Origin of the sequence: Streptomyces sp. NPDC045470, from assembly GCF_040646595.1 — a bacterium.
Classification (GTDB): domain Bacteria; phylum Actinomycetota; class Actinomycetes; order Streptomycetales; family Streptomycetaceae; genus Streptomyces.
Window position 1 is genome coordinate 361,486 of the sequence record NZ_JBEZAN010000001.1, and the last position, 228,075, is coordinate 589,560.

The 228,075-nt window shown below is 72.5% G+C and carries 200 protein-coding genes, 1 pseudogene and 2 riboswitches (2 of these 203 cut by a window edge); of the genes and pseudogenes, 87 read left to right on the forward strand and 114 right to left on the reverse strand.

Features of this window, described 5'->3' with window-relative positions:
• The 14 genes from sepF to rsmH all read right to left on the reverse strand — a co-directional run.
• Positions 1-472, reverse strand: the 5' portion of a protein-coding gene (gene sepF, locus AB0A97_RS01520) for a cell division protein SepF (protein WP_030024677.1). The gene continues 149 nt to the left of window position 1, outside the view; 472 of the gene's 621 nt are visible here — the first part of the coding sequence; it begins with the start codon at positions 470-472; its stop codon lies beyond the left edge, outside the window.
• Between the two features lie 124 nt (positions 473-596).
• The gene (locus AB0A97_RS01525; protein WP_361142907.1) at positions 597-1,328 is read right to left on the reverse strand and encodes a YggS family pyridoxal phosphate-dependent enzyme; all 732 of its coding nucleotides are present in this window, start codon (positions 1,326-1,328) and stop codon (positions 597-599) included.
• Positions 1,329-1,331: 3 nt separating this feature from the next.
• A complete protein-coding gene (gene pgeF, locus AB0A97_RS01530) occupies positions 1,332-2,060 on the reverse strand; it encodes a peptidoglycan editing factor PgeF (protein WP_361142910.1) in 729 nt (242 codons plus the stop codon).
• A 34-nt stretch (positions 2,061-2,094) separates the two neighbouring features.
• Complete coding sequence (gene ftsZ / locus AB0A97_RS01535; protein WP_361142913.1) at positions 2,095-3,324, reverse strand: cell division protein FtsZ; 1,230 nt, start codon at positions 3,322-3,324, stop codon at positions 2,095-2,097.
• 274 nt (positions 3,325-3,598) lie between these two features.
• On the reverse strand, positions 3,599-4,489 hold the full coding sequence (locus AB0A97_RS01540) for an FtsQ-type POTRA domain-containing protein (RefSeq protein ID WP_361142916.1): 891 nt from the start codon (positions 4,487-4,489) through the stop codon (positions 3,599-3,601).
• A 64-nt stretch (positions 4,490-4,553) separates the two neighbouring features.
• On the reverse strand, positions 4,554-5,639 hold the full coding sequence (murG, locus tag AB0A97_RS01545) for an undecaprenyldiphospho-muramoylpentapeptide beta-N-acetylglucosaminyltransferase (protein WP_030024673.1): 1,086 nt from the start codon (positions 5,637-5,639) through the stop codon (positions 4,554-4,556).
• A 6-nt stretch (positions 5,640-5,645) separates the two neighbouring features.
• A complete protein-coding gene (gene ftsW, locus AB0A97_RS01550) occupies positions 5,646-6,980 on the reverse strand; it encodes a putative lipid II flippase FtsW (protein WP_361142919.1) in 1,335 nt (444 codons plus the stop codon).
• 61 nt (positions 6,981-7,041) lie between these two features.
• Positions 7,042-8,463 (reverse strand): UDP-N-acetylmuramoyl-L-alanine--D-glutamate ligase, encoded by a 1,422-nt coding sequence (gene murD, locus AB0A97_RS01555; RefSeq protein WP_361142921.1) that lies wholly within the window; start codon positions 8,461-8,463, stop codon positions 7,042-7,044.
• The gene (gene mraY / locus AB0A97_RS01560; protein WP_030024670.1) at positions 8,460-9,524 is read right to left on the reverse strand and encodes a phospho-N-acetylmuramoyl-pentapeptide-transferase; all 1,065 of its coding nucleotides are present in this window, start codon (positions 9,522-9,524) and stop codon (positions 8,460-8,462) included. Before mraY ends, murD begins: the two co-directional genes overlap by 4 nt.
• On the reverse strand, positions 9,521-10,954 hold the full coding sequence (gene murF, locus AB0A97_RS01565) for a UDP-N-acetylmuramoyl-tripeptide--D-alanyl-D-alanine ligase (protein ID WP_361142925.1): 1,434 nt from the start codon (positions 10,952-10,954) through the stop codon (positions 9,521-9,523). The genes mraY and murF overlap by 4 nt, the downstream gene beginning before the upstream one ends.
• A gap of 62 nt (positions 10,955-11,016) precedes the next feature.
• The gene (locus AB0A97_RS01570; RefSeq protein WP_361142928.1) at positions 11,017-12,780 is read right to left on the reverse strand and encodes a UDP-N-acetylmuramoyl-L-alanyl-D-glutamate--2,6-diaminopimelate ligase; all 1,764 of its coding nucleotides are present in this window, start codon (positions 12,778-12,780) and stop codon (positions 11,017-11,019) included.
• 18 nt (positions 12,781-12,798) lie between these two features.
• On the reverse strand, positions 12,799-15,171 hold the full coding sequence (locus AB0A97_RS01575; RefSeq protein ID WP_361142930.1) for a penicillin-binding transpeptidase domain-containing protein: 2,373 nt from the start codon (positions 15,169-15,171) through the stop codon (positions 12,799-12,801).
• Positions 15,172-15,317: 146 nt separating this feature from the next.
• Complete coding sequence (locus tag AB0A97_RS01580; protein WP_361145136.1) at positions 15,318-15,950, reverse strand: septum formation initiator family protein; 633 nt, start codon at positions 15,948-15,950, stop codon at positions 15,318-15,320.
• A 44-nt stretch (positions 15,951-15,994) separates the two neighbouring features.
• Positions 15,995-16,954 carry a 16S rRNA (cytosine(1402)-N(4))-methyltransferase RsmH gene (gene rsmH, locus AB0A97_RS01585; RefSeq protein WP_361142933.1) on the reverse strand — a complete coding sequence of 320 codons (960 nt, stop codon included), beginning with the start codon at positions 16,952-16,954 and terminating at the stop codon, positions 15,995-15,997.
• Between the two features lie 493 nt (positions 16,955-17,447).
• Here rsmH and AB0A97_RS01590 point away from each other — a divergent pair, with 493 nt between their 5' ends.
• The 4 genes from AB0A97_RS01590 (at position 17,448) to AB0A97_RS01605 (ending at position 23,308) form a co-directional block, all read left to right on the forward strand.
• Positions 17,448-18,005 carry a carbonic anhydrase gene (locus tag AB0A97_RS01590; protein ID WP_361142936.1) on the forward strand — a complete coding sequence of 186 codons (558 nt, stop codon included), beginning with the start codon at positions 17,448-17,450 and terminating at the stop codon, positions 18,003-18,005.
• Positions 18,006-18,276: 271 nt separating this feature from the next.
• Positions 18,277-19,335: a MoxR family ATPase gene (locus tag AB0A97_RS01595; RefSeq protein ID WP_361142939.1), complete on the forward strand. Its 1,059-nt coding sequence runs from the start codon at positions 18,277-18,279 to the stop codon at positions 19,333-19,335.
• Positions 19,335-20,771 carry a DUF58 domain-containing protein gene (locus tag AB0A97_RS01600; protein ID WP_361142942.1) on the forward strand — a complete coding sequence of 479 codons (1,437 nt, stop codon included), beginning with the start codon at positions 19,335-19,337 and terminating at the stop codon, positions 20,769-20,771. The genes AB0A97_RS01595 and AB0A97_RS01600 overlap by 1 nt, the downstream gene beginning before the upstream one ends.
• Complete coding sequence (locus tag AB0A97_RS01605) at positions 20,768-23,308, forward strand: transglutaminaseTgpA domain-containing protein (RefSeq protein ID WP_361142946.1); 2,541 nt, start codon at positions 20,768-20,770, stop codon at positions 23,306-23,308. The genes AB0A97_RS01600 and AB0A97_RS01605 overlap by 4 nt, the downstream gene beginning before the upstream one ends.
• Positions 23,309-24,279: 971 nt before the next feature.
• On the opposite strand, the gene AB0A97_RS01610 is transcribed toward AB0A97_RS01605, so the two are convergent.
• The 3 genes from AB0A97_RS01610 to AB0A97_RS01620 all read right to left on the reverse strand — a co-directional run bounded on the left by AB0A97_RS01610 (position 24,280) and on the right by AB0A97_RS01620 (position 26,299).
• A complete protein-coding gene (locus AB0A97_RS01610; RefSeq protein ID WP_361142949.1) occupies positions 24,280-24,702 on the reverse strand; it encodes a DUF3040 domain-containing protein in 423 nt (140 codons plus the stop codon).
• Positions 24,703-24,958: 256 nt separating this feature from the next.
• Positions 24,959-25,714, reverse strand: coding sequence for a methyltransferase (locus AB0A97_RS01615; protein ID WP_361142952.1), 756 nt, complete (start codon positions 25,712-25,714; stop codon positions 24,959-24,961).
• 99 nt (positions 25,715-25,813) lie between these two features.
• Positions 25,814-26,299 (reverse strand): SAV_6107 family HEPN domain-containing protein, encoded by a 486-nt coding sequence (locus tag AB0A97_RS01620; protein WP_361142955.1) that lies wholly within the window; start codon positions 26,297-26,299, stop codon positions 25,814-25,816.
• A 227-nt stretch (positions 26,300-26,526) separates the two neighbouring features.
• Between AB0A97_RS01620 and AB0A97_RS01625 the strand changes: the two genes are divergently transcribed.
• The 5 genes from AB0A97_RS01625 to AB0A97_RS01645 all read left to right on the forward strand — a co-directional run bounded on the left by AB0A97_RS01625 (position 26,527) and on the right by AB0A97_RS01645 (position 32,951).
• Positions 26,527-27,351, forward strand: coding sequence for an ATP-binding cassette domain-containing protein (locus tag AB0A97_RS01625; RefSeq protein ID WP_361142958.1), 825 nt, complete (start codon positions 26,527-26,529; stop codon positions 27,349-27,351).
• The gene (locus AB0A97_RS01630) at positions 27,323-29,530 is read left to right on the forward strand and encodes a YhgE/Pip domain-containing protein (RefSeq protein ID WP_361142960.1); all 2,208 of its coding nucleotides are present in this window, start codon (positions 27,323-27,325) and stop codon (positions 29,528-29,530) included. Before AB0A97_RS01625 ends, AB0A97_RS01630 begins: the two co-directional genes overlap by 29 nt.
• A gap of 35 nt (positions 29,531-29,565) precedes the next feature.
• A complete protein-coding gene (locus AB0A97_RS01635; RefSeq protein ID WP_361142962.1) occupies positions 29,566-30,177 on the forward strand; it encodes a TetR/AcrR family transcriptional regulator in 612 nt (203 codons plus the stop codon).
• A gap of 430 nt (positions 30,178-30,607) precedes the next feature.
• Positions 30,608-31,228, forward strand: coding sequence for a DUF4126 domain-containing protein (locus AB0A97_RS01640; protein ID WP_361142965.1), 621 nt, complete (start codon positions 30,608-30,610; stop codon positions 31,226-31,228).
• 172 nt (positions 31,229-31,400) lie between these two features.
• Positions 31,401-32,951 carry an NAD(P)/FAD-dependent oxidoreductase gene (locus tag AB0A97_RS01645; protein WP_361142968.1) on the forward strand — a complete coding sequence of 517 codons (1,551 nt, stop codon included), beginning with the start codon at positions 31,401-31,403 and terminating at the stop codon, positions 32,949-32,951.
• 43 nt (positions 32,952-32,994) lie between these two features.
• Here AB0A97_RS01645 and AB0A97_RS01650 read toward each other — a convergent pair whose 3' ends face one another.
• From AB0A97_RS01650 to AB0A97_RS01670, 5 genes are all read right to left on the reverse strand, one after another.
• Complete coding sequence (locus tag AB0A97_RS01650; protein WP_361142971.1) at positions 32,995-34,095, reverse strand: hypothetical protein; 1,101 nt, start codon at positions 34,093-34,095, stop codon at positions 32,995-32,997.
• A 52-nt stretch (positions 34,096-34,147) separates the two neighbouring features.
• On the reverse strand, positions 34,148-35,065 hold the full coding sequence (metF, locus tag AB0A97_RS01655) for a methylenetetrahydrofolate reductase [NAD(P)H] (protein ID WP_361142973.1): 918 nt from the start codon (positions 35,063-35,065) through the stop codon (positions 34,148-34,150).
• 126 nt (positions 35,066-35,191) lie between these two features.
• Positions 35,192-35,842: a thiamine phosphate synthase gene (gene thiE / locus AB0A97_RS01660; protein WP_361142976.1), complete on the reverse strand. Its 651-nt coding sequence runs from the start codon at positions 35,840-35,842 to the stop codon at positions 35,192-35,194.
• A 155-nt stretch (positions 35,843-35,997) separates the two neighbouring features.
• Positions 35,998-36,363 carry an Rv2175c family DNA-binding protein gene (locus tag AB0A97_RS01665; protein ID WP_030020891.1) on the reverse strand — a complete coding sequence of 122 codons (366 nt, stop codon included), beginning with the start codon at positions 36,361-36,363 and terminating at the stop codon, positions 35,998-36,000.
• A gap of 249 nt (positions 36,364-36,612) precedes the next feature.
• A complete protein-coding gene (locus AB0A97_RS01670; protein ID WP_361145139.1) occupies positions 36,613-37,800 on the reverse strand; it encodes an FAD-dependent oxidoreductase in 1,188 nt (395 codons plus the stop codon).
• A gap of 248 nt (positions 37,801-38,048) precedes the next feature.
• Positions 38,049-38,164, forward strand: a riboswitch (TPP riboswitch).
• Between the two features lie 84 nt (positions 38,165-38,248).
• Between AB0A97_RS01670 and thiO the strand changes: the two genes are divergently transcribed.
• From thiO to AB0A97_RS01695, 5 genes are all read left to right on the forward strand, one after another.
• Positions 38,249-39,550, forward strand: coding sequence for a glycine oxidase ThiO (gene thiO / locus AB0A97_RS01675; protein WP_361145142.1), 1,302 nt, complete (start codon positions 38,249-38,251; stop codon positions 39,548-39,550).
• Entirely contained in the window at positions 39,547-39,765 is a 219-nt protein-coding gene (thiS, locus tag AB0A97_RS01680; protein ID WP_030020888.1) for a sulfur carrier protein ThiS, read from the forward strand. Before thiO ends, thiS begins: the two co-directional genes overlap by 4 nt.
• A 10-nt stretch (positions 39,766-39,775) precedes the next feature.
• Complete coding sequence (locus AB0A97_RS01685) at positions 39,776-40,570, forward strand: thiazole synthase (protein ID WP_361142980.1); 795 nt, start codon at positions 39,776-39,778, stop codon at positions 40,568-40,570.
• A gap of 223 nt (positions 40,571-40,793) precedes the next feature.
• On the forward strand, positions 40,794-42,803 hold the full coding sequence (gene pknB, locus AB0A97_RS01690; RefSeq protein WP_361142983.1) for a Stk1 family PASTA domain-containing Ser/Thr kinase: 2,010 nt from the start codon (positions 40,794-40,796) through the stop codon (positions 42,801-42,803).
• Between the two features lie 139 nt (positions 42,804-42,942).
• On the forward strand, positions 42,943-43,830 hold the full coding sequence (locus AB0A97_RS01695) for a deoxyribonuclease IV (protein ID WP_361145146.1): 888 nt from the start codon (positions 42,943-42,945) through the stop codon (positions 43,828-43,830).
• Positions 43,831-43,860: 30 nt separating this feature from the next.
• Here the strand turns inward: AB0A97_RS01695 and AB0A97_RS01700 are convergent, their stop codons facing one another.
• A complete protein-coding gene (locus AB0A97_RS01700; protein ID WP_361142985.1) occupies positions 43,861-44,493 on the reverse strand; it encodes a sulfite oxidase-like oxidoreductase in 633 nt (210 codons plus the stop codon).
• Positions 44,494-44,639: 146 nt separating this feature from the next.
• Here AB0A97_RS01700 and bfr point away from each other — a divergent pair, with 146 nt between their 5' ends.
• Positions 44,640-45,119, forward strand: a complete 480-nt coding sequence (gene bfr, locus AB0A97_RS01705) for a bacterioferritin (protein WP_030020883.1) — start codon at positions 44,640-44,642, stop codon at positions 45,117-45,119.
• 120 nt (positions 45,120-45,239) lie between these two features.
• Here bfr and AB0A97_RS01710 read toward each other — a convergent pair whose 3' ends face one another.
• The 3 genes from AB0A97_RS01710 to AB0A97_RS01720 form a co-directional block, all read right to left on the reverse strand.
• Positions 45,240-45,563: a (2Fe-2S)-binding protein gene (locus tag AB0A97_RS01710; protein ID WP_361145149.1), complete on the reverse strand. Its 324-nt coding sequence runs from the start codon at positions 45,561-45,563 to the stop codon at positions 45,240-45,242.
• Positions 45,564-45,707: 144 nt separating this feature from the next.
• Complete coding sequence (locus AB0A97_RS01715; protein WP_361145152.1) at positions 45,708-47,051, reverse strand: class II 3-deoxy-7-phosphoheptulonate synthase; 1,344 nt, start codon at positions 47,049-47,051, stop codon at positions 45,708-45,710.
• A gap of 2 nt (positions 47,052-47,053) precedes the next feature.
• Positions 47,054-48,559, reverse strand: a complete 1,506-nt coding sequence (locus AB0A97_RS01720; protein ID WP_361142988.1) for a PLP-dependent aminotransferase family protein — start codon at positions 48,557-48,559, stop codon at positions 47,054-47,056.
• Positions 48,560-48,694: 135 nt separating this feature from the next.
• On the opposite strand from AB0A97_RS01720, the gene AB0A97_RS01725 reads away from it, so the two are divergent.
• The 3 genes from AB0A97_RS01725 (at position 48,695) to AB0A97_RS01735 (ending at position 51,632) form a co-directional block, all read left to right on the forward strand.
• Positions 48,695-49,516 carry an alpha/beta fold hydrolase gene (locus AB0A97_RS01725; RefSeq protein WP_361142990.1) on the forward strand — a complete coding sequence of 274 codons (822 nt, stop codon included), beginning with the start codon at positions 48,695-48,697 and terminating at the stop codon, positions 49,514-49,516.
• Between the two features lie 10 nt (positions 49,517-49,526).
• Positions 49,527-49,589: a trp operon leader peptide gene (locus AB0A97_RS01730; RefSeq protein ID WP_361145153.1), complete on the forward strand. Its 63-nt coding sequence runs from the start codon at positions 49,527-49,529 to the stop codon at positions 49,587-49,589.
• 93 nt (positions 49,590-49,682) lie between these two features.
• On the forward strand, positions 49,683-51,632 hold the full coding sequence (locus AB0A97_RS01735; RefSeq protein WP_361142993.1) for an anthranilate synthase family protein: 1,950 nt from the start codon (positions 49,683-49,685) through the stop codon (positions 51,630-51,632).
• Here the strand turns inward: AB0A97_RS01735 and AB0A97_RS01740 are convergent.
• The 5 genes from AB0A97_RS01740 to AB0A97_RS01760 form a co-directional block, all read right to left on the reverse strand.
• Positions 51,598-52,614, reverse strand: coding sequence for a 2-hydroxyacid dehydrogenase (locus AB0A97_RS01740; RefSeq protein ID WP_361142996.1), 1,017 nt, complete (start codon positions 52,612-52,614; stop codon positions 51,598-51,600). The two genes, AB0A97_RS01735 and AB0A97_RS01740, sit on opposite strands and share 35 nt — an antisense overlap.
• 245 nt (positions 52,615-52,859) lie before the next feature.
• Entirely contained in the window at positions 52,860-53,888 is a 1,029-nt protein-coding gene (locus tag AB0A97_RS01745) for a 6-phosphofructokinase (RefSeq protein ID WP_361142999.1), read from the reverse strand.
• A 231-nt stretch (positions 53,889-54,119) separates the two neighbouring features.
• Complete coding sequence (locus tag AB0A97_RS01750) at positions 54,120-54,791, reverse strand: response regulator transcription factor (RefSeq protein WP_361143002.1); 672 nt, start codon at positions 54,789-54,791, stop codon at positions 54,120-54,122.
• Positions 54,788-56,101: a DUF5931 domain-containing protein gene (locus AB0A97_RS01755; protein ID WP_361143005.1), complete on the reverse strand. Its 1,314-nt coding sequence runs from the start codon at positions 56,099-56,101 to the stop codon at positions 54,788-54,790. The genes AB0A97_RS01750 and AB0A97_RS01755 overlap by 4 nt, the downstream gene beginning before the upstream one ends.
• A gap of 30 nt (positions 56,102-56,131) precedes the next feature.
• Entirely contained in the window at positions 56,132-56,935 is an 804-nt protein-coding gene (locus AB0A97_RS01760) for a lysophospholipid acyltransferase family protein (protein WP_361143007.1), read from the reverse strand.
• Positions 56,936-57,226: 291 nt separating this feature from the next.
• Here AB0A97_RS01760 and AB0A97_RS01765 point away from each other — a divergent pair, with 291 nt between their 5' ends.
• The 3 genes from AB0A97_RS01765 to AB0A97_RS01775 all read left to right on the forward strand — a co-directional run bounded on the left by AB0A97_RS01765 (position 57,227) and on the right by AB0A97_RS01775 (position 60,214).
• The gene (locus tag AB0A97_RS01765; RefSeq protein WP_361143010.1) at positions 57,227-58,024 is read left to right on the forward strand and encodes an alpha/beta fold hydrolase; all 798 of its coding nucleotides are present in this window, start codon (positions 57,227-57,229) and stop codon (positions 58,022-58,024) included.
• The gene (locus AB0A97_RS01770; RefSeq protein WP_361143012.1) at positions 58,011-58,790 is read left to right on the forward strand and encodes a hypothetical protein; all 780 of its coding nucleotides are present in this window, start codon (positions 58,011-58,013) and stop codon (positions 58,788-58,790) included. The genes AB0A97_RS01765 and AB0A97_RS01770 overlap by 14 nt, the downstream gene beginning before the upstream one ends.
• Positions 58,791-58,987: 197 nt before the next feature.
• Positions 58,988-60,214 (forward strand): hypothetical protein, encoded by a 1,227-nt coding sequence (locus tag AB0A97_RS01775; protein WP_361143015.1) that lies wholly within the window; start codon positions 58,988-58,990, stop codon positions 60,212-60,214.
• 24 nt (positions 60,215-60,238) lie between these two features.
• Here AB0A97_RS01775 and AB0A97_RS01780 read toward each other — a convergent pair whose 3' ends face one another.
• The 6 genes from AB0A97_RS01780 to AB0A97_RS01805 all read right to left on the reverse strand — a co-directional run bounded on the left by AB0A97_RS01780 (position 60,239) and on the right by AB0A97_RS01805 (position 65,357).
• Positions 60,239-60,946 (reverse strand): endonuclease/exonuclease/phosphatase family protein, encoded by a 708-nt coding sequence (locus AB0A97_RS01780; RefSeq protein WP_361143018.1) that lies wholly within the window; start codon positions 60,944-60,946, stop codon positions 60,239-60,241.
• A gap of 102 nt (positions 60,947-61,048) precedes the next feature.
• Positions 61,049-61,990, reverse strand: coding sequence for an ROK family glucokinase (locus AB0A97_RS01785; protein WP_030020869.1), 942 nt, complete (start codon positions 61,988-61,990; stop codon positions 61,049-61,051).
• Positions 61,991-62,079: 89 nt separating this feature from the next.
• On the reverse strand, positions 62,080-62,619 hold the full coding sequence (locus tag AB0A97_RS01790) for a DUF5304 domain-containing protein (protein WP_361143021.1): 540 nt from the start codon (positions 62,617-62,619) through the stop codon (positions 62,080-62,082).
• Between the two features lie 101 nt (positions 62,620-62,720).
• On the reverse strand, positions 62,721-63,929 hold the full coding sequence (locus AB0A97_RS01795) for an ArsA-related P-loop ATPase (protein ID WP_361143024.1): 1,209 nt from the start codon (positions 63,927-63,929) through the stop codon (positions 62,721-62,723).
• A gap of 2 nt (positions 63,930-63,931) precedes the next feature.
• On the reverse strand, positions 63,932-64,405 hold the full coding sequence (locus AB0A97_RS01800; RefSeq protein WP_361143027.1) for an SRPBCC family protein: 474 nt from the start codon (positions 64,403-64,405) through the stop codon (positions 63,932-63,934).
• A gap of 175 nt (positions 64,406-64,580) precedes the next feature.
• Positions 64,581-65,357 carry a metallophosphoesterase gene (locus AB0A97_RS01805; RefSeq protein WP_361143030.1) on the reverse strand — a complete coding sequence of 259 codons (777 nt, stop codon included), beginning with the start codon at positions 65,355-65,357 and terminating at the stop codon, positions 64,581-64,583.
• A 311-nt stretch (positions 65,358-65,668) separates the two neighbouring features.
• On the opposite strand from AB0A97_RS01805, the gene AB0A97_RS01810 reads away from it, so the two are divergent.
• Complete coding sequence (locus tag AB0A97_RS01810) at positions 65,669-67,465, forward strand: AMP-dependent synthetase/ligase (RefSeq protein WP_361143033.1); 1,797 nt, start codon at positions 65,669-65,671, stop codon at positions 67,463-67,465.
• Positions 67,466-67,539: 74 nt separating this feature from the next.
• Here the strand turns inward: AB0A97_RS01810 and AB0A97_RS01815 are convergent, their stop codons facing one another.
• Positions 67,540-68,682, reverse strand: a complete 1,143-nt coding sequence (locus tag AB0A97_RS01815; protein ID WP_361143035.1) for a glycosyltransferase family 4 protein — start codon at positions 68,680-68,682, stop codon at positions 67,540-67,542.
• A 146-nt stretch (positions 68,683-68,828) separates the two neighbouring features.
• On the opposite strand from AB0A97_RS01815, the gene AB0A97_RS01820 reads away from it, so the two are divergent.
• Complete coding sequence (locus tag AB0A97_RS01820; protein ID WP_361143038.1) at positions 68,829-70,088, forward strand: glycosyltransferase family 87 protein; 1,260 nt, start codon at positions 68,829-68,831, stop codon at positions 70,086-70,088.
• Here AB0A97_RS01820 and AB0A97_RS01825 read toward each other — a convergent pair.
• The 5 genes from AB0A97_RS01825 to AB0A97_RS01845 form a co-directional block, all read right to left on the reverse strand.
• Positions 70,045-71,322: a hypothetical protein gene (locus AB0A97_RS01825; RefSeq protein WP_361143040.1), complete on the reverse strand. Its 1,278-nt coding sequence runs from the start codon at positions 71,320-71,322 to the stop codon at positions 70,045-70,047. The genes AB0A97_RS01820 and AB0A97_RS01825 overlap by 44 nt on opposite strands.
• Before the next feature lie 40 nt (positions 71,323-71,362).
• Positions 71,363-72,391 (reverse strand): NlpC/P60 family protein, encoded by a 1,029-nt coding sequence (locus AB0A97_RS01830; RefSeq protein WP_361143043.1) that lies wholly within the window; start codon positions 72,389-72,391, stop codon positions 71,363-71,365.
• Between the two features lie 264 nt (positions 72,392-72,655).
• Entirely contained in the window at positions 72,656-73,699 is a 1,044-nt protein-coding gene (locus tag AB0A97_RS01835; protein WP_361143046.1) for an NlpC/P60 family protein, read from the reverse strand.
• A 420-nt stretch (positions 73,700-74,119) separates the two neighbouring features.
• On the reverse strand, positions 74,120-75,424 hold the full coding sequence (locus tag AB0A97_RS01840) for an NYN domain-containing protein (protein WP_361145156.1): 1,305 nt from the start codon (positions 75,422-75,424) through the stop codon (positions 74,120-74,122).
• A 103-nt stretch (positions 75,425-75,527) separates the two neighbouring features.
• A complete protein-coding gene (locus AB0A97_RS01845) occupies positions 75,528-75,767 on the reverse strand; it encodes a hypothetical protein (protein WP_030020858.1) in 240 nt (79 codons plus the stop codon).
• Between the two features lie 337 nt (positions 75,768-76,104).
• On the opposite strand from AB0A97_RS01845, the gene AB0A97_RS01850 reads away from it, so the two are divergent.
• Positions 76,105-76,824, forward strand: a complete 720-nt coding sequence (locus AB0A97_RS01850; RefSeq protein ID WP_361145158.1) for a rhomboid family intramembrane serine protease — start codon at positions 76,105-76,107, stop codon at positions 76,822-76,824.
• Positions 76,821-77,102, forward strand: a complete 282-nt coding sequence (locus AB0A97_RS01855; protein WP_030020856.1) for an Lrp/AsnC ligand binding domain-containing protein — start codon at positions 76,821-76,823, stop codon at positions 77,100-77,102. The genes AB0A97_RS01850 and AB0A97_RS01855 overlap by 4 nt, the downstream gene beginning before the upstream one ends.
• A 77-nt stretch (positions 77,103-77,179) precedes the next feature.
• Here AB0A97_RS01855 and AB0A97_RS01860 read toward each other — a convergent pair whose 3' ends face one another.
• The 6 genes from AB0A97_RS01860 to AB0A97_RS01885 all read right to left on the reverse strand — a co-directional run bounded on the left by AB0A97_RS01860 (position 77,180) and on the right by AB0A97_RS01885 (position 84,402).
• On the reverse strand, positions 77,180-78,580 hold the full coding sequence (locus AB0A97_RS01860) for an aminotransferase class V-fold PLP-dependent enzyme (RefSeq protein ID WP_361143050.1): 1,401 nt from the start codon (positions 78,578-78,580) through the stop codon (positions 77,180-77,182).
• A 173-nt stretch (positions 78,581-78,753) separates the two neighbouring features.
• Positions 78,754-78,871: riboswitch (SAM riboswitch) on the reverse strand.
• A gap of 84 nt (positions 78,872-78,955) precedes the next feature.
• The gene (trpD, locus tag AB0A97_RS01865) at positions 78,956-80,020 is read right to left on the reverse strand and encodes an anthranilate phosphoribosyltransferase (RefSeq protein WP_361143053.1); all 1,065 of its coding nucleotides are present in this window, start codon (positions 80,018-80,020) and stop codon (positions 78,956-78,958) included.
• 177 nt (positions 80,021-80,197) lie between these two features.
• Positions 80,198-81,835: a ubiquinol-cytochrome c reductase cytochrome b subunit gene (locus AB0A97_RS01870; RefSeq protein WP_361143056.1), complete on the reverse strand. Its 1,638-nt coding sequence runs from the start codon at positions 81,833-81,835 to the stop codon at positions 80,198-80,200.
• Positions 81,832-82,896: a Rieske (2Fe-2S) protein gene (locus tag AB0A97_RS01875; RefSeq protein ID WP_238783199.1), complete on the reverse strand. Its 1,065-nt coding sequence runs from the start codon at positions 82,894-82,896 to the stop codon at positions 81,832-81,834. The genes AB0A97_RS01870 and AB0A97_RS01875 overlap by 4 nt, the downstream gene beginning before the upstream one ends.
• Positions 82,893-83,702, reverse strand: coding sequence for a c-type cytochrome (locus AB0A97_RS01880; protein WP_030020851.1), 810 nt, complete (start codon positions 83,700-83,702; stop codon positions 82,893-82,895). The genes AB0A97_RS01875 and AB0A97_RS01880 overlap by 4 nt, the downstream gene beginning before the upstream one ends.
• Positions 83,703-83,781: 79 nt before the next feature.
• Positions 83,782-84,402 carry a heme-copper oxidase subunit III gene (locus tag AB0A97_RS01885; protein ID WP_030020850.1) on the reverse strand — a complete coding sequence of 207 codons (621 nt, stop codon included), beginning with the start codon at positions 84,400-84,402 and terminating at the stop codon, positions 83,782-83,784.
• A gap of 298 nt (positions 84,403-84,700) precedes the next feature.
• On the opposite strand from AB0A97_RS01885, the gene AB0A97_RS01890 reads away from it, so the two are divergent.
• The gene (locus AB0A97_RS01890; protein ID WP_031004098.1) at positions 84,701-85,102 is read left to right on the forward strand and encodes a hypothetical protein; all 402 of its coding nucleotides are present in this window, start codon (positions 84,701-84,703) and stop codon (positions 85,100-85,102) included.
• Positions 85,103-85,133: 31 nt separating this feature from the next.
• Here AB0A97_RS01890 and AB0A97_RS01895 read toward each other — a convergent pair whose 3' ends face one another.
• The 4 genes from AB0A97_RS01895 to coxB all read right to left on the reverse strand — a co-directional run bounded on the left by AB0A97_RS01895 (position 85,134) and on the right by coxB (position 89,603).
• Positions 85,134-86,408 carry an Ig-like domain-containing protein gene (locus AB0A97_RS01895; protein ID WP_361143061.1) on the reverse strand — a complete coding sequence of 425 codons (1,275 nt, stop codon included), beginning with the start codon at positions 86,406-86,408 and terminating at the stop codon, positions 85,134-85,136.
• Positions 86,409-86,518: 110 nt separating this feature from the next.
• Positions 86,519-86,917, reverse strand: a complete 399-nt coding sequence (locus AB0A97_RS01900) for a cytochrome c oxidase subunit 4 (RefSeq protein WP_361143063.1) — start codon at positions 86,915-86,917, stop codon at positions 86,519-86,521.
• Entirely contained in the window at positions 86,914-88,644 is a 1,731-nt protein-coding gene (gene ctaD, locus AB0A97_RS01905; RefSeq protein ID WP_125047521.1) for a cytochrome c oxidase subunit I, read from the reverse strand. Before ctaD ends, AB0A97_RS01900 begins: the two co-directional genes overlap by 4 nt.
• On the reverse strand, positions 88,641-89,603 hold the full coding sequence (gene coxB / locus AB0A97_RS01910; protein ID WP_361143067.1) for a cytochrome c oxidase subunit II: 963 nt from the start codon (positions 89,601-89,603) through the stop codon (positions 88,641-88,643). The genes ctaD and coxB overlap by 4 nt, the downstream gene beginning before the upstream one ends.
• A 279-nt stretch (positions 89,604-89,882) precedes the next feature.
• Between coxB and AB0A97_RS01915 the strand changes: the two genes are divergently transcribed.
• A complete protein-coding gene (locus tag AB0A97_RS01915; RefSeq protein ID WP_361143070.1) occupies positions 89,883-91,286 on the forward strand; it encodes an aminotransferase class V-fold PLP-dependent enzyme in 1,404 nt (467 codons plus the stop codon).
• A gap of 104 nt (positions 91,287-91,390) precedes the next feature.
• On the opposite strand, the gene AB0A97_RS01920 is transcribed toward AB0A97_RS01915, so the two are convergent.
• Positions 91,391-92,365: a carbohydrate kinase family protein gene (locus tag AB0A97_RS01920; protein ID WP_361143073.1), complete on the reverse strand. Its 975-nt coding sequence runs from the start codon at positions 92,363-92,365 to the stop codon at positions 91,391-91,393.
• 141 nt (positions 92,366-92,506) lie between these two features.
• On the opposite strand from AB0A97_RS01920, the gene AB0A97_RS01925 reads away from it, so the two are divergent.
• A complete protein-coding gene (locus tag AB0A97_RS01925) occupies positions 92,507-92,728 on the forward strand; it encodes a hypothetical protein (RefSeq protein ID WP_361143076.1) in 222 nt (73 codons plus the stop codon).
• 122 nt (positions 92,729-92,850) lie between these two features.
• Positions 92,851-94,395, forward strand: a complete 1,545-nt coding sequence (locus AB0A97_RS01930; RefSeq protein ID WP_361143079.1) for a hypothetical protein — start codon at positions 92,851-92,853, stop codon at positions 94,393-94,395.
• A gap of 114 nt (positions 94,396-94,509) precedes the next feature.
• Here the strand turns inward: AB0A97_RS01930 and AB0A97_RS01935 are convergent, their stop codons facing one another.
• A complete protein-coding gene (locus AB0A97_RS01935) occupies positions 94,510-94,863 on the reverse strand; it encodes an iron-sulfur cluster assembly accessory protein (RefSeq protein ID WP_031004115.1) in 354 nt (117 codons plus the stop codon).
• 293 nt (positions 94,864-95,156) lie between these two features.
• Between AB0A97_RS01935 and nadA the strand changes: the two genes are divergently transcribed.
• Positions 95,157-96,344, forward strand: a complete 1,188-nt coding sequence (nadA, locus tag AB0A97_RS01940; RefSeq protein ID WP_361143081.1) for a quinolinate synthase NadA — start codon at positions 95,157-95,159, stop codon at positions 96,342-96,344.
• Between the two features lie 60 nt (positions 96,345-96,404).
• Here the strand turns inward: nadA and AB0A97_RS01945 are convergent.
• The 6 genes and pseudogenes from AB0A97_RS01945 to AB0A97_RS01970 form a co-directional block, all read right to left on the reverse strand.
• A pseudogene (locus AB0A97_RS01945) lies at positions 96,405-96,656 on the reverse strand (Uma2 family endonuclease); the annotation flags it as partial.
• A gap of 153 nt (positions 96,657-96,809) precedes the next feature.
• The gene (locus tag AB0A97_RS01950) at positions 96,810-99,983 is read right to left on the reverse strand and encodes an efflux RND transporter permease subunit (RefSeq protein WP_361145166.1); all 3,174 of its coding nucleotides are present in this window, start codon (positions 99,981-99,983) and stop codon (positions 96,810-96,812) included.
• A gap of 178 nt (positions 99,984-100,161) precedes the next feature.
• A complete protein-coding gene (locus tag AB0A97_RS01955; RefSeq protein ID WP_361143084.1) occupies positions 100,162-100,848 on the reverse strand; it encodes a response regulator transcription factor in 687 nt (228 codons plus the stop codon).
• Positions 100,845-102,149, reverse strand: a complete 1,305-nt coding sequence (locus AB0A97_RS01960) for a sensor histidine kinase (RefSeq protein ID WP_361143087.1) — start codon at positions 102,147-102,149, stop codon at positions 100,845-100,847. Before AB0A97_RS01960 ends, AB0A97_RS01955 begins: the two co-directional genes overlap by 4 nt.
• Positions 102,150-102,240: 91 nt before the next feature.
• Positions 102,241-102,519, reverse strand: a complete 279-nt coding sequence (locus AB0A97_RS01965; protein WP_361143090.1) for a hypothetical protein — start codon at positions 102,517-102,519, stop codon at positions 102,241-102,243.
• Between the two features lie 93 nt (positions 102,520-102,612).
• A complete protein-coding gene (locus AB0A97_RS01970; RefSeq protein WP_361143093.1) occupies positions 102,613-103,413 on the reverse strand; it encodes a PspA/IM30 family protein in 801 nt (266 codons plus the stop codon).
• Positions 103,414-103,717: 304 nt separating this feature from the next.
• Between AB0A97_RS01970 and AB0A97_RS01975 the strand changes: the two genes are divergently transcribed.
• Both AB0A97_RS01975 and AB0A97_RS01980 read left to right on the forward strand, forming a co-directional pair.
• Positions 103,718-104,314 (forward strand): DUF3043 domain-containing protein, encoded by a 597-nt coding sequence (locus AB0A97_RS01975; RefSeq protein WP_361143096.1) that lies wholly within the window; start codon positions 103,718-103,720, stop codon positions 104,312-104,314.
• 86 nt (positions 104,315-104,400) lie between these two features.
• Positions 104,401-105,138 (forward strand): methyltransferase domain-containing protein, encoded by a 738-nt coding sequence (locus AB0A97_RS01980; protein WP_361145169.1) that lies wholly within the window; start codon positions 104,401-104,403, stop codon positions 105,136-105,138.
• A 15-nt stretch (positions 105,139-105,153) separates the two neighbouring features.
• On the opposite strand, the gene AB0A97_RS01985 is transcribed toward AB0A97_RS01980, so the two are convergent.
• Positions 105,154-106,038 (reverse strand): hypothetical protein, encoded by an 885-nt coding sequence (locus AB0A97_RS01985; protein WP_361143099.1) that lies wholly within the window; start codon positions 106,036-106,038, stop codon positions 105,154-105,156.
• Positions 106,039-106,056: 18 nt separating this feature from the next.
• Between AB0A97_RS01985 and AB0A97_RS01990 the strand changes: the two genes are divergently transcribed.
• The 4 genes from AB0A97_RS01990 to AB0A97_RS02005 all read left to right on the forward strand — a co-directional run bounded on the left by AB0A97_RS01990 (position 106,057) and on the right by AB0A97_RS02005 (position 110,233).
• The gene (locus AB0A97_RS01990; protein WP_361143102.1) at positions 106,057-106,215 is read left to right on the forward strand and encodes a hypothetical protein; all 159 of its coding nucleotides are present in this window, start codon (positions 106,057-106,059) and stop codon (positions 106,213-106,215) included.
• A gap of 337 nt (positions 106,216-106,552) precedes the next feature.
• Positions 106,553-108,316: an ABC transporter ATP-binding protein gene (locus AB0A97_RS01995; protein ID WP_361145172.1), complete on the forward strand. Its 1,764-nt coding sequence runs from the start codon at positions 106,553-106,555 to the stop codon at positions 108,314-108,316.
• Positions 108,317-108,331: 15 nt separating this feature from the next.
• Complete coding sequence (locus tag AB0A97_RS02000) at positions 108,332-109,438, forward strand: trypsin-like peptidase domain-containing protein (RefSeq protein WP_361143105.1); 1,107 nt, start codon at positions 108,332-108,334, stop codon at positions 109,436-109,438.
• A 129-nt stretch (positions 109,439-109,567) separates the two neighbouring features.
• Positions 109,568-110,233: a rhodanese-like domain-containing protein gene (locus tag AB0A97_RS02005; RefSeq protein WP_361143108.1), complete on the forward strand. Its 666-nt coding sequence runs from the start codon at positions 109,568-109,570 to the stop codon at positions 110,231-110,233.
• Positions 110,234-110,360: 127 nt separating this feature from the next.
• Here AB0A97_RS02005 and AB0A97_RS02010 read toward each other — a convergent pair whose 3' ends face one another.
• Entirely contained in the window at positions 110,361-110,567 is a 207-nt protein-coding gene (locus AB0A97_RS02010; protein WP_361143111.1) for a hypothetical protein, read from the reverse strand.
• A 229-nt stretch (positions 110,568-110,796) separates the two neighbouring features.
• Between AB0A97_RS02010 and AB0A97_RS02015 the strand changes: the two genes are divergently transcribed.
• From AB0A97_RS02015 to AB0A97_RS02035, 5 genes are all read left to right on the forward strand, one after another.
• Positions 110,797-112,062 (forward strand): bifunctional adenosylcobinamide kinase/adenosylcobinamide-phosphate guanylyltransferase, encoded by a 1,266-nt coding sequence (locus tag AB0A97_RS02015; RefSeq protein WP_361143114.1) that lies wholly within the window; start codon positions 110,797-110,799, stop codon positions 112,060-112,062.
• Between the two features lie 83 nt (positions 112,063-112,145).
• Entirely contained in the window at positions 112,146-112,892 is a 747-nt protein-coding gene (locus AB0A97_RS02020; RefSeq protein ID WP_361143117.1) for a class I SAM-dependent methyltransferase, read from the forward strand.
• Positions 112,893-112,902: 10 nt separating this feature from the next.
• The gene (cobT, locus tag AB0A97_RS02025; protein WP_361143120.1) at positions 112,903-113,949 is read left to right on the forward strand and encodes a nicotinate-nucleotide--dimethylbenzimidazole phosphoribosyltransferase; all 1,047 of its coding nucleotides are present in this window, start codon (positions 112,903-112,905) and stop codon (positions 113,947-113,949) included.
• 90 nt (positions 113,950-114,039) lie between these two features.
• Positions 114,040-115,809 (forward strand): phosphatidylglycerol lysyltransferase domain-containing protein, encoded by a 1,770-nt coding sequence (locus AB0A97_RS02030; RefSeq protein ID WP_361143123.1) that lies wholly within the window; start codon positions 114,040-114,042, stop codon positions 115,807-115,809.
• Positions 115,806-116,504 (forward strand): hypothetical protein, encoded by a 699-nt coding sequence (locus tag AB0A97_RS02035; protein WP_361143127.1) that lies wholly within the window; start codon positions 115,806-115,808, stop codon positions 116,502-116,504. The genes AB0A97_RS02030 and AB0A97_RS02035 overlap by 4 nt, the downstream gene beginning before the upstream one ends.
• Positions 116,505-116,524: 20 nt before the next feature.
• On the opposite strand, the gene AB0A97_RS02040 is transcribed toward AB0A97_RS02035, so the two are convergent.
• Positions 116,525-117,262 carry a hypothetical protein gene (locus AB0A97_RS02040; RefSeq protein WP_361143130.1) on the reverse strand — a complete coding sequence of 246 codons (738 nt, stop codon included), beginning with the start codon at positions 117,260-117,262 and terminating at the stop codon, positions 116,525-116,527.
• Positions 117,263-117,340: 78 nt separating this feature from the next.
• On the opposite strand from AB0A97_RS02040, the gene AB0A97_RS02045 reads away from it, so the two are divergent.
• Complete coding sequence (locus AB0A97_RS02045) at positions 117,341-118,153, forward strand: adenosylcobinamide-GDP ribazoletransferase (protein WP_361143133.1); 813 nt, start codon at positions 117,341-117,343, stop codon at positions 118,151-118,153.
• A gap of 74 nt (positions 118,154-118,227) precedes the next feature.
• On the opposite strand, the gene AB0A97_RS02050 is transcribed toward AB0A97_RS02045, so the two are convergent.
• From AB0A97_RS02050 to AB0A97_RS02070, 5 genes are all read right to left on the reverse strand, one after another.
• Positions 118,228-119,160 carry an endo alpha-1,4 polygalactosaminidase gene (locus AB0A97_RS02050; protein WP_361143136.1) on the reverse strand — a complete coding sequence of 311 codons (933 nt, stop codon included), beginning with the start codon at positions 119,158-119,160 and terminating at the stop codon, positions 118,228-118,230.
• Complete coding sequence (locus AB0A97_RS02055) at positions 119,157-119,852, reverse strand: spherulation-specific family 4 protein (protein WP_361143138.1); 696 nt, start codon at positions 119,850-119,852, stop codon at positions 119,157-119,159. Before AB0A97_RS02055 ends, AB0A97_RS02050 begins: the two co-directional genes overlap by 4 nt.
• A gap of 180 nt (positions 119,853-120,032) precedes the next feature.
• On the reverse strand, positions 120,033-121,499 hold the full coding sequence (locus AB0A97_RS02060) for a hypothetical protein (protein ID WP_361143141.1): 1,467 nt from the start codon (positions 121,497-121,499) through the stop codon (positions 120,033-120,035).
• Positions 121,496-122,995, reverse strand: coding sequence for a GT4 family glycosyltransferase PelF (pelF, locus tag AB0A97_RS02065; protein WP_361145174.1), 1,500 nt, complete (start codon positions 122,993-122,995; stop codon positions 121,496-121,498). The genes AB0A97_RS02060 and pelF overlap by 4 nt, the downstream gene beginning before the upstream one ends.
• Positions 122,996-123,795: 800 nt before the next feature.
• The gene (locus AB0A97_RS02070) at positions 123,796-125,889 is read right to left on the reverse strand and encodes a hypothetical protein (RefSeq protein ID WP_361143144.1); all 2,094 of its coding nucleotides are present in this window, start codon (positions 125,887-125,889) and stop codon (positions 123,796-123,798) included.
• A 365-nt stretch (positions 125,890-126,254) separates the two neighbouring features.
• Between AB0A97_RS02070 and AB0A97_RS02075 the strand changes: the two genes are divergently transcribed.
• The 6 genes from AB0A97_RS02075 (at position 126,255) to AB0A97_RS02100 (ending at position 136,255) form a co-directional block, all read left to right on the forward strand.
• Complete coding sequence (locus tag AB0A97_RS02075; protein WP_361143147.1) at positions 126,255-127,802, forward strand: leucyl aminopeptidase; 1,548 nt, start codon at positions 126,255-126,257, stop codon at positions 127,800-127,802.
• A 331-nt stretch (positions 127,803-128,133) separates the two neighbouring features.
• Entirely contained in the window at positions 128,134-129,522 is a 1,389-nt protein-coding gene (gene lpdA / locus AB0A97_RS02080; RefSeq protein ID WP_031004163.1) for a dihydrolipoyl dehydrogenase, read from the forward strand.
• A 54-nt stretch (positions 129,523-129,576) separates the two neighbouring features.
• Positions 129,577-131,355: a 2-oxoglutarate dehydrogenase, E2 component, dihydrolipoamide succinyltransferase gene (sucB, locus tag AB0A97_RS02085; RefSeq protein ID WP_361143150.1), complete on the forward strand. Its 1,779-nt coding sequence runs from the start codon at positions 129,577-129,579 to the stop codon at positions 131,353-131,355.
• A gap of 176 nt (positions 131,356-131,531) precedes the next feature.
• Complete coding sequence (locus AB0A97_RS02090) at positions 131,532-132,155, forward strand: GntR family transcriptional regulator (RefSeq protein ID WP_361143153.1); 624 nt, start codon at positions 131,532-131,534, stop codon at positions 132,153-132,155.
• Between the two features lie 217 nt (positions 132,156-132,372).
• A complete protein-coding gene (gene aceE, locus AB0A97_RS02095) occupies positions 132,373-135,033 on the forward strand; it encodes a pyruvate dehydrogenase (acetyl-transferring), homodimeric type (protein ID WP_361143156.1) in 2,661 nt (886 codons plus the stop codon).
• 232 nt (positions 135,034-135,265) lie between these two features.
• Complete coding sequence (locus tag AB0A97_RS02100; RefSeq protein WP_361143159.1) at positions 135,266-136,255, forward strand: YafY family protein; 990 nt, start codon at positions 135,266-135,268, stop codon at positions 136,253-136,255.
• A gap of 40 nt (positions 136,256-136,295) precedes the next feature.
• Here AB0A97_RS02100 and AB0A97_RS02105 read toward each other — a convergent pair whose 3' ends face one another.
• Positions 136,296-137,375: an SDR family oxidoreductase gene (locus AB0A97_RS02105; protein ID WP_361143162.1), complete on the reverse strand. Its 1,080-nt coding sequence runs from the start codon at positions 137,373-137,375 to the stop codon at positions 136,296-136,298.
• Positions 137,376-137,507: 132 nt separating this feature from the next.
• Between AB0A97_RS02105 and AB0A97_RS02110 the strand changes: the two genes are divergently transcribed.
• From AB0A97_RS02110 to AB0A97_RS02120, 3 genes are all read left to right on the forward strand, one after another.
• A complete protein-coding gene (locus AB0A97_RS02110; RefSeq protein ID WP_361145177.1) occupies positions 137,508-138,026 on the forward strand; it encodes a DUF4240 domain-containing protein in 519 nt (172 codons plus the stop codon).
• A gap of 355 nt (positions 138,027-138,381) precedes the next feature.
• Positions 138,382-138,984 (forward strand): WHG domain-containing protein, encoded by a 603-nt coding sequence (locus tag AB0A97_RS02115; RefSeq protein WP_361143165.1) that lies wholly within the window; start codon positions 138,382-138,384, stop codon positions 138,982-138,984.
• Entirely contained in the window at positions 138,981-139,817 is an 837-nt protein-coding gene (locus AB0A97_RS02120; protein WP_361143168.1) for an alpha/beta hydrolase, read from the forward strand. The genes AB0A97_RS02115 and AB0A97_RS02120 overlap by 4 nt, the downstream gene beginning before the upstream one ends.
• Positions 139,818-139,833: 16 nt before the next feature.
• On the opposite strand, the gene AB0A97_RS02125 is transcribed toward AB0A97_RS02120, so the two are convergent.
• A complete protein-coding gene (locus tag AB0A97_RS02125; protein ID WP_361143171.1) occupies positions 139,834-140,325 on the reverse strand; it encodes a GNAT family N-acetyltransferase in 492 nt (163 codons plus the stop codon).
• Between the two features lie 41 nt (positions 140,326-140,366).
• Here AB0A97_RS02125 and AB0A97_RS02130 point away from each other — a divergent pair, with 41 nt between their 5' ends.
• Positions 140,367-141,299: a TIGR01777 family oxidoreductase gene (locus AB0A97_RS02130; RefSeq protein ID WP_361143174.1), complete on the forward strand. Its 933-nt coding sequence runs from the start codon at positions 140,367-140,369 to the stop codon at positions 141,297-141,299.
• 479 nt (positions 141,300-141,778) lie between these two features.
• Positions 141,779-143,005, forward strand: coding sequence for an FAD-dependent oxidoreductase (locus AB0A97_RS02135; RefSeq protein WP_361143177.1), 1,227 nt, complete (start codon positions 141,779-141,781; stop codon positions 143,003-143,005).
• A gap of 217 nt (positions 143,006-143,222) precedes the next feature.
• On the opposite strand, the gene AB0A97_RS02140 is transcribed toward AB0A97_RS02135, so the two are convergent.
• A complete protein-coding gene (locus AB0A97_RS02140) occupies positions 143,223-144,788 on the reverse strand; it encodes a regulator (protein WP_361143180.1) in 1,566 nt (521 codons plus the stop codon).
• Positions 144,789-145,147: 359 nt separating this feature from the next.
• Between AB0A97_RS02140 and lipB the strand changes: the two genes are divergently transcribed.
• The 4 genes from lipB to AB0A97_RS02160 all read left to right on the forward strand — a co-directional run bounded on the left by lipB (position 145,148) and on the right by AB0A97_RS02160 (position 148,245).
• Positions 145,148-145,963 (forward strand): lipoyl(octanoyl) transferase LipB, encoded by an 816-nt coding sequence (gene lipB, locus AB0A97_RS02145; protein ID WP_361143183.1) that lies wholly within the window; start codon positions 145,148-145,150, stop codon positions 145,961-145,963.
• A gap of 160 nt (positions 145,964-146,123) precedes the next feature.
• The gene (gene lipA / locus AB0A97_RS02150; RefSeq protein WP_361143185.1) at positions 146,124-147,074 is read left to right on the forward strand and encodes a lipoyl synthase; all 951 of its coding nucleotides are present in this window, start codon (positions 146,124-146,126) and stop codon (positions 147,072-147,074) included.
• A 228-nt stretch (positions 147,075-147,302) separates the two neighbouring features.
• Entirely contained in the window at positions 147,303-147,521 is a 219-nt protein-coding gene (locus AB0A97_RS02155; RefSeq protein WP_031004195.1) for a hypothetical protein, read from the forward strand.
• Positions 147,522-147,531: 10 nt separating this feature from the next.
• Positions 147,532-148,245: a DUF4191 domain-containing protein gene (locus AB0A97_RS02160; protein WP_361143188.1), complete on the forward strand. Its 714-nt coding sequence runs from the start codon at positions 147,532-147,534 to the stop codon at positions 148,243-148,245.
• Positions 148,246-148,451: 206 nt separating this feature from the next.
• On the opposite strand, the gene AB0A97_RS02165 is transcribed toward AB0A97_RS02160, so the two are convergent.
• Complete coding sequence (locus tag AB0A97_RS02165; protein WP_125047487.1) at positions 148,452-148,919, reverse strand: RDD family protein; 468 nt, start codon at positions 148,917-148,919, stop codon at positions 148,452-148,454.
• A gap of 407 nt (positions 148,920-149,326) precedes the next feature.
• Here AB0A97_RS02165 and glnA (AB0A97_RS02170) point away from each other — a divergent pair, with 407 nt between their 5' ends.
• The 3 genes from glnA (AB0A97_RS02170) (at position 149,327) to AB0A97_RS02180 (ending at position 154,928) form a co-directional block, all read left to right on the forward strand.
• A complete protein-coding gene (gene glnA, locus AB0A97_RS02170; protein WP_030022007.1) occupies positions 149,327-150,736 on the forward strand; it encodes a type I glutamate--ammonia ligase in 1,410 nt (469 codons plus the stop codon).
• 352 nt (positions 150,737-151,088) lie between these two features.
• Positions 151,089-151,988 (forward strand): hypothetical protein, encoded by a 900-nt coding sequence (locus AB0A97_RS02175; protein WP_361143192.1) that lies wholly within the window; start codon positions 151,089-151,091, stop codon positions 151,986-151,988.
• 663 nt (positions 151,989-152,651) lie between these two features.
• Positions 152,652-154,928, forward strand: coding sequence for a terpene synthase family protein (locus AB0A97_RS02180; RefSeq protein ID WP_361143195.1), 2,277 nt, complete (start codon positions 152,652-152,654; stop codon positions 154,926-154,928).
• Positions 154,929-155,107: 179 nt separating this feature from the next.
• On the opposite strand, the gene AB0A97_RS02185 is transcribed toward AB0A97_RS02180, so the two are convergent.
• From AB0A97_RS02185 to AB0A97_RS02205, 5 genes are all read right to left on the reverse strand, one after another.
• Positions 155,108-155,467: a hypothetical protein gene (locus AB0A97_RS02185; protein WP_361143198.1), complete on the reverse strand. Its 360-nt coding sequence runs from the start codon at positions 155,465-155,467 to the stop codon at positions 155,108-155,110.
• Positions 155,468-155,683: 216 nt separating this feature from the next.
• Positions 155,684-156,298: a hypothetical protein gene (locus tag AB0A97_RS02190; RefSeq protein WP_361143201.1), complete on the reverse strand. Its 615-nt coding sequence runs from the start codon at positions 156,296-156,298 to the stop codon at positions 155,684-155,686.
• On the reverse strand, positions 156,295-158,133 hold the full coding sequence (locus AB0A97_RS02195; RefSeq protein WP_361143204.1) for a HAMP domain-containing sensor histidine kinase: 1,839 nt from the start codon (positions 158,131-158,133) through the stop codon (positions 156,295-156,297). Before AB0A97_RS02195 ends, AB0A97_RS02190 begins: the two co-directional genes overlap by 4 nt.
• Positions 158,130-158,861: a response regulator transcription factor gene (locus tag AB0A97_RS02200; RefSeq protein WP_361143207.1), complete on the reverse strand. Its 732-nt coding sequence runs from the start codon at positions 158,859-158,861 to the stop codon at positions 158,130-158,132. The genes AB0A97_RS02195 and AB0A97_RS02200 overlap by 4 nt, the downstream gene beginning before the upstream one ends.
• 243 nt (positions 158,862-159,104) lie before the next feature.
• Positions 159,105-160,649 carry an AMP-binding protein gene (locus AB0A97_RS02205; protein ID WP_361143208.1) on the reverse strand — a complete coding sequence of 515 codons (1,545 nt, stop codon included), beginning with the start codon at positions 160,647-160,649 and terminating at the stop codon, positions 159,105-159,107.
• 379 nt (positions 160,650-161,028) lie between these two features.
• Here AB0A97_RS02205 and AB0A97_RS02210 point away from each other — a divergent pair, with 379 nt between their 5' ends.
• The gene (locus AB0A97_RS02210) at positions 161,029-161,502 is read left to right on the forward strand and encodes a hypothetical protein (RefSeq protein ID WP_331787454.1); all 474 of its coding nucleotides are present in this window, start codon (positions 161,029-161,031) and stop codon (positions 161,500-161,502) included.
• Here the strand turns inward: AB0A97_RS02210 and AB0A97_RS02215 are convergent.
• A complete protein-coding gene (locus tag AB0A97_RS02215; RefSeq protein ID WP_361143212.1) occupies positions 161,495-162,463 on the reverse strand; it encodes a Gfo/Idh/MocA family oxidoreductase in 969 nt (322 codons plus the stop codon). The two genes, AB0A97_RS02210 and AB0A97_RS02215, sit on opposite strands and share 8 nt — an antisense overlap.
• Positions 162,464-162,955: 492 nt before the next feature.
• On the opposite strand from AB0A97_RS02215, the gene AB0A97_RS02220 reads away from it, so the two are divergent.
• From AB0A97_RS02220 to AB0A97_RS02235, 4 genes are all read left to right on the forward strand, one after another.
• Positions 162,956-163,885, forward strand: a complete 930-nt coding sequence (locus AB0A97_RS02220; RefSeq protein ID WP_361143215.1) for an endopeptidase — start codon at positions 162,956-162,958, stop codon at positions 163,883-163,885.
• Between the two features lie 32 nt (positions 163,886-163,917).
• On the forward strand, positions 163,918-164,181 hold the full coding sequence (locus tag AB0A97_RS02225) for a carboxypeptidase-like regulatory domain-containing protein (protein ID WP_030019856.1): 264 nt from the start codon (positions 163,918-163,920) through the stop codon (positions 164,179-164,181).
• Between the two features lie 69 nt (positions 164,182-164,250).
• The gene (locus AB0A97_RS02230; RefSeq protein WP_361143218.1) at positions 164,251-165,000 is read left to right on the forward strand and encodes a rhomboid-like protein; all 750 of its coding nucleotides are present in this window, start codon (positions 164,251-164,253) and stop codon (positions 164,998-165,000) included.
• Between the two features lie 244 nt (positions 165,001-165,244).
• Positions 165,245-165,862, forward strand: coding sequence for a winged helix-turn-helix domain-containing protein (locus AB0A97_RS02235; RefSeq protein WP_361143220.1), 618 nt, complete (start codon positions 165,245-165,247; stop codon positions 165,860-165,862).
• Here AB0A97_RS02235 and AB0A97_RS02240 read toward each other — a convergent pair.
• Both AB0A97_RS02240 and AB0A97_RS02245 read right to left on the reverse strand, forming a co-directional pair.
• A complete protein-coding gene (locus AB0A97_RS02240) occupies positions 165,838-166,749 on the reverse strand; it encodes a lysophospholipid acyltransferase family protein (protein ID WP_361143223.1) in 912 nt (303 codons plus the stop codon). The two genes, AB0A97_RS02235 and AB0A97_RS02240, sit on opposite strands and share 25 nt — an antisense overlap.
• Entirely contained in the window at positions 166,746-167,564 is an 819-nt protein-coding gene (locus tag AB0A97_RS02245) for a GNAT family N-acyltransferase (protein WP_361143226.1), read from the reverse strand. Before AB0A97_RS02245 ends, AB0A97_RS02240 begins: the two co-directional genes overlap by 4 nt.
• Before the next feature lie 265 nt (positions 167,565-167,829).
• Here AB0A97_RS02245 and AB0A97_RS02250 point away from each other — a divergent pair, with 265 nt between their 5' ends.
• From AB0A97_RS02250 to AB0A97_RS02285, 8 genes are all read left to right on the forward strand, one after another.
• Positions 167,830-169,179 carry a sensor domain-containing protein gene (locus tag AB0A97_RS02250; RefSeq protein ID WP_361143229.1) on the forward strand — a complete coding sequence of 450 codons (1,350 nt, stop codon included), beginning with the start codon at positions 167,830-167,832 and terminating at the stop codon, positions 169,177-169,179.
• Complete coding sequence (locus AB0A97_RS02255) at positions 169,143-169,790, forward strand: response regulator transcription factor (RefSeq protein WP_361143232.1); 648 nt, start codon at positions 169,143-169,145, stop codon at positions 169,788-169,790. Before AB0A97_RS02250 ends, AB0A97_RS02255 begins: the two co-directional genes overlap by 37 nt.
• Positions 169,791-169,914: 124 nt before the next feature.
• Entirely contained in the window at positions 169,915-170,160 is a 246-nt protein-coding gene (locus tag AB0A97_RS02260) for a DUF397 domain-containing protein (protein ID WP_361143235.1), read from the forward strand.
• A gap of 117 nt (positions 170,161-170,277) precedes the next feature.
• On the forward strand, positions 170,278-172,242 hold the full coding sequence (locus AB0A97_RS02265; RefSeq protein ID WP_361143238.1) for a hypothetical protein: 1,965 nt from the start codon (positions 170,278-170,280) through the stop codon (positions 172,240-172,242).
• Positions 172,243-172,322: 80 nt separating this feature from the next.
• Entirely contained in the window at positions 172,323-173,273 is a 951-nt protein-coding gene (locus AB0A97_RS02270) for a metal-dependent hydrolase (protein ID WP_361143241.1), read from the forward strand.
• A 1-nt stretch (position 173,274) separates the two neighbouring features.
• Entirely contained in the window at positions 173,275-174,369 is a 1,095-nt protein-coding gene (locus tag AB0A97_RS02275; protein ID WP_361143243.1) for a PDR/VanB family oxidoreductase, read from the forward strand.
• Between the two features lie 84 nt (positions 174,370-174,453).
• Positions 174,454-175,170 carry a TetR/AcrR family transcriptional regulator gene (locus AB0A97_RS02280; protein ID WP_361143245.1) on the forward strand — a complete coding sequence of 239 codons (717 nt, stop codon included), beginning with the start codon at positions 174,454-174,456 and terminating at the stop codon, positions 175,168-175,170.
• A gap of 43 nt (positions 175,171-175,213) precedes the next feature.
• Positions 175,214-175,729 carry a GNAT family N-acetyltransferase gene (locus AB0A97_RS02285; RefSeq protein ID WP_361143248.1) on the forward strand — a complete coding sequence of 172 codons (516 nt, stop codon included), beginning with the start codon at positions 175,214-175,216 and terminating at the stop codon, positions 175,727-175,729.
• Between the two features lie 355 nt (positions 175,730-176,084).
• Here the strand turns inward: AB0A97_RS02285 and pulA are convergent, their stop codons facing one another.
• Both pulA and AB0A97_RS02295 read right to left on the reverse strand, forming a co-directional pair.
• A complete protein-coding gene (pulA, locus tag AB0A97_RS02290; RefSeq protein ID WP_361145180.1) occupies positions 176,085-178,685 on the reverse strand; it encodes a pullulanase-type alpha-1,6-glucosidase in 2,601 nt (866 codons plus the stop codon).
• 161 nt (positions 178,686-178,846) lie between these two features.
• A complete protein-coding gene (locus tag AB0A97_RS02295; protein ID WP_361143251.1) occupies positions 178,847-180,259 on the reverse strand; it encodes an alpha-amylase family protein in 1,413 nt (470 codons plus the stop codon).
• A gap of 237 nt (positions 180,260-180,496) precedes the next feature.
• On the opposite strand from AB0A97_RS02295, the gene AB0A97_RS02300 reads away from it, so the two are divergent.
• Positions 180,497-180,967, forward strand: coding sequence for a hypothetical protein (locus AB0A97_RS02300; protein ID WP_361143254.1), 471 nt, complete (start codon positions 180,497-180,499; stop codon positions 180,965-180,967).
• 87 nt (positions 180,968-181,054) lie between these two features.
• Here the strand turns inward: AB0A97_RS02300 and AB0A97_RS02305 are convergent, their stop codons facing one another.
• Both AB0A97_RS02305 and AB0A97_RS02310 read right to left on the reverse strand, forming a co-directional pair.
• A complete protein-coding gene (locus AB0A97_RS02305) occupies positions 181,055-181,306 on the reverse strand; it encodes a hypothetical protein (protein WP_361143256.1) in 252 nt (83 codons plus the stop codon).
• A gap of 65 nt (positions 181,307-181,371) precedes the next feature.
• Positions 181,372-182,061, reverse strand: a complete 690-nt coding sequence (locus AB0A97_RS02310) for a hypothetical protein (RefSeq protein WP_361143259.1) — start codon at positions 182,059-182,061, stop codon at positions 181,372-181,374.
• A 251-nt stretch (positions 182,062-182,312) separates the two neighbouring features.
• On the opposite strand from AB0A97_RS02310, the gene AB0A97_RS02315 reads away from it, so the two are divergent.
• On the forward strand, positions 182,313-182,864 hold the full coding sequence (locus AB0A97_RS02315) for an EF-hand domain-containing protein (protein WP_361143262.1): 552 nt from the start codon (positions 182,313-182,315) through the stop codon (positions 182,862-182,864).
• 68 nt (positions 182,865-182,932) lie between these two features.
• Here AB0A97_RS02315 and AB0A97_RS02320 read toward each other — a convergent pair whose 3' ends face one another.
• The 6 genes from AB0A97_RS02320 to AB0A97_RS02345 form a co-directional block, all read right to left on the reverse strand.
• A complete protein-coding gene (locus tag AB0A97_RS02320; protein WP_361143264.1) occupies positions 182,933-183,586 on the reverse strand; it encodes a 1,4-alpha-glucan branching protein in 654 nt (217 codons plus the stop codon).
• Positions 183,587-183,662: 76 nt separating this feature from the next.
• Entirely contained in the window at positions 183,663-184,742 is a 1,080-nt protein-coding gene (locus tag AB0A97_RS02325; RefSeq protein ID WP_361143267.1) for a LacI family DNA-binding transcriptional regulator, read from the reverse strand.
• On the reverse strand, positions 184,739-186,376 hold the full coding sequence (locus AB0A97_RS02330) for a glycoside hydrolase family 13 protein (protein ID WP_361143270.1): 1,638 nt from the start codon (positions 186,374-186,376) through the stop codon (positions 184,739-184,741). The genes AB0A97_RS02325 and AB0A97_RS02330 overlap by 4 nt, the downstream gene beginning before the upstream one ends.
• A 1-nt stretch (position 186,377) precedes the next feature.
• Positions 186,378-187,217 (reverse strand): carbohydrate ABC transporter permease, encoded by an 840-nt coding sequence (locus AB0A97_RS02335; RefSeq protein WP_361143273.1) that lies wholly within the window; start codon positions 187,215-187,217, stop codon positions 186,378-186,380.
• Positions 187,217-188,182: a sugar ABC transporter permease gene (locus AB0A97_RS02340; protein WP_361145182.1), complete on the reverse strand. Its 966-nt coding sequence runs from the start codon at positions 188,180-188,182 to the stop codon at positions 187,217-187,219. The genes AB0A97_RS02335 and AB0A97_RS02340 overlap by 1 nt, the downstream gene beginning before the upstream one ends.
• A 14-nt stretch (positions 188,183-188,196) precedes the next feature.
• Positions 188,197-189,462 (reverse strand): extracellular solute-binding protein, encoded by a 1,266-nt coding sequence (locus AB0A97_RS02345; RefSeq protein ID WP_361143276.1) that lies wholly within the window; start codon positions 189,460-189,462, stop codon positions 188,197-188,199.
• 353 nt (positions 189,463-189,815) lie between these two features.
• On the opposite strand from AB0A97_RS02345, the gene AB0A97_RS02350 reads away from it, so the two are divergent.
• The 3 genes from AB0A97_RS02350 to AB0A97_RS02360 all read left to right on the forward strand — a co-directional run bounded on the left by AB0A97_RS02350 (position 189,816) and on the right by AB0A97_RS02360 (position 193,706).
• The gene (locus AB0A97_RS02350; protein ID WP_361143279.1) at positions 189,816-191,423 is read left to right on the forward strand and encodes a glycoside hydrolase family 13 protein; all 1,608 of its coding nucleotides are present in this window, start codon (positions 189,816-189,818) and stop codon (positions 191,421-191,423) included.
• 104 nt (positions 191,424-191,527) lie between these two features.
• Positions 191,528-192,703: a LacI family DNA-binding transcriptional regulator gene (locus AB0A97_RS02355; RefSeq protein ID WP_361143282.1), complete on the forward strand. Its 1,176-nt coding sequence runs from the start codon at positions 191,528-191,530 to the stop codon at positions 192,701-192,703.
• A gap of 166 nt (positions 192,704-192,869) precedes the next feature.
• Complete coding sequence (locus AB0A97_RS02360; protein ID WP_361143285.1) at positions 192,870-193,706, forward strand: phosphatase PAP2 family protein; 837 nt, start codon at positions 192,870-192,872, stop codon at positions 193,704-193,706.
• A 61-nt stretch (positions 193,707-193,767) separates the two neighbouring features.
• Here AB0A97_RS02360 and AB0A97_RS02365 read toward each other — a convergent pair whose 3' ends face one another.
• Both AB0A97_RS02365 and glnA (AB0A97_RS02370) read right to left on the reverse strand, forming a co-directional pair.
• A complete protein-coding gene (locus AB0A97_RS02365; RefSeq protein ID WP_361143288.1) occupies positions 193,768-196,806 on the reverse strand; it encodes a bifunctional [glutamine synthetase] adenylyltransferase/[glutamine synthetase]-adenylyl-L-tyrosine phosphorylase in 3,039 nt (1,012 codons plus the stop codon).
• A complete protein-coding gene (glnA, locus tag AB0A97_RS02370) occupies positions 196,803-198,164 on the reverse strand; it encodes a type I glutamate--ammonia ligase (protein ID WP_361143291.1) in 1,362 nt (453 codons plus the stop codon). The genes AB0A97_RS02365 and glnA (AB0A97_RS02370) overlap by 4 nt, the downstream gene beginning before the upstream one ends.
• Positions 198,165-198,509: 345 nt before the next feature.
• On the opposite strand from glnA (AB0A97_RS02370), the gene AB0A97_RS02375 reads away from it, so the two are divergent.
• Positions 198,510-199,127, forward strand: coding sequence for a hypothetical protein (locus AB0A97_RS02375; protein ID WP_361143294.1), 618 nt, complete (start codon positions 198,510-198,512; stop codon positions 199,125-199,127).
• Positions 199,128-199,172: 45 nt separating this feature from the next.
• Here AB0A97_RS02375 and AB0A97_RS02380 read toward each other — a convergent pair whose 3' ends face one another.
• Together AB0A97_RS02380 and AB0A97_RS02385 are read right to left on the reverse strand one after the other, a co-directional pair.
• Complete coding sequence (locus AB0A97_RS02380; protein ID WP_361145185.1) at positions 199,173-200,027, reverse strand: alpha/beta hydrolase; 855 nt, start codon at positions 200,025-200,027, stop codon at positions 199,173-199,175.
• 107 nt (positions 200,028-200,134) lie between these two features.
• The gene (locus tag AB0A97_RS02385; protein ID WP_361143296.1) at positions 200,135-200,839 is read right to left on the reverse strand and encodes a DUF998 domain-containing protein; all 705 of its coding nucleotides are present in this window, start codon (positions 200,837-200,839) and stop codon (positions 200,135-200,137) included.
• A gap of 137 nt (positions 200,840-200,976) precedes the next feature.
• On the opposite strand from AB0A97_RS02385, the gene AB0A97_RS02390 reads away from it, so the two are divergent.
• Both AB0A97_RS02390 and AB0A97_RS02395 read left to right on the forward strand, forming a co-directional pair.
• A complete protein-coding gene (locus tag AB0A97_RS02390; RefSeq protein WP_361143299.1) occupies positions 200,977-201,486 on the forward strand; it encodes a hypothetical protein in 510 nt (169 codons plus the stop codon).
• A gap of 97 nt (positions 201,487-201,583) precedes the next feature.
• Positions 201,584-203,206 carry a multicopper oxidase family protein gene (locus AB0A97_RS02395; RefSeq protein ID WP_361143301.1) on the forward strand — a complete coding sequence of 541 codons (1,623 nt, stop codon included), beginning with the start codon at positions 201,584-201,586 and terminating at the stop codon, positions 203,204-203,206.
• 268 nt (positions 203,207-203,474) lie between these two features.
• Here AB0A97_RS02395 and AB0A97_RS02400 read toward each other — a convergent pair whose 3' ends face one another.
• The 4 genes from AB0A97_RS02400 to AB0A97_RS02415 form a co-directional block, all read right to left on the reverse strand.
• Positions 203,475-204,695, reverse strand: a complete 1,221-nt coding sequence (locus AB0A97_RS02400) for an MFS transporter (RefSeq protein WP_361143304.1) — start codon at positions 204,693-204,695, stop codon at positions 203,475-203,477.
• Positions 204,696-204,976: 281 nt separating this feature from the next.
• Entirely contained in the window at positions 204,977-205,999 is a 1,023-nt protein-coding gene (locus AB0A97_RS02405; RefSeq protein ID WP_361143306.1) for an endonuclease/exonuclease/phosphatase family protein, read from the reverse strand.
• Positions 206,000-206,296: 297 nt separating this feature from the next.
• Entirely contained in the window at positions 206,297-206,962 is a 666-nt protein-coding gene (locus AB0A97_RS02410) for a TetR/AcrR family transcriptional regulator (protein ID WP_361143308.1), read from the reverse strand.
• Positions 206,959-208,578: an MFS transporter gene (locus AB0A97_RS02415; protein ID WP_361143311.1), complete on the reverse strand. Its 1,620-nt coding sequence runs from the start codon at positions 208,576-208,578 to the stop codon at positions 206,959-206,961. The genes AB0A97_RS02410 and AB0A97_RS02415 overlap by 4 nt, the downstream gene beginning before the upstream one ends.
• Positions 208,579-208,763: 185 nt before the next feature.
• Between AB0A97_RS02415 and panB the strand changes: the two genes are divergently transcribed.
• The 3 genes from panB to AB0A97_RS02430 all read left to right on the forward strand — a co-directional run bounded on the left by panB (position 208,764) and on the right by AB0A97_RS02430 (position 211,718).
• On the forward strand, positions 208,764-209,681 hold the full coding sequence (gene panB / locus AB0A97_RS02420) for a 3-methyl-2-oxobutanoate hydroxymethyltransferase (RefSeq protein WP_361143314.1): 918 nt from the start codon (positions 208,764-208,766) through the stop codon (positions 209,679-209,681).
• Positions 209,682-209,823: 142 nt separating this feature from the next.
• On the forward strand, positions 209,824-210,879 hold the full coding sequence (locus tag AB0A97_RS02425; RefSeq protein ID WP_361143317.1) for an ATP-binding cassette domain-containing protein: 1,056 nt from the start codon (positions 209,824-209,826) through the stop codon (positions 210,877-210,879).
• A complete protein-coding gene (locus AB0A97_RS02430) occupies positions 210,876-211,718 on the forward strand; it encodes an ABC transporter permease (RefSeq protein ID WP_361143320.1) in 843 nt (280 codons plus the stop codon). Before AB0A97_RS02425 ends, AB0A97_RS02430 begins: the two co-directional genes overlap by 4 nt.
• Positions 211,719-211,742: 24 nt before the next feature.
• Here AB0A97_RS02430 and AB0A97_RS02435 read toward each other — a convergent pair whose 3' ends face one another.
• Both AB0A97_RS02435 and AB0A97_RS02440 read right to left on the reverse strand, forming a co-directional pair.
• Positions 211,743-215,261, reverse strand: a complete 3,519-nt coding sequence (locus tag AB0A97_RS02435) for a BTAD domain-containing putative transcriptional regulator (protein WP_361143323.1) — start codon at positions 215,259-215,261, stop codon at positions 211,743-211,745.
• A 29-nt stretch (positions 215,262-215,290) separates the two neighbouring features.
• Complete coding sequence (locus AB0A97_RS02440; protein WP_361143326.1) at positions 215,291-215,803, reverse strand: DUF6578 domain-containing protein; 513 nt, start codon at positions 215,801-215,803, stop codon at positions 215,291-215,293.
• 144 nt (positions 215,804-215,947) lie between these two features.
• On the opposite strand from AB0A97_RS02440, the gene AB0A97_RS02445 reads away from it, so the two are divergent.
• The gene (locus tag AB0A97_RS02445) at positions 215,948-216,736 is read left to right on the forward strand and encodes a site-2 protease family protein (RefSeq protein ID WP_361143329.1); all 789 of its coding nucleotides are present in this window, start codon (positions 215,948-215,950) and stop codon (positions 216,734-216,736) included.
• On the opposite strand, the gene AB0A97_RS02450 is transcribed toward AB0A97_RS02445, so the two are convergent.
• From AB0A97_RS02450 to AB0A97_RS02500, 11 genes are all read right to left on the reverse strand, one after another.
• Positions 216,682-216,870 (reverse strand): hypothetical protein, encoded by a 189-nt coding sequence (locus AB0A97_RS02450; RefSeq protein ID WP_361143332.1) that lies wholly within the window; start codon positions 216,868-216,870, stop codon positions 216,682-216,684. The genes AB0A97_RS02445 and AB0A97_RS02450 overlap by 55 nt on opposite strands.
• On the reverse strand, positions 216,867-217,181 hold the full coding sequence (locus AB0A97_RS02455) for a helix-turn-helix domain-containing protein (protein ID WP_361143335.1): 315 nt from the start codon (positions 217,179-217,181) through the stop codon (positions 216,867-216,869). Before AB0A97_RS02455 ends, AB0A97_RS02450 begins: the two co-directional genes overlap by 4 nt.
• Positions 217,182-217,253: 72 nt before the next feature.
• Positions 217,254-217,457: a hypothetical protein gene (locus AB0A97_RS02460; protein WP_361143338.1), complete on the reverse strand. Its 204-nt coding sequence runs from the start codon at positions 217,455-217,457 to the stop codon at positions 217,254-217,256.
• A gap of 131 nt (positions 217,458-217,588) precedes the next feature.
• The gene (locus tag AB0A97_RS02465; protein WP_361143341.1) at positions 217,589-217,894 is read right to left on the reverse strand and encodes a hypothetical protein; all 306 of its coding nucleotides are present in this window, start codon (positions 217,892-217,894) and stop codon (positions 217,589-217,591) included.
• Between the two features lie 202 nt (positions 217,895-218,096).
• On the reverse strand, positions 218,097-218,846 hold the full coding sequence (npdG, locus tag AB0A97_RS02470) for an NADPH-dependent F420 reductase (protein ID WP_361143344.1): 750 nt from the start codon (positions 218,844-218,846) through the stop codon (positions 218,097-218,099).
• Between the two features lie 13 nt (positions 218,847-218,859).
• On the reverse strand, positions 218,860-219,702 hold the full coding sequence (locus AB0A97_RS02475) for a carbohydrate ABC transporter permease (RefSeq protein WP_361145187.1): 843 nt from the start codon (positions 219,700-219,702) through the stop codon (positions 218,860-218,862).
• A 101-nt stretch (positions 219,703-219,803) separates the two neighbouring features.
• Positions 219,804-220,727 carry a sugar ABC transporter permease gene (locus AB0A97_RS02480; RefSeq protein WP_361145190.1) on the reverse strand — a complete coding sequence of 308 codons (924 nt, stop codon included), beginning with the start codon at positions 220,725-220,727 and terminating at the stop codon, positions 219,804-219,806.
• A 53-nt stretch (positions 220,728-220,780) separates the two neighbouring features.
• Complete coding sequence (locus AB0A97_RS02485) at positions 220,781-222,151, reverse strand: sugar ABC transporter substrate-binding protein (protein WP_361143347.1); 1,371 nt, start codon at positions 222,149-222,151, stop codon at positions 220,781-220,783.
• On the reverse strand, positions 222,148-223,305 hold the full coding sequence (locus AB0A97_RS02490; RefSeq protein ID WP_361143350.1) for a sialidase family protein: 1,158 nt from the start codon (positions 223,303-223,305) through the stop codon (positions 222,148-222,150). The genes AB0A97_RS02485 and AB0A97_RS02490 overlap by 4 nt, the downstream gene beginning before the upstream one ends.
• A 116-nt stretch (positions 223,306-223,421) precedes the next feature.
• Positions 223,422-223,676 carry a hypothetical protein gene (locus AB0A97_RS02495; protein WP_361145339.1) on the reverse strand — a complete coding sequence of 85 codons (255 nt, stop codon included), beginning with the start codon at positions 223,674-223,676 and terminating at the stop codon, positions 223,422-223,424.
• 77 nt (positions 223,677-223,753) lie between these two features.
• Complete coding sequence (locus tag AB0A97_RS02500; protein WP_361145192.1) at positions 223,754-224,002, reverse strand: hypothetical protein; 249 nt, start codon at positions 224,000-224,002, stop codon at positions 223,754-223,756.
• Positions 224,003-224,068: 66 nt separating this feature from the next.
• Between AB0A97_RS02500 and map the strand changes: the two genes are divergently transcribed.
• Positions 224,069-224,926 carry a type I methionyl aminopeptidase gene (map, locus tag AB0A97_RS02505; protein WP_031012085.1) on the forward strand — a complete coding sequence of 286 codons (858 nt, stop codon included), beginning with the start codon at positions 224,069-224,071 and terminating at the stop codon, positions 224,924-224,926.
• A gap of 200 nt (positions 224,927-225,126) precedes the next feature.
• Positions 225,127-225,816, forward strand: coding sequence for a biliverdin-producing heme oxygenase (locus AB0A97_RS02510; protein WP_361143353.1), 690 nt, complete (start codon positions 225,127-225,129; stop codon positions 225,814-225,816).
• Between the two features lie 43 nt (positions 225,817-225,859).
• Here AB0A97_RS02510 and AB0A97_RS02515 read toward each other — a convergent pair whose 3' ends face one another.
• Both AB0A97_RS02515 and AB0A97_RS02520 read right to left on the reverse strand, forming a co-directional pair.
• The gene (locus AB0A97_RS02515; RefSeq protein WP_361143356.1) at positions 225,860-226,576 is read right to left on the reverse strand and encodes a PhzF family phenazine biosynthesis protein; all 717 of its coding nucleotides are present in this window, start codon (positions 226,574-226,576) and stop codon (positions 225,860-225,862) included.
• A 202-nt stretch (positions 226,577-226,778) separates the two neighbouring features.
• Positions 226,779-228,075 carry the 3' portion of an HtaA domain-containing protein gene (locus tag AB0A97_RS02520; protein ID WP_361143359.1) on the reverse strand. It continues 323 nt past the right edge of the window, so 1,297 of the gene's 1,620 nt are visible here — the last part of the coding sequence; its start codon lies beyond the right edge, outside the window; its stop codon occupies positions 226,779-226,781.

Here is a 228,075-nt window from a genome sequence, read left to right on the forward strand (position 1 = left end):
CAAGTCGCTTCGCGTCCGTGTCGTCCATCTCCGTGAGGTTCATGATCACCGGAGTGCCCTCACGGAAGTGTTCCCCGATGGTACGGGCTTCGTTGTAGGTCCGGGGGTGCAGCGTCGTGATGCGGTACGGCTCCCGCTCGGACACAACCTTGGGCATGATCACCGGTGCGTTCTTCTCCAGATTCGGACGGTCGGGTGTGATGGACGCCACGGGGGCGATTCGGGCGGGTCGTCCGCTTTCGGCAGCCAGAGGGGCGGACTCACGCTGAGCGGGCGGCTGGGCGACTCGGACGGGTTCGTCCCGTTCCGGGTGCGGCTCGGTGGGTACTTGGGTCTGCTGTCGCCGCCCCCGTTCGGGCTCCGGGTCAAGCTCGGGCTCGAACTCGTCGTCGGGGTCGAACCCCCGGCCGTCGTACCCATCGTCCTCCACGAGGCCGAGGTAGACCGCCATCTTGCGCATCGCGCCGGCCATTCTCTGCGTCCTCCGCTCTGTGGTGGATCGGCTCCGTCACCAGGTGCCTTGAATCCACGCGGTCTGCCCTCCTTTTGGGGGCAATGACCATATTTTGTGCTGTGGTCCGACTTGCTTGGCGACGTTACCCGAGCCGTGGTCGGACTCCGAGTACCGCAGTGCCGACGCGCACATGTGTCGCCCCGGCAGCCACGGCTTCATCGAGGTCCGCGCTCATCCCTGCCGACACCATGTTCGCAGCAGGATGGTTCACGCGCAGGCCGGATGAGATTTCCATCAAACGCTCGAAAGCGGCACCGGGAAGGCCGGCATAACGGCCGGTCAGCGGAGCCACCGTCATCAGGCCGTCCAGGCGCAGCCCTTCGGCGGACGCGACGGCGTCGGCGAGCGCGGCGACACCGGCCGGGGCGACCCCGCCACGCGCTCCGGTCTCTCCCCGGGTGTCACCCGACTCGGCGTCAAGCGCCACCTGGAGCAGGCAGCCGAGCTCACGGCCGGCCCGTACCGCTTCCTTCGACAGCGCGGTGACCAGCTTGGCGCGGTCGACCGACTGCACAATATCGGCGTAATTGGCCACAGACCGCACTTTGTTGGTCTGCAACTGACCGACGAAATGCCAGGTAAGGGGCAGATCCGAGCAGGCCGCGGCCTTCGGTGCCGCGTCCTGGTCGCGGTTCTCCGCCACCTGGCGGACGCCGAGTTCCGCGAGCAGCCGCACGTCGCTCGCCGGGTAGGTCTTCGTGACCACGATGAGGGTCACGTCCTCCCGCTTGCGACCGGCCTTGTCGCACGCGGTGGAGATTCGTTCCTCCACGCGCGCCAGATTGTCCGCCAGTTCGGTCCTACGATCCGTCACAGCTCAGCATCCCAGCCATACATAGCTCGCGAGCCGCCCGGTGACGCGGTCCCGCCGGTACGAGAAGTGGTCCGCCGACTCCAGCGTGCAGATGTGGGAATGCTCACCCATCCGGACGCCGCGCGCGGCGAGTTGGGCACGGACCCCGGCGGCCATGTCCACCGCGGGCGTGCCCCACGAGGTGGTGGCCCAGGCTTCGGGCACCACCGCGGCGACCTCGGCACGCATCGCCTCGGGCACCTCGTAGCAGCGTCCGCAGACCGCGGGTCCGGTACGGGCGACGATCCGGGCCGGGTCGGCGCCGAGCGCGGTCATCGCCTCGACGGTCGCCGGAACCACCCCGGCCACCAGCCCCGGACGCCCCGCGTGCGCGGCACCGGTGACCCCGGCGACCGGGTCGGCGAGGAGCACCGGGGTGCAGTCGGCGGTCAGGACGGCGAGGGCCAGGCCCCGGCGGGCCGTCACCACCGCGTCCACGCAAGGGATCTCGGAGCCGTCGCGCCAGGGGCCGTCGACCACGGCCACGTCACGGCCGTGCACCTGGTTCATCCACACGACCGAGGCCGGGTCCAGGCCCAGCGCCTCGGCCGCCCGTTCGCGATTGGTCCGTACCGCGCCGGGGTCGTCACCGACCGCGCCCCCGAGGTTCAGCTCGGCATACGGAGCGGCGCTCACCCCGCCCCACCGGTCGGTGGAGGCGAAGTGCGCGCCGCTCGTGTCGTTCGTCAGCACCGGGTGCTGTTGCCCTATCACGTCGGGACTTCGGTCACTTCAGGAAGTCGGGGACGTCCAGTTCCTCGGCCGCGGTGTCCGAGTACGGACGGGCCGGCGGAACCTGCGGCGAGGCGGTCGGGGGCGGCGGCACCTCGCCGAGCGGGGACGGGTCGGCCGGGGCCGGTTCCTCGTCCCGTACCGGCACCGAGCCCAGGCCGCCGAAGGACGACGGCCGGGACTCGGCCTGCGGGGCCGGGCGGCTGGGGGCCGGGGCCGGTTCCTCGCGCTTGCCGTTGTTCTGGCTGCCGAGCACGGTCTGCTGACGGGCCGGCGGCTGGCCGCCGTCGAAGCCCGCGGCGATGACGGTCACCCGGACCTCGTCGCCGAGCGCGTCGTCGATGACCGCGCCGAAGATGATGTTCGCCTCGGGGTGGGCCGCCTCGCTGACCAGCTGCGCGGCCTCGTTGATCTCGAAGAGACCGAGGTCCGAGCCGCCGGAGATGGAGAGCAGCACACCGCGGGCGCCGTCGATGGACGCCTCCAGGAGCGGCGAGGAGATCGCCATCTCCGCGGCGGCCACCGCGCGGTCGTCGCCGCGCGCCGAGCCGATGCCCATGAGGGCCGAGCCGGCCTCGGACATCACGGACTTGACGTCGGCGAAGTCGAGGTTGATCAGACCCGGGGTGGTGATCAGGTCGGTGATGCCCTGGACACCCGACAGCAGTACCTGGTCCGCGGACTTGAACGCGTCGAGCACGCTCACCTGGCGGTCCGAGATGGACAGCAGTCGGTCGTTGGGGATCACGATGAGGGTGTCGACCTCGTCGCGCAGGCCGGCGATGCCGTCCTCGGCCTGGTTCGCGCGGCGACGGCCCTCGAAGGTGAACGGGCGGGTGACCACACCGATCGTCAGGGCGCCGAGCGAGCGGGCGATGTTGGCGACGACGGGGGCGCCGCCGGTGCCGGTGCCGCCGCCCTCTCCCGCGGTCACGAAGACCATGTCGGCCCCCTTGAGGACCTCCTCGATCTCCTCACGGTGGTCCTCGGCCGCCTTGCGGCCGACGTCTGGGTTGGCGCCTGCGCCCAGACCACGGGTGAGTTCCCGGCCGACGTCCAGCTTGACGTCGGCGTCGCTCATCAGCAGGGCCTGTGCATCGGTGTTGATCGCGATGAACTCGACGCCCTTGAGCCCGACCTCGATCATCCGGTTGATGGCGTTCACGCCACCGCCGCCGATGCCGACGACCTTGATGACTGCGAGGTAGTTCTGCGGTGCTGCCACGTCGAAGGCCTCTCGCCTCGAGTTACGTGTCGCCGCCGCACCGGGGTGCGGACGTCGACTGATGCCGATGGGACGGTTCGTAGTGCCGACCCGAACCCTAACGCTGAAGTTTAGGGTTACCAGTGCCTGTGTTCCTGGGACTCTTTGGAACGAGACACTAAGTCGACAAGTGGCGCACGTTCAACGAACACGCCGAACCTCCCGTTTTTCTTTTCACCCTATGTGATCACCCATAGTGGTAGCCATCCAGGGTGCTGGCCTGCGGGTACACACGTCAACTCCCCGACACTGCGGGTGCGGTGGGAACACTCACGTCGAAGTGGCGCGCGTCACGCGCCGCTTTCAGGGCCGCGGCGAGCACCTTGGCCTTCGCCGTACTGCGTTCGTCACTCCCCCAAACGACGGTACGGCCGCCCGTCAGCTTCAGGGTGATGGCGTCGAAGGAGCGCACCTCGACGGTGCGAACGTCCTGGTGGAGCGCCTTCGGCAGGGCGGTGACGACGGTGCCGGCTGCGCGCCGGAGCCGGTCGGCGCCGAACCGCCGCAGTCCCGGGCTGTCACGTACGGCCATTTCCAGAAGCGGAACACCCTTCGGGGCGGCGGCGACCGTGGCGAAACGCGTCCCTTCGGCGTCCACTTCGACGAACTTTCCGCCCGTTTGAATAACGAGTTCCGGCTGCCTTTCGGTCACTTTCAGGCTGACCGTGTGCGGCCAGGAGCGCCTGACCGCAACGGACTTGACGCGCGGGAGTTTCGCGCGCACCCGGTCGGCGACGGCCTTCTTGTCCACCGAGGCGAGCGGGGTGTCCATCGGCACCGCGGCGGCCCGTACGACCTCATCGACCGTCAGGACGCCCGTACCGCTCACCTTGACGGCCTCCGTGCGCAGCCAGGTGGAGCCGTACAGGGACCAGGCGCCGAAACCGGCCAGCAGCACCGCACCGGCCAGTGTGATGATCAGAGTGCGCCGGGGCGGCACCTTGAAGTGGGCCCGCAGGCCGGAGCGCCCGCCCGGAAAGCCGGATTCGCCCCGCTTCGCGGGCTTTTTGCCCCCGCCGCCGCTGCCGGACCCGGCGTTGCCGGTCTTCCCGGCCTTCCCGGACGAGGGCGGGCCGGAGCGCGCGGACTTCTTCTCACCGCGTCGGGCGGTCGTCGGTCCGGCCACGCTCCCTCTCCTTCCGGCCGCCACCCCGGGGTTCACCCCCGGGGCAGCACGGCCGTACCGTCCGTCAGCGGCCAGCGACCGCCTCGTACACCATGCCGACCAGCAGCTCGTCCGCGTCCCGGCGGCCGAACTCGGACGCCGCGCGGGACATCTCGTACAGCCGGTGCGGGTCGGCGAGCACCGGGAGCACCTGGCCCTGCACCCACTCCGGCGTGAGCTGCGCGTCGTCGATCAGCAGGCCGCCGCCGGCGTTGACCACCGGCTGGGCGTTCAGCCGCTGCTCGCCGTTGCCGATGGGCAGCGGTACGTAGGCGGCCGGGAGCCCGACGGCGGACAGTTCGGCGACGGTCATCGCGCCCGCGCGGCAGAGCATCATGTCGGCCGCGGCGTACGCGAGGTCCATCCGGTCCACGTACGGTACCGGTACATACGGGGGCATACCCGGCATGTTGTCCACATGCGGCATTTCGTTCTTCGGGCCGACCGCGTGCAGCACCTGGATGCCGGAGCGCTGGAGCGCCGGTACGGCGGCCTGGATGACCTCGTTGAGCCGCCGGGCGCCCTGCGAGCCGCCGGAGACCAGCAGCGTCGGCAGGTTGGGGTCCAGCCCGAAGGCGGCCCGCGCCTCGGGGCGGACCGCCGCCCGGTCGAGGGTCGCGATGGAGCGGCGCAGCGGAATACCGACATACCGGGCGTCCCGCAGCTTGCTGTCCGGGGTGCTGACCGCGACGTACTTGGCGTACCGCGAACCGATCTTGTTGGCCAGCCCGGGGCGGGCGTTGGCCTCGTGCACGATGATCGGCACCCCGCGCCGCTTGGCGGCCAGGTAGCCGGGCAGCGCGACATAGCCGCCGAAGCCGACCACGCAGTCCGCCTTCGTGCGCTCCAGGATCTGCTCGGCGGCCTTGATCGTGCCGCGCAGCCGCCCGGGGACGGTGATCAGTTCGGGCGTGGGCTTGCGCGGCAGTGGTACGGCCGGGATCAGCCCCAGCTCGTAGCCCCGCTCCGGCACCAGCCGGGTCTCCAGCCCCTTCTCCGTGCCGAGTGCCGTGATCCCCACGGTCGGGTCCTGCCTGCGCAGGGCGTCCGCGAGGGCGAGCGCGGGCTCGATGTGGCCGGCGGTCCCCCCACCGGCGAGTACGACATGCACCGAAATTCACCGCTCTCCGGACGGTCGCTTCTTGACGCGCCGTCTCATCGTCTTCCGTCTCACCCCAGCCAGTTTCCTGCCGAAAACAGGCTGCCGCATGGCCAGTGCCGCCCGTGCAGCGGGCTCGTCACGCGCGAAGGCGATCAGCAGACCGATGGCGAACATCGTCGGCAGCAGGGCGGAGCCCCCGAAGGAGAACAGCGGCAGCGGGACACCGGCGATCGGCAACAGACCGAGCACCGCACCGATGTTGATCACGGCCTGGGCCGTGATCCAGGTGGTCACGCCTCCCGCTGCGTACCTCACGAAGGGATCCTCCGTGCGTCCGGCCACGCGGATACCCGCATAGCCTAGAGCCGCGAAGAGGGCGAGCACCGACAGCGTCCCCGCAAGCCCCAGTTCCTCCCCGGTGATGGCGAAGATGAAGTCGGTGTGCGGTTCAGGGAGTTCACCCCATTTTTCCATACTGGCGCCCAGTCCCGAACCGAAGAATCCGCCGGAGGCCAGCGCATAGATGCCGTGCACGGCCTGCCAGCACTGGTCCTGCGGCCCGGGGTCGGTCGCGCCGATGCAGGCGAGCCGGGCCATCCGGTTGGCGCTGGTCTTGATCAGCAGCGCCCCTATGACGACGGCCGCGCCGAGCACACCCACGAAGAGCCGGGTGGGGGCGCCGGCCAGCCACAGCAGGCCGAACAGGATCGCGGTCAGGATGATCGCGGTGCCCATGTCGCCGCCCAGCATGATCAGACCGAGCAGCAGGAAGGCCATCGGGATCAGCGGCACCAGCAGGTGCTTCCACTGGGCGAGCAGTTTCTTGTCCTGTTTGCGCGCCAGCAGGTCGGCGCCCCACAGGACCAGCGCCAGCTTGCCGAACTCGCTGGGCTGCATCTGGAAGGGGCCGCCCAGGTTGATCCAGTTCTGGTTGCCGTTGACCGCGACCCCTATCCCGGGGATCTGCACCAGGGTCATCAGGAAGACCGAGACGGCCAGCAGCGGATACGCCAGCGTGCGGTGCAGCCGGACCGTCATCCGGGCCGCCACCAGCATCAGGATGCCGCCGAGCACCGCCGCGAACAGTTGCTTGCGGAAGAAGTACGTCGGTGCCAGACCGAGCTGGAGAGCCTTGATCTGGGAGGCCGAGTAGACCATCACCAGGCCGAGCACGGTGATCAGCAGGCTGCCGCCGACCACCAGGTAGTAGGCGGTCAGCGGCCGGTCCCAGGCCCGGCGGACCTGGGTGTACAGGCCGCGCGGGTTACGGGGGGCGCCGCCGCGCGGCAGGCGCGGGCCGGGGCGCCGTGCCGGGCGCGGCGGCGCGGCCTTCGCCGATCGGGCCGTCATCCTCGTCCCCTCCACGGGTGCGCTGCGCCGTGCGTCCTCGACGGCGGCGGGGACGTACGGACTACTGTTCCTGTGCGGCCAGCGAGCGGACCGCGTCGGCGAAGGCTTCGCCCCGCTTGTTGTAGTTCAGGTACATGTCCATCGAGGCGCAGGCCGGGGCCAGCAGGACCGTATCGCCCGGCCGGGCCAGGCGCGCTGCCTCCCGTACGGCTTCGGACATCGCCCCAGTGTCGGTCCGGTCGAGGTCGACCACCGGGACATCCGGTGCGTGTCGCGCCAAGGCCTCCCGAATGAGCGCCCGGTCGGCGCCGATGAGGACCGCGCCGCGCAGCCGCCCGGCGGACTTCCGGACCAGTTCGTCGAAGGTGGCGCCCTTGGCCAGGCCGCCGGCGATCCAGACGATGTGCTCGTACGCCGCCAACGACGCCTCGGTGGCGTGGGTGTTGGTGGCCTTGGAGTCGTCGACGTACGCGACCCCGGAGACGTCCGCGACGTGCTCGATGCGGTGCGCGTCCGGGTGGAAGGCGCGCAGGCCGTCGCGTACGGACCGGGGGCTGACGCCGAAGGCGCGGGCCAGGGCCGCCGCGGCGAGCGCGTTGGCGATGTTGTGCGGGGCCGCGGGCGTCACGTCCGAGACCTCGGCCAGCTCCTGTGCCTGCTTCTGCCGGTTCTCGACGAAGGCCCGGTCGACGAGGATGCCCTCGACGACGCCGAGCTGGGAGGGGCCCGGGGTGCCGAGGGTGAAGCCGATGGCGCGGCAGCCCTCCTCGACGTCGGCCTCCCGCACCAGGTCCTCGGTCACCTGGTCGGCGACGTTGTAGACGCAGGCCACGGTGTTGCCCTCGTAGATCCGGCCCTTGTCGGCGGCGTACGCCTCCATGGAGCCGTGCCAGTCGAGGTGGTCCGGGGCGAGGTTGAGGACCGCCGCGGAGTGGGCGCGTACGGAGGGCGCCCAGTGCAACTGGTAGCTGGAGAGCTCGACGGCGAGAACGTCATAAGTACCGGACGGCTCCAGCACCACGTCCACCAGCGGCACCCCGATGTTGCCGACGGCCGCGGTACGAAGCCCCTCGGCCTCCAGGATGGCGGCCAGCATCCGTACGGTCGTGGTCTTGCCGTTGGTGCCGGTGATCGCGAGCCAGGGCGGGGAGTCCGGGCCGCGCATCCGCCAGGCCAGCTCCACGTCGCCCCACACGGGGACGCCGGCCGCCTCGGCGGCCCGGAAGAGCGGGCTGGCGGGCTTCCAGCCGGGGGTGGTGACGACGAGGTCGGTGCCCTCGGGGAGCGTGTCGCCGTCGCCGAGGCGGACGGTGATGCCCAGCTCCTCCAGCGGCGCCGCCTGAGCCCGTTCCCGCTCGCCGTCACTGCCGTTGACGACGGTGACGACGGCGCCGAGGCCGGCCAGGGCGCGGGCGGCGGGAACGCCGCTCACGCCGAGACCGGCCACGGTCACGTGCTGTCCGGCGAGGTCGAGGCCGGTCACTTGGCGGCCTGCCAGCCGCCGTAGAAGAGGCCCAGGCCGACGATCACGCACATGCCCTGGATGATCCAGAACCGGACCACGACAAGGACTTCGGACCACCCCTTGAGTTCGAAGTGGTGCTGTAGTGGCGCCATCCGGAAGACCCGCTTGCCGGTGAGCCGGAAGGACCCGACCTGGATGACCACGGACATGGTGATCAGGACGAAGAGGCCGCCCAGGACGGCCATCAGCAGCTCCGTGCGGGAGCAGATGGCCAGACCGGCCAGCGCGCCGCCCAGGGCCAGCGAACCGGTGTCACCCATGAAGATCTTCGCGGGCGAGGTGTTCCACCACAGGAAGCCGAAGCAGGCGCCCATCAGGGCGGAGGCGACGACCGCGAGGTCGAGCGGATCGCGTACCTCGTAACAGGCGGGCCCGGCGCTGATCGCGTTGGCGCAGGACTCCTGGTACTGCCAGATGCCGATGAAGGTGTACGCGCCGAAGACCATCACCGAGGCGCCGGTGGCCAGGCCGTCGAGGCCGTCGGTGAGGTTCACGCCGTTGGACATCGCCAGGATCATGAACAGTGCCCAGATGACGAAGAGCACCGGGCCGATCTGCCAGCCGAAGTCCTGGGTGAAGGACAGCCGGTCGGAGGCCGGGGTCTGGCCGCGCAGGTCGGCGAACTGGAGCGAGAGCACCGCGAAGGCGATGCCGACGATCAGCTGGCCGGCCATCTTCGCCTTGGCCCGCAGGCCCAGCGAACGCTGCTTGACGATCTTGATGTAGTCGTCGAGGAAGCCCACCAGGCCCATGCCGGCCATCAGGAACAGCACCAGCACACCGGAGAAACTCGGGTTGCTGCTGGTGATGACCTTGGTCAGCGCGTAGGCGATGAGCGTGGCCAGGATGAAGGCGATGCCGCCCATGGTGGGCGTACCGCGCTTGCTGTGGTGGTCGCGCGGGCCGTCGTCACGGATGAACTGCCCGTAGCCCTTCCTGGCCAGCAGCTTGATCAGCAGCGGGGTGCCGATCAGCGTCAGGAAGAGTCCGATCATTCCGGAGAAGAGGATCTGCTTCATCGGGTGGCGGCTCCGCCCTCGACACCGGCGTCGCCCAGCAATGCCGCGGCGACCCGTTCCAGGCCGACCGACCTGGACGCCTTCACCAGCACGACGTCACCCGGCCGCAGCTCGCTGCGCAACAGGTCGATCGCCGCCTGCGCGTCGGACACGTGCACCGACTCCTCACCCCACGAACCCTCGTTCTTGGCGCCCATGTCGAGCCAGGCCGCTTCCCTGCCGCCGACCGCCACGAGCTTGCTGACGTTGAGCCGGACGACCAGGCGCCCGACCGCGTCGTGTTCGGCGAGTGACTCCCCGCCGAGCTCGGCCATCTCACCGAGCACCGCCCACGTACGGCCTCCCGTTTCCTTGGAGGCTTCGCCCATCGCCACGAGCGCGCGGAGCGCCGCCCGCGTGGATTCCGGGTTCGCGTTGTAGGCGTCGTTGACGACCGTCACACCGTCCGCGCGCTCGGTGACCTCCATCCGCCAGCGGGAGAGCGTGCCGGCTTCGGAGAGCGCGACGGCGATCTCGTCCACGGGCATGCCCAACTCATGGGCGACGGCGGCCGCGGCAAGCGCGTTCGACACGTGGTGCTCACCGTACAGCCGCATGGTCACGTCGCTGCACCCGGAGGGTGTGTGAAGCGTGAAGGCGGGCTGTCCGAGCGCCGTGAGCCGGACGTTCTCGGCCCGTACGTCGGCCTCGGCGGACTCGCCGAAGAAGATCGTACGGGCCTTCGTACGGGAGGCCATGGCGCGTACGTACGGGTCGTCGGCGTTGAGCACGGCGACGCCGCCCTCGTCCGCGGTGGGCAGCGCCTCGACCAGCTCGCCCTTGGCCTGCGCGATCTGCTCGCGGCCGCCGAACTCGCCGATGTGCGCGGAGCCCACGTTGAGGACCACGCCGATGCGCGGCGGGACCAGCTCCGCGAGGTAGCGGATGTGGCCGACGCCGCGGGCGCCCATCTCCAGGACGAGGAACTTCGTACCGTCGTCCGCGCGCAGCGCGGTCACCGGCAGCCCGATCTCGTTGTTGAGGTTGCCCACCGGGCACACGGTCGGCCCCCGGCGGGCCAGGAGCTGGCCGATGAGGTCCTTGGTGCTGGTCTTGCCGGCCGAGCCGGTGAGCCCGACGACGCAGGCGCCGAGCCGGCCGACGACGGCGCGGGCCAGCGCCCCGAGGGCGGCGACCACGTCGTCCACGACGATCGCGGGGACGCCGACGGGACGGGCGGCCAGGACCGCCGCCGCGCCCGCCTCGACGGCGCGTGCGGCGTAGTCGTGGCCGTCCACGCGTTCGCCGGCGAAGGCCGCGAAGAGGCTGCCGGGGCACACCTCACGGGAGTCGAACACGACCGGGCCGGTGACCTGGGCCTCCGGGTCCGGTATGTCGTGCTGCTGCCCGCCGACGATGGTCGCGATCTCGGCGAGGGACAGGGAGATCACTTCTCACCCCCGGCCGTGGGCAGGTCGTGCCGTTCGAAGGGTTTTGCGCGCATGGCGGTGTGTCATCCCTGGTGGTTCGGCTGCTGCGAGTTCAACGAAGCCTCGATGGCCTCGCGCAGCACCTGACGGTCGTCGAAGGAGCGGACCACTCCGGCGATGTCCTGGCCCTGCTCGTGGCCCTTGCCCGCGACGATCACGGTGTCGCCGGGCTCGGCGCGGGCGACGGCGGCCGCGATGGCGGTGGCCCGCTCCTCCTCGACCAGCACGGTGCCGCGCTCGTGGACGGGCACCTCGGCGGCGCCCGCCAGCATGGTGGCGAGGATCGCGAGGGGGTCCTCGCCACGGGGGTTGTCGGAGGTCAGTACGGCGGTGTCGGCGAGGCGGGCGACCGCCGCGCCCATCGGCTTGCGCTTGTGCGGGTCGCGGTCGCCGCCGCAGCCCAGCACGGCGTGGATACGGCCCCCGGTGACCTTGCGCAAGGCGCGCAGGACCGATTCGACCGCGTCGGTCTTGTGGGCGTAGTCCACGACCGCGAGATAGTCCTGGCCCACGTCGACGCGCTCCAGGCGGCCGGGGACGCCGGGCACCGCGGCGACGCCGTCGGCGGCGGTCTGCGGGTCCACACCGGCCACGACGAGCGCCGTGACGGCCGCGAGCGCGTTGGCGACGTTGAACGGGCCCGGGATGGGCGAGGCGGCCCGTACGGACACGCCGTCGGGGCCCAGCACGGTGAAGGTGGAGCCGAGCGTGCCGACCTCGACGTCGGCGGCGCGCCAGTCGGCGTCCGGGTGGCCCTCGGCGGAGAACGTGGTGACCGGCACCTCGGACTCGCCGGCGGCCAGCCGCTTGCCGTACTCGTCGTCCAGGTTGACCACGCCGGCCTTGCTGCGCGCCTTGGTGAACAGTTGCGCCTTGGCCTGGAAGTAGTCCTCCATCCCGGAGTGGAACTCCATGTGCTCCGGGCTGAGGTTGTTGAAGATCGCGACGTCGAAGACGCAGCCGTCGACGCGGCCGAGGACCAGCGCGTGGCTGGAGACCTCCATCGTCACCGCCCGCACGTCGCGCTCGCGCATGACGGCGAACAGTGCCTGGAGGTCGGTGGCCTCGGGCGTGGTGCGCTCCGACTTCAGGCGCTCGTCGCCGATCCGGGACTCGACCGTACCGATCAGGCCCGTCAGGCCCGCCCGGCGCCCGCCGCCGTCCCCCGGCAGAGCCGCTGCGCGCCGCTCCTCCCGGGCGGCCCTCTCGGCCGCGGCGCGCAGGCCGCCGTCGATGAGGTACGCGGTGGTGGTCTTGCCGGAGGTGCCGGTGATGCCGATCTGCAGGAGATCGCTGCCGGGGTCGCCGTAGATCGAGACGGCGAGCGCTCCCATACGGGCCCGCGGCTCGTCCACGACCAGGACGGGCAGGCCCGTCGCGGCGGCGCGCTCGCGGCCCGCCGGGTCGGTCAGGACCGCCGCGGCACCGAGGTCGCGGGCCTGGTTGGCGAAGTCGGCGCCGTGGAAGCGGGCGCCGGGCAGCGCGGCGTAGACGTCGCCGGGGCGCACGGCCCGGGAGTCGTGCGTGATGCCGGTGACGACAGCGTCGGCGGCGTCCGCCGCGGCCGGCACCGAGGTGCCCAACTGCTCGGCGAGGTCCGCGAGGGGGGTGGCGCGGACCCGCTCTGGGCGGGGCGCTCCCGGAAACTTTCCGGGGGCGTCCTTCTGGGCGTGGTGGGACTGATCAGCGTGTGACACGGCGGTGAGCGTACCGGGCGCGGCGGCCTCGGGGCGAAGTGAGGGCCGAGAGCTGGAGCGGTTCCCGGGGTCGGGGGTGATGGTCGTCACGGCGGTGCTGCCTCGTTTTCATTCGCCTGGCTTGAAGGTGACGGGCAGGCGCGGGGGCTGGGCGCCGCTCGGCGGGACCTGGAGCGTCTTGAGCGCGAACTCCATGACCTGCTGGTAGATCGGGCCGCACACCTGGCCGCCGAAGTAGCTCCCCCTGGTCGGGTTCTGGACGGCGCAGTAGACGGTGACACGGGGCTGGTCGGCGGGCGCGAACCCGGCGAAGGAGGCGGTGTAGCCGTGGTAGCGGCCGGTTTTCGGGTCCACCCGGTTGGACGTGCCGGTCTTGCCGCCGACGCGGTACCCGTCGATCTTCGCCTTGGCGCCGGTGCCCTCCTTGTCGTCGACCACCGATTCGAGCATGGTGGCCAGCGTCCTGGCGGTCTTCTCGCTCACCACCCGGCTCTTGTGCGGCTGCGGCGCGGGCCGGTACCGGCCGTCCGGGCCCGTGGTGCCCCTTATGAGCGTGGGGGCGATGCGCTCGCCGCCGTTGGCGATGGCGGAGTAGACCGAGGCGGCCTGGACCGCGTTGAGCGACAGGCCCTGCCCGAAGGGGATCGTGTACTGCTGCGAGGTGCTCCACTTCTGCGGCGGGGCCAGCAGGCCCGGGGTCTCGCCGGGGAAGCCGAGCCCGGTGGGCTGTCCGAGGCCGAACTTGCGCAGGTAGGAGTAGAGCACCCGGTTGGCTTCCTGACGGGTCCTACCGAGCTGTTCGGTGGCCAGGATCGTGCCGATGTTGCTGGATTTGGCCAGGACGCCGTTGAGGGTCAGGTGCCAGGTGGGGTGGTCGATGTCGTCCGAGAAGTTGCGGTCGCCGCGGTGCAGCCGGTTGGGGACGGTGACCCGGGTGGCGGGGGTCGCCGCGCCCTCTTCCAGGACGGCGGCCATCGACATAAGCTTGCTGGTGGAGCCGGGTTCGAAGGCGTCGGTGAGGGCGGCGTTGCCGAGCGCTTCCGGGTCGGCCTTCGAGATGTCGTTGGGGTCGAAGCCGGGGGCGTTGGCCAGGGCCAGGATCTCGCCGGTCTTCGTGTCCTGCACGACGACGTAGCCCCGGTCGGCCTGCGACGCGGCGACCTGCCGGGTGATGGCCTGCTGGGCCATCCACTGGATGTCGCGGTCCAGGGTCAGCTCGACGTCGGTGCCCGGCACGGCCGGGTGCTCCTGGGCGCCCGCGGTGGGCACCCGCCGCCCGCCGGACTGGGCGTAGACCAGCTTGCCGTCCTTGCCCGCCAGCTGCCGGTCGAGCCGGGCCTCCAGACCGCCGCCGCCCCGGCCCTCGCTGTTGACGAAGCCGAGCACCCCGGAGGCGAGGTCCTTGTTCGGGTAGACGCGCTTGCTGTGCTTGTCCGCGAAGATCCCGACCAGGACGTTGGGGCGGCGCTCGCTCTTGGGCTGCTCGGCCGCCTTGGCGTCCAGCTCCTTGCGCAGGTCCTTGATCTGCTTCCAGACCTGCGGGGTCTGCTGCCGGGACAGCCGTACGTAGCGGGAGCCGGGCGTGGCGAGCTTCTTGGCGAGGGCGGCCCGGTCCTCGTGGAGGATCGGCGCGAGCAGCGCGGCGGCCTGCCGCGGGGCGTCCTGGATCTTGATCTTGTCGGGCGCGAGCAGGCTGGGGTCGGCGGTGATGTCGTACGCGTCGACCGTGGTGGCCAGGTCCACGCCGTCCCGGTCGGTGATCGCGCCCCGCTCGGCGGCCAGCTTGACCGGAACGTACCGGTTGACGTTGGCCTTGGCCGCGTACGCGTCGGCGTCCACGGCCTGCACCTGGAACAGCCGGACGACGAAGACCAGCAGGATCAGCGCCAGGGCGAGGGAGACCAGGCGCAGCCGGGGGCGCGGGCTGCCCAGGCGCAGGGTGGGCGTGCGGGGGCGGGGGGCGCGCTTGGTGGTGGTGGGGCGCGCGGAGGCGGGACGGCTCTGGGCCGTCGCGCGCTGGGACCGGCCGCTCCCGCCGCTCTGGCCCGGGCCGCCACGGGCCTGGCCGGTGCGGCCGCCGGCCGGGGTGGGGCGGGGGACGCGGCGGCGAGGGTCCGGGGGGCTGGGCGCCTTGGAGCCCGCGCCGGAGCCGGTACGGGAGCGGGCGCTGGAGGCCGGGCGTGCGCCGGAGTCGCTGCCGGTCTTGCGGGAGGACCGGGGAGCGGCCTTCGGTCCGGCGGGCTCGGGGCCGGAGATCTTGGGGTTCGGGGTCTTGGAGCCGGGCGCCTGGGGGCCGGAGGGCTTCGCCGCGGAGGATTTGGCGGGGCCGGTGGGCTTGGCGGGGCCGGTGGACTTGGCTCCGGTGGTCTTGGCGCCGGGGGGTTTGGGGCCGGAGGCCCTGGGCCCGGAGGCACGGGGGCCGGAACCTCTCGCACCGGAGCCGGAGCCGCTGCCGGATCGCGGGCCTTTGGGGTCGGTCATGCGACACCCTCCTCCGGTGCGGTCCTACGGGCGAGGGGGGCGCACCCGTAGGCGGGCAGGGGCGCGGCCCCGGGCAGGGCTTCGGCTGCGACTGCGGGCAAGGCTGCGGCCCCGGGCAGGGCTTCGGCGTTCTCGTACGTCACGGGTCACCTGCCGGAAGTCGTCGGAGCGGAACCGGCTGCCGCGCCGGGGGCCGGGCGCACCGGTCCGGCCGCCCTCCGGCCGTCGGCCCCCGGGGCGCCGGGCAGAGGACGGCCGGGGGCGGTGAGAACGGGGAACGGGTGGTCGGGCAGCGGCTGGTCGGGCAGCCGCGCGCCCGGGGCGGCGGGAGCCGCGGACGGCTGCGGTCCGGCGGACGGCCGGGGCCCGGGGACCGGCGCGGCGGCGTGGCCCGGCGCCGTCCGGGGGCCCGGCACGGTGAACCGCGACGGGGTGCGCGCGCTCATCGGCCCCGTACCGCCCGGGGCCGCGCTCGGCTTGCCGCGTACCGTGCCGTCCGGCTCCAGGAACGCCGGGCTGCCGCCCGGGACCATGCCCAGCTCGCGGGCGCGCTCGTCCAGCGCGCCCGGCGCCGAGTAGGCGTCCACCTCCTGCTGGAGCGCCTGCTGCTCGTCCGTCAGCTCGTTGGTGCGCTTCTCCAGCTTGCTCAGCTCGAAGGAGCCCTGGTTGAGCGCGGAATTCAGCAGCAGCAGCGTGATCAGGCCGGAGCCGAGGAGCACGACCACGAGGAGCACGAACGGCGTACGCGCCGCCGTGCCCCCCGCTCCGGAGGCGAACAGGCCCGAGAGCCGTCCCGGCCCCGAGCGCGTGCGCCCCGGCCGGTTCACGCGATGTCCTCGCGGATGCGCTCGACGCCGCGCAGCCGGGCGGGGGCCGCACGCCGGTTCTCGGCGATCTCCTCCTCGGTCGGCAGCTCGGCGCCACGGGTGAGCAGCTTCAGGCGCGGCTGGTACTGCTCGGGGACGACGGGCAGGCCGGGCGGCGCGGTGTTGGCCGCGCCCGCCGCGAAGACCTGCTTGACGATCCGGTCCTCCAGGGACTGGTACGACAGCACGGCGATCCGGCCGCCCACCGCGAGGGCCCGTACGGCGGCCGGCACGGCGCTCTCGACGGCGGCCAGTTCGGCGTTGACCTCGATGCGCAGCGCCTGGAACGTGCGCTTGGCGGGGTTGCCGCCGGTGCGCTTGGCGGCCTGCGGCAGGGCGTCGCGGATCAGCTCCACCAGGCGTGCGCTGCGGGTGAAGGGCTCCTTGGCGCGCTCCTTCACGACGGCCTCGACGATCCGCTTGGCCTGCTTCTCCTCGCCGTACGCGCGCAGGATGCGGACCAGCTCGCCGGGCGGGTAGGTGTTGAGGACCTCGGCGGCGCTCATGCCGGTCGTCTGGTCCATGCGCATGTCGAGCGGCGCGTCCTGCGCGTACGCGAAGCCGCGGTCGGCCTCGTCGAGCTGCATCGAGGAGACCCCGAGGTCGAACAGGACGCCCTGGACGCGCGGGACGCCGAGGCGGGCCAGGACCCGCGGCAGCTCGTCGTAGACGGCGTGCACGAGGGTGGCGCGGTCCCCGTAGGGCGCCAGGCGCTCCCCCGCCAGCTTCAGGGCCGCCGGGTCGCGGTCGAGGGCGATCAGACGTGCTGCCGGGAACGTGGCGAGCAGCGCCTCGCTGTGCCCTCCGAGGCCGAGCGTGCAGTCGACGACGACCGCGCCGGGCTCGGCGAGCGCGGGGGCGAGCATGTCCAGACACCGCTGGAGCATGACGGGTACGTGGCGATCGTTGCTGCTCATGCGCCTTCCGATGGGGTGGGCGGCAGGTGGGTCCCCCCGGCCGCTGGCTGGGGGAATGCCGCACGTACCGCTTGGTCCCCGCCCGCTCTGAAGGGGAAGTGGCCCTCCGACGACGGGGAAGTGCCGTCGGCGGACCGGTTGGAGCGGGAGGAGGCCGAGCCGTACGTGCAGATCGCACGCGAAAGATTCGGGATCCAAGGAGAGCGTCACGCCTCCCACTTCGCGCCACTTTAGTCCACTGCCGCGCGGGGTCAATCAACCGGTTCCGCGCGTCCCGCACCGCCCGTCCGGAGGTTTTCGACGCGTTTTCGAGCGGCCCCGGAGAGCCGTGGGACCCCCCGTCCCGAGGCCCGCGGCACGGGCGAAAAGGCCGCTTTCACCCGATCGGCGGCACCCCGCGGGGGCGTGTGGAAAACCTCACACGACGCCTCAGTGCCCCCTATGCCCGTCCCCACGTGCAGCCTTACCGGCCGATGCCCTTTACCGTGTTGCTATGTCGATACCTGCCTCGCAGCCGCTGCCCCCTTCCGCCGACAGCGCCGTGGCCCCCGCGGGCGGCACGGTCACCGACCGCCTCGTCGAGGCCAACAGGAAGTACGCCGCCGCCTTCACCGATCCCGGCATGGACGCCCGGCCCGTCCTCAAGGTCGCCGTCGTGGCGTGCATGGACGCGCGCCTCGACCTCCACGACGCGCTGGGCCTGGAGCTCGGCGACTGCCACACCATCCGCAACGCGGGCGGCGTCGTCACCGACGACATCATCCGCTCCCTGACGATCAGCCAGCGGGCGCTGGGCACCCGCTCGGTCGTCCTCATCCACCACACGGGCTGCGGGCTGCTCAGCCTGACCGAGGACTTCCGCCACGACCTGGCGGCCGAGGTCGGACAGCGCCCCAACTGGGCGGTCGAGGCGTTCAAGGACCTCGACGAGGACGTCCGGCAGTCCATGCAGCGGGTCCGGACCTCGCCGTTCCTGCTGCACACGGACGATGTGCGGGGATTCGTCTTCGATGTGACGACGGGTCTGCTGCGGGAGATCGACCCGCGGTAGGGACCAGCAATACGGGAAGTCCACGGCCGCGGGGCCCTGCTCCGCGGCCGTGGTGCCGTGTCCGGGACCGTGGTGGCGCGGCCCGTCGGGTGAGTTATCCACAGGCCATGACGCGAAGCGGCGTGGGCGGCGAGAATGCGTGAGTGACGTCGTCGCGGCCGTGCGGCCGGGGCGGCGCAGGGCGGGGAGGGCCGGTCCGTACGGAGGACGGGTGCCCGCAATGGGGTATCCCGCGCTCCCCGGAGCGCGGGGCAAGGCCGAGGAGGGCCGGGTGACGACCTATGACGAGCAGGCGAGCCTTGGAGGTCACCCCGCGCGGCCGGAGCCGGGCGCGCGGGGGGATCTGACCACCACGGCGGAGCGGGTCCGCAGGTCGGTGGAGGCCGTGATCGAGGGCAAGCCCGAGGTCGTACGGCTCTCGCTGACCGTGCTGCTCGCCGAGGGCCATCTGCTCATCGAGGACGTGCCGGGCGTGGGCAAGACGATGCTCGCCAAGGCGCTGGCCCGGTCCATCGACTGCTCGGTGCGGCGCATCCAGTTCACCCCCGACCTGCTGCCGTCGGACATCACCGGCGTGAGCGTCTACGACCAGCAGCGGCGGGACTTCGAGTTCAAGCCCGGCGCGGTCTTCGCCCAGATCGTGATCGGTGACGAGATCAACCGCGCCTCGCCCAAGACCCAGTCCGCGCTGCTGGAGTCGATGGAGGAGCGCCAGGTCACGATGGACGGGCAGACCTACGAGCTGCCCGCGCCCTTCATGGTCGTCGCCACCCAGAACCCGGTCGAGATGGAGGGCACCTACCCCCTTCCGGAGGCCCAGCGGGACCGTTTCATGGCGCGGGTCTCGATCGGGTACCCGAGCCCGGAGGCCGAGCTGCAGATGCTCGACGTGCACGGTGCCGCCTCGCCCCTGGAGGAGCTCCAGCCGGTCGCGCACGCCGACGAGATACTGAAGCTGATCGACGCGGTGCGCGCGGTCCACGTCGCCGCGCCGGTCCGCAGATACGCGGTGGACCTGGTGGCCGCCACCCGCAACCACCCCGAGCTGCGGCTGGGGGCCTCGCCGCGGGCGACGCTGCACCTGCTGCGCGCGGCGAAGGCGTCGGCGGCGCTGGCCGGCCGGGAGTACGCCCTCCCCGACGACGTGCAGGCGCTCGCGGTGGCGGTGCTGGCACACCGGCTGCTGCCGACCGCTCAGGCCCAGTTGAACCGCCGTACGGCCGAGCAGGTCGTCGTCGAGATCCTGCGCCGTACGTCGGTCCCCGACCCCTCGGCACAGCAGTGGCCCCGACCGCACGCGCAGCAGCCGCCCGGCGCCCGGGGGTACTGATGGCGGGCGGGGGGACCGGGGAAGCTCCGGAGCCCGGCGGGCTGCGGGCCGCCTTCGCGGGGCTGACGACGCGCGGCCGGTCCTTCCTGGCGGCGGGTGTGGCCGCCGCCGTGTGCGCGTACGCCCTCGGGCAGACGGACCTGCTCCGGGTCGGGCTGCTGCTGGCCGCGCTGCCCCTGGTGTGCGCGTTCGTGCTGCACCGCACCCGCTACCGCGTCGCGGGAAGCCGGACCCTCTCCCCCGCCCGGGTGCCGGCCGCCGCCGAGTCGCGGGTGCTGCTGCGGGTGGAGAACGTCTCGCGGCTGCCCACCGGGGTGCTGATGCTCCAGGACCGGGTGCCGTACGTGCTCGGGCCGCGGCCCCGGTTCGTCCTGGACCGGGTGGAGGCGGGCGGCCGTCGCGAGGTGTCCTACCGGGTCCGCTCCGACCTGCGGGGACGGTATCCGCTGGGGCCGCTGCAGCTGCGGCTGTCCGACCCTTTCGGCATGTGCGAGCTGACCCGCTCCTTCAGCGACCAGGACACCCTGACGGTGGTGCCGAGGATCGAGCCGCTGCCGCCGGTGCGGCTCACCGGTGAGGCTTCCGGGTACGGCGACGGGCGGCAGCGGGCGCTCGCGCTGGCCGGCGAGGACGACGTCATCCCCCGCGGCTACCGCCACGGCGACGACCTGCGCCGTGTCCACTGGCGTTCCACCGCGCGCTACGGCGAGCTGATGGTCCGCCGGGAGGAACAGCCGCAGAAGGCGCGCTGCACGGTCCTCCTGGACACACGGCGCACGGCCCACCAGGGCTCCGGCCCGGACTCCGCGTTCGAATGGGCCGTGTCGGGCGCCGCGTCGACCGCGGTCCACCTGCTGGAGCGCGGCTTCTCGGTGCGCTTCCTGACCGACACGGGCACGTCCGTACCGGGCCCGGACGGGGCCGGCGGCTGGGCGGGCGGCACCGAGTCCGCCGACACCGCGGGGCTGCTGCTGGACACCCTCGCCGTGGTGGAGCACTCCGCCGAACCGGGCCTGGCCCGGGCGTACGACGTGCTGCGCGGCGGCAACGAAGGGCTGCTGGTCGCGTTCTTCGGCGACCTGGACGAGGAACAGGCCGCGGTGGCCGGGCGGATGCGGCAGCGCAGCGGGGCGGCGGTCGCGTTCGTCCTGGACGGCGACGCCTGGTCGCGGGGCGCGGACGGGCCGCGGGCCGGCACCGGCGAGGCCGGGCGGCCGCTCGCCGAGCGCCTGCGGATGCTCCGTGAAGCGGGCTGGAAGGCGTTGCCGGTGTCGCCGGGCGATGCGCTGACGGCACTGTGGCGGCAGGCGGACCAAGTGGCCGGCGTACGGCAAGGCCCCTCGGGTGGCGGCGGCCCGGCCACGGCGTACGGGCCTTCCGCCGGCCCCGGGTCCGCCGGGCCGGTCGCGGCACCGGGAAGCGGAGTGACGACATGAGCGGGCGGGCGCGGCTGACGGTGTGCGCGGCGGTGGCGACGCTGTCCGCGTCCAGTGCGCTGCTGCCGCTGGTGGAACCGGTCGGCTGGATGATGCAGGCGGCCGTCCTGCTGGTGATCGTGTCCGGCGCGGGCGCGCTGGCCCGCCGGGTACCGCTGGCACGGCCGCTGACCGTCGCGGCGCAGGCCGTGGTGGCACTGCTGCTGCTCACCGTGCTCTTCGCCAACGACCAGGCGATCGGCGGGGTGCTGCCGGGGCCCGACGCGTTCCGGGAACTCGGCGAACTGACGCAGGAGGGCGTCGCCGACGTCGGCCGCTACGCCATACCGGCGCCGGTGACGGCGGGCATCCGCCTGCTGCTGGTCGGCGGGGTGCTGCTGGTCGGCCTCGTGGTGGACACACTGGCCGTGACGTACCGCAGCGCGGCGCCCGCCGGGCTGCCGCTGCTCGCGCTGTATTCGGTGGCGGCGGGCCTCTCCCAAGGCGGCGCCGGCTGGCTGTGGTTCCTGATCGCGGGGGCCGGCTATCTGCTGCTGCTCCTGGCCGAGGGCCGGGACCGGCTCTCGCAGTGGGGCCGGGTGTTCGGCGGCCGGGCCCCCGGCGTCGGACGGCCACCGGTCGCCAAGGGGCAGAGCTATGCCTCCGCCGGGGGCGGCCCGGCGTACGCCCCGGTCCGTACGGGCCGCCGGATCGGCGCGCTGGTGCTGGGCGTCGCCCTGGTGGTGCCCGCGGTGCTGCCGTCCCTCGGCGGCGGGCTGCTGGGCCCGGCCGTGGCCGGCCGCGGGACGGGCGGCGGCGGCACGATCTCCGCGGTGAACCCGCTGGTCTCCCTGCAGAACAGCCTGAACCAGCCGGAGGACCGGCAGGTCCTCAACTACCGCACCACCGCTTCGGACACCCGTGACCTGTATCTGCGGATCGTCGCGCTCGACCAGTTCGACGGTACGGCGTGGAAGCCGTCCGAGCGCGCCGTCAAGGACGTGCCCGACCGGCTGCCCGACCCTACGGGGCTGAGCCCGACGGTGGATGTCACCACCGTCAACACCTCCGTCTCCGCCGCTCCTTGGTACGCGCAGAACTGGCTGCCGCTGCCCTACCCCGCCTCCCGCGTGGACATCGCCGGCCGCTGGCGTTTCGAACCGGAGGGCCGCACGCTGGTCGGCGACCGCGGGCAGAACACCCGTGGTGTGCAGTACCAGGTCGAGAGCCTGCTCGTGCGGCCCACCGCACGGCAACTGGACACCGCGCCCGCGCCGCCCGCCGAACTGACGCGGGAATACACGAAGGTGCCGGACTCGCTGCCCCCGGTGGTGCGCGAGACCGCGCGGCGGGTGACGCGGGACGCCGGGTCGGCGTACAACAAGGCGGTCCGCCTCCAGGACTGGTTCTCGCTCGACGGCGGCTTCACCTACAACACGGAGGTGCGGGCCGGCAGCGGCACGGAGGCCATCGCCCGGTTCCTGGAGCAGAAGGAGGGTTTCTGCGTGCACTTCGCCTTCTCGATGGCGGCGATGGCACGCACGCTGGGCATACCGGCCCGGGTCGCGGTCGGGTTCACCCCCGGCACCCGGCAGAGCGACGGATCGACCTCGGTGGGCCTCAAGGACGCGCACGCGTGGCCCGAGCTGTACTTCGAGGGGACGGGGTGGACGCGCTTCGAGCCGACGCCGAGCCGTGGCACGCCGCCCGACTACACCCTCGCCGACACCCCGTCCACCGGCGGGACGAGCGCCCCGGCGCCGCAGCCGTCGCGTTCGGCGGCGGCGCCCGTGGGGCCGTCGCCCTCGCAGAGCTGCGCTCCCGCCGAGCGGCGCGTGGGCCCCTGCTGGACACCGCCCGCGCAGTCGACGAGCGGCCCGGCGGACGACGGGCCCTCGCCCTGGGCGGTCACGGCCGTCGGCGTTGGCGCGGTGGTCCTGCTCCTGGTGCCGGTACTGCCGCTGCTGTGGCGGCTGCGGGTCCGCTCGCGGCGTCTGCGCGGCGGCCGCCCGGGTCAGGACGGCCCGGCCGGGGCGTTCACGGCCCGTGCGGAGGCGGTCGACGCCGCCTCCCGGGGTCACGGCGGGCCACCGGAGCCGCAGGGCCGCGCGCGCCCCGGGCCGTACGGCACCGCCCGTACGCTCGCGGCCTGGCGGGAACTGGTCGACTCCGGCTGGGACTACGGCATCCTGCCGGACGAGTCCCTGACCCCGCGCAAGGCGGCGGAGCGCATCGTACGCCTAGGTGAGCTGGACGGCACGGCGGCGGCAGCGGCCCGTCGCGTCGCGGCCTCGGTGGAACAGGTCCTCTACGCGCCGGACCCGCGTCCGGCAGCCGGCCTCGCCGACGAGGTGCAGCGCGTCCGCGCCGGCCTACGAGACGGCGCCTCCCGCCGCCTGCGCCTACGCGCCCTGCTGGCGCCCCGCTCGGCCGCCCGGGCCCTGTGGACCCTCTCGTCCCGCTGGTCCGCCTTCGTGACCCGCTGCACAACAAGCCCACCGGCCACGGCGGCGCGCCGCGCGGCAGGCGCGGTGGGGCTCTCAAGGGGCAGGCCGTAGTCCCGGCCCTCAGGTGAGGGAAATGAGGCCGTCTCCCCCCTCACGGTCGCAAAGAGCAACAACGGCCTGGGCCCGCCGTCGGACCGAATCTCCGTCCGGACTACGGACAGCTCGACGGTGACGCGGGCCCGGGCCCTCCAGACTCCGTCCTCCGGTCCCGAACCCTCCCGTACGCGTTCGGCCACCGCGGCGTGGATGGGAGGACGTCTGCCCCAACCGGCCGACGGTCGCCATACGGCGGGGAGGGGGCGGACCGTAGGACGAAGTCCGGAGGCCCGGCCCCGTGTCCGGGCCGCGGCGGCGCCACCCGACACGGCCTGCCAGTCGGCCACGGAGTCCGGCCCGCCGCCGGGCACCGAAACTCCGCCGCACCGCGGGCAGCTCGACCGTGGCGCGGGCCCGGGCCCTCCAGACTTCGTCCTACGGTCCCGACCCCTCCCGTACACGTTCGGCTATCACGGCGCGGGTGGGCGGACGCCTGCCCCCACCGGCCGACAGTCGCCGTACAACAGGAGGGGGCGGGCCGTAGGACGGAGTCTGGAGGACCGCTCCCGTGACCGGACCGAAGAGAGCGCCACCCGGCACAGACAGCCAGTCGGCCACGACGCCCGACCCGCCGTCGGGCGAAGAAACTCCGCCGGACTGCGGGCAGCTCGACCGTGGCGCGGGCCCGGGCCCTACAGACTTCGTCCTCCGGTCCCGCACCCTCCCGTACACGTTCGGCTACCGCGGCGAGGGTGGGGGGACGTCTGCCCCCACCGGCCGACGGTCGCTGTACGGCGGGAGGGGGCGGACCGTAGGACGAAGTCCGGAGGACCGGGCCCGTACTCGGCTGCGGGAGCGTGGCTACCGGCCGGGCGCGGGCCGCTCGGCTCGGTGTGGGTGCTGGGCGCACGAAAAGCGGCCGTCCGGGTTCGGACGGCCGCATCGTGAGGCGGGGACGCGGACGAGGAGGAAGTCCGCGGGGTGTTTCAGTGGCCCTGTTCGTCGCGGCGGCGCTGCCAGCGGCTCTCGATCCGGTCCATCATCGATCGGCGCTGCCTGGCCTGACGACGGGCCGAGGTGCCGCCGGAGCCGCCGGGTCCCGCGCGGCCGCCAGTCGTGGCCTGCTGCTCGCCCGGCTTGGGGGCCTTGCGCCATCCGGTGACCGCGAGCACCGCGCAGCCCAGCATGACGAGGAAGCCCACCACGCTGACCCAGATCTGCTGTGCGACCATTCCGGCCATGAGGAGCGCGATACCTACCAGGAAGCCCGCGACCGCTTGGTAGACCCGTCGCCGGGTGTACGTACGCAGCCCGCTTCCCTCAAGCGCTGTCGCGAACTTGGGATCTTCGGCGTACAGCGCTCGCTCCATTTGCTCGAGCATTCGCTGCTCGTGCTCCGAGAGCGGCACGGAGTCCTCCTACTCGTCGGTCGCGGGGGCGACCGGGTGCGACCCTTTCAGGATAGGCAGGGAATCGCCCCCGTGAAACCCGCCCCTCTACGCCAATTCACTGTCCGGGCCGCCACGGCGGTCGGTGGTGCTTGCAGGCTGCATTCCCCACCCTCCGATCCGTCATGCCGGACGCTGTACCCCGATCATACGGGGCGAAGCGGCTGATCGGGTGGCCTGTGGCCGACTGCACGTGCGGGAAAGCGGGCCGGCGGTGTCAGCCGCGCTCTGCGAGGACGTGCAGCTGGGTGGCGACCGAGTGGAAGGCGGGCTGCTCGGCGGCGGCTGCCTCCAGTTTGAGCAGGGCGTCCATGGCGCCGGGCTCGGTGTCCACGAGCACGCCGGGCACCAGGTCGGCGAAGACCCGTACGCCGTGCACGGCGCCGACCCGCAGGCCGGTGTCCGCGACCAGCTCGGTGAGCTGCTCGGCGGTGAAGCGCCGGGGCACCGGGTCGCCGTCGCCCCAGCGGCCCGCCGGGTCCGACAGGGCGTTCTTGGCCTCGGTGAAGTGGCCCGCCAGGGCGCGGGCGAGGACGGCGCCGCCGAGTCCGGCCGCGAGCAGGCTCAGGGTGCCGGCCGGGCGCAGCGCGCCGACGGCGTTGCGCACGCCCTCGGCCGGGTCGTCGACGTACTCCAGTACGCCGTGGCAGAGCACCGCGTCGTAGCCGCCGGGCTCGACCACGTCGAACAGTCCGTGGGCGTCACCCTGCACCGCGCGCACCCGGTCGGCGACGCCCGCCTCGGCGGCCCGCCGCTCCAGGGCGAACAGGGCGTTGGGGCTGGGGTCCACCACCGTGACGCGGTGTCCCAGACGCGCGACCGGCACGGCGAAGTTGCCCGTGCCGCCGCCGGTGTCCAGGACGTCGAGGGCGTCCCGCCCGGCGGCTTCGGCCCGGTGCTCCAGGGCGTCTTTGAGAACCTCCCAGACCACGGCGGTACGAAGGGATGCGCGCGGGCGCAGCGGGTCAGACACGGCGGGTGGCTCCTCGGCGGGGGCATGAACTGATGGGTACCACCCTAATGGGACCTGCGAGGACGGCCCGGCAGCCCCGCTGCCGCCCGCCCCTCCTCCTCACCCCGCCCGCTGCGAGGGCAGTACCGGCTGGAGGAGCAGCATCCGTTCCACCAGACGCAGGAACATCGCCACGTCGCGGATCAGGTCGTCGGCGTCGCGCGGGCCGGCCGCGCCGGCTATGCCCGCCTCGGCCCGGGCGCGGCGCTGGGCTCCGGAGGCGAACAGCGCGCTCCACTCGGCGAGTTCGGGAGCGACCTCGGGCAGGACCTCCCAGGCGCTGCGGATGCGCTGCCGGCGGCGGAGGCTGGTCTCCGGGCGGCCGCGCACGGCGAGGACGGCGGCGGCCGTACGCAGCGCGGCGAGGTGGGCGGTGGCGTAGCGCTCGTTGGGGGTTTCCAGGCTGCGGGCCTCGTCGACGCCGCGCTGCGCCTGGGCGAGCAGGTCGAGGGCGGCGGGCGGCGCGGCCGCCCGGCGCAGGACGGGGTGGACATCGCCCGGAGGGCCGTACGCCGCGGAGCTGCCCGCGGCCGAACTGGCTGCCATGACGAACCTCCTGTCGTCGCATGACGGTTCAGGACCGTTATGGGGCCATCGTGCGGCACACCACTGACAATCGGCTCTGACCTGCTCTTTCCCCGGAAGACAGGGGCAATGCGAAGAGATCCTTTCTTTCCGCGGAAAGCGGGCGGGCCCCGCGGACCCTCTTGCGGAGACATGACAAGGCTGCGCATACTTTTTTGTACTGACTGGTCAGTTCAAGGGAGGGGATCGTGCACAGCACCCCGCACGGGGCGGCCGTCACCGCCACGGGCTACGGCCTCCGGGGCCCGCGCGGCTGGGCCTTCCGGGACGTCGGCCTCGCGGCGCAGCCGGGTTCGCTGATCGCCGTGGAAGGCCCGTCCGGCTCCGGACGCACCTGCCTGCTGCTCGCGCTCACCGGCCGGATGGCGACCACCGCCGGTACGGCCGAGGTCGCGGGCCTGCCGCTGCCGAAGAAGAAGGCAGCGGTACGAGCGGTCACCGCCCTCGCTCACGTACCCGGTGTCACCGATCTCGAACCCGCGCTGACCGTGGCCGAGCAACTGCGCGAACGCGTCCTGCTACAGCGCCGGTTCGGCGACTCTCCCCCAGCTACCGCCGGGGGCACCCTCAGCGCGCTGCTGCGTCCGCGCCGGGAGCGTACAGCAGCAGCCCGCGCCCGGATCGACGCGGCCCTGGAAGCGGCCGGCCTGGACCTGGCCACCCTGCCCAAGGGCGACCGGACGTCCATACGCGACCTGGAACGGCCGGAGGCGCTGCGCCTGTCGATGGCCCTGGCGCTGATCGGCCGGCCCCGCCTGCTCGCCGTCGACGACACCGACATGAAGCTCTCCGACGCCGAACGCGCAGATCTCTGGGCGACGCTGCGCTCCCTCGCGGAGTCCGGCACGACCGTGCTCGCGGTGTGCAGCCAGGCGCCGGGCGGCGCGGTCGTGGCGCGCACCGCCCCGCGAGGCGGCGTAAGGGGCGCCGAAGCCTCCGGCGCCGACGGCACGGGCACCCCCGACGACGAGAAGGGGGCGGCGGATGCGCTCGCCGAGGCTGGCCGCGCTTGAGCTGAAGCGGTTCGGGAGGGGCAAGCTGCCGATGGCGGCGCTGATCGCCCTGCTCCTGCTGCCGCTCCTGTACGGCGCGCTGTACCTGTTCTCCTTCTGGGACCCGTACGGGCGCCTGGACAAGATCCCCGTCGCGCTCGTCAACGAGGACGCGGGTGCCGAGGCCAAGGGCAAGAAGGTCACGGCCGGCGACAGCATCGTGGACGGTCTGCGCGACAGTCACACCTTCGACTGGCACGAGGTGAGCGCCGAAGAGGCCGACCAGGGCGTCGAGGACGGCTCGTACTACCTGTCGCTGACCGTTCCCGAGGACTTCAGCAAGCGGATCGCGTCCAGTGCGGGCGACCATCCGGAGACCGGTGCCCTCCAGGTCCGCACGAACGACGCGAACAACTACATCGTCGGACAGATCTCCCGCACGGTCTTCTCCGAGGTGCGCTCGGCGGCCTCGGTGAAGTCCTCGCGCAGCTTCTACGACAACATCTTCGTCTCCTTCTCGACACTGCACGACGAGACGCAGGAGGCCGCGGACGGCGCCGGGAAGCTCAAGGACGGCATCGGGCAGGCCCAGGACGGCACCGGCGAACTCAAGGACGGGCTGGGTACCGCCAAGGACGGCAGCGGCACGCTGGCCGCCGGCCTGAAGGACCTCGACGCGGGCGCCGGTCGGCTCGCCACCGGCACCGCCGACCTCTCCAAGGGCGCGTCCGCCGCGTCCCGGGGAGCGGACCGGCTGGCTTCCGGTTCCGGCCAGGTCGCCCAGGGCACCCAGCAACTGGCCGACAAGGTCAACGGCGTGGTGGGCGAAGTGGGGCCCTTCATACGGGCGCACGGCAAGGAGATCGGGCGGATCGCCCAGGCGGTCGCCGACGGTTCGCAGGCCGTACGCGACAACCTGGACAAGCTGCCACGCGCGGCCGACGCGGGCGCCCGGCTCTCCCGGGGGATGTCCGACCACCTCGCGGAGTTCTACCGGCAGCGGTGCGGCGCCGGGGCGCGGCCCGACGCCTCCTGCGCCGAGCTGAAGCAGCTCAAGGAGCAGGCGGCGGCCGCCGCGGCCAAGGCCGAGGAGATCAGCGGCTACGTCCACGACCGGAAGAACCTCGACCAGTTGGGCCGCGACCTCGACTCGCTGCACCGGCTGGCAGGCGAACTGGCGCGGCGCGGCCCGACCCTCGGCGCCGACATGGACGCCGCGGTCGCGAAGATCAACCAGCTCAACGCGGGCGCCCACCAGGTCTCCGCGGGCGCCGGCAAGCTGGCCTCCGGGACCGGGAAGCTGGCGGACGGCGCGGGCCGGGCGGCCGACGGGGCCCGGAAACTGCACGACGGCGCGGGCCGCGCCGCGTCCGGCGCGGGCGAACTCGACCAGGGGGTCGGCAAGCTGAAGGACGGCGCGCAGACCCTGTACGGCGGCATGTTCAAGCTCTCCGACGGTTCCGAGAAGCTGGCGGGCGGGCTGCGCGACGGTGTGCGGCAGATCCCCGACTACGGCAAGCAGGACCGGGACGCCCGTACGCGCGTGATGTCCGACCCGGTGCAGCTCGCCTCCCAGGCGGCGCACCGCGCGCCCAACTACGGCACCGGCTTCGCCCCGTACTTCATCCCGCTCTCCCTCTGGGTCGGCGCGATGGTCGCGTACATGCTGATTCCGCCGCTCAACCGGCGCGCGCTCGTCATGGGCGCGGGCGCCTGGCGGATCGCGGTGTCCGGATGGCTGCCGGTGTTCGCCCTCGGGGTGCTCCAGACGGCCGCGCTGATGTCCGTCCTGCACTACGGGCTCGGCCTCCGGATGGAGCGGCCGGCCGGCACGATCGGCTTCCTGCTGCTGGCCACGGCCTGCTTCGCGGCGATCGTGCAGTGGCTGAACGCCCGCTTCGGACCGGCCGGACGCATTCTGGTGCTGGCGCTGCTGATGCTCCAGTTGACGTCGGCGGGCGGTACGTACCCGGTGCAGACCAGTCCCGGTTTCTTCAACGCCATCCATCCGTACCTGCCGATGAGTTACATCGTCGAGGGGCTGCGACGGCTCATCACGGGCGGTGACCTCGCGCCCGTGTGGCAGGGCAGTGCCGTCCTGCTCGCCTTCACCGCCGCCGCGCTCGCGCTGACCGCCTGGGCGGCGCGCGGGAAGCAGGTCCTCCGGATGAAGGACCTCCACCCGGAGCTGAGCCTGTGAGCGCGCGGGCCGCCGGGAGCGGCACAATCTCCCCCATGGACAGCTCCAGCACGCGCCGCCAGACCACCCGGCGCAAGCTCTTCGAGGCCGCCGTCACGCTCATTGCCGAACAGGGCTTCTCCTCGACGACGGTGGACGAGATCGCCGAGCGCGCGGGTGTCGCGAAGGGCACCGTGTACTACAACTTCGCGAGCAAGAACGAACTCTTCGAGGAGTTGCTGCGGCACGGCATCGAGCTGCTGGCCACCTCCCTCCAGGAGGCGGCCGACGCGTCGGCGGACCGCGGCGGCAGCCGGGTGGACGCGCTGGACGCGATGATCCGGGCGGGGCTGGACTTCATCGCCCGCTATCCGGCGCTGACCCAGCTCTACGTCGCCGAGCTGTGGCGCACCAACCGGGCCTGGCAGTCGACGCTGATGGTGGTGCGGGAGCGGGCCATCACGGTCGTGGAGGGCGTGCTCCGGGAGGCGGTGGCGGGCGGTGAGCTGAGCGAGGACATCGACATCCCGCTGACGGCGTCCGCGCTGTTCGGGATGGTGCTGGTGGCGGCGCTGGACTGGCAGTCCTACCAGCCGCACCGGTCGATCGACGACGTGCACGCCTCGCTGTCCCGGCTCCTTCAGGGACGGGTGAGCGGGCACCCGTAGGCGCCCGTGGGCGCTCCCGGGTGCCCGGCACGCCCTCGGAGCGCCTGTCCGTGCGCCCCGGGGCGCACACAGCGGCGGCGGCCGGCTTCGTGAGCCGGCCGCCGCCGCTGTCCCGTACCAGGCGCGCTGCCCCGGGCCGGATCGTTCCCCCGGCGATCCGTCCAGGACAGCGCTTCCCCCGTGGGGCCCCGTACCCCCGTACTTTCCCCCGTGGAGCCCCCTATCTTCCCCCGTACTCCCCCGTCACGTCCGGGCTGCCGTGCCGTTCCGCCGCCCCGTGCCGGCGGTGCCGGCCCGGCGTCCCTTCCGTGCTGCACACTCTTCCGTCCGCGCAGGTCGCAGCCCATCCGCGTACCTACTCATCTCGGTGACTGAGTACGGATACTCAAACCTGAGCACCGGCGCGCAGCGGCTGGTTACGATCTCCTGCGTGTCGGTACTCCCCCTTGTCTTCACCAGCGGATGGGCCAGCGGAATCAACGCCTATGCCGTGGTCCTGCTCCTCGGCGTGCTCGGTGCCACCGGAGTCGCCGACGAGGTGCCCGCCTCCTTGCAGCGCACCGATGTGCTGATCGTGGCGGGGGTGCTCTTCCTGATCGAGGCGGTCGCCGACAAGATCCCGTACGTGGACTCGGTCTGGGACGCCGTGCACACGGTCGTGCGGCCGGTGTCCGGCGGGGTCGTGGCGGCGCTGCTGGCGGGCCACGACGGGTCGCTGCCCGAGCTGGCGGCGGGCGCGGTGGGCGGCACCAGCGCGCTGGTCAGCCATCTGGTCAAGGCGGGCACGCGGATGGCGGTCAACACCTCGCCGGAACCGGCCAGCAACTTCGTGCTGAGCACCCTGGAGGACCTCGGGGTCGCGGGCATCGTGGTCTTCGCGGTGTTCCATCCGGTGGCCGCGGCGGTCGTCGCCGGTGTGCTGCTGGCCGGCGGAATCGTGCTGGTGGCGTTCCTGTGGTCGCGGGTACGGCGCTTCCTGCGGCGCAGGCGGCAGCGGCGGGAGGAGCGGCACCTGGCGGCGGCGCGGGAGGGCTCGACGCCGGTGGGCTGAGCCGGGGAGGCCGCGCGGGCCGGGCTGTCCGGCCCGCGCGGCACGGCTCCGGGCGGGCCGTACGGACAGCGCCGTACGGCCTGGGCGGGCCGTCCGGCCGACGCGGTACGGGCGCGGCCGCCGGTGCCGGGCGGGAGCGGCGTTGTCAGTGGCGCCGGATAAAGTCGCAGGCATGGCACGGATTGCGGTGATCGGCGCCGGGATGGGCGCGATGGCGGCCGCCGCCCGGCTGGCCGTCGCGGGCCACCGGGTGGCGGTGTACGAGCGTGAGGCGACGTACGGCGGCGCGGTGCGCCGGTTCGAGCGCGCGGGTTTCGGCTTCGACACCGGCCCCGGGCTGCTGCATCTGCCCGCCGTCTACCGCGACCTGTTCGTCAAGACCGGCCGCGAGCCGCTGGAGAGCGTCGTCGAGCTGTCCCAGGTCGACCCGGCCGCCCGGCACGTCTTCGCCGACGGCACGGCCGTCTCCCTGCCGAACGCGTCACGGGCCGGTGTCCTCGCGGCGCTGGACGGCGCGCTCGGTGAGGGCGCCGGTGAGCGCTGGAGCGCGTTCCTGGGCCGCGCCCGCGATGCCTGGGACCGTACCCGCCGCCCGCTGCTGGAGGAGCCGCTGTGGCCCGACTGGCAGGTGCTCGGGCGTGACCCGTACCCGGCGCTGCCCAAGCGCGGCCTGTTCGGGCGCCGCAAGCCGGTGCCGGACGCCTCCCTCGCCGGCATCGCCGCCCACGAGCTGAAGGACCCGCGGCTGACCGCCCTCCTGGAGAGCTACGCCCTGGCGTACGGCTTCGACCCGCGCACCGTCCCGGCGAGCGCCGCGGTTCTTCCGTACATGGAGCAGACTTTCGGAAGTTGGTATCCACGCGGCGGCATCCGGGCGCTGGCCGACGCGCTGTACGAGCGTTGCCTGGCCCGGAAGGTGGAGTTCACCTTCGGCGCCGAGGTGACGCGCGTCGTCGAGGCGGACGGCCGGGCGGCGGGCGTGGAGTTGCGCGACGGCGGGTGTGCCGAGGCGGACACGGTCGTCGCGGGCGTGGCTCCGCAGCGGCTGACGGCCCTTCTGAAGGGCGCGCAGCCGTGGGGCGCGGACGACGTACGGCCCGACGCCGACGCACACCGCCGGACGCCGGGACGGTTCACGGTCGCCCTCGCACTGCGCGGCCCCCGGCCGGCGGACGCGGTCCACCGCACGGTGGTCCACGCGGCCGACCGGGCGGCGGAGTGGGAAACGCTCTTCGGGCCGGACGGCCCGGGAGCGCTGTGCGAGCGTCCGACGGTGACGGTGCTGCGCCCGGACGATCCGACGTCCCGGCCGGACGACGGGCACGAGGCCGCGACGCTGAGCGCCGCCGTCGCCCCGTACGGAGAACTGGCCCTGCCGCCCACCGCTCCCGACGCGGGCTCCGCGTCCGCCGGGGAGACGGCCGCGCAGGCGGCGGCCGCCGACCGGCTGATGGCGGCCGCCGAGGCGGCGATACCGGGGCTGCGGGAGCGGGTGCTGTGGCGGGCCGTGCTGCCGCCCGCCGAGGGCGCGGCGATACCGGGTCCGGCGCTGGCCGGGGCCGGCGGCCGCTTCCTGCGTCCCGGCAATCGCACGCGCATACCGGGGCTGTACGCCGTCGGCGGCTGGACGCATCCGGGCGGCGGACTGGCGCACGCCGGAATGTCGGGCGCCCTCGTCGCGGGCCTGATCGTGAACGGGGACGACTGGCGCGGCTCCGAGTGAGCCGACCCCGCCCGCGGGTGGGCCGACGGCGCCCGCGGGCCCCTCAGTAGCGGTACTGCTGCTCGTCGTAACCCTGGTTCTGGTTCTGCGGGGGCTGGTAGGGCGGGTACGGCTGGTCGGCGCCGGGCTCGTTGCCGCGCTGCTGGGGGACCCATACCCCGCCGGGCGGAGTGTCCCCGTAGGAGGGCTGCGCCTGGGCCTGCGACGGGTCCTGCACACCGGTGTACTGCTGCGCCGGGTATGCCTGGGTGCCGCCGAAGGCGTCGGGCTGGTCGTACGGGTCGTACTGCCCGGCGTACTGCTGCGCGCCGGCGTACGGGTCGGCGTAGGGCACCTGGCCGCCCTGCTCCTGGCCGTGCAGCCCACCCTGGCCCTGCCCCTGACCGTGGCTCTGTCCCTGGCCGTGGCCCTGCCCCTGGCCGTGGCCCTGGTCCGTGCCGTAAGCGCTGTAGTGGTCGGGGTAGGCGTCCTGCCCGCTCTGGGCGGCGGTGCCGTAACCACCGTCGTAGCCGTAGGCGTCCTGCCCGTATCCCCCGTAGCCGTCGTATGCGGCATAGCCGGGCTGCTGCGAGCGCGCGTCGGGGCTGTATATGCCGTACTGGCCGGTCTCCTCGGGGACCGGCTGCGGGGCGTACACCTCGGTGGCGTCGCCGCCTCCGTAGCCGTTCGGAGTGCTCTCGACGCCCGCGAAGGGGTCCGTGCCGTCGAACGCCGCTGTGCTGTCGAACGCCGCCGTGCCGTCATAGACCGCCGTACCGGTGTCCGCTTCCTCCGCCGCGGGGACCGCCTCCAGGCCGCTGACCTGGAGGGTCGGCCCGGCGGCGGGGGCCCGGCCGCCGCCCTTGGCCCGGCGGCGCCGGTTGTCACCGCGCTTGCCGCTGTCCCGGCGCTTGCCGCGCAGCGCCCAGCCGGACTGGAAACCGCTCCGGAAGGAGAGCGTGACGTAGGTCTGTCCGACGGCGAAGGCGATGGCGCCGGCCGCTATCACGATCACCGACGGGATGACGACACCGACGACCACACCGAGAAAGCCGGTGAAGGCCAGCAGCCGCCACCGCAGTCTGGCCTTGTACTGGAGCAGCACTTCACTGAGGAGCCAGAGGGCGACACAGCCGAATGCGATGTAGAGGACCACCCAGCCCATGTACGCCCCTCTTCCGCCGCGCCACAGACCGCCGTGGTACGGCAAACCGCCGTCAGGACTGCTGGTGCAGACCCAGATTCTCGTAGATTTCCAGCGTCGCCGTGGAGTGGTTCAGGGTAATGAAGTGCAACCCGGGACTTCCCTCGGCCATCAAGCGCGCACACAGCTCCGTCGCATACTCGATGCCAATGGAGCGTACAGCCGCCGGATCGTCCTTGACGGCGAGGATGCGCTCGGCCAGCTCGGGCGGGAAGGCGGCGTTGCTGAGCTGCGCGAACCGTTCGATCTGGCGGACGTTGGTGACCGGCATGATCTCCGGGATGATGGGCGTCTCGCAACCCGCCGCGGCGACCCGGTCGCGCAGCCGGAGGTAGTCCTCGGCGTAGAAGAACATCTGGGTGATCGCGAAGTCCGCGCCGGCCCGGCACTTGTCGACGAAGTGCCGTACGTCGGTGTCCCAGTCCGTCGAACGCGGGTGCATCTCCGGGAAGGCCGCCACGCCGACGCAGAAGTCGCCCGACTCCTTGATGAGGCGGACCAGTTCGGCGGCGTACAGGACACCTTCGGGGTGCTGGATCCAGTCGCCCATCGGGTCGCCGGGCGGGTCGCCGCGCAGCGCGAGCATGTTGCGGATACCGGCGTCGGCGTACTGCCCGATGATGTTGCGCAGGTCGGCGAGGGAGTGGTTGACGGCGGTCAGGTGGGCGACCGGGGTGAGGGTGGTGTCGGTGGCGATCCGTTCGGTCGCCCGTACCGTGCCCTCGCGGGAGGTGCCGCCCGCCCCGTACGTCACGGACACGAAGGTCGGCGCGACCGCCTCGATCCGGCGAATGGCGTTCCACAACGTCCGCTCGCCCTTCTCCGTCTTCGGGGCGGCGAACTCGAACGAATACGACTGCTTGCCGGAAGCGAGCAGGTCGCGCACGGTCCGTGCGCGATCAGTCCTGGTGGAAGCTGTGCCTAGGGCCATACGTGCAGATTATCCACGGGCTTCCCGCTCACCAACCGGCTCCGGTGAAATGCCCGGATAGCCGCGTTCCGGTCCACACCGTGGACACCGCCCGGCCATCTCCCGTCCAGCGACCCGCGGCGACGGTCACTCCCCGCGAGCGCGCACCCGCTTCGCCAGATCGGCGGCCGCGGCCGCCGGGTCCTCGGCCTCGGTGATCGCCCGGACGACGACCACCCGGCGGGCGCCCGCGTCCAGCACCTGGTCCAGGTTGGACGCGTCGATCCCCCCGATGGCGAACCAGGGGCGTTCGGGCCGCCGCACGGCGGCGTAGCGGACCAGGTCCAGGCCGGGGGCGTGGCGGCCGGGCTTGGTCGGGGTGGGCCAGCAGGGTCCGGTGCAGAAGTAGTCCACGCCGGGCTCGGCCAGCGCGGCGTCCACCTCCGCCTCGGCGTGGGTGGACCGGCCGATCAGCACGTCGTCGCCGAGGACGGCACGGGCGGCGGGCACCGGCAGGTCGCCCTGGCCCAGGTGCAGGACGTCCGAGCCGATGGCGTGGGCGACGTCGGCGCGGTCGTTGACCGCGAGCAGCTTGCCGTGCCGGCGGCAGGCGTCCGCGAAGGTCTTCAGGTGGGCCAGCTCTTCGGCGGCCTCCATGCCCTTGTCGCGCAGTTGCACGATGTCCACGCCCGACGTGAGCACCGCGTCCAGGAAGGGCACCAGGTCGCCCTGGCGCTTGCGGGCGTCCGTGCACAGGTAGAGCCGGGCGTCGGACAGGGCATGGCGTGCGGTGCTCATCGAGCGGGTCCCCCCAGGTCTGCGGCGTACGGACCGGGCCTTCCGGTCCGTACGCCAGTGGTGCGAAGACGGTCGCGGCCACGGGTGCGGTCACGACGGTGGTACGGCTGCGGACGCACTCGGCGCACGGGTGCGCCCCGCAGCAGGGAGCGGGCCTAGACGGCGAGCGCCTGGGCCCGGCGCTTCACCTCCGTACCGCGATTCTCCCGCAGGGCCTGGGCGGGGGTGCCCGGCAGGGTCTCGTCGGCGGTGAAGAGCCATTCCAGCATCTCCTCGTCGGCGAAGCCGTCGTCCCGGAGGAGCGTCAGCGTCCCGACGAGGCCCTTGACGACCTTGCCGTCCTTGATGAAGTCGGCCGGCACATGCAGGGCACGGTTCTCGCCACGGCGCACCGCGATCAGCTGGCCCTCCTTCACCAGCTGCCGCACACGCGTCACCTCGACACCGATCATCTCGGCGATGTCGGGGAGGGTGAGCCAGGCGGGGACGAGTCCATCGATCTTTGCGTCAATCTCGGTCACGGGACAAGCCTGCCACCTCGCACTGACAGCCGGTAGCCGGGCATCGCCATCGGCGCAGCCCACAGCACCCGAACGCACCGCCGGACGCGCCACCGGGCAACGCCACCGGACGCACCACCCGCCGGAGCCACGGGCCCGGCTCCGGCACCGGGTTCCGCCCCACGCCGCCTCGGGTCGCCCCACGCCCCCCCAGGCCGCCTCAGGCCGTCCCAAGCCGCCCCAGATCACCCCGGGCCGCCCCGCGTCGCCTCAGACCGCCGCCGACTTCAGCGGTACGGACGCGTCCGCCGCCATCCGCCGGTCCAGCACCGCGCCCCGCTCGATGAGCCTGCGTCCCTGGGCCAGGTCACGGGGCCGGCCGACCGCCAGCAGCGCGACGAGCACGCCCTCGCGCAGCCAGACCACCGACCAGGCGGCGCTCTCCGGGTCGCCGCGCCACACCGTCTCGTCGGCGCCCGCGTGGTGCCCGGCGTACTGCACGAAACGGCCGAACTGCTCGGACCAGAAGTACGGGACCGGGTCGTACACCGGCCCCTCGGCGGCGCCGCGGACGATGGTGGCGGCCACCGTGCGCGGCCCGTGCAGGGCGTTGTCCCAGTGGTGGACCAGCAGGCGGCTGCCGTAGCGGGCGGACGGGAAGGAGACGCAGTCGCCGACCGCGTACACGTCGGGCTGCGTGGTGCGCAGCCGTTCGTCGGCCAGGACGGAGCGGTCCTCGGGCGACAGCTCGACGCCGGAACCGGCCAGCCAGGAGGTCGCGGGGCGGGCGCCGATGCCCACGACGACCGCGTCGGCGGTGAGCACCGCGCCGTCGGCGAGCGTCACCGCGCCCTCGGTGACCGCGGCGACCCGGGCGCCGGTCCGCAGCCGGGCGCCGCTGTCCTCGTACCAGGCCGCCATGGGAGCGGCGACCTCGGCGGGCAGCGCGCCGGCCAGCGGCCGGTCGGCGGCCTCGACGACCGTCACCCGGCAGCCCGCCTCGCGCGCCGCCGTGGTGAACTCCGCGCCGATCCAGCCCGCGCCGACGACCACGACCTCGCGCTGCCCGGTCAGTACGGGCCGCAGCCGCTCGGCGTCGTCGAGGGTGCGCAGGACGTGGACGTCCGGCAGCCCGTCGCAGCCGGGCAGCGTGACCGGTTCGGCGCCGGTGGCGATCACCAGGTGGTCGTACGGCAGCGGCCCGGCGTCCGTCTCCAGTACCCGCGAGCCGGCCGCGAGCCCTATGGCGCGGCGGCCCAGCAGCAGTTCGATGCCGAGCGCCTCGAAGTCCACGTCGAAGGCGGACCCGTCGGCCTTGCCGAGCAGCACGGCCTTGGACAGCGGCGGGCGGTCGTACGGCTGGTGCGGCTCTTCGCCGAGCACCGTGACCGCTCCGCGCCAGCCCTGTTCGCGCAGGGCGACGGCGGTCTGCACACCGGCCAGTCCGGCGCCGACGATGACGGCGCGCCGGTTGCGTTCGGCCGCGCGCTCGGCGGATTCGCGGTCCTGGCGCGCGCGGTCAGGGTCCTGGGGCTGGGTCTGCTCGCTCACCCGATCACTGTAAGACGGTGTGTCTCGCGACCTGGAGCACCGCGCAACGAGATCTATGACACAACGTCACGGTCCGTGACCCGCCGGCGCCGGCCCCGCTCCCCGCTCCCGGCGCTCCCTTACGGCGCGTCGGCGGCCCGTACTAGGGTTGCCGGTGAACGCACACGCGGGAGCCCGGACGCGACCGGGCTGAGAGGGAGGCTGACGCGGCCTCCGACCGTACGAACCTGATCCGGGTCATGCCGGCGAAGGGAGGGGCTGGACGCCCATGCATCCACCCGTACGGAACACGCATCCACCCGCACGGAAACCGACACCCCCCGGGGCGGCCTCCGCCCCCGGCGCGAGCCCCGACGTGCTCGTCATCGGCGGCGGCGTCATCGGCCTGGTCACCGCCTGGCGGGCGGCCCGGCTCGGGTTGCGGACCGCCGTCGCCGATCCGGACCCCGGCGGCGGCGCCGCCCAGGTCGCGGCGGGGATGCTGGCCGCCGTCACCGAGCTGCACTACGGCGAGCAGACGCTGCTCGGCCTCAACCTCGCCTCCGCGCGCCGCTACCCCGAGTTCGCCGCCGAGCTGACCGAGGCGAGCGGGCTGGACCTCGGCTACCGCCGGTGCGGCACCCTGGCCGTCGCGCTGGACGCCGACGACCGCGCCCACCTGCGCGACCTGCACGCCCTCCAGCTCCGCAGCGGCCTGGAGTCCGAGTGGCTGACGGGGCGCGAGTGCCGGCGCCTGGAGCCGTTGCTCGCGCCGGGCGTGCGCGGGGGCCTGCGCGTGGACGGGGACCACCAGGTCGACCCGCGGCGGCTGGCCGCCGCGCTGCTCGCCGCCTGCGAGCGGGCCGGGGTCGTCCTCCTCCGCGCCGCCGCCGAGCGGCTGACCGTCGTGCGGGGCCGCGCCACCGGCGCCGAACTGGCCGACGGCACTCGGATCACGGCCGGGCAGGTGGTCCTCGCGGCGGGCAGCCGGAGCGGGCTGCTGGCGGGCGTCCCGGAGGACGTGCTGCCGCCGGTCCGCCCGGTCAAGGGCCAGGTGCTGCGGTTGCGGATGCCGGACGGCCTGCCCGGCGGCGTACCGTTTCTGTCCCGCACCGTACGGGCCGTGGTGCGCGGCGGCCCGCTCTACCTCGTACCGCGCGAGAACGGCGAGCTGGTCGTCGGCGCCACCAGCGAGGAGCTGGGCTGGGACACCACAGTCACCGCGGGCGGGGTCTACGAGCTGCTGCGGGACGCCCATGAGCTGGTCCCCGGCATCACCGAACTGCCCCTGGTCGAGTCCCGCGCCGGCCTGCGCCCCGGCTCGCCCGACAACGCGCCGCTGCTCGGCCCGACCGCGCTGCCCGGCCTGCTGGTGGCGACCGGCCACCACCGCAACGGGGTGCTGCTGACGCCGGTCACGGGCGACGTGATGGCGGCGGCGCTGACCGGCGGCCCGCTGCCGGAGGAGGCCCGGGCGTTCACCCCGGACCGCTTCGCGCCGGACGCGCCCGGCCTCCCGACCTCGTCCGGCTCCGTGCCGCCGTCCGGCCCCGTCCCGCCGTCCGGTCCCGTGCCGTCGCCGGGCCCCGTCCCGTCGTCCGGTCCCCCTCAGGCTCCCGCGAACGGCACCGACCAGGGCCCCACGGCCGCCCCCGCCCCTCAGGAGCAGTCCGTATGACCGTCACCACGCCCATCACCGTCTCCGTGAACGGCGAGCCCCGGGAGTTCCCCGGCGGGCTCACCCTGGACCGGCTCGTCGCCGGTCTGACCACGGCACCGGGCGGCGTGGCCGCCGCCGTCAACGAGGCCGTGGTGCCGCGCGGCCAGTGGCCCGCCACCGCGCTCGGCGACGGCGACCGCGTCGAGGTCCTCACCGCAGTACAGGGAGGCTGATCCGTACGTCATGGCCGACGATCTCCTCACCATCGCCGACACCACCTTCCACTCCCGTCTCATCATGGGGACGGGCGGGGCGCCCAGTCTCGACGTCCTGGAGCGGGCGCTGCTCGCCTCCGGTACGGAGCTGACGACGGTCGCCATGCGCCGCCTGGACCCGACCGTGCAGGGTTCGGTGCTGTCCGTACTGGAACGGCACGGCATCCGTGTGCTGCCGAACACCGCGGGCTGCTTCACCGCGGGCGAGGCGGTGCTGACCGCCCGGCTGGCCCGGGAGGCGCTGGGCACCGACTGGGTCAAGCTGGAGGTGGTCGCGGACGAGCGCACGCTGCTGCCCGACCCGGTCGAGCTGCTGGACGCCGCGGAGACCCTGGTGGACGACGGCTTCACCGTCCTGCCGTACACCAACGACGACCCGGTGCTGGCCCGCAAGCTGGAGGACGTGGGCTGCGCCGCGATCATGCCGCTGGGCTCCCCCATCGGCTCCGGACTCGGCATCCGCAATCCGCACAACTTCCAACTGATCACCGAGCGGGCCGGGGTCCCGGTGATCCTGGACGCGGGCGCCGGCACCGCCTCCGACGCCGCCCTGGCCATGGAGCTGGGCTGCGCCGCGGTGATGCTGGCGTCGGCGGTGACCCGTGCGCAGGAGCCCGTCCTGATGGCGGAGGCGATGCGGCACGCGGTCGAGGGCGGCCGGCTGGCGTACCGGGCCGGGCGCATCCCGCGCCGCCACTACGCGGAGGCTTCCTCCCCGGCGGAGGGCGTCGCCGCGCTGGACCCGGAGCGCCCGGCCTTCTGAGCCACCGGGCCTCTCGGGGTACGGCGGACACCCGAGGCACGGCGGGCGGCGCCCCTGATCGGCCGCCGCCCGCCATCGCCCGCCACCACCCACCCCGCGAAACGGGCATCCGGCACATCCCGGCCCGGCCGACGGCCCGCTCCTGTCACTGTTCGGATGCAATGGCCCACGGTTCCGGGCAGGGCGTCCGGCACCGCCGCGGCGGCTCGTAGACTCGTCTGCCGTGGATACGACCCTTCAGGACCCGCTGGTCGGGCAGCTGCTCGACGGCCGGTACCAGGTGCAGGCGCGCGTCGCCGCCGGCGGCATGGCCACGGTCTACCGGGCCGTGGACACCCGGCTGGACCGGGTGCTCGCCCTGAAGGTGATGCACCCGTCGCTGGCGGCCGACGCCGCGTTCGTCGACCGCTTCATCCGCGAGGCCAAGTCCGCAGCCCGGCTCGACCACCCCAACGTGGTGGGCGTCTACGACCAGGGCACCGACGGCACGTACGTGTACCTGGCCATGGAGTACGTCGCCGGGTGCACGCTGCGCGACGTCCTGCGCGAGCGCGGCGCCCTCCAGCCGCGGGCGGCGCTGGACATCGCGGAACCGATCCTGGCCGCGCTGGGCGCCGCCCACCGGGCCGGGCTGGTGCACCGCGACATGAAGCCGGAGAACGTCCTGATCGGCGACGACGGCCGGGTCAAGGTCGCCGACTTCGGCCTCGTACGGACCGTGGGCACGAACAGCACCGCCTCGACCGGCTCGGTCCTGGGCACGGTCTCCTACATGGCACCCGAGCGCATCGAAGACAGTACGGACGGTGCGGCGGGGCCGCCCGCGGACGTCTACGCGTGCGGTGTCGTGCTGTTCGAGATGCTGACCGGTGGCAAGCCGCACTCCGGCGGCAGCGCCGCCCAGGTGCTCTACCAGCACCTGCACGAGGACGTGCCGGCCCCTTCCACGTACGCGCCCGAGCTGGCGCCGCAGCTCGACGACCTGGTCGCCGCGGCCACCGCGCGCCGCCCCGAGCTGCGCCCGCAGGACGCGGTGACGCTGCTCGCGCAGACCCGCACGGTACGGGCCGAGCTGACCGACGCGCAGCTGGACGCGGTGCCGCCGCAGGCCAACGAGGCACCGGCGGACGGCGCGGCGGCGGGCTCCGAGGACCGTACGAGCGTGCTGCCGCGGTCGGCCGTACAGCCGCCGCTGCCGCTGGAGGAGCCGCTGAACCACACCAGCAGGCTGGAGACCCCGCCACCGGACCCGGCGTCGGCGGCCGAGCCGACCACCCGACTGCGCCCGGCGGCGGCCGCCCCGCGGTCCGGGACATGGACCGGGGTGCGGGCCGGGCTGCTGCGGACCCGGCGCAGGACGGCCTCGGTGATCGCGGCCGTGCTGCTCGTGCTGGTGGTGGGCGCGGGCGTCTGGTACATCAACTCCGGACAGTTCACCACCGTCCCGGCCGTACTGGACATGACGCAGGCCAAGGCGGAGCAGACGCTGCGCGCCGAGGGCCTGGAGGTGCGGGTGAAACGCGCCTTCAGCCCGAACGTGGAGCGCGGCCACGTCATGGCCACGGAGCCGGAGAACGGCAAGCGCATCCGCGGTACGGGCACGGTCACCATCACCCTGTCCAAGGGCCCGGAGATCGTCCAGGTGCCCGACCTGGCGGGCACCCCGGTCGCCGACGCCAAGCGCAAGCTGCGCGACCTGGGGCTGACCGTCGGCACGGTGCACAAGAAGTTCTCCGACGAGGTCGCCAAGGGGTCGGTGATCGGCACCGATCCGGCGGCGGGCAGCAAGCGGCGCCCGGAGACCGCCGTCGCGCTCACGGTCAGCCGCGGCGCCGAGGTCGACGTGCCGGACGTGACCGGCCGGGACCGGGCGGACGCGGAGGCGACGCTGCGCGGCGCGGGCTTCGAGGTGAAGATCGCGGACGGTACGGTGCACTCCCCGCACGACAAGGGCAGGATCGCCCGGCAGGCGCCGGGGGCGGGCGGCAAGCTGGGCCGCGGCGACACCGTGACGCTCACGCTCTCCGCGGGCCCCGAGATGGTCACCGTGCCGGACGTGACGGGCAAGACCGCCGCCGACGCCGAGCAGGCACTGTCCGACGCGGGCTTCGAGGTCGAGGTCAAGAAGCCGTTCCTGTTCCCGAGGGACAAGGTCGAGAGCCAGTCGGTCGCGGGCGGCGGGCAGGCGGCGAAGGGCAGCAGGATCACCATCCGGCTGGAGAGCGTGCTGTGAGCCGAGGCGGCGCCTCCGGTGCCGCCTCCCGGGCCCGCTGTGAGCAAGGACGCCCGCCCGCACGCCGGGACGGGCGCCCGGCACCTGGCACCCTTGACGGGTGAGCACCTCCCCTTCCCCGCAGAATTCTCCGCAGAACATTTCGCAGGACTCCCGGCAGCGCGCCCGGGAGCGCAACCCGGTCGGCGGCCATGTGCCGGTGGCCGGCGGCCTGGCCAAGGTCGGCGTCCCGTACGCCCGTGACATCGGCGGCGAGGCCGTACAGGTCTTCGTCGCCAACCCGCGCGGCTGGGCGACGCCGCCCGGCAGCCCGCAGCAGGACGAGGCGTTCCGGGAGGCGTGCGAGCGGGAGTCGCTCCCGGCGTACGTGCACGCCCCCTACCTGATCAACTTCGGCTCGCACACCGCGGAGACCGTGGAGAAGTCCGTGCTCTCGCTGCGCCACTCGCTGCGGCGCGGCCGGGCGATCGGCGCGCGGGGCGTGGTGGTGCACACCGGCTCGGCGACCGGCGGGCGGCCCCGCTCCGAGGCCCTGACACAGGTACGGGAACGGATGCGTCCGCTGCTGGAGGAGCTGACGCACGACGACGACCCGTGGCTGCTGCTGGAGCCGACGGCGGGGCAGGGCGCGTCGCTGTGCGCGCTGGCGGAGGATCTCGGCCCGTACTTCGACGCGCTGGACCGGCACCCGAAACTGGGCATCTGCCTGGACACCTGCCACGCCTTCGCGGCCGGGCACGACATGGCGGCGCCCGGCGGCATGAAGGCGCTGCTGGACGAGCTGGTCGACGTCGCGGGCGAAGGTCGGCTGAAACTGATCCACGCCAACGACTCCAAGGACGTCGTCGGCGCGCACAAGGACCGCCACGAGAACATCGGCGCGGGGCACATCGGCGCCGGCCCGTTCGGTGAGCTGTTCCGGCACCCGGCCACCCTGGGCGTACCGCTGGTGATCGAGACGCCGGGCGGCAAGGAGGGGCACGCGGCGGACGTGGCCCGCCTGAAGGATCTGCGCCACCCGGCCTGAGGCGCGGGCGGGCCGGGCCGTCCGGCGCGGCTACAGCTCCGGCCCGTCCCCCGGCCCCTCCTGGTAGGAGTAGCGCTGTTCGCGCCACGGGTCGCCGAGGTTGTGGTAGCCGCGCTCCTCCCAGAAGCCGCGGCGGTCCGCCGTCATGTATTCGATTCCCCGCACCCACTTGGGCCCTTTCCAGGCGTACAGGTGCGGGACGATCAGACGGACCGGGAAGCCGTGCTCGGCGGTGAGCAGCTCACCGGAGCGGTGGGTGGCGAACAGGGACTTGGCGTCGGCGAAATCGGCCAGCTTGAGGTTCGAACTGAATCCGTATTCGGCCCACACCATCACATGGGTGACATCCGGGGCCGGCGGCGCGAGGTCGAGGATCGTCCGGGTGGAGACCCCGCCCCATTCGGCGCCGAGCATGCTGAATTTCGTGACGCAGTGCATGTCGGCCACAACGGTCGTATAAGGCAGCGCGGCGAATTCCTCGTGCGTCCAGCAGTGCTTGTCGCCGTCCGCGGTGGCGCCGAAAGCGCGGAACTCCCAGCGTTCGGGCCGGAATTTCGGCACCGGGCCGTAGTGCGTGACCGGCCATCCCCGTTGCAGTCGCTGCCCCGGAGGCAGCTGAGGATGCTCCGCTTCGCGGCTTTCGGGCTGACCCATGCCGTCCATGGTGTCAGACCCTCGGGTGTGCCGGTGACCAGGGCGGCAGCGATTCGGGCAACTCGTACTAAGCGTGCACTTACTGGACGCCCAGCTCACGACGGTGCAAGGATGCGCGGCACCTGCCAGTACTCGCGTGGAAGGAGCCCGCTGTCATGCAGGGCGACCCCGAGGTCATCGAATTCCTCAACGAGCAGCTGACCGCCGAGCTGACCGCCATCAACCAGTACTTCCTGCACGCGAAGATGCAGGAGAACTTCGGCTGGACCAAGCTGGCCAAGTACACCCGGCACGAGTCGTTCGACGAGATGAAGCATGCGGAGATCCTCACGGACCGCATCCTCTTCCTGGACGGCCTGCCCAACTACCAGCGACTCTTCCACGTCCGGGTGGGCCAGACCGTCACCGAGATGTTCCAGGCGGACCGGCAGATCGAGGTGGAGGCCATCGACCGCCTCAAGCGGGGCATCGACGTGATGCGGACCAAGGGGGACATCACCTCGGCCAACATCTTCGAGTCCATCCTGGCCGACGAGGAGCACCACATCGACTATCTGGACACCCAGCTGGACCTGATCGAGAAGCTCGGTGAGCCGCTGTACCTCGCCCAGGTGATCGAGCAGCCGGAGGGCTGAGGCGGTCTGCTGAAACGGTCCGCTCAAGCGAACCGTTCCTTCAGCCGGGCCGTACGGACGGGCCGCACGGAAAGGCAGTCCGGGCGGCGCCGCGTCGGCCTGCCGTGCCCCGGGGTGGCTTCAGGCTGCTTCCGGCAGGGCGCCGGGGGCCGCGTCGGGTGCCGCCTGCGGCGTGATGTCGTACGGACCGCGCGTCCCGGCTGCCGTACCCGCGGCCGCCTCGCCGGACGGCTCGGCGCCGAGCGGTTCGGGGGCGCCCCGGTCGATCAGCTCGCGCCGGGGGCACGTGCCCCGGCCGAGCAGCGCCTGGATGCGGCGGACGCAGCCGCCGCAGTCGGTGCCGGCCTTGCTGGCGGAGGCGATCTGGCGCGGGGTGCAGGCACCGGACTCCGCGTGCTCACGGACCTGCTGCTCCGTGATGCCGAAGCACGAGCAGACGTACACGCGGGTCACCTCCGTCGACCTGTTCCGCAGTGAGGTTACCCTTACCTTACCCGGGACGAAAGTCCGCTAACAACGCCGATGGGGCGCGGATCCTGTGATCCGCGCCCCATCGGTGCGTACGTACGGCCCGGCCGGGCCGGTGGCTCACTGGTCCCGGTACATCTCCGCCACCAGGAACGCCAGGTCCAGCGACTGGCTGCGGTTGAGCCGCGGGTCGCAGGCGGTCTCGTAGCGCTGGTGCAGGTCGTCGACGAAGATCTCGTCGCCGCCGCCCACGCACTCGGTGACGTCGTCGCCGGTCAGCTCGACGTGGATGCCGCCCGGGTGCGTACCGAGGCTCTTGTGCACCTCGAAGAAGCCCTTGACCTCGTCCAGCACGTCGTCGAAGCGTCGGGTCTTGTGCCCGGAGGCGGCCTCGAAGGTGTTGCCGTGCATCGGGTCGCAGATCCAGGCGACCTGCGCGCCGGAGGCGGTGACCTTCTCGACCAGCTCGGGCAGCTTGCCGCGGATCTTGTCCGCGCCCATGCGGGTGATGAAGGTCAGCCGGCCCGGCTCCCGCTCCGGGTCGAGGCGCTCGATGAGCGTGAGCGCGTCCTCGGCGGTCGTCGTCGGGCCCAGCTTGACGCCGATCGGGTTGCGGATACGGGAGGCGAACTCGATGTGCGCGCCGTCCAGTTGCCGGGTGCGCTCGCCGATCCAGACCATGTGGCCGGAGACGTCGTAGAGGTCGCCGGTACGCGAGTCGGTACGGGTCAGCGCGGACTCGTAGTCCAGCACCAGCGCCTCGTGGGAGGCGTAGAACTCGACCGTCTTGAACTCCTCCGGGTCCACCCCGCAGGCGTTCATGAAGTTCATCGCCCGGTCGATCTCGCGCGCCAGCGCCTCGTACCGCTGCCCGGACGGGGAGGACTTCACGAAGTCCTGGTTCCAGGCGTGCACCTGGCGCAGGTCGGCGTAGCCGCCGGTGGTGAAGGCCCGTACCAGGTTCAGCGTCGCGGCGGAGGCGTGGTACATCCGCTTCAGGCGCTGCGGGTCCGGGATGCGGGCCGCCTCGGTGAACTCGAAGCCGTTGACGGAGTCGCCGCGGTAGGTCGGCAGCGTCACCCCGTCGCGGGTCTCGGTGGGCTTGGAGCGCGGCTTGCTGTACTGGCCCGCGATCCGGCCGACCTTGACGACCGGGACCGACCCGGCGTACGTGAGGACCGCGCCCATCTGGAGCAGGGTCTTGAGCTTGTTGCGGATGTGCTCGGCGGAGACGGCGTCGAACGCTTCCGCGCAGTCGCCGCCCTGCAGCAGGAACGCCTCGCCGCGGGCGACCGCTCCCAGGCGCTCGCGCAGCTGGTCGCACTCGCCGGCGAAGACGAGCGGCGGATAGGACTCCAGCTCGGCGATCACATCGCGCAGAGCCTCTTGGTCCGGCCATTCGGGCTGCTGCGCCGCGGGCAGGTCTCGCCAGGTGTTGCCACCGGCGTGGATTTCAGCGTTCACGGTCACGCGTCAACTTTACGGGGTCCGGACGGGGGTCCATCTCGCCGACCGGGATGTGAGACGAAGGTCCCACTCCCGTGGACCGCCGGGGGCTCGCGCCCGGCCCGGTGGTGCGCCCGCGCGACTCGGTCCGGTACCGAGTCCTCCGGGGCGCCGCGGGCGAGGGCGGCCAGTGTGCGCAGCGCGTACGCCAGGTCGCCGGGGGCCGGGGCGGCGAGGGCGACCCGGACGGCGTTGGGGGCGGGCGCGGCGCCGTGCGTGCCCTCCGCGCCGACGGCGAACGCGGCGGCCGGGGTGACGGCGATGCCGTGCCGGGCGGCGGCCGCGAGGAACGTCTCGGCCCGCCACCCCTCGGGCAGCTCCCACCAGGCGAAGTAGGAGGCCGGGTCGGCCCGTACCCGGTAGCCGTCGAGATGCTCGCGCAGCAGTGCCTGCCGGGCCGCGGCGTCCCGGCGCTTGGCCTCGACGACCGTGGTCACCACGCCGTCCAGCAGCCAGCGGACGGTGGCCTCCAGGGCGAAGCCCCCGGCCGTCCAGCCCCCGGAGCGCAGGGCGGCCGCGACCCGGTCGGCGGACGCGGGCGGCGCGAGGACCAGTCCGACGGTCAGGCCGGGCGCCAGGCGCTTGGAAAGGCTGTCGACCAGGAGGGTGCGCTCGGGGGCCAGGGCGGCCAGCGGCGGAAGTCCGGCCTGCCGGCCGTCGTCCAGGAGGAAGGACCACACGGCGTCCTCGACGGCCCACAGGTCCAGGGCGCGCAGCGTTTCGGCCAGCTCGGCGCGGCGCCCGGCGGGCATGGTCACGCCGAGCGGGTTGTGCAGCGTCGGCTGGAGGTAGAGGGCATGCAGCGGGGCGCCGCGGTGGGCCGCGCGTACGGCGTCCGGGTGCAGTCCGTACGCGTCCCCGGCGAGCGGTACGAGGGTGACGCCGAGGCGGGCGGCGACGGACTTGACCAGCGGATAGGTGAGCGCTTCGACGCCGAGGCGGCCGCCGGGCGGCACCAGCGCGGCGAGCGCGCCCGCGATGGCCTGGCGGCCGTTGCCCGCGAACAGCAGGCCGGCGGGGTCGGGGCGGAAGTCCCCGCGGGTGAGGAGGGCGGCGAAGCCTTCGCGGGCGGGCGCGGAGCCGGTCGCGGGGGCGACGGCCAGGGCCGCGCTCAGCACGTCGGGACGCAGCAGGGGCTCCAGTCCGCGGGCCAGGAGGGCGGCCTGCCCGGGGACCTCGGGGTAGTTGAGTTCGAGGTTGACGCGGGTGCGGCGGGCGGGGTCGGCGGGTTCGGCGAGCGCGGGTCCGGGGGCGTGCTGGGCGGCGCGTACGTACGTGCCGCGCCCGACCTCGCCGACGGTCAGCCCGCGGCGGGCCAGTTCGCGGTAGACGCGGGCGGCGGTGGAGGCGGCGATGCCGTGGGCGCGGGCGAAGGCGCGCTGGGTGGCGAGCCGGTCGCCGGGGCGCAGGCGCCCGGCGGCGAGGTCGGCCGCGACGGCGTCGGCGATGCGCCGGTAGTCCTCCACGGGCCCTCCCGGCCGTCACTCCTGGCGTCGACCATTGCACCGAGTGCAATGTTTTTATTGCACCGAGATGATGCCCGCCCTAGCATCGAGCCGTCAACAGGCCGGCCGCCAAGAACCTACGGACAGGGGCGAGTTGTGCTGTGTACAGCCATCGTCAACGGCATCACCACCACGTACGAGGACACCGGCGAAGCAGCCGGAGAAACGATCCTTCTGATCCATGGGCACCCCTTCGACCACACGATGTGGACCCCGCAGACCACCGCGCTGGCCGCCGCCGGCCACCGCGTCCTCGTACCGGACCTGCGCGGCTACGGCGCCACTCGGGTCGTACCGGGCACGACCCGCCTGGAGACCTTCGCCACCGACCTCGCCGCGCTCCTGGACCACCTCGGGGTGACGGACCGGATCGTCCTCGGCGGCCTGTCCATGGGCGGCCAGATCGCCATGGAGTGCGCCCGCCGCTTCCCGGAACGGCTGCGCGCCCTCGTCCTCGCCGACACCTTCGCCCGCGCCGAGACCCCCGAGGGCCGCCGGGCCCGCAACGCCATGGCCGACCGGCTGCTGCGCGAAGGGATGCGCGGTTACACGGAAGAGGTCCTGGACAAGATGGTCTCGCCGCGCACCCTCGCCATCCGGCCCGCCGTCGCGGAGCACGTACGGCGCATGATGCTCGGCGCGCCGCCCGAGGGCGCCGCCGCCGCACTGCGCGGGCGCGCGGAACGCCCCGACTACGCCGCCTCCTTGGCCCGCCTCGCCGTACCGGCCCTCGTCCTGACCGGCCGCGACGACACCTACACCCCGGTCCCCGATGCCGAGTTCCTGCGCGACCGCATCCCGGACGCGCGCCTGGCCGTCATCGAGGACGCCGCCCACCTGCCCAACCTCGAACAGCCCGACGCCTTCACCTCCGCGCTCACCGCCTTCCTCGCGGCGCTGCCGGAGCGCGTCGGGTAGGGTGACGCCCATGCACGCGCAACCGGCCAGGACCATGAACTGGTGGTGGACCGCTCATCCGGCGGCCCACTGATCGCGCGTAACCACTGACATCGCGAAGGCCGCCCCGAGGGGCGGCCTTCCGTGGTGTACGGGCCGTTCCTCCCTCCCGGAAGGAACCGCCGACATGCCTCGCTCCACCACCGACGCCGGCACCGCCGACGTCCTGCGCCGCCTGCTGTCCCCCGGCTGCCCGCCGTTCGCCCTGCTGCACCGCCGTACACCCGGCCGTCCCGCCGCCGGCACCGTCGGCACCGTCGAAGTACTGGTCGGCGAGGTGACCGAGGTGTCACGGCTGGACGGCATCCCGCTCGGCGACGGCGTGCCGGACAGCGGCACCGCGGTCACCGACGCCCTCGCACTCGTCCCGTTCCGGCAGATCCGCGAGCGCGGGTTCGATGTCCGCGACGACGGCACCCCCCTGGCGGTGCTGCGCCCGGACGAGGCGTACGAGCTGCCGCTGGACGAGGTGCTGGCGGAACTCCCCGCCCACGCGGTGCGGGTGACGGACGGCGCCTTCGACGTCTCCGACGACGCGTACGCCGGGACCGTCGAGCGGGTCCTGCGGGACGAGATCGGGACCGGCGAGGGCGCCAACTTCGTCATCCGGCGCACCTTCCAGGGCGGCATCCCGGACTTCGGCACGGCCGACGCGCTGGCCCTGTTCCGGCGGCTGCTGGCCGGTGAGCGCGGCGCGTACTGGACGTACGTCGTGCACCGGCCGGGCGTGCGCACGCTGGTCGGCGCCAGCCCCGAGGTGCACGTACGGATGTCCGGCGGGACGGTCGTGATGAACCCGATCAGCGGCACCTACCGCTACCCGGACGGGGGCCCGAGCGCGGAGCACCTGCTGGAGTTCCTGGGCGACCGCAAGGAGGTGGAGGAGCTGTCCATGGTCGTGGACGAGGAGCTGAAGATGATGTGCACCGTCGGCGACAAGGGCGGTGTGGTGGTCGGGCCGCGCCTCAAGGAGATGGCGCACCTCGCGCACACGGAGTACGAGCTGCGCGGGCGCTCCTCGCTCGACGTGCGTCAGGTGCTGAAGGAGACGATGTTCGCCGCGACCGTCGTCGGTTCGCCGGTGCAGAACGCCTGCCGGGTGATCGAACGCCACGAGGCCGACGGGCGCGGCTACTACGCGGGGGCGCTGGCACTGATCGGGCGGGACGCGGGCGGCGCGCAGACGCTGGACTCGCCGATCCTGATCCGTACGGCGGACATCGACGCGGACGGCGGACTGCGGGTGGCGGTCGGCGCCACCCTCGTACGGGCCTCCGATCCGCACGCCGAGGTCGCCGAGACGCACGCCAAGGCCGCCGGGGTGCTGACCGCCCTCGGCGTGCGCCCCGCGCCGGACCGTACGGAGGAGTCCGCCGGGCGGCCCCGGCTGGCCGACGACCCGCGGGTGCGGGCCGCGCTCGACGCCCGCCGCGCGGACCTCGCACCCTTCTGGCTGCGGATGCAGAGCACCGCGCCGACCGCCGCGCTGTCCGGCCACGCGCTGGTGATCGACGCGGAGGACACCTTCACCGCGATGCTGGCGCACCTGCTGCGCACCTCGGGGCTGACGGTGACCGTGCGCCGGTACGACGAGCCGGGGCTGCGGGAGGCCGCGGCGGCCCACGAGGGGCCGGTCGTGCTCGGCCCCGGCCCCGGCGACCCGTCGGACGCCGCCGACCCGAAGATGCGGCTGCTGCGCGCCCTGACCGCGCAGCTCGTCCGCGACCACCGGCACGGGCTGCTCGGCGTCTGCCTCGGGCACGAGCTGATCGCCGCGGAGCTGGGTCTGGAGATCGTGCGCAAGGAGGTGCCGTTCCAGGGCGCGCAGGAGCGCATCGACTTCTTCGGCCGTCCGGAGACCGTCGGTTTCTACAACACCTTCACGGCCCGCTGCGACGAGGCGGCGGTGGCCGAACTGGCCATGCACCGGGTCGAGCTGAGCCGGGACACGGACTCCGGCGAGGTGCACGCGCTGCGCGGTCCCGGGTTCGCGGGCGTGCAGTTCCACCCGGAGTCCGTGCTGACGCTGGACGGGGCGGCGATCACCGCCCAGTTGCTGGCCGCTGTCCTGGTGTGACCAGGAGGTTCTCGTTGGTGCGGCCGGCCAGGTAGTCCTCGACGTTGCGTACGGTGGCGTCGAGGATCTGGCCGACCGCGTCCCCGGTGAAGTACGCCTGGTGCGAGGTGACGAGCACGTTCCCGAAGGTCATCAGGCGGGCGAGGGTGTCGTCGTGGACGACTTCGAGGGACTTGTCGAAGAAGAAGAGCCCGGCCTCCTCCTCGTAGACGTCCAGACCGACACCGCCGAGCCGGCCGGCCTTGAGGGTCTCCACCAGCGCCGCGGTGTCGACGAGGCCGCCGCGGCTGGAGTTGACCAGGATCGCGTCGTCCTTCATGGCGGCCAGCGCGGCGGCGTCGACGAGGTGGCGGGTCGACTCCATGAGCGGTACGTGCAGGCTGATCAGGTCCGACTCGGCGAACAGCCGGTCCTGGCCGACGTACGTCATGCCCAGTTCGGCGCAGCGGGGGTTCTCGACGAGGTCCCAGCCCAGCAGCTTCATGCCGAAGCCGTGGGCGATCCGGGTGAACGCCTCGCCGATCTTGCCGGTGCCGAGCACGCCGGCGGTACGGCCGTGCAGGTCGCGGCCCATCAGCCCGTCGAGGCGGAAGTCGAAGTTCCGGGTGCGGTTGGCGGCCCGTACGATCCGGCGGTCGACGGCCAGGGCCAGGCCCCAGGCGAACTCCGCGACCGAGTACGGCGAGTAGGCGGAGACCCGGCCGACGGTCAGTCCGAGGTCGGCCGCGGCCTCCAGGTCGATGTTGTTGTAGCCGGTGGCGCGCTGGGCGATCATCTTCGTGCCGCCGACCGCCAGCGACTGGAGCACCTCGGCGTTCAGGTCGGCGTTGACGCTGACGCTGACGACCTCGTGGCCCGCGGCGATGGGGGCGGTGTCACGGTTGAGGAAGACGTCGAGGCAGCGGACCTGGTGACGGCCGTCGAAGGCCCGTACCAGCAGCGGCCGCTCGTCCGCCTGCACGCCGAACGCGATGATCTCCACGGTGTCTCCCGACGTTGCCGGTCATGCGGTCCGGTCACCGCCGCCCGTTTCGGGGCATTTACGGTGACAGGGCCGAATATACGGCGCGGGGCGCGCCCCGGCCGCCCGTCCGACGCGTACGGCGACGTACGGGCGCGGACGGGCGCGCACGAGGACGTACGGGCGCGTACGGCGCCGTACGGCGGGACCTGCCGCTCCCCCGGCCCCGCCACCGGCCCCGGCCGCGCGCCACCCACCGGCCGGGCTCAGCCGAAGAAGACCCCGGCCTCCGCGTACAGCTTCGGATCGACGGTCTTGAGCTTCGCGGTCGCCTCCGCCAGCGGCACCCGGACGATGTCCGTGCCGCGCAGGGCGACCATCGTGCCGAAGTCGCCGTCCCGCACCGCGTCGATCGCGTGCAGGCCGAAGCGGGTGGCCAGCCAGCGGTCGAAGGCGCTGGGCGTGCCGCCGCGCTGGGTGTGGCCGAGCACCGTCGTACGGGCCTCCTTGCCCGTACGGTCCTCGATCTCCTTGGCCAGCCACTCGCCCACGCCCGACAGCCGCACATGCCCGAACGAGTCCGTCGACCCGTCCTTGAGGACCATCTGGCCGTCCTTGGGCATGGCCCCCTCGGCGATCACCACGATCGGCGCGTACCGCACCTTGAAGCGGGACTCGATCCAGGCGCAGACCTGGTCGATGTCGAAGCGCTGCTCGGGAATGAGGATGACGTTGGCGCCGCCGGCCAGGCCGGAGTGGAGCGCGATCCAGCCCGCGTGCCGGCCCATGACCTCGACGACCAGCACCCGCATGTGCGACTCGGCGGTGGTGTGCAGCCGGTCGATGGCCTCGGTGGCGACGCCGACGGCGGTGTCGAAGCCGAAGGTGTAGTCGGTGGCGGACAGGTCGTTGTCGATCGTCTTGGGCACGCCGACGCAGGGCACGCCGTACTCGCCGGAGAGCCGGGCCGCGACGCCGAGGGTGTCCTCGCCGCCGATCGTGATCAGTGCCTCGACCTCCTCCTTGGCGAGGGTGTCCTTGATCCGGCGGATGCCGTCCTGCTGCTTGAGGGGGTTGGTCCGCGAGGAGCCGAGGACCGTGCCGCCGCGGGGCAGGATGCCGCGTACGGCGGGGATGTCGAGCGGTACCGTGTCGCCTTCCAGGGGCCCGCGCCAGCCGTCCCGGAAGCCGACGAAGTCGTAGCCGTACTCCTGGACACCCTTGCGCACCACGCCTCGGATGACCGCGTTGAGACCGGGGCAGTCACCGCCGCCGGTCAGTACTCCGACCCGCATCGCTTCTTCACCTTCATCCCGTGAGGGGCCGCGCACCCGCCGGTGGCCGCGCGCGGCCGTGCTGTGCCGACGCCGGTCACGCTAATGGTGATGCACGTCACCCCGGGATGGGGAGGAAAGCGAATTCCCCGGAAATGCCGGGGACTTGACGCAATGCGTTCACTCGTACGAGCGCATTGCGCCTACGGGGCCGGTGCCCTCGCGACCCCCCGGACGGCGAGGGCCGGGCTTCTAGACCTCGTCCAGGCCCCGTTCTATCGCATACCGGACCAGTTCGACGCGGTTGTGGAGCTGGAGCTTGCCCAGGGTGTTCTGCACGTGGTTCTGGACCGTGCGGTGCGAGATGACCAGCCGGTCGGCGATCTGCTTGTACGACAGGCCCTTGGCGACCAGGCGCAGCACCTCGGTCTCCCGCTCGGTCAGCCGCGGCGCGCCCGGCTCGTCCTCGGCGGCCGGGACGGGCTCGGTCGCCAGCCGGCGGTACTCCCCCAGCACCAGCCCGGCCAGGCCCGGCGTGAACACCGGGTCGCCGGCCGCCGTACGGCGCACCGCGTCCAACAGCTCCTCGGTACTGGCCGACTTGAGCAGGTAGCCCGTCGCGCCGGACTTGACGGCCTCCAGCACGTCGGCGTGCTCGCCGCTGGCGGAGAGCACCAGCACCCGCAGGGCGGGGTGGGTGCCGACCACCTCCCGGCAGACCTCCACGCCGGGCAGGCCCGGCAGGTTCAGGTCCAGGACGAGGACGTCGGGTGCCGCGGCCTGCGCGCGGCGCACCGCCTGCGGCCCGTCCCCGGCCGTCGCCACCACGTCGTACCCGGCCTCGGCCAGATCGCGGGCGACCGCGTCCCGCCACATCGGGTGGTCGTCGACCACCATCACCTTCACGTCCTGCGGCTCGCTCACGCCGTGCTCCTCCCCCGTTTCCGGCCCTCGGGCACGCCGCCCTTGGGGACTTTCAGCTCCACTTCCGTGCCCTGGCCGGGGACCGAGATCCAGTCGGCGCTGCCGCCCAGGTCCCGCAGCCGGCCGCGGATCGACAGGGCCACCCCCAGCCGGCCCTCGCGCTCGGCGTCCGCGAGGCGGCCTTCGGGAATGCCGGGGCCGTCGTCCCGCACCGTCACGACCACCTCGTCCGGCTCGTCCTCCACCAGGATCCACGCCTGTGCCTCGGCCCCCGCGTGCACCCTGACATTGTCCAACGCAGCACTGACAGCGGCCGCCAGCTCCGCGGCGGCCACCGCCGGGAGCACGACCGGACCGCCCGGCTCGGAGAACGTGACGCGCGCACCGGCGTGCGGCGCGAGCAGGGCCCGTACGTCGCACGGCCCGGCGTCGGGGCCGTCCTCGGCGCACGGCACCGGCGCGGCCAGTGCCTCCTGAGGGGTGCGGACCGCCTCCTCCCCGGCGGCGGGGACGGCCGTACCGGACGGCGGGGTCAGCCCGCTGGAGACCAGCGTGCGCAGCGCGACCTCCTGCTCCCCCGCCATCCGGCCCAGTTCGGCGGCCTCGCCGCCGATCGCGGCACCGCGCCGCTGCACCATCGCCAGGACCTGCAGGACGCTGTCGTGGATGTCCCGGGCCAGCCGCTCCCGCTCACGGGTGGCGGCCTCGATCTGGAGGGCGCGGGCGAGGGTGCGCTCACTGGCGCGGGCCACCTCGACCACGTAACCGATGGCGACGCTCGCCACCCACACCAGGACGACGTTGTGGATGGTGTCGCGGGCGAGTTCCTGGCGTTCGACCAGATTGACGACGGCGACCAGCGCGGAGGCCACCGCGGCCCAGCGCCAGCCGCCCTTGATGGCGAAGCCGAGCACCGCGCCCGCCGTCCAGATGGAGGGCAGGGTCGCCGCGCCGTCCATGATCCGCTCGTGGCTGTCCGCCACCAGGGTGAGCAGGATGCCACCGAGCGCGAAGGACAGGTCGCCGATGAGGAAGGCGCGGGTGCAGCGCTCCGCCGAGGTCGTACGGCGCCAGGTGAAGGCCATCCACACGGTCAGCGCCGTCATGTAGGCGGCGGCGACGAGGGGATGCGCGTACTTCTTGTAGGAGAACACGAACAGGACCAGGACGTAGGCCAGGGTCAGGACGCGGTACCCGGTCAGCGCCCGCCACAGCGGGAGCTCCACCGACATCCGGACCACCCGTTGCGGCCGCCCTTTACCCTGGCCCGCCGCCGCGCCGGCCGCGGGCCGTATCTCTGCCTCTGCCATTTCGCCCCCCACCCCTGTGCCGGGGCGCGCCTACGCCCCGGTGCCGGTCCTGCCCTGCCGGTCCGCGGCCGGCGCGGCCCGCCGCTTGCCGGTCCTGGCCGCCGTCCCTGCTTTCTCGGCCTTCTCGGCCTTCTCGGCCTTCTCCGCCTCGGCCTTCTTCTTGGCCGCGTCCGCGATCTGCCGCTTGGCGGCGGTCGCGTAGATGTCCACGTACTCCTGGCCCGACAGCTTCATGATCTCGTACATGACCTCGTCGGTCACCGAGCGCAGGATGAAGCGGTCGCCCTCCATGCCGTGGTACCGGCTGAAGTCCAGCGGCTTGCCGATCCGGATACCGGGCCGGATCATCTTCGGCATCACCTTGCCGGGCGGCTGCACCTTCTCCGTGTCGATCATCGCGACGGGGATGACCGGGGCGCCGGTGGCCAGCGCCACCCGGGCCAGGCCGCCGGGCTTGCCGCGGTAGAGCCGGCCGTCCGGCGAGCGGGTGCCCTCCGGGTAGATGCCGAACAGCTCACCGCGCTCCAGCACCTCGATGCCGCTCTTGATCGCCGCCTCGCCCGCGCCCCGCGCGCCCGAGCGGTCCACCGGCAGCTGGCCCACGCCCTTGAAGAAGGCGGCGGTCAGCTTGCCCTTGACGCCCGGCGAGGTGAAGTACTCGGCCTTGGCGATGAAGGTGACCTTGCGGTCGAGCACCGCGGGCAGGAAGAAGGAGTCCGAGAAGGAGAGATGGTTGCTCGCCAGGATCGCGGGTCCCGTTGCGGGGATGTTCTCCAGGCCCTCCACCCAGGGACGGAAAGCCAGCTTCAGCGATCCGCCGATGGAAAACTTCATTGCGCCGTAGATCAACCCACTGCCTCCTGTGTGTGACGCAAAGACCTTAACCTGCCCCGGCGCCCCCCTCTTCTCGGCGGCCCGCCCGCCGACGGCTCCACCCGGCCCGCCCTCCCGGCGGCTCCGTACGCCGGGGCACCCGTACGGAGCGCACGGTCACCGCGCGCGCGGGGCGCACGAGCGGGCTCCGCGGGGGCCTTCGGACCTATCCGCCCGGCGCCGCTCCGCGTAGGCTTCCAGTAACCCGCGCAACCCGTTGCCGCCCGGCCCCTCACCGATCGGAGTCCCCCGGTGCCGCTGCTTCCCGGAGCCGAGCCGTTCCGCCGCGACGGCGGCCGGACCGGCGTCCTCGTCTGCCACGGTTTCACCGGCTCCCCCCAGTCCGTACGCCCCTGGGCCGAGTACCTGGCTGACCGCGGCCTGACGGTCTCGCTCCCCCTGCTGCCAGGACACGGCACCCGCGGGCAGGACATGCAGCTCACCACCTGGCAGGACTGGTACGCCGAGGTCGACCGCGAGCTGCGGTCGCTGTCCGAACGGTGCGAGCAGGTCTTCGTCTGCGGCCTGTCGATGGGCGGCGCGCTGGCACTGCGGCTGGCCGAGGTGCACGGCCCCGCCGTCAGCGGCCTGGTGCTGGTCAATCCGGGCAACAAGGTGCACGACGCGGCCGCCCCGCTGCTGCCGGTGCTGCGGCACCTGATCCGTACGACCAAGGGCGTGGCGAACGACATCGCCAAGCCGGGGTCCGTCGAGACCGGTTACGGCCGGGTGCCGCTGCACGCCGCGCACTCGCTGCGCCGTCTCTTCCAGCTCGTCGATGCCGAACTGCCCCGGGTCACCCAGCCGTTGCTGGTACTGACCAGCCCGCAGGACCACGTCGTGCCGCCCGCCGACTCCGAGCGCATCCTGAGCCGGGTGTCCTCCAAGGACGTACGGCAGACGCTGCTGGAGCGCAGCTACCACGTCGCCACGCTCGACCACGACGCCGAGCGGATCTTCGAGGACACCTACGACTTCATCGCCCGTCTGGCACCGAGCGTGCGCACGGGCGTGGAGAGTGAGGAGACGGCCACCGGTGGAGGAGCGTAGCCCCCGCGACCCGCTGGACGAGGAAGCCGCCTGGGCCGAGATCGTGGCCGGGTACGGCAAGGCGCCCGCCTTCCCGGACGAGGACGGGCCGGTCTCCAGCACGGGCCCGAAGACGGCCGGCGGGCCGTCCGACAGCGGCGGCACGGACAGCGGGCCGGACCGCGCCGACGTGGGCGGGGCAGGTGAAGACCGTGCCGGCCTGGGCAGGACGGGTGAGGACCGCGCCGACGGCGGGCGGCGGTCCGACGGCAAGCCTCCCGAGAAGACCGGCCCGGGACGCCCGGACCGTACGGAACGCGCTGATCACACCGACCGTCCGGACCCAGCGGACCGCACCGACCGGGACGACGGCGGCCTGACGGTCGAGGAGCGGCCGCGCAGCGAGCCCTCCCCCGGCGCCCCGGACAGGCCCGGCGCGAACGGCGTGGGCAGCTTCGTGGTCTTCGCGCCCGGCGTCGGCCCGCGCGACTGGTCGGCGGCCGAGGCGTCCGACGACGAGCCCGACGGGACGGACGAGGGGCACTTCGTGCCGCCCGAGCCGCCTCCGCTGCCCAAGGCCGACGTGACGACCAAGTTCGCCTGGATCGCGGTGCTCGGCGGGCCGCTGCTGCTGGTGCTCATGGTGCTGTTGCAGCAGCCCGTCACCTGGTGGATGACGTTGCTGGGCATCGGCGGCTTCCTGGGCGGCTTCGCGACGCTGGTGGCCCGGATGAAGCACGACGACGAGGACGACGAGGAGCTGCCGGGCGGCGGCGCGGTCGTATGACCGCACCGGCCGCCGCCCACGGCCGTACCGCCGTCCCCCGCACGCCCCGGGATTCACCCTCGCGCGCCAGGTGTCCTGACCGACGTTGACGCCGCGAACGGGGAGGATCACGCCGAGTATCCGGCCGTGTTCCCGGGAGGACCCCCGTGCGCCATCCGCTCTCGTCGTCATGCCCCCGTCCACGTCGTCGCGTCCGGGTGGCGGCCGCCGCCGCGACGGCCGCCGCGGTGACGGGCCTGCTGGCCACCGTGCCCGCCGCCGCCAGTCCGCCGCAGCAGCGGCAGGCTCCCGGTCCTGGCGCGGTGGTCTCCGTCGGCGACTCCTACATCTCCGGCGAGGCCGGGCGCTGGGCCGGCAACAGCGACGCCAACCCGGCCAACTTCCCCCGCATCGACGCGCTGGGCCCGAGCGCGTACTTCGACAACGCGGGCCGCACCGCCGAGCGCATCCCGAAGTGCCACCGCTCGCGCTCCGCCGAGATCCACCTCGGGCTGCCCGGCACCGAGAGCGAGAACCTGGCCTGCTCCGGTGCCCGTACCGACTCCTTCCGGGCCTCGAACGGCGTCGCCAAGCCGGGGCTGGACTTCTCGGACGCGGCCGGGGTGCCCGGCCAGGCCAAGCAGTTGGAGGAGTACGCGCGCGACCACCCGGTGGACATGGTCGCCGTCTCGGTCGGCGGCAACGACTTCCGCTTCGGCGACGTCGTCAAGTCCTGCGTCCTGGCCTACCTCAGTCCGCTGCCGAAGTCGTGCAGCCAGGACCCGGCCAACCGGGCCCGGTTCACCGACCAAGCGGTGGAGCAGCGGGCGGACGACATCGCGGGCGGGCTGCGCAACGTCAAGCAGGCGATGCTGCGGGCCGGGCACGAGACCGACGAGTACGACGTGATCGTGCAGAACTACCCGGCGCCCATCCCGCACGGCCGCGACTTCCGCTACCCCGCGCCGCTGGGCGCGCGCCAGACCCTGGGCGGCTGCGCGTTCAACGACCGGGACGCCGACTGGGCGGTGGACAGCGTGCTGCCGGCCGTCGGCCGGGCCGTGCAGCGGGGCATCGACAAGAGCGGGCTGGACAATGTCCGCTTCCTCGACCTCACGCACAGCTTCGACGGGCACCGGCTGTGCGAGCGCGGCGTCGGGCTGGTCGACCCGGTGCGCGGCACGGTGAAGCGGTGGACCGACCCGGGCGCGGCCGACAAGACCGAGTGGATCAGCTGGGTGCGGACGGTCACCGCGGTGCTGCCGCCGTTCCAGGTGCAGGAGGCGCTGCACCCGAACCACTGGGGCCAGCTCGCCCTGCGGAACTGCCTGCGGCAGGCGTACACCTCACTCAACAGCGACAAGGCCCCCAAGAGCCGTCTGACCTGCACCGGCGGCGGTCCCGGCCTCAACGGGCGGGGCGAACCGAGGATGACGCTGTCCTGAGCGGCGCCGGGTCCGGAGCGGTGCTCAGGGCCCGGTGACCGGCACCCGCAGCACGGCCAGTACCGGCAGGTGATCGGTGGCTGCGAGCAGGTCGCCGTGGGCGAGGCCCGGCAGGTCGCGCGGTACACCGCAGCCCAGCACCTCGACGCCGTCGGTCGTGAAGACGGCGTCGATGCGCTGGTGCGGGTCGTGGGGCGTGGAGGTGTACTCGCCGCCCCACGGCGCCGCCGTCCAGGCGTCGGTGAGCGAGCCCGCCAGCCGCCGGAAGGCACGCCCGTCCGGCCGGTCGTTCAGATCACCGGCCGCGACGGCGTACGGGGTGTCCAACGCGCGCAGCCGCTCCAGCAGCAGGCCCGCCTGGCCGTACCGCTCGTCGGCCTGAAGGCTGAGGTGGCAGCTGAGCAGGCCGACCCGGGCGCCCCCGATCCGTACCACCGCGGTCGCGAAACCGCGCTGGTGCAGGCCGGGGGTGCGGGGCAGCAGGACGTCCTCGGTGCGTTCCACGTGGGCGCGCAGCGAGGACAGGATCATCGGGCCGGCGGCGGTGGCGCCGCCCGTCACGTGCACCAGGTCCGTCGCCCGGCACAGCCTGGCCACGCTCTTGCGCCAGCGGAAGAACCGCGGCGCCTCCTGCACGAGCACGACGTCCGGGGCGCAGGCCCGGATCACCCGGGCCAGCGCCGCGCGGTCGTCGCGCAGGGAGCGGACGTTGTAGCTGAGCACACGGAGCACGGCCGAGCCGCTCCGCTCCGTTCCGCCTCCGCTCGATGCGAAGTCCTCGGGAGCGGAGCCCGGCTCGGTACGGGAGGCGGGCAGCGCGGCCGGCACCGCGGGTCAGCCCTGGCGTGCCAGGTCGGCGGCGCCGACCAGTCCGGCCTTGCCGCCGAGCTGGGCGGCGAGCACCTGGGCGTGCGGACGCCACTGGTTGCCCACCAGCCAGCGGCGGAAGGACTTGCGGATCGGGTCGAGGACCAGTTCGCCCTCGTCCGAGACGCCGCCGCCGACGATGAAGGCGGACGGGTCGAAGAGCGAGGCCAGGTCGGCGAGGCCCGCGCCGGCCCAGCGGGCCAGCTCGCGGAAGGAGTCGACGGCGACCGGGTCGCCCTGGCGGGCGGCCTCGCTGATGTGCCGGCCCTCGATGCCCTCGGAGGTGCCGTCGCCCAGCGACAGCAGCACCTCGGCGTTCTCGGGGGTGGCGAAGGCGCGCTGGCGGGCGTAGCGCAGCAGGGCGCGGCCCGAGGCGTACTGCTCCCAGCAGCCCTGGCTGCCGCAGCCGCACAGCAGGCCGTCCGGTACGACGCGGATGTGGCCGAACTCGGCGGCGACGCCGAACCGGCCGCGGCGCAGCTTGTTGCCGATGATGATGCCGCCGCCCAGGCCGGTGCCCAGGGTGATGCAGATGACGTCGCTGTGGCCCTGGCCGGCGCCGAAGCGGTACTCGCCCCAGGCCGCCGCGTTGGCGTCGTTCTCGACGACGACGGGCAGGCCGACGCGCTGTTCGACCTTGTCCTTCAGCGGCTCGTGGCGCCAGTCGATGTTGGGCGCGAACAGGACGGTGGCCCGCTTCTCATCCACATAACCGGCGGCACCGATGCCGACGGCCTCGACCTGGTGGTCGGCGCCGACGGTGCGGACGGCGTCGGCGATGGCCTCCGTCAGCTCGTCGGTGGCCTGCGGGGTCGGCACCTTGCACGTTTCGAGGATCGTGCCCTCTTCGTCGACCACGCCGGCCGCGATCTTCGTGCCGCCGATGTCGACGCCGATGGTGAGTCCCATGTGTCCCTCAGTTATTGGTCGTACCCCGCCGCGTACAACCGTACCGGAGTGCGGGGCGGCGCCCGTGCCCTCCGGCCGCGGGACGAGGGTCAGTCGAGGTCGATCCGCTCGGTGCCCGTCGGTCCTTCGTCGTCCCGGCGGGCGCCCGGGTCGTCACGCTTGTCGCGGGTGTCGCCGCCGTCGCGGCCGGCGCCCGGCCCGGCGGCCTCCCGCGGGTCGGCCTGCGCGGCCTCGTCGGCGGCCTCGCGGGTCCAGCGGCGCTCGCTGCTCTCGACGGCCGAACGGTAGGCGGCCAGCAGCTCGGACCCGGCGGCGGCGAGGTGGTCGAAGACCTCCGGGTTGCGTTCGACGACCGGCTCGACGACGGCCTTGGCCTGCCGGAAGAGCTGCTGCACGGCGCCCTGCGCGGCCATACCGGCGAGCGCGCCCGGCAACTGGATGCCGGCGAGCTTGTCGGTGACGGCCTCCGCGAGGCGGCGCAGTTCCTCGGCGGCGCTGCCCGGCGGCGGGCCGTACTGCGCGCGGCGGCGGGCCTTCTCGGCCGCCAGGTCCTCGGCGCAGGCCGTTTCCCAGGCATCGGCGTCGAACCGGTCCGTACGGTCGGCGGGGCGCTCGGTGGCATCGCTCATGGCGGACTCACTCCTGCGGCGAGGCGGATCTGGACCCGCGTGGGCGGCGGGTGCGCGGCGGTGCTGCTTCTCCCGACGTTACCCGAACGGCGGTGTGCCGTTCAGTGTCCGCGGGGCCAGAGGTCCGGGTCGGGGGTGAAGCGGATGTGCAGCGCGCCGTCGCGCAGCCCGGCGCCGGAGACCGAACAGCGGCGCAGCGCGGAGGGCAGGGTGCGTATCCGCCGGAAGCGGCCGGCGGTGACGACGACCTCGTCGCCGCGCCGCAGCAGGCCCAGCCCGTCGCGTTCGGCGCCCGGCAGCGGCACCCGCCACACCAGGATGCCGTCCGGGGCCAGCCGGTCCTCCACGGTCCACGGGTCGTCGGCGCCGCCGGGCGCGGCCGGCTCCCCGACCGTGCCGCGGCAGAGCTCGTCCAGGTCCTCGGTGCCCTCGGGGTCGCGGCCCAGGTGCGGCACCTCGACGACCGGCGCCTCGGGGAACTCCTCGCGGAGCGCCTTGAGCGCGCTCTGCTGCTGTCCGGAGAGCGCGGCCAGGAACGGGTCGGCCGACCCGGTGGGCAGCAGCCGGTTCGCGACGACGGCGTCGGTGCGGTGCCCGTACAGGGCGAGGCCCGAGCGCACCTCCCGCAGGTCCGCGACGGCGGCCGGGCCCGCGTCGGTGACGATCCGTACGGTCGTGCCCGGGTGGTCGATGATCCGTTGTACGGCGGCGAGTTCGTGCTCCCAGCGCTCCGCGGCCTCGTACAGCTTCTGGGTGGGCATCTGCACGCCCGCCAGTTGGGCCAGCACCGGCCGCAGCGCGCGGGCGGCCTGGCGTTCGGGCGGCAGCAGGCGGCGGAGGTAGCGGCGGGCCTGTTCGGGCAGGGCGAGCAGGGCGACGGTGTCGGCGGCGGGCGGCATGTCGACGACGACCGTCTGCGGGCCGTCGGGCCCGCCGGCCGCTTCGTGGGCCGCGCGCAGCTCGTGGAGCAGCGCGAACGCCTCCGCGCCGGGCAGTTCGGTCAGTTCGTCCTCGTCCAGGGGTGCGGCGCCCAGCAGGTCGAGGGCGGCGCCCGCGCGCTCCTGGAAGGCGAGGACCTCCCGGCGGAAGTGGTCGCCGGCGTCTACGCGCCGGGTGTGCAGGCCGGGCACGACGGGCACCGGGCCGTCACCGGGGCGGCCCGGGCGGGTGCCCAGGGCGCGTTCCGCCGCGCCGCCGCGGGCGGTGAGCAGCAGGACGCGCTCACCGCGCCGGGCACCGGCCAGGGCGGTGGCGGCGGCGATGGTGGTACGGCCGGCGCCGCCGGGGCCGGTGACGAGGACGGTACGCATGGTCAGCGGCTCTTGGCCTCGCCGGCGGGGCCCACGGGGCCGCTCTCGACGCGCTTCTTCAGCCCGTCCAGCGCGCGGTCGATGATGACCTTCTCCGCCTTGCGCTTGATCATGCCCAGCATCGGGATCTTGACGTCCACGGTGAGCTGATACGTCACTTCGGTGTGCGCGCCGCCGGCCAGCGGTACCAGCCGGTAGGAGCCGTCGAGGGTGCGCAGCATCTGGGACTTCACCAGTGACCAGTTGACCTCGTGGTCGCTGATCCAGGTGTAGGCGAGGGTGTGGTCGTCCTTGATCGCGCCGGCGTCCAGCAGCAGGCGGACCTGCTCGGCGCGGCCCTGGTCGTCCTTGCTGAGGATCTCGGCTTCCTTGACCTCGCCGGTCCAGTCCGGATAGCGGTCGAAGTCGGCGATCACTCCCATCACCTCGGCGGGTGCCGCCTCGATCGTGATGCTAGAGCTGGTGTGTTCGGCCATCGCCGTGACTCCTCCATGCCGATTCGTGCCGGTCCGCCAGACGCGTATCCCTGCTGCTGAAGGCTACCGCGCGGCGAAAGCGCGCCGGACCGGCCTCCCGGCCGATCCGGTCGGCCCCGGAGACGGCCCCCGGGAGGGCCCTCCGGGAAGACCCCGGGAAGGCCCCGGAAGGCCGTCACCACTCCAGGACGTACGGCGCTCCCGTCGCGTTGAAGTGCCCCACGTTGACGCACTCGGTGCCGCCGACGCGTACCCGCCGGGCCAGCGGCTGATGCACGTGACCGAAGAGCGCGTAGCGGGGCCGGGTCCGGCGGATCGCGTCCAGGAGGGCGGCGCTGCCGCGTTCGAAGCGGCGGGCGACGACGTCGTAGCAGAGCTCCGGGACGTCCGGCGGGATGTGCGTGCACAGCACGTCCACCTCGCCGACGGCCTCGACCTTGGCGGCGTACTCCTCGTCGCTGATTTCGTACGGGGTACGCATGGGGGTCGTCAGCCCGCCGCCGACGAACCCGAAGACGCGGCCGCCGATCTCCACCCGCTCGCCGTCCAGGACGGTGGTGCCGGGTCCGGCGTACTCGGGCCACAGGTGGGGGAGGTCCACGTTGCCGTACGTGGCGTACGTCCGCTCCGGGAAGGCGGCGAACAGTTCGGCGTACTGGCGGCGGACGGCCTCCTCGATCACAGCCATCCGGCCGCCGCCCTCGCGCTCGATGTCGCCCCACAGGCGGCGGCCCAGCGCGCGGGCCTCCTCGAAGCGGCGGGCGGTGCGCAGCTCGACCAGCCGGTGGGCGTTCTCGGTGCCGAAGAGGTCGGGGAAGATGCCGCGGGAGTGGTCGGCGTAGTCGAGGAAGAGCACCAGGTCTCCCAGGCAGACCAGGGCGTCGGCCCCGTCGCCCGCCGTGGCGAGGTCCCGCCCGTTGCCGTGTACGTCGCTGACCACATGGACTCGCATGCCGGTCACCCTAGATCGAAAGCCGTACGCCCGGGAGGGGGGCCGGAGGTGCCGCCGGGAGACGGGTCCGACCTGCGGTTACTTCCCGGTCACCGAAAGCCTGGTCTAGTCTGCGCGAAGCAGTCCCAAGGCGTGTCCGGACGCGCGTCACGCAGCGTGTGACGCATCGAACATCTGGGCGTAACCCCCTATCCCAAAAGCAATACCGGTGGGTAACGTCCGGGCAGTCCACCACCCCCCCTGCCTGATCATGGACCGCAGCCGGCCAGCACACAGCGTCGTGACGCCGGCGCCATAGAGGAGCAGCAGTCTTGCGCGAGTTCAGCCTTCCGGCCCTGTACGAGGTCCCCGCGGACGGCAACCTGACGGATCTGATCCGCCGCAATGCCGCGCAGCACCCCGATGTCGCTGTCATGGGCCGCAAGGTCGACGGCCGGTGGCAGGACGTGACGGCCACCGTCTTCCTCGCCGAGGTACGGGCCGCCGCCAAGGGCCTGATGGCCGCCGGCATCCGGCCCGGCGACCGGATCGGCCTGATGTCGCGCACCCGGTACGAGTGGACCCTGCTGGACTTCGCGATCTGGAGCGCGGGCGCGGTCACCGTCCCGGTCTACGAGACCAGCTCCGCCGAACAGGTGCAGTGGATCCTCGGCGACTCCGGCGCGGTGGCCTGCGTGGTCGAATCCCCCGCGCAGGAGGCCGCCGTCGAGTCCGTACGGGACCGGCTGCCCGCGCTGGAGAACATCTGGCAGATCGAGCGGGACGCGGTCGCCCGGCTGCGCGCGGCCGGCGCCGGTGTCACCGACGCGGAGGTGGACGAGCGCAGCGCCCTCGCCGACGCCGACTCGCCCGCCACCATCGTGTACACCTCCGGCACCACCGGCCGGCCCAAGGGCTGTGTGCTCACCCACCGCAGCTTCTTCGCCGAGTGCGGCAACGTCGTCGAACGTCTCAAACCCCTCTTCCGCACCGGCCACTCCTCGGTCCTGCTCTTCCTGCCGGTGGCCCACGTCTTCGGACGGCTGGTGCAGGTGGCCTCGGTCATGGCCCCCATCAAGCTCGGCCACGCCCCCGACATCAAGAACCTCACCGACGACCTTGCCTCGTTCCGCCCGACACTGATCCTCGGCGTCCCCCGGGTCTTCGAGAAGGTCTACAACGCGGCGCGGGCCAAGGCGCAGTCCGAGGGCAAAGGCAAGATCTTCGACCGGGCCGCCGAGACGGCCATCGCCTACAGCCGCGCGCTGGACACCCAGGCCGGGCCCGCCCTCGGCCTGCGGATCAAGCACAAGCTCTTCGACAAGCTGGTCTTCGGCAAGCTGCGCGCCGTGCTCGGCGGCCGGGCCACCCACGCCATCTCCGGCGGCGCGCCGCTGGGCGAGCGCCTGGGCCACTTCTACCGGGGCATCGGCTTCACCGCCCTGGAGGGCTACGGCCTGACGGAGTCCTGCGCGGCCACCGCCTTCAACCCGTGGGACCGCCAGAAGATCGGTACGGTCGGCCAGCCGCTGCCCGGCTCGGTGGTGCGCATCGCCGACGACGGCGAGGTGCTGCTGCACGGCGAGCACCTGTTCACCGAGTACTGGAACAACGAGTCGGCGACCAAGGAAGCGCTCTCCGACGGCTGGTTCCACACCGGTGACATCGGCACCCTCGACGAGGACGGCTACCTCGCGATCACCGGCCGCAAGAAGGAGATCCTGGTGACGGCGGGCGGCAAGAACGTCGCCCCGGCCGTCATCGAGGACCGCATCCGCGCGCACGCGCTGATCGCCGAGTGCATGGTCGTCGGCGACGGCCGCCCCTTCGTCGGCGCGCTGGTCACCCTCGACGAGGAGTTCCTGCCGCGCTGGGCGACGGAGCACGGCCGCCCGGCCGGGCAGAGCGTCACCGAGCTGAGCAAGGACCCGGAGCTGCTGGCCGCGGTGCAGCGGGCGGTGGACGACGGCAACGCGGCCGTCTCCAAGGCCGAGTCGGTACGCAAGTTCCGCATCCTGCCGACGCAGTTCACCGAGGAGTCCGGGCACGTCACGCCGTCGCTGAAGCTCAAGCGCAACGTGGTGGCGAAGGACTTCGCCGAGGAGATCGAGGCGATCTACCGCGCGTGACGCGCGGACGTACCGACACCCTTCCGGACGCCGGGCGGGCCGCGCACCCGGCCGCCCGGCGTCCGCGCGTCCGGCTACAGCAGCTCCTTGAGCCGCTCCGCCAGCAGGTCCCAGCGCCACTTCTCCTCCACCCAGGCGCGGCCGCGCTCGCCCATGCGGCGGCGGGCGGCGGGGTCCTTCAGCAGCGCGACGACGCGTTCGGCGGTGACCGTCGGGGAGCCGCCCGGGACGACGTACCCCGTCTCGCCGTCCAGCACGGCGTCCGGCGCGCCGCCGGAGTCCCCCGCCACGACCGGCAGTCCGGTGGCGGACGCCTCCAGGTAGACGATGCCCAGACCCTCCACGTCCAGCCCGCCGCGCCGGGTACGGCACGGCATCGCGAAGACGTCGCCCGCGCCGTAGTGGGCGGGCAGTTCCTCCCACGGCACGGCCCCGGTGAAGCGCACCGCGTCGGCGACGCCCTTCTCGACGGCGAGCGCGTGCAGTTGCTTCTCGTACGGGCCGCCGCCCACGATCAGCAGCACCGCGTCCGGCACGTCGGCCAGGATGCGCGGCATCGCCTCGATCAGGGTGTCCTGGCCCTTGCGCGGCACCAGCCGGGAGACGCAGACGACGACCGGCCGCTCGGCGAGCCCGAGGCGGGCCCGTACCCCGTCGCCGCCCGAACCGGGGTGGAAGGTCTTCTCGTCCACGCCGGGCGGCAGTTGCGTCATCCGCCCGGCGGCGGCCGGCGTCAGCGCGGCGGCGATCCGCGAGCGGGTGTACTCACCGAGATAGGTGATCGTGTCGGTGTCCTCGCCGATCCGCCGCAACAGGTGACGGGAGCCGGGGAGCTGCGCCCAGCCCGCCTCGTGCCCGTGCGTGGTGGCCACGATCCGGCGCGCGCCCGCCCGGCGCAGCGCGGGCGCCATCAGGCCGAGCGGCGCCGCGGCGCCGAACCACACCGAGGAGCAGCCGTGCCGGCGCAGCAGGGCGGTGGCCGTCCGGGTCACCCGGGGCGTCGGCAGCAGCATGGTCGTCCGGTCGCGTACGACCGGGAAGGGCTGCTCGGCGTCGAAGCGGGCGGTGGCCTCGACGCCCTCCTGGCCGCGCTTCCAGGTGGAGGCGTAGACCACGACCCGGTCCGGGTCCAGGCGCAGCGCCATGCTGTGCAGGAAGGCCTGGATGCCGCCGGGGCGGGGCGGGAAGTCGTTCGTGACGATCAGCGTCTTGTCCATTGCCCTGGCACAGTACCGGGTCACCGGACACGACCGGCGGGGGCCGCCCCGGCACGCGCGTGACTCGTCTACGGTCGTGACACGGCCCCGTCCACCGGGACGGACGGGCGGCCGCGGACGGCGGCGGACGACAGGACGAGGTGGCGATGGGCGGGGCCGGCAGCCGGCAGCCGAGGGACACGGTGCGCGCGTCGGCGCCGCCGGCGGCGGTCTGGGCCGCCACCCGGGCGGTCCTGCTGCTGTGCGTGTTCAAGGTGCTGGTGCTGCCCGGCCCGGACGTCACCAGCGACATCTCGGGCATCTACGCCGGCTGGTCCGAGGTCCTGAAGTCCGGCGCGTTCCCGCAGGACGACGTGACCTGGCAGTACCCGCCGGCCGCCGCGCTCGCCGTCCTCTCGCCCGGGCTGCTGCCCTTCCTGGACTACGCCTCGGCGTTCTTCGTCCTGGCGTGCGCCGCCGACGCCGTCACCTTCGCGCTGCTCCTGTACGCGGGCCGCCGGCCGGGCAAACGTCTCACCGGTGCCTGGGTCTGGACCGCGGGGGTCGCCCTGCTCGGCCCGACCGCGTACGCCCGGTACGACCTGATGGTCACCGCCGTGGCCGTCGCCGCGCTCTTCGCCGCCGCCCGGCGCCCGCGCGTCTCCGGCGCCCTGATCGCTTTCGGCGCGCTGCTGAAGGTCTGGCCGGTGCTGCTGCTGACCGGCGCTCCCCTGCGGGGCCGCCGCGCGCGGCACCTGTGGGGCGCGGCGGCCGTCGGCGCGCTGGCGATCACCGCGCTCTGCGTCGCCTGGGCCCCTGGCGGGCTGGCCTTCCTCACCTTCCAGCGTGACCGGGGTACGGAGGTGGAGTCGCTCGGCGGGCTCGTCTTCCATCTCGCCCGGCAGTTCGGCTGGGACGGCGAGGTGCTGCTGAACTACGGCTCGGTGGAGTTCGTCGGCCCGTACGTGCCGCTGGTCAGTTCCCTGGCGCTGCTCCTGACCGTGGCGGCCTTCGGCTGGCTGCTGCTGTGGCGGCTGCGCGCGCGGCGGTGCACGTCCGCCACGCTCGCCGACGCCGCCTTCACCGCCGTCCTGCTCTTCGTCACCACCAGCCGGGTGATCAGCCCGCAGTACATGATCTGGCTGGTGGGCGCGGCGGCCGTGTGCATGACGCTGCGGGCGAGCCGGATGGGACTGCCCGCCGTCCTGGTCCTGCTCGCGACCGGCGCGACGCTGTGGGAGTTCCCCGTCCGGTTCGTGGACGTCGTGGCCAGCGAGGGGAGCGGCGTCGTCCTGCTGGCCGTGCGCAACGTCCTGCTCGTGGCCGCTTCGCTGTCCGCCTGCCGCCGGCTGTGGCGCTCGACGGTCACCGGGCCGCGGCGCGTCACCGCAACTGCCGCACCACGTACGCCTGCCACCGCCGGGTGAACTCCGCCGGGCTCAGGCCCAGTTGGTCGCGCATCGCCCGCCCGGCGCTCTCCGGGCCGCCCCGGCCCGCCGCCCGGTAGAACGCGCCGAGCCGCTGCTCGCCCCAGTCGTCGGCGATCATGCGGCAGGCCAGCCAGCCTCCCTCGTACGCGCGGGCCAGCTCCCGCGCGCTGCGGCCGAAGCGGAAGTCGCCGTCGGCCGGCAGCCGGGACGGCGGGGTGCCCTTGGCCACGGCGTGCGCGAGTTCGGGGGCGGTGGCGGCGGCCGGGTGGCTGTCGCCGCGGTAGGCGGCCCAGTCGGCGAAACCCTCGGAGAGCCAGAGCGGGGTGGCGGAGGTGGTGGCCGTACGCGTCGCGACGTGGGTGGCCTCGTGGGTCAGTACGGTCTGGCGCCCGGCGGCGGACAGTTCGCCGTACGCCTCCGGATTGACGACGACCCGGTCGGCCGGTGCCGCCGGCGCCGCGCCCGCCTCGCCGGTCGTGACGGCCGCTATGCCCCGGTAGCCGGAGGGGTCGGCGGCGTTCAGCAGCTCCGCCATCCCGTCCAGCGACTGCGGCGCCTCGACGACCACCCGCCCGGCCCACTTCCCGGGCCACGCCTCGGCGACGGCGGGCACGGCCGCGTCCGTACGGTCCGCCAGTTCGCGCAGTGCCGCGCTGCCGCGGCGGACACCGAGGACCAGGCTGTGGCGCCCCTTGACGACCTGGACCGGCCCCTGGTCCCACAGTTGGCGCGCGCTGCGCCGCCCGCTCCCGGCACCGTCCGAGTCGGAGCTGATCAGCCACCGGCCGCCGCGGTCGGTGAGCGTCAGGTACTGCACGGAGGTGACCGGCGCGTTGTCGTACCCGGTCAGCCGGTAGCGCAGCCGCACCTCGGCGGCCACCCGGCGGCCCTCCGCCCCGACCACCGCCGGCAGACCGAACGCGTCGGTCTTCACCAGCTCGTACGACCAGGCGCCCAGCGGCACCTGCGCGAGGTGGGCGAACACCGCCCGCTGCTGGTCGCGGTACGCGGACGCGTGCGGGTCGACCGAGGCGAGGAAGGCCCCGGCGTCCCGGTCGCGCACCGCCGCCGCGCGCCGGTCCAGCATCCGCTGGATGCCCGGCGGGGGGTCCTGCCCGCCCGCCGGGTCCTGGCAGCCCGTGAGCAGCGGCAGCAGCGCCAGCGGCAGGGTCGCGCAGAGCGCCGTCCTGATCCGCCGGGCCGTCCGCCGCGTTGTCCGTCGCCCTGCCACGCGGTTGATCGTAAGCACCGGCCGCGGGTACGGACAGCGGTCAGGGTCGGGTTACGGACGAGATGGGCATCATGCCGACGGGGTCCGAGCGCACCCGGGCCCCCGGATACGGCGCGTGCACCACCTGTCCGTTGCCCACATACATACCGACATGACTGGCGTCGTCCCGGTAGATGACCAGGTCCCCGGGCCTGGCCTGACTGACCTGAACCTGCCGCCCCGCGCCGCGCTGGGCTTGCGAGGTGCGCGGGATGGAGACTCCGGCCCGCGCGTAGGCCCACTGCATCAGTCCGGAGCAGTCGAAGGAGGAAGGGCCGGACCGCCCCCAGGCGTACGGGGAGCCGATCGCCCCGCGCACCGCCTGGACGGCGGCCCCGGCCCGGCCGGAGGCGGGCGACGGCCCGGACAGGTCGGGCATCGACCGTCCGACTCCGCGGTTGGCGCGGTCGTAGGCGGCCCGGTCCGCGCCGGTCAGCGAGTTCAGCAGGCGCCGCGCCGCGGCCAGTTTGTCCTCGACGTCCTTCTTGTGGCGCACGACGGCCCGCCGGCTCGCCTCCAGGGCGGCCAGCTTCCCCGTCGCCTCCCGGCGCTCCTGCTCCAGACCGCGCTGGGCTCCCTGGAGTTCGCGCAGCTCCCCGGCCTGTTCGCCGTGGATGCGGTCCAGGGCGGCGGCCTTGTCGAGGTAGTGCGCCGGGTCCTCGGACAGGAGCAGCTTCAGGGCCGGGTCCAGACCGCCGGAGCGGTACTGGGCGGAGGCGACGGCGCCGAGCCGGCCGCGCAGCCGGTTGACGTGCTCCTGGCCGCGGGCCACCCGGTCCTGGAGGGCCGCCACGTCGGCCCGCAGCCTGCGCGCCCGCTCGTTGGCCCCGTTGAACTGCTCGGTGGCCTTCTCGGCCTGCTCGTAGAGGGCGTCGACGCGCGAGGTGACCTCGGCGGGCGCCGGGGCCGGGACGGCGTTGGCCGCTCCGGCGGACAGCGCGGCGGCTGCGGTGACCGCGGCGGCGGACAGGACGGTGGCCCTGGTCGCACCGGCCAGGCCGGACTGTGAGACACGGCGGTGGGACGCCACGTGAGGCCGCACTCCCTTCCGTGCAGCCCCTGCCGCCCGGGGCGGGCGGACACTGACCGGCAGCTGCGAGGGCAGACAGTAACGGCGCCGGTGGCCCGCGGCCAAAGACCCGCAACACCCGTCGCCGGTAGGGAAAAAGCCGCCCCGCCGGTGACTGCGCAGGTCACCGGCGGGGCGGGAAGTCAGCGGCGCACACCGCAATTCGCCCGATCGGGCGGCATGTCCGGCAGTGTCCCGCGAGCGCGGGACGCGGCCGACGGGACGTCAGACGCGGACGCCGAACTGGAAGGGCATGTTGTTGATCGACTCGTAGCGCACGGACGCGCCCGGCTTCGGCGCGTGCAGCACCTGGCCGTTGCCCGCGTACAGGCCGATGTGGTGCAGGTCGCCGTAGAAGAGCACCAGGTCGCCCGGCTTGAGCGCGCTCTGCGAGCTGATCCGAGTACCGGCGTTGGCCTGCGCCTGCGAGGTACGCGGCAGCGACTGGTCGGCCTGCGCGTACGCCCAGGAGGTCAGGCCCGAGCAGTCGAAGGAGGAGGGACCGGTGGCGCCCCACACGTAGGGCGAGCCGATCTTCGAGGCGGCCGCGGCCAGGGCGGCGGCGCCGCGCTGCGAGGCCGGGACGTCCTTGCCCAGGTCGGGGCGCTCGTTGCCGCGGCTGGAACGGCCCTGGTTCTGCTTCTTCTCCTCCTCCTTCCGCAGCTCTTCCTTCTCCTTGGCGGTCAGCGTGTTGAGGAGTTCCTGCGCCTTGGCGAGCTTGCCCTTGATCTCGTCCTTCTTGTCACCCAGTGCCTTGCGGGTGTCCGAGAGGTCCTTGATCTTGCCGGCGGCCTCCGCGCGCTCCTGCGCGAGCCGGCGCTGCTTGTCCGCGATGGTCTTCAGCTGCTCGGCCTGCTTGCCGCTCAGCTGGTCGAGGGTGGCGGCCTTGTCGAGGTAGGTGTCCGGGTCGCCGGAGAGGAAGAGCTGCACGGACGGGTCGATGCTGCCGCTGCGGTACTGGCCGGAGGCGACGGCGCCGAGGCCCTTGCGGAGCTCGTTCAGCTCGCCCTGGCCGCGGGCGACCTTGTCCTGGAGGGCGTCGACCTCCTTCTGGAGCTTCTCCTGGTCCTCCTTGGCCCCGTTGTACTTCTCGGTGGCCTGCTCCGCCTGCTCGTAGAGCTTGTCGACCTCGGACTTGACGTCTTCCTTCTTCGGCTTCGGGTCGGCATGGGCGGCCTGGGACGAGAGGGCGACGGCCGCCGCTGCGGTCGCGGTGAGGACGGTCACGCGCGTGCGGCTCGGCTGCTTGGGTCGACGGTGGGACGCCACGGAGGCGAGCTCCTTCTTCCTTCAGCCGCCTACCGGGCGTGGGGGGTACGGGACCCCGGCTCCGCGTGTGAACACCGCGGACTCGGCGGTTCCTTCACTGTTCATCCCGGGTGGATGATCAACTGCATGAAGGGTTGAGGCCTGACCTTAGTAACCGAGTTGTGATCGCTTCAAATCCTCACCGGAAAAAACTGCTGGATGCTCCTCATCCTTTACCAACATCACACAGGCAGTAATGGTCACTTGACACTCAGAGACGAACGACAGGCATGAGACGCCTCGTTGTTGGGTACACGTTTACCCCCGTCGCGAGCACCACAGCGCTCCGCCGGCTCCCCCTCGGACGCTCGGGCCAGACCTGCCCCGCGCTCCCCTCCGTGAAGCACGTCCCGGACAAGTCGTACGGACGGAACGTACGACTCAGGTACGGGCAAGTCGCTTCAGCAGCAGGGCCGATGCGACCGGCCGCGCACCCGCCTTGGCCACCCCGTCGGCCACCTCACGGTCCGTGGAGACGACCACCACCGGACGGCCGGGCGGCTCGGCCCGTACGAGCTGGCGGATCAGCTCGTCCGCCGTCACACCCGGCTTGCTGAAGAGGACCCTCACCCCGCGCGGCGGCGCGAGCAGCACCGGAGCGGCCAGCTCGGCACCGTCGAAGACACACGTCATCTCCGCGCCGGTCTGGGCGGCCAGCACCGCGAGGCCGCCCAGCAGCCGCAGCCGCTGCTTGTCCAACGGCATCGTGGGATAGCCGGTCTTGGTGACGTTGTAACCGTCCACCACCAGGTGGGCCTGCGGCAGCGCCAGCAGCTGGTCCAGCAGGGCGGGGTCGGTCTCCGACAGCGCGCGCGTGGCGATGTCCTTGGGCGTCATCTTGCCCGGTGCCACCGCGTCGACGGTGTCCGCCGGGTGGGTGTCGGCGGGCGGCAGCGCCAGCTCCCGGCGCAGCCCCTGGGCCGCGTCCAGGACGGTGTCCAGCAGCAGCCGCAGCCGCATGTCCTCGACGCTGCGGCCCTCGCGCGTGGCACGGCGGCTGGCCTCCAGCAGCGCCTCGACCTCCGCGACACGGGCCTTCAGGCGGCGCGCCTCGCTGTCGGCCACGGTCTTCTCCTGCGCGGCGGCGGCCCGTACGGACTCCACCTCCGCCGCGGCCTTGCGCGCCGCCGCCTCGCCCCGCTTGACGTCGCTGAGCGCGCTGCGCAGCTTGCGCTGCAACGACTCGTTCTCCTTGCGCAACGCGTCCAGGTCGTCGCGGGCGCGCTCGGCCTCGGCGCGGGCCTGCGCGCGGGACTGCGCCAGCTCCTCGCGCAGCGCGGCCAGCTCGCGTTCGGCCTCCTCGCCGGCCTGTTCCGCGCGGGCGCGCTGCGCCTCCTCGCCGGCCGCCGCGACCAGCTTGACCCAGCCCTCGGGACGCAGCACATAGGCCGCCGCCGCGACATCGAGCGGGTCGGCGGCGGCGGGCGGGGTGCCGTTGTCCAGCGCTTCGGCCAGTTCCGGCTGGGCCTCGCGCAGCCGGCCCGCGATCCGTTGCCGGAAGACCGCGTCGTTCTCCAGCGCGGCCGCCATCGCGTTGCCCGCGAATTTGGCCCGTCGGCTGGGGGTGAACCGGGCGTACTGGCGCAGCGGCGGCGGAAGTTCGGCGACCGTCAGGCCGCCGAAGGACTCCGCGGTGAGCGCCACGACCCGGCGCCGTACGCCCTCGGGCAGCGGACGGTCGAGCACCTCTTCCGCCTCGGCCGCACCGGCCTCGGCACCGTGCTCCGCCCCCGCAGGCCTTTCTGGACGCTCCACCACTGCTGCATCGCTCCGATCTCAGGCGCTCGACTCAGGCACCGGCGCCCGGCCGGTCGACCAGCTCGATCTGGTCGACCGCGTTGCACCAGCGGCAGCGCACGGACTCGATGCTCTCACTGAGCACCTCGCGTTCCTCCACCTTCGGCTCCCCGGCGAGGTCGAGGTGGAGGTACTCCACGACCTCGGAGCGGCGGGTCACGTCGAAGCGCGTCAGGTTGCCGCACAGGGTGCAGCGCCACCGGGTCCCGTCCGTCGGCAGGGGAACAGCCATGGTGTCGTCCTCTTTCGTCGCGCTCGGGCGAGCGGAGCTCGTGCTGTCGTTCGGGGGCTTCCCGCGGTGCGCCGTCGGACTGCGGAAGTACGCGGGGTACTGACCGTCAGAGCCTGTGCCATCACCCCGGCCAGGCTCCCGTCGCCTGGCCGGGGTGATGGCACAGGCTCTTACCCTACGGCCTGACGCCGCTACGGCGCGGGCCCGCCCGGGAGGCGGGACGCGGCGAGGCACTCTGTCCCGATTGCCCGTATTACGCCATGATCACTTCATGACGGCCCCGTTCCTGACCCCCCGGACGCCCCGCGCCCGCTCGGTGCTGACCGTGTTCTCCCGCATGACGAACGTCCTGATCGCCCTGTGCTGCGTGGTCTTCGTCGTCGGGCCCGCCTCCGGCCTCAACGGCATATACGGCACCGGCGACGCCGTCGTCCAGGCGCAGACCGCGTACTTCGAACGCTGGGGCGTCATCCCGCGTGACCTGTGGAGCGGCTCGCCCGGCCCGCTGCTCACCCCGCTGACCGCTCTGTTCGTGCACGGAAGCTGGCTGCACCTGCTGGGCAACGTCCTCTTCCTGTACGTCTTCGGCGGCATGGCCGAGGACCGCATGGGCCGGCTGCCGTTCACCCTCTTCTACCTCGTGACCGGCTATCTGGCCCTGATGGGCTACGCGGCCGCGCACGCCTCCTCGGGACAGACCCTGGTCGGCGCCTCCGGGGCGATCTCCGGGGTGCTGGGGGCGTTCCTCTACCTCTTCCCCAAGGCCCGGGTCACCAGCATCTACCCGTTCCTCTTCTTCCTGCCGCTCCGCTTCCCGGCGTGGATCGTGCTGCTGTTCTGGTTCGTCCTCCAGTGGATCGCCGCGCAGCGCGACCCCAGCAGCCCGGGTGTGGCCTACCTCGCCCACGTCGTGGGCTTCGCGGTGGGCTTCCTGTACGCCTGGGTGCGGTACCGGCCGAGCCCCGCTCCGCCCGGGGAAACGGCCGCGGCCACCGGTAGGGTGGACTCCGCCGGAACGGCGAAGCAGCAGGCGGCCGAGGGAGAGAGCCAACCGTGATCACTTCGATCGTGCTCATCAAGACCAGCGTGGACCAGATCCCGGAGATCGCGGAGAAGATCGCCGCGCTGGAGGGCGTCAGCGAGGTCTACTCGGTCACCGGTGCGCACGACCTGATCGCGCTGGTGCGGGTGGCCAGGCACGACGACCTGGCGGACGTCATCCCGGGCCGGATCAGCAAGGTGCCGGGCGTGGCCTCCACCGAGACGCACATCGCCTTCCGTACGTACTCCCAGCACGACCTGGAAGCGGCCTTCGCCATCGGCCTGGACGCCTGACCCGGACCGCCGCCGCGTACGAACCCGCGCCGCGGCGCCCGGACAGCGGAGCGCCGCGACGCGGGCGGTCGAAGGGGCTACGCCGCCGTGTCCGGCACGCAGCGCCCGTCCTCGGTGCGGTAGCTCCACCGCGCGCCCTGCGTCACCAGTTCCTTGACGGCCCGGACGAAACGCTCCACGTGCTCGTCGGGCGTACCGGCCCCGAAGCTCACCCGGATGGCGTTCAGGCTCCGCTCCCCCGGTGCCCCTTCGGGCGCGCCGCATTCCCCCGGGGCCTCGGACTCGGCGCCCAGCAGGGTCCGTACGAGGGGATGCGCGCAGAACAGCCCGTCGCGCACGCCGATGCCGTACTCCGCGGAGAGCGCCGCCGCGAAGTGCGAGCTGTTCCAGCCCTCGACGACGAAGGACAGCACGCCCACCCGCGGGGCGTCGTCCCCGAACAGCGAGAGCACCGTGACCTCGGGCACCTCGGCGAGGCCCGCCCGTACCCGCTCGACCAGTTGCTGCTCCCGGGCGACCAGGCCCTCGAAGCCCGCCTCGGTGAGCGCCTTGCAGGCGGCGGCGATGGCGTAGACGCCGATGACGTTGGGCGAACCGGCCTCGTGGCGGGCTGCGGTGGTGTGCCAGTCGACGTCCACGCCGCCGTCGGCGCGGCGCGCGACCGTACGGCTGGCGCCGCCGCCCGCGAGGTACGGCTCGGCCGCCTGGAGCCAGTCGGCGCGCCCGGCCAGCACTCCGGCCCCGAAGGGCGCGTACAGCTTGTGGCCGGAGAAGGCGACCCAGTCCACGTCCAGCTCGGCGATGTCGACCGGGTGGTGCGGGGCGAGCTGGGCGGCGTCGAGCACGATGCGCGCGCCGTGCGCGTGCGCCGCGGCGGCCAGCTCCCGTACGGGCCACAGCTCACCGGTCACATTGGAAGCACCCGTCACGCAGACCAGCGCGTTGCTGTAGGGCTCGCGCTCGGCCAGCGCCCGCTCCAGCGTGTCCACCGCCTGCCGCGGCGTACGGGGCGCGTCGAGGTACGTCACCTCGACGCCGGCGCGCTGCTCCCAGGGCAGCAGCGAGGCGTGGTGCTCGGTCTCGAAGACGAACACCCGGGTGCCGGCCGGCAGCACGGCGGCCAGCAGGTTCAGCGAGTCGGTGGTGGAGCGGGTGAAGACCACCTGGTCCCCCTCCCGGCACCCGAGGAAGCGGGAGACCTCCGCCCGGCTGTTCTCGAACAGGTCGGTGGACAACTGCGAGAGGTAGCCCGCGCCGCGGTGGACACTGCCGTAGTACGGGGCGTACGCGGCCACGTCGTCCCAGACGCGCTGGAGCGCCGGGGCGCTGGCGGCGATGTCCAGCGCCGCGTACTCGACCTCGCCGCCGGTGACGAGCGGGACCAGCACGTCCCGGCCCAGCACGGGCAACGGGGCGCAGACGGCGGCAGCGGAGACGGCATCAGTGGCGGCAGTGGCGGCGGCAGCGGAAACAGGCATGGCGAACTCCCGTGAGGGCAGAGCGAATTCGCTGTGGGGCACGCACGCCGAAGCGGGGCCGGCCGACAGCGGTGAAGGAAAAAGGGGGGTGCGGAAAAGGGGCCCGTACGGCCCTAACGCATTCGCTGCATCATGAGAGATCTCCCTCAAGGACCAGGATCCCTGGCACGAGGGATCCGCGCTTGCCGCAGACCTCGCTGCCTGCGACCTGGTCATCACCCGGGGCACCCCGCCACGGACGGAGGGTTGCCGGACAGCGGGCCGGGGCCGTAGTCGCTGTCACTCGTGACCTGGGCAGAATCATGCCACACGATCGGGAACGCGCAAGGCCCGGTCCGTATCCCGGACCGGGCCCCGCGTCACACCACAGCCGCCTCAGGCGTTGCTGGCCGCCACCCAGCGCTCCAACGCCCGGCGGGCCGCCCCCGAGTCGATCGCCTCGGCGGCCCGCTCGATGCCGGCCACGATCTGCTCGTTCAGCGGCGCCGCGGTCGGCTCCAGGGCCACCAGCGCCGCCGCCGAGTTGAGCAGCACCGCGTCCCGCACCGGTCCGGGCTCGCCGCCCAGCAGGCGGCGCGCCACGTCCGCGTTGTACGAGGCGTCGGCGCCGCGCAGCGCCTCCACGGGCACCAGGCCGATGCCCACGTCCCGCGGGTCGAAGGTCTCCTCGCGTACGCCGCCGTCCCGGACGACCCAGACCTTCGACGTGGCGGTGGTCGTCAGTTCGTCCAGCCCGTCGTCGCCGCGGAAGACCAGCGCGCTGGAGCCGCGTTCGGCCAGCACGCCGGCCAGGATCGGCGCCATCCGCGCGTCGGCGACGCCGGTGGCCTGCGCCCGTACCCGCGCCGGGTTGGTCAGCGGGCCCAGCACGTTGAACGTCGTGCGGATGCCCAGTTCGCGCCGGGCGGGCGCCACGTGCCGCAGCGACGGGTGGAACTTGACCGCGAAGCAGAAGGTGATCCCGGCCTCCTCGGCGACCTCGACGACCCGGCGCGGGGTCAGGTCCAGGTTGACGCCCAGCTTCTCCAGCACGTCGGACGCGCCGCTGGCCGACGAGGCGGCGCGGTTGCCGTGCTTGACGACCTTCGCGCCGGTGCCGGCCACCACGATCGAGGACATCGTGGAGATGTTGACGGTCTTGGCGCCGTCACCGCCGGTGCCGACGATGTCCACGCTCGGGCCCGGCACGTCGATGAGGTTGGCGTGCGCGTACATCGCCCGTACGAGACCGGTGATCTCGGCGACCGTCTCGCCCTTGGCGCGCAGCGCCACCGCGAAGCCCGCGATCTGCGCGTCGGTGGCCTCGCCGCGCATGATCCGGTCCATCGCCCACGCGGTGTCGTCGGCGCCCAGGTCGCGGCCCTGGAGGAGGGCGTCCAGTACGCCCGGCCAGGTGCGGACCGCCACGCTGTCGCCGCCGTTCGGGGTCGCAACGTTCATGGTCCACACTCCTGGATTCGTGTCCTGCTGGTGCCGAAACCCTATCCGGCGGCCGGGCGTGCCGAAGGGCCCCGTCCGTTCCCCCAGCTCTTGAAGAGCAGGGGAGACCCTGATCGGACGGGGCCCTCTGGGTGGCGTGCTTACGCGGGGGTGCTGCCGTGGGTCACACGGCGGAGATCAGTGGTGGCCGTGGCCGCTGGTGATCTCCTTGTACTCCTCCGGGGTCGGCTTCGGGATGACGTTGTCCTCGCCGTAGTAGCTCTTGGAGAGCTTGGCGCGGAGCTTGGTCGTCCGCTTGACCTTCCGCTCGACACCGTTCTCGTCGACCTCCGGGCCGATCTCGAACGGCTTGGGCTGGTCGTGCTGGGTGAGCGTGTGCAGCTGCTCCTGGTTGAGCGGCTCGTGCACCTCGATGAACTCACCGTGCGGCAGCCGCTTGATGATGCCGGACTCGCGTCCGTGCAGCACCTTGTCGCGGTCCCGGCGCTGGAGACCCAGGCAGATCCGCTTGGTGACGATGAAGGCCACCACCGGGCCGACGAAGAAGCCGATCCGGACGAACCAGGTCAGCGAGTTCAGCGACAGGTGGAAGTGGGTGGCCCACAGGTCGTTGCCGCCGCCGATCAGCATGATGAGGTAGGCGGTCAGCCAGGCCACACCGAAGCCGGTACGGGTCGGGGCGTTGCGCGGGCGGTCCAGGATGTGGTGCTCGCGCTTGTCGCCGGTGACCCAGGACTCGACGAACGGGTAGACCGCGATCGCGACCAGCACCAGCGGGAAGATGAGGATCGGGATCAGCACACCGAAGTTGATGGTGTGGCCCCAGATGTCCCACTCCCAGCCGGGCATCACACGGACCAGACCCTCGGCGAAGCCCATGTACCAGTCGGGCTGGGCGCCGGTGGACACCTGGTCGGGCCGGTACGGGCCGATGGCCCAGACCGGGTTGATGCTGGCGACCGCCGCGATCACCGAGATCACGCCGAAGACCAGGAAGAAGAAGCCTCCGGCCTTGGCCATGTAGACCGGCAGCAGCGGCATGCCGACGACGTTCTTGTTGGTCTTGCCGGCACCCGGGAACTGCGTGTGCTTGTGGTAGAAGACCAGGATCAGGTGCGCCACCAGCAGACCCAGCATGATGCCGGGCAGCAGCAGGACGTGCACCGTGAAGAACCTCGGGATGATGTCGTGCCCCGGGAACTCCCCGCCGAAGATGAACATCTGCAGGTACGAGCCGACCAGCGGCATCGCCAGGATGACACCCTCGATGAACCGGACGCCGGTGCCGGAGAGCAGGTCGTCCGGCAGCGAGTAGCCGGTGAAGCCGGTGAACATGCCGAGCACCAGCAGCAGGAAGCCGAACAGCCAGTTGACCTCGCGCGGCTTGCGGAAGGCGCCGGTGAAGAACACCCGCATCATGTGCACCATCATGGCGCCCAGGAAGACCAGGGCCGCCCAGTGGTGGATCTGCCGGATGAGCAGACCGCCGCGCACGTCGAAGCTGATGTCCAGCGTCGACTCGAACGCCTGCGTCATCCGGATCCCGTGCATGGGCACGTACGAGCCGTGGTAGGTCACCTCGGCCATGCTCGGGTGGAAGAACAGCGTCAGGTAGACGCCGGTCAGGATGATGATGATGAAGCTGTAGAGGCAGATCTCACCCAGCATGAAGGACCAGTGGTCCGGGAAGATCTTGCGCATGTTGGACTTGGCGAGGCTGTAGATGCCCAGCCGGCCGTCCGCCCAGTCGGCGATCCGCTCGCCCCGCGGCGCCTGGCCGCGGCGCGTGGTGGTCGCGCTCGTCTCGTTACTCATCCGCGCTCCCAGAAGCTCGGGCCGACGGGCTCCGCGAAGTCGCTGACGGCTTCGAGGAAGCCGTCCTTGACCGTGATGTGCAGCTGCGGCAGGGCGTGTCCGGCGGGGCCGAAGATGACGCGTCCACCGTCGGCCAGGTCGAAGGTCGACTGGTGGCAGGGGCACAGCACGTGGTGCGTCTGCTGCTCGTAGAGGCTGATCGGGCAGCCCACGTGGGTGCAGATCTTCGAGTAGGCGACGATGCCCTCGTGCGACCAGTCCAGTTCCTGCTTGTCCTTGATGTTCTGCGGCTGGATCCGCACGAGCATCAGGGCGTCCTTGGCGATCTTCTGGTTGAACTCGTGGTCGTCCTCCTCCAGGCCCTCGGGCTTGGCAAAGGTCAGCGAGCCGACCGCGATGTCCTCGGGACGCAGCGGGAGGTTGGTCGACTGGTTGACCAGGCGGATGCCCTTCTTCCAGCCGGTCGTACGGAGCTTCTTCTCCGGCAGCGGACCGAGGTCGCGCAGCAGCACCACTCCGGAGAGCGGCACCAGGGCCAGCGCGCCGAACATGGTGTTGCGGACCAGCTTGCGGCGGCCGATCGCGGATTCCTTCGCGCCTGCGCGGAAGTCCTCCATGACCTTGGCCTTGACCTCGGGGGCCGCCTCGATCGGGTGCCGGTCGTCGGCGACCTCCTCGTCCGACATCAGCGTGCGGGCCCAGTGGACCGCGCCCGCGCCGATGCAGAAGAGCGCCACACCGAGCGTCAGGCCGAGCCAGAAGTTCAGCGCGCTGACGTGGCCGAACGGCCAGATGTAGGTGATCTCGTCGACCGGGAAGATCACGTAGGCGGCGATGAAGCCGACCGTCGCGAGCATCGACAGGGTGAAGAGGAAGGCGACCGCGCGCTCGGAGCGCTTGGCGGCCCGCTCGTCGATGTCCTGGATGCGGTGCTCGTGGGGCGGCAGCCCCGGGTCGGCGAACGGGTTGTCCGCCGTCTCGACCGCGCCGCCGTGAGCCGTGTCCCGCTCACCGGGGAGGTTCTTTTCTGGCACGTCTTCGTGTCGTCCAGTCTCACTCATGACTTCTTGGCCTTCGTAGTCCGGGCTGCGACCCAGATGGCGACCGCGATCAGCGCGCCCAGGCCGGCGATCCAACCGAAGAGGCCCTCACTGACCGGGCCGAGACCGCCCAGGCCCAGACCACCGGGGCTGGGGGTGTCGTCGCTGTTGACGGCGCCGAGGTAGGACACGATGTCCTTCTTGTTCTGCGGGGACAGCGAACCGTCACCGAAGGAAGGCATGTTCTGCGGGCCGGTCTCCATGGCCTCGTAGATGTGCTTCGGGTCCACGCCTTCGAGCGTCGGTGCGAACTTGCCGTTGGTCAGGGCGCCGCCCTTACCGGTGAAGTTGTGGCACTGCGCGCAGTTCGTACGGAACAGCTCACCGCCCTTGGCGATGTCCGCGCCGTCCTTGCTGTACTGCTCCTTGCCCGGCACGCTGGGACCGGCACCCAGCGACGCGACGTACGCCGCGAGCTGGTCGATCTCGGCCTGGCTGTAGATGTTCTTCTTCCGCGGCACCTGGGCGCCGGGCTGCTGCGCCGGCATCCGGCCGGTGCCGACCTGGAAGTCGACGGCGGCGGCGCCCACGCCGACCAGGCTCGGGCCGTCGGAGGTGCCCTGACCGCCGGTGCCGTGGCAGCTGGCGCAGCCGACGGCGAAGAGCTTCTTGCCCTCCTTGATGGCAAGAGACTGGGCGGTGTCATCGGCCTGAGCCTTGTCCGCAGGCGCGAACGCGGCGTACAGCCCCCCAGTGACCGCCAGCGCGAAGAGTAGGACGACGAGCGCCGCCAGCGGATGGCGCCGTCGTGCGGAGAGCTTTTTCACGGATTACCCCGGTGTCAGGATCTTCTGCGTCGATGCTTTGGCTATGTCTGTCTGATGCGCGGTCGCGGTGCGGGACCGGTCAGCGGATCAGGTAGATCGTGGCGAAGAGGCCGATCCAGACGACATCGACGAAGTGCCAGTAGTAGGACACGACGATGGCCGCGGTGGCCTGTTCGTGGGTGAACCTCTTGGCCGCGTACGTCCTGCCCAGGACCAGCAGGAAGGCGATGAGACCGCCTGTCACGTGCAGTCCGTGGAAGCCGGTGGTCAGGTAGAACACCGAGCCGTACGGGCCGGACGAGAGCGAGAGGCCCTCTTCCTTGACCAGATCGGTGTACTCGAAGACCTGACCGCCGATGAAGATCGCACCCATGATGAAGGTGATCACGAACCAGGTACGGAGCTTCTTGACATCGCCGCGCTCGGCCGCGAACACGCCGAGCTGGCAGGTCAGTGAGCTGAGCACCAGGATCGTGGTGTTCGTCGCGGAGAACGGAAGATTCAGCGCATCGGCGGATTCCTTCCAATACTCGGTCCCGGTCACCGATCGAAGGGTGAAGTACATCGCGAAGAGGGCCGCGAAGAACATCAGCTCGGAACTCAGCCAGATGATGGTTCCGACGCTGGTGAGGTTCGGCCGATTGACCGACGGGTGCGCGTGCCCGGTTTCTACTGTCGTTGCTGTCGCCACGACCGACATTATGTCGGTCGCTTATCCCGCCCTCACTCCGGGGGGTGCCGTTCGGTGTGTCAAGGGCGTATGCCCTGCTCGTACGGCCCACTCCGGCAGTCGCCCGAAGGGAGGACCCGGGACCCGCCGTACGGCCCCGTGCCCCCGCTCCGACCAGTCCTGACGGGCCGTCGGTCAGATCGTGGATCGTGCCGAACCCTCCTGCGCGCCGCCGTACGAGCAGTAGCATCCGCGCTGGAGGCACTTCCCGGCGGCGGCCGGGCGGAGCCCCGCCCGAAGCCGTACCGCCGAGAAGCGTGGAGGAACGATGCAGGCGACTGCCACGGTGCTGGTCTACAGCGACAACGCCGACACCCGCGAACAGGTACGGCTCGCGACGGGCCGCCGGCCTGCCGCCGACGTGCCGCCGGTGGAGATCGTGGAGTGCGCGACCCTGCCCGCCGTCCTGGCGGCCCTGGAGCAGGGCGGCATCGACGCGTGCGTCCTGGACGGCGAGACGGCGCCCGCGGGCGGTATGGGCGTCTGCCGGCAGATCAAGGACGAGATCTTTCGCTGCCCTCCGGTGCTGCTGCTCATCGGCCGCCCGCAGGACGCCTGGCTGGCGACGTGGAGCCGCGCGGACGCCGCTGTGACGCACCCTGTGGACCCCGTGGAGTTCACGGACGCCCTGGCCGGGCTGCTGCGCCGCAGGCTGCTCACGGAGGCATGAGCGGCCTCCTGAGGGCCCTTCTGAGGGGCCTTCAGGCCTGCGGGCGCAGCCGGGCGGCATTCTCGGGTCCCGGCCGCTGATCCTGCTCACCTGTGGTGCTGGGCTTGTTCTTGTCCAGCGCGCTGCCCTCGCGCCACTGCTTCCACGGCATGTTCCAGTCGCCGAAACCGTTGTCGAAGGGCGTCATGGTCTCGCCGCCGCTGTTGACGACCTTGACGATGTCGCCGACCCGCACGGTGTCGAAGAACCACTTGGCGTTGCCGGTGGACATGCCGGTGCAGCCGTGGCTGACGTTGTCGGCGCCCTGCGACCCCACGGACCAGGGCGCCGCGTGCACGTACTCGCCGCTCCAGGTCACCCGGGTGGCCCAGTAGACCGGCAGGTCGTAGGAGTCCGAGCTGCCCGACGGGATGCCGATGCTCTCCCCCCGCATCCGTACGAAGCCCTCCTTGCCCAGGATGACCTTGGTGCCGTTGCGGGTGGAGTAGCCGGGCTTGCCGGTGGTGACGGGGATGGTGTTGATCTCCTCACCGTTGCGGGTGACCGTCATGGTGTGCGCCGCGGCGTCCGTGACGGCCTCCACCCGGTCCCCCGTACGCAGCTTCACGGGCTTGGCGGCGCCCCCGTACAGCCCGCCGGTGATCTTCAGGCCCTCCAGGTTGCTGCGCACCTCGATGTCGGCGTGCGTGGGCCAGTACTCGCGCGGGCGGAAGTGCAGCGTCTTGCTGTCGACCCAGTGCCAGGAGCCCTCCACCCGCGGGGTGGAGCGGACCTTGAGGGCACCTTCCACGATCGCCCTGGCCTTGGGGTCCTTGACGGGCTTGCTGAGCGCCGCGGTGACGGGCTGGCCGACCCCGTACGTGCCGTTGTCGGGCCCGAGCTTGACGTTCAGCCGGTCGCCGGTGTCCTCGGTGTCGATCTGGAGGACCTTGCGGCCCGGCGCGCCGTCCTCGTCCTCGGTGCTCACCCGCACGGTGTAGCGGGTGCCGGCGGCCAGCGGGACGGTGGTGCGCCACTGCCGGCCGTCGGCGGCCAGTTCGCCCCTGATGTAGCGGCCGGAGGCGTCGGTGGCGGTCACGTCCGTGATCCGGGCCTCGTCACCGGTGGTGGAGACCTCCAGCGGCTTGTCCGGGTCCGCCTTGTGGCCGTCTCCGGGCGCGTTGGCCGAGATCTGCCCGGCGGCGTCGTACGGTGCGGCCGAGAGCGGGTCCGACGACGAACCGCCGCAGGCGGTGGCGCCTGCCGCCAGGGGCGCCAGCAGGAAGGCGCAGCCGAGCGCCGTCCGGTGTCGTGGTCTGTGGCTCATGACCCCAAAGTAGGAAAATCCCCCGGCCGCGGCGCGCTGGAGGACTGCAAACGGGCGGGCCCGGACACCTGGAGAGGTGTCCGGGCCCGCCCGGTGTACGGGAGCCGCCGTTACTGCGTGCGGTTCTCGCCGCCGTAGTACTCGAAGACCCAGCCGAACAGGCCGATCAGGATGACCGGGGCCGAGAAGTACAGCAGCCACCAGCCGAAGACGACGCCCAGGAAGGCCAGCGCGCCGCCGACGCCGAGGGAGAGCGGCTGCCAGCTGTGCGGGCTGAAGAAGCCCAGCTCGCCGGCGTCGTCGGAGACCTCGGCCTCGTCGTTGTCCTGCGCTCCGGCGTCCACCCGGCGCGCGGTGAACGCCAGGTAGTAGCCGATCATGATGCACAGGCCGAAGGCGAGGAACAGCGCGGTGGTGCCCGCCGGCTCCTTCGACCAGACGCCATAGACGATCGCCATGGCGAGGACGAAGACGGAGAGCCAGATGAACATCTTGCCCTGGATCTTCACTTGCCGACCTCCTTGCCGCCGAACAGCGCCGTGTCCTTCTGGCCCTCGTTCTCGACGGCTTCCAGCGCCGCGATCTCAGGGTGGTGCAGATCGAACGCCGGGGATTCGGAGCGGATGCGCGGCAGCGTGAGGAAGTTGTGCCGCGGCGGCGGGCAGGAGGTCGCCCACTCCAGCGAGCGGCCGTAGCCCCACGGGTCGTCGACCTCGACCTTCTTGCCGTACTTGGCCGTCTTCCAGACGTTGTACATGAACGGCAGCATCGACAGGCCCAGCAGGAACGAGGCGATCGTCGAGATCGTGTTCAGCGTGGTGAAGCCGTCCGCGTTCAGGTAGTCCGCGTAACGCCGCGGCATGCCCTCGGCGCCCAGCCAGTGCTGGACGAGGAAGGTGCCGTGGAAGCCGACGAACAGCGTCCAGAACGTGATCTTGCCGAGCCGCTCGTCGAGCATCTTGCCGGTGAACTTCGGCCACCAGAAGTGGAAGCCGGCGAACATCGCGAAGACGACCGTGCCGAAGATGACGTAGTGGAAGTGCGCCACGACGAAGTACGAGTCCGAGACGTGGAAGTCCATCGGCGGCGACGCCAGGATGACGCCGGTCAGACCACCGAAGGTGAAGGTGATCAGGAAGCCGACCGCCCACAGCATCGGTGTCTCGAAGGACAGCGAGCCCTTCCACATCGTGCCGATCCAGTTGAAGAACTTCACACCGGTCGGTACCGCGATGAGGAATGTCATGAACGAGAAGAACGGTAGGAGTACCCCGCCCGTCACGTACATGTGGTGCGCCCACACCGTCACCGAGAGACCCGCGATCGAAATCGTCGCCGCGATCAGACCGATGTAACCGAACATCGGCTTCCGGGAGAAGACCGGAATGACCTCGGAAATGATGCCGAAGAACGGCAGCGCGATGATGTACACCTCGGGGTGGCCGAAGAACCAGAAGAGGTGCTGCCACAGCAATGCGCCGCCATTGGCCGCATCGAATACATGCGCCCCGAATTTACGGTCCGCCTCCAGGGCGAACAGCGCGGCGGCCAGGACCGGGAAGGCCAGCAGGACCAGCACACCGGTCAGCAGGACGTTCCAGGTGAAGATCGGCATCCGGAACATCGTCATGCCGGGAGCGCGCATGCAGATGATCGTGGTGATGAAGTTGACCGAGCCGAGGATCGTACCGAAGCCGGAGAAGGCCAGACCCATGATCCACATGTCGGCGCCGACGCCCGGCGAGCGGACCGCGTCCGACAGCGGCGAGTAGGCGAACCAGCCGAAGTCCGCCGCACCCTGCGGGGTGAGGAAGCCGGCCACCGCGATCAGCGAGCCGAAGAGGTACAGCCAGTACGCGAACATGTTCAGCCGCGGGAACGCCACGTCGGGCGCGCCGATCTGCAGCGGCATGATCCAGTTCGCGAACCCGGAGAACAGCGGCGTCGCGAACATCAGCAGCATGATCGTGCCATGCATCGTGAACGCCTGGTTGAACTGCTCGTTCGACATGATCTGCGTGCCGGGACGAGCGAGCTCGGCGCGCATCAGCAGCGCCATCAGGCCGCCGATGCAGAAGAACGCGAACGAGGTGACCAGGTAGAGCGTACCGATGGTCTTGTGGTCAGTGGTCGTCAGCCAGCTCACCACGACGGAGCCGGGAGACTTCTTTCGGGCGGGTGGTGCTGCCGGAGCCGTTGCGGCGGCGGCACCCTGAGGTTCGTTGAGGATGCTCACTTGTTGTTGGTCTCCGCGTTCCTGGCGTGATCCGTCTGCTTGATGCCCGACGGCAGGTAACCGGTCTGGCCCTTCTTCGCCAGGTCCTTCAGGTGCTCCCGGTACTTCTCGGGGGAGACGACCTTGACGTTGAAGAGCATCCGGGAGTGGTCGACGCCGCAGAGCTCGGCGCACTTGCCCATGAAGGTGCCCTCCTTGTTGGGGGTCACCTCGAAGACGTTGGTGTGGCCGGGAATGACGTCCTGCTTCATCAGGAACGGCACCACCCAGAACGAGTGGATGACATCACGCGACGTCAGGACGAACTGAACCGTCTCGCCCTTGGGCAGCCACAGGGTCGGACCCGGGTTGCCGGTCTGCGGGTTCCGCGTTCCCGGAATGCCCTCGTCGTACACGCCGTCGGCGCCGGCGGGGACATTCTTCTTCCACTTGCGCGGGATCGCGTCGAGTTCCTTGGAGTTGATGTTCGTGGTGTCGGGCTTGCCGTCCACGTTCTCCAGGTAGTTGAACGCCCAGCTCCACTGATAGCCCACCACGTTGATGACGTGGTCGGGCTTCTTCGAAGTCTTGAGGAGTTCGCTCTCATCGCGCGCGGTGAAGTAGAAGAGCACCGCGATGATGATGAACGGAACGATGGTGTACAACGCCTCGATGGGCATGTTGTACCGCGTCTGTGCGGGGACCTCCACCTTGGTCCGGCTGCGGCGGTGGAAGATCCAGCTCCAGATGATCAGGCCCCACACCAGCACGCCCACTGCGAGGGCGGCGGCCCAGGAGCCCTGCCAAAGGGAGAGGATCCGCGGCGCCTCTTCAGTAGCCGGATTGGGCATGCCGAGGTTGGGAAAGTCCTTGTATGTGCAACCGGTCGCGGTTGCCAGGACCAGTCCCGCAGCCAGCACCTGCGGCAGCTTCCGCCGCATCGGGCGCCGCGACGAGCGGTCGGAGCCGTTGGGACTCACGTAGCGCCTTCCCGAGAGTCTCGCCCGCGAGACCGGCTGCGGCCGTCTCGCTGGTCGGTCGCCGGCCCTGGCACGGGCAGGGGTTTGGATGTTTATGCGGACCAAACCCTACTGGACGCTATTTGGGGTCGCGCGGGGAGGGTGCCCAACGCGCCGCACCGCTCCCCGAAGGGGTGGCTGCGGCATCCGGGGGAAGCCCCCGGAGCCCCGGAATGCCGGGCTCCGGCAGCCATCTGACGCCACGCCCGGACACGCGTACGACGCGCTAGCGTCTGTGGCGTGTCCTACTTCGATGCCGCCTCGGCCGTTCCGCTGCACCCGGTCGCCCGGGAAGCCCTGCTCGCCTCCTTCGACGAGGGCTGGGCCGATCCGGCGCGCCCCTACCGGGAGGGCCGCCGCGCCCGGCTCCTGCTGGACGCCGCGCGGGAGGCCGCGGCGGAGGCCGTCGGCTGCCGCCCCGACGAGCTCGTTTTCACTCCATCGGGGACGCAGGCGGTGCATTCGGCCATGTCCGGCACGCTCGCCGCGCGTCGGCGTGTCGGCCGCCATCTGGTCCACTCCGCGGTGGAGCACTCCTCCGTGCTGCACGCCGCCGCGGCCCACGAGGCGGCGGGCGGCACGGTGACCGAGGTCGGCGTGGACCGTACGGGCCGGGTGGCCGCCGGGGACCTCGCCGCCGCGCTGCGCCCGGACACCGCGCTGGCGGCCCTGCAGTCCGCGAACCACGAGGTGGGCACCGAGCAGCCGGTGGAGGAGGCCGCCGCGGCCTGCCGGGAGGCGGGCGTACCGCTGCTGGTGGACGCCGCCCAGTCGCTTCCCTGGGGGCCGGTCGGCGGCGCCTGGTCGCTGCTGACGGCCAGCGCGCACAAGTGGGGCGGCCCGCCGGGCGTGGGGCTGCTGGCCGTCCGCAAGGGCACCCGGTTCGCGCCGCAGGGCCCCCAGGACGAGCGGGAGTCCGGCCGGGTGCCGGGCTTCGGGAACCTGCCCGCGGTGGTCGCGGCGGCGGCGTCGCTGCGCGCCGTGCGGGCGGAGGCGGCGGCCGAGGCGGTACGGCTGCGGGAGCTGGTGGACCGTGTCCGCGCGCGGGTGGCCGAAGCGGTGCCGGACACCGAGGTCGTCGGCGACCCCGTGCGCCGGCTCCCCCACCTGGTCACCTTCTCGTGTCTCTATGTCGACGGGGAGACCCTGCTGCACGCGCTGGACCGGGCGGGCTTCTCCGTCTCGTCCGGCTCGTCCTGCACGTCCAGCACCCTGACGCCGAGCCATGTGCTGCGGGCGATGGGCGTGCTGTCGGAGGGCAACATCCGGGTGTCGCTGCCCGCGGGCACCGCCGGGGCCGACGTGGACCGCTTCCTGGAGGTCCTGCCGGAGGCGGTCCGCTCCGTACGGGAGAAGCTGGGCGCCCCGGCGGCCGCGCGGCCGGAAGCCGACCTCTCCCCCGCCGCCGAAGACGAAGCCGCGGAACATGTCGTGGACGCCCTCGGCAAGCGCTGCCCGGTGCCCGTCATCGAGCTGGCGAAGGTGATCGGCGACGTGCCGGTGGGCGCCACGCTGACCGTCCTGGCGGACGACGAGGCGGCGCGGCTGGACATTCCCGCGTGGTGCGGGATGCGGGGGCAGGAGTACGTGGGCGAGCGGGCGGCCGGGCGGGGCACCGCGTACGTGGTGCGGCGCCTCGTGTGACCGGAACCGGGCCGAAACCCGGGGCCGGGACGGAGCCGGGCCGGGCACGGGACGCAACCGGGGCGGCGGGCCTGATCGACCCACCACCCCGCACGGCAGCCCGGTCAGGCCAGGTGGCCCCGGATGTCGGCGGCCGCGTCGTGTCCGTACGCCTTGGTGAAGCGGTCCATGAAGTGGCTGCGGTGCAGCTCGTACTCCTGGGTGCCGACGGTCTCGATGACCAGCGTCGCCAGCATGCAGCCGACCTGCGCGGCCCGCTCCAGGCCGACGCCCCAGGAGAGACCGGACAGGAAGCCGGCGCGGAACGCGTCGCCCACGCCGGTCGGGTCGGCCTTGGCCTTCTCCTCGGCGGTGCCGACGACGATGTCCGGCTCGCCGGCCCGCTCGATGCGGACGCCGTCGGCGCCCAGCGTCGTCACCCGGGTGCCGACCTTGGCCAGGATCTCCTCGGCGGTCCAGCCCGTCTTGGACTCGATGAGGCTCGCCTCGTACGCGTTGTTGAACAGGTAGGCGGCACCGTCCATGAGGGTGCGGATGCCGTCGCCGTCCATCCGGGCGATCTGCTGGGAGAAGTCGGCCGCGAAGGGGATGCCGCGGGTACGGCACTCCTCGGTGTGACGGACCATGGCCTCCGGGTCGTCCGCGCCGATCAGGACGAGGTCGAGGCCGCCGACGCGCTCGGCGACGGCGTGCAGCTCGATCAGCCGCGCCTCGCTCATCGCGCCGGTGTAGAAGGAGCCGATCTGGTTGTGGTCGGCGTCGGTGGTGCACACGAAGCGGGCGGTGTGCTTGACCTCGGAGATGCGGACCGAGCGGGTGTCCACACCGTGCCGGTCGAGCCAGGCCCGGTACTCCTCGAAGTCGTTGCCGGCGGCGCCGACCAGGATCGGCGCGGTGCCGAGCTGGCCCATGCCGTAGCAGATGTTGGGGCCCACGCCCCCGCGCCGGACGTCGAGTTCGTCGACCAGGAAGGAGAGGGAGATCGTGTGCAACTGGTCGGCGACCAGCTGATCGGCGAAACGGCCGGGGAAGGTCATCAGGTGGTCGGTGGCGATGGAGCCGGTGACTGCGATACGCACGACGGGTCTGCTCCTGCGGGAGGCGGAAGGACGAGGCGGACGTTGGTCAACGGTACCGGCTGTCCTGATCTCGGCCCACCAGCAGAAACTACCCAATAGTAGGGCTTTCTTCGCGCGATGCGGGATGCATACGGTGCGTGTATGACCAAGTATGTGAAGGGCGTCACACCGCATTCGTCCGCAGTTCGTCCCACGCTCGAACCGGAATCCATGGCTCAGCTGCTGGGCGACTGCGCGCGGATGGCACCGCACTGGCGCAGCGGCCGCCAGGTACCGGCGCCGCCCGCCCGCGAACTGCACGGGATCAGCGTGCCCGCCTCCTCCGCGGCCCTGGTCAGGGGCATGTCCGAGTACGGGGACTGAGCGCCCTCCCGGGCCCGGCCGCCGGGCCCGGGGAACCGCGGACGCACCGGCTCCGTCCAACCCGCGTCCTCCCCACGGAGGAGGACGCGTCAGTTGTTCAGCGGAGCCGAAGGAGCGATGCGGTGAGCACCGAGGACACTCCCCCCGCGGCCGGCGGGGAGAATTCCAGCGACCACAGCCCGGAGACGACCGCCCGGCGCCGGCGCAGCCCGCTGATCGCGGCCTCGGTGGCCGCGGCGGTGCTGCTGGCCGGCGGCGGCGCGGCCTACTGGGCCTCCAGCACCTCCGGTGGCGGGGAGAGCGGTACCGGCGCGCGTCCGGAAGGCGGCCCGCCGCCGCTCGCCCTGGACGGTCACGCGCAGGAGACGGGCTCGCGCAGCGGAATCGCGCCCGGCGAGCCCGACCCGCAGGGCGCGGGTTACCGGGCCGCGGCCAAACTGCCCGAGGGCCCCTCCTCGGCGCCGGTCTACCAGCCGCGCGGCGAGGTCTCCCAGGAAGCCGTGGCCCGGCTGGCGAAGGCCCTGGACCTGCCCGGCAAGGTGCGTTCGGACGGCGACTCCTGGAAGGTGGGCGGCCTGACGCGGGACGCGCGCAGCCCCGTGCTGGAGGTGGCCAAGGGCGGTTCGGGCGCGTGGACGTACTCGCAGTACGGCACGCCCGGCGGGACCGGCTGCGCGGAGACCGCGCCGAAGGGCGGCGGCAGCGGCTCGCAGGCGAGCGGGCCCGGCTGCCCGGGCGGCGACACCTCCGCCCAGAACGACAGCGGCACGAAGGACGCCGCCTCCCCGGAGAAGGCGAAGCAGGCGGCGCAGCCGGTGCTGGAGGCGCTCGGCCAGAAGGACGCCGAGCTGGACGCGAGCGGCCTGTCCGGCGCGGTACGGACCGTCAGCGCCAACCCGGTGATCGGCGGGCTGCCCACGTACGGCTGGCAGAGCGAGATCCGGGTCGGCTCGGACGGCCAGGTCGTCGGCGGCAGCGGCCAGTTGGCCCGGCCGGTCAAGGGCGACACGTACCCGGTGCAGAGCGCCGGGAAGACGCTGGAGCGGCTCAACGCCGCGCACCGCGGCGCGAACTCCGGCTCCGGCGGGTGCGCGACGGCCGAGCCGCAGAAGAAGCAGGGCACCGACGCCGCGAACGTCGAGCCGTGCGCGGACAACGCCGCCGCGCGCAAGCCCGCCGACGTGACCGGCGCGGTCTTCGGCCTCTCGGCCCAGTACGTCAACGGCCGTCAGGCGCTGGTCCCCTCGTGGCTCTACAAGGTCCAGCGGACCGGCGGCGGTACGGTCACGCACCCCGCCGTCGACCCGAAGTACGTCAAGAACGGTGACGGCGGCGCCCCGTCCGACCCCGCCCAGCCGCCCGGCAGCGGCCGGCCGTCGGGGCCGTCGGGCAGGGCCGGGGCGATGGGCCTGGAGTCGTACGAGGTCAGCGCGGACGGCAAGTCGCTGAAGCTGCACTTCTGGGGCGGCGTGTGCAGCACGTACTCGGCGACCGCCGAGCAGACCGGCAAGAGCGTCAAGGCCGAGGTCATCGGCAAGGAGAAGAAGCCGAACCAGATCTGCGTGAAGATGGCGAAGCAGTTCACGCGGACGGTGCCGCTGGAGCAGCCGCTGGCCGGGCGGGACGTGATCGACGCGTCGACGGGCAAGGAGGTGCCGGCGAAGTAGCCGTAGGCACGCCGGGCACGGATACGACGACGGCGGCGCCCCCTGCGAAGGGGGCGCCGCCGTCGTACGTCCTGCCGTCCGTCCTGCACCGGCTCCGCCGGCGTCACCGACGGATCAGCTGAAGGAGTCGCCGCAGGCGCAGGAGCCCGTGGCGTTCGGGTTGTCGATCGTGAAGCCCTGCTTCTCGATGGTGTCGACGAAGTCGATGGAGGCGCCGCCCAGGTACGGGGCGCTCATCCGGTCGGTGACGACCTTGACGCCGTCGAAGTCCTTGACGACATCGCCGTCCAGCGACCGCTCGTCGAAGAAGAGCTGGTAGCGCAGTCCGGAGCAGCCGCCGGGCTGGACAGCCACCCGCAGCGCGAGGTCGTCGCGGCCTTCCTGCTCCAGCAGGGCCTTCACCTTCGACGCGGCCGCGTCGGACAGGATGATGCCGTCGCTGACGGTGGTCTCGTCCTGAACGCTCATCTAGATCTCTCCCGGGTTGGTACGGACCGCTTGCCCTCGGCTGCAACCGACGGGGCCCGGAATTCATTCCGGCTGGCGCGACGTGTTCTCGTTCTTTCGTCTTTCATGCTCGCACACTGCGCATCCGTCGCGGGCGGCCCGGGCGCGGGGATGCGTCACATCGACGCGATGCCCATCGTCAAAGTGACGTGAAGCGGTTATGATAGATAGCGTCAAATAGACGAAAAGGGTTCCGGTGCCCGCGCCGGCCCTCGGTACGGCCCCTGTCGGCCGTACTCAGACGAAAAGAGAGGGTGCGTGTCGTGACCACCGCCCAACCCCTGGACGTCCAGCCGACCCCGCTCGCGCTGCTCCTCCTCGGCCGCGAGGCCGACCCCAAGAGCGAGCGCGGCGTGGACTGCCCCGGCGACCTGCCGGCCCCGTCCGACCCCGGTCTCGTCGAGCGGGCCCGGGCCGCCAAGGCGAAGCTCGGCGAGAAGGTCTTCGTCCTCGGGCACCACTACCAGCGCGACGAGGTCATCGAGTTCGCGGACGTGACCGGCGACTCCTTCAAGCTGGCGCGCGACGCGGCCGCCCGCCCCGACGCCGAGTACATCGTCTTCTGCGGCGTCCACTTCATGGCCGAGTCCGCCGACATCCTGACCTCCGACGACCAGCAGGTCGTCCTGCCCGACCTGGCCGCCGGCTGCTCCATGGCCGACATGGCCACGGCCGAGCAGGTCGCGGAGTGCTGGGACGTGCTCACCGAGGCCGGCGTGGCCGGGCAGGTCGTCCCGGTCTCGTACATGAACTCCTCCGCCGACATCAAGGCCTTCACCGGCAAGCACGGCGGCACCATCTGCACCTCCTCCAACGCCAAGCGCGCGCTGGACTGGGCCTTCGAACAGGGCGAGAAGGTCCTGTTCCTGCCCGACCAGCACCTGGGCCGCAACACCGCCGTACGCGACATGGGCATGTCCCTGGACGACTGCGTCGTCTACAACCCCCACAAGCCGAACGGCGGCCTCACCGCCGAGCAGCTCCGCGCCGCCAAGATGATCCTCTGGCGGGGCCATTGCTCCGTCCACGGCCGGTTCTCGCTCGAATCCGTCGAGGACGTCCGCGCCCGCATACCCGGCGTCAACGTCCTCGTCCACCCCGAGTGCAAGCACGAGGTCGTCGCCGCCGCCGACCACGTGGGCTCCACGGAATACATCATCAAGGCTCTGGAGGCCGCCCCGCCCGGCTCCAAGTGGGCCATCGGCACCGAACTGAACCTCGTCCGCCGCCTGGCCAACCGCTTCGCCGCCGAGGACAAGGAGATCGTCTTCCTCGACAAGACGGTCTGCTTCTGCTCCACCATGAACCGCATCGACCTCCCCCACCTGGTCTGGGCCCTGGAATCCCTGGCCGAGGGCAAGGTCGTCAACCGCATCCAGGTCGACAGCGAAACGGAGAGCTTCGCGAAGCTGGCGTTGGAGCGGATGCTGGCGCTGCCGTAGCGCGCCTTGGGTGCGCAGCCCCACGGCCACGTGGGGCTGTGCGCCGCCCGGCACCCGGGGTCAGGGCACGAGGCTGCCGAGGCCGATGTCGACGGGGAACGGGACGGAGACCTTCAGTCGGCCCCGGCGAACGCCGGTGGCCGCATAGGCGCCCGTCATGCCGTCGAGCTCGTAGGTGTGCACGGCGGGGACTCCGCCCCCGTCCTCGATGCGCCAGAAGTGGGCGATCTTGGCCTGTGCGTACTTGAAGGGCTTCAGTGACCTGTCGTCCGCGGATTCCTCCGAGACGACTTCGACGACCAGGTCAACGTCTTCGGGCGCGTACGCGACAGCCCCACGGCCCCATACTCACCTTCCCGACCACCGCCTGGACCGCGTTCTCGCAGCGCTCAAGACGGCCTGACGCGCAGCTCAGCCCGTCCCCGAGACCTCCTGGGACGGGCTGAGCCGTGTGCGGCGGAAGGGTCAGACCCCCGCCGCCTCCGGCGTCCGGGTTTCCTCCGTGGACTCGCTCCGCTTCGCCGCCCGCTTGGCCGCGCGCCGTTCCTTGCGGAGTTCGATCATCGCGTACAGCGTCGGTACGAGCAGCAGCGTCAGAAGCGTCGACGTGATCAGGCCGCCGATGACGACCACGGCCAGCGGCTGGGAGATGAAGCCGCCGTCGCCGGTGATGGAGAGGGCCATCGGGAGCAGGGCCATGATCGTGGCGAGGGCCGTCATCAGGATCGGGCGGAGGCGGTGGCGGCCGCCCTCGATGACGGCTTCCACCACGCCGTAACCCTGCGACCGGTACTGGTTGATCAAGTCGATCAGCACGATCGCGTTGGTGACGACGATGCCGATGAGCATCAGCATGCCGATCATCGCCGGGACGCCCATCGGGGTGCCCGTCGTGACCAGCAGGCCGATCGCGCCGGTCGCCGCGAAGGGGATCGAGATGAGCAGGATCAGCGGCTGGACGAGGGACCGGAAGGTGCCGACCAGCAGCATGAAGACGATCGCGATGGCGGCGAGCATGGCCAGGCCGAGCGAGGAGAACGCGTCGGACTGGTCGGCGGAGACGCCGCCGATCTCGGCGGTGGCGCCCTCCGGCAGCTTCAGGTCCTTGATCTTGGACTGGAGCTGGGCGGTGACCGCGCCGGTGTTGTCGCCGGTCGGCTTGGCGGTGACGGTGGCGGACCGGGCGCCGTCGATGCGGGTGCTCTGGACGGGCCCCGCGACCGTACGGATCGTGGCGAGGTCGCCGAGCTGGGCCGGGCCGGCCGGGGTCGGGACGGGGAGGGCGCGCAGCGCCGCCTCGGAGGTGACCGGATGGGCGGACTTGACGACCACGTCCCGCTCGGTGTCGCCGATCATCGCCTTGCCGCTGGTGGTGCCACGTACCGCCTGGGCGACGACCTGGCCGAGGGCGGCCTGGCTGTAACCGGCGGCCGCCGCCTTCTCGTTGGCCTGGACGGAGATGCGGGGCACGCTCTGCGCGAGGTCGCTCTGCACGTCGGTGACGTGGTCGAGCCCGGCGACGGCGGCCCGTACCTGCTCGGACGCCTTCTTCAGCACGTCCGCGTCGGCGGCCTTGACCACGACGCTCAGGTCCTGGTTGCCGAAGCCGCCACCGCCGGACGAGACGGTCGTCTCGCCGATGTCCTTGCCGAGCTTGTCGAGTGCGGCGCGGAGCTTGTCGGTGACCTTCCCGGAGTCCGCCGCGTCCTTCAGCTTCAGCTGATACGTGGCCTGGTTGGCGCCGCTGCCGCCCCCGAAGGCGGCCATGAAGCCGGAGGAACCGACGGTGACCTGGTAGTCCTCGACCTCGTCGAGGCCGCCGAGGATCTTCTCGACGCGCTTCGCCTGCGCGTCGGCGGCCGTCAGGCTCGTACCGGGCTTCAGTTCCTGCTTGACGCTGAGGGTGTCCTGGTCGCCCTGGTCGAAGAAGTTGGTCTTGAGGAGGGGGGCCATGCCGAAGGTGCCGAGGAGGACGACGACGGCGATGACGACGCTGGTCACCCGGCGGCGGGTGGCGAAGCGCAGTACGGGCACGTACAGACGCTGGAGCGGGCTGCCGCTCTCCTTGGCCTCGGCGGCCCGGCGCAGTTCCTCGGGGTCGGTGCCCTCGGGTATCTCCGGGGCGCGCAGGAACCAGTAGGAGAGGACCGGGACGACGGTCAGGGAGACGAGGAGGGAGGCGAGGAGGGCGACCGTGACGGTGATGGAGAAGGACCCGAACAGGGCGCCGACCATGCCGCCGACCACGCCGATGGGCAGGAAGACCGCCACCGTGGTCAGGGTGGAGGAGGTGATCGCGCCGGACACCTCGCGGACCGCGGTCAGGATCGCCGCGCGGCGTTCCTCGCCGTAGCCGAGGTGGCGTTTGATGTTCTCCAGGACGACGATCGAGTCGTCCACGACGCGTCCGATGGCGATGGTCAGCGCGCCGAGGGTGAGCATGTTCAGCGACAGGTCGCCGGTCCACAGCACGATCAGCGTGATGACGACGGACAGCGGGATGGAGACCGCGGTGACCAGCGTCGAGCGCAGGCTGAGCAGGAAGACCAGGATCACGATCACGGCCATGACCAGGCCGAGCAGTCCTTCGGTGGTCAGCGACTCGATGGACTTGGAGACCGCCGGGCCCTGGTCGGAGACGACCGTGACCTCGGTGCCCTTGCCGAGCGCCGTACGGATCTCCGGCAGCTTGTCCCGGACGGCCTCGGAGATGTCGACGGCGCTGCCGTCCTGGCCCATGGTCACCATGACGGCCAGGCTGGGCTTGCCGTTGGTGCGGGTCAGGGAGGTGGGGGTGGCCGCCTCTTCCTTGACGGTGGCCACGTCTCCGAGGCGTACCGGCTTGCCCGCCGCGGCGCCCCCGGAGCCGCCCGTGCCGCCGGACCCGCCGGGGCCCGCCGCCGGGGTGAGGGGCAGGTCGCGGATCTGCTGCACGGAGGTGAAGCCGGAGCCGACCTGGACGGTGTTGCTGCGGCCCTTCTCGGCGAACGAACCGGCGGGCACGGACGCGCCGCCCGCCTCCAGGGCCTGGCCCAGCGCCGCGGCCGTCGTCCCGGCCTGCGCGAGCTTGGCGTCGTCGGGCGTGACGGCGACGACGCGGTCCCGGACGCCGTCCACGGTGACCTGGCCGACGCCGTCGATGTTCTTCAGGCCGGGCACCACGCTGCGGTCGAGCCGGTCGGCCAGCGCCTGGTCGCCCTTGCCGCCGGACACGGCGAGCACGACGGCCGGGATGTCGTCCGTCGAACCGGCCACGACCTGCGGGTCCACGTCCTTCGGCAGCTTGGCCCTGGACCGGTTGACGGCCTGCTGCACGTCGGCGACCAGCCGCTTGGAGTCGTTGCCGTAGTCGAACTGGGCCATGATGACGGCCGAGCCCTCGCTCGCCGTCGAGGTGACGCCCTTGATGCCGTCGACCGCCTGGATTCCGTCCTCCAGCGGTTCGATCACCTGCTTCTCGACGACGTCGGGCGAGGCACCCTGGTAGGGCGCCAGCACGGACACCATGGGCAGTTCGATGGTGGGCAGGAGCTGCTGTTTGAGCTGGGGGATCGCGATGGCGCCGAAGGCGATCGCGACGATCGACATCAGCGCTACCAGGCCCCGTTGTACGAGGCTGAGGCGGGACAGCCAGGACATGGGTGGGGTCTCTCTTCTGTTCTGTACGGCGTTCCGGCGGGTCTGCACGGCGTTCCGGCGGGCGGGCACCACGGGCCCGACTAAACGATCCGCCATGCCCCGGACGCTTTTCCTCGCTCCCAGGTCGGTTTCCGCCCCACCCGCCGTACAGCGTTCGGAGTAGGGCGGTCTCCACCCCCTACTGCACCCGTGGGCGCACCAGCCCCGACTCGTACGCGATGACCACGAGCTGCGCCCGGTCGCGCGCGCCGAGCTTGGCCATGGCCCGGTTGACGTGCGTCTTGACGGTCAGCGGGCTGACCGCGAGCTGCTCCGCGATCCCGTCGTTGGACAGCCCGCCCGCGACCAGCGCCAGCACCTCGCGCTCCCGCCCGGTCAGCGCCTCCAGCCCGGTGGTCCCGGGCCGTCCGGGACCGCCCTCGGCCGGACCCTCCCCCTGCGCGAGGAACTTGGCGATCAGCCCCTTCGTGGCGACCGGCGACAGCAGCGCCTCACCGGCCGCCGCGACCCGGATGGCACTGAGCAGCTCGTCCGGCTCGGCCCCCTTGCCGAGAAACCCGCTGGCCCCGGCCCGCAGCGCCTGCACCACGTAGTCGTCGACCTCGAAGGTGGTCAGGATGACCACGCGTACCGCGGCCAGGTCCGGATCGGCGCTGATCATGCGGGTGGCGGCGAGCCCGTCCACCCCCGGCATCCGGATGTCCATCAGCACCACGTCGGCCCCCGTGGCCCGCGTCAGCTCGTACGCCTCGGCTCCGTCGGACGCCTCCCCCACCACCTCCATGTCGGCCTCGGAGTCGACGAGGATGCGGAACGCGCTGCGCAGCAGGGCCTGGTCGTCGGCGAGCAGTACTTTGATGGTCATCCGGTGTCCCTCGTACGGCAGATGCGGGTGGGCGCTTCGGCCCGGGTGGGCTGGGGGGTCTGGAGGGGCAGCCGTACGTGTACCTGGAAGCCGCCGGTCGGGCGGGGACCGGTTTCGGCTGTGCCGCACAGGGCCGCCACCCGCTCGCGCATGCCGATCAGGCCGTGGCCGCCGCCGGGTTCCTGGGGATCGGGGGACGGGCCGGGGGTGCCGCCGTCGTCGAGGACCGTGACGGTCAGGACGTCGGTGTCCCGCGCGATGCGGACCGTGGCGCGGGCGCCCGTACCGGCGTGCTTGTGGACGTTGGTCAGGGCTTCCTGGACGACGCGGTACGCGGTGAGGTCGAGGGCGGCGGGCAGCGGGCCCGCCGGTTCCGGGACGTCGAGTGTGACGGGCAGGCCGGCGCGGACGAAGCCGTCCACGAGCTGGTCCAGCACGCCGAGGCCCGGGGCGGGTTCGGTGGGGGCCCGCGGGTCGTCGGACTGGCGCAGCAGGCCGACGGTGGCGCGCAGTTCGTCGAGGGCGGAGCGGGACGCCTCGCGTACGTGCGCCAGGGCTTGCTTGGCCTGGTCGGGGCGGCTGTCCATGACGTGCGAGGCGACTCCGGCCTGCACGTTGACCAGGGCGATGTGGTGGGCGACGACGTCGTGCAGTTCGCGGGCGATGCGCATCCGCTCCTCGGCGACGCGGCGCCGGGCCTCCTCCTCGCGGGTGCGTTCGGCGCGTTCGGCCCGTTCCCGTATGGCGGCCACGAAGGCGCGGCGGCTGCGGACCGCGTCACCGGCCGCGGCGGCCATGCCGGTCCATGCGAAGATCGCGAGGTTCTCCTGCGCGTACCAGGGGCGGTCCCCGAGGAGCATCGCGGCGGCGGTCAGCCCGAGGACGGTCAACGCGCCGACGCGCCAGGTGGTGGAGCGGTCCGTGCGGGCGGCGAGGGTGCACAGCGCGATGACCACGGCGCAGAAGACCGGGGCGCGTGGCACACCGCTCTCCAGGAGCAGTTCGAGGACGGTGCACAGGCCGGTGACCGCCAGCACGCTGCGCGGGAAGCGGCGGCGCAGTACCAGGGCGCCGCCGGCGGCGACGGCGAGGACCACGGTGGTGACGGTCAGTTCGCGGTGACCGAACCGGGGCCCGTACGGGCCGTGCGGGCCGTGCGGCCCGGCCACCGCGCCGACCAGGATCGTCACGACGACGGCGAGGGCCAGCGCGCCGTCGAACGCGTACGGGTGGGCGCGTATCCAGGCGAGCGGGCCGCCGCCCGGACGCGGACCGGGCTGCCCGGGGGCGAGGGGAGTCACGGGAAAACGGTAGCGCCCCGGTCCCGTGCGGGATCCGGGGCGCTGCCTGCGCTGGAGGTGGTACGGGCCGCCCGGCGGACCGGGCGGCGGGTCAGCCCGGGATCAGGCCGTCGTCGCTGAGCATCTGCCGGACCTCGTCGAGGGTGGCGTCCTCGGAGGGCAGGATCAGCTCGGACGGTTCCAGGGAGTCGTCCGGCAGCGGGGCGCCGAGGCGGCGCACCGCGTCCAGAAGGGCGCTCAGGGTGCGCCGGAAGCCGGGCTCGTCACCGCTCTCCATCTCCTCGAGCAGCTCGTCGTCCAGCTTGTTCAGCTCGACGAAGTGCGCGTCGTCGAGCTTCACCTGCCCCTCCCCCATGATCCGTACGATCACGACGGTCTCCTTCTGGTCCGGTGCGACGGCCCGGTCCGATGCGACGACCGGGCCCGGTGCGGCGGTACCGACGAGGCTAGCCGCCGCCGGCCGTCACTGCTTGTCGAAACGCGGCTGCCCGGGCTGCGCCTGCGGGGCCTGCTGGCCCTGGCCCGTCTGGCCGCCCTCGATGGCCTGCTTGTCGGCGCCCGGTCCGGCCAGCTCGGCCTTCATCCGCTGGAGCTCCAGCTCGACGTCGCTGCCGCCGGAGAGCCGGTCCAGCTCCGCCGTGATGTCGTCCTTGGCCATGCCGGTCGGGTCGTCGAGCGCGCCGGAGGCGAGCAGCTCGTCGATGGCGCCGGCCCTGGCCTGCATCTGCGCGGTCTTGTCCTCCGCACGCTCGATGGCCATGCCGACGTCGCCCATCTCCTCGGAGATGCCGGAGAAGGCCTCGCCGATCCGGGTCTGGGCCTGGGCGGCGGTGTACGTGGCCTTGATCGTCTCCTTCTTCGTACGGAAGGCGTCGACCTTGGCCTGGAGGCGCTGGGCGGCGAGGGTGAGCTTCTCCTCCTCGCCCTGCAGCGTCTGGTGCTGCGTCTGCAGGTCCGTGACCTGCTGCTGGAGGGCGGCCCGGCGGGAGAGCGCCTCCCGGGCGAGGTCCTCACGGCCGAGCGAGAGGGCCTTGCGGCCCTGGTCCTCCAGCTTGGAGGACTGGTTCTGGAGCTGGTTGAGCTGCAGCTCCAGGCGCTTGCGGGAGGTCGCCACGTCGGCGACGCCGCGGCGCACCTTCTGCAGCAGCTCCAGCTGCTTCTGGTAGGAGTAGTCAAGGGTCTCGCGCGGATCCTCGGCCCGGTCCAGGGCCTTGTTGGCCTTCGCGCGGAAGATCATCCCCATCCGCTTCATGACACCGCTCATAGGCCTCGCGCGCCCCCTTCTGACCGAGTTACATCGGGCTTCGGCTCCAGCACATCTACAGACCCCACAGTACGGGCCCCGGTTCCATTACCGCACTGTTCGGCCCCGGATGCGCTCCTCCTGCAGGACGATCAGGACGCCGCCGCCATCCGGCGCAAGGAGTAGGGACCGCCCCGGGAACCCACATGGCGCACCTTTCGCGCCGAATGTCCCCTGCGCGACGTCACCCGGAGGTCCGCGCCGTTGCCGGATCGTTCCCCATGCCACTGTGGTCCATGCGCGGCCAACCCGTACTCTTGCGTGTGTGTTCCGAAGCCGTTCGAAGGATGAGCAGGCCGCGACCACCAAGGTGACCGCGTCCGAGCCGAAGCAGCCCCGCGACCCGCAGGCCCCCAAGGGCCGCCCGACGCCGAAGCGGAGCCAGGCGCAGTCGCAGCGCCGTACGCGCGCGCAGACGCCGGCCAACCGCAAGGAGGCGACGAAGGCGTCGCGTGAGGCGCGCCGCGCCGACATGGCCCGGCAGCGTGAGGCGCTGGCCAACGGTGACGAGCGGTTCCTGCCGATCCGCGACAAGGGTCCGGTGCGGCGGTTCGCCCGCGACTTCGTCGACTCGCGCTGGTGCGTGGCGGAGTTCTTCCTGCCGATGGCCGTGATCATCCTGGTGCTGACGATGCTGCGCCAGCCGGGCATCCAGAACATCGCGCTGCTGCTGTGGCTGTTCATCATCGTGCTGATCGTCGTCGACTCCTTCGTGCTGTGGTTCTCGCTGAACAAGCGCCTCAAGCAGCGCTTCCCGAACGAGAACCACAAGGGCGTCAAGCCCTACGCCCTGATGCGCACGCTCCAGATGCGCCGGCTGCGTCTGCCGAAGCCGCAGGTCAAGCGCGGAGAGCGGCCCTGAACGCAACCCCTTTGGGCTTCTCGCCCGGCGCCGAGCGGTGGCTGGGCGGGCTGGACGGTCTGCGCAACACCGTCCGCCAGGAGCTGGTGGCCCGCCAGCTGGAGGAACAGATCGCGGCCCGCTTCCCGGTGGGACAGCGGCTGCGGGTGCTCGACGTGGGCGCGGGCCAGGGCACCCAGGCGCTGCTGCTGGCCCGGGCCGGCCACAAGGTCACCGGCCTGGAGTCCGACCCGGCGATGCTGGCGGCGGCCCGTACGGCGCTGGCGGAGGAGCCGGCCGGCATCCAGGAGCGGATGGAGCTGATCGAGGGGGACGGCCGGGACACCGGTGTGCACTTCCTCCCCGGCGCCTTCGACGTGGTGCTCTGCCACGGCGTGCTGATGTACGTGACGGAACCGGACCCGATGCTGGCCGGGCTGGCCCGCGTCCTGGCGCCCGGCGGACTGCTGTCGCTGGTGGTGCGCAACGCCGACGCGCTCGCGATGCGGCCCGGCCTGTCCGGTGACTGGGACGGCGCCCTGGGCGCCTTCGACACGGCCGAGTACGTCAACCGCCTCGGCCTCACGGCGCGCGCCGACCGCCTGGCGGCGCTGACCGCGACGCTCGACGGGATCGGCGCGCCGCTGGAGACCTGGTACGGCGTACGGGTCTTCACCGACACCGCGCCGGACGACGCGCCGCTGCCCGCCGACGGCGAGCTGGAACGGCTGCTGGCCGCCGAGGCGCGGGCCGGACGCACCGACCCGTACCGGGCGGTGGCGGCGCTGCTGCACCTGTGCGGCGTGCGGGGCGGTACGGGCGGCGAGGGGCGCCAGGGCGGCTGATCCGGCGTCTGGCTCTCAGCGCCGGCGCCGGGGTTCCACGGTGACGACGTCGTAGCCCTGGTCCTCCGACGCCTGGCCGCCGTACCCGCCGTACGACTGGCCGCCGTAACCGCCGTACGACTGGCCGCCGGGCTCGACCGTGACGACGTTCGCGCCGCCGTACGCCCCGCCGCTGTACGACTGGCCTCCGGGCCCGACCGTGACGATCTCCGCGCCGCCGTAGGGCGCGTAGGAGGGGTCAGCGGCCGCGGGGCCCGCATACCCCTCGGGCGCGGACCCGTAATAGGCGGGACTGGTCCAGCGCGCGCCCGACCCGTCCATGTAGCGGCTCTCGCTCCTGGCCGCCCGGGTGCCGCCGTTGCACTTCTTGCACAGGACGCGGAGGTTCCCGGGGTGGCTCGCCGCCGCCCTGGCGTCGTCCAGGCTGATCGCCTCGACGTCGCGGTAGATGTTCTCGCCCACCTGCACGGTCCAGTTCATGGGGTCCACCGAGCGGTGCACGTTGGCGATGATGCCTTCCACGTGATCGATCTCGTACCAGTTACTCTCCTTGGCGGCACCGCGCGCCTCCGCCTTGCTGAGGACCATTTTTCCGCACTTCCCGCATTCGTAGCGGTACGTTCCGGTCCGTGAACTCAGGCGCCTCGGCGTCACCGCCAGGACCGCGTTCACGGCGCCTTCCAGCCAGGTGAGGTGCTTGCGGCTGCCGTCCCAGAGCCGCTGGCCCGCCTCCCCGCGGCGCGGCGGGGGGACCCGTTCGGCCGCCGCCAGGGGACTCGTCTGGCGGCTGCTGCCGGCAGCCGCGCCCGCGCGGGTGCGTGCGTGGGTACGCGGCCCGTTCTCGGCCTCGATGCGCTCGGATTCCCGCTGGGTGTGTTCGCGGCCGGAGCGCCGGGGCATGCGCTGTACGTGCGGTGCGTGGCCGCACCCCTGGCCGCACCCCGCGTGCTGGTCCTGACCCTGCCGGTTCCGGGCGAGCCGCTGGACGACGGCGGCGTTGCCCGCGGCCTGCTGAAGCCGCACGACCTGCGCTGCCGTCAGCGGCCCCGGCTCCGCGACAGCCTTCTGGGCGGCTGACGTGTGCGACGCGTCCCTCGCCGGTCGTACGGGCCGACCGGCGGCACCGCGCTGGTCCCGCTCTCGCTCTGCGTGCATACGTCCACTCCGTCGGGGTCCAGGGGCCCTTACGCCGATGTCCTCGGCCTCCTTGTCTACGACAGGCGGCAGTCGCGCGGGAAGAGCCATAGGGGCAGCCCTGCCGCCCTTGGGTGCAGGGCGGTTTCGGACCGGAGACGAAATGGCCCGGACGGGAGTCAGGCGGCCGCCGCTCTCCCGCGTCTTGTCCTCTGTGACCGCCGCGCCCGCGCCCGAGCCCGCTCCCGAGTCCGCCTCCGAAGAGCCACCACCGCCCCGGCTGCCCGTCCGCAGGACCTGGCAGGTGCTGTACGGCCATGTCCGGCCGCACCGCCCGGCCATCGCCCTGGGCGGACTGCTCACCCTGATCGGCGCGGCCACCGGCCTCGCCCAGCCGATGGCCGCGAAGGTGCTGGTCGAGCGGTTGGGCGGGGGCGGGTCCGTCACGGCGCTGCTGGTGCTGCTGACCGTCCTGGTGGTGGCGGGTACGGCCGTCGAGGCGTTCGGCGCGTACATCCTGGAACGGACCGCGGAGTCCGTGGTGCTCGCCGCCCGGCGTCAGCTCGTCGCGCGGCTGCTGCGGCTGCGGATGTCCGAGGTCGACCGCAGCCGGCCGGGCGACCTGATGTCGCGGGTCACCGCGGACACCACGCTGCTGCGCGCGATCACCACCCAGTCGCTGGTCTCGGCCGGCACCGGCAGTGTCACCCTGATCGGCTCGGTCGTGCTGATGGCGCTGCTGGACCCGGTGCTGCTCGGAGTCACGGTCGGTGTGATCGTGCTGATCGGCGGCTCGCTGGCGCTGGTGATGCCGCAGATCGCGAAGGCGACGAAGCGGGCCCAGGAGGCGGTGGGGGCGATATCCACCGCGCTGGAACGGACGTTCGGGGCGTTCCGTACGGTCAAGGCGTCGGGCGCGGAGCCGCGGGAGGCCGCGGCCGTCGAGTCGGCGGCGCGCGAGGCGTGGCGTGGCGGCGTACGCGCCGCGAAGTGGCAGTCGGTCGCACTGTCCTCGGTGGGGCTGGCGGTCCAGCTCTCGTTCCTGGCCGTGCTGGGCGTCGGCGGCGCGCGGGTGGCGTCCGGGGCCACCGACATCGCCACCCTGGTCGCGTTCCTGCTGTACCTCTTCTACCTCATCGACCCGATATCCCGGCTGGTGGAGGCGGCGTCCGCCTATCAGGTGGGGTCGGCGGCGGTCGCCCGGATGACGGAGGCCGAGGCGATGGAGGTGGAGCCGGAGCCGGAGGCGGCGGGCACCGTGCGCGACGCTTCCACGGCGCCCGCGAGCGTCACCTTCGAGCAGGTGACCTTCCGCTACCGCCCCGATCTGCCGCCGGTCCACCACGGCGTGGACTTCGCGGTGCCCGGCGGCGGCATGACCGCGTTCGTCGGGCCGTCGGGCGCCGGGAAGACCACCGTCTTCGGGCTGCTGGAGCGGTTCTACGAGGCGGACGGCGGCCGGGTGCTGGTCGACGGCACGGACGTACGGGACTGGCCGCTGGACCGGTTGCGGTCGACGATCGGCTACGTCGAGCAGGACGCTCCCGTGCTGGCCGGCACGCTGCGCGAGAACCTGCTGTTCGCGGCGCCGGACGCCTCCGGCGCGCAGCTCGACCGGGTGCTCGTGCGGACCCGGCTGGACGGCCTGGTCGCACGGCTGCCCGAGGGGCTGGACACGCCGGTGGGACACCGCGGGAGCAAGCTGTCCGGCGGCGAGCGGCAGAGAGTGGCGATCGCACGGGCGCTGCTGCGCGAGCCGCGGCTGCTGCTCCTGGACGAGGCGACCTCGCAGCTCGACGCGGTCAACGAACTGGCGTTGCGGGAGACCGTCGCGGAGGCGGCCCGTACGACGACGGTGCTGGTGGTGGCGCACCGGCTCTCCACCGTGACGCTCGCGGACCGCATCGTGGTGATGGAGGCGGGACGGGTGCGGGCGGTCGGTACGCATGCGCGGCTGGTGGCGGACGATCCGTTGTACGGGGAGCTGGCGGCGACGCAGTTTCTCGCCACGGCGCCCGATCAGGCGGCGGACCGGGCGCCCTGACGGGACACTTCAGCCATGACGCCTTCACTGACTTCCCGCCACCGGGCGGCGGTCGCCGCGGCCGCCGCCCTGTGCGCGACCGCGCTGGTGGCCGGCTGCTCCGGCTCCGACTCCTCCGCCGGGCCCGGCAAGGACGTCTCCTCGCCGGCCTCCGCGGCCGCCGCCACCTCCCCCGCCGAGGCGGCGGCCCCCAGTGTCAGCACCGACCTCCAGAACGCGTACCAGAAGGTGGTCAAGGACGTCCTGCCGTCGGTCGTCCAGATCACCACCGGGGAAGGGCTGGGCTCCGGGGTGGTGTACGACGCGCGCGGCCATGTCGTCACCAACGCGCACGTCGTCGGCGAGGACAAGAAGTTCAAGGTCACCACGGCGCGCGGCAGCCGCTCCCTGGACGCGTCGCTGGTCGCCTCCTACCCGGAGCAGGACCTCGCCGTCATCAAGATCGACGACGCGCCGAAGGACCTGAAGCCCGCGACGTTCGGCGACTCCGCGAAGGTCGAGATCGGGCAGATCGTGCTCGCCATGGGCAGCCCGCTGGGGCTGTCCGGCAGCGTCACGCAGGGCATCGTCTCGGCGACCGGACGCACCGTCAGCGAGCCCAGCAGCGGCGGCGGCACGGGCGCGACCCTCGCCAACATGGTGCAGACCTCCGCCGCCATCAACCCCGGCAACAGCGGCGGCGCGCTCGTCAACCTCTCCGACCAGGTCATCGGCATCCCGACGCTGGCCGCCACGGACCCGCAGATGGGCGAGGGCGCGGCGCCCGGCATCGGCTTCGCGATCCCGGCGTCCACCGTCCGCAACATCGCCGACCAGATCGTCAAGGACGGCAAGGTCACCAACTCGGGCCGGGCGGCGCTCGGCATCACCGGCCGCACCCTGGTCGGCCAGGATTTCGAGGGCGCCGGGGTGAGCGTCGCGAGCGTCAAGGAAGGCGGTCCGGCGGACCGGGCGGGCATCGAGGCCGGTGACGTCGTGGTGAAGTTCGACGGCAAGGACGTCCGTACGATGCAGGCCCTTTCGGAGGCGCTGGCGGGCCACAAGCCGGGCGACAAGGTGGACGTCACCGTCGACCGGGACGGCTCGCGGAAGACGGTACGGGTGACGCTCGGGACGATCTGAGGCGCCGGCCCTCACCGGCTTGCCGGTTCAGCAATGTTACTTGCCGCTCCGCAGTGCGCACGCGCACTCTGCGTCCGGACATCGGCACGCCGGACAGCGCGACGCCTTGCGGAGCGGAGGAGACAGCAGATGGAAAACCGCCATGTCGTCATCATCCCGATCGAGGTCGACGAGGAGAAGGAGAGTTCGTACCTCGACGCCTGGCAGGACGCGGCGGAGGTGATGGCCACGCAACCCGGGTTCATCCGGACGTACATGTTCCGCACGATCGTTCCGGGGAGCACCTTCCCTCTCGTCAACGTGGCGGAATGGGAGTCCACCGCTCATTGGGAAGAGGCGATGAACGTCTGCCCGATGATGGGGCAACAGATGGCCGTCGCCCATGCCTCGAACTACGAGGCGGTCCGGACGGTCCTGCCCGCCACGCCACGGAGCCCGAACTCCGGCGACGGTCACCCGCCCGCCGGCCTGTCTCCCGCCGAGACACATCGCCGCGTCGTGGACGGCAAGATCACGCTGGTCGATGTCCGGGAAGACGATGAATGGGCAGCGCGCCACCCGGCCGGCGCCGTCCACGCCGCGCTCGGCACGCTGCCGGCTTCGCTGTCGGACCTGCCCGACGGCCCGCTGGCCTTCGTGTGCCGCACGGGCACCCGCAGCGTGCAAGGCGGCGCGCAGGCGATCCGCGCAGGCCGGTCCTCCGTCTACACCGTGACGGGCGGCCTCGAAGCATGGGAAGCCGCCGGGCTTCCGGTCGTTCTCCCCGGCCACGAAGGCGCGGAGAACGACGGGTAGGTGCGAGTGGCGTGGTGAGCGGTCAGGGAGTCCCGGCCCCGGGCCCGATGACGGCATCGCACAGGTTCCGGAACATCCGGCGCGGCGCCGGCCGGGCCACCCGGCCCGGCCGGCGCCGGTCCGCGGGTCAACCCACGTCGGCGTGGAGGCTCATCGCGTAGATCTCGGTGCCGTCCTCGAAGAGCGTCACCCTGTCGGCGCCCCCTTCGAGGAGGTCCTTCCACACCTCGCCGATCCAGGACTCCGCGTCCCCCTGGGTGGTGAATTCCTCGGGCTGCACCGCGGGCTCCGTCTCCGTACCGTCGGCCTTCTCGAACCGCCACGTCCACGCCATGTCCGCCTCCTGGGTCCCACCGAGTGCCTGCTGGTTCGCGTACCGCTGCCGCGCCGCGGCGTGCCGCGGCGCGGTCCTGCTGCTGTCCTCCGTACGAGCGCCGTACGAGCGGCGTATTCCCCGCGAACGCGCGGCGTACGTCCCGCGTACGTGCTGTTCCGCAGCCTAACGGCCGTGTCGAGACGGGCCCCCGCGCGCCCGGTCGGCACCGTCGGGGGAAAATCGGCGGGTGGAACTGACTCTCCTCGGCACCGGAGCCCCCCGCGGGCTGCCGCGCCCCGGCTGCCCCTGCGCCGCCTGTGCCTCCGCCGTCGGCGACGAGGCGCGCGCGGCCACCGCGCTGCTCGTCGACGGAGCGCTGCTGCTGGACCTGACGCCGGGTCCGGCCTTCGCGGCCGCCCGCGCCGGGCACTCGCTCACCGCCGTACGGCAGGTGCTGCTCTCGCACCCGCACGACGGTCCGGCCATGGAGGTGCCGGCCGGGCTGCCGCAGCCGGGGCGGGTCGCGGACGGCCGGGAGCTGGCGCTGCTGGACGGGCACCGGGTGCGGGCCGTCGCCGTGGACGTGCCGGGCACCGGCTACGAGGTCGGCGGCGCCGAGGGCGAGCGGCTGCTGTACCTGCCGCCGGGCGCCGCGCCGGCCGGTGCGGCCGAGGGCGAGGGCGGCCGGGGTGTCCGCCCGTACGACATGGTCCTGCTGGACGTCCTGGGGCGGCCGGACGCACTGGCGCGGCTGCGGGCGAGCGGCGCGGTGGACGCCGCGACGGACGTGCTGGGCGTCCACCTGGACCACACCGTCCCGCCCGGCCCCGAGCTGCACCGCCGGCTGGCGGCGGCGGGGGCGCGCGCCGTGCCGGACGGCACGTCGCTGCTGGTCGGCGAGTACCACGCGGTGCCCGACCTGCCGCGCCGCACGCTGGTGCTGGGCGGCGCGCGCAGCGGCAAGTCGGCGGAGGCCGAACGGCGGCTGGCCGCCTTCCCGGACGTGCTGTACGTCGCGACCGGCGGCACCCGTGACGGGGACGCCGAGTGGGCGGCGCGGGTCTCGGCCCACCGGGAGCGCCGTCCGGCGTCCTGGCGTACGACGGAGACCTGCGACCTGCTGCCGCTCCTGGAAGGCGGCACCCGGCCGGAGGACCGGCCGGGCGGGCCCGCCGCACAGGCCGCCCCGGACGACTCGCCGCTGCTGATCGACTGCCTCGCCCTGTGGCTGACGCACACCATGGACGAGGTCGGCGCGTGGGACGACGAGAAGTGGGCGGCGGGCGGTGAGCGGGAGCTGCGTACGCGGGTGGACGAGCTGGTCGCGGCGGTGCGCGGCACCCTGCGCCCGGTGGTGGCGGTGAGCAACGAGGTCGGTTCCGGGGTGGTGCCGGCGACCGCGTCCGGCCGCCGTTTCCGGGACGAACTGGGGCGGCTGAACGCGATGTTCGGCGCCGAGTGCGAACACGTCCTGCTGGTCGTCGCCGGGCAGGCGCTTGCGCTGCGCGGATGACACGGGCCGGGCCGCGCCCGTGTCCGCTTGCCCGGACCCGCCGGGACGGGTGGTCTGGTCCGGTGACCGAAACGGATGGTCCGGTGACCAGCACCTCGCGCCGCCTCGACGCGGCCGTACGCGCTTATGTACGGCAGCACCCCTTCGCCACGGTCGTGGCGCTCGGCGAGGGGCCGGGGAGCACCGCCTTCTGGCGGCTGGACGACGGGCGGCTGGACTGGCTGGCCGTGGAGCCGCCGGAGACCGCCGCGGTCCGCCGGATGCTGCTGCCGGACGGGCCCCGGCGGCGGACCCTCGCACATCCGGTGGCCGACCCCGGCTGGCTGGAGGCGGTCCGCTCGCCGGAGCGCGGGGTGGTGGTGGCCGCGCTCGGGCTGCTGATGTTCCTGCGGCCGCCCGAGGTCCGTGCGCTGTTCGCGGCGTGCGCGGAGCGGCTGCCCGGTGGCGCGCTGGTCTTCGACGCGGTGCCCCGCTGGTGCGTGGGCCGGGACCGGCCGCGTACGGGCGTACGGGCGGCGCCCGGCGCTCCGCCGCTGCGCTGGGGCATGAACGCCGCCGACCGGCCCAGGGTGGCGAGTGCGCACCCGAACATCGTCGCGGTGTGCGAGGTGCCGCCGCCCGGCCGCGGACCGCTCGCCGGGTGCCTGGCGCGCTGGCGGGAGCACGTACCGCTGCTGCACACCCCGGCACGCACGGTCACGGAGATCCGCTTCGGCAGGCCGCGGCCCGCCCCGGGTCCCGGCCCCGGAGGCGGCCGGACCGCCGCGGGCCCCGGCACCCGCGGCGCCCCGCCCGACCCGGAGCGGGCCGCCGGGCACGGTTCCCGGTAATCTGCGCCGAATGAGCGCCCTGAACCTCGATGACTTCGCCCACCTGATCGAGCGCCCCGACGGCGGTGCCCGCCGCGATGCCGAGGAGCGCCGGCAGCGGCTGGCGGTGCCGCCCGGGGCCCTGGGGCGGCTGGACGAGCTGGGCGAGTGGCTGGCCGCCGCGCAGCAGCAGGTGCCGGTACGGCCGATCGGGCGGCCGCGGGCCGTGCTGTTCGCGGGCGACCACGGGGTGGCGTCGCTGGACGTCTCGGGCCGCCCGGCCGGTACCGCCCACCAGCTCGTGCGGGACGTGCTGGACGGGGCCAGCCCGGCGGCGGTGCTGGCGCGCCGGGCCGGTGTCCCGGTGCGGGTCGTGGACATAGCGGTGGACTGCGACCCGGCGGAGCTGCCGGAGGACGTCACCCGGCACCGGGTGCGGCGCGGCTCGGGCCGGATCGACATCGAGGACGCGCTGACGCCCGAAGAGGCCGAGCGGGCCTTCCGGGCGGGCATGGCGGTCGCCGACGAGGAGGCGGACGCCGGTACGGACCTGGTCGCGCTCGGCGACCTGAGCGTGGGCGGCACCACCCCGGCGAGCGCGCTGATCGCCGCCCTGTGCGGCACCGACGCCTCGGTGGTCACCGGGCGCGGCGGCGCGGGCATCGACGACCTGGCGTGGATGCGCAAGTGCGCGGCGATCCGCGACGCGCTGCGCCGGGCCCGGCCGGTCCTCGGCGACCAGTTGGAGCTGCTGGCCGCCACCGGCGGCGCCGACCTGGCCGCGATCACCGGTTTCCTGCTGCAGAGCGCGGTCCGGCGCACCCCGGTGATCCTGGACGGGGTGGTCTCGGCGGCCTGCGCGCTGGTGGCGCAGCGGGTGGCGTTCCGGGCTCCGGACTGGTGGCTGGCCGGGCAGGTCAGCGGCGAGCCCGCCCAGTCCAAGGCATTGGACCGGATCGCACTCAACCCTTTGCTCGATCACGGCGTCACTGCTGGCGAGGGGACGGGATCGCTGCTCGCTCTGCCACTGGTGCAGGCGGCCGCGGCCCTGGCGGCAGACCTGCCCGTACGCGACTGAGGGACGCCGGCCGGCAACGGCTCGCGGCCCTGTGCCGACCGGATTCCAGTGGATCCGGGGGTCGACGGCGCCCCCATATGATCAAGCTTCATGGGAGAAGTCCGTTTGAGCCCGGATGAGGACCGCACCCGCGGTCGGTGGTCACGACGCGGCGCCGCGTACGCCGTCTGGTACCTGCGTGCCGTCACCTTCATCAATGTCCTCAGCGCCGTGTGGGTGTCGGTCGGGCAGGACATCCGCCGGCACAACGTCGATGAGTTCTTCACCCCCTACCTGCTCACCGCGGGTTTCGCGTCCGGCGTCTTCTCGCTGTTCTTCGCGGTCACCATGCGGCGCCGCAAACGCGCCGCGTGGATACTGAACCTGATCCTGTCCGGGCTGTTCCTCGCGCTGTTCGCGCTCGCGATGGTGGCCGCGCCGGAGTTCCGGCAGCACGGGCAGAACTGGTTCTCCTTCGTCGTGACGCTGCTGTTCGTCGTCTCGCTGCTGGTGGGCCGCAAGGAGTTCTACGCCAAGGGCGACCGCTCCAACCCCAAGCTGGCCGCGGCCGTCGCGCTCGGCGGCCTGCTGGTCACCTCGCTGCTCGCGGCGCTGCTGGTCACCGTCGCCAACACCGCGCACGACAGCCACCACTCGACGTTCGCGGACCGCTGGCGCTACGGCGTCATGCGGCTGGTCTCCATCGCCGCCGAGGAGGACCGTTTCCCCGGCATCGCCACGCCGAACTGGGCCAACGTCGTCATCAACGTCATGAGCACGCTCCTGCTGCTGCTCGTGCTGTGGGCCGCCTTCCGCTCCGTACGCAGCACCGACCCGATCACCCCGGAGGACGAGGAGCGGCTGCGCGGCCTGCTGGCCCGCCAGGGCGACCGGGACTCGCTGGGCTACTTCGCGCTGCGCCGCGACAAGAGCGTCATCTGGTCCCCCACCGGCAAGGCCGCCGTCACCTACCGCGTCGTCGGCGGGGTCTCGCTCGCCTCCGCCGACCCGATCGGCGACCCGGAGGCGTGGCCCGGCGCCATCGACCTGTGGCTCGCCGAGGCCCGCTCGCACGGCTGGGCACCGGCCGTGATGGGCGCGAGCGAGGAGGGCGGCACGATCTACGCCCGGCACGGCCTGGACGCGCTGGAGCTGGGCGACGAGGCGATCGTGGACACCGGGGAGTTCACGCTGGAAGGGCGCGCCATGCGCACCGTCCGGCAGGCGTACAACCGCGTCAAGCGGGCCGGCTACACCGTCCGCATCCGCCGCCACGAGGACATTCCCGAGGCCGAGATGGACCGGCTGCTGGAACTGGCCGACGACTGGCGCGACGGCGAGACCGAGCGCGGCTTCTCCATGGCGCTGGGCCGGCTCGGCGACCCCGGTGACGGCCGCTGCGTGATGCTCGAATGCACCGACGCCGACGGTGCGCTGCGCGCGCTGCTCAGCTTCGTGCCGTGGGGCGCCAAGGGCCTGTCGCTGGACCTGATGCGCCGCGACCGGGAGTCCGAGAACGGGCTGATGGAGTTCATGGTGCTGGAGCTGATCCAGCGGGCGAAGGAGGTGGACGTCACTCAGGTGTCACTGAACTTCGCGATGTTCCGCTCCGTCTTCGAACGCGGTTCGCGGCTCGGCGCGGGCCCGGTGCTGCGCCTGTGGCGCTCGCTGCTCAGCTTCTTCTCCCGGTGGTGGCAGATCGAATCGCTCTATCGCGCCAACGCGAAATACCGGCCCATCTGGGAGCCCCGGTACATGCTCTTCGAAAAGAGCACCGACCTGCTGCGCATCGGCCTCGCCAGTGCCCGCGCCGAGGGCTTCCTGGAGGCTCCCGGGCTGCCGAAGTGGCTCAACCGCAAACACCTGGAGACGAAGAGATGAGCGAGCCGGTCCTGCGCCGCGCCGTGCGTGCCGAGTGGGGCCTGCTGTTCCGGACCGTGTGGTCGGGGCTCCGCAGGAAGAAGCTGCTGGCGATCCCGATGACGATCTCCGCGGTCCTGCTCACCTCCCTCTTCCAGATCGTCCAGAACCAGTCCTGGGGGTATCAGTTCGTCCAGGACATCGGTTCGGTCCAGGCCCACGAGCACCTGTGGCTGGCGCTGCTGCGTACGCCGCTGTCGCTGTTCGTGCCCGCCCTGGACCTGCCGGTGTGGGGCGCGCTGGCGCAGCTCCTGATCGTCTTCGGGATCTGCGAGATCTGTCTGGGCCGGGCCCGGACGCTGCTGATCGCGTACGCGGCCACGCTCGCCGGGACGATGTACGCGCGGATCGGCATCTGGCTCGGCCCGGACCATCCGCTCGGCCTGCCGCCGACGGACGCGTTCGTGCACGACACCGGCCCGTCGGCGGCGGTGGTCGGCCTCGGGATCTTCGTGTGCTGGGTCTACCGGGCGTGGTTCACCTGTGCGCTGGTGGTGCTCTCGATGATCTACGAGGTGGTGTTCATCAAGAACAACCTGGCGGGCCGGGAGCACATCGCCGCGGTCGTGGCGGTGCTGGCGCTGTGCGGGGTCTGGGAGGCGCTGCACCGGCGCCGCAAACCGCGGGGCGAGCAGCAGGTGCGGGCCGGCGGCTGACGGCGGGCGGGCGCCGGCCCTCAGTGGGTCGGCGCCCCGCCGATGACGTGGTTCACCCGGCGGCGCAGCCCGTTCCAGCGCCGGTCGTGCCGGAAGGCACGGACCTTCGCCTTGGCGCGGGCCTTGGGGCGCCGCCGGTAGAACCGTTTCGCCCACGGTGAGTTCGGCCGGGCCAGCCGGACGGCGCCGAACAGCGCGACGAACGGTACGAACACCCCGATCACCGCCATCCGGCCCTTCCCCTTGAAGAGCGCCACCAGGGCGAAGAGGAAGTTGACCCCCACCGTCCGGACCACCCGGAAGCGGTTGTGGAACTCGTCGGGCCCCAGTTCGTTCACCCCGAACGGCAGGGCGCCGCCCAGGATCAGCGCCACCAGCGCGGCCGTGACGATCACGATCTCCACGCTCTTGGTGCCCTGCTCGCTCCAGTACACGTCGTCCAGGTGCAGGATCAGCGCGAACTCGTCCAGCACCAGCCCGACCCCCATCCCGAACAGCACCGCCGCTATGCCCGACCCGTAGCCGTGGCGCCCGCCGGCCAGCGCGGTGAACCCGCCGACCACCATGAGCACCACGCCCGGCACGACGTGGTGGATGTGCAGGCCGCCCGGCGAGATGTTCCGGAAGGGGCCCTTCCCGGCCCGGATCAGCCGGGTGATCATCCGGGTCACGACGAAGGTCAGCATGAAGGAGACGAGCGCGAGCAGCAGGGGCAGCTTCCCCGGCTCGATGATGTTGCGGAACCACCAGTGACCCATGCCACGTACTCCCCATTTGTCGCGTATAGGGGCAATTTAGCGCCGTCCGGTCCACGGCAGCCGGGTTAGCCTGCCGCGATGAACGACGCCGCCGCCCCGTCCGGCCCCTCGCCTTCCCCCACCCTCGGGGACGCCATGCGCTTCGCCTTCGGCACGCTGACCGTGCTGCCCGTACGGCTCCGCCGCTGGGACCGGCCGGCGGCACGCGGCGGCATGCTGTGCGCGCCGGTCGCCGGGCTGGTGATCGGCCTGGCCGCGGCCGCCCTGGGCACCGGGCTCCTCCTCCTGGGCAGCGGCCCCCTCCTCGCCGCCGTCGCCACCGCGGCCGTCCCCGCCGTCCTCACCCGCGGCCTCCACCTGGACGGGCTCGCCGACACCGCCGACGGACTGGGCAGTGGCAAGCCCGCCGAGGACGCGCTGCGCATCATGAAGCAGTCCGACATCGGTCCGTTCGGCGTCATCACCCTGCTCTTCACCCTGCTGGCCCAGGTGGCCGCCCTCGCCCGTCTGTACGAACAGGGCTGGGCCGACGGCGCGACGGCCGCCGTGGTCGCGGCGGTGACCGCCCGCTGCGCCCTCACCCTCGCCGCCCGCCCCGGCGTCCCCCCGGCCCGCCCCGAAGGACTGGGCGCCGCCGTGGCCGGCACGGTGCCGCTGCCCGCGGCGGCCGTCGCGGCCGCCACCGTCGTCGCCCTCGCCGCGGCCCTGGGTGCTCGCACCGGCGGCCACGGCGCCCTCCACACCGCCCTGGCCGCCCTCCTCGCCCTCGCCGTCGGAGAGGCGGCCCTGCGCCGCTGCCGCCACCGTTTCGGCGGTATCACCGGCGACGTCTTCGGCGCCGTCGCGGAGACGACGGGGCTGACGGCGGTGGTGGTGCTGGCGCTGGGCTGAGGGCCCACACAGCAGAAAGCGGGCCCCGCGCCATGGGCGGAGCCCGCTTCACGCCTTCCGGCCCGGTGTCAGGGTCAGCAGGCCTTGCGCCAGGCGTCCAGGTCCTTCCGCTTCTGCAACGAGCTGAAGTGCAGGCGCTTCGTCGCCGGGCAGAACTGGGCGGCCTGGAGTTTGTACTCGACGTGGAAGACGGGCTTGCCGGCCTTGATGAAGGGGGTCATCTTGGCGCACTCGTCGAACTCGGCGCACTGTTCGTTGACGGCGAAGTCGAAGTCGCCGACGAGCTGGGGGATCTGGTCGAGGTCGTTCTTGAGGCCGACGGACATGCCGCGGTCGTGGGCCAGCTCGGCGATCATGCGGTTGAAGGCGAGCTGGTCCTCTTCGTCCAGGTCGAAGCCGGTGTCGTTCTTGTAGCCGTCGACGTTGTCCGGCTCGACCGCGTCGAAGCCCTTGTCACGGCACATGTCGAAGCGCTTGGCCATCAGCGGGCGCAGCACGTCCAGGCGGCGGATGTCGAGCCACTTCTCGCCCTCCCAGCCGTTCTCCTCGCCGATGACGTCCTTGGGGAAGCGGGACGCGTCCGGGCGGAAGTCCTCGTGGGCGCCGACGCTGATGTAGCAGATGACCTTGCGGCCGCGCTTGTGGAGGTCGGCGACGACGGAGGCGTCCTGCTTGAAACCGTCGATGTCGTAGACGGGCGCATCGACGGACGGGTCGAACGTGCCGGTGAGCTGCCACTGCCAGTCGACGCCGACCTCGGGGTGCCACACGGTGCGGGACTTGCCCCCTCCTGAGCTGCCCGAACTGCTCGCCTGGCTGGCGCTGTTCGAGCTGCCGGGGCCGGTGCTCGCGCCGTGGCCGGGCTGGTCGCCCGAGCCGGCCGGTGCCTGGGAGCAGGCGGTGGTGACGAGCAGCAGCGAGCCGAGGAGGAGCGAGAGGGAGACGGGGCGTCTCTTGCGCAGAAGGCCCTTGCGCAGGGGGTTCTTGCGGAGGTGCGGGGGCGTCATCGGGCGATCTCCAGGAAGGGGGGTAGGGCGTCCCAGGGGTGCGGCGCGGTGCCGGTGACGGCGCAGTGCACGGCGGCCCCACGCTGCCGGGCCAGCTCGAATGCGGCCTCCGCGCAGGACGCGGGGAGGCCGTGGACGAGATGGCAGAACCGTTCGGGCGGGTGGTGGGCCGTCCACTCCGGGACCTCGGCGTTCTCGTACGCCGCCCAGGTGTTCTCGAAGGTGACCAGGAGGTCGGCGAAGTCGAGGTAGCCGGGGTGCGGATGGAGACCGTGGTTGAGGACCACGGTGCCGGCCCCGGCGGCGCGCGCCGCGACCGCCAGACGGCGGTAGTGCGCGAGCAGTCCGGCCTCGGCGGCGGCCTGGTCGAAGAACGCGCCGTCGGCCCCGTACCAGTCGCGGTGCCGCAACAGGTCCTGGACGACGGTCGCGTGCGGGCGGCGCCCGTAAGCGGTGTCGGTGTAGCCCAGGACGCGTACGCCCGCTTCCCGTAACCGCCCGGCGACCGCGGCGAATTCCGGATCGGGGGCGGTACCGGGGCCGCTGGCCGGGTTGAGCACCACGCCGTAGAGATCCGGTGCCGCCGCGATCAGCCGCCGCCAGACGTCCGGGCGTTCGGCCGGGTGCTCGTAGAGCGGGACCAGCAGGCGGCGGGAGGACGGCCGGGGCTGCCGCGAGGACGGCCGGGTCATGGTTCGGTGACTCCTGTCGGAAATGGGACGAGATGCTGAGCATACGAGGACCCACGACGGCACCCCGACCCGGTACCCGTCACCGGCCAAGGGGGGAAATTTCCGGGCGGGTTGGCCTTCGGCCCCGGCCCCCTCGGCGGGCGTCTCCCGGCTCTCTGAACGGTGCCTCCCGCGGCCCCCTCAGCGGTGCGCCGTGGCCCGTCCCAGCAGTACCGAACCCGCGGCGGCCAGGACGAGCGCGGCGGCGCCGCAGACCGTCAACTGGGCGACGGCCGGGGACAGCGGGCCGGTCACCAGGACCACGGTCTGGACGGCCGCGGCCGGCCCGCACACCGCCGCCGCGACCGGCACCGCCCCGAACGCCTGGAGGAGCAGCGCGGTCCACAGCACCACGCCCAGGCACAGCAGCCCCAGGCCGTGTGCCGCGTCCATCGGCGGCCCCTGCCGCCACAGCAGGCTGCCGACGCCGCCGAGGAGGGCGAGCACGGCGAGGTAGCAGGTCAGGCACCGGGCCAGCGCGCCGGAGGTCGCGCGCCGGAACCCGGCCGGGGTGGTGCTCGCGCGCAGCCCGGCGACGGCCCGGCTGCGGTAGCGGTACAGCAGCCATTCGGCCGGGCCCATGCTGAGCGTGAGGGCCACCGCCGCGGGTGCCGCGACCTCGGCGTGGGCCCCGTACCGCAGCACGTCGCCGAGCGCCGTGAGCAGCACCAGCACCCCGATGGCCAGCCCGAAGACCCCGTACGGCACGGACGCCACGGCCCGCGGCGCAGGCCCGTCCTGCCGCGGCTCACGGCGGCAGCGCAGGACGGTGACGGCGGCCAGCGCGACGGCCGCGCCGAGCGACAGGACGAGCAGCGCGGCCCGTACGGCGTCCGGCGGCACGTACACCGCCATCAGCACGGCGCCGAGCGCGACCGGGGCCAGGGCGCACAGCAGCCACCGCTCCCGGCCGAAGACGAGCAGGGTGGTGGCCGCGCCCAGGTAGGCCGCCTGGCCCGCGGCGAACGCCACCGCACCGGGCGCGTCCGCGTCGGCGGCGCCGACGCCCCAGGCGACCGCCGCACCGGCCAGCGCGCCGAGCGGCGCGCCGACGGCCAGGGCCCGGGCGGCGGCCCGCCGGGCGCCCAGGCCGAGCCAGGAGTACGCGCGGTGGGCGAGCGCCTGGTTCCAGACCCAGCCGGCCAGGGCGCCGGCGAGCAGCGGCATCGTTCCGGCGGGCAGCCCGCGGGCGTCCGGCGGGCCGGACAGCAGGTGGGAGCCGACGACGTAGGCGAGTCCTGGCAGAGCGAAGACCAGAGCGCGCAGCAGGCAGCCGAGCAGGCTGACCCGCCAGGGGTCGGTGACCGCGCGGTCCGGCTCCGGGTAGCTGCGCGGAACCCGTGCGTAGAGATCCTCGGCGAGGGCGAAGGAGTTCTCCCGCCCGTAGGTGAGTTTGATCTGGTCGTCGCTCATGCCGTCGGACTCGATGATGGCGGCGATCTCGTCGGGGTGCACGGCGGCGGCGATCAGGCCGCCCATCCGTCCCGCGAGTTCGTCGACCGGGTCAGGGACGGCCCAGTGCGGGCGCCGGGGCCGCGGTACGTCGGGCAGGTCGTCCACCCGGTCCGTGCCGCCCTCCCCCGGCACCAGCCACAGGGATCCGCTCACCAGCCGGCCCCGTCGGCGGCGAGGGGGGCGTTCCAGGGCCCGCGCAGTTGGCGGGTCCACTCGTCCTGCTGCTGTTCGGCGGCCTGTCGGCCCGCGCCGTCGAGTTCGCGGTAGATGGTGCGGAAGCCGTCGACGGAGCGGCGCAGCGTGAACTGGTCGATGACCCGCTGCCGGGCCCGGCTGCCCAGTTCGGCGCGCTTCTCCCAGCCGCCCTTGAGCAGTTCCAGGGTGGCCTTGGCCATCGCCTCGGGTTCGCGGGGCGGTACGACGAGCCCGGTGTCACCGACCGCCTCGCGCACCCCGCCGACGTCGGTCGAGACGGTCGAGCGGCCGCAGGACATGGCCTCTATCAGGCTGAACGGGAAGCCCTCGGAGATGCTGGAGAGCATGACGACGCTGCCGGCCGCGTAGGCGCGGGCCACGTCGTCGATGCGTCCCTCCCAGCTCAGCCCGTCGGTCACGCCGAGCGAGGCGGCCAGCTTCTCGCAGCGGGTCCGGTACGCCTCGCCGCCGGCCGGCACCCCGCCGAACAGGCGCAGCCGCAGGTCGGGGACCTCGGCGCGGCACAGCGCGTAGGCGCGGACGAGGGTTTCCAGGTCCTTGATCGGGTCGATCCGCCCGGCCCAGCTCAGCGTCGGCGTGTCCGGCTCCTGTTCGGCGTGCGGGAACTGCTGGACGTCGACGCCGTTGTAGACGGTGCGGATCTTCTCGGGCGGGGTGCCGCCGCGCTTCTCCCAGCGCTTGTTGTACTTGTTGCACGGCGTGACGAGGTCGGCGGCCCGGTAGCTCTCGATGGTGAGCTGCCGGTAGAAGCCGAGCATCAGGGCCTTGACGGGCCAGCGCTGGGCGTCGGAGCGGTAGCCGAGGTAGCGCTCGCGCAGGTATATGCCGTGCTCGGTGAGGAGGAACGGTACGCCGTCGAACTCCTTGGCGGCGAGCGCGGGCAGACAGGCCAGCCCGTTGCTGACCGCGTGCGCGACGCTGTCCTCCGGCACCCGTACGGACAGCGGCCGCAGCGCGTGTTCGAGCAGGTCGGTGGCGGTCAGCGCGTCGTGCACGGTGGGGTCGGCCGCGCGCGTGGCGACGTGCGGCAGCGTCCAGATCCACATCAGGGAACGCAGCGCGGACTCGGTGCGCAGCGCGGCGCTCAGGCGCCCCTCGCGGGCCAGCGCGGCCAGTGCGTACAGCTCGGTGCCGAAGTCGGTGCAGGACTGCGGGTCCAGCATGGACAGCAGGAAGCGCTCGTAGGTGTCGACGAAGCGGCGGCGGTCGCGCCCCCGGAGGAGCCCGGCGGTGCGCCGGCCCGGCGGCGGGCCCCACATGGGTACGGAGGAGCGCGCGTAGACGTTGTCGGGCAGGTCCCAGGTCACCGGCTCACGGCCGCTGCCGGTGAGCGCGATGACGTTGAAGCGGACTTCGGGCATACCCCGTACGAGCTGGTCGCACCAGGTGGAGACGCCGCCGTGGACGTGCGGGTAGGTGCCCTCGGTGAGCATGGTGACGTGCCTGCCGGGCTGCGGCCCGTCGTCGGGCTGCCGATGTGGGCTGCCGACCTCGTACAGGGTTGCGTTCATGGCGATTTCCCCCCGGGAGTGAGTGCTGAGTGGAGCGGTACGGAAAGCGCGGGCGGCGCGGGTGCTGCGGGCACCGTGCGGGCGCGTCGCGCGGCCGGCGGCCGTGCCGGCCTGGTGCGGTGCGCGCGTGCGGAACTGCGGGGACGTGCACGCGCTGACGTGCGGTACTGACGTGCGGGGACGTGCGGGTGCGAGGCGTGGGGGCGTGGGGTGCTGCGGGGGCGGGGGTGCGGTGGGCCGGCGCCGGTGTGCGGGCACGGCCGCGGGACGCCTGTGCGGACGCGTCCGTACCTGCGCGTCCGTCCAGGTGTACGGGTGCGGTGCGCCGTCGTGCACCGGTGCTTCGGTGCGGGCGCGGTGGTTCCGTGCGGGTCCATCGGTGCGGGAGCTGTGGTGCGCGGTGCTGTGCTGCGACCTGCTGTGCTGATGTGTTGCCGTGCTGCTGCGTACCGGGCGCGGCGCGCCGTGGTGGGGAGTGCTGTGGTGGGGAGTGCTGTGGTGGTGAGTGCTGTGGTGCGACGCGCTGGGGTGCGGGCGCGGGTGCGGCCGGGCGCGTGCTGCGGTGCGCGGGCACGGCCGCCGTGCGCCCTCGGGGACGGTGGCGGGCGGACAGGGGTCGGTGCGGGACATCGGCGGTGGCGGTGAGGGGATGCGGCGGTCACCGGCCGCCCGGTCCCGGCGCGCCCGGCCGGGTGCGCGGGCCGGGCGGAGCCGGGGACGTGTCAGGCGGTCGTCGGAAGCTTGAGCGTGATGGCCGCTCCGGGCGACTGCGCTGTGGCCCACTCCGATACCCGTCCGGCGTAGCGTTCGCCGAATTCCGCGGTCCCGTCGGCGAGTTGCTTTCTGGTTCCGTCGGGCATCGTAGCCGCAGCCGCCACCCCGGCCGGCGACGTGACGGTGACAACGTCACCGATTCTGTACGCCGTCACCGAACCGGCGTCCAGGGCCTGCTGCCAGGCCGCACGCTGCTGCATCTCGCGCCCGATGTCCCGGTGCCGCTGATTGACGACCGGGGTGCTGTCCTCGAAGAACCCCCGATAGTCGGCCAGAACTTTGTCCAGAACCGGGTAGGCGATCCGGTCCTCGGCGAGGTTCGACTGGTGGATGTAGTGCGGCCGCGGATCGTTGGCCAGTGCATGTCCGAGGGCGGTCCGCGCCTCCTGCGGGACGATGTACGAGGCGTAGCCGGTGTCCGTCGGCAGCGGCGCCGGCATGCAGGTGGAGTGGGGGTCGGTCTCGCAGATCCCGCTGCCGCCGTCGGCCTTGCTCGTGTAGATCCAGTTGTACTCGTCGACCTCTTCGGCCGCCGTGCCCACGTTGTAGTACACGTTCATCGGGTAGCGCGGTACGGTCAGCGCCGCACCGGCCGGGCGCTGCGCGGACTCCCGCGAGTTGTCGCTCGCCAGCCACTTGACGCCGGTGGCGGCGAGCGCGGGGCCGAGGTTGGGGTTGTCCTGCGGCTGCTGCGGCAGGGTCTTCAGGCCGGAGTGCTCGCCGGTGACCAGCTCCGCGGGGTCCACGTCCAGGCCCTTGGCCACGCCCCAGGCGTGGTTCTTCTCGATCTCGGCGGTGATCTCGCCGCGGCCGGTCCACCGGGTGTTGCCGAAGAAGTCCTTGGCGCAGCGCCAGGGCACGGTCGAGGTGTCCTGGACACAGCCGAGGAAGGGGTGGGTCCAGGTGTGGTTGACCCAGCGGTACTCGTCCTTGTCGGCGAGCAGCCGGTCGGCCATCGCGTCCACCCCGCCGTGCTCCGCCTTCCACTCCTCGCCGGAGCCCGCGTTGTAGACCATGTCGAGCCGGTAGCCGCTGTCGCGCTGCCACTGGGCGGCGTACGCGGCGTCCGCCTCGCTCATCCGGACCGGGGTGGTGTCCGGGACGCCGGAGGGGCAGTCGAAGTCGCCGGGGGTGCAGTTGTTCTCGACGTCCCAGCGGGCGTCCGGGGCGAAGACGTCGTCGACCTGGACGGAGAAGTAGTTACGGCTGCGACCCAGGTGGACGCCCTGGGTGAGCCAGTCCACGATGCCGCGGGCGAGCAGCCGGAACTGCTGCTGGTAGCGGTTCTGCGCGAAGGTGACGACCAGTTCGCGGCGGCCGTCGCGGGCGTACTCGCCGATCAGCGAGCCGCGCGCGGACGTGCCCGGCACCGCCGCGTCCAGGTACGACGTGAACGTGGCCCCGGCGGGCGGGTCGGCGAGCGGCTGCGCGACGTAGCCATAGCTCTCGGAGACCTGCGGGTCGGCGTCCTCGAAGGGCACCGCGCCCTTGAGGTAGCCGAAGGGGCCCGCCTTGCCCGCAGCGGTGGTGCGGGTGGCGAAACCGTCCAGCACCCCGGCGTAACCGCCGTCGTCGGGCGTGCGCAGGCCGACGTCGGGCCGGGCGTAGGTGTACGCGTCCACCTGCGGGATCTTGTACGTGGTCTCGTACGCCTTCAGGGCGGCCAGCTCGGTGGAGGCGGCAGTGCCGAAGGGGTTGTCGTTCGGCAGTACGACGCCCTGGAACTTGGCGCGCGGCCGGCCGTCCACGGTGTCGCTGAGGAACGCCGCGTCGATCACCGGGCGGCCGGGGCTCGTCAGGTCGACGGTGGTGTACGGGACGCCCTGGCCGCGCAGTTCGGCGACGATCGCGTCGGTGGACTCGCCGCCGTCGCTCACGACCAGGACCCGCAGGTCGATACGGGGTGTCAGGTCCGCCGCCGCGAGCGCGTCCCGTGCGGCGGCGGGGGTGCTCACCGCCAGCGGCAGTGCCGTGATCATCGCTGCGGCGAGTGCGGTCAAAACCTTGGCCGGTCCGGTGACCGGCGTGCCGTTACTGCCCATGGGCGCAGTCCCTTCCCCCCGGAAGTCCCCCCTGCTTCCGGAAGCGGCACCGGGCAGGCTCGTGGACATCATGCGAAGGTTCGCGTCCGTCTATCCCGCAGTCGCCACTACTGTGACGCACGTCTCATCCGGCGCGCGGAGATTGACGGCGGGACCCGGCGTACGGGCGGGCCGGGCGGCCCGCGGAACCGCCAACTCCTCCGATTCACCGAAGAGTTGGGGCTCCTGCGACAGGTGGTGAAGATGTGACAGGCCGGGCCGATACGGCATCAAGCGGTTACGTCCGGCGCCCCCGAGCGTAGGCTCGGCCGCAGCAGCGCCCTCGGCGCGAACGGACAACCGGACGGAACAGGACTCTCATCACCGTGACTGCACTGACCCTCAGCACATCCTCCGCCGCGACGTTGCGTGCGGACACCGTTGTCGTCGGCGTGGCCAAGGGCGCCAAGGGCGTCGTACTGGCCCCCGGCGCCGAAGCCGTGGACAAGGCGTTCGACGGCGGGCTCGCCGCCGTCCTGGAGACCCTCGGTGCGAGCGGTGCCGAGGGCGAGGTCACCAAGCTGCCGGCCGGGTCCGGCCTGAAGGCGGCGGTCGTCCTGGCGGTCGGCCTGGGCGACGCCCCGGTCAAGGACGAGGAGTACGACCCCGAGGTGCTGCGCCGCGGCGCCGGCGCCGCCGCCCGTGCCCTGGCCGGCACCAAGAAGGCGGCCTTCGCGCTGCCCGCCGGGGACGCCGGGGACACCGCGGCGGTCGCCGAGGGCGCGCTGCTCGGCGCGTACGCCTTCACGGCGTACCGCAGCGGCGGCGACGCGAAGACCGCCCGCGGGACCAAGAAGACCGAGGGCAACGGCAAGGCGCCGCTGGCCGAGATCGCGATCCTCGGCGGCAAGCCGCGCGACAAGGCCTACAAGGCCGCCGCCGAGCGCGCCGAGACGCTGGCCGCCGAGGTCAACCGCGCCCGCGACCTGATCAACACCCCCTCCAACGACCTCACCCCGAAGTCGTTCGCCGCGCAGGCCCAGGCCGCCGCGAAGGAGTTCGGCCTCAAGGTCGAGGTGCTGGACGAGAAGGCCCTGAAGAAGGGCGGCTACGGCGGCCTGATGGGCGTCGGCCAGGGCTCGGACAACCCGCCGCGGCTGGTGCGGATCGCCTACACCCACCCGAAGGCCGAAAAGACCCTGGCGCTCGTCGGCAAGGGCATCACCTACGACTCGGGCGGCATCTCCCTGAAGCCGGCCGGCTTCAACGAGACCATGAAGTGCGACATGAGCGGCGCCGCCGCGGTGTTCGCCGCGGTCGTGGCCGCCGCCCGCCTGGGCCTGCGGGTCAACGTCACCGGCTGGCTGGCGCTCGCCGAGAACATGCCCTCGGGCAACGCGATGCGCCCCGGCGACGTGCTGACCATGTACAACGGCAAGACCGTCGAGGTGCTGAACACCGACGCCGAGGGCCGCCTGGTGCTGGCCGACGCGCTGACCCGCGCCTCGGAGGAGCAGCCCGACGCGATCGTGGACGTCGCGACGCTGACCGGCGCGATGGTGATGGCGCTGGGCAACCGGACCTTCGGGATCATGTCCAACGACGACGCCTTCCGGGCGAGCCTGCACGAGATCGCGGAGGCGGCCGGCGAGCCGTCCTGGCCGATGCCGATGCCGTCCGAGCTGCGCCGGAGCATGGACTCCCCGGTGGCCGACCTGAAGAACGTCGGCGAGCGGGCGGGCAGCGGCCTGCTGGCCGGGGTCTTCCTCCAGGAGTTCGTGGGCGAGGGCATCACCTGGGCGCACCTGGACATCGCCGGCCCGGCCTTCCACGAGAGCGCGCCGTTCGGTTACACCCCCAAGGGTGGCACCGGCTCCGCGGTCCGCACCCTGGTGCGGCTGGCCGAGCACACCGCGGACGGGGACCTCGGCTGACCCTGACGCGGTTGCCGCGTTCATGGCGGTGGTGACGTATTCGTCGGTACGGCCCCGGGCCCGGCGCCCGGGGCCGTACGCGCGTGTTCGCCCTCGACGAAATCCGTACGCCCGTACGCCTGAGTAACCGCGCGCGCAACCCCTCGGAACGGCCGTCGTGCCGTCCCCTGGCCCGGCCCGCCGTCCCGGTCGCGTTCAACAAGTGCGAAGATGGGTTCTTGGCAGGACAGGGCCCCCCTTACCCAGGGCCGATCCAAGAAGCGGCCGATCAACAGCCGCCGCCCGGTCACCGACGACCGGCTCCGGCGTACCCATGCATGGAGGACGTGACGTGGCGAACGACGCCAGCACCGTTTTCGACCTAGTGATCCTCGGAGGCGGTAGCGGTGGTTACGCCGCTGCCCTGCGCGGGGCGCAGCTGGGCCTGGACGTCGCCCTGATCGAGAAGAACAAGCTCGGCGGCACCTGCCTGCACAACGGCTGCATCCCCACCAAGGCCCTGCTGCACGCCGGCGAGATCGCGGACCAGGCCCGCGAAGCCGCGCAGTTCGGTGTCAAGGCCACCTTCGACGGCATCGACATCGAGGGCGTCCACAAGTACAAGGACGAGGTCATCTCGGGCCTGTACAAGGGGCTGCAGGGCCTGGTCGCCTCCCGCAAGGTGACCTACATCGAGGGAGAGGGCCGGCTGTCCTCCCCCACCTCCGTCGACGTCAACGGCCAGCGTGTCCAGGGCCGCCACATCCTGCTGGCGACCGGCTCCGTGCCGAAGTCCCTGCCGGGCCTGACCATCGACGGCGACCGGATCATCTCCTCGGACCACGCGCTGAAGCTGGACCGCGTGCCGAAGTCCGCGATCGTGCTGGGCGGCGGCGTCATCGGCGTCGAGTTCGCCTCCGCGTGGAAGTCCTTCGGCACCGACGTGACCATCGTCGAGGGCCTCAAGCACCTCGTCCCGGTCGAGGACGAGAACAGCTCCAAGCTGCTGGAGCGGGCCTTCCGCAAGCGCGGCATCAAGTTCAACCTGGGCACCTTCTTCGACAAGGCCGAGTACACCCAGGACGGCGTCAAGGTCACGCTGGCCGACGGCAAGTCCTTCGAGGCCGAGGTGCTGCTGGTCGCCATCGGCCGCGGCCCGGTCTCCCAGGGCCTGGGCTACGAGGAGGCCGGGGTCGCCATGGACCGCGGCTACGTCCTGGTCGACGAGTACATGCAGACCAACGTGCCGACGATCTCGGCCGTCGGTGACCTCGTCCCGACCCTCCAGCTCGCGCACGTCGGCTTCGCCGAGGGCATCCTGGTGGCGGAGCGGCTGGCCGGCGTCAAGACCGTGCCGATCGACTACGACGGCGTGCCGCGCGTGACGTACTGCCACCCCGAGGTCGCTTCGGTGGGTATCACCGAGGCGAAGGCCAAGGAGCTGTACGGTGCCGACAAGGTCGTCGCTCTGAAGTACAACCTCGCGGGCAACGGCAAGAGCAAGATCCTCAAGACCGCGGGCGAGATCAAGCTCGTCCAGGTCAAGGACGGTGCCGTGGTCGGCGTCCACATGGTCGGTGACCGTATGGGCGAGCAGGTCGGCGAGGCCCAGCTGGTCTACAACTGGGAGGCCCTGCCGGCCGAGGTTGCGCAGCTCATCCACGCGCACCCGACGCAGAACGAGGCGCTCGGCGAGGCCCACCTGGCCCTGGCCGGCAAGCCTCTGCACTCCCACGACTGATCCCGGTCCGGGCGCGACCACATCCGCACTTTTCTGTAAGGAGCAAGAGAAACCATGGCGGTTTCCGTAACCCTTCCGGCGCTCGGCGAGAGCGTCACCGAGGGCACCGTCACCCGCTGGCTGAAGGCCGAGGGTGAGCGCGTCGAGGCCGACGAGCCCCTGCTGGAGGTGTCGACCGACAAGGTCGACACCGAGATCCCCGCCCCCGCCGCCGGCGTGCTGGCCTCCATCAAGGTGGCCGAGGACGAGACCGTCGAGGTCGGCGCCGAGCTGGCCATCATCGACGACGGCAGCGGTGCCCCCGCGGCCGAGTCCGCCCCGGCGCAGGCCGAGGCGCCCGCCGCCGAGCCCGAACCCGCCGCGGCTCCGGCCCAGGAGGCCCCGGCCCAGGAAGCCCCGCAGCAGGAGGCCCCCGCGGCCCCCGCCGGCGGTGCCGAGGGTACCGACGTCGTCCTCCCCGCGCTCGGCGAGAGCGTGACCGAGGGCACCGTCACCCGCTGGCTCAAGGAGGTCGGCGAGGAGGTGGCCGAGGACGAGCCGCTGCTGGAGGTCTCCACCGACAAGGTCGACACCGAGATCCCCGCCCCGGCCGCCGGTGTGCTGCTGGAGATCGTGGTCGGCGAGGACGAGACCGCCGAGGTCGGCGCCAAGCTGGCCGTCATCGGCCAGAAGGGCGCTGCCCAGGCCCCCGCCGCCCCGGCTCCGGCCCCTGCCCAGGAGGCCCCCAAGCAGGAGGCCCCCAAGCAGGAGGCCCCCAAGCAGGAGGCTCCGGCCCCCCAGGCCCCCTCGGCGCCCGCGCCGCAGCAGGTCACCACCCCCGCCCCGGACCCGGCCCCGGCCGCTCCGGCCCCGGCGCCGGCGCCGGCCGCCGCCCCCGTCACCCCGGCCCCGGCCGCGGGTGAGGCGGACGCCGCGTACGTCACCCCCCTGGTCCGCAAGCTGGCCCAGGAGAACAGCGTGGACCTGGGCTCGGTCAAGGGCACCGGCGTCGGCGGCCGTATCCGCAAGCAGGACGTCATCGCCGCCGCCGAGGCCGCCAAGCAGCAGGCCGCCCCGGCCGCTGCCGCCGCTCCGGCCGCTTCGAAGGCCCCTGCCATCGAGGCGTCGCCGCTGCGCGGCCAGACCGTCAAGATGCCGCGGATGCGCAAGGTCATCGGCGACAACATGATGAAGGCCCTGCACGGCCAGGCGCAGCTCACCTCCGTGGTCGAGGTGGACATCACCAAGATCATGCGGATGCGCAACAAGGCCAAGGACGCCTTCGCGCAGCGTGAGGGCGTCAAGCTCTCGCCGATGCCGTTCTTCGTCAAGGCCGCTGTCCAGGCGCTGAAGGCCCACCCGGTCGTCAACGCCCGGATCAACGAGGACGAGGGCACGATCACCTACTTCGACACCGAGAACGTCGGTATCGCGGTGGACGCGGAGAAGGGCCTGATGACCCCGGTCATCAAGGGTGCGGGCGACCTGAACATCGCCGGCATCGCCCGGAAGACCGCGGAGCTGGCCGGCAAGGTCCGCACCAACAAGATCAGCCCGGACGACATGTCGGGCGCGACCTTCACGATCAGCAACACCGGCTCGCGCGGTGCGCTGTTCGACACGGTCATCGTGCCGCCGAACCAGGTCGGCATCCTGGGCATCGGCGCCACCGTCAAGCGCCCGGTGGTCGTCGACCACCCGGAGCTGGGCGAGACCATCGCCGTGCGCCACATGACCTACCTGGCGCTCTCCTACGACCACCGCCTGGTGGACGGTGCCGACGCGGCCCGTTACCTGACGACGGTCAAGCAGATCCTGGAGGCCGGCGAGTTCGAGACCGAGATCGGTCTCTGAACACGGTAGCCACCGCGTAGGTGTGCAGGGTCGGCCCCGGTTCGTACAAGTTCGTACGAGCCGGGGCCGACCCGTTTTCGTTGCACGGATAATGGCCGTCCCGCGGTGGTCTCCCGTACCGCCTTCCGGTGCCGGGCCCCGGCCGCCGTCTGCCGCACGCTCTGAAGGAGCACGTCATGACCCCGCCCGTCGTCCATTCGCTCCGCGAGCAGATCCGCGAGCACATCCTGGAAGGGATCGTCAGCGGCCGCTGGCAGCCCGGTGAGCGGATCGTGGAGCGGCGGATCGCGGTCGAGCTGGAGGTCAGCCAGACGCCCGTACGGGAGGCGCTGCGCGAGCTGGAGTCGCTCCAGTTGATCGAGTCGGCTCCGAACAAGGGTGTACGGGTACGGAACCTGACCGCCGACGACCTCAAGGAGAGCTACCCGGTGCGGGCCGGCCTGGAGCAGGTGGCGGCGGAGCTGGCCGCCGGGCGCTTGGCCGAGGACACCGCGGCGCTGGACCGCGAGGTGGCGGCGCTGTGCGCGGCGGACCGGCACGGCGACGGTGAGGCGCAGGTGCGGCACACGGTGGCCTTCCACCGCGAGATCGTGCGCGCCGCCGGCAACGCCGTCCTGCTGCACACCTGGGAGTCGCTGGGTGTCGAGGTGTGGACGACGCTGTCGATCCGCTGGTTCAGCCCGGAGCCGCGGTCGCACGCGCGGGACCACCAGGAGATCGTGGACGCGTTCCGGCGGCGCGACCCGAGGATCGGCGAGCTGCTGAAGACTCACGTACTGAGCTGCGCGCCCAGGGTCTGACGCGCAGGCCGGGGACCGTTCTCCCCTTCGATTCGGAGCCGCAGACAGCCTGGCACCCCGTGCCTAAAAGGCTGGCACCCCGTGCCGACCTGCGGTTTTTCCTTCAACTTGCGTTGATCGATCATCGATCAGAGGCGTATCGTCGTCCGTGGGGCGCGACCCCTGCCTGCCAAAGCACTCATCGCACCTCCCTCCTCCGTCCGGAAAGGGGCCACCCATGCCCGATCCCGTACGTATGCCGTACAGCCAGCTCGACCAGGTCCCGGACCGCGACCCGGAGGAGACGGCCGAGTGGCGCGCGTCCCTGGACGCCGTCACGAAGGCGGCCGGTCCGCACCGCGCCGCCTACCTGATGCGCCGTGCCGTGGAGCACACCGGTGCCCCGGGCCTCGCGCCGCTCGAAACCGACTACGTCAACACCATCCCGACCTCCGCCGAGCCCGAGTTCCCGGGTGACGAGGCGATGGAGGCCCGGATCACGGCGTGGAACCGCTGGAACGCGGCCGCCATGGTCACCCGCGGCTCCCGTCTCGGCCTCGGCGGCCACATCGCCACCTTCGCCTCGGCGGCCTGGCTCTACGAGACCGGCTTCCAGCACTTCTTCCGGGGCAAGGAAGGCGACGGAAGTGGCGACCAGCTCTACATCCAGGGCCACGCCTCCCCCGGCATCTACGCCCGCGCCTTCCTCGAAGGCCGCCTCACCGAGGACCAGCTCGACCGCTTCCGCCAGGAGGCGGCCGGCGACGGCCTGCCCTCGTACCCGCACCCGCGGCGCCTGCCCTGGCTGTGGGAGTTCCCCACCGTCTCCATGGGCCTGGGCCCGCTCTCCGCGATCTACCAGGCGCGCTTCAACCGCTACCTGGAGCACCGCGGCATCAAGGACACCGCCAACTCCCACGTCTGGGCGTTCCTCGGTGACGGCGAGATGGACGAGCCCGAGTCGACCGCCGCTCTGGCGCTGGCCGGCCGCGAGGGCCTGGACAACCTGACCTTCGTCATCAACTGCAACCTTCAGCGCCTGGACGGCCCGGTCCGCCCCAACTTCAAGATCGTGCAGGAGCTGGAGGCCCAGTTCCGCGCCGCGGGCTGGAACGTCATCAAGTCCCTGTGGGGCCGGGCGTGGGACGAGGTCTTCGCCCAGGACACCGACGGCGCCCTGCTGCGCCGCCTGCGCGAGACCCCGGACGCGCAGTTCCAGACGTACGCCACCCGCGACGCCGCCTACCTGCGCGAGCACTTCTTCGGGTCGGACCCGGCGCTGGGCCGTATCGCCCAGGGCCTGTCGGACGCCAAGCTGCTGGAGCTGTTCCAGACCTCCCGCGCCGGCCACGAGCCCCGCAAGGTGTACGCCGCCTACAAGGCCGCCGTCGAGCACAAGGGCGCGCCGACCGTCATCCTGGCGCAGACCGTCAAGGGCTACACCCTCGGCGAGGGCTTCGAGTCCCGTAACGCCAACCACCAGATGAAGAAGCTCACCGGCGAGCAGTTCCGCGCCATGCGCGACCTGCTGGAGCTGCCCATCCCGGACAGCGCCCTGGACGCGGACGTGGTGCCCTACGCGCGCCCGGACGAGAACTCCCCCGAGATGGAGTACCTGCGTCAGCGGCGCGCCGCCCTCGGCGGTCCGGCCCCGGCCCGCAAGGTCGTCGCCAAGCCGCTGCCGATGCCCGCCGACAAGGCGTTCGACGCGCTGAAGAAGGGCTCGGGCTCGCAGGAGATCGCCACCACCATGGCGTTCGTCCGCCTGGTCAAGGACCTGATGCGGGACAAGGAGACCGGCAAGCGCTGGGTGCCGGTCGTGCCCGACGAGGCCCGTACCTTCGGCATGGAGTCGCTGTTCCCGTCCGCCGGGCTCTACTCCCCCGTCGGCCAGACCTACGACCCGGTCGACCGTGACCAGCTCCTGTACTACAAGGAAGCCAAGGACGGCCAGATCCTCAACGAGGGCATCACGGAGGCCGGTTCGCTGGCCGACTTCACCGCGGCGGCGACCTCGTACGCCACCCACGGCGAGCCGATGATCCCGTTCTACATCTTCTACTCGATGTTCGGCTGGCAGCGCACCGCCGACCAGTTCTGGGCGCTCGCCGACCAACTGGGCCGCGGCTTCGTCATCGGCGCCACGGCCGGCCGTACGACGATGACCGGTGAGGGCCTCCAGCACGCGGACGGCCACTCGCACCTGATCGCCTCCACCAACCCGGCGGCGCTCTCCTACGACCCGGCGTTCGCGTACGAGGTCGCGGTGATCGTCAAGGAGGGCCTGCGCCGGATGTACGGCCCCGACGCGGAGGACGTCTTCTACTACCTGACGGTCTACAACGAGACCAAGGTGCAGCCCGCCATGCCGGAGGGCGTCGAGGAGGGCATCCTCAAGGGCCTCTACCGCTTCAAGGAGGCCGCCCCGGCCGCTGCCGACGCGCCGCGCCTGCAACTGCTGGCCTCCGGCACCGCCATCCACTGGATCCTGGAGGCCCAGGAGATCCTGGCCCGCGACTGGGGCGTGGCGGCGGACATCTGGTCGGCGCCGTCCTGGACGGAGCTGCGCCGCGACGCGCTGGAGTGCGACGCCGCCCGCCTGGAGGGCGAGGACCGCGTCCCGTACGTGACCCGCGCGCTGGCCGGAGCCCCCGGCCCGGTCGTCGCGGTCAGCGACTGGATGCGGGCCGTGCCCGACCAGATCGCCCCGTGGGTCGAGCAGGACTGGACCTCGGTCGGCACCGACGGCTTCGGCCTCTCCGACACCCGCGAGGCCGCCCGCCGCCACTTCGGCGTCGACGCCCGGTCGGTCGTCGTGCAGGCGCTGGCCGCGCTGGCCCGCCGCGGCGACGTGAAGGCGGAGACGGTCAAGGAGGCCAAGGAGCGATACGGCCTGTAGGCCACGGGCGGGCGCGGCGGGCTGCCGCCGCGCCCGCGCCACCTCCCGCCGGGCCCGCACTCCGCGCCGGACCCCGGTCCGGCGCCCCCCGCTCCCGTGCGGAGACCACCTCAACCGCGCCCGGGGTCTCCGCACGGGATCTTCGTCGTCACCTCCTTCCCCACCTTCTCCGTCCTCTCCGTCGTGTACGGCGGGCGCGTCCCGGCGCGCCCGCGCGCGGCATGATGCAGTCATGCGCGCTGCCCGGCTGATCAAGATGGTGCTGCTGCTCCAGTCCCGCCCGTCGATGACCGGCGCCGAACTGGCGCGGGAGCTGGAGGTGTCGGAGCGTACGGTCGCCCGCGACGTGCTCTCCCTCTCCGAGGCCGGGGTGCCCGTCTACGCGGACCGCGGCCGGGCCGGCGGCTACCGCCTCATCGGCGGCTACCGCACCCGGCTGACCGGCCTCGGCCGCAGCGAGGCCGAGGCGCTGTTCCTGTCCGGCGTGCCCGCCGCGCTGCGCGACATGGGCCTCGCCGACGCCGCCTCCGCCGCCCGCCTCAAGGTCTCCGCCGCGCTGCTGCCCGAACTGCGGGACGCCGCGGACGGCGCCGCCCAGCGCTTCCACCTCGACGCCCCCGCCTGGTACCGCGAACCGGCCACACCAGACCTGCTGCCCGCCGTCGCGGACGCGGTCTGGGACGACCGGCGCATCGCCACCCGCTACCGCCGCAAGGACACCGAGGTCGAACGCGAGTTGGAGCCGTACGGCCTGGTGCTCAAGGCGGGCGTCTGGTACCTGGCGGCACGGGCCGGTACGGACATGCGCGTGTACCGCATCGACCGCTTCACCTCCGTCACGCCCCTCGACGACCGCTTCACCCGCGGCCCGGACTTCGACCTGCCCGCCTTCTGGGCGGAGCGGGCCGCCCAGTTCGCCCGCTCGATCCTGCGGGACGAGATCGTCGTACGGCTCACACCGGCGGGCACCCGCCGGCTGCGGCACGTCACCGACCGCGCCGGTGCCGAGGAGGCCCTGGCCGCGGCGGGCGAGCCCGACGAGCGGGGCCGGACCACGGTCACCCTGCCCGTCGAATCCCTGGACGTCGCCTACAGCCAGTTGCTCGGCCTCGGCCCGGAGGCGGAGGTGCTCGGCCCGCCGGAGCTGCGGGAACGGTTCGCCGCCGCGGCGGGCCGTATGTACGGGCTGTACGGGTCGCACGGGGAGCACGGGCAGCCGTGAGACGCGGCTGCCCGTGCCGTGTGGGGCGCGCCGGTGCCGCCTACCGGTATCCGGTCGTGTCCGCCGGCTTCCCCTCCTGCTCGACCTCGGTGATGTAGCGCCAGGCGTCCGGCGCCGACCCGTCCACGTCCGTGAAGCCGTACACCTTCGCCAGCCCGCCGCTGGACAGCGCCTGCCCGTTGAACCGGGCGACGTCCGGGTCACCGGCCAGCGCCGCCAGCGCCCGCCCGACGAACACCGGCGTCTCGGAGATCGCGAAGTGCGGGTTCTGCTCGCAGCCCGCACGCCAGTTTTCCTCGGTGACCTTGAAGTGGGTGTCCAGCATGGCTTCCGACCGCAGCCAGCCCGGCGTCAGGCAGAGCGCCGTGCACCCGTACTCCAGCAGTTCCTGCGCCAGCCCCTTCGTCATCCGGATCGGCCCGCTCTTGGCCAGGTCGTAGTAGAAGGGCTCCCGATAGCGCCGGTTGAACTCCTCCGTACCGTCCGTCACCTCCACCAGCAGCCCGCCCGGCCGGCGGATCAGCAGCGGCAGCGCGAACCTGCTGGTGATGATGTGGCTCTCCACCCCGAGCCGCAGCACCCGCAGCCCCTTCTCCAGGTCGTGCTCCCACATCTTCTTGCCCCACTCGACATGCACGTCCCCGCCCCACAGATCGTTGACGAGGATGTCCAGCCGTCCCTGCTCACGGTCGATGCGCTCGGTCAGCGCCCGTACCGCCGCCGGGTCCAGATGGTCCGTCGGTACGGCGACGCCGGTGCCTACGGCCGTTTCGCCACCCTTCCGCTCGGCACCCCTCCGTTCGGCACCCTTCCACTCGCCACCCCTCCGTTCGGCACCCTTCCGCTCGCCATCCCTCCGTTCGGCATCCTTCCGGGCCGCCGCTCCCGCCGCCGTCACCAGCTCCGCGGTCTCCTCGATCGTCTCCGTCGCCCGGCCGACCTCGCTGACGTGCTCCCTGGTCGTGCGGCCGGTGACATAGACCGTGGCACCGGCCCGGCCCAGCTCCACCGCCATCGCCCGGCCCGCGCCGCGCGTGGCGCCGGCGACCAGCGCGACCTTCCCGCTGAGCGGTCCCTGCGGGCTGCCTGCCCCGGCCATGGTGAGTTCTCCTTCTGTCATGCCACGACCCTCCCGCCGAAACCCGACACCTTGTGTCCGCTTTTCCGCGCGAGGGGCCCCGGGTAACGACACCGTCGCATCTGGGGTACTCCGCGTGCGTCGCCGTGCGGCAGGAACGATGCTGTACCCGTGATGGACGAGACGGAGTTCTGGCAACTCATCGACAACTCCCGCGAGGCCGCCGAGGGCGACCCGGAGGAGCAGGCGGACGCGCTCGTCGAACGACTGGTCGCCCTCGACCCCGACTCGGTGGTGGACTTCGCCCGGCACTTCGAGTCCCGGGACAACCGCGCCTACACCTGGGACCTGTGGGCCGCGGCCGGCATCCTGCTCGGCGGCGCGAGCGACGACGCCTTCGACAACTTCCGAAGCTGGCTGATCGGCCAGGGCCGGGAAGTCTTCGAGGGCGCTCTGCACGACCCCGACCACCTCGCCGACCTGCTGGACGCGTTCGACGACGAGGTGGACGGCGACGCGGAGGAACTCGGGTACGCGGCGGACGAGGCGTACGAACAACTCACCGGCGCCGAAATGCCCGACCTCGGCCTGCCACCCCAGCCCCGCGAACCCCTCGGCACCTACCTCGACCTGGACGACGACCGCGTCCTGGCGGAACGCTTTCCGCAACTGTGGGACCGGTACGGCACCTGACGCCTTTCATGTTCGGGCAGCGAGACAGCGAGATCACCGAGGCAACGATGAAAGTAAGTAAAAACCGCCGCCACGCCTGACGAAATCACTGGTCGCGGCCTGCGGTCCCGGCGCGTGCGGGGGTGGTCCCGAGGATCTGGGCATCGAAGTGTTCCCCGGCCGGCGGTCCCGCGCGTGCGGGGCTGCTCCCTCGCCGTGCCACGACACAGGCCGCGCGCGGCTGCCGACTGCTGGCTGCCTAAATCCGTTGCCGCACCTAGAGGCCGTAGGCTATACCTAGGAGCCCTAGGAAATACTTAGAGCCCCTTGGGCGTACCTAGGGGCCCTAGGTGAATGGCGGGAAGGGGGCAGACCCATGGCACGAGCCGGACTGACGACGGACCGAGTGACGCTCGCAGGAGCCGAGCTGGCGGACGAGGCCGGACTCGACCAGGTCACCATGTCGCAGGTGGCGCGGCGGCTCGGTGTGAAGGACGCGAGTCTGTACACGCACGTACGCGGGCTGGACGACCTGCGCGGACGGATCGCGCTGCTGGCGGCGGACGAGAAGACCATCCGCATCGCGGAGGCGACCGCCGGCCTCGCGGGCAAGGACGCGCTGGTCGCGTTCGCCGACGCCTGGCGGGAGTACGCGGCCGCCCACCCCGGCCGCTACATGGCGACGCAGTTGCCGCTGAAGATCGACCCGGAACTGGCCGCGAACGCCCCCGGACCGCGGCGCGCGGTCGAGCTGACCTACGGCATGCTGCGCGGTTACGGCCTGGCCGAACCCGACCTGACCGACGCGGTCCGTCTGCTGCGCAGTACGTTCCACGGCTTCGTCGCCCTGGAAGCCGCCGGCGGCTTCGCGCACGCGCGTGCGCCGCAGGACTCCTGGGTCCGCGCCCTCGACGCCCTCCACACCGCCCTGACGCACTGGCCCTCGCCCCGCGAAGCCCGAGAAGGAGACCCGACATGACCGGCCCGACCACCGGCAGCCTGCGCGTGAACGGCGCGACCCTGCACTACGAAGTACGCGGCCAGGGCCCGCTGCTGCTGCTCATACCGGGCGGCGCGGGCGGCGCGGCCTCCTTCGACGGCATCGCCGACGACCTGGCCGCCACGTACACCGTCGCGACCTACGACCCGCGCGGCATGTCCCGGAGCGTGCTGGACGACCCCGGGGCCGAGCAGCACGTGGCCGAGCACGCCGACGACGCGTTCCGGATGCTGGAGCTGCTGTCGCCCGGTGAACCAGCCCGGGTGCTCGGCATCAGCTCGGGCGCGATCGCCGCCCTGCACCTGCTCACCACCCACCCCGAACGCCTCACGCGCGTCGTGGCGCACGAGCCGCCGGTGGTGGAGGTCCTGCCGGACGCCGCCGAACACCGGGCGCTCGTCGCACGCGTAGAGGAAACGTTCCGTACCCAGGGGCTCATGCCGGCGATGGCCGTGTTCGCCGCGGGCCTCAAGGCGGACGGCAGCGGCACCGGGCCCCAACCGGAGATGAAGCTTCCGCCGCAGGCCGCGGCGCGGGCCGAGCGGACCATGGCCAACCTGCCGTACTTCGTCGGACGGATCGTGGCCCCTTTCATGTCCTACGCCCCGGACACCGCACGCCTGGCGGCCCTGACCGACCGGCTCGTCCTGGCCGGCGGCCAGGAATCCCACGGCGAGCTGTCCTACCGGCCGGCCGCCTTCCTGGCCGAACGCTTCGGCACGGAACTCCTGCACTTCCCCGGCGGCCACACCGGTTCGACCACACACCCCGCCGCATTCGCCGACGTCCTCCTGAAGGCACTCACCCCTTGAAGGCCGCCTCGGCCGCTCAGTTCAGCTTCTTGCCCATCAACACGTCGTCGACGTACTCGCCCTCCAGCAGGAACTCCTCGGGCAGAATGCCCTCCACCGAGAAGCCCGCCGACTCGTAGAGCCTGCGCGCCGGAGTGTTGTGCCCGAGGACGCGCAGGGTGATCCGACGGGCGCCCTCGTCCGCCGCCTGCGCACACGCCGCGTCCAGCAGCGTTCGGGCGACGCCCCGGCCGCGCGCCCAGGTGTCCACGGCCAGGCCCTGGATCTGCCGGACGTGGGCGTTGCAGGGCAGCGCCGTCGGCGGCACCAGCCGAAGAAAGCCCGCCAGCCGGCCCGCGATCTCCGCCACGAGCAGGTCCTCGGGGCGGTGCCGGTCGTCGAAGAACCGGCCGTACGGAGACTGCGGCCGGGGCGTCACGGCGTGCAGCGTCGACCACGTACGGCGGTCGATGACCGCGAGCGGCTCTTCATCGGCGAAAACGGCGGTACGGACGAGCGATTCGGACATGCGTGCCACTGTGCCATGCGTACGCGTCCGGGCACGGCAGTATGGCTGTCATGCGGATCGCGATCACCGGCTCGACCGGTCTCATCGGAACGGCACTCCTGCGCTCCCTGCGCGCGACGAGCACCACCCACCCGCCGGAAGCCGGGGAGCGGCCCGACATCGTCCGGCTCGTCCGGCGCCCGCCGCGCGGCGCCGACGAGGTGCGCTGGGACCCCGAGCGCCAGACGGTGGACGCCGCCGGGCTCGCGGGCTGCGACGCCGTCGTACACCTCGCGGGCGCCGGCGTCGGCGACCACCGCTGGACCGACGCGTACAAGCGCACGATCCGGGACAGCCGGGTCCTCGGTACGGCGGCGCTCGCCGAGGCCATCGCCTCCCTGGACACCCCGCCGCGCGTCTTCGTCTGCGGCAGCGCCATCGGCTACTACGGCGACACCGGCGACCGGCGGACGGACGAGTCGGCGCCCCCCGGCGACGACTTCCTGGCCCGTGTCTGCGTCGACTGGGAGGAGGCCGCCGCACCGGCCGTCGACGCCGGCATCCGGACGGTCTTCCCCCGCACCGGGCTGGTCGTGGGCCGCCAGGGCGGTGCCTGGGGTCGGCTGTTCCCCCTGTTCAAGCTGGGCCTGGGCGGACGGCTCGGCAGCGGCCGGCAGTACTGGAGCTTCATCTCCCTGCACGACCACATCGCCGCCCTGCGGCACCTCATCGAGACCGAGGAACTGAGCGGCCCGGTCAACCTCACCGCGCCCGAGCCGGTCACCAACCGCGAGGTCACGGCGGCGATGGGCCGGGTACTGCACCGCCCCACACCGTTCCCCGTCCCGGCCCCCGCCCTGCGGCTCGCCCTGGGCGAGTTCGCCGGCAACGTCCTGTCCAGCCAGCGCATCATCCCCCAACGCCTCCTGGACTCCGGCTTCATCTTCACCCATCCCACCGTGGACAGCGCGATCCGCTCGGCACTCACCCCCTGACCCTTCACCCCACCCGGGCGGCGCCTACCTCTTGTTCTTTCCTCCCCCCACCGGGGCGCGGCCCGGCACGAGACCGAGGGGGCGGGGCTCCGGGGCGGGTTCCAGGACGTAGAAGCGCAGCAGTCCAGGAACCCGCCCCGGAGTCCCGCCCCCGCCCGCACCACTCACACCACCGGCGGGCCCCTCCCCACACCCCCTCGCGCCGAAGGCGCCCCGGCCACCACCCGCTGCCGACGCCCCCTCCCCCGCCGCAAGGCGAGACACACCCGCCGCCGACGCGTCACCCGACAACGGACCGCCCCGTCCCACCGACTCGCGGCACTCCGTGCCGCATCGTGCGCCCGTGCGCGGTCTACGCGCGATCGCGCCCCCGCCTCCGCGCTTCTTATGGTTCCAACCTCACGAACTCGGCATCCCGCGCGCCGGTTCGGGGCAGGAGCCCCTCAGCGCCGGCACCGGGACCGACCTCGGGAGGGCACGTGCTGCGCACCGCATCGACCGTGGACGTCGTCATCGTCGGGGCCGGCCTCGCCGGTCTCGCCGCCGCCCACCATCTGACCAGCGCGGGAGCCACGGTCACCGTGCTGGAGGCCGCCCCGCGCACCGGCGGCCGGACCACCACCGACCGTCTGGACGGCTTCCGGCTGGACCGCACCGGCCAACTATTCGTCACCTCGTACCCCGAACTGCGCACCACCCCCGGCCTCAACGGCTTGGTCCTGCGTCACTTCTCCCCCGGGCTCTGTCTCCACAACGGCCAGCGGACGCACCGCGTCGGTGCTCCCCGGAGCACAAGGGGCGCACTTTCCGCCGCGCGCGCCCTTTCGCGCTCCGAGCGGCGCGCCGACCGCCCCGTCGCCCAGGCGCTGGCCGACCGCCCGCCCTTCCCGCCGTACATCCCCGACGGGTTCCTGCGCCCCCTCCTGTCCGCCCTTCTCTGCGATCCCGGGCTCTCCGGCTCCAGCCGCAGCGCCGCCCAGGCCCTGCGCGCCTTCGCCCGCGGCCGGCTGTGCCTGCCCGCCGGCGGCGCCTCGGCGCTGCCCGAACTCCTCGCCGCCTCCCTTCCCCCCGGCACCGTGCGCACTTCCGTACGCGCCGTCTCCGTCTCGACCACCGACGTCACCACCGCCGACCACGGGCGGTTCCCCTGCCGCTCGGTGCTCGTGGCCACCGGAGCACGCGACGCGGCAGAGCTGCTCCCGGGGCTGCGCATCCCCGATTTCCACCCGGTCACCATCGTGCACCACACCACTGACAGTCCCCCGGTCCGCGAACCGGTGTTCTTCCTGCCCGCCGACGGCCCGGTGGCGCACACCTACGTCGCCAGCGAGACCGACCCGTCCCGCGCCCCCGCGGGCCGCGCCCTGGTCACCACGACCGTGCTGGGCGCCCCGGCCACACTGCCCGCCCGGGCGCTGGACAAGACGGTCCGGCCACAGCTCGACCGGATCTACGGCACCTGCACCGACGCCTGGGAGCTGCTGGCCGCCCACCACGACCCGGAGGCGGTCCCGGCCATGCCCGTACCGCACGACCCGGACCGGTCCGTCCGGCTGCTGGCCGGGCTGTACGTGTGCGGCGACCACCGGGACACCGGCACCGTCCAGGGCGCCCTGCGCTCCGGCCGCCGGGCCGCCCGGGCCGCACTCGACGACCTCCGCCTGCCCCCGTTCCGCGAGCCCTGCGAACTGTCCGCAGCGGCCTGACCTGCCCCCTGCCCCTGACCCACCGACCGGCCGGGCCGCACACCCGTAGGGCCCGGCCGGCCCACCGCACCGAAGGGGCGGGCCGCGATCCGCGCCCCGCCCCACCGGCTCCGCCCCGGGACCCACCCCCGCCCGGCTCCCGCCCGTCACCCCTTCGTACTGTCCCTTCGTACTGCCCCTCCGTACCGACCCCTTCTTCGTACCGGCCCCTTCGCGCTCACCCCTTCATGGCCGCCACCCGGTCCCGGTACCCCCGCACCGCCGCCGCGTCCCGGTACGGCTCCAGCCGGCGCTCGAACTCGCGGACGTACTCGTGCGCCCGTACGGACCGCATCTCGGACGCCTGGAGCGCCGCCTCCGCACCCAGCGCGCACGCCTGCTCCAGCTCGCCCAGACCGAGCCGCGCCGTCGCCAGCACCACCCGGCAGAACAGCCGGCTGCGGGCGAACCCCGCGCCCCGGAGCTGGAGCGAGCGCTCCGCGTGCTGCGCGGCGGCCCGGAACTGCTGGAGGTCGCGGTGGCAGTGCGCCAGCTCGTCGGCGAGCTGCGCCTCGTCGAAGAACCGCGCCCAGTAGGGCGTGTCGTCCCCGGGACGCGCCGTCTCCAGCGCCCGTTCCGCCCGCGCGAGCGAGGCCGTGCACGCCCGTACCTCGGTCAGTACGCCGTGTCCGCGCGCCTCCGCCGAGTGCAGCAGGGCCTGGACGACGGGCGGCGCGTTGCTGCCGACGCCCTGCTGGGCGACCCGGGCCAGTTGGACGGCCTCCCGGCCGTGCCCCAGGTAGACGGCCTGCCGGCTCATGGTCACCAGGACGTACGCGCCGTACGCGCGGTCCCCGGCCGCCTGCGCCAGCCGCAGCGCCTGGACGAAGTACCGCTGCGCCAGGCCGTGCGCGGCGATGTCGTACGACGTCCAGCCGGCCAGCCGCGTCAGGTCGGCGGCGGCCGCGAACAGCCGCCGCCCGGCCGCCTCGCCGTACGTGCCGCGGAGCATCGGTTCGACCTCGTGCTCCAGGTAGCGCACCAGGGCCTGGCGCGCGTGCCCGCCGCCGTACGCGTGGTCCAGCGCGCGGAACAGTTCGCCGACCGACCGGAGCGCCTTGATGTCACCGGCGGACACCCGGTAGGCGTGCGCCCGGTCGGAGCGTTCCGTGCGTTCGGGGCGCTCGGCTCGCTCCGTACGCCCGGCGCGTTCGGCGGCTCCCGCGCGCTCCGCCCGTTCGGGATGGCCGGCCCGGTCGTGGCCGGCCCGGTCAAGCTGCCGCTGCCGGGGCACCGACACCTGCATCCGGCCCGGCGCGGTCAGCCGGCCCGCGGGCTCGGCCGCGTCACCGTGCGCGACCCGCTCGTCGGCCCGCCCGATCAGCCAGTCGCGGCTGGGCACCACCAGCCCGGCCGGGGTGAAGGCGATCTTGCGCAGCTCCGCGTGGCTGCCGGAGTCCTTGCGCCACAGACCGCTCACGATGTCCACCGCCTCGCTCGGCGTGGACGCGAACTCCAGCCCGGCGTACACCGGCGCGCAGGCGTCCAGGCCGAGATCCTGGGCCGACAGCCGGCGTCCCAGTCTGCGCGTGAAGACCTCGGCGATCAGTGCGGGTGTGGTGCCTCTGGGCTGCTGCCCGCGCAACCAGCGCGTCACCGACGTCTTGTCGTACCGGAGGTCGAGCCCGTGCTCCAGGCCGAGCTGGTCGACCCGGCGGGCCAGCCCGGCGTTGGAGAATCCCGCCTCCGCGATGAGCGCGGCGAGCTGTCGGTTGGGCGTGCGCTGTGGGGGTCGTTCCGTCATCAGCTTTACCGGTCTCCTGCCTTCCGGGCCGAGCTGCCCGGGTTCGGCTGACCCTGTCCGGCGCTGCTCCCTGCCCTCGTGGAACGGCGTGAATGTAACGGCCTTCAGCGGCTTTCTCGCCGCCTTCGCCACGCGTTCATCCGATCGTGTGAGCAGGGCTCGCACTGTCCTCCACGCGTCTCCGGGCGGCCCCGCCCCGGTTCCGCAACGGCGGCCCCGGGAGTGCCCCGGGGCTCCCGGAGCACTCCCGTGCGCCCGCGCACCAAGCCCCCGCTCCGGGCGCGTGCGGGCGCCGTCCGCCCCCGCCGTACAGTTGGCGTGGGCGCGAAGGACGTATCAAAGTTCGAAGAGGAGCTGCCGTGACTGCGATCTCTCGGGGGGACACCCCCGTACCCGAGGGGCTGCGCTTTGTACAGCTGGGCTTCGGCGCCGACGCCGTCGATTACGAGACGGCCTGGCAGGAGCAGCGCAGGGTGCACGCCGCCCGGTTCGCCGACGAGGTCCCGGACACCTGTCTGCTGCTGGAGCACCCGCCCGTCTACACGGCGGGCCGGCGCACGGACGACAGCGAGCGCCCCCTGGACGGCACCCCGGTCATCGATGTCGACCGCGGCGGAAAGATCACTTGGCACGGCCCCGGCCAGCTGGTCGGCTACCCGATCCAGAAGCTTCCGCGCCCGGTCGACGTCGTCGCCCACGTACGGCGTCTCGAAGAGGCCATCATCCGCACCTGCACCGAGTTCGGCGTGGAGACCACGCGGGTCGAGGGCCGCAGCGGTGTCTGGGTGCTGGGCGCCCCGGTCGCCGACCGTCCCCACCTGGGCGGCCTCTCCCTCGACTTCGACCCCCGTACGGCCGACGAGGAGTTCGACCCCCGGCTGAACGGCCCGGAGTACGCCCCGTCCAACGCCGGCCAGCGCGGCGAGGACCGGAAACTGGCCGCGATCGGCATCCGCGTCGCCAAGGGCGTCACGATGCACGGCTTCGCGATCAACGTGAACCCGGACAACACCTCGTTCGACAAGATCGTGCCCTGCGGCATCAGGGATGCCGGGGTGACCTCCCTCGCCAACGAACTCGGCCGGGAGATCACCATCGCCGACGTCCTGCCCGTCGTCGAGAAGCACCTGCGCGACGTGCTGGAGAACGCCGTGCTGCTCCCCCGGGCGGTCTGAGCCGGTCCACGGACCGGCCGGGCCCGGTCTCTCCGGACCGGCGAAACCGACCGCACGGAATGCGCCCCTGCCATACGGGGTTGGCCTGCACGTAAAGACGTGCGAATTGACGGGCGTACCCTGGTGTACGCCGAAGAAACGAAGTCGTAGGGAGCCGGACGTGTCCGCTGTCGCACCCGACGGACGCAAGATGCTGCGCCTGGAGGTCCGGAACAGCCAGACCCCCATCGAGCGCAAGCCCGAGTGGATCAAGACCCGGGCGAAAATGGGCCCCGAGTACAACCACCTGCAGGGCCTGGTCAAGAAGGAGGGCCTGCACACGGTCTGCCAGGAGGCAGGCTGTCCCAACATCTACGAATGCTGGGAGGACCGCGAGGCGACCTTCCTCATCGGTGGTGACCAGTGCACCCGCCGCTGCGACTTCTGCCAGATCGACACGGGCAAGCCGCAGGAACTGGACCGCGACGAGCCGCGCCGGGTGGCCGAATCCGTCCGGACCATGGGGCTGAAGTACGCCACCATCACCGGCGTCGCGCGCGACGACCTGGACGACGGCGGCGCCTGGCTGTACGCGGAGACCGTCCGCCAGATCCACGCCGCGATGCCCGACACCGGCGTCGAACTGCTCATCCCCGACTTCAACGCGGTCCCCGAGCAACTCGCCGAGGTCTTCTCCTCGCGCCCCGAGGTGCTCGCGCACAACGTCGAGACGGTGCCGCGGATCTTCAAGCGGATCCGCCCCGGCTTCCGTTACGAGCGGTCCCTCGACGTCATCACCAAGGCCCGTGAGGCCGGTCTGGTCACCAAGTCCAACCTGATCCTGGGCATGGGCGAGGAGCGCGCGGAGATCAGCCAGGCGCTCCAGGACCTGCACGACGCGGGCTGCGAACTGATCACCATCACCCAGTACCTGCGCCCGTCGGTGCGGCACCACCCCATCGAGCGCTGGGTCAAGCCCGCCGAGTTCGTGGAGCTGAAGGAAGAAGCCGAGGAGATCGGTTACGCCGGCGTCATGTCCGGCCCGCTGGTCCGCTCCTCCTACCGCGCCGGCCGTCTGTACCAGCAGGCGGTCGAGCGCCGCCAGGTCGAGGAGTCGGCACAGGCCGTCTGAGTCCGACCGGGCCGTCCCGCCCCGCACAGGGCCTTCCGGCCCATGGACCGGAATGTGAAACGTGGCACAGAGTGTCATGACGCGGCCCGTACCTCCCCAGGCAGGGGCGGTGCGGGCCGCGTCAACGTTTCATCGGTGTTTGACCGGCGGGTCATCAGTTGGTAACACCGATCTGTAACGATGGCTTCACAGAACGCGTCCACCATTCCTCCAGAAGGGGAACCCGCCATGCAGGCCGCGCCCGCTCGCGCCACCGCTGTTCTCCCCCTCCCGTCGGTCACCGATGCCCTGCGCGCGGTGGAGTCCGTACTGATGCGCGGAGGCCAGCGCACCGCCCGCCGGAACGCGTGGACATCGGTGCTGGAGGACCGCCGCCGCGCCAGGGACCGGCGCGAGGCCCAGCACGTACTGGAGGCCGCGGCGACCGAGGGTCCGAACGCCACGTAAACTGCGCCCCATGGCGAGGAAGGCAAAAGCAGACAGCGCTGAGGGCGCTGCGAACCCCGGGCGACTGAAGCAGATCGCCCAGACCTACAAGATGACCCGTCGGGTCGACCCCAAGGTCGGTCTTGTCGTCGCCGGCGTGGGCATCGTCGTTTTCGGCGTTCTCCTCGTCCTCGGCTTCCTGATCGGCCACCCCGTCTACCTGGGCATCCTGGGATTCGTCCTGGCCTTCCTCGCGATGGCGATCATCTTCGGCCGCCGTGCCGAGCGGGCCGCCTTCGGACAGATGGAGGGGCAGCCCGGCGCGGCGGCGGCCGTACTGGACAACGTGGGCCGCGGCTGGACCGTCACCCCGGCCGTGGCGATGAACCGCCAGCAGGACGTCGTGCACCGCGCCGTCGGCAAGGCGGGCATCGTCCTCGTCGGCGAGGGCAACCCGAACCGCGTACGCGGCCTGCTGGCCTCGGAGAAGAAGCGGATGGCCCGCATCATCGCCGATGCCCCGGTCCACGACTTCGTGGTCGGTGACGGCGAGGGCCAGATCCCGCTCAAGAAGATCCGTACGACCCTCCTGAAGCTCCCGCGCACCCTGCCCGGCCCCCAGGTCACCGCGACCAACGACCGCCTCCGCGCGCTCGGCGACCTCATGAGCAACATGCCGGTCCCGAAGGGCCCCATGCCCAAGGGCATGCGGATGCCGAAGGGCGGCGGCGGCAAGATGCGCTGAGGCGCGCCGTCACTCGCGGTGCGTGGCGCGTGGCTGTGTCACCGGAACGGCCGAGGGGCCCAGGACCTTGTGGTCCTGGGCCCCTCGGAGGTTTTCAGGGGGCTCGGGTGCCCCGTACGCCCGGGTATGCCCCGTACGCCCCGGCACAGCGCGCACCGGCCGTACGGCCCTTACGGCTGCCCGTACGCCTCGGATCCGAACCTGTACTAGATCCGAACCTGTACGGCGCGGGCCAGCCGGTCGTGGAGGCCGCGGCCGTCGCGGTCCCAGATCACCGCGGGGATGACCACGGCCAGCAGCACCGTACGCAGCACCACGCGCAGCAGGGGCAGCCGTCCGCCGCCCTCCGCGACCACCCGCAGGCCCAGCAGCCGCTTGCCCGGCGTGAAGCCCACCGTCCCGACCGTCAGCACGCTGAGCACCACGAAGACGGCCAGCGCCCAGTTGCTCGTCGACTCGGCCCGGCCGTGGCTGAGCAGCCCGTACGCGACGAGCGTGCACAGGGCCCAGTCGATGAAGAGGGCGGCGAAGCGCCGGCCGGGGCGCGCGATCGAGCCCGGTCCCTCCTCGGGCAGCCCGAGCTGCTGTCCGCGGTAGCCGAACTCGACACCCATGTCCTCGGCCGCCGCGCGGGGCCCGGAGATCCACGATCCGATTGCTTGCCTGTTGTCCACCCGTCCACGGTACTGCGACCGCATACGTTCGCCCGCTCGCGGGGCGCCGCCGAAGGCGCCCGAGGGCCGTACCGGGAGCCGCCGTGCGACGCCCCCGCCACACGGCGCGACGGTTACGGCTCCGCCCGGCCCCGGCCCCCCAGCCCGTGCCACCGCACGCAGCCGTGCTCAGCCGACGCTCGTCCGACACCCCGAGCCCTTGCCGGAATGATCAATTCCACCACCCCCTCCTCCCGCACATCACCTCCCCGTACGGGCCGCGCGGCGGTTAACCTCGGCGAAACAAATGGGTCATGCTTGGGAAATCCCGCCTGCCTATGGTCGGGCAAGCGCGCCACCGCACATGGTGCGCTCCGAGTAGCAATCCCGCGCCGCCGACCGCCGGTGACCGGGCTAGGAGGAGTTGGATGTTCCAGAACGCCGATGAGGCCAAGAAGTTCATCGCGGACGAGGACGTCAAGTTCGTCGACGTCCGGTTCTGCGACCTGCCCGGTGTGATGCAGCACTTCACGGTTCCGGCGGAGGCGTTCGACCCGACCGAGGAGCTCGCCTTCGACGGCTCCTCGATCCGCGGCTTCCAGGCCATCCACGAGTCCGACATGGCCCTGCGCGCCGACCTCTCCACCGCCCGCGTGGACCCGTTCCGCCGCGACAAGACCCTCAACATCAACTTCTTCATCCACGACCCGATCACCGGCGAGCAGTACAGCCGTGACCCGCGCAACGTGGCGAAGAAGGCCGAGGCGTACCTCGCCTCCACCGGCATCGCCGACACCGCGTTCTTCGGTCCGGAGGCGGAGTTCTACGTCTTCGACAACGTCCGCTTCGAGACGTCGGCGAACCAGTCCTTCTACCACATCGACTCCGAGGCCGGCGCCTGGAACACCGGCTCCGAGGTCAACAACCGCGGTTACAAGGTCCGCTACAAGGGCGGCTACTTCCCGGCTCCCCCGGTCGACCACTTCGCCGACCTGCGCGCCGAGATCTCCTTGGAGCTCGACGCGGCCGGCCTGAAGGTCGAGCGCCAGCACCACGAGGTCGGCACGGCCGGCCAGGCCGAGATCAACTACAAGTTCAACACCCTGCTGGCCGCCGCCGACGACCTGATGCTGTTCAAGTACATCGTCAAGAACGTCGCCTGGCGCAACGGCAAGACCGCCACCTTCATGCCCAAGCCGATCTTCGGCGACAACGGCTCCGGCATGCACGTCCACCAGTCGCTGTGGACCGGCGGCGAGCCCCTCTTCTACGACGAGCAGGGCTACGCGGGCCTCTCGGACACCGCCCGCTACTACATCGGCGGCATCCTCAAGCACGCCCCCTCGCTGCTGGCCTTCACGAACCCCACCGTGAACTCCTACCACCGCCTGGTGCCGGGCTTCGAGGCCCCGGTCAACCTGGTCTACTCGCAGCGCAACCGCTCCGCCGCGATGCGCATCCCGATCACGGGTTCCAACCCGAAGGCCAAGCGCGTCGAGTTCCGCGCCCCGGACCCGTCCTCGAACCCGTACCTCGCCTTCTCCGCCCTCCTCCTCGCGGGCCTGGACGGCGTCAAGAACAAGATCGAGCCCGCCGAGCCGATCGACAAGGACCTCTACGAACTCGCCCCCGAGGAACACGCGGGCGTCCCCCAGGTCCCCACCAGCCTCCCGGCCGTCCTCGACGCCCTGGAAGCCGACAACGAGTACCTCCAGCAGGGCGGCGTCTTCACCTCCGACCTCATCGAAACCTGGATCGACTACAAGCGCACCAACGAAATCGCCCCGATCCAGCTCCGCCCGCACCCGCACGAGTTCGAGCTGTACTTCGACCTCTAAACCGGGAGGCTGTGGGCGAGGGAAAGCCGCCCACCCAGCCAGCCAGCCGAAAATGATGAAGGCCACCCCGCGGGGTGGCCTTCATCATTTTCGGTACGCCAGGTACCAGAAGAGTTCCCGCAACTCCCGGCTGCGGGGCGCCCGGAACTCCTGTCTACCGGATCGGGTGCAAGCGGTGGGTGTATCGTCCGTGTGGCGTTGCTGCGGCAGCGTGTCTCGCTACATCCGATCCCGGCGTCGGTGCGAGCAGTGGGCTCTGGAGAGTCACCCGCAGTTGGCAGTCAGTACGCACCAGGACATCCGATCTGTCTCTCTCCTGTCGTCGCCGGGCGGCAAGTGGAAGGGGCACCGCATGTCCAAATCACGCAACAGCAACCGTCTGGCTAAGAAGATTCACCACCAGACGTCGCTCACACTGGCGACGGCTACCAGACTGGCGAAGCAGGCCGATGTCTACCTCGGGACTCCGGTAGCGGACGCCTCGGACCCGGATCAGCGCCGTCTGGAAGCACATGTCGCCCACGTATTGGCAAGCAGCTTCCAAGACCGCCAACTGAACGGCGCCCTTCTCGGGGTGCTTGCAGCGCAGGAGGAGAGCCAGTATCTGGCTCTGACCTTGGAACCCGTCATGGCGAACGAGATTCTTAGTGAGCTTCTCCCGCGTTTTGATCACTTCTACGGAGGCATCCGCGGGGTACCTGCGCTGCGCGTCCGTCAGACCCACGAGCGGGTGGTACTCCTCGACGCACTCAGCTCGGCCCGAATCACTTTGACGCGAGCCGATGGCGGCCCCATGCTTCTGCCCTCCGCACGCGATGGTGAGGCGCTTCTGTGGAAACGGGTCCCCCTCGGTCTCTCTCGCGAGGAGCGGGAGGAGGCTGAAGAGTGGATCGACTCAAGATCGATCAAGAAACTGCGGGTGCGTGATGTGTTGCTGAGCCGAGTACTGCGTCGGCCGGGGTTGGTCAACAGGGCGGCTCAACCGCATGGTTTCGCCAACTGCTACACCCACCATTCCGGCGATCTCGTGATCGAATGGTGCTGTGGCGACACTGCCGGGGCCTTCTGCGCCAACCTCGCGGCCCACGGTTTCCTCGACGGTTTGCCCCGCCAGAAGGCGCTCGAGTTGACCTCCCCTCGATCCGCTCGACTCGGCGATTCCACCCTGATTCTGAATCGTCATGATTCGTGCTTGTACGGCAGCGGAGCAACGGAGATTGTGGAGTACATCAGGGAGCGTTACGAGTCATGACCTTGTCCTTGATGGTGCTCGGAGTTTCGGCGTGTGTGGCCCTGGGAGTTGTTGCACGCTGCTGGCGGGACGTAGTCGTACTTCGTTCCTTGGGACGCCTTCTCGAAGGCTGCGACCAGGGGCAACGACTCGAAATTTGCCGAATCCTCGCCGCTTCTCTACAGGAAGCGGCGAGGACGGATTTGCACGGTGAACTGCCGAGCAGGGATCCGGCGGCACCGTAATCCCGGGGAATGAGCCACCTGGGGCTCTCGCGCTTCGACCGCCTCGTCCCGGCCGAACCTGTCGGGCAAAGGAGCGCTCGGTGTGGACCGTTGGCCGAGGCAGGTCCTTGCGTAGGCGTGGCCCGGTTGTTCCTGTCGGCGCCGCTCCCGTAGGCGGCATCGGTTGGGTGGAGTGTGCGTGGAGTGCTGATGAAAAATCCGCGGGGAGCCCCTGTCACTCGATCGGCAATCGGAAATGCGTGCGATCCAGTCGGGCGGTGCAGCCGGAATCATACGTACTTACGTTCCGTCAAGACGATGGGTAAGCGGTGGATCGAGTGGGTAGTGCTGTGGCCGCCGGGTGGGTGGCGCGGGGAGTTGGACGGGGGACCTCGCCCGCGTGGCGGGGGTGCGCACACTGCGGAGTGGAAGAGTTGGACGACGAAAGGATTTTGCAGTGGTGGGGCAGCCGTTTGAATTGCCGGGGTTCTATCTGCCGTATCCGGCTCGGTTGAATGGGCAGGTCGAGGAGGCTCGGCGGCACTCCAAGGAGTGGGCCCGGGGGATGGGGATGCTGGAGGGGTCGGGGATTTGGGAGGAGGGGGATTTGGATGCGCATGATTACGCGTTGCTGTGTGCGTATACGCATCCGGATTGCTCGGCGGACGTGCTGTCGCTGGTGACGGACTGGTACGTGTGGGTTTTCTTCTTCGACGATCATTTCTTGGAGGCGTTCAAGCGGACGCAGGACCGGGTCGGCGGGAAGGCGTATCTGGACCGGCTGCCGCTGTTCATGCCGATGGAACTGGGCACGCCGGTGCCGGAGCCCACCAATCCGGTGGAGGCGGGGCTGGCGGATCTGTGGGCGCGGACGGTGCCTTCGATGTCGGAGGGGTGGCGGGCTCGGTTCCGGGAGAGTACTGAGCATTTGCTCAACGAGTCGCTGTGGGAGCTTTCGAACATCAACGCGGGGCGGTTGCCGAATCCCGTCGAATACATCGAGATGCGCCGGAAGGTCGGCGGTGCGCCGTGGTCGGCGGGGCTGGTGGAGTTCGCGGCGGGGGCGGAGGTGCCGGCGGCGGTGGCCCGGTCGCGGCCGTTGCGGGTGCTGAAGGATTCGTTCTCGGACGGGGTGCATCTGCGGAACGATCTGTTCTCGTATCAGCGGGAGACGGAGGAGGAAGGGGAGCTCAGCAATGGGGTGCTGGTGCTGGAGAACTTCTTCGGGTGCAGCACTCAGGAGGCGGCGGACGCTGTCAATGACCTGATCACCTCTCGGGTGCAGCAGTTCGAGAACACGGTGGTGGCGGAGCTGCCGGTGCTGTTCGCGGAGAAGGGGTTGAGTCCGCGGGAGTGTGCGGATGTGCTGGCTTACGCCAAGGGGTTGCAGGACTGGCAGTCGGGTGGGCATGAATGGCACATGCGGTCGAGTCGGTATATGAATGGGGGCGGGGCGGAGGTAAAGCAGGGTGCGGGCGACTGGTCGCCTTTCGTGTTCGGGGGGATCGGGACTTCGGGGGTGGACGTCCGGCGGGCGACAGCGGTCACGGGGGCCAAGCGGCTGCGGAACTTCACGCATCAGCCGTTCCGGAAGGTGGGGCCCTCGCAGTTGCCGGACTTTTATATGCCGTTCGCGACGACGTTGAGCCCTCACTTGGACCGGGCCCGGGTGAACGCGGTGGAGTGGGCAGCGGCGATGGGGATGTTGCGGCCGCAGGCCGGAGTGCCGCTGTCGGACGTCTGGAGCGCCGAGAAGGTGGCGGATTATGACTTTCCGTTGTGCGCTGCCGGGCTGCATCCCGATGCGACACCGGAAGAGCTGGACCTGGGGTCGCAGTGGCTGACCTGGGGGACGTACGGGGACGATTACTACCCGGTGGTGTTCGGGGCGGCGCGGGACCTTGCCGGGGCGAAGGCGTGCAATGAGCGGCTTTCGGCATGCATGCCGGTGGAGGAGGGGGAAACGTTTCCGGAGCCGGCGAACGCGATGGAACGGGGGCTGGCGGACCTGTGGCGTCGCACGACCGGGTCGATGGATGCCACGGGACGGAGGACGTTCCGGGATTCCGTCGAGGTGATGACGGCCGGGTGGATCTGGGAGCTGGAGAACCAGGCGCGGCACCACGTTCCCGATCCGGTGGACTACATCGAGATGCGACGGGCGACGTTCGGCTCCGACATGACGATGAGTCTGAGCCGTATCGGGCACGGTCGGCGGGTGCCGGAAGAGGTGTACCGGAGTGGTCCGATGCGTTCGCTGGAGAACGCCGCGGTCGACTACGCGACGCTGCTGAACGACGTGTTCTCGTACCAGAAGGAGATCGAGTACGAAGGGGAGGTGCACAACGGCATCCTCGTGGTGCAGAACTTCTTCGACTGCGACTATCCGACGGCGCTCGCGATCGTCCATGACCTCATGACGTCCCGCATGCGGGAGTTCCAGCACGTGGCGGCGAATGAACTTCCGGTGCTGTACGACGACTTCGCTTTGTCGGACGAAGCGCGGGGGCTGCTGGACGGGTATGTGAAGGAGCTGGAGAACTGGATGTCGGGGATTCTCACCTGGCACCAGGGGTGCCGGCGGTACCGAGAGGAGGATCTGCGGCGGCACAAGGGGACTACGGGTGCGCCTGCGGAGGGCGGCGCCGGGGTCTCGTCCGGTACGTGGAGCGGCCGGCCTACGGGGCTGGGGACTTCGGCGGCCCGGGTCGCGGCGCGGATGAGCGGGGTGGCGTGAGGCGGAGCACGCGGGCGGTGGCCCTGCGTCTTCCGGCATGACGGGTGGCCCCTCCCGGATGGGCCGGGAGGGGCCGGTCATGTCAGGAGTGCGCGGCGGCTGCTCGGCGGTGGATGGTCAGGGACGGTGGGAGTCGTCGCTCGTGTTCGCGCGCAGGCGGCGGCGCGTCGCCTGCCGGTTCAGCGGGCGTTCTCGATGATCAGGGAACGGACCAGGCGGCAGGTCGTGTTGGAGGGCGGGTGCACTCCGATCCGGGCCGCGGTGGTGCGGATGGTGCGGTTGCGGGCCCGCTCCGGGGTGTAGACACCGCCGTCGAGCAGGGCTATCGCCAGGCGCATGGCTTTCAGGCGGCGGTTGTGGGCTTCGTACCACTCGCGCGGGAGGCCGGCGGGCAGCGGCTTCTTGGCCATCGGCGTGCGGCGGACCACGCGGCGCGCGGCGGTCTTTCCGTACGCGGTCGTCGTGGCCTTCGCGGCCTTGGTGGCCGGCGTGGTCTTCTTCGCGATCGCGGTGCTCGTGGGCAGTGTGGCCACGGCCATCGGCAACCTCCTGGGACAGCGGAGAAGCAGTCCTGGACTGCTTCCTTACTGCCTCCAATTTTAGTGCCGACCACTGACAAAGCCGCCTGGTCAGGGAGTACTTCGGGGGTGGGGGACCGGGGGTCCGGGAGGCTCGTGGGGTGGGGGGCGGGGAGGTTTTCGTAGAGGTGTCCGGGAGGCATCCGGAGTGACTTCCGGGGTGGCTCTCGGGACGGCTTACGGGGTGGCTTTCGGGGTGGGGTTCTGCCGGGTGTCGGGGCCGGCGGTCGGCAGGGCCAGTCCGTTGCCGGAGCAGCGCACCGTCCAAGGGCGGCCCTGGCTCTCCGGCTCGTACACCCGGACATCGACCTGGGTGGCCGGGCGGCCGCCGGGGAGGGCGGCGTGGGCGGCGGTGCACGCGATCTGGTGGATCGCCGCCGCCTCCATCCGGGCCACCGGTGTCGGGAGGTGGACGCTGACGGCACCGGTCTCGGGGACGGCGGTGAGCCGGCCTGGCATCGGCGGTACCACGCTGACCAGCCCGCGCGCCTGTTCGGCGGGGGTGGGCCCCTTCATCAGCAGGTCCAGGGCTTCCTGGGGGCCGACCGGGCCGTCGGCCGGGCGCGCGGCGGCATGGATGCCGAGCGGGGAGAGGAAGAAGATCCGGGCGGTGTAGGTGTCGGTGCCCGGCTGCCGGATGCCCTGGGCGGGGGCGCCTGCCTGGACGTAGCCGGTGGGGGCGATGCCGCAGCCGGTGAGGAAGAGGACCGGTACGAGGAGGACCGTGACGAAGAGCGCCAGGTAGGAGGCGATGACCGAGGAGGCCGGCGCCGCTCGGGTCGGGCTCCTCATGGGCGGTCTCCGGGGGTGGGAGGGGCTGGAGGGACAGGAGAGGTGGGAGAGGTGGGGGCGGGGTCGGAGGTCGTTGGGTCGGGGGCCTCTCGCTCAGGCCCCCGGCCGCGCTCAGGCCCCGGGCCGCGCTCAGGCCCCGGGCCCACCGGTGGATCCAGTGGCAGCTCCACGGTGAACACCGCTCCCCCGCCCGGCGCGTTGGCCGCGCGCAGCGTGCCCCCGTGCAGTCGTACGTTCTCCATCGCGATGGCCAGGCCCAGGCCGCTGCCGCTGGAGCGGGCGCGGGCGGCGTCGGCCTTGTAGAAGCGGTCGAAGACGTGCGGGAGGGCCTCCGGGTCGATGCCGGGGCCCTGGTCGGCCACGTCGATACGGAGCCGTCCCGGCGTCGTGTCCGCCGTCAGCCGTACGGGGGCGCCGCCGTGCCGCAGCGCGTTGCCCACCAGGTTGGCCACGACCACGTCGATACGGCGTGGGTCGAGGCGGGCCCGCAGGCCCTCGGGGAGGCCGGTCTCGACCTGGTCCTGCCAGCCGCGCAGGTGGAGGGTCTTGCGCAGGGCGACGGCGACGTCGATCTCGTCGAGGAGCAGGTCGGCGGCGCCCGCGTCGAAGCGCGAGACCTCGATCAGGTCTTCCACCATGCGGGCGAGCTTGGTGGTCTCGTCGCTGATGAGACGCACCGCGTCGGCGGTGTCCGGGTCCAGCTTGGCCGCGTCCTCGTCCAGGACCTCGGTGACGGCGGACATGGCGGCCAGGGGGGTGCGCAGTTCGTGGGAGACGTCGGCGGCGAAGCGCCGTGCGTTGGCCTCCATGCGGCGCAGTTCGGCGTCGTCCTTCTCCAGGGCGCGGGCCATCTCGTTGAAGGTGACGGTGAGGTCGGCGAGTTCGTCGCGGCCGGTCACCGGGGAGCGGGTGTCCAGTTCGCCGGAGGTGATGCGTTCGGCGGCTTCGCGCAGGCGGCGTACCGGCCGCAGTACGCGGCGGGCGGCGAACAGCGCGGGGACGACGGCCAGCGCGAGCGCGGGCAGTGCGCCGGCCTGGGCGGCGGTGACCAGGGCGGAGATGTCGGCCTGCTCGTCGTCGAGGGCGAACTCGGCGTAGACGATGAGGCCGGAGGGCTTGGTGTTGCCGGGCGAGGAGGGAGAGGCGGAGGGGGAGGGTGAAGGGGCGGGGGAAGGCGAGGAGGAGGGGGCGCCGGGTGTACTGGTTGTCCGGGATGCGCGTTCCCGGGTGCTTGAGGCGGTGAAGTCCACCGGCATGCCGATCGCGAGCCAGGGCTGCCCGCCCCGGTCGACGCGCTGGAAGATGGGCGCGTGGTGCTGGCGTACGGCGGCGCGCAGACCGTCGGTGACCGCGCTCCCGGGCCCGCGCCCCGGCACGCCCCCGTACCCGGTCTCCCCGCGCCCCGGCGCGCCCCCGTCCCCGTACCCGCTCTCCCCCCGCCCCGCCTGGCCGCCCTCCGCGCGCCACGGCCCGGGGGCGACCGGCCCGTCCTCGTACTGCGCGTACGTGTGCCAGTTCCGGGAGCCGCCCGCCCGGTCGAGCTGGACGACGAGGTTCTGCAGGTCCTCGCGTTGCGGCGGGAAGGGCAGGTCGGGGCCGAGGGACTGTAGTTGGGCGCGCAGGTCGTGCACGGCGGTGTTCTGCGTGCGGGCCAGTATCGCCGTACGGGCCTGCCGGAAGGTGAGTGCCGCGGTGATCAGCGCGCTGAGCGCGGAGACGACGAGGAAGCCGACGATGAGGCGGGTGCGCAGCCCGCGCAACCGGGTGTACGCGGCGGTCAGTCGTCCCCTGCCCCGCGCCGGTGTGGTCCCGCACCGGGACGGCCCGGTGCTCACAGCGGTCCGAAGCGGTAGCCGAACCCCCGTACCGTCTGGACGTACGTGGGCGCGCGCGAATCGTCCTCGATCTTGGCGCGCAGCCGCATCACGCACGCGTCCACCAGCCGCACGTCCCCGTAGAAGCTGTGCTCCCAGACCTGTTCGAGGAGCTGCTGGCGGCTGAAGACCTGGCCGGGCGCATCGGAGAGGAAGAGCAGCAGCTTCAGTTCGGAGGGGGCGAGTACGAGTTCGTGGCCGTTCTTGGTGACCAGGAGGGCCGCGCGGTCGATGGTCAGCGCGCCGTACGCCGTGGAAGAAGAGGAGGGGGGCGGCGAAGCCGCGGCCACGGAATCCGCCTGCCGCGTCCCGTCGCCGCGCCCCTCCCCCACCACCCGCCGCAGCACCGCCCGCATCCGCGCCTGGAGCACTTCGCCGCCGGCGGGTTTGACCACGTAGTCGTCCGCGCCGGCCTCCAGCCCCACCACCATGTCGATGTCGTCGCCGCGCGCGGACAGGATGATGATCGGGATCTGCTGCGTCTCGCGGATGCGGCGGCACACCTCCAGTCCGCTCATGCCGGGCAGCATCAGGTCCAGCAGCACCAGCTCCGGCCGGAAGCGGTCCAGGGCGAGGAGTCCGGTCTCGCCGCTGGCCGCCGTCTCGACCTCGTGCCCGCGGCGGCGCAGCGCGAGGTGGACGCCCTTGCGTACGGCGGGGTCGTCCTCGATGAGCAGCACACGGGTCATGGGGCGGGTTCTCCGAAGCGGTGGCCGGGCGGACGCTCGTCGAAAGCGTACGGCGGGGGCAGGGGCTGACCATGGTGCGTGCCGTTCATGACGTCGTGTCGCGCATCGTGTGAGGAATTGATGACGGATGGGGCGAGCCGCTGACGACGGCGACCGTCCTGGTCCGGCGGTTCCCGGGGCCCGGGGCGGTCGCCGGTAGCCGGTGCGCGGGGCGGCAGCGGACGCCCCCGCCCCGCTGTCCCGCTACCTCTCCACCAGCTCCGCCTTCAGCCGCTTCTTGTCCGGCTTGCCGACGGACGTGAGCGGAATCGTGTCCACCTGGTGCACACCGCTCGGCGCGTACATCGCGCCCTTGTGCGCCACCACGAACGCGGTGATCGCGGCGGGGTCGACCGTGCGTCCCGGCGCGGGGACGACGGCGACGTGCACCTCTTCCACCTCGTCGACGGTACGGACGCCGAAGACCGCGCAGTGCGCGACGTCCGGGTGGGTGTGCAGCAGATCCTCCAGCTCACCCGGGTAGACGTGCCCGCCCACCACGATGACCATGTCCTTGACCCGGTCCATCAGGTAGAGGTAGCCCGCGTCGTCCAGGTAGCCGACGTCGCCGGTGCGTACCCAGCCGTCGCGGATGACCTGTGCGGTCAGTTCGGGCTTCTTCCAGTAGCCGGTCATCATGCCCTCGGAGCGGACGTACACCTCGCCGCTGGTGTCCGGCGGGAGGCGGTGGCCGTCCTCGTCGCGGATCTCGACGGTCACGCCGGGTACGGGCCGGCCGACGGTGATCTGGCCGCCCTGCCCGGTCCGGCCGTGCTCCTCGGGGCTCATCTCGGTGAGCAGCAGGGCCTCGGACTGGCCGTACCAGCCGTAGAGGACCGGGCCGAGGAGGTCGAGTCCCTGCCGCAGCCGGGCGGGGGAGGCCGGGCAGCCGCCATAGGTGATGCGGGTGAGGCTGCTGAGGTCAGTGGTGGCCAGATCGGGGTGGTCGAGCAGGTGGTAGAGGAGGGGCGGCAGCAGCCACATGTGAGTGATGCGTTCGCGGGCGACCGCGGCGAGGACCGCGCCGGCGTCGAAGCCGTCCTGGAGGACGACGCTGCCCCCGGCGGCCAGGGTCATGTCGGACAGTTGTCCGGCCAGATGGGCGAGCGAGGTGCAGGCCAGCAGGCGGGGCGGGTCGCCGGCGGACGCGAAGGGGTACGCGACCGCTTGCGCGTACGGGCGGTGCGCCATCTGGATGCCTTTGGGGACACCGGTCGTGCCGCCCGTGTAGCGGATGCACCAGTCGTCGTCGGGACGGGCCGCGCTCTCGACCGTACGGCCCGACGGGCGGGCGGCGGCCGCGGCGGTCAGGTCCTCGGCGTCCAGGGCGCCGGGGTCACCGGGACCGAGCAGCAGGACCTCCGGCGCGGCGCCGTCCAGATGGGCGAGCAGTTCCGCGGCGGGCTTGGCCGATTCCGGACCGACGAGGAGCAGGACGGTCTCGGCGCTCTCCACGACGCGCGCCTGGGTCTCCGGGGCCTGGCCCTCGTACAGCAGGACGATCCTGGCGCCCAGCAGGTTGACGGCGTACCGGGCGGACAGTGCTTCCGGCCGGTTGCCGGACAGCATCGAGACGGTGTGGCCGCGCCCGATGCCGCGGTCGGCCAGTTCCGCCGCCGTGCGGTGCACGCTGTCGTGGAACTCCGCGGCGGTGATGTCCTGCCCCGCGGAGGTGGTCAGCACCCGGCGGTCCGGGTGGTCCGCCAGTTCCTGGAGAATGCTTTCGACGTAACTCGTGAACGCCGTCATGAGCTGCGCCTCCTTGTCGTACAGCGCACCGGCGCGCGGCGCGGCGTGCGTGCGGATGGGGAATACGTGCGGATGGGGAGCGCGAAGGGCGCGAGGACGACGTTAGGCGGGATCTCTCATGCCTTCCAAGACCAATTCCGGCATGTAGCGATACCGGAAAGGCATAAGGGGAAGGCGGCGCGGGGGCGGATGCCCGCCGTGCGCGCGGGTCGCCCCGCATTCGCCGCGGTACGGAAATCCCCCGTCGCCACGCGTTGTCATACCTTCGGCCATTTCTTTCTCCCCCGTTACGGTGAGGAAAGGGACGGGGCCGCCGATTAACGTGGACGACTCGTCACTCCATGCCCGTAACGCGGTTTCGCGGGGAAGAGAGCTTTTCGTGCGTTCCAACATGCTGTTCGGAGGCGTGTACGGAACGGTGCTCGCCAGTGCGCTGCTGGCCGCCCTGCAGAGCGAGGGAACGCCGTTCACGCCCGTGTACGACGCGCTGTGGGTCCTGGTCACGGCCGCCACCGCGGCGCTCGCGCACGGCTACGCCCACCACATGTCCACCCACCGCGGCGACAGCGCGGGCCACCGCTGGTACGCGCTGGGGCACCGGCTGATCGACGAGTGGCCGCTCGTCGTCGCTTCGCTGCCCACCGTGGTGCTGCTGCTGGCCGCCGGTGGCTGGGGCTGGCCCGAAGGGCCCACCACGGCGGCCGGGCTCGCGCTCAACGCGACGCTGCTGTTCGGCTGGGGCACGGCCGCCGCGCTGCGGATGGGCTACCGCAGGCGCGGGGCCGCGCTCATCGGGGTGGCCGACGCCGCGCTCGGGCTGCTGATCGCGGTGGCGAACGCGCTGATCAAATGAGGGGCGCGGCGCCCTCCCCGGACGCTCCCCCGCCCGCTGGGACCGCGCCGCCCGCCGGGCCCTCTCCACCCGCTCCCAGCGACGCCTCCGCCGCCGCCAGCACCTCCGTCACCCGCAGGCCGAACCGTACGTCGCAAGAGTGCCGTTCACCGGTGCGTACGGCGGTGAGCAGCGCGTCCACGGCACGCGCGTACGCCACGTCCGGGCCGTCCTGACGGCTCGGGAGCACGGTGGTGCCCGAGGCGCCGTGCAGCGTGACGGAGACCCCGGAGGCCGCGCGCGGGGCGGTCAGGCTGACGGTCGCCGAACTCGCCGCGCCGCCCGCGTGCCGCAGCGTGAGCAGCACGGTGTCGCCGGGGCCCCGGGCGGCCGTGACGTGTTCCACGTCCCCGAGGGCGGGCAGCAGGAGGGACAGCGCGTGCGGGCCGACGTCCCACAGGGCGCCCTTCTCGCGGCGCCAGGGGGAATCCACGTACGGGCTGTCGCTGTCGGCCGCGAAGACCGAGCCGAGCCAGTCGGCGTGCGCGGTGAACCAGCCACCGGCCGCGGCCGCCCGGTCGGTCCACTCCCCCTCCGCGACGCCGAAGCGCGCGGTGAAGAACACGACGGAGGCGACGCCGGCCCGGTCGGCGGCGTCGACCACCGCGCGCGCTTCGGCGACGGTGGTGGCGACGGGCTTGTCCAGGAGCAGGTGCCGGCCGGCTTCGGCGGCCCGTACGGCGAGGTCCGCCTGGACGGACGGCGGCAGCGCGACGGCGACGGCGTCGGTGTCGGCGAACAGGTCCTCGGGGCTCGCGTACGGGCGGGTGCCGTGGCGCGCTGCCAGCTCGGCGGCGGCTTCCGGGCGGCGTCCCCAGACACCCGTGAAGGAGATGCCGGGGTGGGCGGCGAGGGCGGGGGCGTGGACGCGCTGTGCCCAGGGGCCGGTGCCGAGGAGTCCGATGCGCAAGGTCGTCGTCATGCCCGCCAGTGTGCCCCGCTGCGCAAGGGCGCCTCCGGACGCCGGCATGTGGCGCGAAGCCGACGCGTCCTCCCGGCGCCGAGCCGCCCCGCGCACCGTTGCACTCCACAGCATCGGACCGCCCCGCACACCGCTCCCCGCCCCCACCGGCACCCCCGGCACGCCCGCATCCGTGCATCCCGCCCCGCATCCCCGCATCCCGCGCCCGCGCGCACGACGCGCGCGTCGTGGCGCGCCGCGCACCGGCCCGCAAGGGCCGGCCGGGCCCGTTCCCGGTGCGGAAGTTCTCCGTGGCCGGGCCGTCCCGTTTTCGCGGGAGATCTCGTGCTGATGGCGGGGCAGTTCGGGACGGATGACGTAGCAGAGGGCCATCCGCAAGAATTCGCCGCATCTTTCGTTGTCCGGCTCCCGGGACCGCAGTACAAGGAGAGGACTCCTTCGAGGAGAACTCCCACCGCGCACCGCGAGACCCGAGAGGCCCGGTGACCAGCAATGCCGATCGAGTTCCACACCACTGTCTCGAACGAGCCGGAGGAACAGCACGTCGTCTACACCGCTGAGGAGTTGGCCGTACAGCAGCCGTCCGAGGGGCCGCAGGGCGACGCGGCCAGGGCGACTGCCGACGGCCTGGAGAACGTACGGGGCTACAACCGCCCCGAGGGCACGCCCGAGCAGCTCTGGCAGCCGCCGACCGCGGTGCTGCCGGACATCGGCGAGGCGTCCTTCGGCCCGCCCCCGGTCGCCGCCGAGACCGTGCACGGCCCGGACGACCGGGTGCAGATCACCGACACGTCCGTGTACCCGTGGCGGGTGCACTGCTCGTTGCTGATCACCGCGGCGGACAACTCCCGCTGGATCGGCACCGGCTGGTTCATCGGCCCGCACACGCTGGCCACCGCGGGGCACGTCGTCTACATCAAGAACAGCGGCGTCGCCGGGCGCGACGGCTGGGTCAAGAGCATCAACGTGATGCCGGGCCGCAACGGCAACACCCTTCCGTACGGCGTCGTCACCAGCACCAGCTTCCGCACGGTCAACGGCTGGGCCAACAACGGCGACGAGAACTACGACTACGGCGCGATCATCCTGCCCAACAACCTGGGCAACACCACCGGCTGGTTCGGGTTCGGCGTGTGGTCCGACGCCGACCTGCTCAAGACCGTCGGCAACATCTCCGGGTACCCGGGCGACAAGCCGGCCGGTACGCAGTGGTACGACGCGCGCGGCGTCGCCTCCGTCGGTCCGCGCAAGGTGTACTACGACATCGACACGGCGGGCGGCCAGAGCGGCAGCTCCGTCTACCACTTCTACAACGGCGGCCGGTACGGCATCGCGATCCACGCGTACGGCGGCGCGGTCACCAACTCGGGTACGCGGATCACCACGCCGGTGTACAACAACTACGTGGCGTGGAAAGCCTGACCGACCGGCAGCAGGAAACGAAAGGTCCCGGTATGGCGGTGATCTCCGGAGTCGTGGTGGACGCGGACGGCCGGCCCGTCCCGGACGCCCGGGTGTACCTCGCCGCGGGCCCCGGGTCCTTCCCGGACGTGGCCGCGCTCACGGACGACGAGGGGCGCTTCACCCTCTCCGCCGGCACCGACGGCGGGTACACCGTCGAGTGCCGGTCGGAGCGGGGCGGCGCGTCACAGGTCGCCGGGACCGCGGTCACGGTGCGGGGCGGGTCGGCCGACCCGGTCGAGATCCGCCTCGCCTGAACCGGGGCCGCGGCACGCAGGCCCCGGCGCCGCGGCCGGTACGGCCCGCGGCCGGGGATGATGGAGGGCATGAAAGCGCCCTCCGCCTACGCCCCCTGGCTCACCCCGCTGTACGTCGGCGCCGTCCAGCTCGGCGCGTACGCCACCGCGCGGCTGCCCGCGCGGGAGCGCGCCGAGCTGCTGCGCGCGCACTCCACCAACGTCGACAACCTGCGCGCGGGCCGCTGGCGGACGCTGGCCACCAGCGCCGTGTTCGTGGAGAGGCCGCTGCCCGTCCCGTACGGACTCGCGCTGCTCGCGGCGCTCGGCACGGCCGAGGCGGCGTGGGGCACCCGGCGCGCCGCCGGGATGTTCGCCGCCGGGCACATCGGCGCCAGCGTGCTCGTGTACGGCGGGCTGCGGGCAGCCAGGGCGCTGTCCCACGACGCGGTCACGCCCGACACCGAGCGCGCGGTGGACGTGGGCGCGAGTTACGGCTTCTACGCCACGGTGGGCGCGCTCGCCGTCTCCGTACCGCACCGCGGCGCGCGGGCGGCGGCCACCGCGGGGGTGCTGGCGCTGGGCGTCGGCCCGGTCCTGGCCCGGCGGCGGGACTTCACGGACGTGGGGCATCTGACGGCGCTGCTGCTGGGGATGGGCGTGGCGGCCGCGTTCAAGGTCCGCCACCGGGTGGCCGTCCCCCTGCGCCTCCCGTCCCCCGCCGCCCCGCGCGGCCGCGGCACCGCCGACCCGCGCGGCCGCCGTACGGCCGCCCTGCTGCGCCGCCGTGCAGCAGCACCGCGTCGCCGTCCGTTCCGTACCGGTCCGCAGGCCGCGTGAGGGACAGATCAGCGGCTGTCTGATTGAATGGGGGCATGGCCAGCCTTACCGACACCGCTACGGGTCGCAGTGACCTTGAGCCCTTCTGGCCGTCCCGGCAGGGACATCACTTCGACCGTCTGTGTTGCCGCGCGCACTGAGCGCGGGCCCGCACACGCCTCTCAGACGCCTTCCAGCGCGTCTCCAGCCCTGCCCGCGCGCACGACGTCCACCGACGCCCCTCTGCGCGAAAGAGCTGACGATCATGACGAACGTCCGTACCATGCCTGCCGCTTCCGCCGCCTCCGCCTCGGCGACGGCCACCGCCCCTCCCGTCCCCACCGTGCCCGGCAGGCAGCGACAGCGCCTGCGCGCCGTGGCACCCGACGAGCTGCCGCCGGTCGCCGACCTGCTCACCTCCGGCGCGACCTGGCTCCCCGCGCCGCAGCACAGCCTGCCGGAACTCCCGGGGCAGCCGGCGATGGTCGGCTACCTCGTGCTCGTCCCGGCGGAACAGGCGCCGGCCGCGGCCACCGCCGCCGCGCGGCCCGTGACGGCCGGGGAACAGGCCGCCACAACCGCCGCCACGACCGGTGACGCGAACGTCCGTATCGACCCCGAGCAGCGGACCGTGCACGTCCACGGCCGGGCCCTGGACCTGACGTACCTGGAGTTCGAGCTGCTCGCCCACCTCGTGGCGCACCCGCACCGGGTGCACACCCGCGACCAACTGGTGACCACGGTGTGGGGGTACGGGCACGTCGGCGACGGCCGTACGGTCGACGTGCATGTCGCCCGGCTGCGCCGCAAGTTGGGCGCGGGCCTGCGCTCGTCGATCGTGACCGTACGGCGCGTCGGCTACAAGTACGTGCCGAGCGCCTGACCGGTACGCACGGGGACGGGCCCTGTGGTGACGGCCGCGCGGGCGCGTTCCGCCAGCGCGCGCCGGTCGTGCGCGCCGGAGTGCGGCAGCAGCGGCGGGTGCACGGTGACGCGGACCGTCAGGCCGCTCGCGCCGAGCACCCGCCGTACGGAGGACAGGAACTCCTCGTCGCCGAGGAAGCCCGCGACCGTGCTGGGCAGCCCGTGCTGCTCGTACGCGATCGTCACCGGCCGCACGGGGGCGCCCGCGTCCAGCGCCGCCTGGAAGGTGGCCCGCCGGAAGGCGCCGTACGCCACCGAGCACCAGGTGGTGGCCTGCGGGAACGCGGCCACCGACCGTCCGGAGCGCAGCAGCTCCGCCAAGGACGCCACGGTGGCGGGCAGTTGCCGTGGGCTGTCGCGGTCGATGAAACGGGTTCCGGCGCGGCGGGCGAGGGTGCCGACCAGCGGCCAGTCGCCGACCTCGCGCTTGGCGAGCAGGGTCACCGGCTCGACGGCGAGCAGGGCGGGGATGTCCAGCCAGGAGATGTGGTTGGCGACGACGAGGGTGCCGCGAGGGCGCGCCACCGGGACCGAGAGGCCCGCCGCGCCCGCCGCCGTCCGCCCCGTCCCGGCAGCCTCCCCCGCCTGTCCTGCCTCTGCCGTCTCTCCCGCCTCCCCTGTCTCCGCCGTCTCGATGACGAGCCGCACCCCGACCGAGCCCAGCACCGCACGGGCGTGGGCCCGCAGCCGCGCCGGTTCGGCCATCCGCTCGCCGTCGCGCAGCGCGCGGCCCGCGGCGTGCGCGAAGGTGGCGCAGCGCCGGGCGGTCTCCGTGAACGGAACGCGCGGCACGGCGTGCGCGGCACAGCCCGTCGTGCACCCGGACCGTACTTCCCAGGTACTCACGCCCGGCTCCCGGACGGCTGGGCACCCAGGAAGAAGCGGCGGTACCGGTCGTTGAGGCGCTCCATGTCCAGCACGACGAAGAAGTCGGCCACATCGAACTCCGGGTCGTGCGCGGGCGGCCCGCACACCCAGGCGCCGATCCGCAGGTAGCCACGGAGCAGCGGCGGCAGCAGCGACGGGTTCGGCCGCGCGTCCGGTCCCGGTCCTTCGGGGCGCCACGGCCGGTGCGGGGAGACGCGCAGCCCGGGCGGCGCGGCGTGCCGGGTGCGGCCCAGCTCCCAGGCGGCGGCCGCGGCCGCGCCGCCGTCCCCCAGCGGTACGGAGGCGCAGCCCGCCAGGTAGCGGTGCCCGGAGAGCAGGGTGTAACGGGCCAGCGCGGCCCACATCAGGTTGATCACGGCGCCGCCGCGGTGGTCCGGACGGACGCAGGAACGCCCGGCCTCGATGAGCGAGGGGCGCAGCGCGGCCAGTGCCGTCAGGTCGAACTCGCCGTCGGAGTAGAGGCGGTCGCCGCGGCCCGGCGGCACCAGCCGGTAGGTGCCGACCACGTCACCGGTCGCGGTCTCGGTGACGATCAGGTGGTCGGCGAGGTCGTCGACGGGGTCGATGTCGTGGCCCGCCAGGGGCGAGTGCAGAGTGGCGCCCAGCTCCTCGCCGAAGACCTGGTGGCGCAGGCGCTGGGCTGCGCGTATCAGGTCCGGCGTGCCGGCGATCGAGGTCTCGTACGCGGTCGGCGGGGTGGCCGGTGCGGGGGCCGGGGCGGGGATCGGCGGGGTGGGCGGCGTGGCGGCGGACACGGTCGCGGGGACGCTCATGGGGCTCTCCGTCCGGGGAAGTCGAGACGTGGTGAGGCCGGCAGGGGTCACGGGTGCGGGAGGAGACATCGGGGGCACGGGCACGGGCACAGACGCGGGAACGGGCACGGGCACGGACAGCGCGGAAGGAGAAGCCGGGCCGCCGGTCACGGTGGTGCCAGCTACACTCCCGTCGGGGGGCGACACCCAGTGACCTGGTCTTCTCCACCCGGCAGACTGTTCCCGTGCCCGACGTCCGGGCGCGTGAAGCGCAGGGAGCGTACGGATGAGGGTCCGCCGAACACTGGTTGCCGCAGCCCGGGGGGTGGGGCTCGCCGCCGTCTCGCTGGTGGGGTCGGTCCTGCTCTTCTCGCTCACCCTCATCTCGCTCGCCCTGCTGCCGATCGGCCTCGGCTGGCTGACCCTGCCGCACGTCGTGCGACTGACCCGCCTCTTCGCCGACCAGCGGCGCGCGTGGGCGCAGGACTGGGTGGCGACCCGCATACCGGCCGGCTACCGGCCACCACCCGCCCGGCAGCCCGGCCTGCCCGGTGTGGTGCAGCGCTGCGAGCACGTACTGACCGACCCGGCGACCTGGCGGGAGCTGCTGTGGCTGCTGGTGGACATGGTGGCCGGGCTCCTCACGGCGCTGCTTCCGGTCCTGCTGATCGTGTTCGGTATCGAGGGATTCGTCATCCCGGTGCTGGTCTGGAGCGGGATGGACCTCGGCGGCCAGACGTACGGATTCCTGTACGCCTCGGACCCGGTGCAGGTGGCCCTCATGCCGGTGCTGGGCGCGGCGGCACTCGCCGCGTCCCGCTTCAACCCGAAGCTGCTCGCCCTGCACTTCCGCCTCGCCGCGGTGTTCCTCACGCCGCCCAAGGCCGAGCTGGCGGCCCGCGTGGCACGGCTCACCGAGACCCGGCACGACGCGGTGGACGCCTCGGCGGCCGAACTGCGCCGCATCGAACGCGACCTGCACGACGGCGCGCAGGCCCGGCTGGTCGCCATGGGCATGGACCTGGGCACCATCGAGGCGTTGATCGAGCGGGACCCGGCCAAGGCCAAGGAGCTGGTCGCCCGCGCCCGTACGTCCTCGGCGGAGGCGTTGACCGAACTGCGCGACCTGGTGCGCGGCATCCACCCGCCGGTCCTCGCGGAACGCGGCCTGGACGACGCCGTACGGGCCCTGGCCCTGCGGATGCCGCTGCCGGTGGAGGTGACCGGGCGGCTCCCGGGCCGCCTGGAGGCGCCGGTGGAGTCGGCCGCGTACTTCTCGGTGAGCGAGCTGCTCACCAACACCGCCAAGCACGCGGACGCGGCGCGGGCGTGGGTGGACCTGGAGTACGCCGACGGGCGGCTGCGGCTCACCGTCGGCGACGACGGCCGGGGCGGCGTGGTCCTGCCGCCCGCGGACGGCGCGGGGGTGCCCGGCCAAGCAGGTACTCGATCACCCGGCCGGTCCGGTGCGGGACTGCCCGGCCGGCCCGGTACACACTCCGGCCTGCGCGGACTCGAACGGCGACTCGGTACATTCGACGGCATCTTGGCCGTCAGCAGCCCGGCGGGCGGCCCCACCCTGGTCACGCTGGAGATCCCGTGCGCGTTGTGCTCGCCGAAGACCTCTTCCTCCTGAGAGACGGTCTGATACGGATGCTGGAGGCATTCGACTTCGAGATCGCCGCCGCGGTCGACAACGGACCCGACCTGGCTCGGGCGCTGGCCGAGGAGCAGCCGGACGTCGCGGTCGTCGACGTCCGGCTGCCGCCCTCCCTCACCGACGAGGGCCTGCAGTGCGCGCTGGCCGCCCGCCGCGCCCGGCCCGGCCTGCCGGTGCTCGTCCTCTCCCAGCACGTGGAGCATCTGTACGCGCGCGAGCTGCTGGCCGACGGCACCGGGGGCGTCGGCTATCTGCTCAAGGACCGGGTCTTCGACGCCGAGCAGTTCATCGACGCGGTACGGCGGGTGGCCGCCGGCGGAACGGCCATGGACCCGCAGGTGATCTCCCAGCTGCTGTCCCGCCGGTCCCGGGACCGGCCGCTGGCCCGGCTGACGCCGCGGGAGACCGAGGTGCTGGAGCTGATGGCCGAAGGGCGCTCCAACACGGCCATCGCGGCCAAGCTGGTCGTCACCGAACGTGCCGTCGCCAAGCACACCTCCAACATCTTCGGGAAGCTGGCACTGCCGCCGTCCGACGACGACAACCGCCGGGTCCTGGCGGTGCTGGCCTACCTGGACCGGGACTGAACCCACCCGCCCCACCGGGCTCCTGTAGCACACCTCGGAGGACCGCTGGAAGCTCATCCGGCCACCGCGTACGCTGACGATCCGTACGCAGACCCGTACGGACCGCGAGCGAGGAGTTCACCGTATGAGTGCCGCAGCCGACAAGGAGTGGCTCTACGCCCTCGACATCTCCGGCGCCACCTGGCAGCGCGCCCCCGGCGAGTCCGAGGAGGCGGTGGAGATCGCTTTCCTGGAGCAGGGCGCGGTGGCCATGCGCAATTCCAAGGAGCCGGACGTGGTGCTGCGGTACACCGAAGCGGAGTGGCGCGCGTTCGTCCTGGGCGCCCGGGACGGCGAGTTCGACCTCGACCGCGCGCAGCGCCCGGAGTAGCGGGCCCGAGGCGGTACGGGCGGGGCCCCGTACCGCCGCGCAGGGGCGTGTGCCGCCGAGCGAGGGGGCACGCGACGGGCGAAGTGACCATCCCACGATTCACTCGTTTCACGGAACGTGGAGCAGCAGCAGGCAACAGCAGCCCGTCCGGACGGCCCTGGCGTCCCGGCCGCCTTCGTCGGTGTCGATCAGGCCGAGGCGGCCCTGGTCGAGCAGTATCCGCGGCTGACGCGCCTGGCCTACCTGGTCCTGCCGCCCACGCTGGGGCGCAACCGGCGTGTCCTGACGGCGCATTCGGTCGTCCAGCGCGCGCTGCCGCGCAAGGACACTCCCGCACAGCTCCCTGCCCTGCCGTCCCAGCGCCGCCCGGTCACCGACCCCGGCTACGCGCTGGTCCGGCTGCGCGTGCTGCGCGCGGCCCTGGCAGCCGAAAACCCCCGGGTACGGCTGCCGTTGCTGCGCCGCGAGGTGCCCGTGCCCCCGATGCCGCCGCTGCTGCCGCAGGTCTGGGGCCTGCGGCTGTTCCCCCGCTCCGGCGGCATGGACGAACTCACCCTGTACCGCGCGCTGTCGGCACTGCCCGCACCGGCCCGCGCGGCGTACGTGCTGCGCGCGCTGGAGGGCCTGGGTGAGGCGGACGTACGGGCGGTCCTGGAGGCGGCCGGGGCCGAGGACGTGCCGGGCGCGCTCGCCGCGGCGGCCGGTACGGCACCGGCGGCGGGCGGCCGGGACCGGTCGCTGCTGGAATCCGCCGAGTTCGACCCCTGTGCCCTCCAGGCCCGGCCCACCGACCTCCTGCGCCGCCGCAGGCACGCGCGCACGGCGCTGGCGGGGGCGGCGGTGCTGGTGTGCGGTGCGCTGCTGACCGTGCCGGGCGGCGGGCGGGGCCCCGATGGCGCCGCGGCTCCCCCGTACGCCGAGAACGCGGCAGCCCGGGCCGCCCTGGACCCCGCCCAGGTGACGCGTTCCGCCGCCGGTACGTGGCGGAACGCGACGCGGCGGGACCTGTCGGCCTGGCCCGCCCGGGGAGACCGTACGCACGACCGGGCGCTGCTGCGGCGCGCGCTGGCCGTGTGGGCCAGGCCCGGCCCGGACGTGCGGGTCTCGGCCACCCCGGACACCGCCAAGGGCCCCGCGGCCGGTCCGCCGCAACTGCTCTACGCGGGCGTGGCGGACCGTGCCGCGGTGGTGCTCCTGTACGACGGACTGCGCGTGGTGCGCTACGCCGAACCGGCGGACGACCCCGACGGGCCGGGCGGCGTGGCACTGGACTTCGCCCGCGCGGACGGCGCGGACGACACCTCCGCCACGGCCTTGGTGCTCAGCCGCGCGGACAGCAACGTCCGCTATCTGACCGCCCCCTGGACCGGGCACGCCGAGCTGGCCGACCTGCTGGACCCCACCGGCGCGGCCCGTCCCCTGCCTCTCGGCGAGGACGGTACGACCGGCCCCGTACCGACGCCCGCGCGGGCCACCGCCTGCACGGCCTGGCAGGCCCTGCGGCTGGACGGCGGCCTCTTCACCGACCTCGGCGAACTGCTCCCGGCCCGGCTGACGTCCGGGCCTCCGGACCGGACCGGCGCACCGGACGGACCGCAGGCGCGTACGGCCTGGGCGCGCACGGCGTGCCACCTCGGCGGGCTGCGCGGCCATGGCATCCGTACGGTCAACTCCTGGGCGTTCGCACAGCAGCAACTGCCCGCCGGGGGCGGTGCCGCGACGTGGGTGTGCACCCGCGCCGAGACCTGGCGGGGCGCGGGCAGCCGTACCTTCGCCCAGGTCCAGACGCCGCCCGCGGGCGGCCGACGGTACGCGCCGGGCACGGTGGTGGCGCGGTCCGAGGGTGGCCCGGGGTGCGGCCCGCGTGAGCCGTGGGCGCTGGCCGGGGTCCTGTGGAAGGCGCCCGGCGGGCAGTGGTGGCTGGTGGCCGCGGGCAGCGGACAGCTCACGGAGGTCGGCGCGAGCGGCGGGATCACCGGTCGCGCGGCGGGCTCGCAGTTGGCCGTACCGGCCACGGCGGGCGCCCGGGCGGAGCTGTCGGGGCGGCTGCGGAGCGGCGGGCGGGTGACGGGGCTGCGGTAGCCCTGGGCAACAGGTGGCGCCGGGGGAAATCCCTGCCCGGGGCCTGTTGCCGATCCCGTACCCGCCAGTACATTGACGCCATGTCTAATACGGCCTCGTTGCGGCCCCGGCCGGTCGCGTCCGAGCACACCCCGCTGAGGGCACGCAACGTCGCCTTCGACTGGGCGGACACCCCTCTGCACTGGATACCCGGCGACCCGGACAGCACCCACACGATCAACGTGCTGCACCTGCTGCTGCCCGCCGGCGAGCGCTGGTTCGTGCACGTCTACAAGCAGGTGCTGCCGCAGATCCGGGACGCGCGGCTGCGGGAGGACGTGATCGGGTTCATCGGCCAGGAGGCGATGCACTCCCAGGCGCACGACGACGTGCTGCCGCACCTCAAGCGGCTCGGCCTGGACCCGACCCCGTACACCGCGCAGGTCGACTGGCTCTTCGAGAAGCTGCTCGGCGACCGCACCCTGCCGCCGGGGCGGGCGAGCCAGTGGTGGCTGATGGAGCGCGTCGCGATCATCGCCGCCATCGAGCACTACACGGCCTTCCTCGGGGACTGGGTGCTCAACGCGGAGGCGCTGGACGCCAAGGGCGCCGATCCGACGATGCTGGACCTGCTGCGCTGGCACGGTGCCGAGGAGGTCGAGCACCGCTCGGTCGCCTTCGACCTCTTCCTGCACGTGGACGGCGGGTACCGGCGGCGGGTGCGGACCTGGGCCACCGCCTTCTCCGCGCTCGTCTTCCTCTGGCAGCGCGGCACCCGCTTCTTCATGGAGAACGACCCTTCGCTGCCGGACGGCAAGGCCAGCTTCAGGGAGTTCTTCCGCGCGGGGCGGCAGGGCGTCCTGCCCGCTCCCGGCGCCATGGCCCGCTCCATCCCCCAGTACCTCAGCCGCACCTACCACCCCTCGCGGTACGGCAGTACCGAGCAGGCCGCCGCCTACCTGGCCGGCTCCCCCGCCGCGACCGCCGCCGAGAACCGCCCGGTACCGCACCCGGCACCGCACCCGACACAGCACTCGACAGGAGCCGCCTGAGATGCCGCCCCTCCCCCGGATACGTACGGTCCTGGTCGCCGCCGGAGCCGCGCTGGTCGTCCAGCGGGCCCTGCGCCGGCGTATCGGCCGGTCGCCGCTGTGGCCGATGCCCGCGCTGGAGCAGCCCGTCTCCGGTCAGGGCCGGGGCCGCTCCGGTCCCCTGCAACTGCTGGTCGTGGAGCGCGCGGAGGAGGCCGAAGGCGTCGTACGGCTGCGCCTGGAGGGCGACGGCCTGCCGGGCTGGGAGCCCGGGGCCCACCTCGACGTGGTCCTGCCCTCGGGGGCCGTACGCCAGTACTCGCTGTGCGGCAGCCCGGCCGACACCGGCTCGTACACCATCGCGACGCGGCTGATCGAGGACGGCCGGGGCGGGTCGCGCGAGGTGCACGAGCAACTGCACGAGGGCACGACCGTCGAGGTGCGCGGGCCACGCAACCGCTTCCGGCTGGAGGAGTGTCACGCCTACCTGTTCATCGCGGGCGGCATCGGCATCACGCCCATCCTGCCGATGCTGCGGCAGGCCGAGTCCGAGGGCGTGCCGTGGCGGCTGGTGTACGGCGGGCGGTCGCGCGCGTCGATGCCGTTCCTGGCGGAGATCGAGAAGCTGGCGGGCGCGGCGTCGGACCGGGTGACGGTGGTCGCCGAGGACGAGGACGGCCTGCCCGACCTGGCGGGCGCGCTCGCCGACGCGCCGCCGCACGCCGCCGTCTACTGCTGCGGTCCCGATCCGCTGATGGACGCCGTGGCCGGGCTGCTGCCGCGGGGGGCGCGCGGACTGACCCTGCACACCGAGCGGTTCGCGCCGGTCGCGGCGCCGGCGCCGGGCGAGGACGCGGAGTTCGAGGTGGAGCTGCGGCGCACCGGCCGCACGGTCACCGTCCCGGCGGACGGCAGCGCCCTGCGCGCCATCCGCGAGCAGGCCCTGCCGAACCTCCCGTACTCCTGTGAGCAGGGCTTCTGCGGCACCTGCCAGCAGCGGGTGGTCTCCGGCGAGGTCGATCACCGCGACGAGCTGCTCACCGACGCCGAGCGGGACGACTCGATGCTGATCTGCGTCTCGCGGGCCCGGGGCGGACGTCTGGTGCTCGATCTCTGACGTCCGTCCGCGGGGCCGGGGCCCCGCCGTCCGGCCTCCGATCGCTCGATTCCGCGGCGCGTCCCCGGTCGTTAGGGTGTGCGCATGACCAACGGGGCGCGCCGCAGGATGGGTGTCGAGGAACGACGCGAGCAGTTGATCGCCGTGGCGCTCGGCCTGTTCAGCCACCGGGCACCGGAAGAGGTCTCGATCGACGAGATCGCCGAGGCGGCCGGTATCTCCCGGCCGTTGGTCTACCACTACTTCCCGGGCAAGCAGAGTCTGTACGAGGCGGCGCTGCGCCGGGCGGCCGACGAACTGGCCGCCCGCTTCGTCGAACCGCACGAAGGGCCGCTCGGCGCCCGCCTGCTCCGCGTGATGGAACGGTTCTTCGACTTCGTCGAGGAGCACGGTCCCGGCTTCTCCGCGCTGATGCGCGGCGGTCCGTCCATCGGCGCGATGGAGGCCGTGGGGTCCGGCCGGACCAGCGCGATGATCGACGGGGTGCGCCAGGCCGCGTACGAGCAGATCCTCTCCCACCTCGGGGTGGAAGGGCCCGCTCCGCGCATGGAACTGGTGGTCCGCTCCTGGATCTCGCTCGCCGAGACCACCGCGCTGATCTGGCTCGACAGCCGCGCCATCCCGCGCGGCGAACTGGAACGCCAGTTGGTCCACGACTTCGCGGCACTGGCGGCGGTGAGCGCCGCGTACGACGAGGGGATGGCCGCGGTCCTGGGCCGGGTGCTGGCCGACGAGCCGTCCGACGGGCCGTTCGGCGACCTGCTGACCCGGCTGATGGCGCTGGCGCCGCAGCCGTCCTGAGGCGGGCGGGCCCGGGCCGGCGCCGCTGCGGCACAATCCGCGCATGGACATGATCACCTTCCGCCTCGCCACGGACACCGGAGCCGACGTGGCCGCCCTCGTCGCGCTCTACGACGGCGCCGCCCGCTGGATGCGGGGCCGGGGCATCGACCAGTGGACTCCGGGCGAGCGGGACGCGGAGCACTTCCGGCTGCGGATCGAGCAGGGCGAGGTCTGGTTCGCCGAGGTGGGCGGGGAGGTCGCCGGTGCCTGGGAGCTGTGGTGGGAGGATCTGCCCGCCTGGGGTCCGCAGCCGCCCGTCGCGGGGTATCTGCACCGGCTGATGGTCGACCGCGACCGGGCGCCGGCGGGCACCGGTCGCGCGATGCTGGCCCGTGCCGAGCGGCGGATCGCCGAGGCGGGCCGTCCGTTGAGCCGCCTCGACTGCAAGTCGGGCAATCCTCGGCTGCGGCCGTACTACGAGGGTGCGGGCTACCGGGTCGTCGGCGAGCAGCGGGCGAAGGAGGGCTCGGACGGGAGCAGGTACACCGTCACGCTGCTGGAGAAGCGGGTGCTCTGACCAGGGGCGTAGGCGCGGGCGCAGGGGGCGTACACCCGGCGCACTTCACCGGCGCGCGCTGGTCCGGCGTGCAACCGGGGCGGGTTGTACGGCCCTTTGTCCGGCGCCGCCAGGGCTTTCGGACAATTCCCGGACGGCGCACAGTGGTGTCACCGGGGCCTGAGGGCACGGGATCACGGGGGCCCATGGAGTCCGCTCCGGCGGACGGATGGGGGAACCATGGGGGACGATCCACGGGGGAATCAGGCCCCGGAACCGCCGTCGGCGGACGGGCCGTCCATGGGCAGGGCGGCCCATGGACGGCCCCACACTGCGGCGGCCGCGTGCGGCGGTCGCCCATGAGCAGGAGGGCCGTTCACCGCGCGGCGAACACCGCGACCGTCCGCGCCGGGACGCCGAACGCCCCCGTCCGCTTCTCGTACGAGGCCGTCTTCACCACCGGGTCGGCGCCGCGCGCCTGCACGCGGTGCAGGCCGTACCGCTCGCCGGCGAGTGACGGCAGGCGCTGGAGCTGCCGCTGCGGCGTCGCGTTGAAGACCACGACCAGCTTGCCGAGCCGCATGGTCACGACGCCGGGTGTCTCTTCCGTCCCCGACAGCGGGAAGGAGAGCGCCTCCTGCACGGCGGCGGCGCTGTCCAGCCCGAAGGCCGGTTCGGTGGCGTGGATACGGAGCAGGTCGCGGTAGGCGGTGGAGGCGGCCTTGATCGGCTTGCAGCCGGGGCGCAGGGCGGGGTCGGCGAGCAGGGGCCGGGCGTACGGCCATGCGGCCTTGTTCTCGGCGGCGGGCGGCAGTCCGCGTCCGAAGCCGTTGCCGTCCCGGCAGTTCCAGTGCAGGGCGTTGAACCAGTCGCCGCTCTCGTAGGAGTTGCGGTCCAGCGACTTGGAGCGGAGCAGGTCCGTCCCGGCCTGGGAGAGGGCCGGGCCCTGGGAGAGCGCGGCGGTGGCCAGGGCGACGACCTGCATACGGGCGCGGTCGGCGGCCGGGGTGCCCGGCGGGAGTTTGTAGGCGAGGGCGTCGTAGAGCGTCTCGTTGTCGTGGGCGTCGGCGTAGGCGAGGGCGTCACCGGGGGCGGCGGCGTACCCGGCCGGGCTGCCGTTGTAGTCGACGTCCGCCCCCTTGACCGTCCGGCCCGAGGTGTCGGTGAAGGTGTAGTCGGCGAGGTTGCCGGTGAGGCCGACCTTGAGCAGGTCCTGGTAGTGGAGCAGGCGGGCGCGCTGTTCGGCCGGGGTGCCGTTGGCGGGCGAGGCGTTGGGGTCCGTGTGGAGACCGGAGGCGAAGCCCTGGACGCGCGGGTCCGCGTCGAAGGGCCCGCCGCCGCGTACGGCGTCCCGGGCGCGGTCGTTGAAGGTGGCGATTCCGGTGCCCGCCATGTTCCGCTGGGTGGCTTGTACGAAGCGCGCGTCGTCCGCGACCTCACCGAAGTTCCAGCCTTCCCCGTACAGGACGACCGCCTTGCCGTCCACGCCGTCCTTGGCGGGGGTCAGCGCGTCCAGAGCCTTGCGTACGGCGAGGATGTTGGCCTTCGGGTGGTGTCCCATCAGGTCGAACCGGAAGCCGTCGATCTTGTACTGCCGGGCCCAGGTGACGATCGAGTCGACGACGAGCCGGCCCATCATCGTGTGTTCGGGCGCGGTGTTGGCGCAGCAGGTGGAGGTGGCCACGGAGCCGTCGTCCAGCAGCCGGTGGTAGTAGCCGGGCACGATCCGGTCCAGTACGGACAGCGCGTCCTGGCCGCTCGCGGCGGTGTGGTTGTAGACGACGTCCATGACGGTGCGCAGTCCGGCGGCGTTCAGGCCCTGCACCATGCGGCGGAATTCGCCGGTCCGGGCCCGTGGCGAGTCGGGGTCGGAGGCGTACGAGCCTTCGGGCACGGTGTAGTGGAACGGGTCGTACCCCCAGTTGTACGCGTCGCGGGCGGCGGTCTTGCCGACGCACTCCTGCTGCCGCTCGGAGTCGGCGGGCAGCGCCGCCAGGTCGCAGTCCGGGCGGGCCTGGTCGGAGCGCCGTTCCGGGATGGTCGCGATGTCGAACGCGGGCAGCAGGTGGACGTACGAGGTGCCGGCGTCCGCGAGGGCCTTGAGGTGCCGCATGCCGTCCGAGCGGCGGTCGGTGAAGGCGAGGTAGCGGCCGGGGTGGCGCGAGGTGCGGTCCTCGACGGAGAAGTCGCGAAGGTGCAGTTCCTGGATGCGGGCCCGGTTCAGCGGCACCGCGGCGGGTTTCTTCAGCCGGTCCCACCCCTTGGGCGCGAGGCGCGGGTCGGCGAGGTCGACGACGAGGCTGCGGGTGGAGTCGGCGGTCAGGGCGGTCGCGTACGGGTCGGTGACCTTGTTCGTGACGAAGCGGCCGACGGAGGGCGCCCAGACGGTGACGACGTACCGGTACGGCTTGCCCGCCCAGCCGCGCGTGCCCCGCGCCTGCCACACGCCGCTCGCGTCGTCCCGCCGCATCGGGACCGTACGGCCGTCGAGTTCGAGCGCGACGGTGCGGGCGGTCGGTGCCCAGACGGAGAGGGTGGGGCGGCCGCGCCGGAAGACCGGGCCGAGCGGTGTCCCCGCCGCGGCCGGGGCGTACAGGTCGTCCAGTACACCGGGGATCTGTACGCCGGTGCTGACGCGCCGCCCGTCGGCGTCCGGCTGGACGGCGACGAGCCGGTCGCGCAGCGCGGTGAAGGTGAACCTCCGGTCACGCGGGTCGACGGCGAACGCCGGGAAGTTCCGCAGGTGCGGATACGCGGCCTGCTCGTCCGGGGTCAGGACGCTGGACGTGAGCCGTATCCGCTGAACCCCCCGCCCCTCCCCTTCCGCCCCGAACTCCAACTGGGCGTCCGCCCGCCGGGCGCCTTTCCAGACCAGGGTGTCGCGGTCGATCCACTGCGCCGCCGCCGTGGCGGGAGCCGGTGGCGGTGCGGCGTTCGCGGGGGGCGGGGCGGGCAGGACCGCCGCGCACAGGGCCATGGCCACGACTGCGACGGTACGGCGGAGGGTGCGCCTCACGTAAGGACTCCTTCAGGACGTTCGGGACGTGCCGGGCGGGCCGGGGCGGGGTGGCCGGCGGCCCCGGCCCGCCGCCTCGGACGACGGGCGCCGGGCGCGGGACGTCGGGCGTCGGGCGTCGGTCAGCCGCAGCTACGCGCGCCGACGTGCAGCGCCAGCGCCGTGTTCGGGGCGACCGTGGCGGTGAAGCGGCCGTCGCCGTCCACCGTCACCGGCCTGCGGCTCTGTACGTCGCAGTACGGGCCGGCCGGCAGCCCGGTCTGGAACGTGCGGGTCAGCGCGCTGCCCTCGTGGTTGACGACCGCATAGCCCTTGTCGCCGCGCCCGAAGGCGATGGCGTCGTTGCCGTTGTCCCACCAGTGGGTGACGGCCGTGCCGTGGGTCGCGTTGCGGAAGGCGACCATGCTGCGGATCTCCGGCCAGTTGTGCTGGCACTTCCAACCGTCCTGCCAACAGCCCTCGACCGTGCCGCCGTTGGGCGGCCCCGCGTCATGGTCGGAGAACTCGTACCCCGAGTGCACGTCGGGCGCTCCGTACGGCCAGGCCAGCATGAAGACGTTGGCGAGGGTGTAGTCCGCGCCGTCCTTGTAGCTGAGTGTGGAGCCGTTGCGCTCGGTGTCCCAGTTGTCGACGAAGACACCGGACCGCGCGGAGGGCAGGTAGGCCCAGCCCTCGCCGAAATTCTTCAGGTAGGCCAGCTTCTCGTTCTGGAACACGCGCTTCAGGTCGCGGCCGTACCGGAATTCCTGTACGTCACCGTTGCCCAGGTACTCGGCCGGGGAGACGGCTTCGCCCTCCCCGTATATCGCTTCCTGCTTCCAGTAAACGGAAGGGTCCTTCAACTGCCGCTTGATCGCGGCGAGATCTTCCGCCGGCATGTGCTTCGCCGCGTCGACGCGGAACCCGTCCACACCGAGTGACAGCAGGTCGTTCAGGTACGTGGCGATCCGGGACCGGACGTACGGCTCGGCGGTGTCCAGGTCCGCCAGGCCGACCAGTTCGCAGTGCTGCACGTTCCAGCGGTCGCGGTAGTCCGTGATCCGCCCGGTGCAGTCGTCCATGTCCTGGCGCTGATAGGTCCCCGGGTAGTCGTACTTCGTGTACGACGAGCCGCCGGTGCCGGTGCCCGAACCGGCCGACATGTGGTTGATCACCGCGTCCGCGACCACCTTGACCCCGGCCGCGTGACAGGTGTCCACCATGTCCTTGAAGGCCGCCCGGTCACCGAGCCGTCCGGCGATCTTGTAGCTGACGGGCTGGTACGAGGTCCACCACGGGCCGCCCTGGATGTGCTCGGTGGCCGGCGACACCTCCACGAAGCCGTAACCGGCGGGCCCCAGCGTGTTCGCGCACTCCTTCGCGACGGACTCGTAGCGCCACTCGAAGAGTTCGGCGGTCACGTCCTTCACCCCGGGGGGCGCCGCGTTCGCGGGCTGCGGCGGCGGCGCGAGGACGGCCGCCGCCGCACCGGAGAGAAGCGCGAGCGCGGCGGCCACGGGTCTGCGCGCGGGGTGCCTGCGGCGGGTGGGGGCCATGGTTCCTCCTGAGGGGGTGGGAGGTGTTCAGCCGTTGTTCTATCCGCCGTGGTTGATTGTTGCAAGAGTTTGCGCAAGAGATTGCAGCGGCGTTACGGCGTGCCGGTGCCACGGCGCCCCGGCGGTCCCCACCACCAAAGCGCCGCGCCCGGCGGGGTGTACAGCCTCGCGGCCGCACGTACCGCCGGGCGTGGAGGTCGATGGTGCTCCCGATGGAGCGCCGGTACCGTCGGTGGCATGGGGGATGACATACGGCGCCGGGACATCGACGAGAAAACCGTGACGAACGTGTTCAGCGCGGAGGTCAACCACGGGCTGGTGATCCAGACCGGCTCCTTCGAGGGTGACCTCCATGTGCACACGCCGCCGGGGCGGAGCCCCGAGGAGGAATCCGCCATGGCGGAGCTGCGGCAGCGCATGGCAGCCCAGGAGGAGGCCGAGCGGGAGGCCGAGTGGCGCAGGGAACGGGAACGTCAGCGCCGGCGGCGGAGCCAGGACATCGCGAGCGCGCTGCACGCCCAGGAGGAACGAGTGCGGCCCGTCAGGGCGGTGGTTCCCGTCGTGGCCGCTGTTCTGGTGGTCGTCCTGCTCCTGGTCGGGAACTTCTCCGTCGTCTCGTTCGCCGGAATCGCCCTGTGCGTCACCTGCGCGGCCGTCGCCCGCTGCGCCCCCACCCCGTTCCTGGAGAAATTCCTCGGCGACCGGTGATCCCGGCGGACGGCACCCGGAACGCGGAAAGTCCGCTGCCCCGGTGCGGCACACCGGGGCAGCGGACTTTCACGGAGCGATCAGCGGTCAGCGGTAGTAGATGGGCATGATCGTCTCACTGTCGTCGCACCACACCTCGTGGTACCCGTTCGCCCGGGCGCCCGGGAGTTCCTTCGCCTCGCACTCCCCCTTCGAGGGGTACTTCTCGGCGCCGGCGGGAATCCAGCCGTCACCGGGCGGCGGGGCGGCGGAGGCGGTGGTGGCGGTCAGGGGAACGGCCACCGCCGCGGCACCGACAGCCAGCCCGACACCGATACGCGTACGCCACGACTTCATCATGATCTCCAGCTGGTCTCTGAACTCTTGTCCGCAACATTCCGAGCTGCCCCGACGAGCACCGGCGGTTACGCGTGGGCGCTGATCACCCCACCGCCGCTGAGCACGATGGGCACGCCGTTGGCGACGACCCCGGCGTCCTGCTGGTCGGCCTCGACCGTGCCGTACACCGCGCCTCCCCTGCCGAGGATCTGCGCGCGGTAGTGCAGTTCACCGACCTTGGTGACCTTGGCCGTCCAACCGCCCGCCAGCTTGAAGGTGCCCGGCCCCTGGTGTCCGCCGCCCATCCAGGAGTGCACCTTGCCGTCCAGCGACAGCACGACGAACATGTCGTTGGCGTCCAGCCCGGCGTCACGCTGCTTGGTCTCCAGCGTGGCGAGGACGTCACCACGGGCGACGATCCTGGCCCGGTAGTGCTGGTCACCGAGCCGGCGGACCTCCGCCTTGCTGATGCCGTCCGCCAGGGGCACGGTGCGGACCGGCGCCCCCGCCTTGGCTTCCTCGGCTCCCTTGGCCCCCTTGGCCCCCTTGGCCTCGGAGCCCCGCGTTCCCGCGGAGGTGGACTGCGTCCCCACGGACGAGGCCGCGTCGCGGGACTCGGCCACCGTACCCATGCCCGGCTGCCCCGCGGCCTTGGTGCCGGTGGTGTCCGAGCCGGAGCAGGCGGTCAGGGACAGGCCGGCCGCCGCGACCAGGGCCGCGGCGGCGACCCGCAGCGTACGGCGACGTGCGGTGCGGACAGTGGTGCTGGCGCTCATTCGAACCCCCGGTGCAGTCGGTGACGTCATGTTTCCTCGGAACGTCACCGACTCTGCCCGGGACCACTAGCGCACAACTGCCGCTCCGCTAACACCCGGCTAACACGGCTGCGCGAAGCGGCTGAACGCCGTACGGCCCCCGAAGGGCCGACCGCCCCGGACAACCTGACCCGAACCGTCGTTGACCGCGCCCCGCACCGGCAGTTGCATGGAACGCGCCCCTGACGCCCCGCGGAAGGACGGTGGGTGCGATGGCGAACGACGCCCTCGACCGCAAGTTCAGCCTCCTCTTCGACTGGTTCGACCGCACCGAGGACGGCTGGCTCACCCATGAGGACTTCGAGGTGATGGGCGGACTGTTCATGGCGGTGGCCCGACCCGAGGACCACGAGAACCGGGCCGCGCTGCGCGAGGCGTTCGGCAGGTGGTGGGAGCTTCTGCGCGACGCCGGCGGCACGGACGGCGAAGGCCGGGTGGGCCGCCGGCCGTTCATCGGCCTGATGCGCTCGCACGTCACCGACCCGAAGACCTTCGAGCACGTCGTGCTGCAGATCGTCGACGCCCTCATGCGGGCGCTCGACACCGACCGCGACGGCGTGCTCACCACCGAGGAGTACGTCCGGATGTACGAGGCGCTGCACATCCCCCGGGAGATCTCCGCCCCGGCCTTCCGGCGGCTGGACCGCGACGGCGACGGCGCCATCAGCCACGCCGAGTTCCGCAAGGCCATCGAGGAGTTCTACCTCAGCCCGGACCCTGACGCCCCGGGCGACTGGCTGCTCGGTTCACCGCTCGGCGGGTGAGCGCGGCCTTCCCGGGCCGCACGGCGTAGCCCGCGTCTGCCGCCGTCAGTCCGACACCTCATGCGCCGTCACGCACTCTCATGCACCGTCAAGAACACTCCACGGGCCCGCTCCCCCGACGCCTCGGTCCACGTCGCGCTGATGTGGCCCAGTGTGGACCCGCCGTCGGTGTCGCCCGGTGCCAGGACGCGGTGTACGCGCAGGACCAGGGGGCGGGCGGAGCGGACGAGGATGTCGGTGGCGGACGGGGCCGGGGTCACCGAGGCGGGGCCCGGTACGGTGCCGTGGCCGGTGCCGGCGAGCTGCGCGTGGACGGTGGGGTCGAGGGCGTCGCTGACGCTCTGGGCCTGGGCCACGGCGTCGCCCGTGAGGAGGGCGAAGAGCTGGGCCACCAGGACCGGGTCGTGGGTGCCGTCATAGGCCCAGCGCTTGCCGAGTACGCCGTGCTCCAGGGTGCCGATCAGCGCGTGGTCGGCGCCGGGCAGCGGTGCGCCCCGGTAGGTGAGCGGGACGTGGTAGTGGACCGGTGCGGCGCCGGAGGAGTCGGTGGCGACCATGAACTCCATGCCGACCTCGCCCTCCGGGTCGTCCAGCCGGAAGCCGCCGGCCTTGGTCAGGTCCGGGGCGGTCCCGTCGCCCGCGTACCAGGGCTGTTCGGGCAGCCAGGGGGTGAGGAGTTCCAGCTTGGTGGGTGAGAGGGTGGTGTGGTGGATGACGGCCATGGTCCGGCACCTTCCCGTAAGCGGCGGCGGTGATCGCGTGATTGCGGGGTCATCCTGCCACCCGTGGCCGTGCGCGCTACCCCGCCGTCTCCGGGAGCCGGGCGGTCGATCCCCGTACCACCAGCTCCGGCTGGAAGACGAACTCCGTGTGCCGGTCGGGCGGACCGTCGCCGTCCGCGCGGGTGCGGATCTCCTCGATCAGCGCGTCCACGGCTGCCGAGGCCATCGCCCGTACCGGCTGGCGCACGGTCGTCAGTGGCGGGTCGGTGAAGGCGATGAGCTGGGAGTCGTCGAAGCCGACGACGGAGATGTCGGAGGGGACGTCGAGGCCGCGCTGGCGGACCGCCCGTACGACGCCGAGGGCCATCAGGTCGCTGCCGCAGACGACCGCCGTGCAGCCCGCGTCCAGCAGGGAGGCGGCTGCCGCGTGGCCGCCTTCGACGCCGAAGAGGGTGTGGCGGGTGAGCCGTTCGGCCGCCCCCTTCCGCAGGCCGAATTCCTCCCGCAACGCCGCCGCGAAGCCTTCGGCCTTGCGGCGGGACGGTACGTACCGGGCCGGGCCGACCGCCAGGCCGATGGTGCGGTGGCCGAGTTCGGCGAGGTGGCGTACGGCCATGCGGGAGGCCGCCCGGTCGTCCGGGGAGACGAAGGGTGCGGTGATGTCCTCGTGGTAACCGTTGATGAGGACGTACGGAAGGCCGCGGTCGGTGAGGCGGGTGTAGCGGGCGGGGTCGGTGGTGCTGTCGGAGTGGAGACCGGAGAGGAAGATGATGCCGGTGACACCGCGGGCTTCCAGTTGCTCGACGAGTTCGTCCTCGGTGGCGCCGCCGGGGAGCTGGGTGCACAGGACGGGGGTGTAGCCGTGGCCCGCGAGGGCCTGTTCGATGAGCTGGGCGAAGGCCGGAAAGATCGGGTTGGTCAGCTCCGGGACGATCAGGCCGACCAGTCCGGCGCTGGTGCGCCGCAGGCGCACGGGGCGTTCGCCGCCGAGCAGGTCGAGGGCGGCCAGGACCCGCTGCCGGGTGCCGCGGGCCACGCCCGCCCTGCCGTTCAGCACCCGGCTGACGGTCGCCTCGCTGACCTGCGCCTGCGCGGCGATGTGCGCCAGCCGGGGGCCGTTGCCCCCGGCCGGCGGTGCGTCGGGCCGGTCGGTCACGCTTCCCACCACACGGCGGTGTCCGCCGGGAGGGTCGGTTCGTCGTCGACGGTGAGGAGTTCGGCGGAGGAGAGGAGGGGGCGCCAGTCGGGGTGGACGGGGGCGCGTACGGGGTCGGGGGTCGTGTTGACCGTGCAGACGAAGCCGCCGGGGCGGCGGAAGGCCAGGACGCCTTCGGGCGCGTCCAGCCATGCGACCCGGTCGCCCGCCCCGAGCCCGGGGTGGGTGCGGCGCAGCCGGAGGGCCGTACGGTACAGCTCCAGCATGGAGGCCGGGTCGCCGGTCTGGGCGGCGACGCTCAGGCCCGCCCACTCCGGCGGCTGCGGGAGCCAGCTGCCGCCCGTACCGAAGCCGTACGGGGCCGTGTCGCCGGACCACGGGATCGGTACGCGGCAGCCGTCGCGCAGGCCGTCCTGGCCGTCGCCGCGGAAGAACGCGGGGTCCTGGCGGACCTCGTCGGGCAGGTCGGTGACCTCGGGGAGGCCCAGTTCCTCGCCCTGGTAGACGTAGGCGGAGCCGGGGAGGGCGAGCATGAGGAGGGCGGCGGCGCGGGCGCGGCGGGCGCCGCCGCCGAGGCGGGTGGCGTGCCGGACCACGTCGTGGTTGGAGAGGACCCAGGTGGTGGGGGCGCCGACCGGCCGCACGGCGTCGAGGGAGGCGTCGATGACGGCGCGCAGTTCGGCCGCGTCCCAGCCGGTGTTCAGGTAGTGGAAGTTGAATGCCTGGTGGAGTTCGTCGGGGCGGAGGTAGAGGGCGGTGCGGTCGGCGCTGGGGGTCCAGGCTTCCGCGACGCCGATGCGCTCGCCCGCGTACTCGTCCAGGACACGGCGCCAGGAGCGGTAGATCGCGTGGACGCCGTCCTGGTCGAAGAAGGGCAGGACCTGGTTGCCGAGGAGTTTGAGCTGGTCGGTGCGGCCCGTGTCGGGCAGCCCCGGGGCCTTGACCAGGCCGTGGGCGACGTCGATGCGGAAGCCGTCCACGCCGAGGTCGAGCCAGAAGCGCAGGATGGAGCGGAACTCGTCCTGGACGGCGGGGTGGTCCCAGTTGAAGTCGGGCTGTTCGGGAGCGAACAGGTGGAGGTACCACTCGCCGTCGGCGACGCGGGTCCAGGCGGGTCCGCCGAAGACGGACTCCCAGTCGTTGGGCGGGAGTTCGCCGTTCTCGCCGCGGCCCTTGCGGAAGTGGAAGCGGTCCCGGAGCGTCGAGCCGGGGCCTTCGTCCAGCGCCTGCCGGAACCAGGCGTGCTGGTCGGAGCAGTGGTTGGGGACGATGTCGACGATAATGCGCAGGCCCAGGGCGTGGGCGTCGCGGATGACCGCCTCGGCGTCGGCGAGGGTGCCGAAGGCCGGGTCGATGACGCGGTAGTCGGCGACGTCGTAGCCCGCGTCGGCCTGCGGGGAGGAGTAGAACGGGCTGAGCCAGACGGCGTCGACGCCGAGGTCCCTCAGGTAGGGAAGGCGGGTGCGGATGCCCGGGAGGTCGCCCATGCCGTCGCCGTCGCCGTCGGCGAAGCTGCGCGGGTAGACCTGGTAGATCACCGCGTCGCGCCACCACTGGGTGGCACCGGGTGCGGTCGCGTCCGCGGCGTCGGCGGGCGCTCCGGTGGCGTGGTGCTGGGTGGTCTGGGTGGTCATGTCATCCCTTGGTGGTGCCGGAGGTCAGTCCGGCGACGAGGTGGCGCTGGGCGAAGGCGAAGACCAGGCCGGCGGGCACCGCGATGATCACGGCGGCGGCGGTCATCGAGCCCCAGTCGTTGACGTACTGGTTGACGAAGGTCTGGAGGCCGCCGGCGAGGGTCAGGTTCTCCTCCCCGGTCATGAACGCGGAGGCGTACGCGACCTCGGCCCAGGCGGTCACGAAGGTGTAGAAGCCGGTGACGGCCAGGCCGGGGCGGGCCAGCGGCAGGACCAGGCGCCAGAAGGTGCCGAAGGGGTTGAGGCCGTCGACGCGCCCGGCTTCGTCGATCTCCACCGGGATGGTGTCGAAGAAGCCTTTCATCATCCAGGCGCAGAACGGGACGGCGATGGTCAGGTACGTGACGATCAGACCGGCCGGCTGGTTGAGCAGGCCCAGGCTCGCCATCAGGTTGTACAGCGGCACGATCAGCACGGCGACCGGGAACATCTGCGTGATCAGCAGCAGCCACATCAGCGGGCGCATCCCGGGGAACCGGAAGCGGCTGACGGCGTAGCCGGTGGTGGCCGCGACGAAGACGCCGAGGACGGTGGTGACGCCGACGACCAGCAGCGAGTTGCCGAACCAGGTCAGGAACTGGGTGTCGGCGACCACGTGCCGGTAGTTGGCGAAGGTGAAGTGGGTGACCAGCTCGGTGGAGAAGGCGTCGTTCTTCGGTTTGAAGGACGTGACGAGCAGCCACAGGGGCGGGAAGACCGCGACGGCGGCGGCGATCAGGAGGGTCGCGTGCAGGCCGACGGAGGCCAGCGGGCTGCGCCTGTTGCGCAGGGACTCGGCCATCACCACACCTCTCCCTGCTTGCGGAGCGAGCGCCGGTAGACGACCGCGATGAGGGACAGCAGGAGCAGGATCAGCACGCCCCAGGCGGCCGAGCCGGAGAAGTCCCGTGGGCTGTCGACGAAGGAGAGCCGGTAGGCGTACGTCACCAGGATCTCGGTGGCGTCGCCGGGGCCGCCCCGGGTGAGCAGGTAGATCACCGGGAACATGTTGAACGTCCAGATGGTGGAGAGCAGGATCACGGTGCTGCTCACGCCGCGCAGCCCCGGCAGGGTGATGTTGCGGAACCGCTGCCAGGCGTTGGCACCGTCCATCTCCGCGGCCTCGTACAGCTCGCCGGGGATCGACTGGAGACCGCCGAGCAGCGCGACGAGCATGAACGGCACGCCCAGCCACACGTTGACGGCGATGACCGACAGCTTGGCCCAGGTCGGGTCGTTCAGCCAGGGCACCGCGTCGATGCCGCCGCCCGCCAGGACCTTGTTGAGCAGGCCGTTCTTCTCGTTGTAGAGCAGCCGCCAGGTGAAGACGGAGACGAAGGCGGGGATGGCCCAGGGCAGGATCAGCGCCAGCCGGTAGAAGGTGCGGCCGCGCAGGGTGCGGTTGAGCAGGTTGGCGAGGGTCAGGCCGATGGCGAAGGTGAGGGCGACGCAGGCCACCGTCCACAGGACGGTCCAGCCGAGGCGGCCCCAGAAGACGTCGTCGCCGAGGATCTCGGTGTAGTTCTCCAGGCCGGTGAACGTGTAGGTGGCCGGGATGTGGTTCATGCCGATGTTGCGCTCGACGTTGGCCTCGTTGGCGTCCGTCAGCGACAGGTACAGGCCGCGGACCAGGGGGTAGCCGATGATGACGCCGATGACGAGCACCACCGGGGCGACCATGGTCCAGGCGTACCAGTGGGTGCTCAGGGCTCTGCGCGCCCGGCCCGGCGGCGCGGCGGCGGTCCCCTTCCGCCGGGCCCGGGACATCCGTACGGCGTCCGTCACTTGTAGTCCTTGAGGATCTTGCGGTAGCTGTCGCCGACGGCCTTGGCGGCCTGCTCGGGCGTGCTGGAGCCGGTGAGGACCTTGTTCATCTGCACCTTGATCGGCTCGAAGAGGGCGTTGCCCTCGGCGATCCAGGGGCGCTGGACGGCCTTGTCGACGGCGGGCTTGAAGAAGCCGACCATCTCGTTGTTCTTGACGGACGGCACCTCGTACACGGACTTGCGGGTGGGCAGCAGGCTGAGCTGTTCGGTGGTCTGCTGCTGGATCTTCGCCGAGCTCATGTACTTGACGAAGGCGTAGGACGCCTGGAGGTTCTTCGAGCCCGCGTAGACGGAGAGGTTCCAGCCGCCCTGCGGGGAGCCCTGGGAGGCGCTGCCGCCGGGTACGGGCGCGACGCCCAGGTTCTTCTTGTCCTTGAACTCCTTGCCCGCGCGGACGCCTTCGATGTCCCAGGGGCCGCTGACGGCCATCGCGACGCTGCCGTCCTTGAGGGCCTTGAGCTGGTTCTCCTGGCCGTCGGTGGCGTCGGTGACGGCGGCCTTGGAGTCGACCAGGTCCTTGATGGCCTTGAACGCCTTGACACCGGCGTCGTCGTCGATGGTGACGACCTTGTCGCGGGCGTCGACCAGGTCGCCGCCCTCGCCGTAGAGGTAGGGCAGGAACCAGTACGGGTCGTCGCCGCGCAGGTACAGCGCGGTGGCGCCGGTCTTGTCCTTGATCTGCTGGGCGGCGGCGGTCAGCTCGGCGAAGGTCTTGGGGACCTCGACGCCGGCCTGCTGGAGCAGCCGCTTGTTGTAGAAGAGGCCGAGAGTGTCGGTGACCTGCGGCACCGCGTAGGTCTTGTCCTTGAACCTGGTGCTGCCGAGCGCCTGCGGCAGGTAGTCGCCGGTGTCGGCCAGGGCCGGGGTGTCGTCCAGCGGGGCGAGGTAGCCGAGGTTGGCGAAGTCGGCGACCCAGGCGACCTCGGTGCGCATCACGTCGGGGGCGCCGGCGCCGGCCCCCGCGGCGTTCTTGAACTTGGCGTTGGCCTCGCCGAACGCGACGCTGACGTACTTCACGTCGACCTTCGGGTGCTCCTTCTCGAAGCTCTCGGCCAGCTTCTTGTACGTCGCCTTCTCGGCGTCGTTGGAGGTGTCCCAGAAGGTCACGGTGCCCGACAGCTCGCCCCCGCTCTGCTGGTCGCCTCCGCCGCCGCTGCCGCACGCTGTCGCCGCCAGTGCCAGACCCGCGACCAACGCGGTGGTCGCCATGCCACGCCGCATGTGAACTCCTCAAGGTAACGCCCGAGATGGCGTCGGAACGCCATGCCCGGCCGTTCGGAACGCCTGTGATGGCGGACAGGAACGTAACAGCGCCGTCATGAATTCGAAAGACCTTGCGGCAATTTTCTGCAAGCCGACGGGAAGGGGTTGCAGGGGGCGGCGCCCGCGCACACCACGCCCCTCGCACCCCGGCAGGCCGCTCACCAGGGCTCCGAGCGCCCGCGGGCCCGTCACCCCGCCGTGCTCCGCGCGTTGAGTCCGTAGACGACCGTCCGACGATCGATGCCTGGACCCTGCAAGACGATGCATGGACGCTCTCCCCCGAATCGCCCCACTCTCGACAGGGATGCCAGATGACCCAGGAGCTGACCTCGACCGACCCCGGCCGCGCGGCGGCAGAGCCCGGCGGGCGACCCGGCTGGTGGCGCGACGCCGTCATCTACCAGGTCTACGTCCGCTCCTTCGCCGACTGCGACGGGGACGGCATCGGCGATCTGCGCGGCGCCCGCGAACGCCTGCCCTACCTGCGCGAACTGGGCGTGGACGCCGTCTGGCTCACCCCGTTCTACGCCTCCCCGCAGGCCGACGGCGGGTACGACGTCGCCGACTACCGCTCCGTCGACCCGCTGTTCGGCAGCCTCCAGGACGCCGACGACCTCGTACGGGCCGCGCACGCGCTGGGCCTGCGGGTGATCGTCGACATCGTGCCCAACCACACCTCCGACCAGCACCCCTGGTTCCAGGACCCGGAACTGGCCCGGCGGCGCTACCTCTTCCGCCCGGGCAAGGGCGCGTCCGGCGAGCTGCCGCCCAACGACTGGGAGTCGGTCTTCGGCGGCCCCGCCTGGACCCGTACCGAGCGCGGCGACTGGTACCTGCACCTGTTCGCCCCGCAGCAGCCCGACCTGAACTGGGACGACCCGGACGTGCACGCCGAGTTCGAGTCGGTCCTGCGGTTCTGGCTCGACCTCGGCGTGGACGGCTTCCGCATCGACGTCGCCCACGGCATGGTCAAGGCGCCCGGCCTGCCGGACATCGGCCACAAGGAGCAGGCCAAACTCATCGGCAGCCAGGTGCTGCCCTTCTTCGACCAGGACGGCGTCCACGAGATCCACCGCGCCTGGCGCCGCCTGCTGGACTCCTACCCCGGCGAGCGCATCGCCGTCGCCGAGGCGTGGGCCCCCAGCCCCGAACGCCTCGCCCTGTACGTCCGCCCCGACGAGTGCCACCAGGCGTTCAACTTCCAGTTCCTGACCGCCGACTGGTCCGCCGCCTCGCTGCGCGCCGTCGTCGACGCCTCCCTCGCGGCGACCGCCTCGGTCGGCGCCACCACCTCCTGGGTGCTGTCCAACCACGACGTGGTCCGGCACGCGACCCGCCTCGGCGGCCTGCAGCGGGCCCGGGCCGCCACGCTCATGATGCTCGCGCTGCCCGGCTCGGCCTACCTGTACCAGGGTGAGGAGCTGGGCCTGCCGGAGGTCACCGACCTGCCCGACGAAGTGCGCCAGGACCCCGCGTTCTTCCGCGGCGACGGACAGGACGGCTTCCGCGACGGCTGCCGCGTACCGATGCCCTGGTACGGCGACTCGGCCGCGTACGGCTTCGGCCCCGGCGGCAGCTGGCTGCCCCAGCCGCGCGCCTGGAAGGACCTGTCCGTACGGGCCCAGACCGGCGACCCGGCCTCCACCCTGGAGCTGTACCGCGCGGCGCTCGCCCTGCGCCGCGCACACCCGTGCCTCGGCGACGGGGGCCTCGCCTGGGCCGACGCCCCCGAGGGGCTGCTGGCCTTCACCCGTACCGGCCGGCCGGGCCGTACGGAGCTGCTGTGCACCCTCAACACCCTGGACCGCGCCGTCGAACTCCCCCGCCCCGGGCGGATGCTGCTCTCCTCCACGGCGGTCTCCGCCGACGGCGCCACCGCCGTCCTGCCGGGTGACTCCTGCACCTGGTGGGCCCTTTGACGAGCGGCCCCCGCGGACCGGACGGGCCGCCCGTCGGCACGGCCCGCCGCCGGGCGGTGCGGGCAACGTGGGCAATCCGGGAGGCGACCGGTACAGTCCCACCCATGACCGCCCGGCTGGCCGACATCGCAGCGCAGGCGGGTGTCAGCGAGGCCACCGTCAGCCGGGTGCTCAACGGAAAACCCGGTGTCTCCGCCACCACCCGCCAGTCCGTGCTGGCCGCGCTCGACGTGCTCGGGTACGAGCGTCCCGTCCGGCTGCGGCAGCGCAGCGCCGGGCTGGTCGGCCTGATAACCCCGGAGCTGGAGAACCCGATCTTCCCGGCGTTCGCCCAGGTCATCGGCCAGGCACTGACCCGCCAGGGCTACACCCCGGTGCTGGCCACCCAGACGCCGGGCGGCTCCACCGAGGACGAGCTGACCGAGATGCTGGTGGACCGCGGTGTCGCCGGGATCATCTTCGTCTCCGGACTGCACGCGGACACCTCCGCCGACATGCAGCGCTACGAGCAGCTACGCGGCCAGGGCGTGCCCTTCGTCCTGATCAACGGCTTCTCCGACAAGGTGCAGGCGCCCTTCGTCTCGCCGGACGACCGGGCCGCGATCCGCCTCGCCGTCACCCATCTGGCGGCACTGGGCCACCAGCGGATCGGGCTGGCCCTGGGGCCGAAGCGCTTCGTGCCCGTCCAGCGCAAGATCGAGGGCTTCCTGCACAGCATGCGGGACCAGCTCGGCCTGGACCGGGCGGCCGCCCAGGAGCTGATCCAGCACTCCCTGTACACCCTGGAGGGCGGGCAGGCCGCGGCCGGCGCGCTGCTCGCCCGCGGCTGCACAGCGGTGGTCTGCGCCAGCGACATGATGGCGCTCGGCGCGATCCGGGCCGCCCGGCAGCAGGGCCTGGACGTGCCCCGGGAGGTCTCCGTCGTCGGTTTCGACGACTCCCCGCTGATCGCCTTCACGGACCCGCCGCTGACCACGATCCGGCAGCCGGTCACCGCGATGGGGCAGGCGGCGGTGCGCGCCCTGCTGGAGGAGGTCGGCGGCACCCCGGCGCCGCACAGCGAGTTCGTCTTCCATCCGGAGCTGGTCGTCCGCGGTTCCACGGCTTCGGTCCCGAAGACCGTCCGGGTTCCCGGCCAGGGCGGTTCCTCCGGTGCGGACGGCAGCCGGTCCGATACGTACAGTGGCCGACCCGGTGCGGACGGAGACCGGGCCGGTACGGACGACAGTCGGCCCGGTGCGGACGGCAGCCGGACCGGTACGGACGGCAGCTCCGCCTGAGTGGTCCGCCGGTGTCCGGTAGGGGCCGGTCCGTCCCTGCCGAAAGGCAGAGGCGTCCCCGACCGGGGTGGGGGTAGCGCCTCCCTCTAAGGTGCTAGGCGGGCCTCCTCGGGACAAGACCGGAGGGTGATCGGCCGCCGACCCCTTTCTGGCAGACTGTCTGCCTATGGGTGAAGCGCATGTGAAGACTCTTGACGGCCGTACGGCCGTGCCGCCACCCACCGAGGACGACGCGCCGAGTGCGTCCTCCGGTGGCCGGCTGGCCCGCCTGCGCTCTCCCCGTACCCCACGGCTCTGGTTCGAGATCCTGCTGATCGCGGTCAGCTACTGGATCTACTCCCTCATCCGCAACGCCGTGCCCGAGCAGAAGGCCCAGGCGCTGAAGAACGCGGACTGGATCTGGCAGGCCGAGCAGACCCTCGGCATAGCGGTGGAGAAGACCGTCAACCATGCCGTGGACTCGGTGACCTGGCTCATCGTCTCGATGAACTACTACTACGCCACGCTGCACTTCATCCTGACCATCGGTGTGCTGGTCTGGCTCTACCGCTGGCACCCCGGCCGGTACGCGGCCGCCCGCCTCGCGCTCTTCGCCACCACGGGCGTCGCCCTCGTCGGCTACTACTTCTACCCGCTGGCCCCGCCCCGCCTGATGAACGGCGGCGGCTTCATCGACACCGTCATCGTCCACCACACCTGGGGCTCGATGGCGTCCGGCAACCTGGCGTCGATGTCCAACCAGTACGCGGCGATGCCCTCGATGCACATAGGGTGGTCGCTGTGGTGCGGCGTGATGATCGCGCTGATCGCCAAGCCCGTGTGGGCCAAGGTGCTGGGCCTGCTCTACCCGGCCACGACCCTGATCGTGATCGTCTCCACCGCCAACCACTTCTGGCTCGACGCGGTGGGCGGCATCCTGTGCCTGGCCTTCGGCATCGGCCTGGCCTTCGCCTGGTACACGGCGCTGCCGCACCGGCTGCCGCGGCGGGTGGCCGCGGCCTGAGGCCCCCGGCCGGGCCCGCCCGGCGCAGGCCGGATCTGCCCGGCCCGGGCCGGGCCCGTCCTCAGCCCGCCGCCCCGTAGAAGATCTCCTCCACCACCGCGCGGGCCCTGCGGGTCGTCCGCCGGTAGTCGTCCAGCATCTCCCCGACGTGCCCCTCCTCGTACCCGAGGTAGCGGCCGACCGCCGCCAGCTCCCGCGCGTCGGACGGGAACGTGTCGCCGGGACGGCCCCGTACCAGCATCGTGGCGTTGCGCACCCGCGACGCCAGCACCCACGCCTCGTCGAGGATCTGCGCGTCCTCGGTGGCCAGCAGCCCGGCGTCGCGGGCCGCGGCCAGCGCCGTGCGGGTACGGGTGGTGCGCAGTCCCGGCTCGTTCCAGGCGTGCTGCATCTGGAGAAGCTGCACGGTCCACTCCACGTCGCTGAGGCCGCCGCGGCCCAGCTTGGTGTGGGTGGTCGGGTCGGCGCCGCGCGGCACCCGCTCGGTCTCCATCCGGGCCTTGAGGCGGCGGATCTCCCGTACGGCGTCCTCGCCCAGGCCCTCCATCGGATAGCGCAGCGGGCCGATCAGCTCGATGAAGCGCTTCCCCAGGTCGGCGTCGCCCGCGACCGGCTCGGCGCGCAGCAGGGCCTGTGCCTCCCACACCAGCGACCAGCGCCGGTAGTAGGCGGCGTAGGAGGAGAGCGTACGGACCAGCGGTCCGGTCTTGCCCTCCGGCCGCAGGTCGGCGTCGATCGGCAGCGGCGGGTCGGAGGAGGGGAGCTGGAGGAGGCGGCGCATCTCGTTGGCGACGGCGTGCGCGGCCTTGGTGGCCTCCTGCTCGTCGGCGCCCTCGCGCGGCTCGTGCACGAACAGCACGTCGGCGTCGGAGCCGTACCCCAGCTCCCGGCCGCCGAAGCGGCCCATCCCGATGACGGTGAAGCGGGTGGGCAGGGTGTCGCCCCACTGGTCGCGTACGGCGGCGCGCAGCGCGCCCGCGATGGTGGCGGCGGTCAGGTCGGAGACGGCGGTGCCGATCACGTCGGCGGCGTGGCCGCGATCCGCCTCCGCCGGACGGCCTTCGGTGCCGTACGCGCCGATCAGGTCGGCGGCGGCCGTACGGAACAGTTCCCGCCGCCGTACCCCACGGGCCGCGGCGACGGCCTGCTCGGCGTTCTCCGCGCGGCCGACCGCGGCCAGCACCTCCTGCTCCAGCGCGGCGCGCCCGCGCGGCTGGAGGCCGTCCTTCGCGCCGAGCAGCGCGACCGCCTCGGGGGCGCGCAGCAGCAGGTCGGGGGCGAAGCGGCCGGCCGACAGGACGCGGGCCAGGTTCTCGGCGGCGGCGCCCTCGTCGCGCAGCAGCCGCAGGTACCAGGGGGTCTTGCCGAGCGCGTCGGAGACCTTACGGAAGTTGAGCAGTCCGGCGTCCGGGTCGGCGGAGTCCGCGAACCAGGCCAGCAGGACCGGCAGCAGGGTGCGCTGGATGGCGGCCTTGCGGGTGACGCCGGAGGCCAGCGCTTCGAGGTGGCGCAGCGCGGCGACCGGGTCGGCGTAACCGAGCGCTTCGAGCCGCTGGCCTGCGGCCTTCGCGGAGAGCCGGGTACCGCCGGGCTCCAGATGTGCGACGGCGTCCAGCAGCGGCCGGTAGAACAGCTTCTCGTGCAGCCGCCGCACCTCGCGGGCGTGCCACTTCCACTCCTTGCGCAGCGTCTCGACCGGCTCGGTGCGATGGCCCATGGAGCGGGCGAGGCGCCGCTGGTCGGGCTCGTCCTCGGGCATCAGGTGGGTGCGGCGGAGCTTGTGGAGCTGGATGCGGTGTTCCAGCGTGCGCAGGAAGCAGTACGCGGCGTCCAGCGCCTTGGCGTCCTCGCGGCCGACGTAGCCACCGGCCGCCAGTGCCGAGAGGGCTTCCAGGGTGCTCGGGCTGTGCAGCGTCCCGTCGCTGCGGCCGTGCACGAGTTGCAGGAGCTGGACGGCGAACTCCACGTCGCGCAGTCCGCCGGGGCCCAGCTTCAGTTCGCGGTCGACCTGGGCGGCGGGGATGTTCTCCACGACGCGGCGGCGCATCTGCCGTACGTCGGTCACGAAGTTCTCGCGCTCGGAGACCTGCCAGACCAGCGGCGTGACCGCGGCGACGTACTCCTTGCCCAGCTCCTCGTCGCCCGCCATCGGCCGGGCCTTGAGCAGGGCCTGGAACTCCCAGGTCTTGGCCCAGCGTTCGTAGTAGGCCAGGTGGCTGTTGAGGGTGCGCACGAGCGGGCCGTTGCGGCCCTCGGGGCGCAGGTTGGCGTCCACCGGCCAGATCGTGCCCTCGGCGGTGACGTCGGAGCACACCCGCATCATCCGGCCCGCCAGCCGGGTCGCGGCCTGGAGCGCCTTGGCCTCCTCGGTGCCGTCGCGCGCCTCGGCGACGAAGATGACGTCCACGTCCGAGACGTAGTTCAGCTCCCGGCCGCCGCACTTGCCCATGGCGATGACGGCGAGCCGGCAGGCGGCGGCGTCGGTGGGCTGCTCCTCACCGGCGATCTCCAGAGCGGCGCGAACCGTAGCGGTCGCCAGGTCGGCCAGCTCCGCGGCGGTCTCGGCGAGATCGGTGGTCCCGCACACGTCGCGCGCCGCGATGCCCAGCAGGCACCGGCGGTACGCGGCGCGCAGCGCGTCCGGGCGCGGCCGGTCCCGGCCCCGCTCGCCCCAGACGCCCTCGGCCAGCGCCGCCTCGAACTCCGGTGTGGTCGGGTGCAGGTCGGCCGCCTCGTAGGTGACCAGCGACTGCCAGTCGCGCGGATGCCGTACGAGGTGGTCGCCGAGCGCCTCGGAAGCGCCGAGCACCCCCAGCAGCCGGTCGCGCAGCGGCTTCGCGGTGATCAGCGTGGACAGCAGCTTCTGCCGCTCGTCCTCGCCCTGCGCCTCCGCCAGCCGCACCAGCGCGGTCAGCGCCAGGTCCGGGTCGGCGGTGCCGCCCAGCGCCTCCAGGAGCACCGAGTCGTCCCGTACGGCGGCCAGTTCGGGCGCCTCCAGGAGACGCCCCGCCGCCGACGGGTCGGTGAAGCCGTACCGCAGCAGCCGGGAGAAGGCGCTGCTGCGCCGCCCCTGGTTCTGCGGAGCGGGGTGCGCGGTCACAGGACCGGCAGCATCTTGCGCAGCTCGAACGCGGTGACCTCGGAGCGGTACTCCTCCCATTCCTGCTTCTTGTTGCGCAGGAAGAAGTCGAAGACGTGCTCGCCGAGGGTCTCCGCGACCAGTTCGCTGCGCTCCATCAGCTCGATGGCCTCGCCGAGGTTCTGCGGCAGCGGCTCGATGCCCATGGCGCGGCGCTCGGAGTCGGACAGCGCCCACACGTCGTCGTCGGCGCCGGCCGGGAGTTCGTAGCCCTCCTCGATGCCCTTGAGTCCGGCGGCCAGCAGCACCGCGTAGGTCAGGTAGGGGTTGGCGCCGGAGTCGATGGAGCGGACCTCGACCCGGGTGGAGCCCATCTTGCCCGGCTTGTACATGGGGACGCGGATGAGCGCGGAGCGGTTGTTGTGGCCCCAGCAGATGTACGAGGGGGCTTCGCCGCCGGCGCCCGCGGTGCGGTTGGCGCCGCCCCAGATGCGCTTGTAGGAGTTGACCCACTGGTTGGTGACGGCGGAGATCTCGCCCGCGTGCCGCAGCAGGCCGGCGATGAAGGAGCGGCCGACCTTGGAGAGCTGGTACTCGGCGCCCGACTCGTGGAAGGCGTTGCGGTCGCCCTCGAACAGCGAGAGGTGGGAGTGCATGCCCGAACCCGGGTACTCCGAGAACGGCTTGGGCATGAACGTCGCCTGCACGCCCTGCTCCAGCGCGACCTGCTTCATCACCAGCCGGAACGTCATGATGTTGTCGGCGGTGGACAGCGCGTCGGCGTAGCGCAGGTCGATCTCCTGCTGTCCCGGCGCGCCCTCGTGGTGGCTGAACTCCACCGAGATACCCATCGATTCGAGCATGGTGATCGCCTGGCGGCGGAAGTCCATGCCGACGTTCTGCGGGGTGTGGTCGAAGTAGCCGGAGGAGTCCGCGGGGTTGGGCCGGGTGCCGTCCACCGGCTTGTCCTTGAGCAGGAAGAACTCGATCTCGGGGTGGGTGTAGAAGGTGAAGCCGAGGTCGGAGGTCTTGGCCAGGATGCGCTTGAGGACGTAGCGCGGGTCGGCGTAGGACGGGGAGCCGTCCGGCATCAGGATGTCGCAGAACATCCGGGCGGTGCCGGGGGCCTCGGCGCGCCACGGCAGGATCTGGAAGGTGCCCGGGTCCGGCTTGGCGATCATGTCGGACTCGTACACCCGCGCGAAGCCCTCGATCGCGGAGCCGTCGAAGCCGATGCCCTCGTCGAACGCCTGCTCAAGTTCGGCGGGCGCCACCGCCACGGACTTCAAGAACCCCAGCACATCGGTGAACCACAGTCGTACGAAGCGGATGTCGCGCTCCTCCAGCGTACGGAGCACAAACTCCTGCTGCTTGTCCATGGCTCACCAATCCTTGCAGGTCAATCGGCCTGTCCCCACCCCATCGGGCAACGAGGTGTGGCACACCAGTATCACGTGAGGGGGTTACCGTCACATTACGCACCCTCGGCCGAGATCAGAACCGCCGGTCCCGGGGCGACACCGGCACGTTTGCCCGGGAGCGGCGGACGGTACTCCAGGAGAGGGCGGCCCGGATCGTCCGGCTTTGTTCCGCCGGATGCGCTCCGCCGAATGCGTTCGGCCGGGTTGGTTCCGCCGGATGCGCCCGGTCGGTTCGTTCCGCCGGGTTCGTTCCGCCGGGCGAGCCCGTAGCCGCCCGATCCGTACGACGGCCGAGGAGAGCCCGTGAGCGACCGTTTCGACGTCACGGCCGTGACGTTCCACTTCGACCCCGTCTGCCCCTGGACCTGGCGCACCGCGCAGTGGCTGGTCGGCGCCACCGGACGGCGCGGCATCCCGCTCGCGTACCGCGCCTTCGACCTGACCGACGGGGCCGCGCTCGACGAACTGCCCGCCGGACGCCGCCCGGCCGCGGCCGGGAGCCGCTGCCTGCTGCGGCTGGCCGAGGCCGCGCACGCCGACGGCCGGGACGCGCTGACCGGCGCCGTCTATGCCGCGTACGGGGCGGCGGTGCACGACGCCGGCGCCGACCCGTCGCCGGAGCTGGCCGAGCGGTGCCTGGCGGAGGCGGGCGGCGCGGAGTACGCCGACGCGCTGCACGACTCCGCGCTGGACCGGCCGGTGGCCCGGGCCCGTGAGCAGGCGCAGGAGTTCTCCGGCAAGGACGCGGGCTCCCCCGTCACGGTCCTGGTCACGAGCGGCGGCGAACGCGGCTTCTTCGGGCCGGTGGTGGCACCCCAGCCCACCGGAGCGGACGCCGACCGCCTGTGGGACGCGTTCGTCGGCGCCGCGTCCGTACCGCAGTTCTTCGAGCTGCGGGCGCGGCGGACGGCCAAGCCGTGAGGGCCTGGGGCCTGGCGCGGTGGGGCGAGCGGTGGGATGTCGGGTTCAGCGACCGCGCTGCGGACCCTCCGGATCAGGGATGAGCGACAGGACGGCCGTGGCCACCGCGTCCGGCGCGTCGGCCATCACCAGGTGCCCGGCCGGGGCGGCGACGGCGAAGGTGCCGCCGAGCTGTGCGGCCAGCGCCCGTTGCCGCTCCAGCCAGCGCAGTTCACGCGGCGTCTCACTGCCGTCGTACGCCGCCAGGACCGTCACCGGCACGCCGCGCAGCGGATGGTCCGGGCGCAGCGCGGCGACCTCGGCGGCCTGGTAACCGTACGTCGCGTTCTCCAGGGCGCAGGCGCGCAGTACCCGACTGGTGCGGTAGGCACCGGCCTCGTACGGATCACGCGGGTGGTCGCGCACGGTCAGGACGCGGGTGGTCAGCCGGCGCGCGGCCGGACCGAGGGCGCGCGGCACCCCGGCCGCCGCGAGCACGGAGGCCAGGCCGCCCGCCCAGGCCGTACGGACGGTACGCGGCAGCAGCGGCCGCGGGTCCTCCTCCACGCTGCCGTCGGCGAGCACGATGCCCGTCGTACGGTCGGGATACAGCCGGGCGAACGCCTCGGCGTGGAAGGCGGCCAGGCTGTGGCCGACGACGGTGCAGGGCCCGGGCAGCCCGAGCGCGTCCAGGACGTGCGCGATCCGGGCGGCCTCGCCCACGGCGGTGGGCGGCTCCTGGGCGGGCGCGCTCAGCCCCAGGCCGGGCCGGTCGAAGCGGACCACCGTACGGTGCGGGGCGAGCCGGGCCGCGACCGCGTCCCAGTCGAACCAGCCCATGCCCAGCCCACCGCTGAGCACGCACACCGGGCCGCTGCCCTCACGCAGCACGTGCAGCACCACGCCGTCGACGCGCAGCATGCGGCCGGGGGCGGGGGCGGGGGCGGTCGGGCAATCCTTCGCGCCGCCTCTGCGTTCCTTCGCGCCGCCTCTCGTGTTCTTCCGCCTCCGCCGCTCGCCGTCCCCGCTCATGCCGGTTCCCCTTCCCTCCCCGTAGTGGTGCCCGCTCGCCCGACACACCACGCGAGCAGCCCGACGTACAGGGCGACGAGCAGGACCTGGAGGCGCTGGCCGACGCCCAGCGCCCAGTTGCCGTGGCCCTCGGTGAAGGCCGCGATGGAGGAGAGGGTCCAGGCGGTGGCGGCCAGTTCGGCCAGGGTCAGCCACGGTGCGACGCGGCCGAGCGGCGGCCACCGGCCGTACCGGCGGGCGGCCACGGTCAGCAGGACCAGCGCGGCCAGTGCGCCCACCATGGCCAGCGAGCTGCTGATCGCGTGCGCGGTGTGGGTGGCGGGCACCAGGCCCGCGGTCTCGCGGGCCGCGCACTCCGGGTCGCTGGTCGGGGCGCAGCTCAGCGGCAGCCGGGAGTCGACGGCGGTGGCGGCGCCGAAGAGGGCGAGCGCCGCCCAGCCGGCCGTGGCCCAGGGGCGGCGGGGAAGGGTGCAGAGCGCGGCGACCGCACCCGCCAGTACCAGCAGTCCGGCGAGCAGGTCCGTCGCGCGGAACAGGCCGCCGAGCGGCTGATCGGCGGCGGCCAGTTCACTGACGTACGTCCGTACCGGATCGAGGCCGGTGGACAGGACTACCTCCAGGACCCAGGCGGTGTACGCCACCGCACCGAGCAGGAGGAGTACGGGGGCGGCACGACGGCTCTTGCTCGGCTGCACGGACATCCTGGGGGTCGGGACGGGACGCCAGGGGCGCCTGGGAAGGTCAAGGATAGGCAAAGTGGGCGCGGACCGGGGCGCCCGGGAGCGGCATACCCCGCAGGGGTAGGGTGCTGGCCAGTGGTACCGGGAGGGCCGTCGACATGCCGTACGCAGTGCGAAGCCGGGGGAAGGCAGCCGCGTGGTGCGGCCGTCTGCTGCTGTTCGCCGCGCTGATCGTCGGTATCGTCGGCATGCACACGCTGGGGCACCCGGTGGGCGGGCACGGCTCGGGGCCGCGGCCCGCGGCACATCAGGAGCAGCCCGTCCACGAGGCACGGCAAGCCCGTCAGACGCAGCACCTGCCTTCGACACAAGACCTGCCGCGGACACGGCACCTGCCTCAGGCGCAGCACCTGCCGCAGACACCACAGCAAGCGCGTCTCTCCTCCTCCACCGCCGACGACCACCACGCCATGAACCCCGGCGCGGTCTGCCTGGCCGTGCTCTCCCTCTGCGTCCTCGTCCTCGTCCGTACGGGGCGGCTGTTGGGCCGGCAGGCCACCGACCTCCTGGCCGCCGTACGGGCCCGGCTGCTGCGCGGTCTGCGGCCCCTGCCGCCGCCGGTCCCCCGCCACAAACACCTCGCCCGGCTCTCGGTCCTGCGCGTGTAGACGCGCGGCCCGGCCGCCGACGCCTGCGCGCGTCCGCGGCCCGGCTCACGCGCGCTCACCGCAACCGTTTCCCACCATCACGAGGTGTTTCTCCACCATGCGTACGCACACCCGCCGCGCCGTGCTCGGCGCGGGCATCGCGGCCGCCGGCAGCGGCCTGCTCGCCGCCTGCTCCGGCTCCGGCTCCGGCACGGACAGCACGAAGGGCGCCGGCAACCCGGCCGAGGCGCCGGAAGGTTACGTCTCCCCCGACGGCCCGGAAGTGGCCGCCGCCGAGGCGAAGCGCGGCTCCGGCCCCGTACGGAAGGTCGCGCTGACCGCCACCGCCGCCCGGCTCGACCTGGGCGGCCGTACGGTCGGCAGTTGGGCGTACGGGGACGGTCTGCCCGGCAAGGAGGTACGGGTCACCGCGGGCGACACCCTGGAGCTGACGCTCGCCAACCACCTGCCCGAGGCCACCTCCCTGCACTGGCACGGCCTGGCCCTGCGCAACGACATGGACGGCGTACCGGACCTGACCCAGCGCCCCGTGAAGGCGGGCGGCTCGTTCACGTACCGCTTCGCCGTCAGCCACCCCGGCACGTACTGGTTCCACCCGCACTCGGGCGTGCAGCAGGACCGCGGCCTGTACGCGCCGCTGATCGTCGAGGACCCGAAGGAGCCCCTCGCCTACGACAAGGAGTGGGTGGTCGTCCTGGACGACTGGGTCGACGGGGTGGACGGCAGCACGCCGGACGCCGTGCTGGCCGAACTCCGCAAGGGCATGGGCGGAATGGACCACGGGTCCGGGTCCGGGGGCATGGGTCACGGTGGCTCAGGCGGCATGAACCACGGCGGTACGAACCATGGAGCGCACTCCATGGGCGGCCACGCGACGCCCTCCCCCGCCGGCCCCTCCCGCATGCTGATGGGCGCCACCAGCAAGCTGCTGGGCGGCGACGCGGGCGACGTGGACTACCCGTACCACCTGGTCAACGGCCGCACCCCGCAGGATCCGCAGACCTTCCGCGCACGCCCCGGCGACCGGGTCCGCATCCGCTTCGTCAACGCGGGCGGCGACACCGCGTACCGCGTCGCGCTCGGCGGCCACACCATGACCGTGACGCACACCGACGGCTATCCCGTCACCCACGCCCCGACGGACGCCCTGCTGCTCGGCATGGGCGAACGCTACGACGTGGTGGTCACGGCCAAGGACGGCGTCTTCCCGCTGACCGCGCTCGCCGAGGGCAAGAAGCGGACCGCGCTGGCCGTGCTGCGCACCGGCGGCGGGGCGGCTCCCGAGGCATCCGTACGGCCGAAGGAGTTGGACGGGCGGCTGCTGACGGCCGACCGGCTGAAGGCCGACGGGCCGGTGCGGCTGGCGTCGCGCACGCCGGACCGGACCGTACGGTTCGACCTCACCGGCTCGATGGAGAAGTACGACTGGGCCGTCAACGGCAAGAAGTACACGCCGGACCAGCGCCATCCGGTGCGGGCCGGGGAACGCGTACGGCTGTCGTTCCGCAACAACACCACCATGTGGCACCCGATGCACCTGCACGGGCACACCTTCGCCCTGCCGGACGGCGGTCCGCGCAAGGACACCGCGATCGTGCTGCCGGGCCGCCGGCTGGACGTCGACCTCGACGCGGACAACCCCGGCCTGTGGATGCTGCACTGCCACAACGTCTATCACGCGGAGTCCGGGATGATGACGGTCCTCGGCTACCGGAAGTAGGCGGTACGGGAGCGGAGCCGCGTCCAGCGCCCTCGGCCGTGCGGTCCTGCCCGCCACCGCCGGAACCCCCGCCGCCTGGCGGATGGGACGACGAGAACGGCCCCCGGCCACGGTCGTGGTCGGGGGCCGCTCTCACGGTGGTCCGGCGGGGCCGGGTCGGTTCGCCCGGCCCGGCAGGTCCGGGTCAGTTCACCCGGTCCGGCAGGTCCGGGTCAGTTCACCCGGTCCGGCAGGTCCGGGTCAGTTCACCCGGTCCGGCAGGTCCGGGTCAGTTCACCCGGTCCGGCAGTTCCAACGGTACGTCGTCGGCGTCCTCGCTGCTCGCGACGATGCGCGAGGACCCGGAGCCGCCGCGGTCGAGCAGGCCGGCGGTCACCGCGATGCCCAGGCCGATGACGGCCAGCACCGCGCCGACCAGCGCCGGAGAGGTCCAGCCCCAGCCCGCCGCGATGGCCACACCGCCGGCCCAGGCGCCGCCCGCGTTGGCCAGGTTGAACGCCGAGTGGTTGGAGGCCGAGGCCAGGGTCGGCGCGTGCTGGGCCTTCTTCATGACCAGCATCTGCAGCGGCGTGGTGGTCATGAAGCCGACCGCGCCCAGGATGACGACGCAGACCAGGGCCGCCCACTTGACGTGCACCGCGTAGGTGAAGACCACCAGGGTCACGGCGAGGGCGCCGAGTGCCCCGTACAGCGTGGGCCGCAGCGCGCGGTCGGTCAGCGGGCCCGCGGCCAGCGCGCCCAGCGTCATACCGGCACCGAAGAGCGCCAGGACCAGCGGGACGGACCCTTCGGCGAAGCCGGAGACCTCGGTCATCATCGAGGCGAGGTAGCTGTAGACGGCGAACACGCCGGCGAAGCCGAAGACCGCGGTGACCAGGCCGAGGACGACCTGCCGGTTGCCCATGGCGCGGATCTCGTGGGCCACGCCGCCGTGCTCCGCGCGCGGCATGTGCGGCACGAGGCGGGCCAGCGCGGCCATCGCGACCAGGCCGATGGCGGCCACGACCAGGAAGGTCGCACGCCAGCCGAGGTGCTGGCCGAGCAGGGTCGCGGCGGGCACGCCGACGATGTTGGCGACGGTCAGGCCGAGGAACATGGTGGCCACCGCGCGGGCCTGCCGGCCTTCCTTGACCAGCCGGGCGGCGACCACCGCGCCGACACCGAAGAACGCGCCGTGCGGGAGCCCCGCCAGCAGCCGGCCGGCGATCAGCAGGCCGAAGTTGGGTGCCAGTGCCGAGGCCAGATTGCCCACGGTGAAGACGGCCATCAGCAGCAGGAGCATCCGCTTGCGCGGGATGCGCGACCCGAGGGCGGTCAGCAGCGGAGCGCCGATGACGACGCCGAGGGCATAGGCGGAGACGAGGTAGCCGGCCGTGGGCACGGACGTACCCAGGTCGCCCGCGACATTGGGCAGCAGGCCCATCATCACGAACTCAGTCGTGCCGATGCCGAAGGCGGAGACGGCCAGCGCGAGCAGCGCCAGGGGCATGAGAGACCTTTCGAAAACGGGGTGTACGGGGTCCCGGGCACGGTGCTGCCTCGATGCACCGGGGCACCGGAGCGGTCCGTGCGGCGCGTCGGGGCGCCGGGGGTTCCGTACGGCGTACGCGGCTGGATGTCCGTAAGTTCTTCTACGGAACAAAGTCTCTCAGCCCATTCATTCCGGCGGGAGAACGGAATGTTACGGAGGAGCGGCGCCGGACGGCAGCGGCGCCCCGGTGGAGCGGGAAGAGCCTGCTCCACCGGGGCGCCGCGGCCGTCCGGGCTTTGTCAGATCTTGACCGAGGCGGCGAGCGGAAGGTGATCACTGCCGGTCCGGGGCAGCGACCAGGAGGAGACCGGGTCGATCCCCTTCATCATGATCTGGTCGATCCGCGCCATCGGGAAGCCGGCTGGCCAGCTGAAGCCGAAACCGTCGCCCGCCGCGCCCTGGGCCGAGCGCATCTGCGAGGTGACCGGAGCCAGCGAACGGTCGTTCATGGTGCCGTTGAGGTCACCGAGCAGGATGACCTGCCCGAGGCTCTCCTTGGAGATCGCCTCGCCGAGGGCGGCCGCGCTGTCGTCACGCTGGTTGGCGGTGAATCCCGCGTTGAGCTTGACCCGTACCGACGGCAGGTGCGCGACGTAGAAGGCGACCTGCCGGCCGTCGGGCGCCTTGACGGTGGCGCGCAGCGCGCGGGTCCAGCCCATCTTGATGTTCACGGGCGCTGCGTCGGAGATCGGGTGCTTGCTCCACAGCCCGACCGTGCCCTGCACCGTGCGGTACGGGTACGCCTTGGCCAGCCCTTCCTTGTACTTGGGCAGCGCGTCACCGGTCAGCTCCTCCAGGGCCACCACGTCCGCGCCGGACTTCACGATGTCCCTGGCCGTGCCCGCCGGGTCGGGGTTGTCGGCGTCGACGTTGTGGGTGGCGACGGTCAGATTGCCGCCGGTGCCCTTCTTGTCCGTGACCTGCCCGCCGAAGAGGCTGACCCAGACGACGGCGGGCAGCAGCAGCGCGACGACCGCCGTCGTGGAACGCCGCAGCACGGCGGCGATCAGCAGCAGCGGGACGCCCAGCAGGCCGAGCCACGGCAGGAACGTCTCCAGCAGGCTGCCGAGGTTGCCCACGGTGTTGGGGACGTGCGCGTGCAGGATCATCAGCAGCCCGAGCAGGACCGCCAGCACCGCCAGCACGATGCCCCGCCGCCACATGCCCTCCGGGCGCCACCAGTCGCGCAGGCGCCGCGCCCCGGAGGCGGCCCGCTCAGGGTCTTGGCCCTGCCCCGACTCCGTCATGTATGCCTGCGCCATGCCGCTGCCCTCACTGCCTTGCTCCGTACGCCCCGCCTGTGGTCTCCGACCCTAGGCGATGGCCCGTAATGCGTTTTCTTAGAAGTGGAGACGGCACGCTGACGGCTCGGGGTTCCTGCTACGGAGGCCGGGGCGGGGGCTGTGACAGAACGGGCATACTCCCGTCATGGAGCGGTCAGGTGATGTGCCTTTCGCGGCCGCTTGTCGCTCGATGGGGCGCTGTCCTCGACCGGTTGACGCGCGGACCTCTCCGGACGACGGGCCACGGGCCACGGGCGGGCACCGGGCGCCGTGCCCTCAGGCCCGCGGCCGTACGCCGTCCAGCACCGTGTCGACGATCTCCTCGGCCAGGCCCTCCGGCAGGTCCGCCCACTCGTGCAGCACGGCCCGGGACAGCACCGGTCCGACGAAGAGGTCGGCGAGCAGGTCGATGTCCCGGTCCGTACGCACCTCACCGCACTCCCTGCCGCGCCGCAGCACGGACAGCAGCACCTCGCGGCGGGCCTGCACCACCGTCTCGTGGTACTCCCGCCAGAGCGCGGGCTGCGCCTTGACGTGCGTGACGACGGTGCGCAGCAGTGCCGAGTTGCGCTTGGCCAGGCCGCGGATGCGCAGGAACTCGATGATGCCCACGAGGTCGTCGCGTACGGACACCCCCGCGGGCGGCGGGATGTCCGTGTCCAGCGAGCGCATCACGTCCAGCATCAGGGCGCTCTTGCCCGGCCAGCGCCGGTAGACGGTGGCCTTGCCGACGCCCGCCTCGCGGGCGATGCGCTCCATCGACAGCTCCCCGATGGAGACGCCGTCCTCGATCATGCGCAGTACGGCTTCGATGATCGCGGTGTCGGCGGCGGGGCTGCGGGGGCGGCCGCGGCGGGGGTCCGGGGCGGCCGGCGCGCCATCCGCCCGGCCCGTCCCCGTCGTGTCCGTCCGCCTCGCGTCCGTCGCCGACGTCCCGCTCATGACCGTGCTCCCGCCTTCACCCGCTCCGCCCGGTCCGTACCGCGCGTGCCGCTCACCGTCCTGCCCGGCAGGAAGGACCCGACCACCACGGCGCCGACGATCGCGACGGCGGCGGAACCGAGCGCGGTGATGTGCATGGCTTGGATGAACGCGGCGTTCGCCTCGTCGGTCAGCGCCTTGCCCGTCGGGCCCAGGTGCCGGGCCAGCCCGAGCGTCGCCTCGATGGACTCGCCCGCCGCGTGCCGGACGCCGTCCGTCAGGCCGGGGACGGACCGCAGCGTCCCTTCGATGCCGTCGCGGTAGACCGTGGACAGCACCGAGCCCAGTACGGCGACTCCGAGCGTGCCGCCGACCTGCCGGAACGTGTTGTTGAGCGCCGATCCGGAGCCCGCCTTCTCGCGCGGCAGCGCCTGCATGATCGATACGGTGACCGGCGGCATGATGTGCGCCGTGCCGGTGCCCTGGACGAAGAAGAGCACCTCCAGCACCCAGATCGGGGTGTCGGTGTCCAGCAGCAGGAAACCGGACATGCTGAGGGCGACCAGCAGCATCCCGGCCGTGCAGACGACGCGGGAGCCGAAGCGGTCGACGACGTGCCGGGCCCGCGGCGAGAAGATCATCTGGGAGACGGCCAGCGGCAGGATCAGCAGGCCCGCCTGGAGCGGTGTGAAGCCGCGCACGCTCTGGACGTAGAAGACGATGAAGAACGTGACGCCCATCAGCGCGAAGAAGACCAGCGCGATGGCGCCGACGGCGGCGGAGAAGGCCGGTTTGCGGAAGAGATTGACATCGATCGACGGGTGATCGATGCGCTTCTCGTACAGCACGAAACCGACCAGGACGAGCAGTCCGCCCAGGACCGTGCCCAGCACCTGCGGATCGGTGAAGTCGGCGAGCTGGCCGCCCTTGATGATCCCGTACACCAGCAGCACCAGGCCGACGACCGAGAGCAGCACGCCGACCGGGTCCAGTCGGCCCGGCCGCGGGTCCCTGGAGTCGGGCACCAGGAGGACCATCGCGACCAGCGCGACGAGCACGATCGGCACGTTCACGAGGAAGACCGAGCCCCACCAGAAGTGGTCCAGCAGCAGACCGCCCGCGATCGGCCCGATCGCGATGGCCAGGCCCACGCCGCCCGCCCAGATGCCGATCGCCCTGGGCTGCTCGTCCCGCTCGAAGACGTTCATCAGGACGGCGAGGGTGGAGGGCATCACGAAGGCGCCGCCCAGGCCCATCACGGCCCGGAAGGCGATGAGCTGGCCGGGTGACCCGGCGACGGCGGCCAGCACCGAGCCGACGCCGAACACCAGCAGGCCGAAGAGCAGCACCTTCTTGCGGCCCAGCCGGTCACCGAGCAGGCCGGAGGTGAACAGCAGACCCGCGAAGACCAGCGTGTAGGAGTTGATCGCCCACTCCAGTTGGCTCTGGGTGGCGCCGAGGCCGGTGGGGGCCGGGGTGGCGATCGTCTTCATCGCCACGTTGAGGATCGAGTTGTCCAGCACCACGATCAGCAGGCTGAGCATCAGGACGGACAGGATCACCCAGCGGCGGCGGTGGATGTGCTCGGGTACGTGCCGGGGCGCTTCGGCTATGCCGGAGGTCGTTGAGCTGGCCATGCCCACACCTTACGCCGGTTCCGATACGGGCCCGTTCCGTATCGCTGGGGGTCGCGGTGCCCCTTGCGTGCTCCTTCGACGCTCCTACGGCACCCCTTCCACTTCCCCCGCGGCACGTGCCAGCATGGAAGGGAGTCCGGAGACGCCGTCAGGGCGCTTCGAGATGACGAACAGGAGCCGTCGCCATGACGCAGCTTTCGCCTGCCCAGAATCCACCCGCGGACGGGACGTCCGCGCCCGGCGGAACCGCCGCCGAGCCCGTGTCCGACAGCAGCGGCAAGGCGCTGTACGGAGGAAAGAGCTCGCGCCGCGTGACCGTGCGCGACATCGCCGCCGCCAAGGAGCGCGGCGAGAAGTGGCCCATGCTCACCGCCTACGACGCGATGACCGCGTCCGTCTTCGACGAGGCCGGCATCCCGGTGCTGCTGGTCGGCGACTCGATGGGCAACTGCCACCTCGGGTACGAATCCACCGTGCCGGTCACGATGGACGAGATCACGATCCTGTCCGCGGCCGTCGTCCGCGGCACCAAGCGCGCCCTGATCGTCGCCGACCTGCCCTTCGGCGCCTTCCAGGAGAGCCCGGTCCAGGCCCTGCGCAACGCCACCCGCCTGGTCAAGGAGGCCGGTGTGGGCGCGGTCAAGCTGGAGGGCGGCGAGCGTTCCGCCCACCAGGTCGAGCTGCTGGTCTCCTCCGGCATCCCGGTCATGGCCCACGTCGGCCTGACGCCGCAGTCGGTCAACGCGTACGGGGGTTACCCGGTGCAGGGCCGCGGCGAGGAGGCGGCCCAGCAGTTGCTGCGCGACGCCAAGGCCGTCCAGGACGCGGGGGCCTTCTCCGTCGTCCTGGAAGCCGTACCGGCCGAGCTGGCCGCCGAGGTCACCCGCTCGCTGCACATCCCCACGGTGGGGATCGGCGCGGGCATCGGCTGCGACGCCCAGGTCCTGGTCTGGACGGACATGGCGGGCCTGACCAGCGGGCACGTGCCCCGCTTCGTGAAGCGGTACGCGAACCTGCGCGAGGTCCTGGGCGGCGCGGCCAAGGACTTCGCGGAAGAGGTCGTCGGCGGCACGTTCCCGGCCCAGGAGCACAGCTTCCGCTGACGCACCGCCGGTGGCGGCGTCTTCCCGGCGCCGCCGCCGGTCCGCCGCCACCGGTCCGCCGTCTCCGCCCTCCGCGCGGCTCCCACCCGGGCTGTCGGTCAGCTGTCGGTCGTTTGTCAGTGGTGCCTGTCATCGTGGGGGCATGACGCGAAAGACGACATCCAACGGCGCGGGGAACGCCGTCCAAGTGCGGGGGCTGGTCAAGCACTTCGGCGAGGTGAAGGCCGTGGACGGGGTGGATCTCGATGTACGGGAAGGCACCGTGCTCGGCGTGCTCGGGCCGAACGGCGCGGGCAAGACGACGCTGGTGCGCTGCCTGTCCACACTGCTGGTCCCGGACGCCGGCACGGCGACCGTGGCGGGCTTCGACGTGGTGCGCCAGCCGCGAGCGCTGCGCCGCACCATCGGCCTCACCGGCCAGTACGCCTCGGTCGACGAGAAGCTCTCCGGCCGGGAGAACCTCTACATGATCGGCCGGCTGCTGGACCTCTCCCGCAAGGACGCCCGCGCGCGGGCCGACGAGCTGCTGGAGCGGTTCTCCCTCACCGAGGCCGCAGGCCGGGCCGCCGCCAAGTACTCCGGCGGCATGCGCCGCCGCCTGGACCTGGCCGCCTCGATGATCGGCCGGCCCGCGGTGCTGTATCTGGACGAGCCGACCACCGGCCTCGACCCCCGTACCCGCAACGAGGTCTGGGACGAGGTCCGCAGCATGGTGCGGGACGGCGCGACGGTCCTGCTCACCACCCAGTACATGGAAGAGGCCGAGCAACTGGCCCACGAGCTGACGGTCATCGACCGCGGCCGGGTCATCGCCGAGGGCAAGGTCGACGAGCTGAAGACCAAGGTCGGCGGCCGTACGCTCCAGATACGCCCGGCGCGGAGCGCCGAGCTGGACCGGATGGTCGGCGCCATCGCGCAGGCCGGCCTGGACGGCATCGCGGGCGCCACCACCGACCATGAGGACGGTGTGGTCAACGTGCCGATCATCAGCGACGAGCAACTGTCCGCCGTGGTCGGCATGCTCGGCGAGCGGGGCTTCACGATCTCCGGCATCAACACCCATCTGCCCAGCCTGGACGAGGTGTTCCTGGCCATCACCGGCCAGAAGACCTCGGAGGCCGGCGGCGGCGACCAGCAGGACGGGCCGCAGGACCCGCAGGGCGTTCAGGACAAGCAGTTCGAGGAGGTTCCGGCATGAGTGCCGCGACGGTGACGGCGCCGGTCAAGCCGCAGCGGCCGGGTGCCGACGAGGGCCGGATCGGCCTGCGGGCCCATCGGCGTCACACGGGCGCCCTGGTGCGCCGCAACGCGATGCAGATCAAGAACGACCCGGAGTCGATGTTCGACGCCCTGTTGATGCCGATCGTCTTCACGCTGCTGTTCGTGTACGTCTTCGGCGGCGCGATGGGCGGCAGCCTGGGCGGCGACCGTTCCGCGTACGTGAACTACATCATCCCCGGCCTGCTGGCCATGGGTGGTCTGAACATCGCCATGTCGGTCGGTTCCGGCGTCAACGACGACTTCAACAAGGGGGTGATGGACCGCTTCCGCACCATGCCGATCGCCCGCTCCTCGGTGCTGACGGCGAAGATGCTCGTGGAGTCCGGGCGGATGCTGGTCTCCACCGTCATCCTGCTGTCGCTGGCGTTCCTGATCGGTTTCGACCTGCGGACCGGTCCGCTGGAGCTGCTGGCGGCCGTCGCCCTGGCGCTGCTCTTCGGCTCCTCGCTGACCTGGATCTTCATGCTGCTCGGGCTGACCATGAAGACACCGCAGGCGGTGCAGGGCGTGGGCTTCATGGTGCTGATGCCGCTGCAGTTCGGCTCCTCCATATTCGCCCCGCCCACGACGATGCCGGGCTGGATGGAGGCGTTCACCAAGATCAACCCGCTGTCGAACCTGGCGGACGCGGCCCGGGCCCTGATGAACGGCCAGGGCGCGGTCGCCCAGCCGGTGCTGATCACCCTGGCCTGGACCGCCGGCATCACCCTGGTCTTCGCGCCCCTCGCGGTGAACAAGTTCCGCAAGAAGACCTGACGCGTCACCTTCGCCCGGCTCGCGTCAGATGAGGGCGGTGGCTTCTTCGAGCGAGAGGCCGCCGCCTTCGGCGTACGCCCGGTCGTAGGCGGCGTCGTCGCCGAGCGCCGCGCGCGCCTCCGCCTCGGCCGCCGCCCGGTTCTTCCGGAGGACCCGCTGCGGCCGGTGCGAGCGGGAGCGGAGCGTGTCGTACGCGCCGATCAGCCGCGCCGCGTCCGGTCCGCCGGCCGCCGCGCCCCGTACGCCCAGCAGCGCCCGCGCCCCGGTCAGGAGCTGGATCACCGGCAGGTCGGGGGCGACGATCTGCGTCAGTTCGCCTTGGAACAGCTCCAGGGCCGACCGGATCCTGGGCAGCATGTCGGCGGCGTACTTCCCCTCCTCGATGTCCAGGGCGACCAGGGACATGGTGAGCACGCCCTTGAACAGCTCCGGCCCTCGCTGGCCGAACGCCTTGCGCACCTCGTCCAGGTGACCGCGCGCTTCCTGGAGGCGGCCGGCGCACGTCAGGTGCATCGCGAGCGTCAGATGGGCGAACGACACCGCGTCCCGGCCGCTGTTCTGCTCCTTCGCCAGCTCCAGCACCTCGTACAGCAGGCGCTCGCCGGTCGCTTCGTCGTCGGCCTCGATCAGCACGCTGCCCAGCCGGGTCTGGAGCAGCAGAACCTGGCTGCGCGCCCCGAGTTCCTCGGCGTAGCGGATGGCCGCCCGGTAGTCCTCGGCGGCGAGCGCGTACTCGCCGCGCCCCTCGCGCGACTCGCCGCGCCCCGCGATGGCCTCCGCCGCGCCCCACGCGTCCCCGAGCCGTACGAAGATGTCCAGGGACTCGTCGGCGTCCCTGCGGGCCTGGGACAGGCCGCCCTGCCGGTCGTTGAAGATCTTGGAACGGAGCTGGAGGACGTAGGCCAGCTCCCACACGTAGCCGTACTCCCGGCAGGCGCGTACCGCGTCCTCCGTCATCTGTACGAGGTCGTCGAATCGCCCCGTCAGCATCACCGCGTAGTACCACATCACGCCCGGCAGCTTGCAGGTCTGCGGCATGCCGCTGCGGTAGGAGGCCAGGATGCCGGTCAGTTCGTCCCGCCGTTCCTGCTTGCGCAGCACCTCTATGTCGCTCTCGACGCTGGCCAGCCCGACCAGCCGGACCTCGCGGCGCGCCTCCTTCAACTGCTCGGGGTCCATCGGCGGCGGTGCGTCGATGGGCCGGGCGTGCAGGACGGGCGCCGGTTCGACGGGCAGCGCGAAGGGGTCGGGGCCGAGGGCCGCCACCGCGGTCGACCAGGCGCGGGCGTCGGCGCGGTGATCGCGCAGCGTCCAGAACCACTGGAGCGAGAGCACGAGGCACAGGGCTTCGTGCTCGTCGTGGGCGGTGACGGCCCGGCGCAGCGCGGTGCGCAGGTTGTCGTGTTCCAGTTCCAGCCGGTCCAGCCAGGCGCACTGCTCGGGGCCGCGCAGCAACGGGTCGGCGTTACGGGCGAGTTCGCGATAGGTGACCAGGTGCCGCCGTTCGGTCGCGGGCCGCTCCCCGGCCTCGTCCAGGCGCTCACCGGCGTACTCCGAGACGGTCTCCAGCAGCCGGTAGCGCATCCGCCCGTCACCGTCCTGGGCCGTGACCACAAGCGACTTGTCGATCAGCGAACCGAGCAGGACGGCCACGTCGCGGGGCGCCACCCGTGTCCGGGAGCCCGCCGGCCCGTCCGGCCCGTACGCCCCCTCCGGCCCGTCCCCGCAGACCTCCTCCGCGACGACCAGGTCACAGCCGCCGGAGAAGACCGACAGCCGGCGCAGCACAGCCCGTTCGGCGTCGTCGAGCAGGTCCCAGGACCAGTCCACCACCGCGCGCAGCGTCTGCTGCCTGGGCAGTACGGTGCGGCTCCCGCTGGTCAGCAGCCGGAACCGGTCGTCCAGCCGGTCGGCAAGCTGGCGCGGGCCGAGCAACCGCAGCCGGGCGGCGGCCAGTTCGATGGCGAGCGGCAGCCCGTCGAGGCGCCGGCAGATCTCGGCGCAGGCGACCGGGTCGTCCTCGACGCGGAACCCGGGCCGCGCGGCGGCTCCCCGATCGGCCAGCAGCCGCAGCGCGATCGGGTCGGGCAGCGGTTCCACCGGCCGTACCGCCTCCCCCGGCACGGCCAGCGGCTCCCGGCTGGTGGCCAGCACCGTCACGCCGGGGCATTCGGCCAGCAGCCGGTCGGCCAGAGCGGCGGCGGCGCCGATCACATGCTCGCAGTTGTCGATGACCAGGAGCATCCGCCGGTTCTCGCAGAACTCGGCGAGCTGGGCCATCGGGTCGGACCCGGACCGGTCGGCGGCGGCGCGCAGTTCCTCGGCGGTGGTACCGCGCAGCACGGTCTCGCGCGCCCCGAGCGCGGTGAGCACCGCTTCCGGGACGGTCTGCGGGTCGTCCACGGGCGCCAGTTCCGCGAACCACACCCCGTCCGGCCAGGCGTCCGGTGCCGCGGCCGCCGCTGCCTCGGCGCTCTCCTGCGAGAGCCGTGTCTTGCCGGCACCGCCGGGGCCCAGCAGGGTCACCAGGCGGTGGGCGGCCAGGTCGGCGCGGATCGCGGCCAGGTCGTCCTCCCGGCCCACGAAGGAGGTCGGCCGTGACCGCAGGTTGCCCGGCCGTGCACCGACTCCCTTGCGGGCGCCGACCCCGTGACGGGCTCCGGTCCCCGCCGACGGACTCACGGCCGTCTCCGCACCCCGCCGGCCGGACCATCCGCCGTCGGCCCCCGAAGCCGGCACGCCTGAAGCCGGCACGCCTGAAGCCAGCATGCTCGAAGCCGGCCCGCCCGCCTCCGCCACCTCCGCCCGCCCCGCGGAACCCCCTGCCACCCGCAGCAACTCCCCATGCAGGTCCCGCAGTTCGAGGCCGGGCTCGACGCCCAGCCGGTCGGCGATGGCGGCCCGCACCGAGGCGTACGCGTCGAGCGCCTCCGCCGTACGGCCCGCGGCCCGCAAGGCGCGCAGGCGCAGGGCCTGGAGCGGCTCGTCCAGTGGATGGTCCGCGCACAGGGCCGTCAGCGCGGGCAGGGCCTGGCCGGGCCGCCCGAGGGCGACCTCCGCGGCGAGCCGGGTACGGCGGGCGTCCAGATGGCCGCGCTCGGCGCGCGCCGCCTCGCCCGCCGCCTCCGGGAGGTCGGCCAGCGCCGGGCCGCGCCAGAGCGCGAGGGCGTCGTCGAGCAGCGCGGCGGCCTTGACCGGATCGGCGTCGGCCAGGGCCTGCGCCCCCTCGGCGGCGAGCTCCTCGAAACGGTGCAGATCCACGTCGCACGGATCGGCGCACAGCCGGTACCCGCCGTGCACGGAGGCGATCGCTTCCCGGCCCACGGACCGGCGCAGCCGCGCGATCAGGGCCTGCAACGCGCCGGTCGCGTCGGCGGGCGGCTCCGGGCCCCAGACGTCCGCGATCAGCAGGTCGGCGGCGAGCGCCCGGCCGGGCCGCAGCGCGAGCGCCGTGAGCAGTGCGCGCAGGCGCGAGCCACCGAGCGCGACGGGCGTACCGTCGCTCCGATGGGCCTGGGCCGTGCCGAGGATTCCGTAGCGCACCGCCCCATTGTCCTGTACGGGCGGCGGCTTCACGCGCCGCGCTCCGCACACGCCACCTCGACCTCGACGACGACGCCGCGCTCGACCCGGCGATAAGCCCCCTGGCCGCGGCCCGCCCTGCCCACGCCGCCCGACCCACCACCCGGCCCCGTACCGTCCCCGCGGCCCCGATGGCCCACCCCGTCCGGTACCCGGTCGGAGAACCACTTCGGGCAACGCTCGACCGGACGCAGCCACCGTTCACCGGGCACCGGCTCAGCGGCCCGGTACCCCACGATCGCCACGTGTATCGACCGGACACGCCCCGCCAGCCGCGGCGTCCCGGGGCCGATCTCCGGCGACCCACCGTGCAGCGTGGCCACCCGCAGCAGTCCCCGCTCGTCCAGGCAGTCCGCCCAGACCGCCGCGTCCGCCGCCGGGACGCTTTCGAAGACCAGCGGCCACGCGACCTCGTCCCCCACCGAGAACGGCGTGCCGCAGCACTCCATCTCCCAGTCGCGGTGGAACACCCGTACCGTCCGTACCGCGCCCGTATCCGTCATGGGCCCAGACTGCCCGGAACCTCCCGCCCGCCGCCCGTCGTTTTCCGTGCACGGCCGCCCCGCCCGCGGATACGGTCATGGCTGCCCGTAACGGCACCGCACACCGACACCGAGCCCCACGGCAACACCCAGGAGCCCTCCACCATGACCACATCAGCCCAGCGCACCGACCGCCGCGTCAGCCCGGTCTTCCTCGCGCTCGTCGCCGTCATGGCGGTGTCGGGATGGGCCGTCTGGACGGGACGCCTCGCGGCGAGCCCCGGCTTCGCCGTCTTCCTCTTCGTGGTCTCCGGCTGGATCGTCTCGCTCTGCCTGCACGAGTACGCGCACGCCCGCACGGCGCTGCACAGCGGCGACATCTCCATCGGCGCCAAGGGGTACCTCACCCTCAACCCCCTCAAGTACACCCACGCGCTGCTCAGCATCGTGCTGCCGGTGATCTTCGTGATCATGGGCGGCATCGGCCTGCCGGGCGGCGCGGTCTTCATCGAGCGCGGCCGTATCCGGGGCCGCTGGCGGCACAGCCTGATCTCGGCGGCCGGCCCCCTCACGAACATCCTCTTCGCGGCCGTCGTCTCGGCCCCCTTCTGGCTGGGCGCCATGGACGGCGTCCCCACGCAGTTCCGCTTCGCCCTCGCCTTCCTGGCCCTCCTCCAGGTCACCGCCGCCATCCTCAACTTCGTCCCGGTCCCCGGCCTGGACGGCTACGGCGTCATCGAGCCCTGGCTCTCCTACAAGATCCGCCGCCAGGTCGAGCCCATCGCCCCGTTCGGCCTGCTCGCCGTCTTCGGCCTCCTGTGGATCCCCGGCGTCAACGCCGTCTTCTTCGACGCGGTCGACGCCATCCTGCGCACCCTCGGCATCACCAACTGGGACACCTACTTCGGCCAGCAACTGTTCCGCTTCTGGCAGGGGGAGCCGCAGGTGCCGTGAGGGGCGGCGGAGAGGATGCCGGGCAGCCGCCGCGCGACCGAGTCGTAGCGGTCGGCTTGGTAGAGCGCGTGTGCTTCCTCGATGTCCTGGAGCAGCGGGCCGCGGGGCACCTCTTCCTCGGGCGGCCCGGTCATGTCGACGAGCCCGACGGGCGGCAACAGATGGCGGCGGAGATCCAGCAACTGCTGGCGGCTGGGACCGTCGTCCCGTATGGGTTCCGGGCTGGCAGGCGGCGCGAACAGCGTCGCCGTGTCGACATCCAGGGCTGCCGCGAGCTGCGCCAGAGTTTCGACGCGGCCACGCCGCCCTGCTCCAGCTTGCGTACGGCGCCGGGAGACACCCCGGCCGCCTCGGCCAGGCGCTCCTGGCTCCACCCCAGGCGACGGCGGTGTTTGCGGAGGTTGGACGAGATCTCCGGAGACATGGCATCACCTACCTCCGGCATCAGGGTAGGGGCTCTCGCGGACGCCGGGTCCCGCGAGATCCCGCGACGACGGGGCCGGAGCCCGGCAGGCCCTCAGCCGGCCACCGAGGCCGCCGCCCCCTCGCGTCGCTCGCGGTCCATCTTCGCCTTGCGGACGTAGAACCACGCCATGTTGCTGGAGATGCCCGCCATCAGGATCCACACGATGCCGAGCCAGCTGCCCTGGACGAACGAGACGACGGCCGCGGCGACGGCGAGGGCGCAGACGACGAGGGCGAAGACGGCGAGGCGGGGCATGGGGTCGGCTCCTGTGCGTGGGGGTATGGGGTTTTCCTCCAGTGTCCACCATGGGCCCCGGCGACCGGTGTCCGGGCCGGACGGCCGGGCCGGAGGGGGCGGCCCGCCGGGGCCGCCCCGGGCCGGGCGGGTCAGTCGCCGTCCGCTCCGGTGACGTGACGGCGCGCCTCGCGTCGCGCCGCGTGGCGCTGCTTGCGGTTGCCGGTCCTGACGTACCGCTGCCACTCCTTGACGCAGCCGCGCTTGTGGCAGCCCGCGCAGCAGGTGGAGCCGAGCAGGATCATGCCGGGGTGTTCCCACCGGCAGCGGGTGTCCGCGGGCTTCCGCGTCGGGTGCGGCGGCAGGTCGCAGGGGCCGTGGCGGTGGTCGTGGACCGGGCGGGGGCCGTGTTCCGCGTGGCGTATCCACAGGGGTTTCGTCTTGTCCGTACGGGACATCGCGTTCCTTCCGGAACCCGCCGCCCGTGCTCCCGGACTGTCCGGGCGGGCGGCCGGGGCAACCACCGCATGGATCACGCTCCTTCCCTCGCCCGCCGTACCGGGCGCCATGCCCTCCACGGAAGTGGACAGCCTTGCAGGATATCGAAGAGCGCTGAATACGGGCAAGGGAGGAGCGTCGGCAGGCCGGCCCGGCCCGTGGTTACACGTCCGTGAGCCGCAGCCCCGCGTGGGCCTTGTAGCGCCGGTTGGTGGAGATCAGGTTGGCGACCAGGGACTCCACCTGGTGCGCGTTGCGCAGGCGGCCGGCGAAGACGCCGCGCATGCCGGGGATGCGGGCGGCCAGGGCCTGGATCTGGTCGGTGTCGGCGCGGGACTCGCCCAGCACCATCACGTCGGTGTCGATCTCTTCGATCTCCGGGTCCTGGAGCAGGACGGCGGAGAGGTGGTGGAAGGCGGCGGTGACCCGGGAGTCGGGGAGCAGGGCCGCGGCCTGTTCGGCGGCGCTGCCCTCCTCCGGCTTGAGCGCGTAGGCGCCCTTCTTGTCGAAGCCGAGCGGGTTGACGCAGTCGACGACGAGTTTGCCGGCCAGCTCTTCGCGGAGGGACTGGAGGGTCTTGGCGTGGCCTTCCCACGGGACGGCCACGATGACGATGTCGCTGCGCCGCGCGCACTCGGCGTTGTCCGCACCCTCGACGCCGTGGCCCAGTTCACCGGCGGCGGCCTGGGCGCGCTCCGCGGCGCGCGAGCCGATGATCACCTTCTGGCCGGCCCGGGCGAGCCGGTAGGCCAGGCCGCGTCCCTGGTCGCCGGTGCCGCCGAGGACGCCGACGACGAGGCCGGACACATCGGGGAGGTCCCAGGGGTCCCTTTTGAGCGCCTTCTTGGCTTCGGTGGCGACATTCACGGGCTGCGCGTCGTTACCGGTCCGCGCATCGTCAGGAGTAGTCATGACAGCGATACTGTCACGCCTTCACGCTGCCCTCGGTGAGCCCCGTACGCCAGTACCGCTGCAGGACGGTCATCAGCACCATCAGCGGCAGTACGGACAGGAACGCGCCGCCCACCGTGTACTGGTACAGCTCCGGCCGGCGGTCCGCGTACCCGGTCCAGGCCGTCAGGCCGAGCTGGATCGGATACAGGTCGGAGTCGGAGAGCATGACCAGCGGCAGGAAGTAGTTGTTCCAGATGTGGACGAACTGGAAGAGGAAGACGGTGACCAGGGCCGGGGTCATCAGACGCAGGCCGAGGCCGGCGAAGATACGGGCCTCGCCCGCGCCGTCGATGCGGGCCGCTTCCAGGAGCGCGTCGGGTACGGCGGCCGCCGCGTAGATCCGGCAGAGGTAGACGCCGAAGGGGCTCACGACGCTGGGGAGGAGCACCGCCCAGTAGGTGTTGGCGAGGCCCATGGAGCTGAAGAGGAAGTAGAGGGGGAGAGCGAGGGCGGTGCCGGGGATCAGGACGCCGGCGAGGACGAGGTTGAAGACGGCTTCGCGGCCCGGGAACGGGAACTTGGCGAGCGCGTAGCCGGCCGCCGCGGACAGCAGGGTGGCGGCGAGCGCGCCGACGCCCGCGTACAGGAGCGAGTTGGTGAACCAGCGGACGTAGATGCCGTGGTCGTAGGTGAGGACGTCCCGGAGGTGTTCCAGGGGGCGCGGGTGGGCGAACCAGAAGCCGAAGGTGCCGAAGAGGTCGGCGCTGTTCTTGGTGGCGGAGACGACGAGCCAGTAGACGGGGGTGAGGAAGTAGAGCGCGGCGACGGTGAGGAGTGAGGCGGTGATGACGCGGTAGCGGAGGGGTGGGCGGATGGCGCTCCCGGCGGAGGGGCGCGCGGGGCTTCCGGACGGCCGTACGGAGGCGTCGCGTGCGGAGGCGTCGCGTGCGGAGGCGTCGCGGTCGGCGGCCCGGCTCACCGGTCGCTCCCGTCGCCGCGCTGCCCGACCAGCCGCAGGAAGCCGAACGACAGCACGCAGGCGACCAGCGCCAGCAGCACCGCCTCGGCCGCCGCGACGTGCTGGTTGTTGCTGACGAACGCCTCGCTGTAGGCGTGCAGGTTGGGGGTGAAGCCGGAGTCGATGGTGGCGGCGAGGGGCCGGAGCACCATCGGCTCGGCGAACAACTGGAGTGTGCCGATGATGCTGAAGACGGTGGTCAGCACGAGCGCGGGCCGGATCAGCGGGATCTTGATGTGCCGGGCGAGGTGCCAGGCGTTCGCGCCGTCGATGCGCGCCGCCTCGTACAGCTCGTCCGGTACGGCTTTGAGCTGGGAGATCAGTACGAGCATGTTGTAGCCGGTGAACTGCCAGGTGACGATGTTGGCGATGGACCACAGGACGGTGTCGCGGGCGAGGAAGTCCACGTCCCAGCCGAGCGATCCGGCGATTTCGACCAGCGGGCTGATGCCCGGGACGTACAGGAAGCCCCACAGGATGGAGGCGATGACGCCGGGGACGCCGTACGGCAGGAAGAACGCGCTGCGGAAGAACGTGATGCCGCGCGCGCTCGCGCTCTCCAGGAGGAGGGCGAGGACGGTCGCCAGGGCGATCATCAGCGGTATCTGTACGACACCGAAGAGCAGGACCCGGCCGAATCCGGTCAGGAAGCGGTCGTCGGCGAGCGCGTGCGCGTAGTTGGCGAAGCCCGCGAAGACCTCGCGCTCCTGGCCGCCGAGGCCGAGCGGGCCGGTGCGCTCGGTGCGGTGCAGGCTCTGGTGGACGGCGTAGCCGATCGGGGCGACGAAGCAGAGGAGGAAGAGGAGGAGGAAGGGCAGGACGAAGGCGGCCGCGGCGCGGGCGTTGCGGGCTTCGGTCCGCGTGAGCCGGGTGAGCCGGATGTGACGCGTGCGCTGTGCGCTCCCGGTGACGGCCCGGCCCCGGCCGGTTCCGCTCACCCGCCGCTCTCCACCTTCAGGCCCTTGCCCCGCAGGTCGGAGACGGTCTGTGCCTGTACGGCGCGGAGCACGGAGCGGAACGAGCCGCCGCTGTCGAGCGCCTCGGTGAACGCATCGCCGAGCCGCTGGTAGAGGGTGTCCACGCCCGGCCCCCACTGCCAGCCGGTGTCGACGTGCGCGCCCGCGTCCGCGAAGATCCTGCTGTACGCCTGCCCGCCGAAGAAGTCCCGGTGGACGTCGAGGTCGGCGGTGGCGTAGCCCTTCTTCGCACTCGGGAAGCCGTAGCCGCCGTCGATCAGCAGCGCGATGGACTTCGGGTCGGTGTTGAGCCACAGGGCGAAGTCCAGCGCGTCCTTGGGGTAGGAGGCCTTCGCGAAGACGGCGGTGGTCGAACCGCCCCAGTTGGCGTGCGCGTCGGCGCCCTTCCGCCATTGCGGGAGGGGCGCGGCGCGCCATTTCCCCTTGGTGCCGGGCGCGTTGCCCGCCAGCAGCGCGTCGCCCCAACTGGCGCCGATCCAGGCCGGGATCGCACCGGTCTGGATGTCCTTGTACCAGGCGTTCTGCCGGTCCGGGATCGTCTTGACGAGCTTGCGCCGGACCAGCGACTCCCAGTAGTCGGCGACCTTGCGGGTGGGCTCGTCGTCGATGTGCACGGTCCAGGTGTCGCCCTGGGCGGCGTACCACTCGGCGCCCGCCTGCCAGGCCAGCCCGGCGAAGCGGTTGCCGTTGGCGGGGGCGAACGTCTCGATCCAGGCGCCCTGCCGGCGGACCGCCTTCGCCGCCTCCTCGTACTCGTCCCAGGTCTGCGGGAGCTGGATGTTCCACCGCTCGAAGAGGTCCTGGCGCAGGAAGAGCCCCATCGGGCCGGACGCCTGCGGGACGGCGTAGACGCCCTTGCCGAACACCGACTGCTGCCACTGCCAGCCCACGAAGCGGTCCTTGTAGCGGGCGGCGCCGAGGGCCGACAGGTCCATCAGGGCGTTGTCGAGCAGGAAGCTGGGGACGACGGGGAACTCGATCTGGGCGAGATCCGGCGGGTTCCCGGCTTTGACGGCGGCGTGCATCTTGGCGTACTGGCGGCCGTCCACGGCGGACACCGTCTCCACCTCGACCTGCACGTCAGGGTGCTCGCTGTTCCACAGGTCCACCGGCTTGTCGATGCCCGGCACCCAGGACCAGAACGACAGCGTGATCTTCTGGCCCTCCTTGCGCTCCTGGGGCGCCGCCTGGTCACCGTCGCCGTCGCCGCAGCCGGCCAGCGTGAACCCGGCGGCGGCCGCGGCGGCCCCGCCGAGCAGGGCCCGGCGGCGGAGGCGGCCGTGCCCCCGGCCCGGCCCCCGGCCGCTGTCGTACGTACCGGTGCTCATGCCAGCTCCTCCACGGGGATGCGGCGGAAGGTGATCGTCGAATAGGCGCTGAAGTCGCCCGTCTCGTAGAGCAGACCGACGGTCGCGGCGTCGATCCGTACGAGGTCGCAGTAGGCGGCCGGGAGCCCGTCGACGGTGTGCGCGGGGCGCCAGGTCAGGCCGCGGTCGCGGCTGGCCCGTACGGTCATCAGGGCGCGGGCGTCCGGGTCGGCGGGGCCGGAGAAGAGCAGCACGTCGGGCTCCCCCAGGTGCAGCGCGCTGCCTTCGACGACGGGCCCGGTCAGTCCGGCCTGCGGACGGAACGGCCTGATCAGGCGCTCGCCGGCGTCCGCGGGGGCGGAGTGGGCGTCGGCGCGGTTGCCGGGGGCCGGGGAGTCGTTGCGCGTGTTGAAGTAGAGCGTGCCGTCGGGGAGTTCGGCGGCGGTCGTCTCGTTGGCGTTGATGTAGCCGTTGGGGTTGCTGTCCGTGTAGCCGATGCGCCAGTTCGCGCCGCCGTCGTCGCTGAGCAGGACGTGGCCGCCGTTGTAGCGGCCCTCGGTGCCGTCGTCGCCGGAGACGGTGGGGGCGATGGAGTGGTTGGCCGGGACGACCAGACGGCCGGCGCGCGGTCCGTGCCGGAGCTGGAGGGCGTGTCCGGGGGTGGTGGCGTACCAGCGCCAGTTGGCGCGCTTGGTCTGCGCCGTGATCTCGCGCGGCGGACTCCAGGCGGCGCCTCCGTCGTCGCTGTGCTGCACCCAGACACGCCGCCCGTCGGCGGCGGACACCAGGCCGCGGCGGATGCGGTCCTCGGTGGCCGTGGCGGCGCTGCGTACGTGCACCAGCAGGACCCGGCCGCCGTCCAGCACGAGCGGGGCCGGGTTGCCCGCGGTGCCCGTGCCGTTGCGGGCGACGGTCTGGAGCGGGCCCCAGGTGCGGCCGCCGTCGGTGGAGCGTTTCAGCACGATGTCGATGTCGCCGTGGTCGGCGGCGCTGTGCACCCGGCCTTCGGCGAAGGCGAGCAGGGTGCCGGGGTCGGTGCCGGAGCCGGGGTCGGCGGCAGAGCCGGGGCCGGTGTCGTCGGCGCTTGCGGGGCGGATGCTGACCACGGCCGGGATGCGGAAGCTCGCGTAACCCTCGGACCCGGCACGGAACGGAACGGAAGTCTGGTGAGCCATGGGTCCTCCCCCGGCAGACCGGACGTAGGACGTCCTCTGTCAGCGTGACCATAGGGAGCCCCCAACTGACCGTCAAGGCGCGGCACACGGATGGCGCGGGCCGCCACCCGACCGCGTCACCACGGCGCCCGGAGCACCGGAAAGCCACCTTCCGGACACCTGGCGTCCACCCCGCTCCGCACGACGCCGAGCAGCCGTCGCTGCACGGCATCCGGGAGGGCGCGCGCCACGCCTGGCCGCAAGGAGCCGCGCGACCGGCCGGCCGACATCGAGCTGCTGTCGTACTCGGTCGGGCCGCGGCTCGGCCAGGTCCGCTCGGGCGGTGTGGCGGCCGTCGCGTCCGTACGGACGTCGGTGCGGGACGTCCGCACGGACGTCGGTGTGGGCGGGCAGGCCGGATCCGGGGCGCGCGCCCGGTCCGCCCCGGCCCGGGACCGGCCCTGCCCTGTCAGGCGGACCCTTCCGCCCCCGGGCCCTGCCCCTTCTCCTGCCCCTTCTCGTGCCAGCGGGGGTCGGTCTCCCACTCCAGATTGCGTTCGCGGGCGGTCTCCATCGCGTGGGCCGCCTCCTCGCGCGTCGCGTACGGGCCGAAGCGGTCGGCGGCGCGGCACTCGGGGCCTTCTTCGACCGTTCCGTGCTTGAGGCAGTAGTACCACTCGCCGGGCTTGCCGGCCGTCCGCCTCTTGAACAGCGCCATCACGTCTCCTGTCTGCGACACCTGTGCCGCCATCCTGCCCGATGGGCCACGGATACACTCGCTGGCATGTCTGGCCAGTCGCTTCTTGTCCCGGGGACGATCTCCCCCACCCGCCCCGTACCCGCCTCCGTCCCGCGTCCCGAGTACGTGGGCAAGGCCGCGCCCACCCCCTATACGGGCCCGGAGGTGCAGGACGCGGAAACGATCGAGCGGATGCGCGTCGCGGGGCGGATCGCCGCCCAGGCGATGGAGGAGGCCGCCAAGCTGATCGCTCCGGGTGTGACCACCGACGAACTGGACCGGGTCGCCCACGAGTTCATGTGCGACCACGGCGCCTACCCCTCCACCCTCGGCTACCGTGGCTTCCCGAAGTCCCTGTGCTCCTCGGTCAACGAGGTCATCTGCCACGGCATCCCGGACTCGACCGTCCTCCAGGACGGCGACATCGTGAACCTGGACGTGACCGCCTACATCAACGGCGTGCACGGCGACAACAACGCCACGTACCTGTGCGGCGACGTGGACGAGGAGTCCAAGCTCCTGGTGGAGCGGACCCGGGAGTCGCTGAACCGCGCGATCAAGGCGGTCAAGCCGGGGCGGCAGATCAACATCATCGGCCGGGTGATCGAGTCGTACGCCAAGCGGTTCGGCTACGGCGTCGTCCGCGACTTCACCGGCCACGGGATCAACTCGTCGTTCCACTCCGGCCTGATCGTCCCGCACTACGACAGCCCGCACCACACCACCGACATCAAGCCCGGCATGACCTTCACCATCGAGCCGATGCTGACGCTGGGCACCCACGAGTACGACATGTGGGAGGACGGCTGGACGGTGGTGACGAAGGACCGCAGGCGCACCGCCCAGTTCGAGCACACCCTCGTCGTCACGGAGACCGGGGCGGAGATCCTCACCCTCCCGTAGCGCCCGGCGTTCCGGCCCCCGCGCCATTCCGGCCCCCGCGGCTTCCGCCTTCCGCGCCGCGGGGGCTTTCGTCGCGGGGTTTTTACCGACATGATGTCGGGAAGGTTTCCGACAGGCCGTCGGGAACGGGTTGACTTAGGTAAGCCTAACCAACCACAATCTGTTCCCGTACGCTCCCCATCGGTCCCCGGAGGTCCGTCTTGGCCGCGCCCAGCTCGACCCCGTCCGCGCACTCCGCCGCATCGGTGCCGTTCTCCACCCTGATCCGCACCGCGTCGCACGAGCAGCACGCGGAGGCCGAGAACTCGTCCTTCATGGGCGACCTGCTCGGCGGCAAACTCGGTGTCACGGCCTACCGGCGCTACACCGAGCAGCTATGGTTCGTCTACCGCGCACTGGAAGGCGCCTCCGAGGCGCTCGCCGGGGACCCGGTCGCCGGGCCGTTCCTGCGGCCGGAGCTGAGCCGTACGGCGGAGCTGGAGCGGGACCTGGCCCACCTCGGCGGCCCGTCCTGGCGCACGGGCCTGGAGCCGCTGCCGGCCACCGCCGCGTACGCCGACCGCGTCACCGAATGCGCCGACCGCTGGCCCGCCGGTTACGTCGCGCACCACTACACCCGCTACCTGGGCGACCTCTCCGGCGGCCAGATCATCCGCGGCACGGCCGAGAAGACCTGGGGCTTCGCCCGCAAGGGCGACGGCGTGCGCTTCTACGTCTTCGAAGGCATAAGCAACCCCGCCGCCTTCAAACGGGAGTACCGCGAGCTGCTGGACGCGCTGCCGGTGGACGACCTGGAGAAGCAGCGGGTGGTCGACGAGTGCAAGCGCGCCTTCGCGCTCAACACGGCGGTCTTCCGTGAGCTGGGGGAAGAGTTCCCGCTGAGCGCGTGAGCAGACGGACGGGGCCCCGGGTCCCGTCCCGTTCCGGCCCCCGTCAGGGCGCTGTCCGTACGGGCACGACACGGCCGCCCAGCGCGATCGTGCCGTCCGCGTGCGGGCGCGTCAGGATGCGGGAGCCGGTGCCCTGGCGGACGTCCAGGGCCCGGCCGAGTTCATGGGTGAGGGTGAGCGCCGCCGCACCGGTGGCCTCGTCCTCCACGATGCCGTCACCGCGGCGCGGGAAGAAGCGGGCGCGTACCGTGCCCGCGCCGCGGTCCTGCCACGCCCACACGTAGAGCGGGCCGTCCCCGGGCGGCGGCCCGGTCAGCGCCTCCACGTCCGCCACCGTCGCGTACTCCTGCGTACGGCGCCCCGTGGACCACTCCGGCCGCCCGCGCACCCAGACGACCTCCCCCTCGTAGGTGACCGGCACCTCGCCGGCTCGCGGGTGCAGCGCGGCCACCGGCTGCCCGAGGTGCCGCAGGAGCCACGCCGTCCCGACCAGCGGATGCCCGGCGAAGGGCAGCCGCACGCTGGGGGTGTGGATGTCGAGCCGTACAGCGGCCGCGCCGTCGGCCACAGCTTCATCGGCGTCCGGCGCCTCCACGAACACCGTCTCGCTGAAGCCGAGTCCGGCGGCGAGGGCCTGGCGCGCGGCGCTGTCCGCTACGGCTGCTCCGTTCCGTACGACGCCCAGGGGGTTGCCACCCCGGCCGTCCGGGCCGCAGAAGACGCGTACGACGTGCAGTTCGGGAACCTCTGGCGCTGTCATGACCGTTATTCCATCGCGCGTGCGGCGGTAGCGGGCCACCGGGGGGCGGGCGCGCCACCACGCCGAAGTACCCGCCGCGCGGAGGCATGCGCGGCGGGTACGGCCGGCCCCTGGGCCCGGGGCGCGCCTGTGTGGGGTGTGGGGACGCGGCCCCTGGGGTGCGGAGCCCGGGGGAAGTGGGGGGTGGGGTCCGGAGGGAGGGTTACAGGGCGGTGCGGCGGCGTACGGCGTAGGTGGCGGCGCCGCCCGCGACGATCAGGGCACCGGCCACGCCCGCCAGCGCGCCGTTGGGCACCGTGGCGCCGGTCGCCGCGAGTGAGCCGCCCGCGCCGCTGCCACTGCTGAAGCTCGCGGAGCCACCGCCGGCGCTCCCGGAGCCGCCGGCGGTGACCGAGGAGCCGGACGCGGCGCCGTCCGCGGGCAGTTGGGCCTTGGGGTCGACCGTCACGGCGGCCGTCACCGGGTCGAGGGCCTGGCCGGGCTTGTACATGGCGTCGAACGCCTTGGACCCTGCGGCGGTCAGCGTCGCGGGCACGTTCTTGAGGGTGACGACACCGTTCTTGGCGGTGAGGGCGCCGGCGGGAATCTTCAGGTCGGCCACCGCCATGCCCGGTGTGTCGGTGACCTTGCCGGTGGCGCGCGCCTTGGCCGAGACGTCCGCGATCAGCGTGCCCTTGGTGCCGCTCGCCGTGACCTTGAGGTTGCTGAACTTCAGGTCCAGGACACCCTCGTGGCCGGTGAACCGGACCGAGCCGTTGAACTGGGCGGCCAGGGCGGCCTTGGCGGCGTCGTACGTACCGTGGCCCTTGGGGAAGCGGTAGCCCGCGGCGGAGGTGACGGCGCCGCCCGCGAGTTCGGCCTTGCCGTGCGCGATGGGGCCGGCGATGTATTCGCGGAAGGACTGCTTGACGCCCCAGTCGAGGGTGCCGTCGAGCACCTTGCCGGCGGCGGCAGCGGACGCGGCGGCGCCCGAGGCGGGGGCGGTGACCGCCTTCCGGTCCGAGGAGCCGGTGCCGGAACCGCTGCCCGAGCCCGAAGCCGAAGCCGAGTCCGGCCCCGAGCCCGCGTGCACACCCTGCTTACCGCCGGCCTGCTCCCCCTTCTTGCCGTCCTGGCCGTCCTGGCCGTCCTTGCCGTCCTTGCCGTCCTCGCTGCCCTGGCCGTTCCCGCCCGGTGCGGGCCGCGCCGGCTTCCCGGGCGTGCCCGCCGGGGTCACCGTCAGCGTGGCCGGGTCGAGTTCCTGGCCCTCCTTGTACATGCCGTTGAACGCTTCCGCGCCCTTGGCGGTCAGCTTCACCGGGATCTTCGCGAACGTCATCGCGCCGCCCGTACCGCTGCCCGGCCGCACCGCCGACAGGTCGAGCGAGGCCAGGGACACGTCGTCCTGTGTCCTGCCCGCCGCCGTGACGTCCGCGGTGATGGCACCCGACGTGCCCTTCGTGGCGACCCTCAGGTCCGCCAGTTCGATGTCGAAGCCGTGCGCCTTCGAGGTGAAGCGG

Bases quoted from the DNA above. Each gene is read 5' to 3' on its own strand.
- ftsW (WP_361142919.1), bottom strand. From the start codon at position 6,980: ATGACGGCCCGATCGGCGAAGGCCGCGCCGCCGCGCCCGGCACGGCGC.
- mraY (WP_030024670.1), bottom strand. From the start codon at position 9,524: ATGAAGCAGATCCTCTTCTCCGGAATGATCGGACTCTTCCTGACGCTG.
- AB0A97_RS01575 (WP_361142930.1), bottom strand. From the start codon at position 15,171: ATGACCGACCCCAAAGGCCCGCGATCCGGCAGCGGCTCCGGCTCCGGT.
- rsmH (WP_361142933.1), bottom strand. From the start codon at position 16,954: ATGAGCAGCAACGATCGCCACGTACCCGTCATGCTCCAGCGGTGTCTG.
- AB0A97_RS01590 (WP_361142936.1), top strand. From the start codon at position 17,448: ATGTCGATACCTGCCTCGCAGCCGCTGCCCCCTTCCGCCGACAGCGCC.
- AB0A97_RS01600 (WP_361142942.1), top strand. From the start codon at position 19,335: ATGGCGGGCGGGGGGACCGGGGAAGCTCCGGAGCCCGGCGGGCTGCGG.
- AB0A97_RS01605 (WP_361142946.1), top strand. From the start codon at position 20,768: ATGAGCGGGCGGGCGCGGCTGACGGTGTGCGCGGCGGTGGCGACGCTG.
- AB0A97_RS01620 (WP_361142955.1), bottom strand. From the start codon at position 26,299: ATGGCAGCCAGTTCGGCCGCGGGCAGCTCCGCGGCGTACGGCCCTCCG.
- AB0A97_RS01630 (WP_361142960.1), top strand. From the start codon at position 27,323: ATGCGCTCGCCGAGGCTGGCCGCGCTTGAGCTGAAGCGGTTCGGGAGG.
- AB0A97_RS01635 (WP_361142962.1), top strand. From the start codon at position 29,566: ATGGACAGCTCCAGCACGCGCCGCCAGACCACCCGGCGCAAGCTCTTC.
- AB0A97_RS01645 (WP_361142968.1), top strand. From the start codon at position 31,401: ATGGCACGGATTGCGGTGATCGGCGCCGGGATGGGCGCGATGGCGGCC.
- AB0A97_RS01650 (WP_361142971.1), bottom strand. From the start codon at position 34,095: ATGGGCTGGGTGGTCCTCTACATCGCATTCGGCTGTGTCGCCCTCTGG.
- metF (WP_361142973.1), bottom strand. From the start codon at position 35,065: ATGGCCCTAGGCACAGCTTCCACCAGGACTGATCGCGCACGGACCGTG.
- thiE (WP_361142976.1), bottom strand. From the start codon at position 35,842: ATGAGCACCGCACGCCATGCCCTGTCCGACGCCCGGCTCTACCTGTGC.
- thiS (WP_030020888.1), top strand. From the start codon at position 39,547: ATGACCGTCACCACGCCCATCACCGTCTCCGTGAACGGCGAGCCCCGG.
- AB0A97_RS01685 (WP_361142980.1), top strand. From the start codon at position 39,776: ATGGCCGACGATCTCCTCACCATCGCCGACACCACCTTCCACTCCCGT.
- AB0A97_RS01700 (WP_361142985.1), bottom strand. From the start codon at position 44,493: ATGGACGGCATGGGTCAGCCCGAAAGCCGCGAAGCGGAGCATCCTCAG.
- bfr (WP_030020883.1), top strand. From the start codon at position 44,640: ATGCAGGGCGACCCCGAGGTCATCGAATTCCTCAACGAGCAGCTGACC.
- AB0A97_RS01735 (WP_361142993.1), top strand. From the start codon at position 49,683: ATGCCTCGCTCCACCACCGACGCCGGCACCGCCGACGTCCTGCGCCGC.
- AB0A97_RS01745 (WP_361142999.1), bottom strand. From the start codon at position 53,888: ATGCGGGTCGGAGTACTGACCGGCGGCGGTGACTGCCCCGGTCTCAAC.
- AB0A97_RS01755 (WP_361143005.1), bottom strand. From the start codon at position 56,101: ATGGCAGAGGCAGAGATACGGCCCGCGGCCGGCGCGGCGGCGGGCCAG.
- AB0A97_RS01760 (WP_361143007.1), bottom strand. From the start codon at position 56,935: ATGAAGTTTTCCATCGGCGGATCGCTGAAGCTGGCTTTCCGTCCCTGG.
- AB0A97_RS01785 (WP_030020869.1), bottom strand. From the start codon at position 61,990: ATGGGACTCACCATCGGCGTCGACATCGGCGGCACGAAGATCGCGGCC.
- AB0A97_RS01790 (WP_361143021.1), bottom strand. From the start codon at position 62,619: ATGAGCGATGCCACCGAGCGCCCCGCCGACCGTACGGACCGGTTCGAC.
- AB0A97_RS01795 (WP_361143024.1), bottom strand. From the start codon at position 63,929: ATGCGTACCGTCCTCGTCACCGGCCCCGGCGGCGCCGGCCGTACCACC.
- AB0A97_RS01800 (WP_361143027.1), bottom strand. From the start codon at position 64,405: ATGGCCGAACACACCAGCTCTAGCATCACGATCGAGGCGGCACCCGCC.
- AB0A97_RS01805 (WP_361143030.1), bottom strand. From the start codon at position 65,357: ATGCGAGTCCATGTGGTCAGCGACGTACACGGCAACGGGCGGGACCTC.
- AB0A97_RS01815 (WP_361143035.1), bottom strand. From the start codon at position 68,682: ATGGACAAGACGCTGATCGTCACGAACGACTTCCCGCCCCGCCCCGGC.
- AB0A97_RS01820 (WP_361143038.1), top strand. From the start codon at position 68,829: ATGGGCGGGGCCGGCAGCCGGCAGCCGAGGGACACGGTGCGCGCGTCG.
- AB0A97_RS01845 (WP_030020858.1), bottom strand. From the start codon at position 75,767: ATGGCTGTTCCCCTGCCGACGGACGGGACCCGGTGGCGCTGCACCCTG.
- AB0A97_RS01850 (WP_361145158.1), top strand. From the start codon at position 76,105: ATGACGAACGTCCTGATCGCCCTGTGCTGCGTGGTCTTCGTCGTCGGG.
- AB0A97_RS01860 (WP_361143050.1), bottom strand. From the start codon at position 78,580: ATGCCTGTTTCCGCTGCCGCCGCCACTGCCGCCACTGATGCCGTCTCC.
- trpD (WP_361143053.1), bottom strand. From the start codon at position 80,020: ATGAACGTTGCGACCCCGAACGGCGGCGACAGCGTGGCGGTCCGCACC.
- AB0A97_RS01870 (WP_361143056.1), bottom strand. From the start codon at position 81,835: ATGAGTAACGAGACGAGCGCGACCACCACGCGCCGCGGCCAGGCGCCG.
- AB0A97_RS01875 (WP_238783199.1), bottom strand. From the start codon at position 82,896: ATGAGTGAGACTGGACGACACGAAGACGTGCCAGAAAAGAACCTCCCC.
- AB0A97_RS01885 (WP_030020850.1), bottom strand. From the start codon at position 84,402: ATGTCGGTCGTGGCGACAGCAACGACAGTAGAAACCGGGCACGCGCAC.
- AB0A97_RS01890 (WP_031004098.1), top strand. From the start codon at position 84,701: ATGCAGGCGACTGCCACGGTGCTGGTCTACAGCGACAACGCCGACACC.
- AB0A97_RS01895 (WP_361143061.1), bottom strand. From the start codon at position 86,408: ATGAGCCACAGACCACGACACCGGACGGCGCTCGGCTGCGCCTTCCTG.
- AB0A97_RS01925 (WP_361143076.1), top strand. From the start codon at position 92,507: ATGACCAAGTATGTGAAGGGCGTCACACCGCATTCGTCCGCAGTTCGT.
- AB0A97_RS01935 (WP_031004115.1), bottom strand. From the start codon at position 94,863: ATGAGCGTTCAGGACGAGACCACCGTCAGCGACGGCATCATCCTGTCC.
- AB0A97_RS01950 (WP_361145166.1), bottom strand. From the start codon at position 99,983: ATGTCCTGGCTGTCCCGCCTCAGCCTCGTACAACGGGGCCTGGTAGCG.
- AB0A97_RS01955 (WP_361143084.1), bottom strand. From the start codon at position 100,848: ATGACCATCAAAGTACTGCTCGCCGACGACCAGGCCCTGCTGCGCAGC.
- AB0A97_RS01970 (WP_361143093.1), bottom strand. From the start codon at position 103,413: ATGAGCGGTGTCATGAAGCGGATGGGGATGATCTTCCGCGCGAAGGCC.
- AB0A97_RS01985 (WP_361143099.1), bottom strand. From the start codon at position 106,038: ATGCCCCGGCGCTCCGGCCGCGAACACACCCAGCGGGAATCCGAGCGC.
- AB0A97_RS02000 (WP_361143105.1), top strand. From the start codon at position 108,332: ATGACGCCTTCACTGACTTCCCGCCACCGGGCGGCGGTCGCCGCGGCC.
- AB0A97_RS02005 (WP_361143108.1), top strand. From the start codon at position 109,568: ATGGAAAACCGCCATGTCGTCATCATCCCGATCGAGGTCGACGAGGAG.
- AB0A97_RS02010 (WP_361143111.1), bottom strand. From the start codon at position 110,567: ATGGCGTGGACGTGGCGGTTCGAGAAGGCCGACGGTACGGAGACGGAG.
- cobT (WP_361143120.1), top strand. From the start codon at position 112,903: ATGAGCGCCCTGAACCTCGATGACTTCGCCCACCTGATCGAGCGCCCC.
- AB0A97_RS02030 (WP_361143123.1), top strand. From the start codon at position 114,040: ATGGGAGAAGTCCGTTTGAGCCCGGATGAGGACCGCACCCGCGGTCGG.
- AB0A97_RS02035 (WP_361143127.1), top strand. From the start codon at position 115,806: ATGAGCGAGCCGGTCCTGCGCCGCGCCGTGCGTGCCGAGTGGGGCCTG.
- AB0A97_RS02040 (WP_361143130.1), bottom strand. From the start codon at position 117,262: ATGGGTCACTGGTGGTTCCGCAACATCATCGAGCCGGGGAAGCTGCCC.
- AB0A97_RS02045 (WP_361143133.1), top strand. From the start codon at position 117,341: ATGAACGACGCCGCCGCCCCGTCCGGCCCCTCGCCTTCCCCCACCCTC.
- AB0A97_RS02050 (WP_361143136.1), bottom strand. From the start codon at position 119,160: ATGACGCCCCCGCACCTCCGCAAGAACCCCCTGCGCAAGGGCCTTCTG.
- AB0A97_RS02055 (WP_361143138.1), bottom strand. From the start codon at position 119,852: ATGACCCGGCCGTCCTCGCGGCAGCCCCGGCCGTCCTCCCGCCGCCTG.
- pelF (WP_361145174.1), bottom strand. From the start codon at position 122,995: ATGCTCACCGAGGGCACCTACCCGCACGTCCACGGCGGCGTCTCCACC.
- AB0A97_RS02070 (WP_361143144.1), bottom strand. From the start codon at position 125,889: ATGGGCAGTAACGGCACGCCGGTCACCGGACCGGCCAAGGTTTTGACC.
- sucB (WP_361143150.1), top strand. From the start codon at position 129,577: ATGGCGGTTTCCGTAACCCTTCCGGCGCTCGGCGAGAGCGTCACCGAG.
- AB0A97_RS02090 (WP_361143153.1), top strand. From the start codon at position 131,532: ATGACCCCGCCCGTCGTCCATTCGCTCCGCGAGCAGATCCGCGAGCAC.
- aceE (WP_361143156.1), top strand. From the start codon at position 132,373: ATGCCCGATCCCGTACGTATGCCGTACAGCCAGCTCGACCAGGTCCCG.
- AB0A97_RS02100 (WP_361143159.1), top strand. From the start codon at position 135,266: ATGCGCGCTGCCCGGCTGATCAAGATGGTGCTGCTGCTCCAGTCCCGC.
- AB0A97_RS02105 (WP_361143162.1), bottom strand. From the start codon at position 137,375: ATGACAGAAGGAGAACTCACCATGGCCGGGGCAGGCAGCCCGCAGGGA.
- AB0A97_RS02110 (WP_361145177.1), top strand. From the start codon at position 137,508: ATGGACGAGACGGAGTTCTGGCAACTCATCGACAACTCCCGCGAGGCC.
- AB0A97_RS02115 (WP_361143165.1), top strand. From the start codon at position 138,382: ATGGCACGAGCCGGACTGACGACGGACCGAGTGACGCTCGCAGGAGCC.
- AB0A97_RS02120 (WP_361143168.1), top strand. From the start codon at position 138,981: ATGACCGGCCCGACCACCGGCAGCCTGCGCGTGAACGGCGCGACCCTG.
- AB0A97_RS02125 (WP_361143171.1), bottom strand. From the start codon at position 140,325: ATGTCCGAATCGCTCGTCCGTACCGCCGTTTTCGCCGATGAAGAGCCG.
- AB0A97_RS02130 (WP_361143174.1), top strand. From the start codon at position 140,367: ATGGCTGTCATGCGGATCGCGATCACCGGCTCGACCGGTCTCATCGGA.
- AB0A97_RS02140 (WP_361143180.1), bottom strand. From the start codon at position 144,788: ATGACGGAACGACCCCCACAGCGCACGCCCAACCGACAGCTCGCCGCG.
- AB0A97_RS02155 (WP_031004195.1), top strand. From the start codon at position 147,303: ATGCAGGCCGCGCCCGCTCGCGCCACCGCTGTTCTCCCCCTCCCGTCG.
- AB0A97_RS02160 (WP_361143188.1), top strand. From the start codon at position 147,532: ATGGCGAGGAAGGCAAAAGCAGACAGCGCTGAGGGCGCTGCGAACCCC.
- glnA (WP_030022007.1), top strand. From the start codon at position 149,327: ATGTTCCAGAACGCCGATGAGGCCAAGAAGTTCATCGCGGACGAGGAC.
- AB0A97_RS02175 (WP_361143192.1), top strand. From the start codon at position 151,089: ATGTCCAAATCACGCAACAGCAACCGTCTGGCTAAGAAGATTCACCAC.
- AB0A97_RS02185 (WP_361143198.1), bottom strand. From the start codon at position 155,467: ATGGCCGTGGCCACACTGCCCACGAGCACCGCGATCGCGAAGAAGACC.
- AB0A97_RS02190 (WP_361143201.1), bottom strand. From the start codon at position 156,298: ATGAGGAGCCCGACCCGAGCGGCGCCGGCCTCCTCGGTCATCGCCTCC.
- AB0A97_RS02200 (WP_361143207.1), bottom strand. From the start codon at position 158,861: ATGACCCGTGTGCTGCTCATCGAGGACGACCCCGCCGTACGCAAGGGC.
- AB0A97_RS02205 (WP_361143208.1), bottom strand. From the start codon at position 160,649: ATGACGGCGTTCACGAGTTACGTCGAAAGCATTCTCCAGGAACTGGCG.
- AB0A97_RS02215 (WP_361143212.1), bottom strand. From the start codon at position 162,463: ATGACGACGACCTTGCGCATCGGACTCCTCGGCACCGGCCCCTGGGCA.
- AB0A97_RS02220 (WP_361143215.1), top strand. From the start codon at position 162,956: ATGCCGATCGAGTTCCACACCACTGTCTCGAACGAGCCGGAGGAACAG.
- AB0A97_RS02225 (WP_030019856.1), top strand. From the start codon at position 163,918: ATGGCGGTGATCTCCGGAGTCGTGGTGGACGCGGACGGCCGGCCCGTC.
- AB0A97_RS02230 (WP_361143218.1), top strand. From the start codon at position 164,251: ATGAAAGCGCCCTCCGCCTACGCCCCCTGGCTCACCCCGCTGTACGTC.
- AB0A97_RS02235 (WP_361143220.1), top strand. From the start codon at position 165,245: ATGACGAACGTCCGTACCATGCCTGCCGCTTCCGCCGCCTCCGCCTCG.
- AB0A97_RS02245 (WP_361143226.1), bottom strand. From the start codon at position 167,564: ATGAGCGTCCCCGCGACCGTGTCCGCCGCCACGCCGCCCACCCCGCCG.
- AB0A97_RS02250 (WP_361143229.1), top strand. From the start codon at position 167,830: ATGAGGGTCCGCCGAACACTGGTTGCCGCAGCCCGGGGGGTGGGGCTC.
- AB0A97_RS02260 (WP_361143235.1), top strand. From the start codon at position 169,915: ATGAGTGCCGCAGCCGACAAGGAGTGGCTCTACGCCCTCGACATCTCC.
- AB0A97_RS02270 (WP_361143241.1), top strand. From the start codon at position 172,323: ATGTCTAATACGGCCTCGTTGCGGCCCCGGCCGGTCGCGTCCGAGCAC.
- AB0A97_RS02275 (WP_361143243.1), top strand. From the start codon at position 173,275: ATGCCGCCCCTCCCCCGGATACGTACGGTCCTGGTCGCCGCCGGAGCC.
- AB0A97_RS02280 (WP_361143245.1), top strand. From the start codon at position 174,454: ATGACCAACGGGGCGCGCCGCAGGATGGGTGTCGAGGAACGACGCGAG.
- AB0A97_RS02285 (WP_361143248.1), top strand. From the start codon at position 175,214: ATGGACATGATCACCTTCCGCCTCGCCACGGACACCGGAGCCGACGTG.
- pulA (WP_361145180.1), bottom strand. From the start codon at position 178,685: ATGGCCCTGTGCGCGGCGGTCCTGCCCGCCCCGCCCCCCGCGAACGCC.
- AB0A97_RS02295 (WP_361143251.1), bottom strand. From the start codon at position 180,259: ATGGCCCCCACCCGCCGCAGGCACCCCGCGCGCAGACCCGTGGCCGCC.
- AB0A97_RS02300 (WP_361143254.1), top strand. From the start codon at position 180,497: ATGGGGGATGACATACGGCGCCGGGACATCGACGAGAAAACCGTGACG.
- AB0A97_RS02305 (WP_361143256.1), bottom strand. From the start codon at position 181,306: ATGATGAAGTCGTGGCGTACGCGTATCGGTGTCGGGCTGGCTGTCGGT.
- AB0A97_RS02310 (WP_361143259.1), bottom strand. From the start codon at position 182,061: ATGAGCGCCAGCACCACTGTCCGCACCGCACGTCGCCGTACGCTGCGG.
- AB0A97_RS02315 (WP_361143262.1), top strand. From the start codon at position 182,313: ATGGCGAACGACGCCCTCGACCGCAAGTTCAGCCTCCTCTTCGACTGG.
- AB0A97_RS02320 (WP_361143264.1), bottom strand. From the start codon at position 183,586: ATGGCCGTCATCCACCACACCACCCTCTCACCCACCAAGCTGGAACTC.
- AB0A97_RS02330 (WP_361143270.1), bottom strand. From the start codon at position 186,376: ATGACCACCCAGACCACCCAGCACCACGCCACCGGAGCGCCCGCCGAC.
- AB0A97_RS02335 (WP_361143273.1), bottom strand. From the start codon at position 187,217: ATGGCCGAGTCCCTGCGCAACAGGCGCAGCCCGCTGGCCTCCGTCGGC.
- AB0A97_RS02340 (WP_361145182.1), bottom strand. From the start codon at position 188,182: ATGTCCCGGGCCCGGCGGAAGGGGACCGCCGCCGCGCCGCCGGGCCGG.
- AB0A97_RS02345 (WP_361143276.1), bottom strand. From the start codon at position 189,462: ATGCGGCGTGGCATGGCGACCACCGCGTTGGTCGCGGGTCTGGCACTG.
- AB0A97_RS02350 (WP_361143279.1), top strand. From the start codon at position 189,816: ATGACCCAGGAGCTGACCTCGACCGACCCCGGCCGCGCGGCGGCAGAG.
- AB0A97_RS02355 (WP_361143282.1), top strand. From the start codon at position 191,528: ATGACCGCCCGGCTGGCCGACATCGCAGCGCAGGCGGGTGTCAGCGAG.
- AB0A97_RS02360 (WP_361143285.1), top strand. From the start codon at position 192,870: ATGGGTGAAGCGCATGTGAAGACTCTTGACGGCCGTACGGCCGTGCCG.
- glnA (WP_361143291.1), bottom strand. From the start codon at position 198,164: ATGGACAAGCAGCAGGAGTTTGTGCTCCGTACGCTGGAGGAGCGCGAC.
- AB0A97_RS02380 (WP_361145185.1), bottom strand. From the start codon at position 200,027: ATGCTGCGCGTCGACGGCGTGGTGCTGCACGTGCTGCGTGAGGGCAGC.
- AB0A97_RS02385 (WP_361143296.1), bottom strand. From the start codon at position 200,839: ATGTCCGTGCAGCCGAGCAAGAGCCGTCGTGCCGCCCCCGTACTCCTC.
- AB0A97_RS02390 (WP_361143299.1), top strand. From the start codon at position 200,977: ATGCCGTACGCAGTGCGAAGCCGGGGGAAGGCAGCCGCGTGGTGCGGC.
- AB0A97_RS02395 (WP_361143301.1), top strand. From the start codon at position 201,584: ATGCGTACGCACACCCGCCGCGCCGTGCTCGGCGCGGGCATCGCGGCC.
- AB0A97_RS02400 (WP_361143304.1), bottom strand. From the start codon at position 204,695: ATGCCCCTGGCGCTGCTCGCGCTGGCCGTCTCCGCCTTCGGCATCGGC.
- AB0A97_RS02405 (WP_361143306.1), bottom strand. From the start codon at position 205,999: ATGGCGCAGGCATACATGACGGAGTCGGGGCAGGGCCAAGACCCTGAG.
- AB0A97_RS02410 (WP_361143308.1), bottom strand. From the start codon at position 206,962: ATGAGCGGGACGTCGGCGACGGACGCGAGGCGGACGGACACGACGGGG.
- AB0A97_RS02415 (WP_361143311.1), bottom strand. From the start codon at position 208,578: ATGGCCAGCTCAACGACCTCCGGCATAGCCGAAGCGCCCCGGCACGTA.
- panB (WP_361143314.1), top strand. From the start codon at position 208,764: ATGACGCAGCTTTCGCCTGCCCAGAATCCACCCGCGGACGGGACGTCC.
- AB0A97_RS02425 (WP_361143317.1), top strand. From the start codon at position 209,824: ATGACGCGAAAGACGACATCCAACGGCGCGGGGAACGCCGTCCAAGTG.
- AB0A97_RS02430 (WP_361143320.1), top strand. From the start codon at position 210,876: ATGAGTGCCGCGACGGTGACGGCGCCGGTCAAGCCGCAGCGGCCGGGT.
- AB0A97_RS02440 (WP_361143326.1), bottom strand. From the start codon at position 215,803: ATGACGGATACGGGCGCGGTACGGACGGTACGGGTGTTCCACCGCGAC.
- AB0A97_RS02445 (WP_361143329.1), top strand. From the start codon at position 215,948: ATGACCACATCAGCCCAGCGCACCGACCGCCGCGTCAGCCCGGTCTTC.
- AB0A97_RS02450 (WP_361143332.1), bottom strand. From the start codon at position 216,870: ATGACCGGGCCGCCCGAGGAAGAGGTGCCCCGCGGCCCGCTGCTCCAG.
- AB0A97_RS02455 (WP_361143335.1), bottom strand. From the start codon at position 217,181: ATGCCGGAGGTAGGTGATGCCATGTCTCCGGAGATCTCGTCCAACCTC.
- AB0A97_RS02460 (WP_361143338.1), bottom strand. From the start codon at position 217,457: ATGCCCCGCCTCGCCGTCTTCGCCCTCGTCGTCTGCGCCCTCGCCGTC.
- AB0A97_RS02465 (WP_361143341.1), bottom strand. From the start codon at position 217,894: ATGTCCCGTACGGACAAGACGAAACCCCTGTGGATACGCCACGCGGAA.
- npdG (WP_361143344.1), bottom strand. From the start codon at position 218,846: ATGACTACTCCTGACGATGCGCGGACCGGTAACGACGCGCAGCCCGTG.
- AB0A97_RS02485 (WP_361143347.1), bottom strand. From the start codon at position 222,151: ATGAGCACCGGTACGTACGACAGCGGCCGGGGGCCGGGCCGGGGGCAC.
- AB0A97_RS02490 (WP_361143350.1), bottom strand. From the start codon at position 223,305: ATGGCTCACCAGACTTCCGTTCCGTTCCGTGCCGGGTCCGAGGGTTAC.
- AB0A97_RS02500 (WP_361145192.1), bottom strand. From the start codon at position 224,002: ATGGCGCTGTTCAAGAGGCGGACGGCCGGCAAGCCCGGCGAGTGGTAC.
- map (WP_031012085.1), top strand. From the start codon at position 224,069: ATGTCTGGCCAGTCGCTTCTTGTCCCGGGGACGATCTCCCCCACCCGC.
- AB0A97_RS02515 (WP_361143356.1), bottom strand. From the start codon at position 226,576: ATGACAGCGCCAGAGGTTCCCGAACTGCACGTCGTACGCGTCTTCTGC.